The 230,686-nt window shown below is 66.9% G+C and carries 169 protein-coding genes, 1 other RNA gene and 1 pseudogene (1 of these 171 cut by a window edge); 88 read left to right on the top strand and 83 right to left on the bottom strand.

Going from position 1 to position 230,686, the window contains the following annotated elements; genetic code table 11:
• The 5 genes in view from BM436_RS03015 to BM436_RS02995 are tightly spaced (at most 1 nt apart) and all read right to left on the bottom strand, a layout consistent with a single transcriptional unit that may run on beyond the window.
• Positions 1-471, bottom strand: partial view of an IlvD/Edd family dehydratase gene (locus BM436_RS03015; protein ID WP_093553340.1) — the 5' portion only. It extends 1,299 nt beyond the left edge of the window; the window shows 471 of its 1,770 coding nt (coding positions 1-471); its start codon is at positions 469-471; its stop codon lies beyond the left edge, outside the window.
• On the bottom strand, positions 468-1,379 hold the full coding sequence (locus BM436_RS03010) for an SMP-30/gluconolactonase/LRE family protein (protein ID WP_371859618.1): 912 nt from the start codon (positions 1,377-1,379) through the stop codon (positions 468-470). The genes BM436_RS03015 and BM436_RS03010 overlap by 4 nt, the downstream gene beginning before the upstream one ends.
• Positions 1,376-2,179, bottom strand: coding sequence for a D-xylose 1-dehydrogenase (gene xylB, locus BM436_RS03005; protein ID WP_093553338.1), 804 nt, complete (start codon positions 2,177-2,179; stop codon positions 1,376-1,378). The genes BM436_RS03010 and xylB overlap by 4 nt, the downstream gene beginning before the upstream one ends.
• 1 nt (position 2,180) lies before the next feature.
• Positions 2,181-3,389: a fumarylacetoacetate hydrolase family protein gene (locus tag BM436_RS03000; protein WP_093553336.1), complete on the bottom strand. Its 1,209-nt coding sequence runs from the start codon at positions 3,387-3,389 to the stop codon at positions 2,181-2,183.
• Positions 3,386-4,792 carry an enolase C-terminal domain-like protein gene (locus BM436_RS02995; protein ID WP_093553334.1) on the bottom strand — a complete coding sequence of 469 codons (1,407 nt, stop codon included), beginning with the start codon at positions 4,790-4,792 and terminating at the stop codon, positions 3,386-3,388. The genes BM436_RS03000 and BM436_RS02995 overlap by 4 nt, the downstream gene beginning before the upstream one ends.
• A 51-nt stretch (positions 4,793-4,843) precedes the next feature.
• Here BM436_RS02995 and BM436_RS02990 point away from each other — a divergent pair, with 51 nt between their 5' ends.
• Positions 4,844-6,115, top strand: coding sequence for an SGNH/GDSL hydrolase family protein (locus BM436_RS02990; protein WP_093553332.1), 1,272 nt, complete (start codon positions 4,844-4,846; stop codon positions 6,113-6,115).
• Positions 6,116-6,211: 96 nt separating this feature from the next.
• Complete coding sequence (locus BM436_RS02985) at positions 6,212-9,454, top strand: glycosyl hydrolase 115 family protein (protein WP_229488830.1); 3,243 nt, start codon at positions 6,212-6,214, stop codon at positions 9,452-9,454.
• 141 nt (positions 9,455-9,595) lie between these two features.
• Here BM436_RS02985 and BM436_RS02980 read toward each other — a convergent pair whose 3' ends face one another.
• Positions 9,596-10,726 carry an endo-1,4-beta-xylanase gene (locus BM436_RS02980; RefSeq protein ID WP_229488828.1) on the bottom strand — a complete coding sequence of 377 codons (1,131 nt, stop codon included), beginning with the start codon at positions 10,724-10,726 and terminating at the stop codon, positions 9,596-9,598.
• 112 nt (positions 10,727-10,838) lie between these two features.
• Between BM436_RS02980 and BM436_RS02975 the strand changes: the two genes are divergently transcribed.
• Both BM436_RS02975 and BM436_RS02970 read left to right on the top strand, forming a co-directional pair.
• Positions 10,839-13,019: an alpha-glucuronidase family glycosyl hydrolase gene (locus tag BM436_RS02975; RefSeq protein WP_229488826.1), complete on the top strand. Its 2,181-nt coding sequence runs from the start codon at positions 10,839-10,841 to the stop codon at positions 13,017-13,019.
• A gap of 55 nt (positions 13,020-13,074) precedes the next feature.
• Positions 13,075-14,202, top strand: a complete 1,128-nt coding sequence (locus BM436_RS02970; RefSeq protein WP_093553326.1) for a LacI family DNA-binding transcriptional regulator — start codon at positions 13,075-13,077, stop codon at positions 14,200-14,202.
• A gap of 52 nt (positions 14,203-14,254) precedes the next feature.
• Here the strand turns inward: BM436_RS02970 and BM436_RS02965 are convergent, their stop codons facing one another.
• Together BM436_RS02965 and BM436_RS02960 are read right to left on the bottom strand one after the other, a co-directional pair.
• Positions 14,255-15,625 (bottom strand): dicarboxylate/amino acid:cation symporter, encoded by a 1,371-nt coding sequence (locus tag BM436_RS02965; protein WP_093553661.1) that lies wholly within the window; start codon positions 15,623-15,625, stop codon positions 14,255-14,257.
• An 86-nt stretch (positions 15,626-15,711) separates the two neighbouring features.
• Positions 15,712-16,779, bottom strand: coding sequence for a tartrate dehydrogenase (locus BM436_RS02960; protein ID WP_093553324.1), 1,068 nt, complete (start codon positions 16,777-16,779; stop codon positions 15,712-15,714).
• Between the two features lie 115 nt (positions 16,780-16,894).
• Here BM436_RS02960 and BM436_RS02955 point away from each other — a divergent pair, with 115 nt between their 5' ends.
• The 7 genes from BM436_RS02955 (at position 16,895) to BM436_RS02925 (ending at position 26,328) form a co-directional block, all read left to right on the top strand.
• A complete protein-coding gene (locus BM436_RS02955; protein WP_093553322.1) occupies positions 16,895-17,815 on the top strand; it encodes a LysR family transcriptional regulator in 921 nt (306 codons plus the stop codon).
• Positions 17,816-17,944: 129 nt separating this feature from the next.
• On the top strand, positions 17,945-18,364 hold the full coding sequence (locus BM436_RS02950) for a hypothetical protein (protein ID WP_093553320.1): 420 nt from the start codon (positions 17,945-17,947) through the stop codon (positions 18,362-18,364).
• 136 nt (positions 18,365-18,500) lie between these two features.
• Positions 18,501-19,475, top strand: a complete 975-nt coding sequence (locus BM436_RS02945) for a hypothetical protein (RefSeq protein WP_093553318.1) — start codon at positions 18,501-18,503, stop codon at positions 19,473-19,475.
• Positions 19,476-19,601: 126 nt separating this feature from the next.
• Positions 19,602-21,905 (top strand): catalase, encoded by a 2,304-nt coding sequence (locus BM436_RS02940; protein ID WP_093553316.1) that lies wholly within the window; start codon positions 19,602-19,604, stop codon positions 21,903-21,905.
• Positions 21,906-22,004: 99 nt separating this feature from the next.
• The gene (locus BM436_RS02935; protein ID WP_093553314.1) at positions 22,005-23,681 is read left to right on the top strand and encodes an MFS transporter; all 1,677 of its coding nucleotides are present in this window, start codon (positions 22,005-22,007) and stop codon (positions 23,679-23,681) included.
• Positions 23,678-24,850, top strand: a complete 1,173-nt coding sequence (locus BM436_RS02930) for an HlyD family secretion protein (protein ID WP_093553312.1) — start codon at positions 23,678-23,680, stop codon at positions 24,848-24,850. Before BM436_RS02935 ends, BM436_RS02930 begins: the two co-directional genes overlap by 4 nt.
• Positions 24,847-26,328 (top strand): efflux transporter outer membrane subunit, encoded by a 1,482-nt coding sequence (locus BM436_RS02925; protein WP_093553310.1) that lies wholly within the window; start codon positions 24,847-24,849, stop codon positions 26,326-26,328. Before BM436_RS02930 ends, BM436_RS02925 begins: the two co-directional genes overlap by 4 nt.
• Positions 26,329-26,363: 35 nt before the next feature.
• On the opposite strand, the gene BM436_RS02920 is transcribed toward BM436_RS02925, so the two are convergent.
• From BM436_RS02920 to BM436_RS02885, 8 genes are all read right to left on the bottom strand, one after another.
• Positions 26,364-29,507: an efflux RND transporter permease subunit gene (locus BM436_RS02920; protein ID WP_093553308.1), complete on the bottom strand. Its 3,144-nt coding sequence runs from the start codon at positions 29,505-29,507 to the stop codon at positions 26,364-26,366.
• A 9-nt stretch (positions 29,508-29,516) separates the two neighbouring features.
• On the bottom strand, positions 29,517-30,683 hold the full coding sequence (locus BM436_RS02915) for an efflux RND transporter periplasmic adaptor subunit (protein WP_093553659.1): 1,167 nt from the start codon (positions 30,681-30,683) through the stop codon (positions 29,517-29,519).
• An 11-nt stretch (positions 30,684-30,694) separates the two neighbouring features.
• Positions 30,695-32,128: an efflux transporter outer membrane subunit gene (locus tag BM436_RS02910; RefSeq protein ID WP_093553306.1), complete on the bottom strand. Its 1,434-nt coding sequence runs from the start codon at positions 32,126-32,128 to the stop codon at positions 30,695-30,697.
• Positions 32,121-32,792, bottom strand: coding sequence for a CerR family C-terminal domain-containing protein (locus tag BM436_RS02905; RefSeq protein WP_093553304.1), 672 nt, complete (start codon positions 32,790-32,792; stop codon positions 32,121-32,123). Before BM436_RS02905 ends, BM436_RS02910 begins: the two co-directional genes overlap by 8 nt.
• Before the next feature lie 204 nt (positions 32,793-32,996).
• The gene (locus BM436_RS02900) at positions 32,997-33,614 is read right to left on the bottom strand and encodes a PEP-CTERM sorting domain-containing protein (protein WP_143132934.1); all 618 of its coding nucleotides are present in this window, start codon (positions 33,612-33,614) and stop codon (positions 32,997-32,999) included.
• 297 nt (positions 33,615-33,911) lie between these two features.
• On the bottom strand, positions 33,912-34,727 hold the full coding sequence (locus tag BM436_RS02895) for a response regulator (RefSeq protein WP_093553300.1): 816 nt from the start codon (positions 34,725-34,727) through the stop codon (positions 33,912-33,914).
• Between the two features lie 28 nt (positions 34,728-34,755).
• Positions 34,756-36,108, bottom strand: a complete 1,353-nt coding sequence (locus BM436_RS02890) for a hybrid sensor histidine kinase/response regulator (RefSeq protein WP_093553298.1) — start codon at positions 36,106-36,108, stop codon at positions 34,756-34,758.
• A gap of 81 nt (positions 36,109-36,189) precedes the next feature.
• On the bottom strand, positions 36,190-36,921 hold the full coding sequence (locus BM436_RS02885; protein WP_093553296.1) for a 2OG-Fe dioxygenase family protein: 732 nt from the start codon (positions 36,919-36,921) through the stop codon (positions 36,190-36,192).
• 138 nt (positions 36,922-37,059) lie between these two features.
• On the opposite strand from BM436_RS02885, the gene BM436_RS02880 reads away from it, so the two are divergent.
• The gene (locus tag BM436_RS02880) at positions 37,060-38,607 is read left to right on the top strand and encodes a class I SAM-dependent methyltransferase (protein WP_177306910.1); all 1,548 of its coding nucleotides are present in this window, start codon (positions 37,060-37,062) and stop codon (positions 38,605-38,607) included.
• Here the strand turns inward: BM436_RS02880 and BM436_RS02875 are convergent.
• Together BM436_RS02875 and BM436_RS02870 are read right to left on the bottom strand one after the other, a co-directional pair.
• Positions 38,600-38,863: a hypothetical protein gene (locus tag BM436_RS02875; protein WP_093553292.1), complete on the bottom strand. Its 264-nt coding sequence runs from the start codon at positions 38,861-38,863 to the stop codon at positions 38,600-38,602. The two genes, BM436_RS02880 and BM436_RS02875, sit on opposite strands and share 8 nt — an antisense overlap.
• 65 nt (positions 38,864-38,928) lie before the next feature.
• A complete protein-coding gene (locus BM436_RS02870; RefSeq protein ID WP_093553290.1) occupies positions 38,929-39,399 on the bottom strand; it encodes a MarR family winged helix-turn-helix transcriptional regulator in 471 nt (156 codons plus the stop codon).
• A 127-nt stretch (positions 39,400-39,526) separates the two neighbouring features.
• Between BM436_RS02870 and BM436_RS02865 the strand changes: the two genes are divergently transcribed.
• The 3 genes from BM436_RS02865 to BM436_RS02855 all read left to right on the top strand — a co-directional run bounded on the left by BM436_RS02865 (position 39,527) and on the right by BM436_RS02855 (position 43,139).
• Positions 39,527-39,808 carry a hypothetical protein gene (locus tag BM436_RS02865; RefSeq protein ID WP_093553288.1) on the top strand — a complete coding sequence of 94 codons (282 nt, stop codon included), beginning with the start codon at positions 39,527-39,529 and terminating at the stop codon, positions 39,806-39,808.
• Between the two features lie 68 nt (positions 39,809-39,876).
• Positions 39,877-41,001, top strand: a complete 1,125-nt coding sequence (locus BM436_RS02860) for an HD domain-containing phosphohydrolase (RefSeq protein ID WP_093553657.1) — start codon at positions 39,877-39,879, stop codon at positions 40,999-41,001.
• A gap of 122 nt (positions 41,002-41,123) precedes the next feature.
• Entirely contained in the window at positions 41,124-43,139 is a 2,016-nt protein-coding gene (locus BM436_RS02855) for a CHASE domain-containing protein (protein WP_093553286.1), read from the top strand.
• 105 nt (positions 43,140-43,244) lie between these two features.
• On the opposite strand, the gene BM436_RS02850 is transcribed toward BM436_RS02855, so the two are convergent.
• Together BM436_RS02850 and BM436_RS02845 are read right to left on the bottom strand one after the other, a co-directional pair.
• On the bottom strand, positions 43,245-44,063 hold the full coding sequence (locus tag BM436_RS02850; RefSeq protein ID WP_093553284.1) for a sugar phosphate isomerase/epimerase family protein: 819 nt from the start codon (positions 44,061-44,063) through the stop codon (positions 43,245-43,247).
• The gene (locus BM436_RS02845) at positions 44,063-44,902 is read right to left on the bottom strand and encodes a phytanoyl-CoA dioxygenase family protein (RefSeq protein WP_093553282.1); all 840 of its coding nucleotides are present in this window, start codon (positions 44,900-44,902) and stop codon (positions 44,063-44,065) included. The genes BM436_RS02850 and BM436_RS02845 overlap by 1 nt, the downstream gene beginning before the upstream one ends.
• A 104-nt stretch (positions 44,903-45,006) precedes the next feature.
• Here BM436_RS02845 and BM436_RS02840 point away from each other — a divergent pair, with 104 nt between their 5' ends.
• Positions 45,007-45,942: a LysR family transcriptional regulator gene (locus BM436_RS02840; protein ID WP_229488824.1), complete on the top strand. Its 936-nt coding sequence runs from the start codon at positions 45,007-45,009 to the stop codon at positions 45,940-45,942.
• A 16-nt stretch (positions 45,943-45,958) separates the two neighbouring features.
• Here BM436_RS02840 and BM436_RS02835 read toward each other — a convergent pair whose 3' ends face one another.
• Both BM436_RS02835 and BM436_RS02830 read right to left on the bottom strand, forming a co-directional pair.
• On the bottom strand, positions 45,959-49,000 hold the full coding sequence (locus tag BM436_RS02835) for a response regulator (protein WP_093553278.1): 3,042 nt from the start codon (positions 48,998-49,000) through the stop codon (positions 45,959-45,961).
• A gap of 43 nt (positions 49,001-49,043) precedes the next feature.
• The gene (locus BM436_RS02830) at positions 49,044-50,108 is read right to left on the bottom strand and encodes a M29 family metallopeptidase (protein ID WP_093553276.1); all 1,065 of its coding nucleotides are present in this window, start codon (positions 50,106-50,108) and stop codon (positions 49,044-49,046) included.
• Positions 50,109-50,262: 154 nt separating this feature from the next.
• On the opposite strand from BM436_RS02830, the gene BM436_RS02825 reads away from it, so the two are divergent.
• Positions 50,263-50,721: a hypothetical protein gene (locus BM436_RS02825; protein ID WP_093553274.1), complete on the top strand. Its 459-nt coding sequence runs from the start codon at positions 50,263-50,265 to the stop codon at positions 50,719-50,721.
• Between the two features lie 131 nt (positions 50,722-50,852).
• On the opposite strand, the gene BM436_RS02820 is transcribed toward BM436_RS02825, so the two are convergent.
• On the bottom strand, positions 50,853-52,355 hold the full coding sequence (locus tag BM436_RS02820) for a choice-of-anchor X domain-containing protein (protein ID WP_143132932.1): 1,503 nt from the start codon (positions 52,353-52,355) through the stop codon (positions 50,853-50,855).
• Positions 52,352-53,599 (bottom strand): hypothetical protein, encoded by a 1,248-nt coding sequence (locus tag BM436_RS02815; protein WP_093553270.1) that lies wholly within the window; start codon positions 53,597-53,599, stop codon positions 52,352-52,354. The genes BM436_RS02820 and BM436_RS02815 overlap by 4 nt, the downstream gene beginning before the upstream one ends.
• Before the next feature lie 249 nt (positions 53,600-53,848).
• Here BM436_RS02815 and BM436_RS02810 point away from each other — a divergent pair, with 249 nt between their 5' ends.
• The 6 genes from BM436_RS02810 (at position 53,849) to BM436_RS02785 (ending at position 63,394) form a co-directional block, all read left to right on the top strand.
• Positions 53,849-55,402, top strand: coding sequence for a hypothetical protein (locus BM436_RS02810; RefSeq protein ID WP_093553655.1), 1,554 nt, complete (start codon positions 53,849-53,851; stop codon positions 55,400-55,402).
• 98 nt (positions 55,403-55,500) lie between these two features.
• Entirely contained in the window at positions 55,501-57,036 is a 1,536-nt protein-coding gene (locus tag BM436_RS02805; protein ID WP_229488822.1) for a hypothetical protein, read from the top strand.
• Positions 57,037-57,055: 19 nt separating this feature from the next.
• Entirely contained in the window at positions 57,056-57,526 is a 471-nt protein-coding gene (locus BM436_RS02800; protein ID WP_093553268.1) for a hypothetical protein, read from the top strand.
• A 20-nt stretch (positions 57,527-57,546) separates the two neighbouring features.
• Positions 57,547-61,215: a tubulin-like doman-containing protein gene (locus tag BM436_RS02795; protein WP_093553266.1), complete on the top strand. Its 3,669-nt coding sequence runs from the start codon at positions 57,547-57,549 to the stop codon at positions 61,213-61,215.
• A gap of 12 nt (positions 61,216-61,227) precedes the next feature.
• Positions 61,228-62,697: a hypothetical protein gene (locus tag BM436_RS02790; RefSeq protein WP_143132930.1), complete on the top strand. Its 1,470-nt coding sequence runs from the start codon at positions 61,228-61,230 to the stop codon at positions 62,695-62,697.
• Between the two features lie 10 nt (positions 62,698-62,707).
• Complete coding sequence (locus BM436_RS02785) at positions 62,708-63,394, top strand: YMGG-like glycine zipper-containing protein (protein WP_093553262.1); 687 nt, start codon at positions 62,708-62,710, stop codon at positions 63,392-63,394.
• Between the two features lie 12 nt (positions 63,395-63,406).
• Here BM436_RS02785 and BM436_RS02780 read toward each other — a convergent pair whose 3' ends face one another.
• The 9 genes from BM436_RS02780 to BM436_RS02740 form a co-directional block, all read right to left on the bottom strand.
• Positions 63,407-64,756: a hypothetical protein gene (locus tag BM436_RS02780; protein ID WP_143132928.1), complete on the bottom strand. Its 1,350-nt coding sequence runs from the start codon at positions 64,754-64,756 to the stop codon at positions 63,407-63,409.
• The gene (locus BM436_RS02775; protein WP_093553258.1) at positions 64,753-65,568 is read right to left on the bottom strand and encodes an ABC transporter ATP-binding protein; all 816 of its coding nucleotides are present in this window, start codon (positions 65,566-65,568) and stop codon (positions 64,753-64,755) included. Before BM436_RS02775 ends, BM436_RS02780 begins: the two co-directional genes overlap by 4 nt.
• Positions 65,565-66,986: a hypothetical protein gene (locus BM436_RS36910; protein WP_093553256.1), complete on the bottom strand. Its 1,422-nt coding sequence runs from the start codon at positions 66,984-66,986 to the stop codon at positions 65,565-65,567. The genes BM436_RS02775 and BM436_RS36910 overlap by 4 nt, the downstream gene beginning before the upstream one ends.
• On the bottom strand, positions 66,983-67,804 hold the full coding sequence (locus BM436_RS02765) for an ABC transporter ATP-binding protein (protein ID WP_093553254.1): 822 nt from the start codon (positions 67,802-67,804) through the stop codon (positions 66,983-66,985). The genes BM436_RS36910 and BM436_RS02765 overlap by 4 nt, the downstream gene beginning before the upstream one ends.
• Entirely contained in the window at positions 67,797-68,192 is a 396-nt protein-coding gene (locus tag BM436_RS02760) for a GntR family transcriptional regulator (RefSeq protein ID WP_093553252.1), read from the bottom strand. The genes BM436_RS02765 and BM436_RS02760 overlap by 8 nt, the downstream gene beginning before the upstream one ends.
• A gap of 84 nt (positions 68,193-68,276) precedes the next feature.
• On the bottom strand, positions 68,277-69,560 hold the full coding sequence (locus tag BM436_RS02755) for a DUF4214 domain-containing protein (RefSeq protein ID WP_093553250.1): 1,284 nt from the start codon (positions 69,558-69,560) through the stop codon (positions 68,277-68,279).
• A gap of 136 nt (positions 69,561-69,696) precedes the next feature.
• Positions 69,697-71,541, bottom strand: a complete 1,845-nt coding sequence (locus BM436_RS02750; protein ID WP_143132926.1) for an ATP-binding response regulator — start codon at positions 71,539-71,541, stop codon at positions 69,697-69,699.
• A gap of 57 nt (positions 71,542-71,598) precedes the next feature.
• Positions 71,599-72,735, bottom strand: a complete 1,137-nt coding sequence (locus BM436_RS02745; RefSeq protein ID WP_177306908.1) for an amino acid ABC transporter substrate-binding protein — start codon at positions 72,733-72,735, stop codon at positions 71,599-71,601.
• A 14-nt stretch (positions 72,736-72,749) separates the two neighbouring features.
• Complete coding sequence (locus BM436_RS02740; RefSeq protein ID WP_093553244.1) at positions 72,750-73,409, bottom strand: response regulator; 660 nt, start codon at positions 73,407-73,409, stop codon at positions 72,750-72,752.
• Between the two features lie 845 nt (positions 73,410-74,254).
• Here BM436_RS02740 and BM436_RS02735 point away from each other — a divergent pair.
• From BM436_RS02735 to BM436_RS02670, 14 genes are all read left to right on the top strand, one after another.
• Positions 74,255-81,814: a type I polyketide synthase gene (locus tag BM436_RS02735; protein ID WP_143132924.1), complete on the top strand. Its 7,560-nt coding sequence runs from the start codon at positions 74,255-74,257 to the stop codon at positions 81,812-81,814.
• A gap of 57 nt (positions 81,815-81,871) precedes the next feature.
• Positions 81,872-89,236 (top strand): non-ribosomal peptide synthetase, encoded by a 7,365-nt coding sequence (locus tag BM436_RS02730; protein ID WP_093553240.1) that lies wholly within the window; start codon positions 81,872-81,874, stop codon positions 89,234-89,236.
• The gene (locus tag BM436_RS02725) at positions 89,233-90,540 is read left to right on the top strand and encodes an NAD(P)/FAD-dependent oxidoreductase (RefSeq protein WP_093553237.1); all 1,308 of its coding nucleotides are present in this window, start codon (positions 89,233-89,235) and stop codon (positions 90,538-90,540) included. The genes BM436_RS02730 and BM436_RS02725 overlap by 4 nt, the downstream gene beginning before the upstream one ends.
• Positions 90,541-90,551: 11 nt before the next feature.
• Positions 90,552-90,950, top strand: coding sequence for a hypothetical protein (locus BM436_RS02720; protein ID WP_093553235.1), 399 nt, complete (start codon positions 90,552-90,554; stop codon positions 90,948-90,950).
• A 60-nt stretch (positions 90,951-91,010) separates the two neighbouring features.
• A complete protein-coding gene (locus BM436_RS02715) occupies positions 91,011-91,469 on the top strand; it encodes a hypothetical protein (protein ID WP_093553233.1) in 459 nt (152 codons plus the stop codon).
• 109 nt (positions 91,470-91,578) lie between these two features.
• On the top strand, positions 91,579-92,346 hold the full coding sequence (locus BM436_RS02710; RefSeq protein ID WP_177306906.1) for an outer membrane lipoprotein-sorting protein: 768 nt from the start codon (positions 91,579-91,581) through the stop codon (positions 92,344-92,346).
• A 2-nt stretch (positions 92,347-92,348) separates the two neighbouring features.
• A complete protein-coding gene (locus BM436_RS02705; RefSeq protein WP_093553229.1) occupies positions 92,349-93,071 on the top strand; it encodes an ABC transporter ATP-binding protein in 723 nt (240 codons plus the stop codon).
• Complete coding sequence (locus tag BM436_RS02700; protein ID WP_177306904.1) at positions 93,043-95,535, top strand: ABC transporter permease; 2,493 nt, start codon at positions 93,043-93,045, stop codon at positions 95,533-95,535. The genes BM436_RS02705 and BM436_RS02700 overlap by 29 nt, the downstream gene beginning before the upstream one ends.
• A 5-nt stretch (positions 95,536-95,540) precedes the next feature.
• Positions 95,541-96,758: a hypothetical protein gene (locus BM436_RS02695; RefSeq protein ID WP_143132921.1), complete on the top strand. Its 1,218-nt coding sequence runs from the start codon at positions 95,541-95,543 to the stop codon at positions 96,756-96,758.
• A 126-nt stretch (positions 96,759-96,884) separates the two neighbouring features.
• The gene (locus BM436_RS02690) at positions 96,885-97,661 is read left to right on the top strand and encodes a thioesterase II family protein (protein ID WP_177306901.1); all 777 of its coding nucleotides are present in this window, start codon (positions 96,885-96,887) and stop codon (positions 97,659-97,661) included.
• Entirely contained in the window at positions 97,658-99,289 is a 1,632-nt protein-coding gene (locus BM436_RS02685; RefSeq protein WP_093553221.1) for a multicopper oxidase family protein, read from the top strand. Before BM436_RS02690 ends, BM436_RS02685 begins: the two co-directional genes overlap by 4 nt.
• Before the next feature lie 343 nt (positions 99,290-99,632).
• Positions 99,633-101,927 carry a TonB-dependent receptor gene (locus BM436_RS02680; RefSeq protein WP_093553219.1) on the top strand — a complete coding sequence of 765 codons (2,295 nt, stop codon included), beginning with the start codon at positions 99,633-99,635 and terminating at the stop codon, positions 101,925-101,927.
• Positions 101,914-103,158 (top strand): glycoside hydrolase, encoded by a 1,245-nt coding sequence (locus BM436_RS02675; protein ID WP_229488820.1) that lies wholly within the window; start codon positions 101,914-101,916, stop codon positions 103,156-103,158. The genes BM436_RS02680 and BM436_RS02675 overlap by 14 nt, the downstream gene beginning before the upstream one ends.
• A 2-nt stretch (positions 103,159-103,160) precedes the next feature.
• Positions 103,161-103,646 (top strand): TlpA family protein disulfide reductase, encoded by a 486-nt coding sequence (locus BM436_RS02670; RefSeq protein WP_093553217.1) that lies wholly within the window; start codon positions 103,161-103,163, stop codon positions 103,644-103,646.
• 51 nt (positions 103,647-103,697) lie between these two features.
• Here BM436_RS02670 and BM436_RS02665 read toward each other — a convergent pair whose 3' ends face one another.
• Both BM436_RS02665 and BM436_RS02660 read right to left on the bottom strand, forming a co-directional pair.
• Positions 103,698-104,441, bottom strand: a complete 744-nt coding sequence (locus tag BM436_RS02665; protein WP_093553215.1) for a 4'-phosphopantetheinyl transferase family protein — start codon at positions 104,439-104,441, stop codon at positions 103,698-103,700.
• A gap of 60 nt (positions 104,442-104,501) precedes the next feature.
• Positions 104,502-106,712, bottom strand: a complete 2,211-nt coding sequence (locus tag BM436_RS02660; protein ID WP_093553213.1) for a molybdopterin-dependent oxidoreductase — start codon at positions 106,710-106,712, stop codon at positions 104,502-104,504.
• 124 nt (positions 106,713-106,836) lie between these two features.
• Between BM436_RS02660 and BM436_RS02655 the strand changes: the two genes are divergently transcribed.
• Positions 106,837-107,142, top strand: coding sequence for a hypothetical protein (locus BM436_RS02655; RefSeq protein ID WP_093553211.1), 306 nt, complete (start codon positions 106,837-106,839; stop codon positions 107,140-107,142).
• A gap of 23 nt (positions 107,143-107,165) precedes the next feature.
• Here the strand turns inward: BM436_RS02655 and BM436_RS02650 are convergent, their stop codons facing one another.
• From BM436_RS02650 to BM436_RS02630, 5 genes are all read right to left on the bottom strand, one after another.
• Positions 107,166-109,271 carry a tetratricopeptide repeat-containing diguanylate cyclase gene (locus BM436_RS02650; RefSeq protein ID WP_307664028.1) on the bottom strand — a complete coding sequence of 702 codons (2,106 nt, stop codon included), beginning with the start codon at positions 109,269-109,271 and terminating at the stop codon, positions 107,166-107,168.
• Positions 109,272-109,428: 157 nt separating this feature from the next.
• A complete protein-coding gene (locus BM436_RS02645) occupies positions 109,429-111,243 on the bottom strand; it encodes a methyl-accepting chemotaxis protein (RefSeq protein WP_093553207.1) in 1,815 nt (604 codons plus the stop codon).
• Positions 111,244-111,373: 130 nt separating this feature from the next.
• Positions 111,374-113,170, bottom strand: coding sequence for an ABC transporter ATP-binding protein (locus tag BM436_RS02640; protein ID WP_229488818.1), 1,797 nt, complete (start codon positions 113,168-113,170; stop codon positions 111,374-111,376).
• Positions 113,157-114,920 carry an ABC transporter ATP-binding protein gene (locus BM436_RS02635; RefSeq protein WP_093553203.1) on the bottom strand — a complete coding sequence of 588 codons (1,764 nt, stop codon included), beginning with the start codon at positions 114,918-114,920 and terminating at the stop codon, positions 113,157-113,159. Before BM436_RS02635 ends, BM436_RS02640 begins: the two co-directional genes overlap by 14 nt.
• Before the next feature lie 125 nt (positions 114,921-115,045).
• Entirely contained in the window at positions 115,046-115,774 is a 729-nt protein-coding gene (locus tag BM436_RS02630; protein ID WP_093553201.1) for a phasin family protein, read from the bottom strand.
• A gap of 241 nt (positions 115,775-116,015) precedes the next feature.
• Here BM436_RS02630 and BM436_RS02625 point away from each other — a divergent pair, with 241 nt between their 5' ends.
• The 3 genes from BM436_RS02625 to BM436_RS02615 all read left to right on the top strand — a co-directional run bounded on the left by BM436_RS02625 (position 116,016) and on the right by BM436_RS02615 (position 119,569).
• Positions 116,016-117,284, top strand: coding sequence for an amidohydrolase family protein (locus BM436_RS02625; protein ID WP_093553199.1), 1,269 nt, complete (start codon positions 116,016-116,018; stop codon positions 117,282-117,284).
• Complete coding sequence (locus BM436_RS02620) at positions 117,281-117,817, top strand: GNAT family N-acetyltransferase (protein WP_093553197.1); 537 nt, start codon at positions 117,281-117,283, stop codon at positions 117,815-117,817. Before BM436_RS02625 ends, BM436_RS02620 begins: the two co-directional genes overlap by 4 nt.
• A 96-nt stretch (positions 117,818-117,913) precedes the next feature.
• Positions 117,914-119,569 carry a methyl-accepting chemotaxis protein gene (locus BM436_RS02615; RefSeq protein WP_093553195.1) on the top strand — a complete coding sequence of 552 codons (1,656 nt, stop codon included), beginning with the start codon at positions 117,914-117,916 and terminating at the stop codon, positions 119,567-119,569.
• Here the strand turns inward: BM436_RS02615 and BM436_RS02610 are convergent.
• Positions 119,566-122,172 (bottom strand): alpha-amylase family glycosyl hydrolase, encoded by a 2,607-nt coding sequence (locus tag BM436_RS02610; RefSeq protein ID WP_177306899.1) that lies wholly within the window; start codon positions 122,170-122,172, stop codon positions 119,566-119,568. The genes BM436_RS02615 and BM436_RS02610 overlap by 4 nt on opposite strands.
• A 207-nt stretch (positions 122,173-122,379) precedes the next feature.
• Between BM436_RS02610 and BM436_RS02605 the strand changes: the two genes are divergently transcribed.
• The 6 genes from BM436_RS02605 to BM436_RS02580 all read left to right on the top strand — a co-directional run bounded on the left by BM436_RS02605 (position 122,380) and on the right by BM436_RS02580 (position 131,714).
• On the top strand, positions 122,380-123,399 hold the full coding sequence (locus BM436_RS02605; RefSeq protein WP_093553193.1) for an alpha/beta hydrolase: 1,020 nt from the start codon (positions 122,380-122,382) through the stop codon (positions 123,397-123,399).
• Between the two features lie 270 nt (positions 123,400-123,669).
• The gene (locus tag BM436_RS02600; RefSeq protein ID WP_093553191.1) at positions 123,670-126,486 is read left to right on the top strand and encodes a TonB-dependent receptor; all 2,817 of its coding nucleotides are present in this window, start codon (positions 123,670-123,672) and stop codon (positions 126,484-126,486) included.
• A 173-nt stretch (positions 126,487-126,659) separates the two neighbouring features.
• Positions 126,660-128,171 carry a tryptophan halogenase family protein gene (locus BM436_RS02595; protein WP_093553189.1) on the top strand — a complete coding sequence of 504 codons (1,512 nt, stop codon included), beginning with the start codon at positions 126,660-126,662 and terminating at the stop codon, positions 128,169-128,171.
• Between the two features lie 22 nt (positions 128,172-128,193).
• Complete coding sequence (locus tag BM436_RS02590; RefSeq protein WP_093553187.1) at positions 128,194-129,546, top strand: alpha-amylase family glycosyl hydrolase; 1,353 nt, start codon at positions 128,194-128,196, stop codon at positions 129,544-129,546.
• Positions 129,547-129,656: 110 nt separating this feature from the next.
• A complete protein-coding gene (locus tag BM436_RS02585) occupies positions 129,657-130,127 on the top strand; it encodes a hypothetical protein (RefSeq protein ID WP_093553185.1) in 471 nt (156 codons plus the stop codon).
• Positions 130,128-130,289: 162 nt separating this feature from the next.
• Positions 130,290-131,714, top strand: coding sequence for a diguanylate cyclase domain-containing protein (locus BM436_RS02580; RefSeq protein ID WP_177306897.1), 1,425 nt, complete (start codon positions 130,290-130,292; stop codon positions 131,712-131,714).
• Here the strand turns inward: BM436_RS02580 and BM436_RS02575 are convergent.
• The 5 genes from BM436_RS02575 to BM436_RS02555 all read right to left on the bottom strand — a co-directional run bounded on the left by BM436_RS02575 (position 131,677) and on the right by BM436_RS02555 (position 139,902).
• Complete coding sequence (locus BM436_RS02575) at positions 131,677-132,930, bottom strand: BT3233 family polysaccharide utilization protein (protein WP_229488816.1); 1,254 nt, start codon at positions 132,928-132,930, stop codon at positions 131,677-131,679. The two genes, BM436_RS02580 and BM436_RS02575, sit on opposite strands and share 38 nt — an antisense overlap.
• Complete coding sequence (locus tag BM436_RS02570; RefSeq protein ID WP_093553181.1) at positions 132,927-134,348, bottom strand: glycoside hydrolase family 88/105 protein; 1,422 nt, start codon at positions 134,346-134,348, stop codon at positions 132,927-132,929. Before BM436_RS02570 ends, BM436_RS02575 begins: the two co-directional genes overlap by 4 nt.
• A gap of 201 nt (positions 134,349-134,549) precedes the next feature.
• Positions 134,550-135,248 (bottom strand): FadR/GntR family transcriptional regulator, encoded by a 699-nt coding sequence (locus BM436_RS02565; RefSeq protein ID WP_093553179.1) that lies wholly within the window; start codon positions 135,246-135,248, stop codon positions 134,550-134,552.
• 137 nt (positions 135,249-135,385) lie between these two features.
• Complete coding sequence (locus tag BM436_RS02560; RefSeq protein WP_093553177.1) at positions 135,386-137,446, bottom strand: glycoside hydrolase family 97 protein; 2,061 nt, start codon at positions 137,444-137,446, stop codon at positions 135,386-135,388.
• An 8-nt stretch (positions 137,447-137,454) separates the two neighbouring features.
• On the bottom strand, positions 137,455-139,902 hold the full coding sequence (locus BM436_RS02555; protein WP_093553175.1) for a glycoside hydrolase family 13 protein: 2,448 nt from the start codon (positions 139,900-139,902) through the stop codon (positions 137,455-137,457).
• A gap of 120 nt (positions 139,903-140,022) precedes the next feature.
• Here BM436_RS02555 and BM436_RS02550 point away from each other — a divergent pair, with 120 nt between their 5' ends.
• Positions 140,023-140,691 (top strand): response regulator transcription factor, encoded by a 669-nt coding sequence (locus BM436_RS02550; protein ID WP_093553173.1) that lies wholly within the window; start codon positions 140,023-140,025, stop codon positions 140,689-140,691.
• Complete coding sequence (locus BM436_RS02545; protein WP_093553171.1) at positions 140,681-142,060, top strand: ATP-binding protein; 1,380 nt, start codon at positions 140,681-140,683, stop codon at positions 142,058-142,060. The genes BM436_RS02550 and BM436_RS02545 overlap by 11 nt, the downstream gene beginning before the upstream one ends.
• 100 nt (positions 142,061-142,160) lie before the next feature.
• Here the strand turns inward: BM436_RS02545 and BM436_RS02540 are convergent, their stop codons facing one another.
• The 5 genes from BM436_RS02540 to BM436_RS02520 form a co-directional block, all read right to left on the bottom strand.
• A complete protein-coding gene (locus tag BM436_RS02540) occupies positions 142,161-144,017 on the bottom strand; it encodes a M2 family metallopeptidase (RefSeq protein ID WP_229488814.1) in 1,857 nt (618 codons plus the stop codon).
• Positions 144,018-144,090: 73 nt separating this feature from the next.
• Positions 144,091-144,495: a GFA family protein gene (locus BM436_RS02535; RefSeq protein ID WP_093553169.1), complete on the bottom strand. Its 405-nt coding sequence runs from the start codon at positions 144,493-144,495 to the stop codon at positions 144,091-144,093.
• A gap of 177 nt (positions 144,496-144,672) precedes the next feature.
• A complete protein-coding gene (locus tag BM436_RS02530) occupies positions 144,673-144,972 on the bottom strand; it encodes a helix-turn-helix domain-containing transcriptional regulator (protein WP_093553167.1) in 300 nt (99 codons plus the stop codon).
• On the bottom strand, positions 144,947-145,288 hold the full coding sequence (locus tag BM436_RS02525) for a type II toxin-antitoxin system RelE/ParE family toxin (protein ID WP_093553165.1): 342 nt from the start codon (positions 145,286-145,288) through the stop codon (positions 144,947-144,949). The genes BM436_RS02530 and BM436_RS02525 overlap by 26 nt, the downstream gene beginning before the upstream one ends.
• A 131-nt stretch (positions 145,289-145,419) precedes the next feature.
• A complete protein-coding gene (locus BM436_RS02520; RefSeq protein ID WP_093553163.1) occupies positions 145,420-147,816 on the bottom strand; it encodes a TIM-barrel domain-containing protein in 2,397 nt (798 codons plus the stop codon).
• A gap of 179 nt (positions 147,817-147,995) precedes the next feature.
• Between BM436_RS02520 and BM436_RS02515 the strand changes: the two genes are divergently transcribed.
• The 3 genes and pseudogenes from BM436_RS02515 to BM436_RS38785 all read left to right on the top strand — a co-directional run.
• Positions 147,996-149,339 (top strand): MFS transporter, encoded by a 1,344-nt coding sequence (locus BM436_RS02515; RefSeq protein ID WP_093553161.1) that lies wholly within the window; start codon positions 147,996-147,998, stop codon positions 149,337-149,339.
• Positions 149,340-149,444: 105 nt separating this feature from the next.
• The gene (locus tag BM436_RS02510; RefSeq protein WP_093553159.1) at positions 149,445-151,076 is read left to right on the top strand and encodes an alpha-D-glucose phosphate-specific phosphoglucomutase; all 1,632 of its coding nucleotides are present in this window, start codon (positions 149,445-149,447) and stop codon (positions 151,074-151,076) included.
• A gap of 22 nt (positions 151,077-151,098) precedes the next feature.
• A pseudogene (locus tag BM436_RS38785) lies at positions 151,099-151,596 on the top strand (alpha-amylase family glycosyl hydrolase); the annotation flags it as partial.
• 1,260 nt (positions 151,597-152,856) lie between these two features.
• Here the strand turns inward: BM436_RS38785 and BM436_RS02500 are convergent.
• The 4 genes from BM436_RS02500 to BM436_RS02485 all read right to left on the bottom strand — a co-directional run bounded on the left by BM436_RS02500 (position 152,857) and on the right by BM436_RS02485 (position 161,323).
• Positions 152,857-155,607, bottom strand: a complete 2,751-nt coding sequence (locus tag BM436_RS02500) for an alpha-1,6-glucosidase domain-containing protein (RefSeq protein ID WP_093553155.1) — start codon at positions 155,605-155,607, stop codon at positions 152,857-152,859.
• Positions 155,608-155,750: 143 nt separating this feature from the next.
• Positions 155,751-157,577 carry a family 49 glycosyl hydrolase gene (locus BM436_RS02495; RefSeq protein ID WP_218164804.1) on the bottom strand — a complete coding sequence of 609 codons (1,827 nt, stop codon included), beginning with the start codon at positions 157,575-157,577 and terminating at the stop codon, positions 155,751-155,753.
• Between the two features lie 83 nt (positions 157,578-157,660).
• Positions 157,661-159,475, bottom strand: coding sequence for a family 49 glycosyl hydrolase (locus BM436_RS02490; RefSeq protein WP_093553153.1), 1,815 nt, complete (start codon positions 159,473-159,475; stop codon positions 157,661-157,663).
• 252 nt (positions 159,476-159,727) lie between these two features.
• Positions 159,728-161,323, bottom strand: coding sequence for a POT-type proton-dependent oligopeptide transporter (locus tag BM436_RS02485; protein WP_229488812.1), 1,596 nt, complete (start codon positions 161,321-161,323; stop codon positions 159,728-159,730).
• Positions 161,324-161,606: 283 nt separating this feature from the next.
• On the opposite strand from BM436_RS02485, the gene BM436_RS02480 reads away from it, so the two are divergent.
• A complete protein-coding gene (locus BM436_RS02480; RefSeq protein ID WP_093553149.1) occupies positions 161,607-163,229 on the top strand; it encodes an alpha-glucosidase in 1,623 nt (540 codons plus the stop codon).
• Positions 163,230-163,347: 118 nt separating this feature from the next.
• Positions 163,348-165,225: a glucokinase gene (locus tag BM436_RS02475; RefSeq protein WP_093553147.1), complete on the top strand. Its 1,878-nt coding sequence runs from the start codon at positions 163,348-163,350 to the stop codon at positions 165,223-165,225.
• Positions 165,226-165,255: 30 nt separating this feature from the next.
• Here BM436_RS02475 and BM436_RS02470 read toward each other — a convergent pair whose 3' ends face one another.
• Positions 165,256-165,954: a hypothetical protein gene (locus BM436_RS02470; protein WP_143132917.1), complete on the bottom strand. Its 699-nt coding sequence runs from the start codon at positions 165,952-165,954 to the stop codon at positions 165,256-165,258.
• 125 nt (positions 165,955-166,079) lie between these two features.
• Here BM436_RS02470 and BM436_RS02465 point away from each other — a divergent pair, with 125 nt between their 5' ends.
• Both BM436_RS02465 and BM436_RS02460 read left to right on the top strand, forming a co-directional pair.
• On the top strand, positions 166,080-166,607 hold the full coding sequence (locus BM436_RS02465; protein ID WP_229488810.1) for a PadR family transcriptional regulator: 528 nt from the start codon (positions 166,080-166,082) through the stop codon (positions 166,605-166,607).
• Between the two features lie 11 nt (positions 166,608-166,618).
• A complete protein-coding gene (locus BM436_RS02460) occupies positions 166,619-167,869 on the top strand; it encodes an MFS transporter (protein WP_371859619.1) in 1,251 nt (416 codons plus the stop codon).
• On the opposite strand, the gene BM436_RS02455 is transcribed toward BM436_RS02460, so the two are convergent.
• Entirely contained in the window at positions 167,829-168,335 is a 507-nt protein-coding gene (locus BM436_RS02455) for a hypothetical protein (RefSeq protein ID WP_093553141.1), read from the bottom strand. The two genes, BM436_RS02460 and BM436_RS02455, sit on opposite strands and share 41 nt — an antisense overlap.
• Positions 168,336-168,427: 92 nt before the next feature.
• Between BM436_RS02455 and BM436_RS02450 the strand changes: the two genes are divergently transcribed.
• Positions 168,428-169,513, top strand: a complete 1,086-nt coding sequence (locus BM436_RS02450) for an Rpn family recombination-promoting nuclease/putative transposase (RefSeq protein WP_093553139.1) — start codon at positions 168,428-168,430, stop codon at positions 169,511-169,513.
• A gap of 23 nt (positions 169,514-169,536) precedes the next feature.
• Complete coding sequence (locus BM436_RS02445) at positions 169,537-169,929, top strand: nuclear transport factor 2 family protein (protein WP_093553137.1); 393 nt, start codon at positions 169,537-169,539, stop codon at positions 169,927-169,929.
• Here the strand turns inward: BM436_RS02445 and BM436_RS02440 are convergent.
• The 3 genes from BM436_RS02440 to groES form a co-directional block, all read right to left on the bottom strand.
• On the bottom strand, positions 169,923-171,854 hold the full coding sequence (locus BM436_RS02440; RefSeq protein ID WP_093553135.1) for a TOL_0244 family TonB-dependent receptor: 1,932 nt from the start codon (positions 171,852-171,854) through the stop codon (positions 169,923-169,925). The two genes, BM436_RS02445 and BM436_RS02440, sit on opposite strands and share 7 nt — an antisense overlap.
• A gap of 198 nt (positions 171,855-172,052) precedes the next feature.
• Positions 172,053-173,699 carry a chaperonin GroEL gene (gene groL, locus BM436_RS02435; RefSeq protein ID WP_093553133.1) on the bottom strand — a complete coding sequence of 549 codons (1,647 nt, stop codon included), beginning with the start codon at positions 173,697-173,699 and terminating at the stop codon, positions 172,053-172,055.
• A gap of 54 nt (positions 173,700-173,753) precedes the next feature.
• Positions 173,754-174,044 carry a co-chaperone GroES gene (gene groES / locus BM436_RS02430; RefSeq protein WP_093553132.1) on the bottom strand — a complete coding sequence of 97 codons (291 nt, stop codon included), beginning with the start codon at positions 174,042-174,044 and terminating at the stop codon, positions 173,754-173,756.
• Between the two features lie 348 nt (positions 174,045-174,392).
• Here groES and BM436_RS02425 point away from each other — a divergent pair, with 348 nt between their 5' ends.
• The 6 genes from BM436_RS02425 to BM436_RS02405 all read left to right on the top strand — a co-directional run bounded on the left by BM436_RS02425 (position 174,393) and on the right by BM436_RS02405 (position 176,498).
• Entirely contained in the window at positions 174,393-174,902 is a 510-nt protein-coding gene (locus BM436_RS02425; RefSeq protein WP_093553130.1) for a hypothetical protein, read from the top strand.
• A complete protein-coding gene (locus BM436_RS35935) occupies positions 174,899-175,180 on the top strand; it encodes a hypothetical protein (protein ID WP_143132915.1) in 282 nt (93 codons plus the stop codon). The genes BM436_RS02425 and BM436_RS35935 overlap by 4 nt, the downstream gene beginning before the upstream one ends.
• A gap of 32 nt (positions 175,181-175,212) precedes the next feature.
• Positions 175,213-175,434, top strand: coding sequence for a hypothetical protein (locus BM436_RS02420; protein WP_093553128.1), 222 nt, complete (start codon positions 175,213-175,215; stop codon positions 175,432-175,434).
• A complete protein-coding gene (locus tag BM436_RS02415; protein ID WP_093553126.1) occupies positions 175,431-175,742 on the top strand; it encodes a cell division protein ZapA in 312 nt (103 codons plus the stop codon). Before BM436_RS02420 ends, BM436_RS02415 begins: the two co-directional genes overlap by 4 nt.
• 46 nt (positions 175,743-175,788) lie before the next feature.
• Positions 175,789-175,968, top strand: a non-coding RNA gene (ssrS, locus tag BM436_RS02410) — 6S RNA.
• Between the two features lie 71 nt (positions 175,969-176,039).
• Positions 176,040-176,498 carry an EVE domain-containing protein gene (locus tag BM436_RS02405; RefSeq protein WP_093553124.1) on the top strand — a complete coding sequence of 153 codons (459 nt, stop codon included), beginning with the start codon at positions 176,040-176,042 and terminating at the stop codon, positions 176,496-176,498.
• Here the strand turns inward: BM436_RS02405 and lgt are convergent.
• Entirely contained in the window at positions 176,455-177,318 is an 864-nt protein-coding gene (gene lgt / locus BM436_RS02400) for a prolipoprotein diacylglyceryl transferase (RefSeq protein ID WP_093553122.1), read from the bottom strand. The genes BM436_RS02405 and lgt overlap by 44 nt on opposite strands.
• A 13-nt stretch (positions 177,319-177,331) precedes the next feature.
• Entirely contained in the window at positions 177,332-178,225 is an 894-nt protein-coding gene (locus BM436_RS02395; protein WP_093553641.1) for a LysR family transcriptional regulator, read from the bottom strand.
• 120 nt (positions 178,226-178,345) lie between these two features.
• Between BM436_RS02395 and ilvD the strand changes: the two genes are divergently transcribed.
• Positions 178,346-180,208: a dihydroxy-acid dehydratase gene (gene ilvD, locus BM436_RS02390; protein WP_093553120.1), complete on the top strand. Its 1,863-nt coding sequence runs from the start codon at positions 178,346-178,348 to the stop codon at positions 180,206-180,208.
• A gap of 142 nt (positions 180,209-180,350) precedes the next feature.
• Here ilvD and BM436_RS02385 read toward each other — a convergent pair whose 3' ends face one another.
• Positions 180,351-180,575, bottom strand: a complete 225-nt coding sequence (locus BM436_RS02385; protein WP_093553118.1) for a TIGR04438 family Trp-rich protein — start codon at positions 180,573-180,575, stop codon at positions 180,351-180,353.
• A 141-nt stretch (positions 180,576-180,716) separates the two neighbouring features.
• On the opposite strand from BM436_RS02385, the gene BM436_RS02380 reads away from it, so the two are divergent.
• Positions 180,717-181,028: a c-type cytochrome gene (locus tag BM436_RS02380; RefSeq protein WP_093553116.1), complete on the top strand. Its 312-nt coding sequence runs from the start codon at positions 180,717-180,719 to the stop codon at positions 181,026-181,028.
• 48 nt (positions 181,029-181,076) lie between these two features.
• Here the strand turns inward: BM436_RS02380 and BM436_RS02375 are convergent, their stop codons facing one another.
• The 7 genes from BM436_RS02375 to folD all read right to left on the bottom strand — a co-directional run bounded on the left by BM436_RS02375 (position 181,077) and on the right by folD (position 187,973).
• A complete protein-coding gene (locus BM436_RS02375) occupies positions 181,077-182,213 on the bottom strand; it encodes a branched-chain amino acid ABC transporter substrate-binding protein (protein WP_093553114.1) in 1,137 nt (378 codons plus the stop codon).
• Between the two features lie 64 nt (positions 182,214-182,277).
• Positions 182,278-183,414: a branched-chain amino acid ABC transporter substrate-binding protein gene (locus tag BM436_RS02370; protein ID WP_093553112.1), complete on the bottom strand. Its 1,137-nt coding sequence runs from the start codon at positions 183,412-183,414 to the stop codon at positions 182,278-182,280.
• A 117-nt stretch (positions 183,415-183,531) separates the two neighbouring features.
• Positions 183,532-183,894, bottom strand: a complete 363-nt coding sequence (locus tag BM436_RS02365; RefSeq protein ID WP_093553110.1) for a DUF2486 family protein — start codon at positions 183,892-183,894, stop codon at positions 183,532-183,534.
• On the bottom strand, positions 183,891-184,316 hold the full coding sequence (locus BM436_RS02360) for a DNA polymerase III subunit chi (protein ID WP_093553108.1): 426 nt from the start codon (positions 184,314-184,316) through the stop codon (positions 183,891-183,893). The genes BM436_RS02365 and BM436_RS02360 overlap by 4 nt, the downstream gene beginning before the upstream one ends.
• 62 nt (positions 184,317-184,378) lie before the next feature.
• Positions 184,379-184,999, bottom strand: coding sequence for a glutaredoxin family protein (locus BM436_RS02355; protein ID WP_093553106.1), 621 nt, complete (start codon positions 184,997-184,999; stop codon positions 184,379-184,381).
• 2 nt (positions 185,000-185,001) lie between these two features.
• Entirely contained in the window at positions 185,002-187,089 is a 2,088-nt protein-coding gene (locus tag BM436_RS02350) for a M3 family metallopeptidase (RefSeq protein WP_093553104.1), read from the bottom strand.
• Between the two features lie 38 nt (positions 187,090-187,127).
• Entirely contained in the window at positions 187,128-187,973 is an 846-nt protein-coding gene (gene folD / locus BM436_RS02345) for a bifunctional methylenetetrahydrofolate dehydrogenase/methenyltetrahydrofolate cyclohydrolase FolD (RefSeq protein ID WP_093553102.1), read from the bottom strand.
• Between the two features lie 310 nt (positions 187,974-188,283).
• Here folD and aceE point away from each other — a divergent pair, with 310 nt between their 5' ends.
• The 3 genes from aceE to lpdA are packed head-to-tail and all read left to right on the top strand — an operon-like array spanning position 188,284 to position 194,454.
• Entirely contained in the window at positions 188,284-190,980 is a 2,697-nt protein-coding gene (gene aceE, locus BM436_RS02340; RefSeq protein ID WP_093553100.1) for a pyruvate dehydrogenase (acetyl-transferring), homodimeric type, read from the top strand.
• A gap of 20 nt (positions 190,981-191,000) precedes the next feature.
• Positions 191,001-192,662, top strand: coding sequence for a dihydrolipoyllysine-residue acetyltransferase (aceF, locus tag BM436_RS02335; protein ID WP_093553098.1), 1,662 nt, complete (start codon positions 191,001-191,003; stop codon positions 192,660-192,662).
• Positions 192,663-192,672: 10 nt separating this feature from the next.
• Positions 192,673-194,454 carry a dihydrolipoyl dehydrogenase gene (gene lpdA, locus BM436_RS02330; RefSeq protein WP_093553096.1) on the top strand — a complete coding sequence of 594 codons (1,782 nt, stop codon included), beginning with the start codon at positions 192,673-192,675 and terminating at the stop codon, positions 194,452-194,454.
• Between the two features lie 41 nt (positions 194,455-194,495).
• Here the strand turns inward: lpdA and BM436_RS02325 are convergent, their stop codons facing one another.
• From BM436_RS02325 to BM436_RS02305, 5 genes are all read right to left on the bottom strand, one after another.
• Positions 194,496-194,783: a DUF3144 domain-containing protein gene (locus BM436_RS02325; protein ID WP_093553094.1), complete on the bottom strand. Its 288-nt coding sequence runs from the start codon at positions 194,781-194,783 to the stop codon at positions 194,496-194,498.
• Between the two features lie 16 nt (positions 194,784-194,799).
• Positions 194,800-195,090 carry a DUF3144 domain-containing protein gene (locus tag BM436_RS02320; protein WP_093553092.1) on the bottom strand — a complete coding sequence of 97 codons (291 nt, stop codon included), beginning with the start codon at positions 195,088-195,090 and terminating at the stop codon, positions 194,800-194,802.
• Positions 195,091-195,170: 80 nt separating this feature from the next.
• Positions 195,171-196,412, bottom strand: a complete 1,242-nt coding sequence (locus tag BM436_RS02315; RefSeq protein WP_093553090.1) for an RNA polymerase sigma factor — start codon at positions 196,410-196,412, stop codon at positions 195,171-195,173.
• Positions 196,413-196,554: 142 nt separating this feature from the next.
• Positions 196,555-196,737, bottom strand: coding sequence for a hypothetical protein (locus BM436_RS02310; RefSeq protein ID WP_093553088.1), 183 nt, complete (start codon positions 196,735-196,737; stop codon positions 196,555-196,557).
• An 86-nt stretch (positions 196,738-196,823) separates the two neighbouring features.
• Positions 196,824-197,528, bottom strand: a complete 705-nt coding sequence (locus tag BM436_RS02305) for a TetR/AcrR family transcriptional regulator (protein ID WP_093553086.1) — start codon at positions 197,526-197,528, stop codon at positions 196,824-196,826.
• 141 nt (positions 197,529-197,669) lie between these two features.
• Between BM436_RS02305 and BM436_RS02300 the strand changes: the two genes are divergently transcribed.
• Genes BM436_RS02300 through BM436_RS02290 form a run of 3 tightly spaced genes read left to right on the top strand, consistent with a single transcriptional unit; the run spans position 197,670 to position 201,943 of the window.
• Positions 197,670-198,836, top strand: coding sequence for an HlyD family secretion protein (locus tag BM436_RS02300; protein WP_093553084.1), 1,167 nt, complete (start codon positions 197,670-197,672; stop codon positions 198,834-198,836).
• 9 nt (positions 198,837-198,845) lie between these two features.
• Entirely contained in the window at positions 198,846-200,468 is a 1,623-nt protein-coding gene (locus BM436_RS02295) for a DHA2 family efflux MFS transporter permease subunit (RefSeq protein WP_093553082.1), read from the top strand.
• 20 nt (positions 200,469-200,488) lie between these two features.
• On the top strand, positions 200,489-201,943 hold the full coding sequence (locus tag BM436_RS02290; protein WP_093553080.1) for an efflux transporter outer membrane subunit: 1,455 nt from the start codon (positions 200,489-200,491) through the stop codon (positions 201,941-201,943).
• An 8-nt stretch (positions 201,944-201,951) separates the two neighbouring features.
• Here BM436_RS02290 and BM436_RS02285 read toward each other — a convergent pair whose 3' ends face one another.
• The gene (locus BM436_RS02285; protein WP_093553639.1) at positions 201,952-202,920 is read right to left on the bottom strand and encodes a LysR family transcriptional regulator; all 969 of its coding nucleotides are present in this window, start codon (positions 202,918-202,920) and stop codon (positions 201,952-201,954) included.
• A gap of 106 nt (positions 202,921-203,026) precedes the next feature.
• On the opposite strand from BM436_RS02285, the gene BM436_RS02280 reads away from it, so the two are divergent.
• The 6 genes from BM436_RS02280 to BM436_RS02250 all read left to right on the top strand — a co-directional run bounded on the left by BM436_RS02280 (position 203,027) and on the right by BM436_RS02250 (position 210,416).
• Complete coding sequence (locus BM436_RS02280; protein WP_093553078.1) at positions 203,027-203,626, top strand: short chain dehydrogenase; 600 nt, start codon at positions 203,027-203,029, stop codon at positions 203,624-203,626.
• A 61-nt stretch (positions 203,627-203,687) separates the two neighbouring features.
• A complete protein-coding gene (locus tag BM436_RS02275) occupies positions 203,688-205,388 on the top strand; it encodes a DUF8614 domain-containing protein (protein WP_093553076.1) in 1,701 nt (566 codons plus the stop codon).
• 127 nt (positions 205,389-205,515) lie between these two features.
• Positions 205,516-207,228, top strand: coding sequence for a methyl-accepting chemotaxis protein (locus BM436_RS02270; RefSeq protein ID WP_093553074.1), 1,713 nt, complete (start codon positions 205,516-205,518; stop codon positions 207,226-207,228).
• Between the two features lie 191 nt (positions 207,229-207,419).
• The gene (locus tag BM436_RS02265; protein WP_093553072.1) at positions 207,420-208,109 is read left to right on the top strand and encodes a hypothetical protein; all 690 of its coding nucleotides are present in this window, start codon (positions 207,420-207,422) and stop codon (positions 208,107-208,109) included.
• 86 nt (positions 208,110-208,195) lie between these two features.
• The gene (locus tag BM436_RS37680; protein WP_229488808.1) at positions 208,196-208,984 is read left to right on the top strand and encodes a BON domain-containing protein; all 789 of its coding nucleotides are present in this window, start codon (positions 208,196-208,198) and stop codon (positions 208,982-208,984) included.
• A 124-nt stretch (positions 208,985-209,108) separates the two neighbouring features.
• Positions 209,109-210,416, top strand: a complete 1,308-nt coding sequence (locus tag BM436_RS02250; protein WP_093553070.1) for an MFS transporter — start codon at positions 209,109-209,111, stop codon at positions 210,414-210,416.
• Positions 210,417-210,595: 179 nt separating this feature from the next.
• Here BM436_RS02250 and BM436_RS02245 read toward each other — a convergent pair whose 3' ends face one another.
• Positions 210,596-211,042 carry a hypothetical protein gene (locus BM436_RS02245; protein ID WP_093553068.1) on the bottom strand — a complete coding sequence of 149 codons (447 nt, stop codon included), beginning with the start codon at positions 211,040-211,042 and terminating at the stop codon, positions 210,596-210,598.
• A gap of 124 nt (positions 211,043-211,166) precedes the next feature.
• On the opposite strand from BM436_RS02245, the gene BM436_RS02240 reads away from it, so the two are divergent.
• Positions 211,167-212,219, top strand: a complete 1,053-nt coding sequence (locus tag BM436_RS02240; RefSeq protein WP_143132913.1) for a lysozyme inhibitor LprI family protein — start codon at positions 211,167-211,169, stop codon at positions 212,217-212,219.
• A 58-nt stretch (positions 212,220-212,277) separates the two neighbouring features.
• Here BM436_RS02240 and BM436_RS02235 read toward each other — a convergent pair whose 3' ends face one another.
• A complete protein-coding gene (locus BM436_RS02235) occupies positions 212,278-214,404 on the bottom strand; it encodes a dipeptidyl-peptidase 5 (RefSeq protein WP_093553064.1) in 2,127 nt (708 codons plus the stop codon).
• 199 nt (positions 214,405-214,603) lie between these two features.
• Here BM436_RS02235 and BM436_RS02230 point away from each other — a divergent pair, with 199 nt between their 5' ends.
• The 6 genes from BM436_RS02230 to gluP all read left to right on the top strand — a co-directional run bounded on the left by BM436_RS02230 (position 214,604) and on the right by gluP (position 223,738).
• Positions 214,604-215,860, top strand: a complete 1,257-nt coding sequence (locus tag BM436_RS02230) for an ABC transporter substrate-binding protein (protein ID WP_229488805.1) — start codon at positions 214,604-214,606, stop codon at positions 215,858-215,860.
• Positions 215,861-215,880: 20 nt separating this feature from the next.
• Entirely contained in the window at positions 215,881-216,594 is a 714-nt protein-coding gene (locus tag BM436_RS02225; RefSeq protein WP_093553060.1) for a response regulator, read from the top strand.
• Positions 216,587-218,059 carry an ATP-binding protein gene (locus BM436_RS02220; RefSeq protein WP_093553058.1) on the top strand — a complete coding sequence of 491 codons (1,473 nt, stop codon included), beginning with the start codon at positions 216,587-216,589 and terminating at the stop codon, positions 218,057-218,059. The genes BM436_RS02225 and BM436_RS02220 overlap by 8 nt, the downstream gene beginning before the upstream one ends.
• A 250-nt stretch (positions 218,060-218,309) precedes the next feature.
• Complete coding sequence (locus tag BM436_RS02215; RefSeq protein ID WP_093553056.1) at positions 218,310-219,563, top strand: ABC transporter substrate-binding protein; 1,254 nt, start codon at positions 218,310-218,312, stop codon at positions 219,561-219,563.
• A 118-nt stretch (positions 219,564-219,681) separates the two neighbouring features.
• Entirely contained in the window at positions 219,682-222,306 is a 2,625-nt protein-coding gene (locus BM436_RS02210) for a TonB-dependent receptor (protein ID WP_093553635.1), read from the top strand.
• A gap of 139 nt (positions 222,307-222,445) precedes the next feature.
• Positions 222,446-223,738, top strand: a complete 1,293-nt coding sequence (gene gluP / locus BM436_RS02205) for a glucose/galactose MFS transporter (RefSeq protein ID WP_229488922.1) — start codon at positions 222,446-222,448, stop codon at positions 223,736-223,738.
• Positions 223,739-223,747: 9 nt separating this feature from the next.
• On the opposite strand, the gene BM436_RS02200 is transcribed toward gluP, so the two are convergent.
• Together BM436_RS02200 and BM436_RS02195 are read right to left on the bottom strand one after the other, a co-directional pair.
• A complete protein-coding gene (locus BM436_RS02200; RefSeq protein ID WP_143132911.1) occupies positions 223,748-224,506 on the bottom strand; it encodes a hypothetical protein in 759 nt (252 codons plus the stop codon).
• Between the two features lie 106 nt (positions 224,507-224,612).
• The gene (locus BM436_RS02195) at positions 224,613-224,966 is read right to left on the bottom strand and encodes an energy transducer TonB (RefSeq protein ID WP_093553050.1); all 354 of its coding nucleotides are present in this window, start codon (positions 224,964-224,966) and stop codon (positions 224,613-224,615) included.
• A gap of 281 nt (positions 224,967-225,247) precedes the next feature.
• Here BM436_RS02195 and BM436_RS02190 point away from each other — a divergent pair, with 281 nt between their 5' ends.
• Positions 225,248-226,378: an FIST signal transduction protein gene (locus BM436_RS02190; protein ID WP_093553048.1), complete on the top strand. Its 1,131-nt coding sequence runs from the start codon at positions 225,248-225,250 to the stop codon at positions 226,376-226,378.
• 2 nt (positions 226,379-226,380) lie between these two features.
• Positions 226,381-227,472, top strand: coding sequence for an ATP-binding protein (locus tag BM436_RS02185; RefSeq protein WP_093553046.1), 1,092 nt, complete (start codon positions 226,381-226,383; stop codon positions 227,470-227,472).
• Positions 227,473-227,530: 58 nt separating this feature from the next.
• Here the strand turns inward: BM436_RS02185 and BM436_RS02180 are convergent, their stop codons facing one another.
• Genes BM436_RS02180 through BM436_RS36905 form a run of 3 tightly spaced genes read right to left on the bottom strand, consistent with a single transcriptional unit; the run spans position 227,531 to position 230,123 of the window.
• A complete protein-coding gene (locus tag BM436_RS02180; RefSeq protein ID WP_229488919.1) occupies positions 227,531-228,757 on the bottom strand; it encodes an ATP-binding protein in 1,227 nt (408 codons plus the stop codon).
• 5 nt (positions 228,758-228,762) lie between these two features.
• A complete protein-coding gene (locus tag BM436_RS02175; protein ID WP_093553042.1) occupies positions 228,763-229,656 on the bottom strand; it encodes a tetratricopeptide repeat protein in 894 nt (297 codons plus the stop codon).
• Positions 229,653-230,123: a hypothetical protein gene (locus BM436_RS36905; protein WP_093553040.1), complete on the bottom strand. Its 471-nt coding sequence runs from the start codon at positions 230,121-230,123 to the stop codon at positions 229,653-229,655. The genes BM436_RS02175 and BM436_RS36905 overlap by 4 nt, the downstream gene beginning before the upstream one ends.
• Positions 230,124-230,414: 291 nt before the next feature.
• On the opposite strand from BM436_RS36905, the gene BM436_RS35930 reads away from it, so the two are divergent.
• On the top strand, positions 230,415-230,686 hold a 272-nt coding region (locus BM436_RS35930), incomplete at its 3' end, for a transposase (protein ID WP_143132906.1).

The raw sequence follows: 230,686 nt of genomic DNA, 5'->3' as shown, positions 1-230,686 counted from the left end.
GTCCAGCCAGCCGTCCAGCATCGGGCCGCCGGACAGCACGATGGCGGGGATGTCGACGGTGGCGGCGGCCATCAGCTGCGAGGGCGTGGTCTTGTCGCAACCGGTGGTCAGCACCACCGCGTCGATCGGGTAGCCGTGCAGGATCTCGACCAGGCCCATATAGGCCAGGTTGCGGTCGATGGCGGCGGTGGGGCGGCGGCAGTTCTCGAAGATGGGGTGCAGCGGGAATTCCATGGCGATGCCGCCCGCGTCGCGGATGCCGTCGCGCACGCGCTTGGCCAGCTCCAGGTGGATGCGGTTGCAGGGGCTGATGTCGCTGCCCGACTGCGCGATGCCGATGATGGGACGGCCGCTGCGCAGCTCCTCGGGGGTGATGCCATAGTTCATGAAGCGCTCGAGATAGAGCGCGGTCATGTCGATGTGGTCCGGATTGTCGAACCAGTCCTGCGAACGGAAACGGCGGGTGCTCATGATGGCTTCCTGTTGTAATGGTGTTGTGCCAGGCCGGGTACTTCGCTGCGGAACGAGAATACACCGCCGGCGAGCGGTTGCGCGCTCCGTTGTTCGAGGCTCAGGCCTTTCCACGCGCTGGAGACGAAGACGGTGCGCAGGTCGGCGCCGCCGAAGGCGATTTTGGTGATGTTGGAGCAGGGGAAGCGCACGGTTTGCACCAGTTCGCCCCGGGGCGAGTAGCGCTCCACGCGGGCGCCGCCGAACAGGGCGACCCACACATGGCCCTCGGCGTCCACGGTGGAGCCGTCCGGATGGCCGGCGCCCGTGAATTCGGTGAACACGCGCTTGTTCGACAGCGCGCCGTCCGGCGCCAGGTCGTAGGCGTGGATCACCTTGCCCAGCGTGTCGGTGTGGTAGAAGGTGCGGCCGTCCGGGCTGGCGCAGGGGCCGTTGGTGATGACGATGCCGCCGTCCATGCGCAGCGGCGCGCCGGCGGCGTCCACGCGGTACAGCGAGCCGGTGGGCGCGCTCTCGGCGTTGTCCATGGAGCCGAACCACAGCCTGCCCTGGCTGTCCACGTAGCCGTCGTTCAGGCGGTTGCCCGGCTGGTCGGCCTCCAGTTCCAGCAGCGTCGAGAGCTTGCTGCTGTCCAGCGACAGGCGCATCAGCTTGCCGGGCAGGCCGCAGACGAAATCGCCGTCCGCCATCGGCAGGGCGAAGCCGGTCTCGCCGGGCAGGTCCCAGCTGCGGCGGCCGGAGCCGTCCTCCTTGCAGCGGTGCAGCTTGGCGCCCTTGATGTCCACCAGGTACAGCGCGCCCTCGCCGGCGTGCCACACCGGGCCCTCGCCCAGCTTGGCGCCCAGCGACCAGATGCAGGCGGGCTCGATGGCGGCGGCCATGGCGGCGGGATTGTTCCGCGTGCTCATGCGCCGTACCAGCCCGCGTCCACGAAGTAGTCGCGGCCGGTGCAGCGGCCCGCGTTGTCGGACGCCAGGAACAGCGTCAGCGCGGCCACGTCCTCCGGCTCGATGCGCTCGTGCAGGCATTGCGCCGCCAGGATGGCCGCCTCCTCTTCCGGCGAATGCCACAGCGCCATCTGGCGCGGCGTTTTCACGGAGCCGGGGATCACGCAGTTGACGCGGATGCCGTCCTTGCCCAGGTCGCGCGCCAGGCCGCGCGTCAGGCCCTCGATGGCGGCCTTGGCCGTCATGTACAGCGCCAGCTGCGGCAGCGCCAGGTACCAGGAGATGGAGCCGAAGTTCAGGATCACGCCGCCGCCCTTGGCCTTCATGCCGGGCGCCACGGCCTGCGCGCAGAAGAACTGGTGCCGCAGGTTGACGGCCAGGCTGTCGTCCCAGTATTTGCCGGTGACTTCGCCGACGTTGTGGCGGTGGTCGTTGGCGGCGTTGTTGAGCAGCACGTCGACCGGCCCGTCCTTCAGGATCTCGTCGAAGGCCTTGCCCAGCGCGTCCAGGTTGGTCAGGTCGCAGGCGATGAATTTGGGCGCGTGCCGGATGCCGGCCTGGCCGACCTGGCCGGCCAGGCTGGCGGCCAGGGCGCGCGAGGCCTCCTCGGCGATGTCCAGGAACACGACTTGCGCGCCCTGTTTCGCGAACGCGTCCACCAGCCCGGCGCCGATGCCGGTGCCGCCGCCGGTGATGACCACGCGCTTGCCCGCGAGGTCGTGGTAGGTGGCGTACACCAGGGGTTTGCGTGCTTCCGCCATGTCAGTTTGCTCCATTCGTGTTGGTGCCCAGCAGCCCGCGGCCGGCCAGGTTGTTGTAAAGGGCGCGTACGCCGAAGGTCCACGGCGCGATCTGGTCGCTCAGGTGGACGTGGTTGACCAGCGCGCCCAGCGCCGGGCTGGCGATGGTGACGCGGTCGCCCATGTGGTGGGTGAAGCCGGCGCCGGCCGCGCCGCGGTCCTTGATCGGCGAGAACATGGTGCCGAGGAAGAGCATGAAGCCGTCCGGGTACTGGTGGTGGGCGCCGCTGGTTTGCGACACCAGGTCCAGCGGGTCGCGGCTGATCTGGCGCATCATGCTCACGCCGTCCAGGCGGAAGTCGTCGTCCGCGCCCTCGATGGCCAGGCGCACCTCGGCGTTGCGCACGGTGTCCAGCGTGAATTGGCCGTCGAACAGGCGGATGAAGGGGCCGATCGAGCAGGAGCCGTTGTTGTCCTTGGCCTTGCCCAGCAACAGGGCGCTGCGGCCCTCGATGTCGCGCAGGTTCACGTCGTTGCCCAGCGTGGCGCCGACCACTTCGCGCCGGCTGTTCACGGCCAGCACGATCTCCGGTTCCGGGTTGTTCCACTTGGAGGCCGGGTGCAGGCCGACGTCCGCGCCGAAGCCGACGGCGGACATGGGTTGCGATTTCGAGAACACCTCGGCGTAGGGGCCGATGCCCACCTCCATGTACTGCGACCAGGCGCCGCGGCTCTGGAATTCCTGTTTCAGCTTCTCCGCCTCCGGCGAGCCGGGCTTGATGCTGGACAGGTCGGAACCGATCGATTCCAGCAGCGAGGCGCGCAGCGCGTCGGCGCGCGACTTGTCGCCGCCGGCCTGTTCCTCGATCACGCGTTCCAGCAGGCTGACCGCGAAGGTCACGCCGCAGGCCTTGATGGCCTGCAGGTCGCAGGGCGCCAGTAGTTTGGCCGCCCGGGGTCCGGCCGCCAGCGCGCCGTCGATCAGGCCCTGCGCGGGGCCCAGCGATTCGCCTTGCGCGCCGCGGACGAAGTCCAGCAGGTCGGCGCGCTCGAACAGGTCCGACACGGTGGGCGCCTGGGCGGTGATGTCGAACACTTCGCCATTGCGCACGACGACGACGCAGGGGCCTTCATGGCCGCCGTTGCCGTCGGCGTCGCGCCAGACGCGGCCGACCATCAGCGCGTCGGCCAGGTCCGCCGGCAATGCGGTGGGGAGGGGGGCAAAATTCATGGTGTTTTTCCTTGTTGGTTCCTGCCCATGCTGGGCATCTTGGGAGAATAGGTCCAGCCGGGGATGAGTTGGCGCATCGCCATGGCGTCGTCGCGCGCGCTGGTCGATATTTTTTTATACAGCTCGTGGGCGGCCTCGATGCGGTCCATGTCCGGCTCTATGCCCAGGCCCGGCGCTTGTGGCACCGCGACCTCTCCGCCCACGATGCGCAGCGGCTCGCGGGTCAGGCGTTCCTGGCCTTCCTGCCAGATCCAGTGTGTGTCGATGGCGGTGATGCGGCCCGGCGCGGCGGCGGCGGCGTGGGTGAACATCGCCAGCGACACGTCGAAGTGGTTGTTGGAGTGCGAGCCCCAGGTCAGGCCCCATTCGTGGCACAGCTGGGCCAGCCGCACGGAACCCTGCATGGTCCAGAAGTGCGGGTCGGCCAGCGGAATGTCCACCGCGCCCAGCAGGTGCGAGTGGGCCATCTGGCGCCAGTCGGTGGCCACCATGTTGGTGGCGGTGGGGATGCCGGTGGCGCGCTTGAATTCGGCCATGATCTCGCGGCCGGAATAGCCGTTCTCCGGGCCGCAGGGATCCTCCGCGTAGGCCAACAGGTGGCCCTTGCCCTTGCACACGGCGATGGATTCGGCCAGCGACCAGGCGCCGTTCGGGTCCAGCGTCACGCGCGAGTCCGGGAAGCGCGCCTTGATCGCGGCCACGGCCTCCATCTCCTCGGCGCCGCGCATCACGCCGCCCTTCAGCTTGAAGTCGCGGAAACCGTAGCGCTCCACTGTGGCGGCGGCCAGGTCGGCGATGGCCTCCGGCGTCAGCGCCTCCTGGTGGCGCAGGTGGTGCCAGCCTTCGCCGGTGCTGGCCAGGTAGGGCAGGTCGGTGCGCCGGCGGTCGCCGATGTAGAACAGATAGGCCAGCATGGGAACGCTGTCGCGCTGCTGGCCGGCGCCCAGCAGTTCGCAGACGGGCACGCCCAGGTGCTGGCCCAGCAGGTCGAGCAGGGCCGCCTCCACGGCGGTCACCACGTTTTCCAGGCGCAGGTTGATCTCGTGCGGCTGCTTCAGCACCTCGGCCTCGGCGGCCGACGTCACCTGGTGCTGGTGGGTGCCGTCCGGCGCGGCGATGGCCAGGCGCAGCGCGTTCAGCGTGCGGTTGTAGCGGCCGATCTCGGTGCCCACCACGCGCGGCACGGCGTTTTCCAGCGCCTTCAGGATGCCGGCGCCGCCCGGCACCTCGCCCATGCCGGTGCGCCCGGCGCTATCCTTCAGCAACACCAGGTTGCGCGTGAAGTGGGGGGCGTGGGCGCCGCACAGGTTGAGCAGCATGCTGTCATGGCCGGCAACCGGCACGACCCGCATTTCCGTGACCACCGGACTGCCTGCATGACTATGATTTGTTGCCTGTACCATTTAATTGTCCTAAAATGAATAGCGCTAACATAACTCAAGTGTGAGGGATTTATGAGATCAAGTCAACACCAGTTGATTGCAGGGCTGTTGTTCGCGGCGGTGGCCTCCGTTTCGGCCGCCGGCGCCGCCGCGAAGGATGCGGGAACCCGGCGGCACTGGGTTGCGTCGTGGGGCACCGCGAACATGATCCCGGAGGGGCAGAACGAACTGCCGGCGGAGCAGTGGCGCGACGCCACGCTGCGCCAGGTGGTCCGCGTGTCGCTGGGCGGCAGCCAGGTGCGGGTGCGCGTCAGCAACGCCTTCGGCACCGCGCCGCTGGCGCTGGAGGGCGCCAGCCTGGCGCGGGCGGCCGGCCCGGGCAAGGCCGATATCGACCCGGCCAGCGTCAAGCCGCTGACCTTCTCGGGCCGCGCCGCGGTCATGATCCCGGCGGGCGCCGAGTATTACAGCGATCCCGTGGCACTGGAGCACAAGGCGGGCGCGGACCTGGCCGTGTCCATGTATTTCAAGGGCGAACCCGGCCGCCAGACCGGCCATCCCGGCTCGCGCGCCACCAGCTTCGTCGTCAAGGGCAACCGCCTTATGGACGCGGGGTGGACCGATCCGGCGAAGGTGCAGCGCTGGTACGCGCTGGCCGACATCGAAGTGCAGGCGCCGCGCGGCGTGGGCGCGGTGGTGGCGATAGGCGACTCGATCACCGACGGCTACGGCGCCACCACGGACGGCAACGACCGCTGGACCGACATGCTGGCGGCCCGGCTGGCGAAGGAAGGAAAACTGGAGATGGGTGTGGTGAACGCGGGCATAGGCGGCGGCCGCATGCTGCGCGACGGACTGGGCCCCAACATGGTGGCGCGCTTCGAGCGCGACGTGCTGTCGCGCGGCGGCGTCACCCACGCCATCGTGCTGATCGGCGTGAACGACGTGGGCGGCCAGCACCGCAACGGCGCCGACACGCCGGAGACGCGCAAGAAAATGATCGACGACCTGCTGACCGCCCACCGCCAACTGGTGGAGCGCGCGCACGCCAAGGGCGTCTGCGTCATCGGCGGCACCATGACGCCGTACATGGGCTCCGGCTACTACAAGCCGGACGCCGACAACGAGGCGGACCGCCAGGCCATCAACCACTGGATACGCAACGCCGGCGTGTTCGACGCCGTGGCGGACTTCGACGCCGCGGTGCGCGACCCCGCGCGGCCGGAGCGCATGCTGCCAGAGCGGGACACGGGCGATGGCCTGCATCCCTCGCTGGCGGGCTTCCGCGCCATGGCCGAGGCGGTGCCGCTGGCGGCGTTGCGGCAGTGCGCCGTGGCGAAATGAAGCGCCTTTATTTCCGACCGTAGGTCAACGGCCATCCCCGGCGCCGCGTTGGGCTTAGTCATGGTTCCATTCGGAACCGCTTGGAGACAAAACCAGATGAATTCGATATCCGGACTTGCGCGCGCCGCGCGCAAGCTGCTTTGCCTGTTGACGCTGACATCGGCGTCCCTCTGCGCCTTGCCGGCGCACGCGCTGGGCCAGAAGCGCATCGTGGTGTTCGAGCCGCAGGCGGGCGCCATGGCGCTGGTGCAGGGCGGCCGCGCCGCGACGCTGTATGTGGACGCCTCCGACCACGCCGGCGTGGTGCGCGCGGCGGCCGACCTGCGCGAGGATATCGACCGAGTGACCGGTTCCCGCCCCGCCCAGGGCAAGGGCGCGCCGGCCGGGGAGGACGTGGTCATCGTCGGCACCATCGGCAAGAGCGCGATGATAGACCGGCTGGTGAAGTCCGGCGCGCTGGACGTCTCCGGCATCAAGGGCAAGTGGGAGGGCTTCCACATCCAGACGCTGACCCGCCCCATGCCGGGCGTGGAGCGCGCGCTGGTGATCGCCGGCGCGGACAAGCGCGGCACCATATACGGCATCTACGAGATCTCCGAGCAGATCGGCGTCTCGCCCTGGTACTGGTGGGCGGACGTGCCGCCGCAGCGGCACAAGAACCTGTTCGTCAACGCGGACACTCGGGTCAGCGACGCGCCGGTGGTGCAGTACCGCGGCATTTTCCTGAACGACGAGGCGCCCGCGCTGACCAACTGGGTCAAGCAGACCTACGGCGGCTACAACCACAAGTTCTACGAAAAGGTGTTTGAACTCATCCTGCGCATGCGCGGCAACTACCTGTGGCCCGCGATGTGGGACGCGGCCTTCTTCGACGACGACAAGCTGAATGGACAACGCGCCGAGGAATACGGCGTCGTCATGGGCACCTCCCACCACGAGCCGATGATGCGGGCGCAGAAGGAATGGCACCGCCAGGGCAAGGGGCCCTGGGACTACACCAAGAACGCCAGCGTGCTGAAGGACTTCTGGCGCGGCGGCCTGCGCAACTCGCGCAACACGGACAAGGTCATCACGCTGGGCATGCGGGGCGACGGCGACGAGCCGATGTCCGAGGACTCCAACGTGGCGCTGCTGGAACGCATTGTCAAGGACCAGCGCGACATGATCGCCAAGGAGCTCAATCCGGACATGGCGAAGACGCCCCAGGTGTGGGCGCTGTACAAGGAAGTGCAGGAATACTACGAGAAGGGCATGCGGGTGCCGGACGACGTGCTGCTGCTGTGGTGCGACGACAACTGGGGCAACATCCGCCGCCTGCCGACGCCCGAGGAGCGCAAGCGCAGCGGCGGCGCCGGCGTCTACTACCACTTCGACTACGTGGGCGGTCCGCGCTCGTACAAATGGCTGAACGTCACGCCCATCCCCAAGATATGGGAACAGATGCACCTGGCCTGGCAGCACGAGGCGGACCGCATGTGGATCGTGAACGTGGGCGACCTGAAGCCGATGGAGGTGCCCACCGAATTCTTCCTCACCTATGCCTGGAACCCGGCGGCCTGGCCCGCCGAGCGCCTGCCCGAGTACCTGAAGCTGTGGGCCACGCGCGAATTCGGCGCGCAATACGCGGACGACATCGCCGACATCGTGGCCAAGTACACCAAGTACAACGGGCGCCGCAAGCCGGAGATGCTGGAGCCGGGCACCTACAGCCTGGCCAACTACAACGAGTCCGCGCGCATCGTGGACGAGTACAAGGCGCTGGCGGGGCGCGCGGAGAAGATCGACGGATCGCTGCCGTCGGCGCTGCGCGACGCCTTCTTCCAGCTGGTGCTGTATCCGGTGCAGGCCGGCGCGGTGGTCAACGAGATGTACGCGGCGGCGGCGCTGAACCGCCTGCACGCGCAGCAGGGCCGCACGTCCGCCAACGACCTGGCGGGGCGGGTGCGGGCGCTGTTCCAGCAGGACGCCGAACTGGCGCGCCAGTACCACGAGGACGTCAGCAACGGCAAGTGGAACCACATGATGTCGCAAACGCACCTGGGCTACACCTACTGGAACCAGCCGCCGCGCAACGTGATGCCGCCGGTGAGCGAGATCCAGGTGTCCAGGGCCGGCGACATGGGCGTGACGGTGGAAGGCAGCGAGCAGGCCTGGCCTGGGCCGGGCGGCGACAAGCTGGCGATGCCGCTGATGGACGCCAACAGCAGGAAGCCGCGCTATGTGGAGATATTCAACCGCGGCCAGGCCTCGTTCAGGTTCAAGATCGCTGCCAGCGCGCCGTGGATCACGCTGAGCGCCAGCGGCGGATCGGTGGGGCGCTCGCAAAGGGTGATGGTGGACGTGCGCTGGGACGAGGTGCCGGCCAACGCGGACCACGCGGTGGTGGTGGTGCTGGGGCCGGACGGCGGCAAGGTCGCGATCCGCGTGCCGGTGCGCGCGCCGGGCGCCGGGCCGAAGGTGGAGGCCGGCAGTTATGTCGAATCCGGCGGCGTGGTGGCCATCGAGGCGGAACACTACACCAAGGCGGTGGCGCCGCAAGGGCGGCAGTGGCTGAGGATACCCGATCACGGCCGCACGCTGTCGGGCATGACGGCGACGCCGGTGACGGAGCCCGTCGCGGCGGTCGCGCAGCACAAGGCCGCGATGCAGGCAGCGGCGCAGGCCGCGGCGGAGGCCGCGCGGCAGGCGGCGGAACAGGCCGCGGAACAGGCGGCCCGCGAGGCGGCCGAGGAAGCCGCGCAGAGGTTGGCGCGGGAGGTGCGGGAATTGCAGGTGGAGGCCGAGCCGGCGCACCCGGATCCGCTGGCGTCCGTGCCGCCGGCTTCGCCGGTGGCGGGCCAGCCCGCGCCGCCGCCCGCCGTCCAGGCAGATGTCCGGATAGAGGACCAGGCCGGAGCGGCGCCCGTGCCGGCGGCCGCCGTGGTGCAGGTGCCCGCGCCGGCGCCCAGCCTGGCGGCCACGCTGGCGTCCAGCGCGCAAGCCATGCGGCTGGAATACCAGGTGCACCTGTATGCCGCCGGCAAGGTCGCGGTGCACGCCACGCTGGCGCCGACGCTGAAATTCCATCCCGGCCCCGGCTTCCGGTACGCGATATCGATCGACGACGAAGTCCCGCGGATCGTCGACGTGCACGCCGACGCATCGATGGCCGCGTGGGAGAAGGCCGTGTCGGACGGCGCGGTGGTGCACAAAACCGAGCACCTGATCGCGCGGCCCGGCACCCACACGGTGAAATACTGGGCGATCGACCCCGGCCTGGTGCTGCAAAAGATCGTCGTCGACGCCGGCGGCCTGCGCCCCAGCTACCTCGGCCCCACCGAAAGCCCCAAAGCCCCATAAGTTGCCCCCGCTACATCGGTGTCAGGCGCGACATTCGGACACGGCCTCATCCGTCCCGGCGTCCCGGCATCCGGCCGCCGGCCTACGGCCGAGCTCGTGTCCGAATGTCGCGCCTGACACCGATGTTAAGCGGGAAACTTTTTAGGCGCGCGGGGGCATGGCGCGCAGGGCGTCGGCGATGGCGGCGCGCAGGGGCTTGGCTTGCAGCTGGGCGCTGTAGGGCGTGGGACGCATCGGCAGGCCGTCCAGCCGCGGCGCCTCGTCCCAGCTCTGTAGCCAGCTGGCGTGGTCGGCCATCCCCCATAGCACGAGGTCGCGCGTGCGCGGGTAGCTGAGCGTGACATCGAGGTAGTCGCGCGCCAGCGCGGCCACGCCGGCGTCTCGCAAGGCGGCGTCGGCGGGGAGCTTGCGGTCGTTGACGTCGAATTCGGTGATCAGCAGGTCCAGGCCCATGCCCGTGGCCTCGTCGAGGAAGCGGCGCCATTCGGTCATCGCGTCGGCGCCCGCCGGCGCGGATTCGTCCCATGAGCCGATGTGGCTCTGCAGCCCCAGCGCGTGCACCGGCGTGCCGCGCGCCTTCAACGCGCGCAGCAGTTCGAGCACGCCCGCGCGGTGCTTGGCGCTGCCGGCGTCCCAACGCATGTAGTCGTTGTAGACCAGTTGCGCGTGCGGCGCGTGCTCGCGCGCGATGCGGAACGCGAGGTCGATCTGTTCCACCGCGCCCAGCCGCTCGGTGAAGACGTTGCGCCGCAGTCCCCCCGTCGCCGGTTCGATCGCCTCGTTCACCACGTCGTAGCTGTAGATGTCCTTGCCGAAGTGGCGGCACACCGTGGCGATGTGCTCGCGCAGCAGGCGCTCGGCCTCGCGCACCGGCTGGGCGCCGAAATCGTGTTCGTTGACCCAGCGCGGCAGCCATTTGGCCGGCTGCCACACCAGCGTGTGGCCGCGCACCGCCATGCCTTGCGACCTGGCCCAGGAGAACATGCGGTCGGCGGGCGCGAACGTGAATTTGCCGGGCCGCGCTTGCACCGCCTGCCATTTGGTTTCGTTCTCTGCCACCATCACATTGCATTCGCGCGCCATCAGGGCGCGGTAGGCGGGGTCCTGGAAGCGCGTGGCGCCGATGGCGTTGCCGAAGCGCAGCCCCTTGCGCTGGGCGATGGCGCGCAGCGCCTCGGGCGCGGGTTCGCTGTAGGCCGTGTGCAGCGGCAGCAGCCCGGCGCCGGCCGCTCCGGCCAGCATCGCGAGGGCGCGGCGGCGTGTCATCGTCATTTTTGGTCTCCGGTGTTTTTATGGGTGGCGCTGCATGCAATAAAAGGTTACGCTAACATTTATTGGGATGCAAATTGTTACGTTACCAAAAAAGAGACAAACCGGAGACGATATGAAGTGGTTGCCGAGGGCCCTGGCCCCGATGTTGCCGTTGTTGCTATTGATGTTGCTGCGCCCGGCCTGGGCGGTGGAGGAGGACGGTTACGACTTGTGGCTGCGCTACCGGCCGCTGGAGAAGACGGCGCAGGCGCAGTTGCGCGCCCGCGCCACGGCGCTGGTGTACGCGGGCGGGCGCGGCGCCATCGGCGCCACCGGCGAGGCGGCGGTGGCGGAACTGCGGCGCGGCCTGGAGGGCATGCTGGGGGCCGCGCCGGCCTTGGGCGCGAGCGTGAAGGACGGCGCCATCGTGCTGGGGACCCCCGCCACGCTGCCGGAGGCGGCGGCGCTGGACCTGGCGCCGCTGGGCAAGGAGGGTTATCTGGTGCGCTCCATGCGCCTGCGCGGCCACCGCGTGACGCTGATCGCGGCGAACAGCGACATCGGCCTGCTGTACGGCGCCTTCGCCTGGCTGCGCGCCGCGTCCACCGGCGCCGGCGTGGACTTCGCGCGGGAACTGCGCTCGGCGCCCAGGCTGCAACTGCGCGTGCTGAATCATTGGGACAATCTGAACCGCACCGTGGAGCGCGGCTACGCGGGCGAGTCGATCTGGAACTGGTGGGCGCTGCCGGAGATCCGCGACCGCCGCCACGTGGACTACGGCCGCGCCAACGCCTCGCTGGGCATCAACGGCACGGTGCTCAACAACGTGAATTCCAAGCCGGACATCCTGACCGCGCCGTGGATCGCGAAGGCGGCGGCGGTGGCGGACACGCTGCGCCCCTACGGCATCAAGGTCTACCTGTCGGCGCGCTTCTCCACGCCGCTGGAGCTGGGCGCGACCAAGACCGCCGATCCGCTCGATCCGGCCGTCGCCGCGTGGTGGCGCGCCAAGGCGGACGAGATCTACAAGTCCATCCCCGACTTCGGCGGCTTCCTGGTGAAGGCGAACTCCGAGGGCCAGCCGGGACCGCAGGATTACAAGCGCAGCCACGCCGACGGCGCCAACATGCTGGCGGCGGCGCTGGCCCCGCACCAGGGCGTGGTGATGTGGCGCGCCTTTGTCTACGCGCACGAGAAGCCGGACGACCGCGCCAAGCAGGCCTATGACGAGTTCAAGCCGCTGGACGGGACCTTCGCGCCCAATGTGCTGGTGCAGGTGAAGAACGGCGCCATCGATTTCCAGCCGCGCGAACCGGCGCATCCGCTGTTCGGCGCCATGCCCAACACGCCGCTGATGATGGAGTTCCAGATCACCAAGGAGTACCTGGGCTTCGCCACGCACACGGCCTATCTGGGCACGATGTACGAGGAGACGCTGGCCACCGACATGGGCAATGGCAACGGCACCGTGGCGCGCATCCTGGAGCGGGGCGCCGGGCCCAAGGACCAGCCGCGGAGCCTGACCGGCATGGCCGGCGTGGCCAACATCGGCAGCGACCGCACCTGGAGCGGTTCGCACTTCGACCAGGCCAACTGGTACGCCTACGGCCGCCTGGCCTGGGATCCGCGAGCCGGCGCCCGCGAGATCGCGCGCGAGTGGGTGGCGCAGACCTTCTCGCCGGACCCGCGCGTGACCGCGCCCGTGGTGGACTTGCTGATGATGTCGCGCGAGGCGGTGGTGAATTACATGACGCCGCTCGGCCTGCACCACCTGATGGGCACCGGCCACCACCACGGCCCCGCGCCGTGGGTGGACGACCTGGGACGGCCGGACTGGAACCCCGTCTACTACCACCGCGCGGGCAGGGACGGCGTCGGCTTCGACCGCACCGCCACCGGCAGCGACGCGGTGGCGCAGTACGCGCCCGAGCTGGCGCGCCGCTACGCCGATCCGCGCGCCACGCCCGAGCCGCTGCTGCTGTGGTTCCACCACCTGCCGTGGGATTACAGGATGGCTTCCGGCCGCACGCTGTGGACCGAGCTGGTGGCCCGCTACGACCTGGGCGTGGCGCAGGCCGAAGACATGCGCGGCCGCTGGCTGCGTTTGAAGCCGGCGATCGACGCGCGCCGCCACGCGGAGGTGCTGATGGCGCTGGACAAGCAGCTGCTGGAGGCGCGCTGGTGGCGCGACGCCTGCGTCGCCTATTTCCAGTCCGTGTCCGGACTGCCGCTGCCGGCGGGCGCGCCCGCGCCGGAGCGCTCGCTGGACCATTACAAATCCTTGCGCTTCCCCTACGCCCCGGGCAACGGCTGAGCCGCCTGTGGTAAAGTTGAAGGCTTGATTACATATACGAAGGTAAGCAGAACAGATGGCAAGAATCAAGGTGAAATCGGATGCGGAGGGCGAGCGCAAGCCGCCGCGCAGCGCGGAGCGGACCCCGGACAGCAAGCCGGGCGTGCCCACGATGTCCGACGTCGCGAAACTCGCCGGCGTCTCGCCCATGACCGTGTCGCGCGTGATGAACGGCGACACCAAGGTGCGCCAGAGCACGCGCCGCAAGGTGGACGAGGCGGTCGCCGCGCTCAATTACGTTCCCAACCAGGCTGCGCGCCGCCTGGCCGGCTCGCGTCCGATCCGTGTCGGCTTCCTGTACAGTAATCCCAGCGCCGGCTACCTGAGCGAGTTCCTGGTCGGCCTGCTGAACCAGGCCAGCTTGAACAACGTGCAGCTGGTGGTGGAGAAGTGCGAGGCGGGCGAGCACTGGAAGGAACAGACGCAGCGCCTGATCGAGAACGGCGTGGACGGCATCATCCTGCCGCCGCCGCTGTGCGACACGCCGGCCCTGATCGACCTGATCGCGGCGGCCGCCATGCCCGCCGTGACGGTGGCCTGCGGCGCGCCCGACCCGCGCGTGTGCGCCGTCAGCATCGACGACTTCCAGGCCGCCTACGACATGACCAGCCACCTGATCGCGCTGGGACACCAGCGCATCGGCTTCATCATCGGGCACCCGAACCAGAGCGCCAGCGCGCGCCGCCTGGCCGGCTTCAAGGCCGCCATCAAGGCCAAGGGCGTGCAGGCCGCGCCCGAGCTGATCGTGCAGGGCATGTTCACCTACCGCTCCGGCCTGGACGCGGCGGAGATGCTGCTGTCGCTGGAACAGCGCCCGTCCGCCGTCTTCGCCAGCAACGACGACATGGCGGCGGCCACGGTCGCCATCGCCCATCGCATGGGCCTGGACGTGCCGGGCGACCTGACGGTGGCCGGCTTCGACGATACCGCGCTGGCGACCACCATCTGGCCCGAGCTGACCACGGTGCGCCAGCCCATCACCGTGATGGCGGAGGCGGCGGTGCAGTACCTGGTGCGGCAGATCCGCGCGCTGCGCGAGGGCGCGCCCGAGGATCCGGAGCACGTGGCGATGGACTTCGAGCTGATACGCCGCCAGTCGGACGCGGCGCCGCGCCACCGTCCGTCCTCGCTTCACAAGAAGTAAGCCGCTTTCACGCGCCGCCGCGTCCCGCGGCGGCGCGCTTCCCTCTTGCCGCTTAGCCGTGGCGCACCGCTCCCTCGGCCATCACCAGCGTCGCCGGGCGTTCATCCTTGACGCCGTGCGGCTCCGCGCCGGCGCCGTACAGCTCCATGGCGTCGTTGGCGTCGATGGTGCCGTTCAGGATGCCGGTGGCGCGCGGCATGTCCAGCGCGCCGACCCAGCGCGCGATGGCCATGGTGCCGACCGCGTTGCCGATGGTGTTGGTGATGGCGCGCGCCTCGGACATGAAGCGGTCCACGCCCAGCAGCAGCACCATGCCCTCGACCGGGATCTTGCCCATCGAGGCCAGCGTGGCCGCCAGCGTGATGAAGCCGGAGCCGGTCACGCCCGCCGAGCCTTTCGAGGTGAGCATCAGCACGCCCAGCACCACCAGCTGGTCCATCAGCGTCAACTGGGTGTTGGTGGCCTGGGCGATGAAGATGGCCGCCATGGTGTAGTAGATGCACTGGCCGTCCGGATTGAAGGTGAGGCCGGACGGCACCACCAGGCCGACCACCGGCTTGGAGCAGCCGATGTTCTCCAGCTTGCGGATCAATTGCGGCACCACCGATTCCGAGGAACTGGTGCCCAGCACCGTGAAGATCTCCTCCTTGATGTACTTGAGGAACTTCCACAGGCTGAAGCCGGACATGCGCGCCACCAATCCCAGCACCACGAAGACGAACAGCGCGCAGGTGATGTACATGGTGCCCATCAGCTTGGCCAGCGAGGCGATGGAGGCGAAGCCGTATTTGCCGACAGTGAAGGCGATGGCGCCGAAGGCGGCGATGGGCGCGACGCGCATCACCAGGCCGACGATGTAGAACATGGCTTGCGAGAAGGAGTCGAGGAAGCCGACCACCGGCTTGGCGCGGTTGCCCATGTGCGCCAGCGCCACGCCGAACATGATGGAGAACAGGATGATCTGCAGGATCTCGTTCCTGGCGAAGGCGTCGACCACGCTGCCGGGAATGATGTTGAGCACGAAGTCCATGAAGGTGCTCGGTTTCACCGCCGCCGTGTAGGTGGAGATGCTCTTGGTGTCCAGTGTGTGCGGGTCGATGTTCATGCCGACGCCCGGTCCCACCATGTTCACCACGATCAGACCCAGGCCCAGCGCGAAGGTGGACATGACTTCGAAATAGATCAGGGCGCGTCCGCCCACGCGCCCCAGGTCCTTCATGCTTTCCATCTTGGCGATGCCCAGCACCACGGTGGCGAAGATGACGGGGGCGAACACCATCTTGATCAACTTGATGAAGGCGTCGCCCAGGGGTTTGAGCCTGGTGCCCAGTTCGGGGTCCAGCACGCCGAGCAGGACGCCGGCCAGGACCGCGATGATGACCTGTATGTACAGGGTGCCGAAAAACTTTCTACTTTTAGACATGATGTGGTCTCCGATGGCGTGATGGCGCGTGGCGCTAAGGATGATCCGCAACTCTTGACGGTTGCTTCGGGCCCAACGGTGCCGCTTTACTTGGTGGAGGCGCGGATGAAATCGCAGACCGCCCTGGTCACGTCGGCCGTGGTGGCCTTGCCGCCCAGGTCCGGCGTGTGGATCTTGTCGGCGGTGACCGCCTCCACGGCCTGCATCAGGCGCCTGGCGGCGGCGTCCTCGCCCAGGTGTTCCAGCATCATGGCGGCGGTCCAGAAGGTGGCGACCGGGTTGGCCACGCCCTTGCCGGTGATGTCGAAGGCGGAGCCGTGGATGGGCTCGAACATCGACGGGAAGCGGCGGTCCGGGTTCAGGTTGGCGGTGGGGCCGATACCCAGGCTGCCGGACAGCGCGGCTGCCAGGTCGGACAGGATGTCGGCGTGCAGGTTGGTGGCCACCACCACGTCCAGCGTTTTCGGCTTGAGCACCATGCGGGTGGTGACGGCGTCCACCAGTTCGCGGTCCACCTTCACGTCGGGATAGTCGGCGGCCACCTCGTAGAAGATCTCGTCCCACATCACCATGCCGAAGCGCTGGGCGTTGGACTTGGTCACCAGCGTGAGGTGCTTGGCGGGACGCTTTTGCGCCAGCTCGAAGGCGAAACGGTGGATGCGTTCGACGCCGGCGCGGGTGAACACGGCGGTCTCGGTGCCGACCTCGATCGGCAGGCCCTTGTGCGCGCGGCCGCCATGGCCGGCGTATTCGCCTTCCGAGTTCTCGCGCACGATGACCCAGTCGATGTCCTCGCCGCCTTTCAGCGGGCTGTTCACGCCGGGCAGCACGCGCGCCGGACGGATGTTGGCGTACTGGTCGAAGCCCTGGGCGATCGGCAGGCGCAGGCCCCACAGCGACACGTGGTCCGGCACCTGCTGGCTGCCGACGGCGCCGAAGAAGATGGCGTCGAAGGTCTTGAGCTTTTCCAGGCCCCCCTCGGGGATGTAGTGGCCGTGCTCCAGGTAGTACTCGGAACTCCACGGGAAGTTCTCCACTTCCAGCTTGAAGCCGCCGTCATGGGAGGCCAGCGCCTCCAGCACTTCGAGGCCTGCGGCGATGACTTCGGGGCCGATACCATCGGCGGGAATAGCTGCAATTTTATGAACGCGCATGACATCTCCTTTGGGTGTGGGGGTACTGGTTGGTGTACCTGGGAGCCCAGTGTAGGTGCGCGCGGTCGGCGTGGAATGCGTGTAAAGTCACTCTACTTGTTCCCTGGAGTTACAAATGATACAGCCGTCTGAATTGTCGTTTTTCGTGCGGATCGTCAAGGAGGGCAGCCTGTCGGCCGCCGCGCGGGAGCTGGGTGTCACCCCGGCCTCGGTCAGCAAGCGCTTGACCCGGCTGGAGGAGGACCTCGGCGTGCCGCTGCTGAGCCGCACCACGCGCCGCCTCAGCGTCACCGACGAGGGCGAGCTGTATTACGCCCACGCCCTGAAGATACTGGGCGAGCTGGAGGAACTGGAGCGGCTGCTGTCGCAGGACCGCGCGGCGCCGAAGGGGTTGTTGCGGCTGAACGCGCCGCTGGGTTTCGGGCGCACCTACATCACGCCCGTGGTGTCCAACTTCATCAAGCGCTACCCGGACGTGGAGGTGCAGCTGCAGCTCACCGACCATCCCCTCAGCCTGGCGGACGACGCGTTCGACATCGGCATCCGCTTCGGCGACGTGCCCGACGCGCGCGTGGTCGCCACCATGATCGCGGCCAACCGGCGCCTGGTGTGCGCGGCGCCGTCGTACCTGAGGAAGTTCGGCGTGCCCAAGGTGCCGAACGACCTGGCCCGCTTCAACTGCATCGTGCTGCGCCAGAACGACGCCGCCTACGGCACCTGGCGCTTCACCAAGGGGCGCGGTTCGCAGACCGTGAAGGTGCGCGGTACGCTCAGCAGCAACGACGGCGAGGTGGCGCTGAACTGGGCGCTGGACGGCCACGGCCTGATGCTGCGCGCGGAATGGGACATCGCCAAGTACCTGCGCTCGGGACGGCTGCAAATCGTGCTGGAGGATTACGCGTCGCCGCCGGCGGACATCTACGCGGTCTATCACGAGAAGCACCGCATGTCGCCGAGGGTGAAGGTGTTCACCGAGTTCCTGGCCGCGAGTTTCCAGGGACCAACGCGCGGCGCCCGGTCCGGGCCCGCCTGGTGATTCAGGCATAAGGTGTATATCGCATCCACGATTCCCCGTGTTTGTTAGGTGCCGCACGGTACATGCCGGGTGATCGGCCTATCTTTACTCAGGCAATGCAGCCCGATTAATTCACTGAGGAATCCGATCATGGAAAACACCACCAACACCACCGGCACCGCCGGCAAGCCCGACACCATCACCTCGATCGGCCGCGAGACCCGCGCCGATTTGCACGGCGCCATCGAGAGCACCAAGGACAAGGTGCAGCCGACCGCCGACCGCCTGGCCACTTCGGCCCACGCCGCGGTGGACAAGGTGGCCGAGAAAGTGCAGCCGACCGCCGACCGCCTGGCGTCCGCCGCCCACAGCGCCACCGACAAGGTGGCCGAGACCGCCGGCAAGCTGGGCGCGGAGTTCGACGTGCGCAGCAAGCAGATGACCGAGGCCGCCAAGCGCCTCACCGAGAGTGGCCGCGGCTATGTGCGCGGCAGCCCGATGACGTCGGTGCTGGTCGCCGTCGCCGCCGGCTATGGCCTGTCCAAGCTGCTGGGCTCCCGCAAGTCATAAGCAGATAAGCCCGGGCGGGCGCGGGAAGTCGTTGCCGCGCCGCCCGCGCCATTCGCGCCACCCGTGCCGCCCGCGCCGCCCCTTGGAGATCGCGGCGGCGCCGTTACGCCCATACCTATAACAGGGGAGATATCTCATGAATACACCAGGTCCGCACGCCGCCGTGTATGGTCAGCCGTCCGCCGCCGCCATCCCGGCCGCCGACGCCAGCCACTCGGGCGTGTCGTGGAGTGCTGTCATTGCTGGCGCCGCCGCCGCGGCCGCGCTGTCGTTCATCTTGCTGGTGCTGGGCGTGGGCCTGGGCCTGTCGGCCGTGTCGCCTTGGTCCTACAGCGACGCGCCGATCGGCAAGTCCACCATTCTGTGGATCTCCTTCATGGAGCTGGCGTCGGCCGGCGTGGGCGGCTACATGGCCGGCCGGCTGCGCACGCGCTGGTCCGGCGTGCACGCCGACGAGGTCTATTTCCGCGACACCGCGCACGGCCTGCTGGCCTGGGCGGTCGCGACCCTGTTGACGGCCGCGCTGATGGCGGGCGCCGTGCGGGCCGTGCTGAGCGGCGCCATCGACGCCGGCGCCGGCGCGGCCACCGCCACGGCGGCGGCGAACGGCGACGGCAAGAGCCAGGCCGGCACCGCGCCGCAGGAGGCGGCCGCCGCGCTGGCGCCCAAGGCCCCGGCGGCCGGCGTGCTGAAGGGCGCCCCCGGCAGCGACTATTACGCCGACATGCTGCTGCGCTCGGACGCGATGCCCGTGCCCGACGCCGCCAGCGCCTCGCTGCGCTCGGAACTGGTGCGCATACTGGACAACGCCGCCACCGGCACGGCCCTGCCGGCCGACGAGCGCCAGTACCTGGCGCGCCTGGTCTCCAAGCGCGCCGGCCTGGAACCGTCGGACGCCGAACGCCGCGTCGACGACGTGTACGCCAGCCTGGTGAAGGCCCGCAACGACGCCGAGGTGGCGGCCAAGGCCGCCGCCGACAAGGCGCGCAAGGCCGGCGCGCTGTCCGCGCTGTGGATGTTCTTCGCGCTGCTGCTGGGCGCCTTCATCGCCGCGCTGGCGGCCACCTTCGGCGGCAAGCAGCGCGACTACGGCGTGCCGCCGCGCCGTTGATTCCATCAACCGTCAAGGAGACCCGCCATGCGCTCTATCCTCTTATGGATGCTCGGTGTGCCGCTGCCCATCATCATTCTGATTGCCCTGATTCGCTAATTCAAGCAACACTCCGGAGCTGAACACATGACCAAGACCAAGCAAGACGCGCCAGCCAGCGCCATCGACCTGGCTGCGCAATTCCCCTACAACGCCAACAAGGAGGGCGAACACGGCGAGGCCGCCCGCACGCCTCGGGAGGGCCAGCACGCCGGCAACGTGGCGCCCGAGGCCACCGCCAGCAGCGCCGCCGAGACCAACGCCTCGCCCAAGGTGGGCGCGGGCGCGCCGCCGCTGGGCGTCAACGCCAACGACGGTTCGCTGGACCGCGTGCGCGCCGACGCCGGCGGCCAGCGCCTGACCACCAACCAGGGCGTCCCGGTGGGGGACAACCAGAACTCGCTGAAGTCCAGCCTGCGCGGCCCGACGCTGATGGAAGACTTCATCCTGCGCGAGAAAATCACGCACTTCGACCATGAGCGCATCCCCGAGCGCATCGTGCACGCGCGCGGCTCGGCCGCGCACGGCTACTTCGAGTCCTACCAGGACCTGAGCGACGTCACGCGCGCCGCGCCGTTCGCGCAGGCGGGCAAGCGCACGCCGGTGTTCGTGCGCTTCTCCACCGTGGCCGGCGAGCGCGGCTCGGCCGACACCGTGCGCGACGTGCGCGGCTTCGCCGTGAAGTTCTACACGGACGAGGGCAACTGGGACCTGGTGGGCAACAACATCCCGGTGTTCTTCATCCAGGACGCGATGAAGTTCCCGGACCTGGTGCACGCCGTGAAGCCCGAGCCCCACAACGCCATGCCGCAGGCGGCCAGCGCGCACGACACCTTCTGGGACTTCGCCTCGCTGATGCCGGAAACCATGCACATGCTGATGTGGGCCATGTCCGACCGCGCCATCCCGCGCAGCTACCGCACCATGCAGGGCTTCGGCGTGCACACCTTCCGCCTGGTGAACGCGGAGGGCGTGTCGGTGTTCTGCAAGTTCCACTGGCTGCCGCTGCTGGGCACCCATTCGCTGGTGTGGGACGAGGCGCAGAAGATCATCGGCGCGGACCCGGACTTCCACCGCCGCGACCTGTGGGAGGCCATCGAGTCCGGCAACTACCCCGAGTACGAGCTGGCGCTGCAGATCTTCACCGAGGACCAGGCCAACCAGTTCCCCTTCGACGTGCTGGACGCGACCAAGATCGTGCCGGAGGAACTGGTGCCCCTGCGCAAGGTGGGCCGCATGGTCCTGAACCGCAACCCGGACAACTTCTTCGCCGAGACCGAGCAGGTGGCGTTCTGCACCGCGCACATCGTGCCGGGCATCGACTTCACCAACGACCCGCTGCTGCAGGGGCGCATCCACTCCTATGTGGACACGCAGATCAGCCGCCTGGGCGGCCCGAACTTCCACGAGATCCCGATCAATTCGCCGGTCTGCCCGGTGCACAACAACCAGCGCGACGGCATGCACCGCCAGGCCGTGAACCGCGGCCGGGTGTCGTACGAGCCTAATTCGCTGGGCGGGGGCTGCCCGTTCCAGGCCGGCATGGCCGGCTTCACCAGCGTGCGCCAGCAGCAGGTCACCGAGGACAAGGTGCGCGGCAAGCCGGAACTGTTCGCCGACCACTACTCGCAGGCGCGCCTGTTCTGGCAAAGCCAGACGCCGACCGAGCAGGCCCACATCGTGGGCGGCTTCCGCTTCGAGTTGAGCAAGGTGATGGTGCCGCCGATCCGCGAGCGCATGCTGTCCATGCTGGCGAACGTGGACGCGACGCTGGTCAACGCGGTGGCCTCGGGCCTGGGCCTGCCGGTGCCGGCGCCGCAGCCGCTGGCCACCTCGCTGCCGTTGCCGGCGTATCCGCCCTCGCCGCCGCTGTCGCTGATGGCGCGGCCGGGCGAGCAGGGCATCAAGACGCGCCAGGTCGCCATCCTGGTGGCCAACGGCGTGGACGGCGACAGCGTGCGCGCCATCCAGGCCTCGCTGCTGGCCGACGGCGCCGTGCCGCACATCATCGGCGGCACGCTGGGCGCGGTGCAGGGCGCGGCGGGCGAGGCGATCCCGGTGGAGCGCACGCTGGAGAACGCGCCGCCGGTGCTGTTCGACGCCGTGGCCGTGCCGGACGGCGAACAGGCCGCCCGCGCGCTTGGCGGGGACGCGCACGCGCTGGACTTCGTGCGGCTGCAGTACCGCCACTGCAAGGCCATCCTCGTGGTCGGCCAGGGCACGGCGCTGCTGGCCAAGGCCGGTGTGCCCGCCACGCTGCCCGACGGCTCGCCCGACCCGGCGCTGGTGGGCACCGAGCCCGCCGACCTGGCGGACGCGCTGGTGGCTTTCAAACAGGCCATCGCCAACCACCGCGAATGGCGCCGCGAGACGGACCCGCCTGCGGTGTAAGCCGGACGGCATCGACGGCCGCCGTTCCCCCTGGGAAGGGGGACGGCGGCGTCCTTCAGTGCTATGCTGGCGCCATGACCCTCACGGCGATCGGAAGGCATGGACAAATACGCACCGCAAGCATGGCTGCCGCATGAACGCCCGCTGCTGCCGGGCTCCCCGTCCACGCCGCTGCACTCGGACTGGCGCCGTCTCGCCTACCTGATCGTCGGCTTCATCGTCGCCATCACCGGCGCGCTGGGCAACGCGCTGGTCACGGTCAACCTCCCTTACCTGCAAGGCTCGCTGGGCGTGTACGCGTCCGAGATCGCGTGGCTGCCCGCCGCCTACGTGATGGCCAACGTCTCCATGAACCTGCTGCTGGTGAAGTTCCGCCAGCAGTTCGGCCTGCGCCTGTTCACCGAGCTGTTCCTGCTGCTGTACGCGGTGGCCACGCTGGCCCACCTGTTCGTGCACGGCCTGGCGTCGGCCATCGCGGTGCGGGCGGCGCACGGCATGAGCGGCGCCGCGCTGACGGTGCTGGGCCTGTACTACGTGCTGCAGGCCTTCCCGGCGCGGCACCGCCTGAAGGGCGTGGTGGTGGGCGTGGGCTTCGCGCAGCTGGCGTTGCCGCTGGCGCGCCTGTTCTCGTCGGACCTGCTGGAGATAGGCGAGTGGCGCGGCCTGTATTTCTTCGAGCTGGGCATGGCGCTGGTGGCGCTGGGCTGCGTGCTGATGCTCAAGCTGCCGCCGGGCGACCGCGTGAAGGCCTTCGAGAAGCTGGACTTCCTCACCTTCGCGCTGTTCGCGCCGGGCGTGGCGCTGCTGTGCGCCGTGCTGGCGCTGGGCCGCGTGGTGTGGTGGCTGGAGGCGCCGTGGCTGGGCTACAGCCTGGCCGGCGCCATCGTGCTGATCGCCGCGGCGCTGCTGGTGGAGCACAACCGCGCTTCGCCGCTGCTCAACACGCGCTGGCTCAGCACGGGCAACATGCTGCGGCTGGCGGCGTCCGTGCTGCTGATACGGATCGTGCAGTCCGAGGCCGGCGGCACGGTGGGCTTCCTGCAGGCGCTGGGGCTGAACAACGACCAGATGCAGACGCTGTGGCTGGTCACGCTGGCCGGCAGCGTCGCGGGCGTGGTGGTCAGCGCGCTGACGATCACGCCCGCGCGCATCCAGCCCTCGCTGATGATCGCGCTGGCGATGATGGCGGCGGGCGCCTTCATGGACAGCCGCGCCACCAGCCTCACGCGCCCGGCGCAGATGTATTTCAGCCAGTTCCTGCTGGCCTTCGGCGGCACCTTCTTCCTCGGGCCCACCTTCGTTTCCGGCTTTGGCGCGGTGATCGCCGCGCCGCGCAACCTGATCAGCTTCTCGCTGATGTTCACCATTTCGCAGAACCTGGGCGGGCTGCTCGGTTCCGCGCTGGTGGGCACCTTCCAGGTCTTGCGCGAGAAGTATCATTCGAGCGTGCTGGTCGAGCACCTGACGTTGCTCGATCCGCAGGTGGCGGCGCGCGTGCAGGCCGCCGGCGCGGCGCTGGCCGGCACGCTGGGCGATCCGGCGGCACGCAACGCGCAGGGCGTGGCGGCGCTGGGCGCGGCGGCCACGCGGGAGGCCAACATCCTGGCGTACAACGACGTGTTCCTGGTGATAGGCGTGGTGGCGGTGGCCACCATCGCCTGGATGCTGGTGCATCATCTGTGGAACATCTGCACCGCCTACAAGCCCGCCGTCACGGCGCAAAACGCGCAGACCGGCATGGCCGGCGTTTCCCTCGACAATTCGGGATCGACATGAGTAAAACCACTCCACCCGACGCGGCGCCTTCCGCACCGCCGCCGCAACAGGGGGCAACGGCCCCGGCCCCGGCTGCCGCGCAGCAGCCCGAAAGCCGGCAGCAGTGGCTGGCGGGGGCCGGCTTCCTGCTGGTGGCGCTGATCGGCGTGCTGGTGGTGCTGTACGCCTGGCGCCTGCCGCCGTTCAGCACCCCCATCGTCACCACCGAGAACGCGCTGGTGCGCGGGCAGGTGACGGTGATCGGCACGCAGCTGTCGGGCTACGTGGTGGAGGTGAAGGTGCAGGACTTCCAGCCCGTGCGCGAGGGTGACCTGCTGGTGCGGATCGACGACCGCGTCTACCAGCAGCGCTACGAGCAGGCGCAGGCCCAGCTGGCCGCGCAGAAGGCGGCGCTGGCGAACTGGGAGCAGTCCCGGCACAGCGCGGAGGCGACCATCGCGCTGAACCGGGCCACGCTGGCCAACGCGGAGGCGCAGTCGCTGCGCTCGGTGGCGGACCTGGCGCGGGTGGACGCGCTGGTGGCGGACGGCTCCCTGTCCGTGCGCGAGCAGGACGCGCAAAAGGCCGGCAAGGCGCAGACGGCGGCCGCCGTGGCGCAGGCCCGCGCCAGCCTGGAGATCGCGAAGCAGGCGGCGCAGACGGTGACGGTCAACAAGCTGTCGCTGGAGGCGGCCGTGGCGAACGCGGAGGCGGCGCTGAAGGCCGCCAGGGTGGACTTGGACAACACGCGCATCACCGCGCCGGCCGATGGCCAGTTGGGCCAGGTGGCGGTGCGGCAGGGCGCCTATGTGAACAGCGGCGCGCAGCTGATGGGACTCGTGCCGCGGCACATGTGGGTGATCGCCAACCTGAAGGAGACGCAGATGAACAGCGTGCTGGTGGGACAGAGCGCGACCTTCAAGGTGGACGCGCTGGACGGCACCACCATGACCGGGCAGGTGGAGCGCATTTCGCCGGCAACGGGATCGGAGTTCAGCGTGCTCCCGGCGGACAACGCGACCGGCAACTACGTGAAGATCGCGCAGCGCATTCCGGTGCGGATAAAGATAGACCCCGGCCAGCCGGACGTGCACCGGTTGCGGCCCGGCATGTCGGTGGTGGTCAGCATAGACACCTCGTCGGTGCGCGAGCAAAGCGCGCCGGCGGGCGGCAAAGGCGGCAAGCCATGACATCCGCCGGCCGCAAGCCAGGGGACGGACACGCCGCGCCACACGCGGTCGCGGAGGCATGGGGCAATGAACGCGAGTCTGTCCCCGGTTCGGGCCGGCCGGTGCGCATTTTTGCACTGGCGCTGATCATGCTGGTGGCCGGCTGCGCGGCCAAGGTCGGCCCCGCGCCGCAAGCGTCGTTGACGATGCCCGCCGAATGGCGCGCCGCCATCGGCCCCGGGGACGCCGCGCGGCCGATGGAGCGGCTGTGGTGGCGGGCCTTCGGCGATCCCGCGCTGACGGCGCTGGTGGAAAGCGCGCTGGAACGCAACGGCGACCTGCTTGTCGCCCGCGCCCGCGTGGCCGACTACCGCGCCCGCACCGACCTCGCGCGCGCCGGTCAACAGCCCGCCGTGAACGTGGACGCGGCACCCGTCCGCACCCGCGCGCTGGCCTACAACGGCGCGCCCCACGTGACGAACCTGTTCCAGGCCGAATTCCAGGCCAGCTATGAGATCGACGTGTGGGGCCGGCTGGCCAGTCTCACCGGCGCCGCGCGGGCGGCCTACGCCGCCGAACAGGCCAGCGCGGACGCGGCGGCGCTGTCGGTGGCGGCCAGCGTGGCCTCGGGCTACCTGAACCTGCGCGGCCTGGACGCGCAACTGGAGCTGACGCAGGCCACGCTCAAGCTGCGCGGGCAATCGCGCGAGCTGGCGCGCAGGCAGTTCGAGGTGGGCTACAGCTCGCGGCTGGAATGGCTGCAGGCGCAGGCCGAGTACGAGGCCGCCGCCGAACAGGTCCCGCAGTTGCAAAGGCAGATCTTCGAACAGGAGAACGCGTTGTCCATCCTGTGCGGCGGCAATCCCGGCGCGATCGCGCGGGGCAGGGCGCTGTCGGAGCTGTCGCCGCCCCCGGTGCCGGCCGGGCTGCCCTCCGACCTGCTGTTGCGCAGGCCGGACATCGCCCGCGCCGGGCGCGCCCTGGCCGCCGCCGGCGCCACGCTGGCGGCCACGCACGACCAGCTGTTGCCCTCGTTCCGCTTGACGGCGCAGGGCGGTGTGCAGTCCACCGTGTTCCACGAGCTGCTGAGCGACCCCGCGCGCTTGTGGCGGTTGGCCGGCGTGGTGGCCGCGCCGCTGTTCGACGGCGGCCGGACGCAGGCGCAGACCGATTCGGCGGCGGCGCTGCGCGACCAGGCCTTCCACGCCTACGAGAACAGCGTGCGCGCCGCGCTGGCGGAAACCGACAACGGCCTGGGGGCGATCCTGCGCCTGCGCGAGCAGGCGGAGCGCAACGACGCGCGCCGCGAGACGGCGGCCGAGACGCTGCGCATCGCGCGCAACCGCTACCGCAACGGCTACGCGTCCTACCTGGAGGAGCTGGACGCGCAGCGCACGCTGTACAACGCGGACGTGCAGCGCCTGCAATTGAAAACGCGCGTACTGGTCGCATCGGTCGACCTGTATCGCGCGTTGGGGGGAGGCTGGGGCGGCCAGTAGCGAGCTGAGCCAAATGGGGCTCGGCTCGCTCGGGCTTACTTGGCGGGGGCGGTCTCCTCCACCGGCCCGGTCCTGGCGGCGGCCGGCGGATGCTTGTGGCGGCGCAGCTTGCCCATCAGGCGCTTCATCAGGTGCTCGGCGTCGTCGACGTAGGTGAACACGGCGGGCACCACCAGCAGGCTCAGCAGGGTGGAGGTGATCAGGCCGCCGATCACGGCGCGCGCCATCGGCGCGCGGAAGCTCGGGTCGGCGCCCCAGCCCAGGGCCAGCGGCATCATGCCCGCGCCCATCGCGATGGTGGTCATCAGGATCGGCCGGCTGCGCTTGTGGCAGGCGTCCACCAGCGCGTCGAAGCGGTTCATGCCCTCGCGCCGCGCGATGATGGCGTAGTCCACCAGCAGGATGGAGTTCTTGGTCACGATCCCCATCAGCATGATCAGGCCTATCATCGACGGCATCGACAGCGCGCTGTTGGTCACCAAGAGCGCCACGAAGGCGCCGCCGATCGACAGCGGCAGCGCGGCCAGGATGGTCACCGGCTGCAGGAAGTCCTGGAACAGCAGCACCAGCACGCAGTAGATGCAGATCACGCCGATCAGCATGGCCAGGCCGAAACTGGCGAACAGCGCCACCATCTCCTGCGCGTCGCCCAGCTCGGCGATGCGCACCGACGGCGGCAGCGCCTTCATCGACGGCAGCGCGCGGGCCTCCTCGTTCAGCTCGCCCAGCGAGCGGCCGCCCAGTTCCACCTCCAGCGTCACGTTGCGGCTGCGGTTCAGGCGGTTGATCTGCGCCGGGCCGCTTTCCATGGTGATGTCGGCCACCGTGGACAGCATCACCGGGCCGTTCTTGCCCGGCACCGTGAGGCGGCCGATGGCGGCCAGGTCGGCGCGCACGGCGTCGGGCAGCTTGACGCGGATCGGCACCTGGCGTTCCGGCAGGTTCATCTTGGTGAGGTCGAAGTCGTAGTCGCCGGCGGTGGCCACGCGCACCGTTTCGCCGATGGCGCCGGCGGTCACGCCCAGGTCGGCGGCGCGCGCGAAGTCGGGCCGCACGATGATCTCGGGCCGCACCAGCGAGGCGCTGGAGTTGACGTTGCCGATGCCCTTGAGCGTGCGCAGTTCGCGTTCCACCTTCTGGGCCGAGGCGATCAGCGCCACCGGGTCCTCGCTTTGCAGCACCAGCTGCATCTTCACGCCGGTGTCCTGCGGGCCGACGGTGAAGCGGGCGCCGGGGATGTTGTCCAGGCGTGCGCGGATGCCGTCCTCCAGCGCCTGCATCGATTCCTTGCGGTCGTCGCGGTGCACGGTGGTCAGGGTCAGCACGGCGCGGCGCGCCTCGGCCGCGGCGCCCGGGGCGAAGGCATCGCCGCTGGAGCCGCCGCCGATGGAGCTGAACACGCCTTTCACGCCCTTCACCTCCATCGCGGCCAGGCGCGCCTGTTCGGCCACCGCGCGCGTCTCCGACAGCGTGGAGCCGGGCGGCAGTTCCACCGTGACCTGGGTCTGGCCGCGGTCGGACGGCGGCACGAAGCCGGTCGGCAGCAGCGGCACCAGCATGATGGAGCCGATGAAGAAGGCGCCCGAGGCCAGCGCCGTGACCAGGCGGTGCGTCAGGCACCAGCGCATCAGGCGGATGTAGCGCCGCATGATCCAGCCGTCCTTTTCCTCGGCGTGGACCTTGGGCTTGAGCAGGTAGGCCGCCATCATCGGCGTCAGCAGGCGGGCCACCACCAGCGAGGCCAGCACGGCCAGCACGGCGGTCCAGCCGAACTGCTTGAAGAACAGGCCGGGTATGCCGCCCATGAAGGCGGTGGGCAGGAACACGGCCACCAGCGCGAAGGTGGTGGCGATCACCGCCATGCCGATCTCGTCGGCCGCCTCCATGGCCGCCTCGAACGGCGTCTTGCCCATGCGCAGATGGCGCTCGATGTTCTCGATCTCGACGATGGCGTCGTCCACCAGCACGCCCACCACCAGCGCCATCGACAGCAAGGTCACGGTGTTGAGCGTGTAGCCGAACCAGTAGATGCCGAGGAAAGCCGGCAGTACCGACAGCGGCAGCGCGGCGGCGGCCACCAGGGTGGCGCGCCAGTCGCGCAGGAACCACCACACCACCAGCACGGCCAGCAGCGCGCCCTCGTACAGCAGTTCCATCGAGCCGTCGAAGTTCTCCTCGATGGGGAAGGCGTTGTCGATCGACAGCGCCAGGCCGTAGCCCGGGTATTTCAGGCGCAATTCCTCGATCGCGGCCTTGACGTCCTCCGAGACCTGGGTTTCGCTGGCGCCCTTGGTGCGGAACACCTCGAAGCCGACCACGCGCTTGCCATCCTGCTCGGCCACGGCGCGCGTTTCGGAGACGGTGTCGGAGATGGTGGCCACCTGGTCCAGCCGCACGTGGCGGCCGTCCGGCAGCGGGATGTCCATGGCGCCCAGCTCGGCCGCGCTTTGCACGGTGCCGATGGTGCGCACCGACTGCTCGGCGCCGCCCACGTCGCCGCGCCCGCCGGGCGCCTCGCGCTGCACCTGGCGCAGCTGGCGCGACACATCCAGCGCGGACACCCGCAGGCCGGCCATGCGCGCGTCGTCCAGCTCCACGCGGATCTCGCGCTGCGCGCCGCCGACGCGCTTGACGGCGCCCACGCCCTTGACCGCCAGCAGGCGCTTGGTGACGTCGTTGTCGACGAACCAGCTGACGTCCTGGATGTCGGCCGCCTTGCTGGCGCCCGCCGCGGCGTCGGCCTTGGCCGCCGCCGTGTAGGTCAGCACCGGACGGCCGGCGGTCGACACCTTGTTGACGACCGGGTCGCGCAGCTCGCCCGGCATGTCGGCCCGCACCTGGGCCACGGCGTCGCGCACCTCGTTGACGGCGTCGGAGATGTTCTTCTCGAGGTTGAACTCCACCGTCAGCGTGGCGGCGCCGTCCAGCACCGTGGTGTGGATGTTCTTGATGCCCTGCAGCGGCGCGATGGCGTCCTCGATCTTGCGCGCCACCTCGGTTTCCAGCTGGGCCGGGGCGGCGCCCGGCAGGTTGGCGTTGACGATGACGACGGGCAGCTGGATGTCGGGGAAGTCCTGCACCGGATTGAGCTTGTACGCCAGCACGCCCGCCAGGGACAGCAGCGCGAACAGCATGATCGCCGGGATCGGGTGCTTGATCGATAGGGAGGAGAAATTCACGTCCGCTCCTTAGCGCAACTTGGCGGTTTTGGCGGCGCCGCCGGCACCGCCGGTTGCGCCGGGCGCCGCCGCGGGCTTGATGGGCGCGGCGGTGACGTTGTTCACCAGGTCGCCGTCGTTCAGGAAGCCGGCGCCGCTGACCACCACCTGCGTGGCGGCGTCGATGCCGCCGGTGATCTCCACGCTGTCGGCCAGCCGGCGGCCGGTCTGCACCTTGACGCGGCTGACGCGCTTGTCCGGGTTCAGGCGGAACACGTAGTTGAAGCCGTCGCGCACCACCACCGCCTGCTGCGGCAGCGTCATGGCCTCGGAGGCGCCCAGGTTGAACCGGCCGCTGGCGAACATGCCGGCCTTGAAGGCGGCCGCGTCGCGGCCCTTGGGGGCCGGCAGGTCCACGTACACCAGCGCGTAGCGGTTCTGCGGGTCGACCGTCGGCGCCACCACGCGCACCTTGCCGCTCAGTTCCTCGCCGCTGGCGGCCTTGACGACGGCGCCGGCGCCGGGACGGATCCTGGACAGGTCGGCGGCCGTCACCTCGGCGCGCCACTCCAGGCGGCCCTGGCGGATCATGCGGAACAGCTCCGTGCCGGCGCCCACCACGGCGCCGACGGTGGCGCCGCGGGCCGAGATCACGCCGCTGTCCGGCGCCACCACCCGGGTGTACTTCAGGCGCAGCTGTTGGGTCGCCAGCGCGGCCTTGGCCGACGCGATGCGGGCCTTGGCGGTCTGCTCGGCGGTCAGGTATTGGCTGATCTGCTGCGCGCTCAGGGCGCCGCTGGCGTCCAGCGAGCGGGCGCGCGCGGCGTTGGCGCTGGCCTCGGCGGCGTTGGCCTCGGCCTCCATCAGTGCGGCGCGGGCCTGGGCCAGGTCGGCGTTGACGGTGTCGGCCGAGAAGGAGGCCAGCAGCTCGCCCTTCTCGACCACGTCGCCGACGTTGACGCGCACCTCGGTCAGGCGCAGGCCGTTCGATTCGCTGCCGATGCTGGCCTCCTGCCAAGCGCTGATGTTGCCGTTGGCGGTGAGCGTGATGGGCAGGCGCGAGGTCGAGGGCTTGGCGGTGGTGACGGTCAGCGCGGCCTTGGGCGCGTCCTTCTTCTCGTCGGCCGCGAAGGCGTGGCCCGCTTGCAGGCAAAAGGCGGCGGCCAGCGCCAGCACCAGTGGTTTGATGGTTTTCATGGTCGTGTCGTTCATTGAGTGTTCGTGGGGGCGGGCGCGGACGAAGGGGGGGCTGCTGCGGCGGCGTTCCAGCCGCCGCCGGCGGCGCGGTACAGCGCGATCCAGGCGGCGCTGCGCTCCTGCTGCAGGCTCACCACGGTGTTCTCGGCGGCCAGGCGCAGGCGGCGCGCATCCTCCAGGTCCAGCAGGCTGGCCAGGCCGTTCTTCTGGCGGTCCTCGGCGGCCGCGAAAGCGGCGCGGTAGCCCTGCAGCGCCGCCTGCGCGTCGTTGGCGCGCTCGCTGGTGCTGTTGAGCGTGACGATGGCCTGCTCCACCTCGCGCACCGCGTTGCGCACGCTGCCCTGGTACTGCAGCACGGCCGCGTCGTAGCGGGCGCGCGCGGCGTCCACGTTGGCGCGGCGGCGGCCGGCGTCGAAGACGGGGATCTGCACCGCCAGCGGGCCGACGGTCCAGGTGTCGAGCTGGGTGTTCTCGCCGCCGGTGCGGAAGTTGGCCGCGCCGATCGAGCCGGCCAGGCTGACGCGCGGCCAGCGCTGCGCCTGGGCGCCGCCCACGTCGAAGCTGGCGGCCGCCACGTCCCGTTCGGCGCTGTACACGTCCGGCCGTTGCGCCAGCACCTGGGCCGGCAGCGCGGCGATGGCCACGGCGGGCGCAGGCACCGCCGGGCTGGCGGCCAGTTTTTGGCGCAGCTCCGGTTCCGCGATGGCGGTCAGCGCCACCAGCGCCTTGACGGCGTTGTCGCAGGCGGCGCGTTGCGCGTTGGCGCGGTTGCGGCCGTCGGCCGCGCTGGCGCGCGCCAGCGCGGCGTCGGCCGGCGCCGTGAAGCCGGCCTTGCTGCTCAATTCGACCAGGCGCGCGGTGTGGGCGCGCGAGCCGGCGTCCTGCGCGGCCACCAGCTGCAGCTGCTCGCAGGCGCGCAGGGCGTAGTACTGGTTGGCCGTCTCCGCCGCCACCGACACGCGCGCCTCGTGCCAGCCGGCGTTGGCGCCGTCCAGCCGCGCCTGGGCCGCGTCGCGCGCGGCGCGGCCGCCGCCGAACACGTCGATCTCCCACGAGGCCTGCAGCGCGCCCTGGATGGTGGTGCCGGTGGGAATGGCGGACTGCTGGCTCATGCGCTGCACGCTGGCGCCGAAGTCCACGCCGGGGACCAGCGCCGCGCCGGCGGCCACGCGCTCGGCGCGAGACTGGGCGACGCGGGCGCGCGCCTGGCCCAGCGTGGGGCTGGCCGCCTGCGCCGCGTCGACCAGCTGCGCCAGCAGCGCGTCGCCCTGGCCGCGCCACCAGCCCGACAGGTCGGTCAGGCTGCCGTTGTGCGGCAGCGGCGCCTGCCATTGCGCGGGCGCGGCCGCCTCCACCTTGGCCGGCGGCGCGGTCAGCGCGCAGCCGGACAGCGCCAGGGCCATGGCCAGCGCCAGGGGCGCGCCGCCGTGGGTAAGTTTATTCATGTGCGCATCCTTCTATTCTTGTTTTTTCCGATGCCACCATGGCCTCGGCGTAGTCACTCAAGCGGCGTATCCATTGCGGGATCGCGTCCGCCCCCTCCAGCAGTTGCGGCTGGAGCTTGGCCACCACGTCGCTGGACATCATCAGCAGCAGGGCCAACGAGCCGACGCTCAAGGCCAGGCGGTGGGTCTCGTCGTCCGGCCGCGCCAGCCCCAGGTGGCGCGCCAGCACCCGCGACAGCGCCTGGTGCTCGGGCCGGATGCCGTTTTCGATCTCGCTCTCCCACACGCCGGTGGGCTCGAGCATCTCGCGGAACCACAGGCGGCTGCACAGCTCGGCCTTCTCCCCCTGCAGGAAGGGCTCCAGCATCTGGCCGAAGAAGCCCTCGAGCGACTGGCGCAGCGTGAAGTGCGGCTGTTCGTAGCGGGCGATGTTCTCCTCGGGCGAGGGCGTGAAGTCGCGGAAGGTGGCGCGGTACAGGCCGGCCTTGTCGCCGAAGTAATAGCTGATGGCGGCCACGTTGGCGCCCGCCGCCAGCGCGATCTCGCGCGTGGAGGCGCGCGCGTAGCCCTGTTCGGCGAACAGGCGCATGGCGGCCGCCAGCAGCCGTTCGCGCGATTGCTCGCCGTCGGAGCGCTGTTTTTTGGGCTTCTGTTTTTCGTTCATCTTGCTATTTAACCACAAATTCAAGCGATTGATATAACTTAATCGATCGTTTGATTAAGTTTTTTCAGCAAGCGGGAGTAGGCGAAAGAGCAATGGTATTACGACATCGCTGGGGACAAACATGAGAGCATCGCGCGGGATGGCTCTCATATCCGGGTTTGGCGGGGGGACGGCGAGGGGAGGGGAGGGGGCGGGCGCCTGTGGTCAGCCGCGGCGCCGGCGCGACGCGCAGGCCATCGCCAGCAGCGCCAGCGCCATCAGGGCGGGCGTGCCCGGCTCGGGCAGTTCCGCCACCAGGAAGTCCAGTTCGAAACTATCGGCGTTGATGCCGCCCATGTTGCCGACGCCGAACACCACGCCGGCGGCGGCGAACTCGCCGCTCCAGGCGTAGGGGAAGTAGGCCCGGTAGTCGTCGGCCAGGTTGCCGGTCTCGAACACCTCCACGCCGTCGCTGTAGTAGCGGATGCGCGCGTCCCGCAGGTAGACGGCCATCGAGAAGTCCAGGCCGTTGCCGTCTATGCCCACGCCGATCAGGGCGGTCTCCCCCGGGGACGGGAACATGTCGCCGGTGGCGGAGCCCTGCAGGAGGATGCGGTGCTGGCCGAGGCCCAGCGCCGTCTCGCCGTCGTTGACGCCGACATCGTGGCCGGCGCGCGCGAACACCTCCGTCAAGCCGTCGAAGGTGTTGGTCATGAAGGTCGCGTCGCCGCTGGCGGAACCGGCCAGAAACACCGAGTAGCTCGATCCGCCAGTCACGATGGGCGCCGCGCCGGCCGCGCAGGCGGCCAGGGACAACAGCAGGGTTGCCAATAGTTTGAGCATATATCCTCCGAAGGTGGTCTACACGGGATCAAGCAAGCTCCGTTCCCATGCTTGAGAAGGGTTAAGAATCAACCGAGTAGCTTTATGATAATGTTTTTACTTCGGAAACATGTAAGCTTTTCTGACGACGGGCGAAAAAAAGCCCGCATCGGGTGCGGGCTGAATCCAATTGTTCGAGGAACGGTTGGAGGAGACAGTTCCAATATAGGCCGATCCATGCTGCGCCGCAATACCGTAAAACTACTAGGTGCCGCCTATTCCTTAGGGGAGGGGCGCGCGGCGCGGATGCGTGGTGGGTCAGGTCCGCGCCAGGCAGCGCGCCAGCGCGTCCGCCAGCTCGCGCGGCTCCAGCGGATGGGCCAGCGGCAGCGGCGGACGGCCGCCCGGGCTGTCCGGCAGCGCGAGCGCCACCTGGTCGTCGGCGGCCGAGCGTATCAGCACCACCGGCAGCGCGGGCCGGCGCCGCAGCACGTCGGCCAGCAGGGCGGCGAACGCGGGGTCGGCGGCGCCGCGCGTGGTGTCCAGGTCGCACAGCAGCAGGTCGAAGGGCTGGCCGGCGCAGGCGTCGGCCTGGGCGGCGTCCGCCACCACCGTCGGCGCGTAGCCCAGGTGGGCGGCGATGCTGGCCACCAGGCCGCAGTTGGCCGGCGCCCCGTCCAGCAGCAGCACGCGGGCCCGGGCCGGTGCCGACGCGGGCGCGGCGCCCGCCTCGTTGTGGGCGCTGGGCTGATGCGTGGCGCGCAGCGCGGCGGGCAGGAAGGCTTCCACGGACGGCATCAGCGTGTCCGGTTCCAGGGATTTGGGCAGGTGGCCGTCGAAGCCGGCCGCGCGCAGCGCGGCGCCGCCGTCGTCGACCGGCAGCGCGCTGGCGGCCAGCACCGGGATGGCCCGCGTGGCCGGATCGGCCTTCAGCGCGCGCACCACGCCGTAGCCGTCCAGGCGGGGCAGGTGGATGTCGCAGATGACCAGGTCCGGCAGTTCGCCGCGCGCCATCTCCAGCCCGTGCACGCCGTCGTAGGCGCACAGGGGCTGGTGCCCGAACGCGTCCAGCAGATAGGACATCAGGTCCATATTGGCCTGGTTGTCCTCGATTATCAGCACGCGTGCCGCCATACCGCTCCTTCGCCGTGGGTGCGCCGGTTTACCTGCGGGTTTTCATGGCCAGCGTGAAGGTGCTGCCGTGGCCGAAGTCGCTGCTGAAGAACAGCGAGCCGCCGATCAGGTTGGCCAGGTTCTGGCACAGGTACAGGCCCAGGCCCGCGCCCTCCACGTGCCGGGTGGAGGTCGAGTCCAGCTGCGAGAAGGCCTGGAACAGCTTGGCCTGGTCCTCCTGGCGGATGCCGGCGCCGCTGTCGGCCACGGCGAACTCGGTCAGCAGCGCGTCGCCGTCGGCGCGCTGGCTCAGGCTGACGCGCACCGTGCCCTTCTCGGTGAACTTGATGGCGTTGTTGGCCAGGTTGATCAGGATCTGCGCCAGCGCGCGGCGGTCGGTGTTGAGCGTGATGGGCTGCGGCGCCAGGTCCACCTCCAGCGCCAGGCCCTTTTGCGCGGCCAGCGGGCGCAAGGTGTCGGCCACCTCGGCGATCAGGTCCTGGCACTGCACGGCCTCGGTGGTCAGGGTGACCTTGCCGGCCTCGATCTTGGCCACGTCGAGGATGTCGTTGATCAGCGAGAGCAGATGGCGCGCGCTGTTGCGGATGGTGTTGAGCTGCTTGTCCTGCTCCCCCGTCAGCGGGCCGGGCAGCTTCATCAGCAGCGCGCCGGTGAAGCCGATGATGGCGTTGAGCGGCGTGCGCAGCTCGTGCGACATGTTGGCGATGAAGGCCGACTTCATGCGGCTGGCCTCGGCCAGCTCCAGGTTCTTCAGCGCGATCTCGCGGTTGATGGTTTCCAGCTCGCCGGCGTGGTGCGCCAGCCGCATGTTCAGTTCGATCACCTGCCGCTCGCGCGCCTGCAGCTCGCTGTTGACCTGCACCGCCTGCTCGTAGGTGGAGATCAGCAGGTCCAGGATCTGCTGCCGCTCGGCGTTGATGAAGTGCTTCTGGTCGCCCAGGTAGAGGGCGATGCCGACCTCCATGTTCTGGTTCTTGCGCAGCTTCTGGTTCACCAGCATGTGGCCGATGCGGTTCAGCAGGTAGTCCTCCGCGTATGGCTTGCGGATGAAGTTGTCGGCGCCGCACTCGATGCCGCGGATGATGTCCTTGGGGTCGGTCAGCGAGGTGACCAGGATGACGGGGATGTCGCGCAGCGCGCCGTCGGACTTGATGGCGCGGCACAGCTCGTAGCCGTCCATCTCGGGCATCACGATGTCGGACAGCACCAGGTGCGGCTTGCGCTCGCGGATCGCGTCCAGCGCCAGGCGGCCGTTGCCGGCCACGCGCGCCTTGTAGCGCACCGACTGGATCAGGCGGCGCAGCCGTTCGGCCTGGGTGGGACTGTCCTCGACGATGAGGATCTCGATTTCGTCCGGTTCTATCTCATAAGTGGAGTCCACAGACCGCCTCCGAGTATTTTTCTCGCTATGACTATATAGGAATTTACATGCAATAGTGAACTTTCGGGCATGCGTGCGCGGCTAGCCGCCCTGGAAATCGCCGGCGCGGTAGGTGAGCACCAGCGTGTCGCGGTGGCCGTGTTCCCCCAGCGGCTGGATGGGGGTCGATTCGTGGATCACGGTGGCGTCGTCGAGCAGCAGCATGGTCCACGGCTCGGTCATCGTGAAGCGTTTGCCGTTCGGCCCGTCGGCCTCGAACACGCGCGTCTCGCCGCCCTTGATGCCGTGCCGGCTGATCAGCAGCACGGCCACGAAATCGACGCCGTCGCGGTGCGCGCCCTCCGGCGTGGGACGGCCGATGCCGTCGGTGGTGTCGATGCGGAACTGGTGCGCCTCCACGTACCAGGGGCGGGCGCCGCGCGCGGCGGAGCAGGCGTCGCCGACGGCGGCCAGCAGCTTGCGCCAGGCCGGGTTGGCGGCCGTCTCCGGCAGCACCGGCTCGAACAGGCGGCGCATGCCGCCGTGCAGCGCGTTGTATTCCAGCGGCTGCCAGTGCGCGCGGTGCGGGGTCTGGACCAGCTCGCCGTCCCGCTGCACGAAGCACGAGTGGCGGCGGCGGCGGTAGCGGCCGCCGTCCTTCAGGTAGCCGTCCAGGGCCAGCGTGTCCCAGCTGGGCAGCAGCGCGTCCAGCTCGTCGAGCCGGCAGCCGGCCAGCGCGGCGACGTCGGCCGGCCGCAGCAGCGCGTAGCCGTCGCCGCGCAGGGCCTCGGCGAGACGGTCGGGGGAGGTGTGGATGGGGGCGTGGGAAGTCATGGGGCGGGCGGTGGTGGCAATGGCGGATCGTCACGTATTTTACGACGGGAAGCGCCCTCTTGCTTGGTGGCCATGTATACATTTGCCATATGCCCATATAGAGTAGCGCCACTTGTCAACGTCATAATGGAGTCGTCTATGGATTGGACCGAGGGCTACAATTCCGAAGTGGAATACACCTGCGGCTACTACCCCGAGCAAAGTCCCGCGCAGCTGAACCTGGTGTGCGCCGCGCACGGCGTGGAGCCGGTGCCGCTCGGGGACGGCTTCACCTATTGCGAACTGGGCTTCGGGCGCGGCCTGACGGTCACCGCGCTGGCCGCCGCCCATCCGCGCGGCCGCTTCTACGCCGCCGATTTCAATCCGGCCCACGTGTCCGGCGCGCGCGAACTGGCGCGCGCCGCGGGGCTGGACAATCTGACCTTGCTGGAGGCCAGCTTCGAGACGCTGGCCGACGGCGGCCACGAGCTGCCCGGCTTCGACTTCATCACCCTGCACGGCATCTACACCTGGGTCACGCCGGCCAACCAGGCCCACATCGTGCGCTTCATCGACCGTTACCTGAAGCCGGGCGGCGTGGTCTACGTCAGCTACAACGCCATGCCGGGCTGGACCGCCGCGCTGCCGCTGCAGCGCCTGCTGGTGGAGTTCGCCGACACCCATCCGGACCGCGGCGACGCGCAGTTCCAGGCCGGCACCCGGCTGCTGCAGCGCATGGACGCGCTGCAGGCCGGCTATTTCACCGGCAATCCCGGCGCGAAGCAGCGCCTGGCCGCGATCGAGCAGGGCGACCGCCACTACCTGGTGCACGAGTATATGCACCGCCAGTGGCAGCCGCTGTACCACGCCGACGTGGTGCGCGACCTGGCGGCGGCCAAGCTCGACTTCGCCGGCTCCAGCGACCTGTCGCTGCGCTACCCGGACCTGGTGTTCGACGCCGAGCGGCTGGGCCTGATCGGCGGCATGAAGACGCCGGTGATGCGCGAGACCATGAAGGACTACCTGCTCAACACCGGCTTCCGCAAGGACGTGTTCGTGCGTGGCGCGCGCCGCATGACGTCGCTGCGCCAGGCCGAGTGCCTGGGCGCGGCGACGCTCCACCTGACGCGTCCGCGCGGCGAGACGACGCTCAAGCTGAAGCTGACGTTCGGCGAGCTCGAGGGCGTGCCCGGCCTGTACGAGCCGGTGCTGGACGCGCTGGCCCAGCGGCCGCACAGCATCGCCGAACTGCGCGCGCTGCCGGCGCTGGCCGGCCAGTCGCACGCCAACGTGACGCAGATCGCCGTGTTGCTGACAGCCTCGGGCCAGACCGCCATCGGCTGGGGCGCCGCCGGGGACGCCGCGGGGGACACACAAGCAGCCCTCGCGCTGAACCGCGCGCTGGCCAGGCTGGCGCGCTACGGCGACGACCACAAGATACTGTGCTCGCCGGCGCTGGGCGGCGGACTGCAGGCCAGCCACATCGAGCGGCTGGTCTACCTGGCCTTGAGCGAGGGGCTGGACCCGGACGACAGCGACGGCGTGGGCCGGCGCGTGTGGCAGGCGATGCGCGAGCAGGGGCGCTATCTGCAGAAGGACGGGGTGGTGCTGCAGTCGGACGCCGACAACCTGGCGGCGCTGGCGCCCACCGTGCGCCGCGCGCTGACGCGGCAATTGCCGCTGTGGCGCCAGCTGGGGATTATTTAGCCTCGGCGAACACGATGCCGCAGCCGGGGTCCACCGCCTCCAGGGCGAGGTTGAGCTCGAAGATGGTGCGCGCGTCGGCCTCCACCCGCATCTCCAGGTGCGGGCCGGCGGGCACGATCTGGCGCGCCTGGCGCAGCGCGCGCGGATGCTCGCGCAGCACCTGCCACACCGATTCGGCGTGCAGCGCGACGAAAGAAGGCGCGAAGGAAGGCGCCGTGGCGTCGTCCGCTGGTTCGGGTGGGGCGGGGGTGTTCATGGCGTGCTCCAAACGTGTGGATGGAGCAATAATACGCTTAAAAAGCGGGCAACCGGCGCTTGCGCTCAAACGCTTTTCATCAGGCTGGCGCGCAGGGTGTTGAGCTGTTCCTTCATGCCTACCACCTGCTCCAGCGTGCACTGCGTGGCGCCGATGATCTCGGCCGGCAGCAGGGCCGCCTCCTCGCGCAGGCGGTCGCCGCGCGCGGTGAGGGCGATGATGACCTGGCGCTCGTCGTTCGGGCAGCGGGTGCGGGTCAGCAGCTCGGCCTGCTCCATGCGCTTGAGCAGCGGGGTCAGCGTGGCCGAATCGAGGAACAGGCGCTCGCCCACCTCGGACACGGTCAGCTCGTCGCGCTCCCACAGCACCATCATCACCAGGTATTGCGAGTACGTCAGCCCCAGCTTGCGCAGCAGTTTGCGGTACAGCTTGTTCATCGCCAGCGAGGTGGAATACAGCGCGAAGCACAGCTGCGCGTCCAGGCGGGGCACCTGGTTCAGGGCGGGGGTGGCGGGGGTGTCGTGAGGGGCGTCCATCCGCCGCAGTATAGATAGTGCACTATTAAATTGCAAGCTCGGCGTGCAAAGTTTCGCTTGTCAGCGCGGGACACATGTCTTATCGTTATTGATGCCGCTGACCCACAAAGCGGCGGGGGATATCGCGATGAAATGGACACCCGAGCACCGGAGCGAAGCGCCGACGCTGATGCTGGTTGAACTCGATCCGCTGGCGGTGGTCGACGGCGAACGCCTCGACGACACCTACCTGGCGGACAATGTCGAAGCCTGCGGCAGCATGCGCGAATTCTGCCCGGCCTGCCGCCAGGGCCAGCTGCAGCTGGTGCTGCGCCAGGACAATGTGCGCGTGGCCCACCTGTTCTGCTACCACTGCACGCGCTGCTTCGGCGCCCTGCTCGAAGACGGCACGCCGGCGCTGTGCGAATGAGGGCCGGCCCCTGCTATCATGCTGTCTGGTAAGTGACAGCGACAGCGACAGTGACGGGGACCGCGCAGATGAATGAGCACAAGGATGGGCACAGGGTGGACCACACGAAGGCGATCATCCTGATCGCCGACGCCGCGCCGGACAAGCTGCTCTGGCTGAACGGCTTGCTGCAGGATCAATACGAGGTCAAGCTGGCCGGCGACGGCCGCGCCGTGCTGCGCATCGCCCAGCAGGTGCCGCGCCCGGACCTGCTGTTGCTGGACGCCGCGCTGCCCGAGCTGGACGGCGTGTCGGTCTGCCAGCAGTTGCGGCGCAATCCCGACACGGCCGCCATGCCCGTGATCCTGATGGTGGGCGAGGGCCAGGCCGAGCAGGAGCAGCGCTGCTTCCGCGAGGGCGCCTCCGAGGTCATCAACACGCCGCTGGTGCCGGAGGCGGTGCTGGCGCGGGTGGCCACCCATCTGGGGCTGACCCGCGCCCACGAACTGCTGCGCCACCAGCGCCTGCACCTGGAGGAGCTGGTCAGCGAAACCACGCACGAGCTGACGCAGATGGTGGACGCGGTGATCTGGGCCATGGCCTCGCTGGCCGAGACGCGCGACTACGAGACCGCCAACCACATCCGCCGCGTGCAGCACTACGTGTCCACCCTGGCGCGCCAGCTGCAGGGCCACCCCCGCTTCAAGCACGAGCTCAGCAACCGCAACATCGGCTTCCTGTACCAGGCCGCGCCGCTGCACGACATCGGCAAGGTCGGCATCCCGGACGCCATCCTGCTGAAGCCGGGACGCCTGACGGCGGAGGAGTTCGAGCAGATGAAGCTGCACACGGTGTACGGCCGCGACGCCATCGCCGACGTCGAGCAGCACCTGGGCTTTTCCAACAACTTCCTGCGCTTCGCGCGCGAGATCGCCTATTCGCACCAGGAGAAGTTCGACGGCTCCGGCTACCCGCAGGGGCTGGAGGGCGAGGCGATCCCGGTCTCGGCGCGGCTGATGGCGGTGGCCGACGTGTACGACGCGCTCATCTCCAGGCGGGTCTACAAGCCCGCCTTCACCCACGAGACCGCCATCGAGCTGATACGCCAAGGCAGCGGCGAGCACTTCGACCCGGACGTTGTGGACGCCATGCTGATGGTGGAGGAGGAGTTCATGGCCATCGCGGCCGAGTTCCAGGACGCCGCGCAGGAATAACCGGAGCAGCCGGGGCCGCGTGGCATTTACGCCCGGGTAGTTGCTTTCATACATCAATCTGCACTATAGTCGATGCATACAGGCGGCCGGCGCGGCCGCCGCCCCGGTCCGGAGCGCGGCTTATGCGGATACACGGTTTCCTGGCGTTCGCGGTGGGCATATGCATCACCGTGTGGGTCTGCCTGTTCGTGTCCGAGGCGCAGGAGCACAACCTGCGCAGCAACTTCCAGCGCGACACCGACAAGATCGCCCGCGACACGGCGGTGCGGCTGCAGACCTATTTCGACATGCTGCTCAGCATCAAGGGCCTGTACTCGGTGGACGAGCAGGTCAGCCGCGCCAAGTTCAGCCGCTACGTGCAGGAACTCAAGCTGAGCGAGCGCTATCCCGGCTTCCAGGCCATCCAGTTCGTGCGCCAGGTGCCGGCCTCCGGGCTGGACGACTTCGCCGCCGGCGTGCGCGCCGACGCCAGCCTGGTGCCGGGCGGTTATCCCAAGTTCTCGATCCACCCGGCCGCCGCGCGCGAGCTGCATTACATCATCGAATACAACGAGCCCATGGCCGGCAACGAGAACGCGTTCGGGCTCGACCTGGGCGCGCTGCCGCCGCACCGGCGCGCGCTGGAACTGGGACGCGACAGCGGGCAGATCGTCGCCACCGAGCGCATCACCCTGGTGCAGGACAGCAGCGGCCAGCCCGGCTTCGTCGCGCGCGCGCCGGTGTACCGGCCGCGCATGCCGCTGGACACGGTGGAGCAGCGGCGCGCGGCGCTGGCGGGCTTCGTGGCCATCGTGTTCCGCGTGAACAACCTGATGCGCGAGGTGGTCGACACCCCGCTGCTGGCGCACATGAACATCCGCATCAACGACGCCGGCTACCAGCAGGAGGGCGGCGCCACGCCGCCGTCGCTGGACAACCTGATGTACGACAGCGCCGGCAAGATCGGCGGCGGCGAACGCCAGCCGGCGCTGCACGGCCTGACGGCGCAGGCCGCACTGGCGGTGGGCGAGCGGCGCTGGGTGATGGCGTTCGAGGGCCTGGCCGGGGCGCGCTATGGCAGCGGCCGCGCGCGCATCGCGCTGATCGCCGCCGCCGGCACCGTGATCAGCGCGCTGATCGGCCTGCTGCTGGTGACGGCGCAGCGGCGCCGCGAACTGGCCGAGCAGCTGCGCAAGGACATCAAGGTGCGCGAGCAGGCCGAGGCGGCGCTGGTGGAGACCCAGCACGGGCTGGAGCGCAGCCTGGACGAGCTGGCGGCGCAAAAGGCCAACGCCGAGCTGGCGCACCGCGACCTGACCCTGGTGCTGGCCACCTTGAAGCAGGCGCAGGCCAACCTGATCACGTCGGAGAAGATGGCGTCGCTGGGGGCGCTGGTGGCCGGCATCGCGCACGAGCTGAACACGCCGATCGGCAACAGCCTGCTGACGGCGACCGCGCTGTCGGACATGGTGGGGCAGTTCACGAAGAAGCTGGAGGACGGCGGCATCAAGCGCTCCACGCTGGACACCCACCTGCACGACACGCGCACCGCCTGCGGCATCATCGCCGGCTCGCTGGGGCGGGCGGCCGAGCTGATCAACTCGTTCAAGCAGGTGGCGGTGGACCAGACCAGCGGCCTGCGGCGCCGCTTCGACCTGGCCGGGGTGGTGCGCGACACGCTGGCCACCTACACCGCGCAGCTGCGCCGCGCCAACTGCGAGGTGCGCGTCGAGGTGCCGGACGACCTGGAGTTCGACTCCTTCCCCGGCAGCGTGAGCCAGGTGCTGAGCAACCTGACCAGCAACGCAATGCTGCACGCCTTCGACGGCCGGCGCCACGGCATCATCCGCGTGCGCGCGGAGGCGGTGGACGACAGCCACGTGCTGCTGGAGTTCCGCGACGACGGCCTCGGCATGTCGCCGCGCACGCTGCACCAGATCTTCGACCCCTTCTTCACCACCAAGATGGGGCAGGGCGGCTCGGGGCTGGGGATGAACATCGTCTACAACATCGTCACCGGCGTGCTGCGCGGGACGATCGCGATCCAGTCCGAGCCCGGCGAGGGCACCAGCGTCACGCTGGTGCTGCCGCGGGTGGTGCCGATCAAGGACGTGGAGCGGGAGGAGGAAGCGGCCGCGCTGCCCGGCGCGGCGCGCTGACAAAAAACGGCGGCGCGAGCCAGGGGACAGACCCTCGCGCCACACGGCGTCGCCCAAGGCACGGGACTGTGAACGCGGGTCTGTCCCCGGTCCCCGCCGCCGGTGCTAACGGTTGTAGCGCTCGCGCAGCAGCGCCGCCATCGCCACGTTCTGTTCCCACGCGTCCGTGACCGGCTGGCCCGTGTAGGGCAGCGTCTGCGTATACGGCGCGGGCCCGAACTCCGGCGTCATGGTCAGCGTCGCCGCGCCGGCCGCGCGGCGCAGTTCCACCACCCGGTCCCACCAAGCCAGGTGCGCCGCCAGCGCGCCGGCCGCCTCGGGCGCGCGGAAGTCCGCCACCTGCGGTCCCTGCGCGTGCCCCACCCGCGCGTGCAAGTGGCGCACGCGCGGCAGCGTCGCCGCCAGCGTCTCCGGCTGGTCCTCCAGCAGCGACTCGCAGGCGCAGCACCAGTGCGACAGGTCCGCCGTCAGCGCCAGGTCGGGCAGTCGCGCCAAGTAGGGCAGCAACAGCATCGGATGGCCGCTGAAGCGGCTGCGGTGGATCTCGTGCACGATGGGCACGCCGTGCTCGCGCGCGATGGCGTCCGCCAGCGCGATCAGCTCAAGGTTTTGCCGGGGGCTGTAGAAGTCCTTGCCGGTGTGCGAGTTGACCAGCAGCGGACGGGCGGCGCAGGCGTTGTTCAGCAATTCGGCCAGGGCCGCCTTGTGCGCGTCGAAGCCGGGATGGAACACGGTCTCCCACTGCTGCGCGATCAGCCCCAGGCCGGCGCCGGCGACGCGCCGGGTCCAGTCGTCGCGCTCGGCCGCGTTCAGCGGCAGCGACAGCTCGACGCCGTCGAAGCCGGCCGCCGCCGCCTTGTCGATGAAGGCCTGAGGCGCCAGGTGGTTGCTGCCCCAGTGCGGGGCGAAGATCAGCACCCGCATCAGATGAAGCCCCGCACCGGGAAGGCGGCGTCGCGCTGTATCCAGTTGCGCGGCGAGTACTCGGTGCGCGCGTCGGTCGCGTGCAGCGTGTAGGCGTGGCGCGAGACGGCCGAGCGGTTGGGCGCGCTGTAGTGCGGCAGCAGGCCGTGGAAGCACACCAGGCTGCCCGCCTTGCATTCCAGCGGCACGGCGGTGGAGTCGTCCGGCCAGGGCGTGTCGTCCAGCTTCTCGACGCGGATGTCGTCGCCGCAGCGCACGAAGCGCTCGCGCAGCGGCGTGCGGTGGCCGCCCGGCTCGGCCCACATGCAGCCGTTCTCCAGGGTCGCGTCCTCCAGCGCGAACCAGAAGGTGGTCACGCTGATCGGGTGGGTCTCGAAATAGGTGGCGTCCTGGTGCCAGCGCACCTCGCCGCCGATGCCGGGCTGCTTGAAGATGTACATCGATTGCCACACCTGCGGCCGCTCCAGGCCCAGGTCCAGCGCCACGGCGGCCAGGCGCGCGTCGGTGGAGAAGGCGCGGAACACCGGGTCCAGGTCGTGCATGGCGTGGCCGATCTTGTTGATCGACAACGCCTTGTCCTGCCGCAGTTGGCCGTCGGGACCGAAGGCCTCCTCCTCGAAGAAGCAGCGCACCGTGTTGTCCGAGCGCAGGAAGTACGCGTCCGCCTTCTTTTCCTGGTCCTTGGTGGTGAAGACGCCTTGCGCCACGCTTGGATCGAAATCGTTGACAATCTGCGCGGCGCGGGCCCGCAGGGCGGCGATTTCGGCCGGCGACTTGAAATTCGGGAGGACGATGTAGCCGTCGCGTTCATATTGTTGCTTCTGTGCGTCTGTCAGCATGGCGGGGACTCCTGTTGGGGCGTGCGACCATTGTAAGACGGCGCCGGGCGCCGGACAACGCGCAAACGGTTGACACATTGTCTCCAAAGTGGCGACAATCGCGCATGGATCAGCTCAGGGCGATGGAAATCTTTGTCGAGGTGGCGCGGCTGCGCAGCTTCAGCGCGGCCGGACGGCGGCTGGGGTTGACGCGCGCCATGGTCAGCAAGCACATCATGCAACTGGAGGACAGACTGCAGGCCCGTTTGCTGCACCGCTCCACGCGCGAGGTGAGCCTGACGGACGTGGGCCAGGCCTACCTGGAGCCGTGCATGGCGACGGTGGCGCAGGCGAGGGAGGCGGCGCGCGTGGTCACGCACGCGGGCGTGGAGCTGGCCGGGCCGCTGCGCATCCAGGCGCCGTCCAGCTTCGGCGGCCTGTGGCTGGCCGACGCGCTGGCCCGCTTCAGCCTGCCCCATCCCCGACTCACGCCGCTGCTGTACGTGGACGACGCGCTGCTGGACCCGATCGAGCACGGCTTCGACCTGACGATACGGGTGGGCGGCATTCCCGACAGCCACGCGCTGTCCATGCGGCCGCTGGCGCCGTGCAAGGGCGTGCTGTGCGCCAGCCCGGCCTACCTGGCGAAGGCGGGCCGGCCGCAAGCGCCGGAAGACCTGCACCGCCACCAGTGCCTGCACTTCAGCCACCTGACGGACGGCGCCACCTGGCGTTTCGCGCGCGGCGAGGAACGCACGGCGGTGCGCGTCAACGTCGGCTTCACGGCCAACAACGGCCTGGTGCTGCATCAGGCGGCGCTGCGTGGGCTGGGCATCGTCTACAGCACCACCTTCCTGGCCTGGCAGGCCTTGCTGGACGGCAGCCTGGTGCCGGTGCTGGACGACTGGGAATTGCCGCTCAACCACCTGAGCGCGCTGTATCCCGCCAGCCGCCAGCCCTCGCCCAAGGTGCGCGCGCTGATCGATTTCCTGGTCGCCGAGTACCAGCCGGTGCCGCCGTGGGACGCGGCCCTGGCCGCCGCGGGAACGTTGTCCGGATAAGCCGGCGCCTGGCGACTCAGGCGGGCGCGGCCAGCAAGGCCCACAGCTGCCGGTATTCGGCCCGCTCCAGCATGTGCCGCATGCGCGCGGCCAGGGCCGGCTGTTCGGCGTCGATCAGCCGCATCAGGCTTTCGATGCGCGCCAGGTCCAGGTTGGCCACGGCCTGCGTCAGCGGTTCGCGCACCGACCCGTTCAGCGGCGCCAGTTCCTCGCCCGACAGCGGCGTGTACGCCGGCGCCGCCGGCGCACCGGGCTCGCGCAGGAAGTGCAGCCCCAGTTGCAGTTCCAGCATCGCGAACAGGTGGTCCCGCTCCAGCGGCTTGCGCATGAAATCGTCCGCGCCGGACAGCAGCGCCTCGCGCCTTTCCTCCTCGAACGCGCTGGCGGTGAGGATGACGATGCGCGGCTGCCGGATGCCGGGCCGTTCGCGGATGTGGCGCGTCAGTTCCAGGCCGTCCATGCGCGGCATGCGCCAGTCCATGAACACCAGGTCCGGCTGCAGCGCCAGGATGCGCTCCTGGCCCTCCACGCCGTCGCGCGCCTCGTGCACGTCGAAGCCCAGCGGCGCCAGCAGGGAGCGCAGCAGTTGGCGGCCGTCCTCGTTGTCGTCCACCACCAGGATGGTCTTGCCGCGTTCCTGTTGCGGCAGTCCGGCCACGCGGTCGCGCGCCTGGGCCGGCGCCAGCACGGCTTCGCGCTGGGTCAGGTCCAGCGCGAAGCCGAAGGTGGCGCCGGCGCCGGGCGCGGACACCAGCGTCAGCTCGCCGCCCATCAACTGCACGAATTCGCGGCTGATGGCCAGGCCCAGCCCGGTGCCGGCCTGGGACGGCGGCGACTCGGCCTGGACGAAGGGCTGGAACACGCGCAACCGGTCCGCCTCCGCGATGCCGGGGCCGGTGTCGACGACGGCGAAGCGCAGGCGCACGCCGTCGCCGTCGAGCGCGTTGCCGCGCACCACCAGCGTCACGCTGCCGCGCTCGGTGAACTTGACGGCGTTCGACAGCAGGTTGAGCAGCACCTGGCGCAGCTTGGCGCCGTCGGCCATGACCACCTGCGGCACGCCGGCGCAGTCCAGGCGCAGCGCGATGCCGTGCTGGCTGGCGCGCAGCTGCAGCATCTCCAGCACCGAGTCGAACAGCGCGTACAGGTCCACCGGCGACAACTGCACCTCGCCGCGGCCCGACTCGATCTTGGACAGTTCGAGGATGTCGTTGATCAGCGTGAGCAGGTGGTGGCCGGCGCGGTTGATCATGGCCAGCTTGTCCTTGCGGTCGTCGCCGATGGCGGCGTCGCCGGCCAGTAGTTGCGAGAAGCCGATCACCGCGTTGAGCGGCGTGCGCAGCTCGTGGCTCATATGGGACAGGAACACGCTCTTGGCGCGGTTGGCCGTCTCGGCGCGGCCGAGGGCCACCGACAGCTCGGCCGTGCGCTCGCGCACCAGCTCCTCCAGGTGGGCGCGGTGGCGCCGCAGCTCGTCCTCGCTCTGTTCCAGCATGCGTTCGCGCGCGGCCAGGCGGTCGGCCATGGCCTGCAGTTCGTCGAAGGATTGCTGCAGGCGGCCGGCCATGTGGTTGAACGACAGCGCCAGGTCGCCCAGCTCGGACAGCGGGCTGCCGGGCACGCGCTGCCCCAGGTCGCCGGCGGCCATGGCCTGCGCCGCGCGGCCGATGCGACGGATCGGCGCGGTGACCGCGCCGGACAGCCAGTAGGCGGCCACCAGCGACAGCAGCAGGGCCAGCGCGATCATCATGGCGGACTGGCTGTTGCCGCTGCGGACGCCGGCCAGGTACCAGGCTTGCGGCATGGCCGTCAGCAGGATCCAGTCGCTGCCGCCGGCGCCGTCCTGGTAGGGCGTGGCCTGCATCAGCCAGCGCTCGCGCGCCAGCGGCTTGCTGGTGATGACGTCGAAGGTCAGCCGCAGCGGCGCGCGCAGCCGGTCGTAGCCGCCGGCGGCGGTGCGCAGCCGCAGCAGCGCGGCGTCGGTCACCGGGTCGGCGCCGGCCATGGAGCTGGCCAGCATGCGGCCCCGCCGGTCCAGCACCAGCGCGCGGCCGTGCGTGGCCACGGGCAGTGCGCGCAGCATGGCCGAGATGTCCTTGCCCTCCGGCGCGGCGCCGGCCTGCTGGCGCCCGGCCACGTAGTCGTCCAGCCGCAGGTTGATGTTCTCGGCGATTTCCTGGTGCAGGCGCATGGTCAGCTGTTCGGCCGTGTCCTCGGCGCCGCGCAGCGTGAGGAAGGCTGTGGCGCCCACCACCACCAGCACCAGCGCGATGAAGGGGGCGGCCAGGAAGGCGGGAATCGGCACGCCGGCGGCGCCGCCGCCCGCGTCCGCGTCCTTGTTCTCCTCCTGCGCCCAGAACATGCCGGTGGCGCGCGCCAGCGGCAGCGCGGCCAGCATGGCGAACGGCGCCAGCACCCAGGTCAGCGCGGTGGTGAAGAACAGCGCGGGCGTGACGCTGCGGTAGGCCAGCTCCGGCGTGAACTGCGGCGAGGTGATGTAGCCCCACAGCTGCGGCTCGATGGCCATGAAGACCAGCACGAACAGCGCGTACCGGCCCCAGGTCGGCGCGCGGCGGAAGTCGGGGTCGCGGCCGATCAGCTGGTGCGCCAGCCAGAAGCAGGCGGGGTTGATGAAGTAGCCGGGCAGCCAGTCGGCCAGGAAGGCGGGCGGCACGCCCTCGACCAGGTCCGACAGGCCGTAGGCGAAGGGCACCACGATCAGGGCCGGGTAGCCGAACAGCACGGCGCACAGGAAGACCGACAGGTCCTTCAGCGACTCGAAGGTCTGCGCGCCGGGCACCAGCACGATGGCCGAGCCCACGTAGCCGGTGATGAAGATGGTGGCGAAGGTGAAGATGGCCGCGATCAGGGCGCGGCTGTCCCAGCGCTGGCGGATGCGGCCCAGGCCCCAATGGCCGTCGCGCCGCAGCGCGAAGCCGCCGAAGGCGAGCAGCATCAGGCAAAAGCCGACCAGGTAGCCCAGCCTGCCCCACACCTCCAGCAGCCCGAGGGGGATGTGCTGGAACGCCGATTCCAGCATGGCGATGACCGCGTTCATATGATTCCTCCCTCTCTCTGGCGGCCGGCCCGGCGCGGCGGTGCTACACCCGCCAGGCGCCGTCCCTGTACACGGCCTCGTCGTCGAGGTACACCGCCTCCGTCACGGCGAACACGTCCACGTGGTAGCGCGCGTCCTTGCGCTTGAATTGCGGTTTCTGGTACTGCCCGTGCTTGGCGCCCAGCGACAGGTGGATGCCGCACATGCGCTCGAAGGTGCCGATGTCGTTCACCATGTTGTGGCGCGAGAAGGCGCGGTTCATGCCGAAGCCCAGTTCGCGCAGCCACACCTCGCCCTCGTGCGCGCGGATGATCTCGAGCATGTTGTCGAAGGCGGGTGTGGAATCGATGGCGCCGGTGACGCGGCCCTGTTCGACGATCATCGTGATCGGTTTTTCCGGGTGGTTGACCAGGAACTGGGTGTCGCCGAACACGAAGATGCGCACGCGGCCGCCCACCGCCTCCAGGTCGCGCGCCTCGGTGAACACCTCGCCGATGGGGAACTGGCCGCCGACGTTGTTCATGCCGCTGTAGTCGCCGATATTGAGCTTGGCCGGCTCCAGCGGCGAGCCGAAGGTCAGCAGCGCGCCCTCGCCGCTGTCCACGGTGGCGCCGCGCGCGCGGTCGATGCGCTCCTTGAGCTTGCGGCCCACGCCGCGGTAATAGGCGGGGTCGTAGGCCAGCGCGTTGAGGTAGTGCAGGCCCTGGGCGCCGGGCATGCGCGACAGGTGCACGTGCTCGATCACCTTCAGGCCGCGCTTGAACAGTTCGATGCGCAGGCGGAAGGCCTCCAGCCGGAAGCTGGTGGACTGGATCAGCACCACCAGGTCGCGCGCGGCCAGGGTGGCGAAGGCGGCCAGCACCTGTTCCGGCGTCACGCTGTCGAAGTCGATGAAGACGGCGCCGGGCAGGGCGCGGCGGTAGGCCTCGGTGAGCGCCAGGTTCAGGTCGCAGCGGCGGTCGTACACCACCAGCGCCTGTTGCGCCGGCGTGTGTTCGATGGCCATGGCCAGCAGGTCGCCCACGTCGCGCGCGGCGGTGTCCACGGCGTGGCCGGGAATGGCGCCGTAGGGGCCGGCGCCTGGGCTGGAGTGGGGGGCGATTGTCATGGGAAAGAGATGCTTGTTGGAACCATTGTGCATTATACGGGCCGCGCGCATGCATATTTCTTGTCTCGGGGGAGGGGCCGCTGTAGAATCGACTCAATATAGCCGAACGGCAACTTTACAGATTTGGCGCAACATTACTGGTCGGGAGGCGGGAATGAGTGTAATGAAGGGGCAGGATCTGCCACTGGAGCGTCCTGACGATGCCGACGGACGGGCCGCGCTGTTCGTGCCGACGGCCGCCATCAAGGACGATGTGTTGCAAACCGTCCGCAAGGGCGCGGCCATCGTCGGCTTCGGCAACCACGACCGCACGTTGACGATCTACTACGAAAGCAACCGCTTCGCCGAGCCCACGCTGGCCAAGTGGGAGCACAAGGCGCGCAAGGCCTTCGAGCGCCTGCTGGACAACCTGCCGACCACCTCCAAGATGATCAGCAAGCCGGAGAACTTCGAGCAGGTGGGCTACATCAACAGCAAGGGCATCACCATCCGCCGCATGGAGACCCTGCAGCGCTGGCTGGAACAGTCGGACGCGCTGGACACGGCGCCGACCGAGGAGGTCATCCGCTGGGCCCCGGCGCCTCCCCCCAAGAAAATCGTCAGCGACGATTAGGGGCCTCGCAAACCTACTGCGCGGCGCGACTTTCGCCCTGCGATGCTCACCGTACCTTCGTACGGTTGCGCTTCTCGGACGAAACTTGCGCCGCTCGCTACGGTTTTCGAGGCCCCTCTTATTATAATGGGCTACACCACCATGATCGCCGCCTGCGCCTTGAGCGGGCAGGGCAGGCTGTCGTCGAAGGTGATCTCCACCGCGCTGGCCACGAAGAAGCCGCCTATGGTTTGCGCGGCGATCTCCGGCGGCGTGCCCGGCGCCGTCAGGTTCACGTCCTGCGCGAACAGGAACACGCGCCACATCCCGTAAATGGTTTGCTTGAACTTGAGCAGGATGCGGTAGGCCCGCTCCAGCGGCAGGCTGCCCGCGTACACGCCGTCGTTGGCGCCGGGATCGAAACCCAAGCCGTCGTCCGTCAGCGGCACCACGAAATTCAAGCCCTGCGGCGCCTGGAAGATGGCGAAGCTGTACAGGTCCGTGCCGTGGAACAGGGTGTCGTCGTCGCGGTGGAACTTGGCGCGCACCCTCAGCGGGCTGAACGCCTGCACCACCTGCGGCGCCTCCACCTCGACCGGCCCGGCCGTGTGCACATTGGTCTGGATCTCGGACACGCTGTAGCCGAGGGTGCCGCCGCCGGTGGTGGTGCGCTGGTAGGTCCACTTGACGTCGGTGGCGTAGGGCTCGCCCGCGTTGGGCGGGTCCAGCATCACCCACTCGGCCACCACGCGCTCGGCCACCGTCAGCACGCCGGGCGGCGGCGGCGTGGCCTCCTGGCCGCGCCAGAACGGGTCGGCCGCGTCCGAGCAGGCCACGGCGATGGCGCCGGAGGCGATGGCCGATGCCACCCCGGCCACCGTGAACTCCGGCTCGCCGGCCGCCGCGCCCTCCAGCGAGCAACAGGTGACGCTGGGCTCGTTCTCGTCGAAACCGCCGCCCACGCTGAAGTTGGCCGCCCCCGCGCCCAGCGCCGCCGCGATGATGGCCACCAGCGCCGCGATGATGGCGACGATGATGGCCAGGATCTTCCACCACGGGTCGGCGAACGGCAGCTCGCCGTGCAGGCCGACGAAGGCGGGATTGGGCGCCCACGCCATCGTCAGGCCGGTGGGCACGATGGGGCCGCCGCCCGGCGGGCAGCGGCACTCCTTGTCCGGCCCCGGCTGGCCCCAGCGCTTGCCGGGCAGGTGGCCGCGCAGGCCGGACACCGTCAGCGTGCCCTCGGGCACGGTGCAGGTGTAGGTGTTGCTGGGCGCGTCGAAGCGGGTCTCGGACACGAAGATCCGCTGGATCGAGCGGCGCGACTCGTAGCCGTCCGCGCGCGCCAGGATGCTGACCAGCGGCTTGCCCGGGCTGGCGTGCTGGAAATTGGCGTCCCAGCTGACCAGCATGGCCGCGCCGGCCGGGATGGTGGCGAAGTGGAAGGTGCGCGCCACCGGCGCGATGCCGGGGTCGCCCACGCTTTCCAGCCACACCGTCACGTTGGTCAGCGCGCTGGCGGACATGTTGGTGATGTGGGCGCTGATGCGCAGGTTGTGGATGGCGTTGTCGAAAACGCCGTCCGGCAGCATGATGCTGGTGACCGGCTCGACCGCGAACGGGCGCGTCAGCACCTGGAGTGGAGTGGCGCTCATTTGGTTTCCCCTTCACAGGCGCGGATCACGACGTAGCTGACGCCGCCCAGGACCTTGCCCTTGCCGCGCTCGATCACGCGCAGCAGTTGGTATTCGCCTTCCCTCAGGCCGTCCGCGTCCAGCGCCAGGTAGGCGGCGGCCGAGGTGCCGCGCGGCACCCGCACCGTCAGATGCCCGCCGGCGCCCGTGCCCGCGCTGGAGCCGGCGCCGGTGCCAGCGCCAGTACCCGTGCTCGCACCCGTTCCTTCCGCCTGCAGCGACATCAGGTCGCCGCCGGCCTCGTCCCCCGCCGCCGCGCCACCCGTGGGGCCGGTCGGCTTCGCGGCGCCGGCGTCGTCTTCGCTGATGCCCGGCTCGCCCGTCGCGACGGACCGTCGCGCGGCGGCGCCGGCATCGGCGGCGGCCTCCCGCTTCTCGTCCGCCCGCTTCTTGCCGGCCTTGGTCTTGGCGTTGCCGGCCGCGCCCTGCGCCCCTTCGGCCGGGTAGCTCTTGGCGACGCTGACGGCCAGCACCTTCTCGTCCGCGTCCGCCGGCGAGGTCTGCGGCGGGTGGCCGCCGGGCGGGGCGTCCTGCTGGCCCGGATGCGTGTAGCCGCCGCACAGCGGCTCCAGGCTCAGGCGCGCCCGCACGGGCCGGCCCTGCGCCGGCCGCAGCCCGCACAATCCCAGCAAGGCCATCTGGCGGTCGTCCAGTTCGCCGCCGTATTCCAGCGCCAGTTCGGCCACCTTGTCCTCGCGGGGCAAGGCGTGCACCGAGATCACGAAGGCCTGCGCCAGCCTGCGCGCGTCGGCCACCTCGATGTTGCGCTGCGCGATCTGGTCGTGCGAGGGCGGGTCGAACTGGTAGGCGCCGGGCAGCGGATCGGGGATCGGATTGGTGTCGCCGGGGCCGTGCGCCACGGCCAGCAGGCACTCGTGGCCGCCGTTGACGATCACCGGCACCCACGGCACCAGGCACAGCACGTCCTGCCCGGCGGGGTTGGTGTCCAGGTCGACGAAGGCCGAACCGATCGCGTGCGCGGTGCTGGTGGTGATCTGGCCGGACGGGTCGGCCCAGTAGAAATCGATGCGCGTGCCGGAGGCGTTGATGGTGCCGGTGTTGGCCACGTGCGCCCACAGGTAGGCGGGCCCGCCGGCCACGGGCGTTCCGGGTGGGCCGTTGGGATCGGTGCCCGGCACCACCCAGATGTCCGTGCTGTCCCACCAGTAGGGGTTGCCGTCGCGAATGATGATGTGTGCAGGCATGGCCGTCCTTTCGAAGAGTGGGAACGCATGGGCTTCACGCCGGGGCCCGAGCAGCTTTGGCCAGTTCAGCTTAGGCTTCGCCCCCTGGGCGCGTTTGACGCATATCAGAGGTGCGCCATGGCCCGCTCGACGGGTATTTTTTTCTGTGCGCGGCCCTAATCCCGGGGGGCTGCGTTATGATGCAAAGAACAACTTGAGCTCGCCATGGTGGAGCTCGGGTACCGCAAGCGTATCGATTCGAGTGCATACATGGCATACAGGTGGGAGACTCCCGACAGCGTCTGGCTGGAGGATGAAGCGAGTGGACAATTCGAGCTGGCGTCCGGCCAGGGTCTGAGCCGCATCGACTGGCAGGCCCAGGCGCGCAGCCGCCTGCCGGACGTGGCGCGGGTGCTGGGCGCGTCGCTGCCGCCCCCGCCAACCACCTCGTGCGCGCACGCCGCCATCTATCCCCAGGGTTTCGCGTTCTGCCCCGAGTGCGGCGCGGCCCTGCACGTGTGCGCGCCGCCCGCGCGCCGCCTGCCCTCGTGGTGGGGACCGAGCAGCGCGCCGCTGCCGGTGGACGAGTCGCCGCTGCCGCGCCATGTGCCACTGGGATTGCCGGTCACCGCGTTGCCGCTGGCCGCCACGCTGGAAACGCGCGCGCCCGAACCGGCGGTGGGGGTGCCGGACTTGAAGATTCCCGCGCCGCCGAACGCCGTGTGCGTGTTCGCCGCCTCCTATTTCGGCTTCGCCGCGCAGCGCCTGCTGGCGCTGGCCTACACCCGCAACGTGCTGCAGTACTGGGACCCCGTGGCCGCGCGCTGGCACGTGATGGCGGCCGAGGACGGCGCGGCGGATTTGTCCTTCCACGCGTCGGCCTACGCCTGGTTGCCGGGCCGTGCGGACGCGCGGCGCGGCGAGGTGGGCATGGTGCCGACCGCGCAGGGACTGGTGCGGCTGGTGATGAATCCCGTCAGCGAAAGCTACCGGACGGAGATGGTGCTGCCCGCGCGCCTGGCCAGCGCGCCCGGCATGGTGGGACGGCGCGTCGCCTGCCTGATCGCCGCCGCCACCGGCGTGCGGCTGTGGACCGCCGACGCCGACGGGGCCGATAGCGAAACCCTGGAGATCGTGGCGGACGACGGCATCCCGGACCCCGACGGGACCGGCTGGGGCATCCCCGCCGCCGGCTGGTCCCGTCCATTCAGTTACGACGGCAAATTGATCTGGCTGCACGAGCTGGGCGAACTGTATTGGCGTCCCGGCGCGGCGCCGCGCTGGCTGCCTTGGCCGGCGGGATGGACGCCCCGGCTGGGCTTCGGCGGCCCGGTGCGCAGCCGCGACGGGCGCCTGTGGCAGATCGGCCATGACGGCCAGGCCTATTCCTTCCGCGAACTGGGCACGGAACGCGCGCAGTTGCAGCCGCTGAACGGCGCGCGTCTGGGCCTGGGCACGCTGCTGTTCCGGCGCGGCCACCAGGTCAAGAACGAGCCGTGGGACGTGGAAAACGTGGAGGACCAGGCGCGCGGCGACGACATGGTGCTGCCGCTGCTGGAAAACGTGAGCGGCACGCGCGAGCAGCCCACCGGGCTGGTGCTGCGCATGCAGGCCTATTCCGGCAAGGCCGAGGCGGCGCTGGAGGAGGCCACCCTGCCGCGCACGCTGATCGAGTGGGTGGGACAGCGCAACGTGATCCTGGACGAGGCGGTGCGGCTGAAGCGGCCCGGCGACTGCCAGCCCTTCGTGTACGACAACTGCCTGTGGCTGCACCATCCCAGCTGGAACGAGATGCGCGGCTGGCGGCTGGAGGCGCAATCGTGACGCGGGCGTCGTTAAGACCACAGGCGGAACCCGGGGTCAGACCCATCGGGTCTGACCCCTGCCTTCGCTTGGGTTCGGAGCTGCTCGCTGGCGTCATCTTGACATGCGCACCGATTGCCGCTTCCGCCGCCTCCCACGTCTTCCTGGTCCAGAACTCCGGCTGGATGGAGCCCTTCTACACCGACCCCGCGTCGCAGTACAAGGCGCTGGTGGCGGAGGTGGTGCTGGCCGCCGTGCGGCCGGGCGACGCGTTGGTGCTGGCGTCCTTCAACCAGAGCCAGCCCGGCGCGCCGTCGCCGAAGGCGCTGCTGGCGGCCCAGGTGGACGACAAGTCGCCCCGCGCCGCCGTCGCCTCCGCGCTGGCCGCGCTGGCCACGGCGAAAAAGCCCGGCGGCGCCCTGGCCGACACCGACCTGGGCGAGGCAGTCGGCGTCGCCATGGGCACCGCCCTGGGCGGCAAGCCGGGCTTGATCTGGCTATTCACCAACAACAAGAACAGTCCGAACAACGACCAGGCCACCGCCCAGCGCAACCGCGAATTCTACGAACTGATACACCACGGCGGCGACATCAAGAAGGCGTTGGCCTTCCCGCTGCACATGCCGGTGCGCGGCCGCTACAGCGCCAACGGCCTGATGATCTACGTGTTCGCCATCAAGGACGAGGGCGCGCGCGAGCTGGACGCGCTGATGCGCTCCGGGCGCCTGCAAAAGGTGATCACCGAACCGCCCGCGCGCCTCAAGCCGCTGGACCAGGACACCGTGCGCCTGCTGCCAGTGAAGGTGGAGAACGTGCCCGGCGTCGCCTTCAGCACCCAGCCCAACGGCACGCTACGCGCCGACATCGACGCCGGCGCGACCGCCGCCGCCGCGGCGCCAGCCAGCGGCGCCGGCGCCGATGGCGGCGCGAATACCGGCGCGAATATCGGCACTAGCTCCGGCCAGCCGGCCACGCACGCGGCGCGCATCGGCTGGCGCCTCGAAAACACGATCTATCCCTACACCATCACCAGCGCGCGCATCGAGGCGCGCTCGGTGCTGGCGGGCGCGCGCACGCCCATCCGGCTCGGCGCGGACACGGTGGACGGACTGGCCCCCGGCAAGTCGCAGCCGCTGTCCTCGTCCATGCAGCTGCCGGTGGCGCACCTGCCGGGCAAATGGTCGCTGGAAGCCGTGAAGGCCGCCGGTTCGGCCGCCGTGCTGCCCGGCGCCATCGAGCTGCAGCTGAGCGAACAGAAACTCGAACTGTCGCAGGCCTTCCGCCAGCGCATGGCCGCGCTGTTCCCCGGCGATCCGCTGCCCGACATCTTCACCCCGCCCAGCCAGGTCCAGGGCTCGCGCGCCGTGCTGCCGCTGGAGGTGCGCATGCGCTACGGCCTGGCGCCGCTGATGGCCCTGCTGGGCGGCATCGCGGCCCTGCTGGCGCTGGCGGGCGGCCTGGCGCTGGCCGCCGGGCGCACGCGCAAGGTGCAGGTCACGGTGGAGGGCGAGACGCGCACGCTGCACACCAAGGCCGGCACCAGCCAGCCCCTGCACGACAGGGCCGGCAACAAGGTCGCCGAGTTGAAAACCACCATGTTCGGACACACATTGACGGATCTGCGCGAAGGCGCGCAAGTCCGCCTTGGCCGCTAAAGCCCACAGAGGAACCAGAATGCAAAAAGACATACAGCTCGCCCAGGCCAACACCGATCCCGGCTTCAAGATCCCCGGCGCCCCCGCCGATCCCAACGCGAAACCGTCGTCGGCGCCCACGCTGTCGGAAACGCCGCCCGGCGCCGCCGCGCCCGGCCAGGCCATGGAGGTCGCTCCCGTCGCGGGCGCACCGGCCACCGACACCTCCACGCGCGACGTCGCCGTGGGCGGCGCCATCTTCCTGGTGCTGATGATCGTGTTCTTCTTCGTCCGCAACGCCTACGCCAACCACCTGGTGCGCCGCCGCGTGGCGCCGTCGTCGGCCGACACGGCGGGCTGGCTGATGTTCTGCGGCCTGGGCTTCTTCAGCGCCGCCGCCGTGCTGGCCATCATGAACGCCGGTAAATTCCTCACGCTGGCCGTCACCGGCACGCTGCTGCTGCTGGCCGTCGCCGCCTTCGTGGGCGCCTTCCTCACCGGCCGCCGCTGACCACCTAAGGAAACACCATCATGGCAGAATTCCCGAGCACCGGCGGCGACAAAAAGGCCGAACTGAAGGTCGACCTGCGGCCCACGCTGTTCATCGGCGCGGGCGGCACCGGCATGGAGGTGATGATGCGGATCCGCCGCCGCATCCTGTCCGCCGTGTGGAACCGCCACAACCCGGCGCGCGTGGAATCGATCGCGCAATTCCCGGTCGCCCGCTTCCTGCACGTGGACCTGGACAGCGGCGCCATCATCGACGAGGGCAAGTCGCAGCGCACCGATCCCTGGTTCGAGCTGGTCAAACTGAGCGACGAGGAGCGCTTGGTCGAATCGATCGACCTGCCGCAGTACCACGAGTCCGACGACAGCCTGGCGCGCTTCCCGCTGATCGAAAGCTGGATGCCGCTGCGGCCCAAGAAACTGCGCTCGCTGGGCATCGACCCGTCGAAGGGCGCGGGCCAGATCCGCGCCGTGGCGCGGCTCTACCTGTACGACAAATACCCCAAGCTGCGCGGCCGCATCAAGGGCGCGCTGAATTTCCTGTCCAGTAACGCGGGCAACGAGCGCAAGGAAAACTACCAGCGCCTCGGCCTGCAGGTGGACACCTCCAAATTCCGCATCGTCGTCATCGGCTCCAACGCCGGCGGCACCGGCGCGGGTACGGCGCTGGACCTGGGCTGGATCGCCAAGGCCATCGCGCGCCAGGAGGTGGCCGACAGCCAGGTGGACCTGGTGATGTTCCTGCCCTCCGGCTACGCCAAGGCCAACAAGGAACGCACCGAGGCCAACGCCTACGCCACCCTGATGGAGCTGGAGACGGCGATGCGCGACATGAACGCGCAGGTGCGCTGGGCCGACCCGGACAGCCTCACCGGCAAGGGCGCGCCATTCGACGACGTGTACTTCGTCGACACCGCCAACCTGGCCAACAAGGCCACGCAGGACGTCAAGGACGTGTACCAGATGGTGGCCGATTCGCTGTTCGAGGACTTCGCCTCGGCCGATTTCGCCAACCGCAAGCGCTCGGTCGCGGTCAACCAGCAGCAGCACAAGCTGGGGCCCTTCAATCCGCGCGTGCCCGAGATGCGCTTCGGCGACATGCGCCTGTCCTACTCCAAGGTGTATTCCGCCTTCGGCCAGGCGGTGCTGGACACGCAGCAAAGCCTGCGCGAGGACATCCGCGCCTACGAGCTGGCGGCGCTGATGGTGAAGGCCTTCTTCGGCATCCTGGGCGGCGGCGGCGAACCCGCGCGCCGCGCCGGGGACCAGGAGCGCGACACCTTCATGCGCGAGCACATGGCGCTGGCCGAGCGGCCGTTCGACGAGTTCCCCGATTTCAGGAAGGGCACGGCGGACGTGACGCCGTTCCAGGAATACGCGCTGACCGACCGGCTGTTGCTGGACAAGGACGAGCGCTCGCTGCTGGAGCGGGTGGAGAGCAAGGTGCAGCTGGAGATCGACCGCATCATGGGCGACTACGATCTGAAGCAGTGGCGCGAGAAGGTGGCCGAGCTGCTGCCGCTGCTGGAGCGCGACGCCATCCGCGAGGCCGGCGCCACCGCCGAGACCAGCGAGGACCGCCTCAAGCGCCACACGGCCGAGCTGCTGGTGCGCCTGAAGGGCAGGGCGCGCGAGCAGCTGTACGCGTTGCTGGACGACCGCCGCCAGGGCGGGCTGGAATTCGTGCTGTCGCTGCTGGAGCAGATCAAGTCGCGCATTTCGCAGCGCGACCTGGCGCACATGGAGCGCAACGGCAGGCGTTATCGCGACATCCGCGACGCGTTGCGCACGCGCCAGGTGGAGGAGTCGCTGAACAACCTGTCGCAGGCGGCGGGCAAGCTGTTCGGCCGCGACGCGCAGGCGCGCGAGGTGATGTCGCACCTGAAGCGCGACATCGCCGACTACCTGCGCTTCCACCTGCTGGCGGTGGCGGCGGGGCAGGCGGTCGAGGTGCTGCGCAACATGTCGGCCTGGCTGGGCGACACGCAATCGGTGGACGAGAAGGGGCAGCCCGTGTGGAGCGGCATCGCCGGCGAATTCCAGGAGGGGCGCCGCTGCGTGGAGGCCATGCTGGGCGCGGTCGACCAGCGCATCGCGCAGCTGCGGGCGGACGCGCAGCACGAGCACGCCACCTACATGAAGCTGGCCAGCGACACGGTGCCGGAAGCGGTCAAACTGACCGGCGACATCAGCGTGTGGAGCGAGGAGGTGCTGCTGGAGTTCGGCGGGTCCGCCCGGCTGTTCCCGCAACTGGGCGACGACAAGCTGCGCGCCTCGCTGCTGCTCAAGCTGTTCCGCCGCGCGCAGACGCAACTGAGCCGCGAACACCTGGTCGACGACGCCAACGCGCCGCCGCCGGACCCGCTGCTGGAACGGCTGATGGCGATGTCGCCGCAGGAGCGGCAGCACATCTTCAACGAATGGCTGCGCAGCGCCATGCCGTGGATTAACGCGCGCTTCTCGGCCGAGTTCACGCCCAGCGCGGACCAGTTCAAATGCTTCATCGGCGTGGGTGACGTCAACGCCTGGCGCAAGCTGGAGCCGGAGATCAAGGCGGCCGTGCCGACGGGCTTCTTCCACGGGGAGCTGGTCAGCATCGTCAACACCGGCATCAGTGGCAAGGCCGTGTGCTACATCGAGCTGTCCGGCGTGCCGATGACGGTGCTGCGCGGCCTGCCCACGTGGCGCACCTCGTACCAGATCGAGAACCCCAAGATCCCCACCCACCTGCATTTCGATTCCACGCGCTTCCGCCATCCGATCGCGCCGTCCATGGACGAGCTGAATCGCCTGGCCGACGACTACGAATGGTTCCTGCAGGCGATCGCGCTGGGCGTGGTCAAGCGCAAGGCCGACCTGTCGGACCGCGAGGCGCTGTTCCAGCCGCGCGGACAGTATCTGTTCGAGGTGGAGCAGGGCTCGGGCGAATGGCTGCAGATCGGGAACGAGTTCGCCATCCGCTCCAACGGGCTGCCGCCGTACTACCGCGACCAGGTCATCAACGCGGTGCGGCACCGCCTGGGCCACATGGGACCCAGCCAGTTCCTGTTGCTGGCGGCTCTGATGCGGCACTACCAGCTGAAGGTCTATCAGCCCAAGCTGGAGATGGACGAGACGGGGGCCGAGCTGCCGTCGCCGTCGCTGCCCAACATCACCGCCAAGCGCCTGCACGACGCGTGGCTGAAGCGCGCGCAGGCTTCCCACGCGGCCTTGCCGGAGGCGCCGGTTGAGCGGGCGCTGGAGCGGCTGGCGCAATGGAGCGAGGCGGTGGCCGGTTCCGCCACCGACGCCTACAGCTGGGAGGTGCAGCACATGGTGGAGAAGCGCGTGTTGAGGCAGGAGTATCTGGCCAGCGAGGCCGCCGCCGCGGGCGTCTTCGCGGCCTCGATTGCGGCTCCGGCGGCGCCCACGGTGGTGGTGGCGCCGGTCATCGTTCCGGCCGCGGGCGGCGTGACGGCGCTGCCCGCGCTGTACAAGGTGTTCCTCAACAAGGCGCAGCACGGGCCTTACTCGCTGAATGAACTGGCGCAGCGCATCGCGCTCGGCGAGGTGGTCGGCGACACCAAGGTCTGGAACATGCAGTGGATACCGCGCGTGGACCAGTGGAAGCTGGCCAGCGACATTCCCGAGATCGCGCAGCTGCTGCACGCGGCGATACCGGACCCGCACGACGACATACCGGACCCGGAATAAGAAAGGCGCGTAGTGGACGCAGCGAAGTACCGATGCATCAGCGACGAGTGCGGGAAATCCTTTCCGCGCGAGGTGAACTTTTGCCCGTTTTGCGGCATGCGGCAAAAGGCGGCGGCGTCGGCCGCGCGGGCGAGCGCGCCGCCGGTGCAGGCCGCCAGTCCCGCCGCTAACGCGCCGTCCGGCTCCGCCGCAAGCGCGGCCGCCGGCACCCTGAAACCCGACGAGTGGGGCTATGCGCAATCCGGCCGGGCCACGACACCCCACGCCGCCGCTGGCGCCGATGGCGACGACGCGGCAGCCGCGCGGGAGCGCGCGCTCGAGGAGGCGCGCGCGGGATATGCGGGCGTCACCAGCGCCACCGCGGCCGGAGAATCCGGCCAGATCAGCGCCGCGCAGCAGGCCGCGCTGGACCGTCTGAACAAGGTGCGCGGCGTCCCGCCCGCCGCCCCCGCCGCGCAGGGGCCGGTGAGGGAGCCCGGCATCCCGATGCCGCCCAAGCCCGGCGCCGAATCCAGGCCGCCGCTGCGCAAGCCGGTGGGCATGAGCACCTGGGCGCTGGCGGCCATCCTGCTGGGCGTGATCTGGTTCCTGGCCAAGCCGTCCGATCCCCACAAAAAGCTCGAATCCCGCGTCGAAAAGGTCATCGGCTACACCGGTGAATGCAAGATCGACCAGGCCAGGGCCGAACAGGCGTCGCTGAAGGCCGACAAGGCCAGCGCCGCCCAGTTGAAGCGCGTGCAGGAAGCCATCAACGGCGCCGCCCCCGGCTGCGAGAAAAAGCGCCAGCGCGGCAAGGCCTGGACCGAACTGCGCCCCGCGCTGGAGGACGCGCTGCACACCGGCGCCTACGAGCGCGCCGCCAGCCGCCTGGCGGCCTTCGTCAAGCGCTGGGGCCAGGACGACGACACGAGCGACTGGGACAAACGGATCGACATCAAGCTGGGCGAGCGCCTGCTCGACGAGGCCGACGCCTGCCTGAAAAAGTCGGACCGGAATTGCGTGGAGGCGAAGCTGCAGGCGATCATGAAGTTGAACCGCACGGAGCTCGGCCCTCGCACGCAGGCGCTGCACGAATCGCTTTCCCGCTTGCTGGAAGCGACCATCCTCGAGCAAAAGGCGCCGGCCGCCGCCGGCGCCACTGCCGCCCCGGCAACCGCGGCCGCCCGCGCCGCGCCGGCGGCCGCCCAGGCACAGGCGCCGGCCCGGACCTCTCCGGCCGCGCCGCCCGCCAACGTCATCAGCACCGCGCCGCAAACAGCGCAGGCCGCCCAGCAGGCGCGCAAGATCCTGGCCGACGCCGAGCGTGAGCTCAGCCAGGGCAATTACAAGGGCGCCATGGACAAGGCGGAGATCTGTGCAACCATGATCGATGTCGGCAACCGCGAATGCCTGGGACTGAAGCAGCGGGCCGAACGCCTCAACCGCGAGATGCTGCGCTGCGTGGCCAGCGGCGCGGACTGGATCAACGATCGCTGCCAATAAAGGACGCATCATGAAACGCACCATTTCCACCGCAGTCGCCGCCGCGTTGCTGGCGAGCGGCTGCGCCGCTCCCGATGGCGACGGGCGGCAGAACACCAGCGACAGCGGCGGCAGCCAGGGTCAGAACGCCGCGGCGGGCGCCGCGCTGGGCGCGGTCGCGGGCTGCGCGCTGGCCAAGATCGCCGGCAAGAAGTGCGCGGAGGGCGCCGTTATAGGCGCCGCGCTGGGCGCGGCCATCGGCTGGAGCACCTATTCCGAGAAGGTGGCCAGCGCGCAGACCGTGAACGCCGAGGCGCAGCGGGAAGGGCTGAAGGTGCCCCAGAACGAGATTCGGTTGAAGGACTACCAGGTCTATTCCACCGCCAGCGTGGCGCGCGCGGGCGGCGAGCCGGTGCAGGTGGTGGGCAACATCAAGTTGTACGGCCAGGGCGGCCGCGTGCCGGAGGTGGTGCAGAGCATGACGCTGCTGAAGGCCAACGGCGAGAAGGCGTCAGACAAGCCGCAGATCGCCCGCGTGGAACGGGTCGACGGCGCCGGCCAGTTCCGCGCCGTGGGCGTGTACAAGATCCCGCGCGGCATGGAGCAGGGGCAGTACACGGTGCAAAGCGTGCTGCTGCTGGACGGACGCGAAGTGGCGCGCCGCACCACGCTGTTCCAGGTGGCCGGCGTGCCCGGCCCCGCGCTGGCGGCGCGCTGACACGGCGTTGCGTCAGCGCAGCTTCAGGTATTCCAGCATCTTGCGCGGGGTCCACAAGCGCTGCGCGAGCGCCAGCAGCAGCATCGTGGCGGCCAGCACGCCGAGCAAATAGGCCGGTCCGGTGGTGATGCTTCCGATCTTCAGGCCCAGGCTACCGGTCCACGCGGCCAACGCCCAGGCGGCGACCCAGGCGCCGGTGGCGTACCAGCCGGCCCGCTGCCGGGGCAAGGCCTTGATGACGATGGCCGCGGCGACTATCAGCGGCACTTCGGGAAGTATCAACGCGTAGCGCCAGACTTTGCGCACGATGTCCATGCCGGACAGGGAACCGACGAGATAGTCGATGGTCGGGAACAGCGCGAAGAACAGCAGCACAACGGGAAACACCCAGCGCAAGGTGCTGAAGAAGATGTTGCGCGCGATGTCCCGCCGCCGCATGCCGCCCGGCGCCACAAACGTCCGCCAATGCAGATCGCGCACCCTGAGCGAGTGGTAGGCGACATACACGAAACCGAAGACGCCGAGCAGGTGGCCAAGGGTCAGCGCCTCGCCAGTGCTGGTCTCGGCCAGCAGCGTGACCAGCAGCGAGCCCGCGCCATACGCGGCGGCCCCGTGCCAGTCGATCTTGCCTTCCATGGTGGTTCGCGCGCCGTTCCCCAGCATTTGGTAGCGTGTTATCAGGCTCAGCCAACGCGCCAGGAAGGGCAGATCGGCGGGTTTTTCGGACCAGCGGTAGGCGGGCTGTTTTTGCCACCGCCAGAGGAGTCCCAGCGCGAGGGCGGGCCAGCAGAGGACGGCCGCGGCCAGCGGCGTGCCGGCTTGCGCCGCGAAGGCGCTATTCAACTGGAACAGCCCGATGATCAGCAGCGACACCATGACGACGAAGGCCATGCCGGAATGGATGGCCGCGCGCAGGCGCGGCAGCAGATCCGACAACGTCAGCGAGAACAGCACGCCCAGGCAAGCGCTCAGTGACACCAGCGCGCCCGCGCTCAACCAATGCGGCTTGGGCGCCGGGCGCAGTTCGAATTGCAGCATCAGCATCACGCTCAGCACCAGCCACGTGATGGAGGTGGTGCCCAGGAAGTCGCGCAGAAAGCGGGTCCAGGCGGCGGCGGGGGCGCGCAATTGCCCCAGCGTTTTGCTGGCGTCGGCCAACCGCCTGGCGCTGCCGGCGGCGTACGCGAACATGCCGAAGGTCGCCATGCTGGCCAGCACCACGCTGCAGACGCTTTGCGCTCCCTGCCCCGCGGCGCTGGAGATGACGATGCAAAGAACGGCGACGCAGGCGAAGCTCGTCAGCCCGACCACGTGGGTGGTCCGCGCGAACGGTTTGTCGTAGATCATCGGGGTGCTTGTCATTTGTTTAGCTCCGAGAAGAGTTCGTCCAGTGTCGGCGCGCGGCCGATGCCGCTGTGGCCGGGCGCGAGGCGGGTGTCGTAGACGCAGCCTGTCTCGTGCGCGCCGATGATGGCGCCGGCCGGTACGCCGGCGGCGTCCGGCGCGAGGCGGACGTGTTCCAGTATCGCGTCCCAGGTGTCGAACAGCTGCAGCCGGCCGGCGCGGACGAAGGCGACGTGCGAGACCACCCGTTCCAGGTCGCCCAGGATGTGGCTGGAGATGACCACCGTGCGTCCGCGCGGCGCGTCGAACAGCGCCCGCATGAATTCGCGCCGCGCGACCGGGTCCAGGCTGGACACGGGTTCGTCCAGCAGCAGCACCTCGGGATCGTGCGCCATGGCCAGCACCAGTGCCAGCGACTGCCGCTGGCCGCCGGACAGCTTGCCGACGGACGCGCCCAGGTTCAGGTTGAATTGCGCCGCCAGCTCCACGCAGCGGCGCTGCGTCCATTGCGGATAGGCCTCGCCCACAACGGCGAGGTGCTCGGCCACGCCCATCCAGTGGCACAGGTCCGGGGCCTGCTCGACGCAGCCCACGCGCGCCCGCGCCGCGTCGCTCAGGCGCAGCGAGGGCTCGTCCAGCAGGCGGGCTTCGCCCCGGTCCGGCGCCACCGTGCCGGCGAGGCAGCGCAGCAGCGTGGACTTGCCGGCGCCGTTGCGTCCCACCAGGCCAACCACAGCGCCGGCCGGAATATCCAGCGACATGTTGTCGACGATGGTGGCGGCTCCCCTGCGGACGGTCAGATCGCGCGCGCTGATGGCGATGTTGCTCATGCACTTCCTTTCTTGGGCATTTGGCGCAGCAGTTTTTCGGGCGTCCACAGGCGGTTGGCGATGTGGGTGAACAGGACGGTGGCGGCGGCCAGCAACAGCAGGTATGCCGGGCCGATACGCCAGCTGAGCGCGTCAAACAGCGGAATGGATCGCAGGCCGATCTGCGCTGCGAAGGCCGCCGGACCGCCGAAGAATATGAAGTAAAGCGCGCCCAGCCCCGCGGCGACGGCCACGGCGATCAGCGCCATCAGCGCGCGCGAGGACAGAACCCGCAGCACCGCCGCCGCGCTGGTAATCAACGCCAGTTCGAAGGGCAGGCAGGCCATGCTCAGCACACGTGACAAGGCCACCGTCGCCGGGGTGCCGGTCGGAATCACCACAGACAGGTAGATCACGGCGACGGCCAGCATCAGCATTATTTGGAACGTCAGCGTCGACAGCACGATGTGTGTACCGATGCGTTCGCGCCGCAAACCGCCTGGCAGCAGCAATGTGCGCCAGTGCAGGTCGCGCACCACCAGCTTGCTGGCTGTCGCCATGGCCAGCATGAACATGCCGATGGCCCGCAGCGGCACCACCGTGTCGTTCCATTGCGCGGTCTGCATTTGGAGCATGATGACCCAGAACATGATTTCCCCGTTAAACCATAGGAGCATCTTGCCGGGGAAAGTGCGCTGATGCGGGTAGGAGGCCGGCGAGACGCCTCCCCAGTGCAGCACGGTGTGGCGCTTGAAGAATGTGGTGACGCGGCTGCCGTGTTGTATGGCGGACCTGCGGGCAACCACCCCTCTGACCGGCAGCCGTGTCTCCCAGCGCCGCGACACAGTCCAGGCCATGGCGGGCCATGTCGCGGCGAATGCCAGCAGCAGCGGGACGGGCAGCCCGGCGAACCACGCCAGCGCGGCGCCGAATCCGCTGACCATCCCCGCATACAGCACGATGCAGAGCGCGGCCATTTCGGCGGCGTGGCCCCAGCCGCGCGGCGCCATGCCCAGCCGCCCCAGGGTGCGCAGCGCCGTCAGGCACAACGCCAGCGACAGCAGCGCGGGGCCGGCCAGCCAGAACGTCGTCGACGCGGGCATGGTCAGCTGCAGCGACACGCCCGCGCAGATCACGGCCCAGTAGCGCGTGGCCGTGAGCAGCCAGGCGCGCAGCCAGGTGCGCCACAGCGCGACGGGCGCGCGCTGCGCGTTCAGGATGCGGACGGCATGGCCGAGCGCCTGCGCGTGGAGGGAGACGGTCAGCGCCAGCAGGCAGCAGGCCACGCCCAGCAGCACCTTGATGGCGACGTCGGCGTTGCGCGTCTCGCCGAACGAGAACGTCAGCATGCAGGCCCAGTACACGCCCAGGCACGCCAGCATCACCTTGGCGGCCGAGGTGGTCGATGCCGGGAAGATCGGCGGCGCGGCGGTTTTCACGCGTTCAGCTCCACGAACAGTTCATCCAGCGTCAGCGCGCGGCTGGCGTCCGCCAGCGCCGGCGCGCGGCGCGTGTCGATCAGCGCGCTGGCGCGGCCGCGCCACACCACCGCCCCGGCCGGCGCCTCGCACGCCGGCGGCGCCAGGCGGTAGTGCTCCAGCATCGCGTCCCAGCTGTCCAGCAGCTGCAGGCGGCCCTCGCGGATGAAGGCCACGTGCGACACCACGCGTTCCAGGTCGCTCAGGATGTGGCTGGAGATGATGACGGTGCGCTCGCGCTCCTGCTCGCCGGTGAAGATGGCGCGCATGAATTCGCGGCGCGTCAGCGGGTCCAGGCTTGCGACGGGTTCGTCGAACAGCATCACGTCGGGATCGTGCGCCAGGGCCAGCACCACGGACAGCTTCTGCTGGTCGCCGCCGGACAGGTCGCGCACGCGGGTGGACAGCGGCAGGTCCAGCCGCAGCGCCAGGGTCAGGCAGCGGTCCTCGTTCCAGCGCGGGTAGGCGCGGCCTATGGTTTGCAGGTGTTCGAGCACGGTCATCCACTCGAACAGGTCGGGCGTCTGCGCCACGTAGCCCAGGCGTTCGCGCACGCTGTCGCTCAGGTCCAGCGACGGGCAGCCCAGCAGCGCGCTGGCGCCGCCGTCGGGCGCGACCAGGCCCGCCAGGCATTGCAGCAGCGTGGACTTGCCGGCGCCGTTGCGGCCCACCAGGCCGACCACGGCGCCTGCGGGGATGTCGAAGGAGATGTTGTGCAGCACGTCGGTGTGGTCGCGGCGCAGCGTCAGCTGGTCGGCGTGGATAACGGTCTCAGTCATGGTCTTCCTTCGTTGGGGTGTCGTTCAGGCATTGTTCGAACAGGCGCAGCGCGTCGGCGGGGCTGTAGCCCAGCTGGCGGGCGGTCTGCGCGGCCGCTTGCAGGGCGGGGCGCAGCATCGCGGCCTTGTCCCGCGCCGACATGGCCGGCTGGGCGTCCGCCACCGCCATGCCGACGCCGCGGCGGCGGGTCAGCAGGCCCTCGGTTTCCAGCATGCTGTAGGCCTTGCTGACCGTCATGGGGTTGATCGCGTGGTGCAGCGCCACGGCCCGCACCGACGGCAGGTCGTCGCCCGGCTTCAGCTGCCCGCTGGCCACCATGCGGCGCACCTGTTCCACGATCTGCTTGTAGATCGGGATGGGGGAAGTGGGGGCGATGTCGAAGTTCATGCGAATTAGTGTATCACTACAATGATACACATGCAATACACCCCGGCCCGAAAATGAATTCGGGTTGGGACCCGCGGTTTGAATCTACGGATAGGGGGTGTAGTGGAAGCCGTCGCCGATGACGCCGACCAGGGCGGCCTTGTTTTCGCCGCCTTCGCTGAACGAGGACAGCACGTCCGCGCGCGGCTGGCCGCTTTGCAGCGTGCCGATCCAGTAGTCGACGCCGGCCTGCTCGCCGGGCCGGTGCAGCACGTTCTGGTACAACTGATTGACGAAGGCCGCGTCGCTGAGATTGGTTCCGTACATGGTCTGGAACTCGGCGCTGTCCATGAAACTGCGCGAGACGTCGTGCAGGCTGACGCCCTTGTCCATCTGGCTCAGCCAGTAGCCCACGCCGCCCTTGTCCGGCGAGCGGTTGAAGGCGGCCTGGTATAGGCGGTAGGCTTGGCCGGCCACACCGTCGATGTCGAATGCTATGCTGGTGTCGCTGAACTTGAGGCGCTCGACGCCGGTCAGGATGTCGCCTGCCGTGGCGCCCGAAGCCTGCACGGTGATCTGGCCATCCTTGCGCGCCACCTGATATTGGGCGGCGGCGAGTGAATATTCGACGGTGTCGGTGCCTGCGCCGGCGTCGATCGCAGTGCCCTTGCCGTCGCTCTTCAAGTAGTCATTTCCTGCGCCTGGTTTATCGTCTCTCAGGGTTCTTGGTAGCAGTTCATACGCCAGGCCTGCCTCGGCTCCGGAGACTGCGATAAAGTAGTCGCCCGATGTTTTCGCTTCAAAAGGGTAGCTGACTTCCACGGCGCTTCCATTGGCATCGAAGAAGCCCAAATCGACCGGGGAGCCGGGTTCGATTCTGGTCGCAAACGCGTACAGTTTGCCTGCCTCCATATGGAATCTGAACCAGTCCACGTCTCCAGCGCTTTCAATGACGCCTTTGACCGAACCGTCGGCAATGGCCGTTGCCGACGTGGAGCTATCGGCAGGCAGGTCATCCTTCACATCGGGCCTGAGCGCGGCGGCCAGGCGGAAGGTGGCGGGCGTGTAGCCGTTGTTCACATCGGCGTAATAGTCGCCGCTGGAGCCCGGCGTAAATTGCAGCACAGGGCCGTACGAGCCCGAACCCTGCTTCTGGATCAGCTGTTTGCCTGCCGCGTCCCGAATGGCAAGCGACGCTTCGTACATTTGCGCGAACGGCATGCCGTCCTCTTGCACGAGGTCGGACATGGACAGTATGTAAGTAACGCCTGCCTGCAGCGTCATCTTGAACCAGTCCGCGTCGCCAGCCAACTCAAACGCACCCTTTAACGCGGAGCCGACAGCGAGTACTCCCTTGGTCGATTGATTGTTGTTGTAGTCGTCTGCCATGGTGCGCGAATGAGGGAAAAGAGGCGTAGTTTAGCAGCTTATGCCGGCTCCGAACCTCCTCAATTCTCACCCGGCCAGCGGCGCCATCTCGATCGCTGGAGCCCCGGGGACTGATGCAGCCGGGCCCGCGTTGCCTTTAACTCTCGCGGCAAACCGCACCGACACGGCCTGCAACTGAACCGGCGTGAGCAGACCCAACCATTGGGGCTTGAATATGTTCGATGCTCTCACGCAGTCTGTCCGTGTTAACTGGTTTGTGGAGCACCAGTGCCTTGGGCAGCGTCGAGATATCCGACTCTTTGGTGATGGAGATATCGCCGGTTACGAAGATGGCCGGGATTTCCTCGTCCATCAGATTCCGGATTTCGCGCACGGCGGAGAGACCGTTTTGATGGTTACTCAAGTGGTAATCACAGATGATGAGATCGGGCACGCGAAGATGATGACGTAATTCTTCGATGGCTTTCTGGAGGGATTCCGCCGCAAGCGTTCGCCCTCCCCATTTTCTGCACAGGCTCTCCGTCGCGGCAAGGTTGTGCGGATCGTCATCGATGATGACCACGAATGCCCCAGCCAATTCCGTGGCTGGAGTGGGTGGGACTTCCATGGATAATGCTGGCGAAAGTATCATCTCGACTCTAGGGACGTCCACAAAAAACATGGAACCGCTACCGACGACGGATCGCAAGCACATGGGATGATCGAGCAGATCTGTGTATCGTCTGGCAATGGAAAGGCCCAGTCCCAGGCCATTATTTCGTCCTCGTCTTGATTCAGGCAATTGTACAAACTCGTCGAATATCTCATCGAGGTGCTCTTTCGGAATGCCGATGCCGGTATCGATTACCTTGATGCTTAACTTTTCACCGCGTCGGCTGCAACCGACGAGTATTTTCCCTCTGTCCGTGTAACGAATCGCATTGGATACCAGGTTGCTCAGAATACTCATCAACAACACCGGGTCACTTCTTATGACCGCCGAACAAGGAGAGACGCGCAGCCGCAAACCTTTTGATGCCGCGTGCGGTTCATAGTTGGCCTTGATCATTTTCAACAAATGCGCAATGGGAAATTCGGAAATATTCGGCGTTATCGCGCCCCCATCAAGCCTGGATATTTCCAGCAGGTTCTCGAACAATTCCTCCATGACGTTTACCGCTCGCTTGAGCTTGTCAATCAAGTCCCTGTCTTCGTGAACCTCGCTGCGCTCTCGCAGTAAACCGGCCAGCAAACTGACCGTGTGCATCGGCTGGCGCAAGTCATGACTAGCTGATGCCAGAAACCGGGATTTCGCCAGACTCGCCTGCTCGGCCGCTTCCTTCGCCGCCTGCAGATCCATTTCGGTTTTAGTGATCCTTTTCAGATAATACATCAGCAACAGGCCTGCGATGATCAGAATGGAAGTGGTCCCCAAGTAGGTGTTGTTTACCCTTGCGAGGAGATCCGCATAGACCTCGCCGTCCTTGATCAAAACGATATGCCAATTCCAAAGCTCGAACTGAAAACGACGCACATAGTAAATCTTGCTGTCGAATGAAATCGATGCGACCACGGTTTCATTGATTTCATTTGATAAGACATGACGAATGACAAGTTCTGATCCGTTACTGAACAGAACGTTCTTTCCGCCATTGGTATAGACGATGGCAGTCAAATTGTTTTGCTGCACATACGCCTCTATTTCACCGAGAACCTTGCCTCGTTTTATTCTTCCCGCCACCTCGTTATTGCTTAGTCCGGTAACCAGCAAAGCCTGCAAGGCGGAGTCGCAGATGCTGAAAACCTCCCTGGAAGTACGTTCGAGATCTTCTCGAATGCGTTCGTTTGCAAAGTCCGATACCGACCGAAGCGCAAAACTGTACAGGCCTACGCCCATGAAAATCATCACGGCAACCACAGGGAAAATAACCTTGAACTCCCTGCCTCGGAGCAGTTTTCGCCATGTGGTGCGAATGCCATGATCAGCCTCTGTTGGTTTCACGCCCTTTCTCTCCTTGCCACTGTTATGCTGTCGACCGCGCGCAATCCATCGCCGACGCTATTTCCATATCGGCTTCGCCGTCATCAACTCCTTTGGTGCGACGATTTCTTTTTTTCCGTTTTGCAACTGCACTGTAAGCGCGAAGTGGCGGACCTGCTTGCCGGCTCCATCCACTCCGTACCGGCCAATAATTGTCATCGCGTCCAGGGAGGACAATACGTTTCTGATTTTTTCCCTATCGAGGCTGGCGGCTTTATTGACCGCCGCTTCCAGGATTTGCCCCACCGCATATGCGTTCGCCGCATGATAACTGGGCATCACGTTAAATGACTGTTGATATTTCGCCGCGAAATCTTTCGCACCGGGGAAGGGAACGGATGGTTCCCATTGTGAAGGCGCAAATACATATTCTGAATCGGCCTTCAGTACATCGCGATACTTCTGCAGCACTGGACCCACCGTCGAGTAAACGGCCCGAGGATGCCAACCGATGCGCTTGAGTGCCAACTGTGCGTTGATTGACTCGTCGAAATGTCCGCATACCATCAACGCTTGAGCGCCGGATTTTTTTGCCCGCAGGAGCGCCTCGTCAAGGTTGGAATCGCCCGTCTTGAAGACCTCCGAGTGAACCACATTCAAACCGAAACGGCCAGCCCACACCTTGGTGCCGTCGGCGACGTCTTTCGAAAATATTTCGTCCGCTGAAACAAGCGCGACAGTGTTGATGTCGCTGCTGGCCAAGAGTTCCAAAAAACTGACCGCGTATCGTTTGGCGCCGACATACACGCCGAATATGTACCTGGAATTTTGCTGCCACAGCTTGTCGGCGGCGGCGCCCGCCACCAGCATCGGGGAGCGGTGCTTGTCCGTGATCGGGAGAACCGCCTGGGTTATCTCGCTGGAATAGGGGCCGAAGATCAAATCGACCTTGTCTTCCTCGATCAGGCGCCGATAAATCTCCTTGGCGATCTGTGCATCGCTCTTGTCGTCGACGACCATGACACGGACCGGCCGCCCCAACAGCCCGTTTTGCCTGTTGATATCGGTTTCCCACAGCTTGTACGCGTTCTGGCTCATGCGGCCCAGTTCAGCGTACTTTCCAGTCAAGGAAAGCGATACGCCAATTTTGACTGGCTCTACCGCCTGCGCGGCCGCGGCCATCAATGACAGCATCATCAAAAAAACATAATGCAAGATGCGTCTCCTGGTCATGCGAATTTCAGCCCAAGTCGGCTGGCAACGATGATCGCCTGGGTGCGCGTGGTCACATTCAACGTGCGCAGTACGACCGACGTGTGCGCCTTGACGGTATTGACGGAGATATTCAATTCGCGAGAAATGTTTTTAAGGGATATGCCCTGCAAAATCCAGTAAAGCACATCGATCTGCCGCGGCGTCAAGCCGAGCTCCTTTGGATCCGTATTGGCCCCCAATACTTTGTGTGATGTATGCGCTATCTGTGGGTACTGCTCATCCAGAAATACGGAGGGCGGTAAATAAATTCCCTTTGCCAATATCAGACGGAGCGCGGCGATCATCGTGTCCACTGCCGAATTCTTCGGGATAAAACCCATCGCGCCGCGACCAAGCGCCAATAACGCAGTTTCCCGATCACAATTCGAGGATAAGGCGACGAATGGGATATTCGGGTATTTCTCGCGCAACACCGACATGCCGTCCAGGCCGGACATTCCGGGAAGACATAAATCGATCAGCATGAGATTGATCCCGGCGTCATTTTTCAGCAGGTCGAGAGCTTCTTCGCATGACCCTGCCATTATGGTACAAACCTCCGAATGAAGACGTTTCAGGAGGAGGGCAATACCTTCACGGAACAGCGTGTGATCGTCTAAAAGAAGGATTTTCATGGTGCATCGACGGTTAGCCAAGCGATAAAAGTACGGGAGCCAAGACGATGGACTGTCCTCTTCATCGAAGTCGGTCGTGCCGCCGACTCATGTCGATATACTCTAGCAATCATGATGAATCAACGCCATTGGGGTTTTCCACAGAGTCTGTTGAAAACAATTTATCCGCGCAAGTGGGCATTAAATATGCGCGCAGTCCGGGCACGTTTTCATCATGTCGGAAGAATCCCGTGCCCCGATTAACAAAACCTCACAGCAAAATGATTTGTGCGACAGGTATTTAAAAGAAATTCGTGTAACAACTAATTTCTTGGGGAAAATATACTGGAGAAGTGGGAGATGGATAGTGTATCAAGGATATAGCTGGAATTCGATTTTTGTACTTGTAAGAGGGGCGCTAGTGTGCTATGGGGCGGGCTTCATGGGTTGTGGGGGGCAATGAATATGATTCTGAATTGATGGCAACGAAGGCATTACTTGTATAACTTCGCTTGATTTTGCCGTGTCAACCGGCGTGCGAGGACGATCGGCGCACAAGCTGGTTTCATCATGGCAGAGTCGTCAAGTTTGATGCGCCGGCATCATGCCATGCCCGGGGCGGTTTTCCGAGCCCCCTTTCGGTTAACCCGTTCGGCCAATATCGGATATTGCATTCGCATGATTAAATTTGCTTCTTGCAAACACCGGTCGATATCGAAACGAGCCACCGGGCAACAATGGAAGTCAAGTTGCGTCCCCGGCAACATGCAAGCGATGCCCGGTCGCGGGGCCGACCAACCGGCACGCTAACGAATCACAAATAAAAATTAGTATCGTGACCGCCGCGGTACGACAAGGAGACGATTGTGCTACCAGATAAAACGGTTGCGGGTACTCTCACGCAGAGGCAGGGCAATCACTTTTCTTCGATGGTGCAAATGGTGCGGCACCAGGCCGCGGCGAGGCCGGAGCAGGCCGCACTCATTTTTTTGCGGGACGGTGAGGTGGAAGCCGGGCGGCTGACATATGGCGAGCTGGACCGGCGTGCGCGCGCCTTTGCCGCGCGTCTGCAAGCGGAAAATCTGGCCGGGCAGCCCGTCCTGCTGATGCTGCCGTCGGGTATCCATTACGTGCTTGCCTTCCTCGGTTGTCTGTACGCAAAAGCGATCCCGGTCCCGGCCTATCCAGCGACCGGCAGCATGCATGCGGAGCGGCTGGCGCAAGTGGTCAACGATTGCCATGCCAAGGGCATCGTCCTCGCAACCGCCAGTCTTCAGGCGAGTATCCAGTCCCGGCTCGGGCAGTTTCTCTCAAAGGAACTGACGTGTTCCTACCTGGCGATCGACGAGTCGCATGACGGCGACGAACGCAACTGGATCGAGCCGGATATAGAGGCGGGTGATCTGGCCTATCTGCAGTACACCTCCGGCTCAACCAGCCAGCCGCGCGGCGTGATGGTCACCCATGGCAATCTGTTGGCGTATTGCCGGAGCTGGCAAGCCGCGGCGCAGCAAGACCATGCCGACGTGTTCGTGACCTGGCTGCCGCTGTTCCACGATATGGGCCTGATTCTGGGTGTGATCCAGCCACTGTTCACCGGTGCGACCATCGTCATGATGCCACCGCCGGCCTTCCTGCAAAGGCCGCTGCGCTGGCTGGAGGCCATCAGCAAGTATCGCGGCACCATCAGCTACGCGCCGAACTTCGCGTACGAACTATGCGCCGCCGCGCTAGACCAGGCTGGCATCGACGCGCTGGACTTGTCGGCATGGAGCGTCGCCGGCAATGCCGCCGAGCCGGTGCATGCCGATACGCTGGACAAGTTCGCCGCTCGCTTCGGCCCGCGCGGTTATCGTGCGCAAGCGATGAACCCGTCGTACGGCCTGGCCGAAGCGACGCTGACCGTCACCTCGCAGCCGCGCTTGCACCCGCCACGCGTGATCGAAGTGGATCCCGTTGCCCTCGCCGAAGGCCGCATCGCGGTCCCGCGGGAGGGCGGCACGCCGTCCACCCTGGTCGGTTGCGGCCGCACCTGGCTGGGCAATGAAGTGATCGCGGTCGATCCGGCCAGCCATCGCCAGTGCGCCGACGGCGAAGTCGGCGAAATCTGGGTGCGCGGCCCGCTGGTCGCCAAGGGCTACTGGAATCGTCCCGGGCAGAACAAGGAAATCTTCCAGGCCATGCGCGACACCGGCGAAGGGCCGTACCTGCGCACCGGCGACCTTGGCGTCTGGTCGGACGGCGAACTCTACATCACCGGCCGCATCAAGGATGTGATCATCATTCGCGGCCAGAACCACTACCCGCAGGATATCGAGCACACGATCCACCGCGCGCACTCCGCGCTGGCGCTCGGGCACGGCGCCGCGTTCTCGGTCGAGGTTGGCGGCGTGGAGCGCCTGGTCGTGGTGCAGGAAGTGCGGCGTTCGCAGCGCAACAAGATCGATGGCAAGGAAGTGGCGCAAGCGATCCGCGCCGCGATAGCCGAAGTGCACGGCTTGCCGGTATACGCGGTGCTGTTGCTGAAGCCGGCATCGGTGCACATCACTTCCAGCGGCAAGATCCAGCGCCAGGCGTGCAAAAAATCCTTCCTCGACGATGAATTCGAGACCCTGCATGCATGGTGCGAAGACGCCGGCGCCATCGCACCCGACGCCGCACCAAGTCATCCGGGCCCGTCCCGCCAGGCCATCGCCGGTTGGATGACCGAACGTATCGCGCAGGCGCAAAAAATCTCCGCCGGGCATGTATTGAGCGACATGCCGTTCACCAGCCTCGGGCTGGACTCGCTCCAGCTGGTCGCGCTGACCGGCGACCTGGCGGCGTGGTTGAAGATTCCAATCGAGCCGACGCTGTTGTACAGCTATCCGAACATTGATAGTCTGGCGCGCCACCTGTCCGGACAGGTGGCGGACCAGCCGCGGCACAACCACGTCGGCATCAAGCCGTCGGAACCGATCGCGGTGGTCGGTATCGCCTGCCGCTTCCCGAAGGCCAATTCGCTTGGCGAATACTGGCAACTGCTCGATAGCGGCGCCGATGCGATCACCGAAGTGCCGCCCTCGCGCTGGGATGCGGAGGCGTATTACCAGCCCGGCCCGCCGGCGCCCGGCAAGGCGAGCACCAAGTGGGGCGGATTCATCGACGGCGTGGATGAATTCGATGCGCAGTTCTTCGGTATTTCGCCGCGCGAAGCCAACGGCATGGATCCGCAGCAGCGGCTGTTGTTGCAGACCACATGGCATGCGCTGGAGGATGCCGGCATGCCACCCGACGCGCTGGCCGGCAGCGACACCGGCGTGTTTGTCGGCGTCATGACGCATGACTATGAATTGCTGGAAGTAACGCAAAACGCCACGCTGGACGCCTACTTCGGCACCGGCACCCATGCCAGCATTGTCGCCAACCGGATTTCCTATCTGTTCGATCTGCACGGGCCGAGCTGGACAATGGAAACCGCCTGCTCCTCCTCGCTGGTCGCCCTGCACAGCGCCCGCGCCAGTCTGCTGGCGGGCGAATGCGGCCTGGCCATCGTCGGCGGCGTCAATACGCTGCTGTCGCCGGAACTGTTCGTGGCCTTGTCGCAAGCCCAGATGCTGTCGCCTTCAGGCCGCTGCATGAGTTTCGATGCCCGCGCCAACGGTTATGTGCGCAGCGAGGGCAGCGCGGTACTGATCCTGAAGCGTTACAGCGACGCGCTGCGCGACAACAACCGCATTCACGGCGTGATCGCCGCATCCGCCGTCAACCAGGACGGCAAGAGCAACGGCATCACCGCGCCCAACGGCGAAGCGCAAAAGGCCCTGATCCGCCGCGCGCTCGCGGTCGCCGGCGTGACGCCGGACAGCGTCAGTTATGTCGAAGCGCACGGCACCGGTACCGGTCTGGGCGATCCGATCGAAATGGACGCGATCAAGCATACTTACGGCACGGCGTCGACAACGCATCCGACCTTGTGGGTCGGTTCGGCCAAGAGCAACATCGGCCACACCGAACCGGTGTCCGGCCTGGCGGGCATGATCAAGGTGATGCTGGCGATGCGGCATGAGCGCATTCCTCAAAACGTCCACTTCCAGCAACTGAATCCGCATATCTCGCTGGAAGGCGGCCGCTGCGCGGTGGCCGCCGTCCCCCAGCCGTGGCCGCGCGGCGACCATCCGCGCCTAGCCGCCGTGAGCTCCTTCGGTTTCGGCGGCGCGAACGCGCATCTGATCCTGCAAGAGCCGCCGGCGGTGGCGCAGGCGGCTCCCGAGAGTGGAACAACCGAGCTGCTGACGCTGTCGGCCAGGAGCGGCATTTCGCTGCGCCAGTCGGCGCGCGACTTCGCCCGCTTCCTGAGCGGGCAGCCATCGGAACAATGCGCACTGCGCACGATCTGCCATACCGCCAATGCGCATCGCGCACACCTTGCCCACCGCGTGGCCGCCGTCGGCCGCACACCGCGGGAACTGGCTGACGCGCTGGAGAAATTCGCGCGCAACGAGGAAACCGGCGATGTTCAAAGCGGCAGCCTTGATCGGGTGGGCGGCTGCAAAACCGCCTGGTTGTTCACCGGCCAAGGGGCGCAGTACCGCGGCATGGGCCAAGGCCTGTACCGCAGCCATGCGCTGTTCCGCCAGACGCTGGCGCAATGCGACCGGATCTTGCAGCCGCTGCTGAACGCGTCGCTGATCGATGCGCTGTACGGCGGCGACGAGACCGCGGTCGACCTGACGCAGACGATGTACGCGCAGCCCGCGCTGTTCGCTGTCGAATACGCGCTGGCGTGCGTATGGCAATCCAGCGGCATGCGCCCGGATTACCTGATCGGCCACAGCCTGGGCGAGTACGTGGCCGCCTGCATCGCCGGCGTGTTCAGCCTGGAAGACGGGCTCAAGCTGGTCGCCCATCGCGGCCGCCTGATGCAGACCCACACCGAACCCGGCGCAATGATCGCCATCCGTGCGCCGGCGGAAACGATGGCGCGCCTGCTGGCGGAATTCGCCGCCGCTCCCCATCCCGAGCTGGCGCTGGCCGCGCAAAACACTGCCGGCGACATCGTGATCTCCGGCGCGCCCGGCGCCGCCGAAGCGCTGGCCGCGCAATGGGTGCACCAGAGTGGACAAAGCGTGACGGCGACGCCGCTGCAGGTCACGCGCGCGTTCCATTCGCCGCTGATGCGCAGCATGCTGGCCGAGTTTGAACGCATCGCGCGCGAAGTCCGCTACAGCCCGCCGGCGATCCCGGTCATCTCGAATGTCACCGGACGCGTGGCCGGGGCGGAATTGGCCGATCCGCTGTACTGGGTGGAGCACATCTGCAAGCCGGTCGGCTTCATGCAGGGCATGCAATGCCTGCAAGATCTCGGCTGCGGCGCCTTTGTCGAAATCGGTCCGCATCCGGTGCTGACGTCCTTCGGCAAACAGACCGCCGCAGAAGGGCTGTGGCTGCCCAGCCTGCGGCGCGGATTCGACGACGAGCCGCAGCTGTTGTCGAGCCTGGCCGGATGGCACGTCAATGGCGGCGCCGTGGACTGGACCGGATGGGCGCGCGGACGCCTGGGCGAAGGGGCCGCATTGCCGCAGCCGGCCTCGCTGCCGCATTATCCGTTCCAAAAAGACCGCTACTGGTTCACGCCGGGCATCGCATCCGCATCGGCGCATGGGCAGGGCGCGCTGCCGCATCCGCTGCTCGGCCGCACGATCGACTTGCCGCGCGCCGGCGCGCATCGCTTCGGCAACCAACTGTCGGCCGGCTATCCCTGGTTCATCGAGCAGCATAAGGGGTTCGGCGTGCCTTTGCTGCCGATGGCCGGCATGATTGAAACGGCGCTCGCGGCTGTGCGTGCGGCAGCGCCCGCGCCGATGCCGGAGTGGACGGTGACGGGACTTGAGATCAAGGCCGCGATGGCGTTCGACGCGGCGCAGCGCATGGAATTGCAAACCGTGGTTGAACGGGACGCGCACCATTACCGCGTCGACCTGCTCGGCCGCTATCTGGACGATGCAGCCGGCGGGTGGCGCGAATATGCCTCCGCTTGCATCCATGCTTCCTATTCCGGCGCGCCGCCGCACAAGCTCGATGTCGCCGCCGCGCAAAGCCGGCTGGCGCCCCAATCGGTCGATGGCTTTTATGAGCGCTGCCGCAAAATCGGTCTGGACTACGGTCCCGGCCTGCAAGGACTGCAACAGTTGTGGCTGACGGGGAACGAGTCGCTGGCGCGTATCGAGATGCAGCAGCCCGCGTCGGCGGAAGCAGACAAGTATCACCTGCATCCCGCGATGCTCGATGCCTGTTTCCACGTCGCCATCCCTTTCATGGAGCGGATTGTCGGCGGCAGCGAACTTGCGCTGCTGCCGATGGCGTTCGAACGCCTGACCGTCTATCGCAAGCTGCCGCGCCAAGCGTGGGCATACTGCGTCTGGCACGGCGAAGTCGCGCCGGGCCGCTATGCGGCCGATCTGAAGGTTTGCAATGCATCGGGCGAGCGGGTCTTGTCGGTCCGGGGCATGCAACTGGCGCTCGGCAGCCGCAATGCCGTCACCGCAGCGCACAGTTCGGTCGACGATGAGCCGCGGTACTACCGGACGACCTGGCTACCGTTCGAATTGCCGGCGACACCAGCCGCTGTCTCCGGGGAGCGCTGGCTGGTGCTGTGCCGCGATGCGGACCATGCGCGGGACATCACGATGCAATGCGAACGCGACGGCATTGCCGCCATCGTGGTCACCGCGGCCGATGCATTCGGCTGGCATGACGAACACCAGGCGGCGCTGAACTGGCATGCGGAGCCGGACTGGAAAGAACTGTTCGCCGCGCTGCGCCAACGCGGCGCCGGCCTGGACGGTTTGCTGCTGTATGCCGGCGACGAAGCGGCGGACCCGGACACCGGGCTGGCGGATCGGACCTACGGTTTGAGCCAGTCCGTGTTCCTGGCGCTCAAGCATTTTTTGTCGGCCTATGGCGACGCCAATCCCGCTGTCGTGATCTGTACCCGCGGCGCGGTCACGCCGGACCAGGTGGTCAATGATGGCGAACGCCTGCAGGCGGCCGGCTTGATGCAAGGCGTGCTGAACGGCATGGCGAAATCCATCGTCATGGAATTTCCGTTTGCCAAGTGCGTGCAGGTCGACCTTGATCCCGCGAGTGGCGCTCTGCCGCTGCCGATGGTCATGGCGTGCGTGCGCGCGACGCCGGGCTCGGTGCAGCTTGCCCTGCGCGGCGAGCGCGTGTTGCAGGCGCGGCTGGCGGAACAGCCGCGCGCCGCGTTGCCGATGCAGCCGCTGCCGGTGCGGCCGGACGCCACCTATCTCGTCACCGGCGGTTTGCGCGGGGTCGGACTGGCGAGCGCGCAATGGCTGGCATCGCAGGGCGCGCGCTTTCTCGCGCTGTCAGGCAGAACCATCCCGCCCGAAAGCGGCGAGGCAATCCGGGCGCTGGAGGCGTCCGGCGTCAAGGTTGCCGTGATGCTGGCCGACGTGGCGGATGCGGCGGCGCTGGAGCAGGCGATGCACAGCATGGCGGCGGACATGCCGCCGCTGCGCGGCGTGCTCCATTCCGCGGGGCTGACGGAGGACGCGGCGCTGATCCAGACCGACTGGGGGAGTTTTGCGCGGGTGATGGATCCCAAGGTCAAGGGCGCCTGGCATCTGCACCGGTTGACGGCGGGCATGCCGATCGACTTCTTTGTGCTGTTCTCTTCGATGACATCTCAGGTCGGCAACGCCGGGCAGGTCGGATACATCGCGGCTTGCGCTTTCCTCGACAGCCTGGCGCACTACCGCCGCCAACACGGCTTGCCGGCCACGTCGATCAACTGGGGCTATTGGTCCGAAACCGGGGTCGCCATGCGGCGCGACTTGGCGGCGCACATGGCGCACATGGGCGTGGGCGGCATCGCCAATGCCCAAGGCATGCAGGGGTTGGCGCGCCTTGCCGGCGTTCAGCCGGTGCAGTGCGGCGCATTGCTGATCGATTGGGCGCGGTTCAAGCGCGTCATGTGTCCCGGCCTGCCTTACGCGCTGTTGGCCGACCTGGGAGGCGAGGATGAATCAGCGGAGCAGGCGGCTGACGCGGCCGACGCCGTGAGCATATCGCCGGAGTTGATCGCGGGGCTGAAGGGCGAAGAAGCTCGGGCGCTCATCCTCTGCTACTTGCTGGAGAGGGCAACGCGCGTTCTGCGTCTGGACGCCGAAAAGAAAGCGGCAATAGCGCCGGATTTTGCCCGGCTGCCGTTCAATCGTCTGGGATTCGATTCGCTGATGTCGATCGAGATGCGCACCCGCATTCGCAAGGACTTGTCCGTGGACGTGCCGCTGCAGCATTTTCTGGCCGGCTCATCCGCTGGCGATGTGGCCGACCTGATTCATCAACAGATCGCCGTCAGCTTGCTGGCCTCCACCGCGGTGTCCATCGACGCCAGCGAGATGGAGGAGGCCCTTCTGTAATGCGGCAGGCCTTGTGTGAATCGTAGGAATAAAAAATACAGAAGCCAGGAGACAGACATGATTGAATTGCTTGAAAAACTCAGGAATAGCGGTATCCAGCTTCGACTCGAAGGCGCGCAACTGCGCGTGGTTGCGCCCAAGGGGGCATTGACCGCCGATCTGCGCGAGGTGCTAACGGCGCGCAAGGAAGAACTGCTGGATCTGCTACGCGGCAACGGCCAGGAACACGAGCATGATTTGCCGCCGTTGACGCAGCGCCCTGACTTGCGCCACGAGTCCTTCGCGTTGACCGATGTGCAGCAAGCCTACTGGATGGGTCGCAACGATTACGTGGAACTGGGCGGCTTCTCCACGCACTTCTACATCGAACTGGAGCGCTTCGGGCTGGATGTCGATCTGTTGGAGCGCAGCCTGCACAAGGTCATCGCCCGGCACGACATGCTGCGTGCGGTGATTGAACCGGATGGCCGCCAAAAAATTCTCCCCGAGGTGCCGCCTTACCGGATTGCTGTGCGCGACCTTCGTGGCCGGCCTGCCGCCGAACAGGACGCCGAACTGGATATGCTGCGGCGATGCATGTCCCACAAGCGCCAGCCCGCGGATCGCTGGCCCTTGTTCGAGGTGCGGGCAGCGCGGTGGGAAGAGGGGCGCCTGCGTTTGTTCGTGAGTCTCGATATGCTCATCATCGATGCATCGAGCATGTTCAGGTTCTTCGAAGACTGGCAGCGTTTCTACGAGGAACCGGCGTGGTCTCCCGCACCCTTTGGTCTGTCGTATCGGGATTACGCCGCATTCGAGCTGACCTTGCAGGACCAGCCGGCGTTCCAGCGGGCGAAAGACTACTGGGCCGGGCGCCTCGACGGGTTGCCCGCCGCCCCGGCGCTTCCGCTGGCCGTGCAGCCGCGCGCCATCAAGCGTGCCGAGTTCCATCGACGCCTGGCGACCTTGCCCGCCGAACAATGGCAAAGCCTGAAGTCCCGCGCGCGGCAGCATGGCGGCACCGCTACGGTGCTGTTGATGACGGCGTTTTCCGATGTGCTGCGCACCTGGTCGAAGGAACCGGATTTCACGCTCAACGTCACGATGTTCAACCGTGCCCAGATCCATCCCGACGTGAACCGGCTGATCGGTGACTTCACGACCACCAATTTGCTGGCCGTCCATGCGAAGATCGGCGAATCCTTCGTCGATCGCATGCAGCGTTTGCAGAAACAACTGGCGCAAGATTTGAACTATCGGCAGTACAGCGGCATGCGGGTATTGCGGGATCGCGCGCGCAAAATGGGAAATGCACCCGGCGCGGCGATGCCGATCGTGTTTACCAGCACGCTGGCACTTGATTCGCAGCAGAGCACCACGAGCGGAATTTCCTTCTTCGGCGATTACGTCTACGGCGTCAGCCAGACACCGCAGGTCTGGCTCGATCACCAGATGGTTGAATCGGACGGCGAACTGATGCTGTTCTGGGATGCGATCGAGGCGCTATTCCCGGAGGGGATGCTCGATGACATGTTCAGCAGCTATGTCGACTTGTTGAAAACGCTTGCAGAAGACGCGCACGCGTGGACTCGGAATGCGTCGCCCTTGTCGCTGCCGCGCTGGCAGGAAGAAGAACGGCGCGCGGCCAACGCCACGAGCACTGACATCCCACAGAAGACCCTGCACGGTCTGGTCGCCGAGCAGGCCGCGCGTACTCCGGATGCGCCGGCTGTGATTGCGGAATCTGTGCAACTAAGCTATGCCGAACTGCACCGGCATGCCTACCGCCTGGCACGCCACCTGCGCGAATTGGGGGCGCGGCCGAACGGAATTGTCGCAGTCGCGATGGAAAAAGGTTGGGAACAGATCGCCGCGATCTTCGGCATCCTGCATTCCGGCGCCGCCTACCTGCCGATCGACCCGTCCTTGCCGCAGGAGCGTCGGCATCACTTGGTCGAGCGATCCCAAGCCACGGTCGTGGTCACGCAACGCTGCTTGACGCACCGTCTCATTTGGCCCGAGGGAGTGCAAGTGGTGACGCTGGACGATGAGGCTGTAGGCATGCAGGACGATTCTGCTCTCCAGATTCCGCAGTCGCCGCAGGATCTGGCCTACGTGCTGTTCACCTCTGGGTCGACCGGACAACCCAAAGGCGTGATGATCGAGCATCGCAACGCTGGCAACACCGTGCAAGACATCAACCGGCGCTTCAATACCGGCCCGCACGACCGCATGCTCGCGCTGTCCGCCGCCCATTTCGATCTGTCCGTGTACGACCTGTTCGGCGTGCTCGGCGGGGGCGGCGCGCTCGTCATCCCTTCCGCAGAGCGTCTGACCGATCCCGCGCACTGGACTGAACTGGTACGAGACCACGGGGTTACGCTCTGGAACTCGGTACCTCAACTGCTCCAACTCTGGGCCGAGCATCTGCACGAACGCGGCTTGTCCCACCCAGCGCTGCGCTGGACCATCCTCTCGGGCGACTGGATTCCGGTCGAGCTGCCGGATCAGGTGCGCGCCGTTTGCCCCAACGTGCAAATTCTCGCCTCCGGCGGCCCGACTGAAACTTCGATCTGGTGTACGCAGTATCCGATTGGTGAGGTGCGGCCGGAGTGGAAGAGCATTCCCTACGGCAAACCGTTGTCGAACCAAACCATGTACGTCTACGACGAACTGCTGGAGCCGCGTCCTGTATGGACGACGGGTGAAATCCACGTGGGTGGGATAGCGGTCGGACGCGGCTACTTGAATGACCCGGAGCGGACGACTGAAAAGTTCATCGTGCATCCGCAGACCGGGGAGCGCCTGTACAAGTCAGGTGACCTTGGACGTTATCTGCCTGGCGGCGATATTGAATTTCTCGGCCGCGAGGACTTCCAGGTCAAGGTCAATGGCTATCGCATCGAATTGGGCGAGATTGAATCCGTATTGCGGCGGCAGCCAAGCGTGCGCGAAGCCGTCGTCACCGTCTCGGCGCAAACCGAAAACGGACAGCGCCAGTTGGTTGCGTATGTTGTTCCCAATGCGGCGGAAGGATGGGAGTCGCTACGATTGGCCGACGCGCTCACCGATGTCCTGCCCTCGTATATGGTTCCGCACCACTATGTGCGGTTGGACGCGCTGCCACTATCCGCAAACGGCAAGCTGGATTACAAGGCGTTGCCGCCTCCGTTGGGGAGGGAGACGGAAAAGGCCAAACCGATGCCATGCAACGCCGATGAGCAGCGTTTGTTCGATATATGGAAAGTCTTACTCGGTCATGAAGGCTTTGGCGTGGAAGACAATTTCTTTTCCCTCGGCGCCGATTCGATCAACATGGTTCAGATGATGGCGAAGGCCGCTGCAGCCTTCGAACTTCCGGGTATCCCGCAACAGCGGCTGTTGCAGCGGTTCTTCGCCGGCCCGACCATCGCTGCGTTTGCTGCGACGTTGCGCGAATTTTTCGCCGAGAGTGGTGGAGTGCCGAAGGCCGGCCCGGCCGACGAACCTTTGCCGGATATATCGCCCGATAGGGAAAACTGGTACGAACCGTTTCCGCTATCCGATTTGCAAGGCGCCTATCTGACCGGCCAGATGGAGGAAATGGAATATCACGTCAATCCAAACTATTATCTGGAATTAGATCTCGATGAGAGCCTTGAAGGGGAACGCTACGAGCGGGCGCTCAACGCGATGCTGGCGCGGCAGAAGGCTAACTTGCCTATCCTGACTGAAGACTTGCGATTGCGTGTTCCCCGCACATTCGTTCCGGTAAGGCTCCAGGTAAACGATCTGCGCGGCTTGGACAGTAATGAAGTGGAACAGGCGTTGTTGCGAATCCGCGATGATCTGGAACGGACTGTCATGCCGCTCGACTGCTGGCCGTGGGTTGCATTCCAGATCAGCCTGCACGGCGGCAAAACTCGGCTGCATATCAATACCAGCAACTTTTTTCTCGACGCGTTCGGCGCGCTGCGTTTAACCGATTCACTGCATTACTACCACCATCCAGACAAGCCGCTGCCGGAACTCACGATCAGTTACCGCGACGGCGTGTTGGCCTACAAACAAATCGAATCTTCATCGCACGGAAAAAAATCGGAACGCTACTGGCGCGAACGTATTCAGACTTTGCCGGGGCCGCCCTCGATACCGCTGCTGGCACACGAAAACCCGCGCAGCCGTTCGGTGTTGCGACGTCGCGAGTTGGTCCTGCCCGAGAAAATCTGGGGTGCGTTCAAGCAGCGTGCCAGCCGGCATGGGATCACTGCCACCAATGCGGTGTATGCCGTGTATGCGGAAATCCTCGCGCATTGGAGCGGTTCCCGCCATTTTTTGTTGAGCAGCATGTTGACCCAGCGCCTGCCGCTGCACCCGCGGATGCGCGACATCATCGGCAACTTCGCAGCCGTGTATCCGCTGGAAGTCGACTGGCGCGGGAGCGCACCTTTCTACCTCCGCGCCCGCAACGTCCAGATGCAATTGATTCAGGATGCCCAGCATATCTATTGGGGCAGCGCGCGCGTGTGGCAGGCGCTGAATCATCGCGCCAAAACCCCGGGTCGCGCCGTGTCGCCGTTCGTAGTGGTCAGCGGCCTGGATATGGCGCCGCGCGACCGGCGCAGTTACGGCTGTCTCGAAACCCCGCAGGTGCTGATCGACCAGCAATTGTGGAATCTCGCCGACGGCAGCTTTTGGGCGATATGGGACGTGAACGAACGCTTCTTCCCGCCCGGCGTTGTCGATGCGATGTGGCAAGCATATGGGGAATTGCTGACGCGACTGGCCGAAGACGACAGTCTCTGGCAGCAGGAATCCTTCGACCTGCTGCCAGCTACCCAGCGCGGACAGCGCGAACAGCGCGATCGGATCAGTCAAACCGCCGAACCTCTGCCTGAAGGCCTATTGCATGACGGACTGGCGTGTGCAGCCGTGAGCCACCCGAATAAGTCGGCCGTGATTTCGGCCGGCCGTACCCTGAGTTACGCGGAGCTGAACCGGTTTGCGAATCAGCTTGGTCACTGCTTGCTGGATGCGGGTGCAAAGCCGAATGAACTGGTGGCGATATTGCTTGGGAAAGGCTGGGAACAGGTAGTCGCAGCCTTCGGCATTCTTGCCTCCGGCGCCGCTTACGTGCCGATCGATCCGGACTGGCCCGAGGAGCGGGTGCATGAATTGCTGCGCGATGCCGAAACGCGGCTCGTCGTGACCTCCAGCAAGGTGGCGGCGGCCATGAATTGGCCGGCGGGCATTCACCCCGTCTGCATCGACGACGGCTCGCTCGACGCGCAGCCGGACACCGTGCTGGCCTCCGTCCAGCAACCCACGGACCTGGCCTATGTGATCTACACCTCCGGCTCCACCGGCAAACCCAAGGGCGTGATGATCGACCATCAGGGCGCGCTCAATACGGTGCTGGACGTGAACCGGCGTTTCGGGGTCGGCGCATCGGATGTCGTCCTCGGCGTGTCGGCGCTTCAGTTCGATCTGTCGGTCTATGACCTGTTCGGCACGGTCGCTGCGGCCGCGACGCTGGTGCTGCCGAAGCCATCGCGCGAACCGGCTCCCACCGAATGGGTGAAGGCCGTGCGCGAACACCGCGTCACCGTCTGGAATTCGGTGCCGGCGTTGATGCAATTGCTGGTGGAGGCGGCGTCGGATGCGCAAGACCTGGCAAGCCTACGCAAAATCATGTTGAGCGGCGACTGGATTCCGCTACCGCTGCCTGCGCTGATTCGGCAGATCGCCCCGCGGGCGGACCTGATCAGCATGGGCGGTGCGACCGAAGCGTCAATCTGGTCGATCTACCATCCGATCGGCGAGATCGATCCGCTCTGGACCAGCGTGCCGTATGGCCGCCCGTTGGCGAACCAGACCTGGCACGTGCTGAATGACGAAGGAGCCGATGCGCCCGATTGGGTACAGGGCAACCTCTACATTGGCGGCATCGGTCTCGCGCAAGGCTACTGGCGCGACATCGAGAAGACGGAACGGGCCTTCGTGCGGCACCCGCGTACCGGAGAGCGGCTTTACCGCACCGGCGATCTGGGCCGCTATCTGCCGGACGGCACCATCGAGTTCCTGGGCCGCGCCGATTTCCAGGTGAAAGTCCGGGGTTATCGCATCGAGCTGGGCGAGATCGAGCAAGCCATGTTGACGCATCCCGGGGTGCAGACGGCAATCGTCAGTGCGCAAGGCGAGCGGGCAGGGCGGCAACTGGTGGCCTTTGTCGTCCAGCGCCCCGGCGAGGGGTGCGACGCCGCCGCGTTGCAGGCCCATCTGCGTGCCAAGCTGCCCGGTTACATGGTGCCGGAACGGATCGACTGGCTGACGGCATTGCCTTTGACGGCGAACGGCAAGGTCGATCGTGCCGCACTGGATCGCATGGCGCCCATGGTGTCCGAGGAAAAGCGCGCCCCGCTGGCGCCGCGCACACCGGTCGAAACAGAACTGGTCCGGATCTGGGAAGACATCCTCGCGGTTTCCCCGATAGGCGTGCAAGACGACTTCTTCGAATTGGGAGGGCAGTCCTTCGCCGCCATCCAGGTGATGACGCGCATCGAGCGGCAGCTCGGGCGCCGTTTGTCGCTGGGCACCTTGCTCGAAGGGCGGACTGTGGAACACTTGGCCCGTCGCCTGGAACTGGCGCAGCAATGGACGCCGCTGGCGCCGATCAAGCCGGATGGGCAAGGCCATCCACTGTTCCTGGTGCATCCGGCCGGCGGCAACGTGCTGTGCTATCGCGAACTGGCCCAACAGTTGAGCATGCCGGTCCATGGCTTGCAGGCTGCCGGGCTGTCCGGCGAGCAGCCGGCAATGGACGATCTGGAGAAGATGGCGGCGCTCTACCTTGATGCGGTCCGCCAGGCGCAGCCGCAGGGACCGTACCGTCTGGGCGGCTGGTCTTCCGGCGGGACCGTGGCCTTCGAGATGGCGCGCCAGCTTGAGGATCAAGGCGAAACGGTGCAGCAGGTGATCGCCATCGACACGCCTGCGCCGCTGCCGCAAGACGAGAGCCCGGACCGCGCCGCCATCCTGTCGTGGTTCCTTCGGGATCTGAACATCGGTCTCGATCCAAGCGTGCTGGAGCAAGATGCCCTTCGCGGCGCCACGCTCGCCGACGCGCTGGGCATGCTCCGGCAAAAGCAGGGCGCGGGCGCCGATCTCACGCCGGAACTGCTGCAGCCCGTGTTCGAGGTCTTCGCGGGCGTACTGGCGGCGGTACGCCGGTACCGGCCCCGAGCGATCCGTGCGGACATGCTGGTGTTGAAGGCCGGCGCAGGACAGGTCGATGAATTCCGGGGCCATCCGGCTGCCGGCGAACCGGATTGGGGATGGCGGCAATTCACCCGGGGCGCGGTGCAGGCGCAGACGCTGGCCGGCACCCATTACAGCCTGCTGCTGCCGCCCCGGCTCAAACCGGTGGCGGACGTCATACAACAAACCTTGGAGGGTAAGGCATGACACGAGTCGCAATCATTGGTACCGGCGTGGCCGGGCTGTCCGCCGCGTACGGTTTATGCGGCAAGGCGGACATTGTGCTGTTCGAGTCCGGCGATTGCGTGGGCGGCCACGCCCACACGGAGGAGCTTGAAGATGAGCCCGGCAAGACGATCGGCCTGGACACGGCATTCGTGGTGTTCAACGCCCTGTCGTATCCGAACTTCTGCGCATTTCTGGAAGAAACGGCCGTTCCATACGTCCCCCATCTCGGCGGTTTCAGTTTCTGGGATCGCGTGGCGGGCGTCGAGTATGGCTCTGCGGAACTTGAGCAGGGCGGCGCTCAACTGGCGAGCCGGTATCCGGCCTGGCTGTGTTCCGTCATCGACGAGGCCAAGCGCTTTCATCGCGAAAGCGGCCAGGACATGGCGCGCGGGGAAGCCGATGCGCCGTTGGGCGCCTATCTGGACGCCAGGGGCTACAGCCAGGCGTTCCGCGACGCTTATATCGGCCTGCTTTCAACGGCGGTCTGGTCGGTGCCGCCGGCACTGATCTGGGATATGCCGGCCAGCACCGTCATCGCGTTTTTCTACTATCACGGCGAAGGGGGGCTGGGTGGCAAGCGGGTGGACTGGCGCTCCGTCCAGGGCGGTTCGATCAGCTATGTGCGCCGCTTACTGGACATCGTCAAACCGGATATCCGGCTGAACACGCCGGTGGCATCGATCCGCGAAATCGGCGAACACGTCGAAGTGCGTTCAGCGGCGGGCAGCGAGCAGTTCGACTACGTCGTTCTTGCCACGCACGCCGATCAGGCGCTCGCCATCCTGGGAGACAACGCCACCGAATGGCAACGGCACTTGCTATCGCAGGTGCGCTATCACAGCACCCGGGTCGTGCTGCATACCGACGCCAGCGTGATGCCGGCGGACAGGGGGCGATGGATGACCTGGAACTACGGGCAAGTTGCAACCGAGCGAGGCGTCGAAGGCTACGTCGCCTACTACCTCAACCGGGTTCAAGGATTGGATTCTCGCAATGATTACTTCTTGACGCTGGACTATCCACTGCCGCTGGAGTCCGCCAAGGTCATTCGGGAGTTTGACTATTCGCATCCGGTCATCGACATGGCTGTGCGGAAGATGCAGGGCGAGATCTATTCGTTGAACCATCAAGGCCGCGTCAAGTTGTGCGGCTCTTACTTCCACTCGCGCGAGCTCGGCGCTGATTTGATCGGCTCGCACGAAGCGGCCTTCAGTTCGGGCGCAGAGGCGGCCAAATCGGTGTTGGGCATGATGCAGTCGCCAGTCGAAAACTGGCTTATTTAAATGGAGAGGAAATGAGTGCTGTCTTTGTGAAAACCGGGGTTGTGTACCTGGTGCTTGGGTTGATGGCGGGTGGCGTCATGCATCACCAACATCATGCAGGGCTGCTGCCTTTGCATGCATATTTGAGCGCGATTGGCGGCTTGAGCATCGTCTTTGGTCTCATTTATCGAACATTCCCGCGTGCGGGTCGAGATCGGCTGGCGTTCTGGCATTTTTGGCTGTTCAACATTCCGATGGGTCTCATTTTTCTGTACATGAGCTGGGCGGTCGGCGCCGGTCGAACTTTCGACGATACGCAGCCCCATACCAATGACATGAAGTTGGGCGTTCTTGCGTTGGTGCTGGTTGTTTCCGTGTGTGTTTTTGTGGTCAACGTCTTTAAGAACGTGACGGATGCGATCAATGAGTAGCGGCGGCGCGGAACATGAAAAATCCAAATCAGAGAATCCATCAAAACCAGGGAGTTCACGATGAATGCAGAAACACCGCACAGCCAGTCTGCCTTTCAGGCGAGCGACGTCATCATGCGGGTAAGGCAGCAAGCTGCCGTCGCCCAATGCTGGACAACCCAGTTGCTGTTGTTGCTTGGGGTGCTGGTGCTGGGTTTTTTGCAAGCCGCTATCAAGGATGATTTCTCGATTTTTCTGCACGACCCGGGTGACGCCGGCTGGAACGCGATCATCATTTTGATTTCCTTCTACGCAGTCATGTCGGTGCTGGTGCGCGTCTATGACGGTACTTGGTTCCGCTGGCTCAATGTGCCCTTGCTGTTGACCACACTGTTGTTTCCCGTCCGTCATCAGACCAAACACATCATGGAAGGCCAGATGCCGAACCAGGCGGTTGCGCTGGAAGTGCTGATCGTATTGATTGCCATCCTGGGGACCGTGCTTGCGGTGCGCTGGGCGCGCTGGTCCCCGCAAAAATAGGACTTGCAGGATGACCTGGATGTCAGGCTGCCCGCACCGCGGCTTGCCGCTGGTTTCAAAGCGGGGTCGGCGTGCAAGCCCGGTTTAACTTATCTAAATGGAGAGACACATGTTAGGGCGCTCAGTGAGGTACTTCCGGTTCGTTCTGGCGGCACTTCTGGCATTGCCGGCGATCGGCGCGCTGGCCGCGCCTTCTGCCTCCGAGATCGTGGAACACTATGAAACCACCATCTGGGGAAAGACGCTGCGCGCGGTGTTCGAGATGACGCTCGTTACGCCGTCGTGGTCGCGCACGCTGACGATGAATGTGACGATGGATCGGCCCACCAAATCCTTCGTGCGGATCACCGCGCCGGCGAAGGATACCGGCATCCTGTCGCTGCGGGTCGGCTCCGACATGTGGAACTACATGCCGGCCATCGAGCGGGTGGTGAAAATTCCGCCGTCGATGATGTCGCAGCCCTGGCTCGGCTCGGATTTCAGCAATGACGACATGGTGAAGGAAGGCAGTCTGGTCACCGACTATACCCACCGCATGGTCGGCGAGCGCATGGAAGGCGCCGCCGCGGTGTACGAGGTGGAACTGTTGCCGAAGCCGGGGGCCGCGGTCGTGTGGGGCAAGATCAACATGATCGCCAGCAAGGACAATCTGCTGCCGTTGAAAGTGCGCTTCTTCAACGAACGCAACGAGGCGGTGCGCACGTTGACATATACCGAATTGCGCAAGATGGGCGGACGCGTCATCCCCACCCGTTGGGAAATGCAGCCCGCCGACCAGCCTGGAAAGAGCACGACCCTTGTGGTCAAAAGCGCCGAATACGACCGGCCGGTCCCGGCGGACACGTTTTCGATGCAAAACCTTGGCCGGCGGAGGTAGGCATGGAACAGATGAAGAAAGACTTGCTGACCGTCAGGACCGTGGTCCGTTCGTACGGCGATGGCGCCAATACGGTTGCCGCTTTGGATGGTGTGGACCTGTCCGTCCGGGCAGGCGAATTCGCCGCACTGGTGGGTCCCTCGGGTTCGGGCAAGACGACGCTGCTCAATCTCATCGGCGCGCTGGACCAGCCCGACAGCGGTGAGGTGAGCGTGGACGGCGAGAATCTGAAGACATTGACACCGGCGCGGCGGTCCGCGTTGCGGCTGCACAAGCTGGGATTCGTGTTCCAGAGCTTCAACTTGATCCCGGTGCTTTCGGCGCTGGAGAACGTGGAATACGTGCTGCAATTGCAGAAACGGCCGGCGGCCGAGCGGCAGGAGCGCGCGAAGGCGATGCTCGATGCGGTGGGGTTGGCGCAACACATGCACCGCCGCCCGGACGAATTGTCCGGCGGACAGCAGCAACGCGTGGCGGTGGCGCGCGCGCTCGTCGGCCAGCCCTTGCTCGTGCTGGCCGACGAACCCACCGCCAACCTCGACTCCGATACCGGCGAGGTGCTGTTGCAGACCATGCAGCGCTTGAACCGCGAACTGGGGACCACGTTCCTCTTTTCGACGCATGACCCGATGGTGATGCGTCATGCGCGCCGCATCGTCCGCATGCAGGACGGCAAAATCACGGAGGACTCGGCACATGATGTGGCTCAAGCTCTCCGCACGTAGCGTCCTGCGCCAGAGGCGGCGTTCTCTGCTTGCCTGCTCGGGCATCGCGCTCGGCCTCGTTGCGCTGCTGGGTGCCTGGTCGATGTTCGACGGGGTCAACGCCCAGTTGATCCGTAACATGACCGCCAATTACAGCGGCCATCTGCAGATCCAGCGCCAAGGCTTCCTCGACAAGCATTCGATCGACTTTGCGTTTCGCGCCGAGGATGTCGAACCGGCGCTGCGCCAGCCCGAAATCGTTGCGAGGTCCTCCCGCTTGTCCGGCACGGGCTTGCTTGCCTCCGGCAACAACGCGCGCGGCGTCCTGGTGGCTGGCGTGGAACCGGAACGCGAAGCGGAAGTAACCCTGCTGAGCCGCAAACTGGTGGAAGGGGGCTATCTGAAGACGGGGGGCGACAGCGGCATGGTGGTAGGCGCGTCGCTGGCGCGCGCGTTGTCGGTTGCGGTGGGAGCCGAAGTGGCGATCGTCTCCCAGGGGATGCATGGCGCCATCGGCGCGCAGCGCTTCCGGATCGTGGGCATCTATGACAGCGGCAATGCGATGGTGGACAGCTCCCAGGTGTTTGTGACTTTGCCGGCGGCGCAGGAATTATTCAGCGCGCCGGGCCGCGTTACCGCGGTCGCGATGAAGCTGGCGTCGCTGCAGGACACCGAGCGCGTGCGGGCCAAAGCCGGCGCGGCACTTTCCGGGTCGGATTACCGGGCATGGGGGTGGCGGCAGTTGCTGCCTTCCGTCGCGCAGTCGGTCGATTTGCATGAATCGGTGGTTCGTGTCGTCATGCTGGTGCTGTTCGGTATCGTCGCCGTGGGCATGACCAGCACCTTGCAGATGGCGGTGGCCGAGCGGGTGCGCGAGTTCGGCGTCATGCGCGCTATCGGCACCGAGCCGGGCCAACTGTTTCGCGCCATTGTGTACGAGGGCTTGTTGATGGCATCGGCCGCGTTCGCGGTCGGCAGTACGGCCATGCTTGCTTTGGTCGCGTGGCTGTCGCGCACGGGTGTCGATTTCAGCGCGCACAGCCAGGGCATGCAAATGATGCAGGGCGCAAGCACCATCATCGTGCCCGAATTGCATGGGGCGCGTGTGCTGGAAGCGGGCATGGGGCTGTTGGCCGTCACGCTGCTGGCGACGGTAATGCCGGCAATGCGGGCGGCGCGCATCGCACCGATTTCCGCATTGCGCGGGCAATGGCGGGACGCCGGCGCGTCGCGCTCCCAGCCCACGGCGCGGCGAATTTCCAGGTTGCCCATGAACCTGCGGTTGGCCTTGCGCAATCTGAACCGCTCGCGTGTGCGCACGGCGCTCGGCCTGGCGGCGCTCTCGTTCGGTCTGGGCGCATTCATCTTCGTCGGCGCGTTCGCGGAAGGTTTCCTGTCCCAGATGGTGCGCAACGCCACCGGTCTGTTGACGGGGGAAGCGCAGATTCAGCACAAGTCGTTTCGCTTCGACGCGCGGCCTGAGCTTGCTTTCCAGGCCGCGCCGCAATGGTTGGAGCGGCTGCGGGAATTGCCGCAGGTGCGCGCGCTCAGTCCGCGCGTGCAAACCCAGGCCACGCTGGGCAGTGCGCGCAAGGCCGAGCCGATCACGCTGGCCGGCGTCGATCCGGCGCAGGAGCGCGGCGTGACTTTCCTGGACCAGGCGATCCGCCAGGGCAGCGCTCTTCGCTCCGGCCAGGACGTGCTCATCGGGCGCAAGCTCGCCGAACGGCTGGACGTGCGCGTGGGGGAGAAAGTGGTCGTCACCGCGCAGGATGCCAAGGGGCAACTGGCGTCCGAGGCGTTCGTGGTGGCCGGCATCTTCGATACCGGATCGCGCGGACCGGATGCAAGCATGGCTTTCGTGGGCTTGTCGAGTGCGCAAAAGATGCTGGCGCTGGATGAGCGGATCACCAATCTCCTGCTGCGTCTGCATCCATCCGCCGACGTGCCCGCCTTTGTGCGCAGCCTCGACGGCATGCTGCCAGCGGACGGTGCGCTACAGGCGCTGACCTGGCAGCAATTGCTGCCCGAAGTGGCGCAGTTCTCGAACCTGGTGCGGCACGGTTTGCTATTGGTGCTGGCCATCGTGTTTGGCATGGTGTCGGTGATTGTGATGAACACGCTGTTGATGTCGGTATTCGAGCGGCGCACCGAGTTTGGCACCCTGCTGGCAATCGGCGCGGACGCAAAATCCGTGCTGCGCCTGGTGATCACCGAGGCCTCGCTGCTGGCGGCAATCGGCGCGGCGACCGGCATCGTGCTCGGCGGCGCGATCGCGTGGCGCCTATCCGTCACCGGGGTGACGCTGGCAGCGCGCGGATCGGACTCTCTTCCGGGTGTCACCGACATCGTGCATCCGGTGCTTTCCGCCGGCTTGTTGTTCGGGCCCGCCGGGTTGTTGTGCTTGCTGGTTCTTGCGGCGTCGGTGTATCCGGCCATGAGGACGGTAAAGCTCAATCCCGTTGATGCCCTGCGGCGAGGATGAGCGCGATGAAAGAGAACATGACGGCCATGTGTCCGGACCGGCGGCGCGCCGCCTCGGACTACGCAGGTGCGCTGTTACTGTCGGCTCTGGCGATGAGCGCGCCGGCCGCGGCCGAGGCCGAGGCACGCGAGCCGCCCGCCGCCCAGGAGGACGCGCTTCACCTGGCTGGCTCGTACCGGAGCCTTGCGCTCGCCGGGCGCGCGTCCGATGCGGCCAGGCAGGACTACACCCGGATCGTCAACCGCCTGCGGTTGAAAGTGACTGACCGGCTTTCTCCGCAATGGCTGGTCCAGGTGGATCACGATACCGAATTCACCGCGGGCAGTTATTTGAAGACAGGGCGGTTCCGCGCCATCGCGAACGGCTCGCCGCGCCCATACCTTGGCGGCGCAAGCACCTGGCTGAACCGCGAAGACCTGCGGGGCACCCAGCATTTTTTCCGGGCTTATGCCCAATACACGGACGACGCCACGACGCTGGTTCTGGGACGCCAGCGCGTGCCCTTGGGCACGGGGCGCTTTTGGAGCACGCTCGACATGCTCAACCCGGTCAACCCGCTGCAGGTCGAGCGCGACGAATTCGTCGGGGTCGACGCGGTGTTCGTCGAACGCAGCCTGGGCGCGTTGTCGGCGCTGACCGCGATCTATGCTCCCGATCCGGCCCGGCAGAACAATCGATGGGTAGCGCGCTATCGAACCCACCTCGACGGTACCGACCTGACGCTGACCTATGGCAGGTACTGGCGCGACGATGTGGTGGGCATCGACTTCGCGACGCAGTACGGCGGCGTGGCTGTTCGCGGGGAAGCCGCCTATACCCGCAACGGGGGGGCGGGCGGCAACTATCGCAAGCTGCTGCTGGGCGCCGACTACGTTTTCCCCACCACATTCAGCCTGTCGTCCGAACTGTACTTCAGCGGCCAGCCCTTGGCGGAGCGTTTGCGGCAATGGCAGGAGAATCCGCAGCTTGCCTCGGCGCAGCCCTACGGCAGCGCCTACCTCGGACTGGCGGCGGGCTACGACTTCACGCCATTGCTCAAAGGGGCGCTCTACCTGTTGGGGAACCTGAAAGACGGTAGCCGCATGTTGTATCCCTCGTTGACGTGCGAGGTTACCGACAACAGCGTGTTGATGGGCGGCGCTCAACTGTTTCATGGCAAGGCGGAGAGCGAGTACGGCCGGGGTGGCAACTTGTTCTTTATGCGTTTCCAGCAATTTTTTTGAGTTGTTTTCAATAGGAGAGCTCCATGCTTCGCAGCATCACCCTCGTATCGCCGGCGTCCATGCATTGGGCGGCTTTTGCCGCCTTAGGCCTGTCGAACTGAATAAGGTTTCAAGATGACCTGGACTATGTCGAAGAACGCCTACCCGATCAAGCTGTACTGTTTTCCCTATGCCGGGGGCAACGCGTCCGTGTTTCGTGCCTGGCAGCGGTTGTTGCCATCTCACATACAGGTGGCGGGCGTTGAACTGCCCGGCCATGGGGTCCGCATGAGCGAGCCATTGGTCGATGACTTTCATCAGCTTGTCAGATCACTGGCATTGCGGCTTGCCGCTGATTTCAAAGCGGAGTCGGCGCGCAAGCCCGGCCTGCGCTTCGCGATGTTCGGCCATAGCGCGGGGGCGGCATTGGCGCTCGCGGTCGCGGCGGCGCTGGAGCAGATGCTGGAGACCGCGCCGATGCGTTGCTTTCTGTGCGCATGCGGCCATTTCGGCGCGCCGAAACAGTCCCGTTCGCATTTGTCCGACGCGGCATTGACCGACGAGTTGCGCCGGCTGGGCGGCACGCCTGCGCAGGTGCTGGACCATCCTGATTTGCTGGCGATGGTGCTGCCGATTCTGCGTGCCGATTTCCGTGTGCATGAACAAAGCATCCATCAGCGCGGTTTGCTGGTTGACTATCCGTTCACGCTGTTGGCGGCGCGTGACGATGCGGTACGGCCGGACGACGTGTGGGGATGGCAGAACTACACGACGGCTTCCTGCCGGCAGGTGCTGCTGCGCGGCGGCCATTTCTTTCCGATGCAGGAGCCGGCCGAATTGATTTCTCATCTCCGCGCCGATCTGGACCAATCAGCCGGTTGCCGGCCCTTGCCAAATCAACCCTTCCCGTGTGAATTGCCATGAAGCCGACGCGCCGTCATTTTCTAATGGGCAGCGGGGCTTTGCTGGTTCCGCCGGCACTGTATTTCTGGGGCGGGCGCCTGCAGGATGCAGGCGCCGCCGCACGCGACCTGGATGCGTCGCTACGACGCCGCTATGCCAATCCCTTGCGCCCGCCCGGCGAGCAGGGATGGTTTGCACCGGTCCGTGTGGGCGCGGTGTCGCGCTTGAGCGCCGTGCCGCTGTCGCGGAACTTGCGCGGCAATCGCGGCACGCCGATGTGGGTGTACCAGGCCGAGGTGCAGGGCAGGACGCTGATCAATCCGACCCTGATCGGGCGTGCGGGCGACGAGGTCGCGCTGCGCTTCGACAACCGTATTGAGCAACCATCGATCATACACTGGCATGGTTTTACCAACGATGGGAAAAACGACGGCGGCGGCATGCGCATCGCCGAGCCGGGCGCCAGCCATGACTATGCTTGGCGGATCCGCAATGGCGCCGGCCTGAACTGGTACCACCCGCATCCGCATGAAAACGCGGGCGAACAGGTATGGCGCGGCATGAGCGGCTTGTTTCTAGTCGAGGATGAGGCTTCCGACCGGCTGGCGCGCGAACTGAATGTGGCGTTCGGCAAAACCGATATTCCGCTGGTGATCCAGGACCGCGAACTGGAGCGCTCCGGCGCGATGCACTATACCGCCAGCGAAAAGCGCAAGTTCCACGGAATGGGCGGCAACGAGATCCTGGTCAACCTGACGCGCTTTCCGTTCATCGAACTGCCGCGGCGTTGGGTGCGCTTCCGCATGCTCAACGGCTCCAACGCACGTCTGTACAAACTGGCGTTTCGCCAAGGGCAGGCGAGCTTGCCATTTGCCTTGCTTGGCGCCGATGGCGCATTGCTTGAAGCGCCGCTGGAAATCAAGGAGCTGTTTCTCGCGCCGGCGCAGCGCATCGATGTCGCAATCGACTTGCGCCAAGCGGCGGTCGGCGACGTCTGGCTGCAGACCCTGCGTTTCGATCCCATGCATAACGAAATGGGGATGATGGCCGGCATGGGGGAAATGGAAGGCATGGCGGCAGGGGCAGGGGCAGGGGCAAGACACGTGCATGGCGCGCGCGGTGAAGGGGCCGACGAGCCGGTTCTGCGCATTCAGGTGAAAGAGGACCACAGCGCAAACGGCCGCCTTCCACACCGGATCGGCGCGGCGGCGGCGCCGCCGCGGGTTGGCGCCGCGGAGCGCGATTTTTTACTGGATCATGACGGAGAAGGCCATTGGCGCATCAACGGCAAGACTTTTCACCAGGCGCACGACGCGTTCCGGCTTCGAAACGGCGCGCGGGAAATCTGGCGCATCCGGAATGCCGATGCCAGCATGCCGCATCCGATGCACCTGCACGGCTTTTCATTCTCCGTGCTGTCGCGCGAAAACAGCCCCGCCCAGATCAAGCCGCTGGTGCTCGACCGGCAGGGCCGTACTGCCCAGGATACCGGTCAGGTGGATACGGTTCTGGTCTGGCCGGGAGAGACGGTGCGCGTCGCGGTGGATTTCTCGATGCCGTTCCGGGGCGAGCAGCGCTATATGTTCCATTGTCACAACCTGGAACATGAGGATCTCGGCATGATGCTCGGCTTTTCCGTCGCAGGCTGATCGAAATGATGGGCCAGACGCCGCCACGCTGTGACTCATCGCTTGTATTCGCCGCCGCGTTTCGTAGGGCCGGGTGGCGCCATGGCTTGGTCCGGTGGCTGGCCGCGCTGATGTTGTTCGCTGCTTTGGCGCCAGCTGACGGCGTGGCAGGGGAACCGCATTCGGATCACGCGAATGGCATCCATTGCCCGTTCCGCCTGCTGGCACGGCATGTGCCCGTCCTGCCGCCGCGCACGCTGAACAGCCGCGCGTCCAAATATCGGCGCGTCCTGCGAACTCTTGTCTTCCGTAGCGGAAGACGGGCAAGACGCGCCTTGTCATCCATGAAAAATGTTGAGGCGTCATGAAGATCGAAACAATCAAGCACCACCGACGCGGACCACAGCCCGTCTTGCTGGCGTTGGCAGTCTCCCAACTGTTCGCCTGCGGCGCTTGCGCGCAAGGCGTCGCGATGGACCAATCGCTCGCAGCCATCGTTGTTACCGGCAGCCGCTCGCCGCTCGACCCCAATCTGCCGACCACGACTGAAAGCAAAACCGCCGCGCAGTTGCGCGAACAGAACTTCGTCAACGTCGAGGATGCGCTGAAGTACATGCCGAACCTCACGATACGCAAGCGCTACATCGGCGACCGCAATGCGCTGATCGGCGGCCGTTCGTCAAGCAATCTGCAGGCGCCGCGCGGCTTGGTCTATGCGGACGGCTATCTGTTGTCGCAGTTCCTCGGTCAGTTCAATGCGCCGCGCTGGAACGTCGTGGCCCCTGAGGAACTGGCGCGCGTCGATGTGCTGTATGGGCCTTATTCGGCGATCTACCCCGGCAACTCGATCGGCAGCACGGTCATCATGACGACGCGGCAAGCAAAAAAATTCGAAGCGTCGGCCAAACTGCAATATTTCACCCAGCATTACGAGGATGCGGGTTATTCGGGTAGCTACGGCGGCCATCAGGCCAGCGCGTGGCTGGGAGACAAGGCCGGCGATTGGACGTATTCCATCGGCGCCAACCGCCTGAAAAACAAGAGCCAGCCGATGCAGTATGTCACGCTGCAATCGGCCGCCTCGGGCGTCGGCGTCCCGGTGACGGGCGCGATCCGGGGCCTCGACCCGTCCGGCCGGCCGTGGTACCTGGCGGGGCCGAACGGCGCCGGGCTGGAGGATAGCTCGCAGGAACAATTCAAATTGAAAGCGGGTTACGACTTTTCTCCCGTGCTGTACGGCGAAATACTGTACAGCTACTGGCACAACGACAGCCGGCGTCACGGCGCGAGCATCTTGCGCGACGCCGCCGGCAATACGGTTGACAGCGGACTGGTCAACATCGGCGGCGCCGTGTACCGAATCCCCGCAGCCGCGTTCTCGCCGCAGAATGTGGAAGAGGCGCACGGTTTGCTCGGTTTAAAGCTGACCACAAAAAACAAGACCGGCTGGAACGCATCCGCGGTGGCGACGCTGTACGACATCGCGACGGACGTGACGCGCTCGTCGGCGAGCGCGCCCAGTTCCGGCGGCCTCGCCGGCAGCTATGCGGACGGCGGCGGCACAGGCTGGAAGACGCTGGACTTGCAGGGAACCCATACCCCTGCCAGGAACGAGGCGCATGCGCTGTCCATGGGCTACCACTCGAACCGCTACCGGCTCGAGAACCTGGTGTTCGACACCGCCAACTGGTTGAACGGAAGCGCCAATCCCGCGAACCTGAATTCCGGCTTTTTCGGCAAGACCGGTTTGCAGGCATTCTTCGTTCAGGACGCATGGCGGATTTCGCCACGCTGGCAGGCGACGCTTGGGCTGCGCCACGAACAGTGGAAGGCCTACGACGGCAAGCGCGTCGGCGCCAACAATCCTTATCCCGAGCGGAGCGTCTCCGCATGGTCGCCGAAAGCATCCGTGACCTATACGCCCGACGCCGACTGGATATGGAAGGCGTCGGCCGGGAAGGGCGTACGTTTTCCCACCGTGTCGGAACTGTTTCAGGGGACGGTGGTGGCGGGCAACATCGTCAACAACGATCCGAATTTGAAACCGGAGCGTTCGCTGGCGAAGGAATTCACGGTGGAGCGCGCGATCGCATTCGAGCGGACGAACGGGACGGTGCGCGCGTCGATCTTCGAGGACGACATCCGCGACACCATCTTCAACCAGAAGAATATATTGGTGACGCCTAACGTCACCAATATTCAGAACATCGACCGGGTTCGCACACGCGGCGTCGAGTTTTCCGCGAGTGCCTGCGACGTTGTGGTGCGGAGCCTGGAACTGACCGGCAATATCGCATTTGTCCGTTCCATCATCCTGGAAAACGCCAACAATCCCGCCATTGTCGGCAACAACTGGGTCAGGCTGCCGCGCGTGCGCGGCAGCCTGACCGGCGCCTACCGCCCCAACGATCAATGGACCACCAGCCTGGCGCTGCGCCATTCCGGCCGCCAGTACGGCACGCTGGAAAACACCGACGTCAATGCCAACACCTTTGGCGGCGTTTCCAGCTATACGGTATGGGACGCGAAAGTCGCTTACAGAATCTCGAAAAACCTGGAGGCATCGTTCGGGATCGACAACCTGACCAATCGAAAATACTGGGTATTCCACCCGTATCCGGGCCGTTCCATCTTGGGAGAAATTCGTGGAAACATCTAATTTGATGACTGGCGCTGCGCGCATCGTCATGCCTGGATTGATCGCACTGGGTTGCATTTCATTTAGCGTGTCCGCGCAACACGCACCCCAACATCACGGCAAAGCCGGAGCGCCAGCCGCCAAGCCGGCCGAACTGGGCACAACAGCCGCGGTCGACAGGCAAGGCAGGCTATGGCTGGCAAGCAAGGAATCGACGCCGGACGGCGACTACGTGGTCTTGCGGGATTCGCCAGACATGGGGCAGACGTGGTCCGTGCCGAAGCGGTTGCAGCGCGAGCCGGAAAGCGCGATCTCGGCCGATGGCGAAAATCGGCCGAAGCTGGCTTTTGGATCGAAAGATGAGATCTATGTCAGCTACACCAAACCGCTGGCCAAGCCGCACACCGCTGAAATCCGTTTCATCCGTTCGACCGACGGCGGCCAAAGCTTTTCGGCGCCGATCGTGGTGCATGCCAATCGCGATGTGATCACGCACCGTTTCGAGTCGATGACAGTGGACCGGGAAGGCCGCATCTATGTCGCATGGATCGACAAGCGCGACCTGGAAGCCGCCAGGACGCGCAATCGGAAGTACGCCGGCGCGGCGCTCTACTACGCGGTGTCGGGCGACGGCGGCGCGACCTTCCGCGGCGACTACAAGATCGCCGACCACTCCTGCGAGTGCTGCCGGATCGCATTGGCGCTGCGTCCCGACGGCAAGCCAGTGGCGATGTGGCGGCATGTGTTCGAACCGAATGCGCGCGACCATGCGTTGATCGAACTGACGCCCGACGGCAAGCTCCCCGCGTTGAACCGGGCCACCTTCGAAGACTGGCGGGTCGACGCCTGTCCGCATCACGGTCCCGCGTTGGCGTATGCGGCCGACGGAACCCGGCATCAGACCTGGTTCAACGTCAAGGGCGAGGAGGGCGGCGTGTTTTACGCCAGTGCGGATCCGTCCGGGGTTTTGCAAACGCCGGTACGGCTTGGCTCCGCGCAAGCCCAGCATGCCGACGTCGCGGTGCATGGGAAATCGATCGCGCTTGCCTGGAAGCAGTTCGATGGCAAATCCACTGCGATTCTTGCCAAGGTGTCCGACGACGGCGGCAAGACCTGGAGAAATGTTGAACTTGCGCGCACCGAGGGCGGCTCCGACCATCCGCGCCTGGTGGCGGCCGATGCGGGAATCTATCTGATATGGCGTACGCGGAACGAAGGCGTGCGCAGCATAGCGGCAATGAAGGGATCTTGAACATGAAAAAGACGATACGTCTGCTTGCCGGCTGCCTGTTGACGCTTTTGACGGCGTCCGCACACGCGGCCCAACCGATTCAGCCCTTCGAAGCCGACGGCATGGCGCGCATCCTCGCGGGCCAAAAGGGAAAACCGTTCGTGCTGGTGGTGTGGTCGCTTGATTGCGGGTATTGCCTTGCCAGTCTGACCCACCTTGCGCGGGAAAAGCGCAAGCACAAAAGCTTGAAAGTGGTGACGTTGGCGACGGACACGCTGAGCGATGAACGGAATGCCGCAATGATGCAAAAAAAGTTGAAGGCGGCAGGCATCGCGTCGGAGGCATGGGCATTTGGCGCGGCGCCGCCGGAGCAGTTGCGATATGCGATCGATGGCAAATGGCATGGCGAGCTGCCTCGCAGCTACTGGTTTGACGGGCGCGGCGGGAAGGTGGCTCACTCAGGGGTGATTGCTCCGGAAGTGATTGCCAGGCTGATGCCGCGATCATGATGCGGGCGTAGGCCCGCCCGCCCTGGTTCGACAGCGCCAGTCCGGCCAATTCTACGAAAGCGAAGGCCGTTGTGCCAGCACTGTAAATACAGATTTTTCGTCGTATTGGAATGACCCGGTCAATATGCGGCCGCGCGGCAACTCGGGCGCCAATGGTTCTGCGACTCGCAAACTGAATCGCTTGGCCGCGTAATCGATATCGACCATGCGCACCCCGTCGAAATCGAAATATCGTTTCACCAGCGGGAACGCCGCCTTGAAAAAGCTTTCCTTTGCGGAGAATACCAGGCTTAAACCTTGGGAAAAGCGCCAGGGGCCGGCCAGCAATTGGCGCTCATGCTGGTCGATGATGGTGTCGGCGATATTGCTTGCCAGACTATCGTCCATCCAGGCCTCGAGGTCTATGCCAAGCAGCGCAATGTCACTATCGCGGCAAAGGCAGCTGATCGCCATATCGCGGGTATGGGTGATGGAACCCAGCCATCCAGCGGGCCAAATCGGTTCACGGCTTGCGCCACTGGGGACGATGGACGGCAGTCCGTGGACATCCAGCATCTTTTTACAGAGGTAGCGTCCTGCGAGGTATTCCGCCCTTCTCTTGACAACCGATTGCGCCAGGGTGGCCGGTAAAGGCAAGCCATGACGCAAGAACAGGCTGTCATGATAATGAGCGGGTGCGAAGCGGCAACTCAGCAATGAAGAGTCGGGCAGGTCCGGCATCGACACCGCTTGTACGTCGTAAATAAAAGTACTCTCGTTAATTTTCCACTCCGTCCGATCCGAGTAATTCATCATATTAATCGCAGATACGACGCGAATTATACGCAGCGGCCGTCCGGTGGAGTGGGAATCGGGTCAGGCCAGCGGCGCCATCTCGATCGGTATCCCCGACAGCACCGCGTTGCCGGACAGCGGGTCGCGCAGGTTCTCGTCCAGCAGCGCGTTCAGGTTGACGCCGGGGCGCTCGGCGGCCACGCCCATCCGCGTGCCGGGCAGGTTGTGGCCCCAGCCGTGCGGCAGGCTGACCACGCCCGGCATCATCTGCTCGCTCACCTCCACCAGCACCTCGATCCGCTTGGCGCCGTTGCGCACCTCGGCCTGGCCGCCGTCGGCCAGCCCGAGGCGGGCGGCGTCGGCCGGGTGGACCAGCGCGGTGCAGCGGTAGGCGCCTTTCGCCAGCACCGGCAGGTTGTGCATCCAGCTGTTGTTGGAGCGCAGCTGGCGGCGGCCGATGATGACCAGCCCTGGCGCCGGCGCGGCCAGGTCGGCGGCGGCGCGCGCCAGGTCGTCCAGCAGCATTTGCGGCGCCAGCTCGATCTTGCCGGACGGCGTGCGCAGCAGCTCGGGGATGCGCGGCGTCATCGGGCCCAGGTCGATGCCGGACGGCGCCGCCCGCACCTTGTCCAGCGTGAGGCCGCCGGGCGCGCGGCCGAACTGGTCGCCGTAGGCGCCGCCGCGCAGGCCCAGGTCCAGCATGCGCTCCACGCCGCGCCGCGGCGCCAGCATGCCCATCACGCTGTCGGCCAGCGGGCCGACGGTCTTCTCCAGCTCCTCGCGCAGCAGCTCGTCGTCCAGCGCGCCGATGTCGGCGCCGGCGCCGCGGCCCTTGACGATGGCGGTCAGGCGCAGCAGGGTTTCCCACTCGTCCGGGGCGCCGCCCTCGCGCGCCAGCACCGGCGGGCTGTAGCGCGCGTGGTTGCGGTGCGAGAACTGGGTGAAGGTGACGTCGTAGTGCGCGTCCTCCAGCGGCGAGACGCCGGGCAGGATCACGTCCGCGTGGCGCGAGGTCTCGTTGAGGTAGATGTCCATGCTGACCATGAATTCCAGCTGGTCCAGCGCGGCGGCCAGCCGGTCGCCGTTGGGCGCGGACAGCACAGGGTTGCCGGCGATGGCGATCAGCGCCTTGACCTGGCCCGGGCCCGGCGTGTCGATCTCCTCGGCCAGGCAGGTGACCGGCAGTTCGCCCGCAACCTCCGCCGCGCCGGACACGCGGCTCTTGTAGCGCCCGCTCGCGATGCCGCGTCCGGCGCCGGGCTTGCCGCGCGTGTTGGCGGCGAAGGCGGCCGCTTTCGGGAACATCATGCCGCCTTCCTCGTCGAGGTGGCCGGTCAGCACGTTGACGACGTCGATCAGCCACGAGGCCAGCGTGCCGTACTGCTGCGTGCAAGTGCCGATGCGGCCGTACACGGCCGCGTGTTCGGTGCCGGCCAGCGTGCGCGCCAGTTCGCGCGTCACGGACGCCGCGATGCCGCAGCGCGCCGCCACGGCTTCCGGCGCGTAGCCGCGCACGGCCTCGCGCAGCTGGTCCACGCCGTTCACGTGGCCTTCCAGGCGGCCCAGGCGCACCAGGCGCTCGTCGAACAGCGCGTTGACCAGGCCCAGCAGGAAGAACACGTCGGCGCCGGGACGGATGAAGTGGTGCGCGTCGGCGATGTCCGCCGTCTCGGTGCGGCGCGGGTCGACCACCACGATCTTGCCGCCGCGCGCGCGCAGCGCCTTGGCTTTGCTGCGGAAGTCGGGCACGGTCCACAGGCTGCCGTTCGACACCATGGGGTTGGCGCCGATGATCAGCATGAAGCGCGAGCGCTCGATGTCCGGCACCGGCACCGACAGCCAGCCGCCGTACATCAGGCCCACCGACAGCATCTTCGGTATCTGGTCCACGCTGGAGGCGGAGTACATATTGCGCGTGCCCAGCGCCTTGGCCAGGCGCGGGAAGTAGAGCATCAGGCTCATCTTGTGGGACACGGGATTGCCCAGCACGGTGGCGACCGCGTTGCCGCCGTCGCGCTCGATGATGGGCAACAGGCGCCGTTCGATCTCGGCGTAGGCCTCGTCCCAGGTGGCCTCGGTGAACACGCCGTCGCGCTTGACGAGGGGCGTGCGCAGGCGGTCGCGGTCCTCGTGCAGGTCTTTCAGGCCGATGGCCTTGGGACACAGGAAACCGGCGCTGAACACGTCCGCCTCGTCGCCCTTGATTCTGCCGATCCGGCCGTCCTGCAGTTCGATTTCAAGGCCGCAGCTGGCTTCGCAGAAGGGGCAGATGCGGCGGGCGGTGGTGGACATGACGGTTTCCTTATAAAAGTGAACGCTCGTGCTATTGTCATTTTTTGTTACACGCGTGTCAATCGTGTTTTTTAGTGCCCGGGTGTATGCTTGAGTGATACAAGAAAAGATGAGGAAACGAATCATGAAACCAGCGAACCTATTCTACGCGGCCCTGGCGGTCGCGATCATGACGGCGGTGTTGGCGGGCTGCCAGAAGCAGCCGGAGGCCGGGCCGGCCGAGCAGGCGGGCCGGAAAATCGACGAGGTGACGCAGAAGGCCGGCGCCGAGCTGACCCAGGCCGCGCGCGAAACCAACCAGAAGCTGGCCGAGGCCGCCCGCGAAACCAGCGAGAAGATCAACGCCGCCACGGAAAAGGCCGGCGAGAAGATCGAGGAGGCCGGCGAGAAGATCCAGGAATCGGCCCGCGAGGCCCGCGACAAGAAGTAGGCGTGCCCGGTTGGCGGGCGCGCTCAGTTGCCGGCCTTGAAGGCCTGCTTCAGCGGCACCACGTTGCTGTGCTCGTTCGGCGGCGGCGGCGCGTCCGGCGAACCGCCCAGCACCACGCTCAGATCGACGAAGCCGGCGCGCCACGCGCGCTCCAGGTCCTGCTCGATGGCCTCCATCGAGGTCTGGCTGAAGCGGTCGAAGCCGCGCACGCCGTAGGCGCGGTTGCGGCCGTGGGCCTTGGCCAGGTACAGCGCCATGTCCACCAGGTTGACCGCGCGCTCCCACGGCAGCGGCGTGTCGGCCGGGATCAGCGGGAAGGGCGCGAAGCCCACCGAGACGTTCACGCCGAAGCTGTGCCCCTGGTACTCGATGCGCTGGGCGGAGATGGTGGTGAGGATGCGGCGCGCGATCTCGTCCACGCCGCTGCGCGGGATGGCCGGCAGGAAGGCCAGGAATTCCTCGCCGCCCCAGCGCACGATCATGTCCGTTTCCCGCAACGCCACCCGCAGGTTTTCCGCGATCAGCTTCAGCACCACGTCGCCGGCGGCGTGGCCGTAGGTGTCGTTGACGTGCTTGAAGTGGTCCACGTCCAGCAGGAACAGGGCGCCGACGATGTCCTCGCCGGCCGCGCCGCGGCGCTCCACGTGGTTGTGGGTGCGCATGAATTCCTGGAAGTGGCGGCGGTTGTACAGCGAGGTCAACGGGTCTAGCGAGCTCTGCGCCTTGAGTTCCATGTTCTTCACTTCCAGCTGCGCGTTGGCCTGGCGCACCTTGCGGTACAGCAGCCCCACGATCACCGACGCCAGCGCGAACACCACGGCCAGCAGCCACCACACGCGCTGCTGCAGGCGGCGGTTGTCGATCTCGGCGCTCTTGACCTGGTTCTCGCGGCTGAGCAGTTCGATCTGGCGCCGCTTCTTTTCGGTCTCGTACTTTTCCTGCAAGTCCCACATGGCCTTCTGGCGCTGTTGCTCGAACAGGTCGCTGGAGATGGCGCGCTCGCGGTGGTAGGCGTTGATGGCGCCGGCGTAGTCGCCCACCCGTTCCAGCGCCTGGCCGTACTCCATCAGCACCGCCTGCAGCTCGGGCTTGTCGCCGATTTTCTGGAAGTGGGCCAGGCCGGCCTCGAAGCTCTTCTTGCCCTCGGCCAGGCGGCCCATGCCCAGCTCGGCCTGTCCCTTGTTGACGTAGGCGGTGGCGTTCAGGCCGAGGTCGTTCAACTCGGCGCCCGCCTGCAGGGCCTCGACACTGTAGCGCAGGGCCTTCGGGTAGTCGTGTTGCTTCAGGTAGCTGTCGGATAGGTTGACCAGGGTGTCGGCCACCAGCGAGCGCGCGCCCATCTGCCGTCCCAGTTCCAGCCCCGCCTGCAGCGCGGCCAGCGCGCGCTTGGGCTGCTTGGAATCGATGGCCAGGCCGTATTCGGTCTTTCTGGCCAGCACGCGGCGGCCGGGCGAATCGAGCTTGTCGGCGATCCGCACCGACTCGTCCAGCACCTCCCAGCCCTTGTCGTATTCCTTCATCTGGCCGTACAGCAGGGCCATCGCGTTGAGCGCGGTGGCCAGAGGCAGCAGGTCGTCGATCTGGCGGCCCAGGTCGACCGCCGTCTGCAGCTTGGCCAGCGCGACCGGGAAATTGCCCTGTTCGGCGTAGGACTGGCCGGAGGTGATGGTGGCCTGCACCCGCAGCGCCAGGTCGGCCGTGCCGTTGGCGATCTTCTCCGCCTCGAAGGCCAACTCGTGCGCGGCCTTGCGCTCGGACATGGACGACAGTACGTAGGCCTTGCTCAGCAATCCCTTGGCCAGGATGACGGCGTCGCCCTGGGCGCGGCCGAACACGACCAGTTCGTCGGCCAGCAGCAGGGCGGTTTCGTGTTTGCCCAGCTGGCGCCAGGCGAAGCTGAGCTGGGCCAGGAATTCGGCCTTGGTGGCGGGCGGCGCGGCGCGCGCGGCGGGCTCCATCTTTTGCAGCTGGACCAGGGCCTTGTCCGGCACGAAGCGCGCCTGGTCGCGGATTTCGGCGATGGCCGCGTCCAGCGGCGGCTGGCCCCAGGCCAGCGCGGGCGCCAGGACGCATGCGGCCGCCAGCAGCCGCATGCCGCGAGTAAACGACTGATCCCGGAAGCCTGCCAACTTGGATATCCCTTTCCAGATCTTTGCATTGATTTTGCGCAAAGTGTCTAGACAATTATATTCTTGTTGCAGGTCGGAAAGCCAAGCCCAGCCTCAGATTTTCCCGAAAAATGCACAGCCCGTCGGCGGAAAAGTTGTTTCAATTGTAATTTCGGCCTTAAAACTCTTCCCAGTCGTCGCCGCCGGGAGCGGTGGGCCGCGCCGGCGCGCGCGGCAGCGCCGGCGCGTTTTTCGCCCGCGCCGGCGGGGCGGCCGGGGAGGGCGCCGGGGCCCGGGCGGGGGCGGCCGAGCCGCGGCGCCCCGCCTGCGCGTCGGCCAGGTGGAACATGCTGACCGCGCGGTTCAGCGCCTGGGCCTGCTCCTGCAGGCTTTCGGCCGCCGCCGCCGCCTGCTCCACCAGCGCGGCGTTCTGCTGGGTGATACCGTCCATCTGCCCGACCGCGAGGTTCACCTCGCCGATGCCCGTGCTTTGCTCCTGGCTGGCGCTGGTGATCTCGGCCATGATGGCCGCCACCTGCCGCACCGACGAGACGATCTGCGCCATGGTCCGGCCCGCCTCGTCGACCAGGCGGCCGCCGGTGTCCACCCGGTCCACCGAATCGCTGATCAAGGCCTTGATTTCCTTGGCGGCGCCGGCGCTGCGTTGGGCCAGGTTGCGCACCTCGCTGGCCACCACGGCGAAGCCGCGGCCCTGTTCGCCCGCGCGGGCCGCCTCCACCGCCGCGTTCAGGGCCAGGATGTTGGTCTGGAAGGCGATGCCGTCGATCACGCCGATGATGTCGCTGATCTTGCCGGAGCTCTCCTTGATCGCGCCCATGGTGGTGACCACCTGGGCCACCACGTCGCCGCCCTTGGCCGCGACCTCGGAGGCGGTGGCGGCCAGCTGGTTGGCCTGGCTGGCGTTGCCGGCGTTGCGCTGCACGGTTCCGGTCAGCGTCTCCATCGAGCTGGCGGTTTGCTGCAGCGAACTGGCTTGCGCCTCGGTGCGCGCCGACAGGTCGGCGTTGCCCAGCGCGATCTCGTTGGTGGCCACCGTCATTTCCTCGGTGCTGCCGCGGATGTTGCCGATCATGTCGGCCAGGTTGCTGTTGATGGTGGCGATCGACTGCATCAGCGTGCCCACCTCGTCCCGGTGCTCCACCGACACCGCCGTGCTGAGGTCGCCCGCCGCGATGCGGCCGGCGGCGTCGATCGCCGTGTCCAGGTTGCGCTTGATGTAGCGGTACACCAGCAGCAGGCTGACGACGGACGCCGCCACCGACAGCGCCAGCAGCGCCACGGCGATGGCGAAGGCGGTGCGGGTGTCCTGTTCCGCGCGGCCCACGGCGGCGGCCGTGCGCGCGTCCAGCAGCGACAGGAATTCGTTCAGCGGCTGCATGATGCGGGCCTTGTTCTGGTGGTACACCGGGTCGTGCATGATACGGCGCGCCAGCTCCAGGTCGGGCTCGCCCTGGCGCGTGAAGCCGCCCTTGCCGTCGTCGAACAGGCCCTTGACGGCGTTCATCGCGATCACCTCGGTTTTCACCAGGCCGTCCGAATTGCCCTGGGCCTCCCGCAGCTTGGCGAATTCCCGCTCGGTGAAGCCGGCCTGCTTCATCAGCTCCTGCAGCGCCACGGTCTGGCCGCTGGAGGGGGGCACCGGCAGGCCGCCGGCCACCAGATCCCAATAGATGCGTTCATAGTTCGCGGGGCGCGGCTTCTTGCCGTTGCGGATGTCGAGGATGTCCATGTATTGCCGCTCGTAGGCCGCCTCGCCGGTCACCACGTAGGTGCGCGCCAGGCGGGTCAGGTCGTCCGAGCTTTGGCGCAGTTCGTCGGCCAGCAGATAGGACTGGTAGCGCGCCTGGCTGGCGGCCGTGGCCGCCGCCTGCTTGTCGGCCACCCGCAGCAGCGCCCACATGGTGAGCGCGGCCAGCAGCAAGGTCAGCAGGAACATCGCCGTGAAACTTTGCTTGATCGATAAGTGGCGCATGGCTTACCTCCGAGGCGAATGGGCGCTTCGGTATCGGTATAGCATGAAAATAAGTAACTTGTACTTTGGTACGTGCTACCGTGCGCCTGACGCACAATTGATCAGCGGGCGTCGAGGAACCAGGCGACCGTCAGGCCGCCAACTGCTGCAGCAGGTAAAGCCGCTGGTACAGGCCGCCCTCGATGCGCATCAGGTCCTCGTGCGGGCCGGCCTCGCTGATGCGGCCGTGGTTCAGCACGATGATGCGGTCGGCCTCGCGGATGGTCGACAGCCGGTGCGCGATGGCGATGATGGTGACGCGTCCGCGCAACTCGTGCAGCGCGGTCTGCACGATCTGCTCGGTCTGGCTGTCGATGCGCGAGGTGGCCTCGTCCAGCAGCAGGATGCGCGGCTTGCCGGCCAGCGCGCGGGCGATGGCGATCAGCTGCTTCTGGCCGCTGGACAGGCGCGAGCCGCCTTCGCCCAGCGGCGTGGCGTAGCCGTGCTCGAGCGCGGCGATGAAGTCGTGCGCGTGGGCGGCGCGCGCGGCCGCCTCGATGTCGGCGTCGGACAGGCCGCGGCCCATGTCGATGTTCTCGCGCGCCGAGGCCGCCAGCAGGAAGGGGTCTTGCGGCACCAGGCCCACGTCGTTGCGGAAGCGCTCGTTCGGGATGCCCTCCAGGCGCGCGCCGTGGATGGCGATGCCGCCCACGGCCACCGGGTAGTAGCGCAGCAGCAGCGACAGCAGGGTGGACTTGCCGCTGCCGGTGTGGCCGACGATGCCGAAGAAGGCGCCCCGCGGGATGTCCAGCGACAGGTCGTGCAGCACGGTCTGGCCGCCGGCGTAGGCGAAGTTCACGCCGCGGATGGAGACGGCCGGCACGCCGGGCGCCTCGGGCGCCTCGCCGGCGGACGCCAGCGCCTGGTCGGCCGCGTGCTCCACCGCCACCGGCTCGTCCAGCAGCGCGGCCACGCGGGCGGTGGCCACCACCGATTGCTGCAGCTGGCTGAACTGCATGGTGATCTGGATCAGCGGCTCGATCACGCGCGCGATGTAGCTGATGAAGGCGTACAGCACGCCGACCTCGGCCGCGCTCATCGTCCGCTGCCCGAACATGTAGATGACGGAGGCCAGCAGCACCACGTTCAAGAGGTCCAGCGCCGGGCGCAGCAGCCAGGCGTTGGCGCGCATCTCGGCCACGCGCATGGTGTAGTGCTCGGTGTTGGTCTTGCCGAAGCGGTCGGCGAAGCGCTGTTCCGCGTTGTTCGCCTGCAGCACCTGCATGCCGCTGATGGACTCGGCCATCTGGCCGTTGATCTCGCTGCGCAGCTGGCGCGCGCGCGTCACGGCCGGCGCGCTCAGGCGCTGGTACAGCCACACGATGCCCAGCACCGCCGGCAGCAGCGCCAGCACGATCAGCATCATGCGCCAGTCCAGCCAAGCCATGGCGATCACGGTGCCGACCAGCACGATGGTGCTGTCGAGCATCACGAACAGCACTTGCACGTACAGCGATTTCACGGCCTCGGTGTCGTTGGTCACGCGCGACACCAGCTGGCCGGTGATGGCGCGGTCAAAGAAGGCCATGGGCAGGCGCAGCACGTGGCCGTAGACCTGCTCGCGCAGGCGCTGCACCGAGCGCATCGCCAGGCCGGACAGGCGCACCAGCTGCCAGTAGCGCAGCGCGCTGGCGATCCAGCCGGTCAGCAGCACGCCGCCCAGCAGCATCCACATGCGCGGCCAGTCCAGGTGGCGCGGCAGCAGGTGCTCGTCGATCAGCGCCTTGCCGGCGATCGGCCCCAGCACCTCCAGGCCGGCCGCCAGGACCAGCCACAGCAGCGCCCAGTACAGGTGGCGCAGGTCCGGCTCTGCGGCCCGGCGCAGCAGGCCGAACGCCTGCGCGGTCTGCTTGCCCACCGTGTCTGCGGGCGGTTTAGAGAGCGTCAAGGCTGGCCTCCAGTTGTTGATAGCGCCACTGGCTGGCGTACCAGCCGTCCCGCGCGAGCAGGCTCTCGTGGGTGCCGGTCTCGCTGACGCGGCCGTCGCGCAGCACCACGATCAGGTCGGCGTTGACCACCGCGCTCAGGCGGTGGCTGGCGATGATGGCGCTGCGCTCGGCGCCGGTCCGTTTGCCTTCCTGGCGCAGCTCCTCCAGGTGTTCCAGGATGCGCGTCTCGGTGCCGGTGTCGACCGCCGACAGGGCGTCGTCCAGCAACAGCAGCGCGTTGTTGGCCAGCAGCGCGCGGGCGATGGCCACGCGCTGGCGCTGGCCGCCGGACAGCGTGATGCCCTTTTCGCCCACCTCGGTCTCGTAGCCGTGGGGGAACAGCAGGATGTCGTCGTGGATGGCGGCCAGGTCGGCCGCGCGCTCGATCTCCGCGCGGGTGGCGCCCGGCTTGGCCAGGGCGATGTTGTCCGCGATCGAGGCCGAGAACAGGAACGACTCCTGCGGCACCCAGCTGATGGCCGCGCGCAGCGTGCCCAGCGTGTATTCGTCGATGGCGTGGCCGCTCCAGCTCACCTTGCCATGCTGCGGCGTGAGCTGGCGCAGCAGCACGCGCAGCAGGGTGGACTTGCCGGAGCCGGTGGGGCCGACCAGGCCCAGCGTCTGGCCCGGCAGCAGGCGCACGCTGATGTCGCGCAGCGCCGGCTCGGTCTGGCCGGGGTAGGCGTAGCCGATGTTGTCGAACGCCAGTTCGCCGGGAGGCAGCCCGGTCCGCTTGCCGTGGTCGTCGATGGCCAGCGGCGCGTCCAGCATCGGTTGCAGGCGGGCGTAGGCGGCGCGGCCGCGTTCGATCAGCGACAGCACCCAGCCGGCCGCGAACATGGGCCAGATCAACTGGCCGAGGTACATGCTGAAGCTGGTGAGCGCGCCGATGGTGAGTTCGCCCTGCCACACCAGGTAGCCGCCCAGGCCGAGGGTCAGGCCGGTGGCGGCGGTCAGGGTCAGGCCGACGGCGGGCTCGTAGGCCGCCTCCCACACCTGCGCCGTGAGACTGGCCTTGGCCGCGTGGCCGGCCAGGTCGCTGAACTGGGCGCCGCTGCGCCGCTCCAGCCCCAGCGCGCGCAGCGTGCGCACGCCGGACAGGGTTTCCTGCACGTGCCCGTTCAGCGCGCTGAAGCGCTGCAGCGAATCGGCCGAGGCGGTGTGGATGTGGCTGGAGATGCGCCAGAACGCCAGCGCCATCAAGGGGAAGGGCAGCAGGGCGATGCTGGCCAGGCGCCAGTCCACGCCCAGCATCATGATGCCGAGCACGGTCACCAGGGTCAGCGCGCCGTCGAAGCCGGCCAGCATGGCCTCGCCGGCCGTCATTTCGATGGCGTCGATATCGTTGGTGGCCAGCGCCATCAGGTCGCCGGTGCTGCGGTTCTGGTAGAAGGCGGGGCCCTGGCGCGACAGGCGCGCGTAGAAGCGCGTGCGCAGGTCCATGCCGAGCCGGTAGGCGACCGAATACAGGGCCATGCGCCAGCGGGCGCGCAGCAGGTAGTTGACCACGCCGACCGCCAGCAGCAGGCCGATCTGGGTCATCAGTCCGGCGGCGTCGAGCGTGTGGGCGGCCAGTCCGTCGATCATGGCGCCGATCTGGCGCGGTATCCAGATGCTGATCAGGGCCACACCGGTAAGCATGGCCGCGGCGGCGGAATACGCGGGCCAGTGCTGGCGCACGAAGCCCGCGAGTAGCCTCGATAAACTCATGAAATATCCTCGCAGCGTCAAGCCCGCTAGGATACCTCAGGCACGCGGCGCGTGCAGGGGGAGGGAAGGGGAACCAACGGCGGATTCGCCGTTGGTCTTGGAGTTACCGCGAGATGACTTTGGGATTATTTCTTAGGCGAAACCGACTTCAGCACCACAGGCTTGGCTTCCGGGATTTCGGCGGCGACCGGCTTATTGGCGGCTGGTTTGCCGCCCAGTTCGGCGACGGCTTCCACCACCGGCTTGGCTGGCGTCGCAGGCTTGGCCTTGGCTTCGGCTTTGGCTGCGGCTTTCGGCGATGCCGCCGGGGCTTCAACCACTTCCTCTTCCTGCGCTTCCGGGGCGGCTTCCACCACCAGCGGCGCGGCGGCGGCGGCCGGAGCGGGCGCCGGCTCGGGCGCGGCGGGTGCCGGGACCGGGGCGGCGGCCGGCTTGACGGCGGCGGCGACCGGCGCGGCCACCTGGTTGACCAGGGCCAGCGGCTTGGCGGCCACGGCGGCGGTCGCGGCGGTGGCGTCCTTGATCTGTTCCTTCACCAGCTCCAGCAGTTCGGCCTGGGTGCGGGTGGTGATGCTGTACAGCTCGCGGCTGTAGGCCAGCAGATTGTCGAAGTTGGGCGTCTGCGCGGTGTTCAGCGTGAAGAATTCGCGCGGATCCTTGGCTTCCAGCAAGTGCTTGGTGGCGGCCGAGGTTTTTTCGACCGATGCCTTGGTGGCGCTGAAGTTCAGTGCGATCACTTGCTGCACGCCTTGAAACGCGGTGCTCGCGTAGTGGTTGGCGATGTCAAGCTGAGTTTCCAGCTGCGATTTGGCGTTGGCAGTGGCTGCGGAAAACTGTTCGGTGAACGAAAACATGACTTCTCCTGAAAACGGTTTATATTGCGCTGCAATAAAATTCATTCTAGCTTTGTTTTCAAGCCCTGAAAAGTTATTTTTTCCGCTATCCGCCTCGCTTGCATAACACAAGGCGCCGCGGCGGGACTGGCCCGGCGGCGCGCGCCGCGTCAAAAATTAATGCACTGCAACATCGCGATATCGTTTGCGCGCCGCGCCGCCCTCTGCCTACAATCGCTGATCGCATACTCTGGGAGCCGAGATGGATGTCGTGATACGCAACGCCAGCCTGCCCGATGGCCGGCGCGGCATGGACTTGGCCATAGCGGGCGGCCGCATCGCCGAGGTAGGCCCGTCGCTGGCCGTGCAGGGCGCGCGGGAGATCGACGCGGGCGGCGACCTGGTCTCGCCGCCCTTCGTGGACGCCCATTTCCACATGGACGCCACCCTCAGCTACGGCCTGCCGCGCGTGAACCAGTCCGGCACCTTGCTTGAAGGCATCGCGCTGTGGGGCGAGCTGAAGCCGGACCTGACCCAGGAGGCGCTGGTTGAGCGGGCGTTGCAATACTGCGACTGGGCCGTCGCGCGTGGCCTGTTGGCGATCCGCACCCACGTGGACGTGTGCGACGACCGCCTGCTGGCGGTGGAGGCGCTGCTGGACGTCAAGCGCCGCGTCGCCCCCTACCTGGACATGCAGCTGGTGGCCTTCCCCCAGGACGGCGTGCTGCGCAGCCCGACCGCGCTGGCCAACCTGAAGCGGGCCGTCGCCATGGGCGTGGACGTGGTGGGCGGCATCCCCCATTTCGAGCGCACCATGGCCGACGGCGCCGAGTCCGTGCGCATCCTGTGCGAATTCGCCGCCGAGCGGGGCCTGCGCGTGGACATGCACTGCGACGAGTCGGACGACCCCATGTCGCGCCACGTGGAAACGCTGGCCTACCACAGCAACCGCCTGGGCCTGCATGGCCGCGTGGCCGGCTCGCACCTGACCTCCATGCATTCCATGGACAACTATTACGTGAGCAAGCTGCTGCCGCTGATGCGCGAGGCGGGCGTGGCGGCCATCGCCAATCCGCTGATCAACATCACCTTGCAGGGCCGCCACGACACCTATCCGAAGCGGCGCGGCATGACGCGCGTGCCGGAACTGCTGGCCGCCGGCATCGACGTCGCCTTCGGCCACGACTGCGTGATGGACCCGTGGTACAGCCTGGGCTCGGGCGACATGCTGGAGGTGGCGCACATGGGCCTGCACGTGGCGCAGATGACGGGACAGGACGCGATGCGCGCCTGCTTCGCCGCCGTCACCGAGACGCCGGCCCGCATCCTGGGGCTGGAGGGCTACGGCCTGCACCCGGGCTGCCACGCCGACCTGGTGCTGCTGGACGCGTCCAGCCCGGTGGAGGCGATACGGCTGCGCGCCGCGCGCCGGCTGGTGATGCGGCGCGGCGAGGTGGTGGCCGAATCGCCGCGCGCCACGGCCCGGCTGGCGCTGCCCGGCCGTCCCTCCCACATCGACTTCCGCCTATGATCATCCTGACCACCGAGCGCATCGTCCTGCGCACCCTGCACGCGGGCGACGCGGCCTTTTATCTCGAGCTGGTCAACGAACCGGCCTTCGTCCGCAACATCGGCGACAAGGGCGTGCGCACGCTGGAGCAGGCCCGCGCCGCCATCCTCGACGGCCCGGTGGAGATGCAGATGCGGCTGGGTCATTCCTTGTACCTGATGGAGCGCCGCGGCGACGGCGTCCCGCTGGGCTTCTGCGGCCTGATCAAGCGCGACGCCCTGCCGGACGTGGACATCGGCTACGCCCTGGCGCCCGCGCACTGGGGCCGGGGCTACGCCTACGAGGCCGGCGCCGCCGTGGTGGAGTACGCGCGCGGCCATCTAAAACTGCCGCGCCTGCTGGCCATCACCTCGCCGCACAACACGGCCTCCAATCAACTGCTGGAAAAACTGGGCCTGCGCTTCGTCCAGCTGACCCGGCTGGGGGGCGGCGACGAGGACGTCCGGCTCTACCGGCTGGAATTCGCGCCACCCGTGGCGCCCGCCGACTCGTAATCCGGCTCCCGTCTTGGCTTTTGCCGGGTGGAAGCGCATGATGTAAGACGAAGTTGCAATCAGCAAGTCGATGTCTCGCCGGCAAAGGGGAACATTATGAAACTGGCAAACCTCAAGATAGGCGTGCGGTTGGCGCTGCTCAGCGGCTTCTTTTTCTTCGCGCTGCTGGTGGTCGGCGTCGAGGGCTGGCGCGCGCTCAACTTCATCAAGGACCGCAACGCCGAGGGCATGCAGCGCTCCGTCACGCTGACGCAGGCGGTGGACACGGCCCGCGGCGCGCAGGTGGAGTTCAAGATCCAGGTGCAGGAGTGGAAGAACATCCTGCTGCGCGGGAGCGATCCCGCCAGTTTCGACAAGTACTCGCAAGCCTTCGTCAAGACGGGCAAACAGGTCAACGGGGAACTGCTGAAGCTGCAGGCCCTGCTGGACAGGCTGAACCTGAAGACGCCGCTGGTGGCCGAGGCGATCCGCATGCACGAGGAACTGGGCGCGAACTACCTGCGGGCGCTCAAGCAGTACGACCCCGCCCATCCCGACGGCCACAAGGTGGTGGACGGCCTGGTCAAGGGCATGGACCGCGCGCCGACCAAGAAGATCGATGACATCGTGCTGTTCATCGGCGAGCAGTCGCGCCGGCTGGCGGCGGAAATGGCGGCCGACAACGAGGCCGCGCACCGTAACGCCACCATTTCCCTGCTGGTGATGATGGCGGCCACGCTGCTGCTGGGCTCGGTCCTGGTGGTGTGGATGATCCGCGGCATCACGCGGCCGCTGAACCAGGCGATCGGCATCGCGCAGACGGTCGCGGCCGGCGACCTGCGCTGCGACGTGGAAACCTCGCGCCAGGACGAGGTGGGCGAACTGCTGCGCGCGCTCAAGCGCATGAGCGACAACCTGGCCGATATCGTCGGCCGGGTGCGGGCGGGCACGGACACCATCGCCACCGCCAGCCGCGAGATCGCCACCGGCAACCAGGACCTGTCCAACCGCACCGAGGAGCAGGCCAGTTCGCTGGAGGAGACGGCGTCTTCGATGGTTGAGCTGACCAGCACGGTTCGCCAGAACAACGACAACGCCAGCCAGGCGCGGGAGCTGGCCCACAGCGCGTCGGCGGTGGCGGTGAAGGGCGGCGCCACCGTGGCGGACGTGGTGCGGACCATGGAGCAGATCAACGAGTCCTCGCGCAGGATCGTCGACATCATCGGCGTCATCGACGGCATCGCCTTCCAGACCAACATCCTGGCGCTGAACGCGGCGGTGGAGGCGGCCCGGGCGGGCGAGCAGGGGCGGGGCTTCGCGGTGGTGGCGTCCGAGGTGCGCAACCTGGCGCAGCGCTCGGCGGCGGCCGCGAAGGAGATCAAGGAGCTGATCGGCACGTCGGTCGAGCGGGTGGCGGCGGGCAGCAGCCTGGTCGGGAAGGCGGGGGTGACGATGTCCGAGGTGGTGGCCAGCGTGGAGCGGGTCAACGCCATCATCGGCGAGATCGCGCTGGCCAGCACCGAGCAGCAGGACGGCATCGAGCAGATCGGCACGGCCATCAGCCACATGGACGGCGTGACGCAGCAGAACGCCGCGCTGGTGGAGCAGGCCGCCGCCGCGGCCGAGTCGCTGCAGCGGCAGGCGCAAAACCTGACGGAGGCGGTCAGCTTCTTCAAGCTGCACGACCGGGACGGCGCGGCCGGCGTTCCCCAAGCGCCATCCGCCTCCCGCGCCTTGCGGGCGCCGCCGCGCAACCAGACCGTCCAGACCTAGGGCGAGGGCGGGAAGAACCAGGTCAGCGGCAGGTGGGCGCGGGCGGCCCAGGACTTTTCGTTGTGGATGCCGCCCACGTCCTCGTGGTAGTACAGATTGTCCGCCGCGCCGGTGCCGACCCTGTAGCCGGCCTTGACCATCGCGTCGCGCATCAGCCGGGTTTGCTCGACGCCGTCGTTGGCGGTGCCGGCGTCGATGTAGAACTTCACCGGCGCCATCGGCGGCTTGCCGGTCATGGCGCCCTCGTTCCACCAGAACGAGCTGGACACGCCGCCGGCCTTGGAAAACACGTCTGGCCGGTGCTGGGCGATATGCACCGAGGCGATGCCGCCCAGCGACGATCCCATGATGGCGGTGTGCTCCTTGCCCGGCAGCGTGCGCAGCGCGCCGTCCACATAGGGCTTCACGGTGTCCACGATGAAGCTCTCGTATTGCTCGATCTTGCCGCCGCCGTGCTTCGGATCGCAGCAGGGCGTGTATTCGTCCAGGCGGTCCTTGGTGTTGTCGATGCCGACCACGATGGCCTCGGCCATCCCGCCCTCGGCGATCAGCCGGTCCATGGTTTCGTCGATTTCCCATTCCGCGCTGTAGGCGGTCTTGGGATCGAACAGGTTCTGGCCGTCGTGCATGTACAGCACGGGATAGCGGCGCTCGGGCCGCGTGGCGTAGCTGGGCGGCAGGTAGATGCGCAGCGAGCGGCTGTTGCCCAGTTGCGGCGAGATGACGTTGTCGACGATTTTCACCTCGCCGCGCGTGCGGTCCAGCTCCAGGATCACGGCCGAGCGGGCCGGCAGCGTGAGCTCGTCCCTCAGCGCGTGGCGCTGGCCGGTGACGACGTCCGTGCCGCCGGCCACGCCGGCCAGCATCTCGTGGAAGCGCGCGGTCTTCAGCGTGGCCGGCTTGTCGTTCTTGTTGAAGGCCACCATCACCTTCTTGTCGCCGTCGTGGCGGAAATAGACGTAGGTGTTGTCCCGCGGCCCGTAGTGCGTCAACTTGCCGTGGTGGATGACGGGCTGTGATTTGCGCCAGTTCAGCAGCTTCTTCAGGTAGGCCCGCGCCGCCTTCTGCTGTTCGGTCAGCCCGGCGCCGGTGAAGGCGTTGACTTGGTCGCCGTCCCAGCCGCCGGGGAAGTCCTGGCGGTAGGACGGATCGTCGCGGCCCTTGGTGGTGCTGGTCATCTGGATTTCTGTGCCGTAGTACAGCTGCGGGATGCGCGGCACCGTCAGCACATAGGCCATGGCCATGCGGAACAGCGCGTCGTCGCCGTCGAGCACGCTGAAGGTGCGCGGCAGGTCGTGGTTGCCTTCGAACAGCACCAGGTTGGCCGCGTCCGGATACAGGTGGTCCTGCGACAGCGTCTCGTACAGGTTGCCCAGGTTGAGGTCCGGGCCGGGCAGGGCCTTGCGCAGCGTGTCGTTGAGCGGGAAGTCCATCATGCTGGGCATGTGCGAGACGTAGCCGTCGGGATTGCGCTTGCCCTCGAGCCAGCGCGCGACCACGGGAATCTGGTTGCTCCATTCCTCGCCCACCAGGTTGAGGCGCGGGTATTCCTCCATCACGCGGCGCGACCATTCGCTCAGGAAGGCGTTGTCCGAGTAGCCGTAGGTGTCCACGCGCAGCCCCGCCAGCCCGGCGTACTCTATCCACCAGATGGTGTTCTGGATCAGGTAGGTGGCCACGCGGGGATTGGCCTGGTTCATGTCCGGCATATTGGGCGAGAACCAGCCCTGGGTGAAGTTGTCCTTGTCGTCCCGCGCCGCGTAGGGATCTTGCACCGCCACGCGGTGGTGCTCGGTGGGCACGTATTTGCCGCCGTTGGTCACCCAGTCCGGCATCGGCAAGTCCCTCATCCACCAGTGGTTCAGGCCGATATGGTTGAGCACCACGTCCTGGATCACGCCGATGCCCCTGGCCTTGGCCTTGGCGGCGAAGTCGCGGTAGTCCTCGTTGCTGCCGTAGCGCTCGTCGATCTTGTAGTAGTCGGTGGCGGAATAGCCGTGGTAGGAGTAGGCCGGCATGTCGTTCTCGACCAGCGGCGTCGGCCAGATCATGGTGTAGCCGAGGTCGGCGATGTAATCCAGGGCCCTGGTCATGCCTTGCAGGTCGCCGCCGTGGCGGCCACTGCCGTTTTTGCGGTCCAGCTTGTCCGCCATGCGGGCGACGTTGTCGTTGGCGGTGGAGCCGTTGACGAAACGGTCGGGCATCACCTGGTAGATCGCGTCGGCGCTGGAGAAGCCCTTGCGCTGCGCCGAGCCCGGCGCGCGCGCCTGTAGCTCGTAGCGGTGGCTCACGCTCTTCTTGCCCGGCGCGGAGAAGACGATGTCGAATTTGCCGGGCGCGGCGTTCTCGATGACGAGGTCGATGAACAGGTAGTTGCGGTTGGGCACGCGCGAGACCGATGCCACGCGCACGCCGGGATGGTTCAGGCTGGGTTCCAGGTCGGCGATGCGCTTGCCGTGCACCATCAGTTGCAGCGACTTGTTTTGCATGCCCGTCCACCAGAACGCCGGTTCCATGTGCTCGATGCGGTAGTCCTGGGCCGGCGCCGCGCCCGCGTACAGGCAGGCCGCGGCGACCAAGGCCGGAAGGGCGGTTCGTTTCATCGCTGTCTCCGTTTTTATATGGTAGTTGTACTACATGATACTTCGTAAGCCTTTATTATGAAAAGAAAATAGCATCCACGCAACGGTTTTAGAAAGCTAGTTTGGGTACATGACGCGCCGCGCGCTATGCTGCTAACTTCGCCGGTTCGCGCCGGCCGGTCGGGAGTGGGGATGGGGCGGACGGGGCGCAGGGCGGCATTGCGTTGGATGGCGGACAGGGCGGCGGTCGCGGCCCTGGTGGCGGGCGGTGGCTGGGTCCATGGCGCTGGCGCGGAGGAGGGTGGGCGTGGCGCCGCGGAGGCGGCGGGCGGGCGTTACGTGGTGTTGCCGGCCTTCCCCTCCAAATTGGCCGCGCCGCGCAAGGTCGTGGTCTGGCTGCCCGCCGGCTATGACACGACGGCCGAGCGCCACGCCGTGCTCTATATGCACGACGGGCAAAACCTGTTCGATTCCGCCACCGCGATGGGCGGCAAGCCCTGGGCGGTGGATGCGCGGCTGGCGCCGCTGATCGCGGACGGCCTGGTGCGGCCCACCATCATCGTCGGCATCTGGAGCGGCCGCGAGCGCGCCCGCGAGTTCGCGCCGGCGGCGGCGCTGGAGGCATTGACTCCCGAATCGCGCCTGGCCTTGCTCGGGGAGCCGCCCGGGCGCGGCGTGTCCGCCTCGCGGGCGGCCGTCGGCGACGTGGCGGAGGCGGAGCGGGAGGCCGAGGCCGCCCCCGCGCTGACGGACGCCTACCTGCGCTTCATCGTGGAAGAGCTCAAGCCCGCCATCGACAGTCAGTTCCGCACCCATCGCGACCGCCGCAACACCTTCATCATGGGTTCCTCGCTGGGCGGCGTGGTGTCGCTGTACGCGGTGGCGCGCCACCCCGAGGTGTTCGCCGGGGCGGGCTGCCTGTCCACCCACTGGCCCATCACGGTCAACTTCAACATGTTGTATGACAAGGACGATATGCGCCCCGTGCGTATCGCCTCCGCCTATTTCGACTGGCTGAGCCGCAAGCTGCCGCGCGCCGGCGGCCACAAGCTGTACTTCGACCATGGCGACAGCGGCCTGGACGCCCTCTATCCCCCGTACCAGGCCCAGGTCAACGCGCTGCTGCGCGCCAAGGGCTACCGCGACGGCATCGACTGCATCGTCAAGGCCTACCCGGGCGATGGCCACACGGAGGCCGCGTGGGGCGGCCGGGTGGACATCCCGCTGCGCTTCCTGCTTGCAAAATAAAGTAACAATGTAGTCCTACTACAGCATGGTCCCATGCGGCCTGTAGCTCAAATACAACGTGAGCGCCATGCGTGTGGGGCGTACGAGCTACGAAACACCCTTTAATACGTAGGTTTCCTGAACATTCATTGACACTCGATCTAGTTTTAGTACAAAATTCTTGCATGACGTCTAAAGAACGTTGGCTTTCCTGGATCCCGTGTAGTCGAAGTACGCAGTCGCCAGGCTGTAGTTTGCGGGAATTTTTGTATGATCATGAGGGGACTATTAATGAATAACGTCGCAAGCAAGCGGGGCACGAGCGCTGCTTTCCAACTGAAACCGGTCGCCGCAGGCTGCGCGGTATTCCTGGCCTTGGCTTCCAACGCCTACGCGCAGACCGCCAGCGCCCCCGCCGCCGCACCCGCTGCCGACGCGCCCATTCAGGCGGTGGTCGTCTCCGGTATCCGTAGCGGTATCGAGGCCGCCATCTCGATCAAGAAAAATTCCACCTCCATCGTCGAAGCCATTTCGGCCGAAGACCTGGGCAAACTGCCGGATTCCAGCGTGGCGGAGTCCATCGCCCGCCTGCCCGGCGTGACCGCGCAGCGCAGCGCCAAGAGCGGCAAGGCCGCCGACATCAGCGTGCGCGGTCTGTCGCCCAGCTTCAACGGCACCCTGCTGAACGGCCGCGAGCAAGCGTCCACCGGCAACGCCCGCAGCCCCGAGTTCGACCTGTTCCCGGCCGAACTGATGGGTTCCGTGGTCATCTACAAAACCCCCGACGCGCAGCTGGTCGGTTCCGGCCTGGCGGCGACCATCGACCTGCGCACCGTGCAGCCGCTGGACTTCGGCAAGCGCGTCATGGCCGCCAACTACCGCAAGGCCCGCATCGGCGTGCGCTCCGGCGGCGAAGAGGGCGATGGCGATCGCTACTCCTTCTCGTACATCGACCAGTTCGCCGACCGCACCATCGGTCTGGCGCTGGGCTTCACCAAGCTGAAGGAAACCGGCGTCAACCAGCAGAAATTCAACTCCTGGGGCGGCTGGGCGCCGACGCTGCCGTTCAACGGCCAGCAGGTCGCGCTGCCGGGCGGCTTCACCGCCGACACCGAGTCGAGCACCTACGACCGCGACGGCGCCATGGCCTCGTTGCAGTTCCGTCCCAACAAGAACTTCAAGTCCACCCTGGACTTCTTCTACTCGAGCGGCTCCACCGCGCAGAAGAAGACCGGCCTGGAAGGCGCGATCGGCGGCAACGCCAACGGCGCCTACGATCCGGCCGGCGTGCTGCAGAACGTGACCGTGGTGAACGGCGTGGCCCAGAGCGGCACCTTGACCAACTTCAAGGGCGTGGTGCGCAACCACGTCGAGAGCGCGGACGACGACCTGAAAACCATCGGCTGGAACAACCAGCTGCGCCTGAACGACTGGACCCTGGTCGCCGACCTGACCCACTCGAAGGCCACCAAGCAGGCAACCCGCTACGAAACCACCGCCGGCCAGCCGGGCAACGCCACCAATCTGGACACCATTTCCTGGACCGGCTTCAATGGCAGCAACTTCACCGACGTGGCCTACAAGACCGGCCTGAACTACGGCGACCGCGCCGTGGCCAAGCTGACCGACGTGAACGGCTGGTCGGGCGGCTTCAACTCGCCGCAGGCCGGCTACGTGGCGCTGCCGCACATCGACGACAAGGTGGACAGCATCCGCCTGTCGGCCAAGCGCGACCTGGAGTGGGGCCCGATCGTCGGCACCACCTTCGGCTTCAACCACACCAAGCGTGAAAAATCGCGCACCGGCGCCGAGGGCCGCCTGGTGGTCAAGGGCGGCAACCCGTACGGCGTGGCGGACGTGCCTGGCACCGAGACCTCGGTCGCCGGCACCACCGGCTTGCCGATCGTGTCGTTCAACCCGATCGGCAGCCTGGGCACCATCTACGAGCTGTCGCAGAAGGTCGACGCGGACATCCTGAACAAGGACTGGGCCGTGCGCGAGAAGGTCTCGACCGCCTACATCATGGGCGACCTGGACGGTACGCTGTTCGGCATCCCTTACCGCGGCAACATCGGCACGCAGATCGTGCACACCGACCAGAGCTCCAGCGGCCAGCAGGTCGACCAGGCCAAGTGCACCGGCAACACCGCCGCCACCTGCCCGTCGCGCATCGTCACCGACGGCAAGACCTACACCGACTTCCTGCCGAGCGCCAACGTGTCCTTCGACGTCGGCAACGAGCAGCAGGTCCGCATGGGCCTGGCCAAGGTGCTGTCCCGCGCCAACCTGGACGACCTGCGCGCCAGCCAGAACTTCTCGGTCAGCACCACCGCCGTCAACCCCATCCTGACCGGCAGCGGCGGCAACGCCAAGCTGGACCCGTTCAGCGCCAAGTCCTTCGACATCTCGTACGAGAAGTACTTCGCGAAGAAGGCCTACTTCAGCGTGGCCGGCTTCTACAAGAAACTGGACACCTACATCTTCCGGGCGCCGCGCGTGTTCGACTTCGCGCCGTTCCTGAGCCCCGGTTCGCCGCTGCCGACCTCCGGTCCGCACACCGGCTCGACGGTCGGCCTGTACACCGCGCCGGTCAACGGCGACGGCGGCACCATCAAGGGCTTCGAGCTGTCGGCCAACTTGCCGCTGTCGATGGTATCGAAATACCTGGACGGTTTCGGCGTGATGGCCAACCACTCGAACACCAGCAGCGCGATCACGCTGCCGACCGTCGGCTTCAGCGCCAACGCGGGCAGCGCCATCACCATCCCGCTGCCGGGCCTGTCGCGCCAGGTCAGCAACCTGCGCCTGTACTACGAGAACCATGGCATCCAGGTTGCCGCCGCTGCGCGCAAGCGTTCGAACTTCCTGGGCCAGGTGAGCGACTTCCAGGACAACTCGCAGCTGACCTTCATCAAGGGCGAGACCATCGTCGACCTGCAGGCCTCGTATGAGTTCCAGTCCGGCTTCGCCAAGGGCTTCACCGTGTATGTCCAGGCCAACAACTGGAACAACGCGAAATGGCAGCAGTACGTGACCGATCCTAGCGCCGTCACCGAGACGGTGAAATACGGCCGCACCTACTACTTCGGCGCGAACTACAAGTTCTAAACGCCGTGGCAAAATGCCCCTGCCAGCTTACGCTCGCGGGGGCATTTTTTTTAGCCAAAACCAGAAGCAAGGGCTGGGGTCAGACCCCGAATGGGGGGAGCAGCCCCAGTGGGGCTGCGCCCGATCGCGAAGCGACTGACCTTCCGTTGTTGTTGGTTCTAATGGGACATAGCATGCAAAACCAATTGATCAAGAACGTCGTCATCGTCGGCGGCGGCACCTCGGGCTGGATGACGGCGGCGGCCCTGTCCACCGTGCTGCGCGGCCGCTACGACATCCGTGTCGTGGAATCGGACGAAATCGGCATCGTCGGCGTCGGCGAGGCCACCATCCCCATGATCCAGCGCTTCAACAAGGTGGTCGGCATCGACGAGAACGAGTTCGTCCGCGCCACGCAGGGCACCTTCAAGCTGGGCATCGAATTCGTCAACTGGGGCAAGCTGGGCGAACGCTACATGCACGGCTTCGGCAGGCTGGGACAGGACCTGTGGACCGTCGGCTTCGACCAGTACTGGCACAAGATGAACGCGCTGGGCAAGGCCGCCGGGCTGGAAAACTACTCGATCACCCGCATGGCCTCCAAGGCCAACAAATTCATGCCGCCCAACGCGGAGATGCAGAATTCGCCCCTGGGCGACATCGCCTACGCCTACCACTTCGACGCCAGCCTCTATGCGCGCTATCTGCGCAAACTGTCCGAGGAGCGCGGCGTGACGCGCATCGAAGGCAAGATCACCCACGCCACCCAACGCGAGGGCGACGGCCACGTCGACGCCATCGTGCTGGAAAGCGGCGTACGCATCGAGGGCGACCTGTTCATCGACTGCTCCGGCTTCCGCGGCCTGCTGATCGAACAGACGCTGCAAACCGGCTTCGAGGACTGGAGCCACTGGCTGCCGTGCGACCGCGCCTTCGCCGTGCCGTGCGAATCGGCGCCGGTGCTGACGCCCTACACCCGCGCCACCGCGCACCGCGCCGGCTGGCAGTGGCGCATCCCGCTGCAGCACCGCACCGGCAACGGCCATGTGTTCAGCAGCGCCCACGTGAGCGAGGACGAGGCGGCGGCCACCCTGCTGGCCAACCTGGACGGCAAGCCGTTGGCCGATCCCCGGCTGCTGAAGTTCAAGGCCGGCATGCGCAAGCTGAGCTGGAACCGCAACGTGGTGGCCATCGGCCTGGCGAGCGGCTTCATGGAGCCGCTGGAGTCGACCAGCATCCACCTGGTGCAGGACGCGATCCAGCGCCTGATCGACTTCTTCCCAGACCGGGGATTCAGCCAGACCGACATCGACGAGTACAACCGCCAGAACCGCTTCCACTACGAGCGCATCCGCGACTTCATCATCCTGCACTACAAGCTGAACCAGCGCGACGACTCGCAGTTCTGGAAGGATTGCGCGGCGATGCCGATTCCGGACACGCTGCGCGCCAAAATGGACCTGTACCGCACCCACGGCCGCATCGTCCGCGTCGACAACGAACTGTTCACCGAAGTGGGCTGGCTGCAAGTGCTGGAGGGCCAGAACATGCCCACCGACGGCTACCATCCGCTGGTCGACATCCAGACCGAGGCCGACATCGCCGAGTACATGGACAGCGTGCGCGAGGTGATCGGCAAATGCGTGAACGTGATGCCGGACCACGCCGCCTATATCGCGCGCTTCTGCGCCGCGCCGAAGATGTAACCCGCTTGATCCAGGAGACACGATGAAGACCGCAGTCCGTTTCGCCCCGCTGTTTTTCGCCCCGTTGTTGGCCTCATTCCTTGCGCTGAACTGCGCCGCCGCCGAGCCGGGATTCAAACCCGCCGCGGCGCCCGCGCCCGGCGCGGTCTCGCTGGAGCACGTGGAATGGTCGCGCAACGCCACCATCTACGAAGTGAACCTGCGCCAGTACTCGAAAGAAGGCACCTTCAACGCCTTCGCCAGGGATTTGCCGCGCCTGAAGAAGATGGGCGTGGACATCCTGTGGCTGATGCCGATCCACCCGATCGGCAAGGAAAAGCGCAAGGGCACGCTGGGCAGCTACTACGCCGTGGCCGACTACAAGGGCGTGAACCCGGAGTTCGGCACGCTGGACGACTTCAAGAAGCTGGTCAAGCAGGCGCACGGCCTGGGCATGCGCGTGATCCTGGATTGGGTGCCGAACCACACGGCATGGGACAACCCGTGGGTGACGCGGCACCCCGACTTCTACAAGAAGAACGCCAAGGGCGAGATCTATCCCGTTACCTACAGCGAAGGCGCGACCCAGGAGATATGGGAAGACGTGACGGGACTGGACTACGGCAACAAGGCGCTGTGGGCCGCCATGACCGACGCGCTGTCCTACTGGATCAAGGAAACCGACATCGACGGCTACCGGATGGACGTGGCCAGCGGCCTGCCGATGGCATACTGGCAGCAGGCCATCGCGGAACTGCGCGCCATCAAGCCGGTGTTCATGCTGGCCGAGGGCGACTGGGTGGAGATGCACGACCGCGCCTTCGACATGACCTACAGCTGGGACCTGCCGGACGTGATGCGCAAGATCGCCAAGGGCGAGGGCGACGCGCGCGCGATGCGGGATTGGCTGGCCAAGCCGCCGCGCAGCTATCCGGCCGAGGCCTACCGCATGCGCTTCACCAACAACCACGATTTCAATTCCTGGGTCGGCACGGACAAGGAACTGTATGGCCCCGCTTACAAGGCGATGGCGGTGCTGACCTACACGCTGCCCGGCATGCCGCTGGTGTACAACGGGCAGGAGTCCGGCCTGGACAAACGGCTGGAATTCTTCGAGAAGGACGCCATCCAGTGGAAGAACTACGGGCTGGCGCCGTTCTACACCGGCCTGGCGAAACTGAAGCACGAGAACCCCGCGCTGTGGAACGGCCAGTACGGTGGTTCCATCGACGTGCGGGAAACCGGCAACGACAAGGTGTTCGCCTTCCGCCGCCAGCGCGACAAGAATGTGGTGGATGTGGCGGTGAACCTGTCCGGCGAGACGCAAAAGTACACGCTGGACGGCAAGAGTGCTACATTGCCGGGATGGGGCTGGAGCACGAAGGCCCGGCGCTGAGACCTGAGAAGCTCCACGGGCATGCTCGACCTCGGCGCGTTTGCTGGGCTTTGTCTACCCGCCTTATACTTCATGGGTGGATTCAGCCTTTACACCGGGGAACTAGAACAGTGAATGGCAAGAAAATCTTCACGGTACTGGTGACTTTTGCTAGCGTCGTGCTCCTGGGTGTGGCGGGGACATCGTTGATCGGAGACGAGCAACAGGGTCCACGCAGGCCGGGCAGCAAATTTTCGATTCCGAAAGAGGAGTTGGACGCGGTTTTGGCTTCAGCAGACAACGGCAATTTGCCAGCCATTCGACGGCTCATCTATTACTTTGAACAGTACGAGGGCGATTTCGAAAAAGCCAAATATTGGTCAAAGCGAGCCCGGGCGCACGGCGACGAAAACGAACTCAAGTTATATGCGTTTGAACTCCTAACCCACGCCCAAAATTACGCGAAGGACGCCGAACAAAAGAGCAAGATTCTGGCTGAAGCACTCGTAATCGCCGAGCGTGTAGTTGCCTCCAATAGGACCGCTGAGAACGAACGGTTTGTTCAACAGATAAAAGCTGAGCAGAGCCGAGGAAAGAACTGATGTAGTTCGCAAAAGTACACCCTTGGACGCCAAGAGTGCTACATTGCCGGGTGAGACAGGAGCACCAAGCTCGGCGCTGATCCGGCGCGCAGGATGTGCGCAACGCGGGTGCGTACCGCCGCCGCTGGTCTTCGGCCATGCTTCAGCATAGGGGAGGAGACGGTGGACATCAAGAATATGAGCATGGAGGAGCTTCGGCGCGAGAACGAGGCCTTGCGCGAGGAGCTCAAGGCGCGCCAGGCGATGGCCGAACACTTGGCCAGCGAGCGCGGGCTGCTGCGCACGCTGATCGACAACATGCCGGACCACATCTACGTGAAAGACCGCAGCGGGCGCTTCGTCATCGCCAACCACGCGGCCGCCGAGGGCATCGGCGTCGCCTCGCCGGCGGAGTTGGTCGGCAAGTCCGACCTGGAGTTCTATCCGCTGGGCTGCGGCCAGCGCTTCTTCACGGACGAACAGCAGATCATGAAGTCCGGCCAGCCGCTGATCGACCATATCGAGGAAAACGTCAACCACGCCGGCGTGCGGCGCTGGTTTTCCACCACGAAATACCCCTTCTACGGCGCCGACGGCCAGCCGGCCGGCATCGTCGGCATATCGCGCGACGTGACGCTGCGGGTCAACGCCGAGGAGGCGGTGCGGCTGCGCAACCGCGCCATCGAGTTGAGCGGGGACGCCACCGTCATCGTCGGCCGCGGCTCGCCGGAGCTGCCGGTGCTGTATGTGAATCCCGCGTTCGAACGCATCACCGGCTTCACGCTGGAGGAGGCGCAGCAAAGCGGCATCGCCGGCCTGCTGGAGGACGGCGAAGACCCGGCCGCCACGCAGGCGCTGGCGCTGGCCATGGCGCGGGAAGAGGAGGGCGGTGCGGTGCTGCGCAGCTGGCGCAAGGACGGCACCGCGTTCTGGAACAAGGTGCGGCTGGCGATCGTGCGCGACCGCGACGGCAAGGCCACCCATTTCGTCTACACCATGAGCGACGTCTCCAAGGCGTTGGACGCGGAGCAGAAGCTGGAGCAACTGGCCAGCCACGACGAGCTCACCGGCCTGCCCAACCGGCGCCTGTTGATGGACCGGCTGGGCCAGGCCATCGCGATCGCGCAGCGCAGCAATTGCCTGCTGGCGGTGTCGTTCATCGACCTGGACCGCCTGAAGTTCGTCAACGACACCCACGGCCACGAGGCGGGCGACCGCATGCTGCGCGCCGTCGCCGAGCGCATGGCGGGCTGCGTGCGCCAGTCCGACACGGTGGCCCGGCTGGGCGGCGACGAATTCGTGCTGGTGTCGCTGCACCAGGTGCCGCCGGCGGTGCCGGGCGAGCGCACCCACGTGGCCGAGCTGCTGGCCAAGGTGCAGGAGGTGCTGGCGCAGCCGCTGATGCTGGGCGACGCGCCGTTCAGCGTCACCTGCAGCATCGGCGTCAGCATGTATCCGGACGACGGCCAGGACGCCGAAACCATGCTCAAGCATGCCGACGAGGCGATGTACACGGCCAAGAAATCCGGCCGCAACCAGGTCGCCTTTTACACGCCGCCTCCCGAGGGGGCTACTGCGAGCGCAGACCCACCCGCACCGGGCTGTTGAGGCGCGCCGCCGCGTTGGCGACGTAGGCTTGCCACTGCTCGCGCGTGGTGATTTCGCCGGCGCGGCTCCAGGCGCCGCCGGCCAGGTAGGTCAGCGGCGTGCCGGGCGTGGACGGGGCGACGATCAGGTGGTTGAGATTATCCTCGGCGTAGCCGGTGGCCGCCGGCAGCACGATGGCGGTGCCGAAGTCGCCGTTGCCGGGCTGCTCCACCCATTGCACCAGGGCCTTGGACTTGGTGTCGCGGTCCACGTGGTGCTTGGGCTGCTGGCCCTTGTCGGCCGGCGTCTTGTTCAGGCCCGCGGCGATGTTCAGCGATCCCGGTCCGGTGTAGGTGAAGGTGCTGTCGATGCGGTCGAGCTGCTGGCCGGCGTCCACCGTGAAGCGCTTCACTTCGGACACCTGCGTGCCGCCCGCGTCCCAGGCGTTGTAGCGCAGCTCGAAGATGGCGCGCACCGGCCCGTTGGCCAGCACCTTCCATTCGGCGTAGTTGGCGCCGGTGTGCAGGACTTTGCCGTCCCACACGCCCACGCCGCCGGCGCCGCGCGACTTGCCCACGTTGTACAGGTCCATGCCCTCGCCCTGGTCCTTGTGGTAGTGGTCGTGCCCCTTGTTGTACCAGCGGTCCACGATGGGGTAGGCCACGCGCTTGAACCAGATATCCAGGCCGCTGGTGACCAGCACCTCCTTGCCGCCGCTGGCCGGCGCGGGCGCCGCCAGCGCTGGGCCGTAGGTGCGGTGGCCGATCTTGTCGTTCTCCCACGCGAAGTCGTCCAGGCGCTCGGGCACGTAGCGCGCGTAGACCTTTGTGGGGAAGGGCGGCGCCAGCGTTTCGATCTTCTCGACCGTGAAGCTGGCGCTCTTTTCGCCGGCGGCGAAGCTGTGCTGGAAAATCAGCTCGCCGTAGGCCGCGCCCACGCCCTGCGGGTCCTTGGCCTGCGGCGCGATGTTCGTCACCTGGTGCGGCAGCACGCGGCCGGCCGCGTCCTTGACGGCGATTTTCTGCACCAGCGCGCCGGGCAGGGCGCGGTTCACCTCCGTCCACGGGATGGTGACCGTCTCGGAGGGACGGGCGATCTCCAGGTCGTTGGCCAGCGTGACCAGCAGGCTGGCGCCGTGCGCCAACTGCGCGGACAGCAGGCCGGCGGCGGCCAATGCCATGGCGCGGATGCGCGGGCGTTGCGCCGGGCGGCTGGCGTTTGCCTTGGAGCGCTTCATGGGTGGTCCTTCGGATGTTCGCGGTAGTCGGTCGCGCCCGAGCCCTTGGGCTGGTAGTGGTAGGTGCGCACCTTGTACTCGATGTTGACGTTGGGGTTCTTCAGCAGCTTGAGCATCTCGGCGCCGGCCATCAGGGTCGGGCCGTAGCCGTGCAGCGCGTGCACGCTGGTGGGACGGTTGTAGTAATAGGTCTGGTCGCCTGCCAGCGTGGTGCCGACGCAGATGCCCTCGATCTCGCCCTTGGCGGTGATCTTGGTCGACAGGCCCGCCCAGCCGGCCTGCGCGATCGAGCCGTAGGTGGTGGGGCTGATCCAGCCCTGGTTGATCGCGTGGGCGATGCCGTACACGAACATGGCGCTGGCCGAAGTCTCCAGATAGGAGTCGTTGCGGTCTATCATCTGGTGCCACAGGCCGGCGCCGGACTGGCGCTGGGCCACGCCCTTCAGCGTGGCGCGCAGCTGCGCCAGCACTTTCGGATAGCCCGGATGGTCCTTGGGCAGCACGTCCAGCAGGTCGGACATGGCCAGCACCGCCCAGCCGTTGGCGCGCGCCCAGTAGAACTTGGGCGCGTCGTCCTGCAGGTTCTCGTGCCAGCCGTGGGTGTAGATGCCCTCCTTGGCGTCGAACATGTAGCGCGACATGTTCAGCACATTGTTGACGGCGTCGTCGAAGTATTTGCGCTCGCCCGTCATGCGGCCCATCTCGGCCAGCGCGGGAATGCCCATGTACATGTCGTCGGCCCACAGCGAGACGGCTTGCGGACGCTTGCGCGCCAGCGTGCCGTCGGTGAGGCGGAACTGCTTGTTGGCGACCCAGTCGCCGCACGAGGCGATCATGGCCGACAGGTCCGGGCCGATCTTGTTGTGGCGGGCGCGCATCAGCGCCGCGCACATGGAGCCGGCGTCGTCCAGCGAGCGCGGATCGAGGAAGCGCGCGAAGCTGTTGTTGCGTTCCAGCTTGAACTGCTTTTCCTGGGCGCGGAAGTAGGGCAGCGTCTCGCCGAAGAACTTGTAGTGGCGCTCCGTCATGGCGGTGAAGCTCTTGTCGCCGGTGGCGGCGGCCACCTGCATCAGGCCGGAGCTGACCAGGCCCATTTCGTACACCATGATGCCGTAGTCGCCCGCGCTGGGTTCGAAGACGGCGTCGGCAACCGGCTTGCCGAAGTCCGTGATGGGGGCGCCGGTCTTCTTGTTGATCACGCGGGTGGGCGTGGCGGCGTCCATGTGGGCGCGGATGCGGTGCAGGGCGTCGGTGATCTCGGCCGCCACCGGCATCTTGTACGGGATCGGGTAAGTGCCCTCGGAGACGTCCTTCGGGTTCTTGTTGTCCGGATTGCGGTAGGGGCCTTCCGCCTGGGCGGCGCCCAGCAGAAGGGAGGCGGCCGCCAGGCCGGCCAGCAGTTGCGGGAAGGGTTTCATGTGTCTCCGTCGGGGCCGTAGTTGGTAAGCAGATATTTTTGGTCAGACCATTCTAATTTGGTCCGGCCAATAATGCAATCTGGACTAGCCAATTATCGAGAGGATGTTGTTCGACGGGCGTGCGCCGCCGCCGGGCCGGCGCGGCCCGTCCGGCAAGGAGGGGGACGGAGGATCGGGACGGACGGCCGGGCGGGCCGCCGCCTAGCCGCGCGAGAAGGTGCGGGTGACGCGTTCCAGGTGGGCGCGCATCGCCTGGCGGGCCGCGGTCGCGTCGTGCGCCGCGATGGCGCCCAGGATGGCGCGGTGGTCGGTGAGGGTGTTCTTGCGCAGGTCCTCGGTGGCGTAATGCGCCTTCAGCTTGTGCCACAGGCTGCCGCGCTGGTTCCACAGGTAGTCGATCACGCCCACCAGCGCCGTGTTGCCGGTGGCGCGGGCGATGGCCAGGTGGAAGTTGCGGTCTGCCTGCTCGTTGCTGGAGCGGTCGTCGTGGCAGCGCTCCATTTCCAGCACGGCGTTCAGGATGGCGTCCACCGCCGAATCGGTGGCGTTCTTGGCGGCCATGGCGGCGATCTCGGTTTCGATCATGCGCCGGGCGGACAGCACCTCGAACGGGCCGGGACCCACCTCGGGCACGTCGGCCGGCGTGGCCGCCCGTTCCGACACGTACACGCCGGAGCCGCCGCGCACCTCCACCACCCCGCCCAGTTCCAGCGCGATCAGCGCCTCCCGCAGCGAGGCGCGGCTCACACTAAGCTTGGCCGCCAGTTCGCGCTCGGCGGGGAGGCGGGAACCGGGCGGAATGCCGTCATCCCGGATCAGTTGCTGGATACGGTCGGCGACCACCCTGTAGAGGCGCGGCTCGGGAGAGGACGCTTCTTGCGGCTCCGGGGTTTTCTTCATGGATTGGATGTTCGTGGATGATGGCTGGACGGGTACTCTCCAGATTGTAGAGGCGCGTGGCCGTTCTGGCAAGGCGGGCGCGCGCGGCCGCGCCGATCGCGCAGCCGCGTGAGCGGAGGAGTACGGCCGTCCGCGGCCTAGCCGCCGGCCGGTGTCAGGCGGATGGCCTGGCCGCCTCCGGGCGCCAGTTTCAGTTTCAGCGTGTCGGCCGAGGTCACGGCGCGCTTCTCGATCACCAGGTCGTGGCGGCGCTCCGTGCGGTAGTCCGCCTGGTCGCCGTCGCGGTAGATCTCGGCGGTGTAGCGCTTGCCCGCCTCCAGGAAGGACAGCGGCAGGTCCAGCGCGCGCGCCGAGCCGTCCGTCACCGCGCCCACGTACCAGTCGGCCGAGTTCCTGCCCTTGCGCGCGATGGTCGCGTATTCGCCGATCTCGCCGTTGATCACGCGCGTGTCGTCCCAGTCGGTCGGCACGTCCTTGATGAACTGGAACGGGCCGGCGTGCTTTTCATAGGTCTCGATCAGGTCCGCCGCCATCGCCACCGGCGAGTAGATGACGACGAAATTGGCCAGCTGCTTGGCCTGGGTCGAGTGTATGGGCTTGCCGTCCACGCCCTGCAGGCTGAGGATGCCCGGTGTGTAGTCCATCGGCCCGCTCAGCATGCGGGTGAACACCAGCTTGGCCTCGTGGTCGACGCCGTTGATCGGATTGCCCCAGGCGTTGAACTCCATGCCGCGCGCGCCCTCGCGCGACAGCCAGTTCGGCCAGGTACGGCGCAGGCCCGTGTCCTTCACCGGTTCGTGCGTGTCGATGGCCAGCTTGTGGCGCGCCGCCTCGGTCACGGCCTTCTGGAAGTGGCGCACGCCCTCTTGCGAGTCGGTGTAGCCGAAATGGGTCCGCTTGCCGGGACCGGCGAACACCGCGCCGCCGCCGTCCGTCACGTAGCCGGACTTGATGCTGTCCACGCCCAGGCGGGCGTACAGCTGGTAGGCCGCGTCCATCTGCCGCTCGTAGCGCGCGATATTGCCGCCCGTCTCATGGTGGCCGATCAGGCGCACGCCCTTGCCCCGCGCATAGGCCGCGAGGCCGGGCAGGTCGAAGTCGGGATAGGACCGGGTGAAGCTGAAGTCCGCGCCGCCGCCGGCCCAGTTGCCGTCCCAGCCCAGGTTCCAGCCCTCCACCAGCACGCCCCGGAAGCCGTGCTTGGCGGCGAAGTCGATATGGCGTTTGGTGTTTTGCGTGGTGGCGCCATGCTTGGCGCCCGAGCCCCAGGTGCTGCGGCCCAGGTGCATTTCCCACCACACGCCGATGAACTTGGACGGCTTCACCCACGACACGTCGCCCAGCTTGTTCGGTTCGTTCAGGTTCAGCACCAGGTCGGACATGTACAGGCCGGCCGCGCTGTCGGCGATCTGCATGGTGCGCCACGGGGTGGTGAACGCGCCCTTGCGCTCGACCGGCGCGCCGGTGGCGGAGGGCGCCAGCTGCGCGCGCAGCCGCTGGCCCTGCGCCTTGCGCAGCCACATGGACGCGTAGTCCACCAGCGCGGCCTCGTGGAAGGCGATGTGGGTGCCATCCTCGGTGCGCACCGTCAGCGGCGTGTTGGCGGTGCCCACTTCGCTCAGCGGGGTTTTCTCGATCGGGTATTCCAGGGCCATCAGCTCGCCCGCCGGTATCCACCAGGCGGTGGCGGGCTGCGCCACGGTGAACTCGGTCAGCTCGTCGCTGATCTTCGCTTCCCCGAGCTGCGCCTGCTCCGGGAACTCGTAGCGGAAGCCGACGCCGTCGTCGAACACGCGGAACACGATCGCCAGGCGGCGGTCGCCGCGCTCCTTCTGCACCAGCTCCAGGCGCAATTCGCGGTGATGGTCGCGCACGTGGCGGCGTTCGCCCCAGGGCTGCTCCCAGGTGCTGTCATGGTCGGCGACCGACTGCCGCGCCAGGCTGAAGCCCGCGTCCAGCTGCGGCGCGTTGGTCAGCAGGAAACCGAGGCGCGAGGGCGCGATGACCGGCTTGCCCTTGCGCCGCACCTGGTACGACAGGCGGCCGTCGTCCGCCAGTCGCACGTCGACGCTCAGCACCTGGCCGGGCGAGGAAACGGTGGCCAGGGTCTGTTCGGCCAGCGCGCCGGCCGGGCACAGGGCGAGGGCGAGGCCGCAGGCTGCGAGCCAGCGGGAGGAAAGGGGAAGTGCGTGCGGCATGTTGTCTCCTATTGTTTGTTGGCGGGGCTGACGGCGACGACGCCGAACATCGCGGGGACCGTCAGGCTGACGCGGCCATCCTTCGCTTCCAGCGTCGCGCCGGTCAGCGCGTCCGTATAGCGGCCGGCGGCGCCGGCCGGCAGCGCGACGCTGACGGTCTTCGCCTCGGCCGCGTTGTTGGTGGCGCACAGCGCCCACACTCCGCCGTCGCGCCGCGCCAGCACCACCACGTTGTCGTCCAGGTGGATGGGCGCGTCGATGGAGCCGTGGCGCAGCACCGGATGCCGGGCGCGCATGGCGATCAGTTGCTTGAAGTCCGCCAGCAGGGCCAGGTCCGGCTTGCCACCCTGGTCGGCCCAGGGATAGGCCGCGCGGTTGCCGGGATCGTCGCCGCCGCTCAGGCCCACCTCGTCGCCGTAGTACACGGCCGGCGCGCCGGGGAACATCATCTGGAAGAACACGGCCAGGCGGAAGCGCTTGCGCGCCAGCGCGGCGTCGCCTTCCGGGCCGGAGTCGCCCAGCACGTGCAGCGAACGCGCCTGGTCGTGCGTGGACAGCAGGTTCATGAGCGCGTAGAAGGACTGGGCCGGGTAGGCCTCGCGCATCAGTTCGATGTTGGCGTAGGCCGCCCCGGCCTTGCCGCCGGCGGCGTAATCCAGCACGGCGTTGCGGAAGATGTAGTTCATGGTGCTGTCGAAGGTGTCGCCCAGCAGGTACTTGGACGAGTCGAACCAGGTCTCGGAGATGGTCAGCGCGTCCTTGCGGTGCGCCTTCACGGCCTTGCGCCACTCGCGCCAGAAGTCGTCCGGCACCCATGGCGCGACGTCCATGCGCCAGCCGGACGAGCCGCGGTCCAGCCAGAGCTGGGTGATGCCCTTCGGCTTGGCCTGCGCGCCGAAGGCGAAGCGGCGGAAACCGGGATCGGCCTTGTTCAGCTCAGGCAGGTCCATCGCGCCGGCCCAGCCCTTGTAGCGCTTGTCCGGGTCGGCCTGCCTGGCGTCGAAGGTGTACCAGCTGGCGTAGGGCGAGGACGGCGTGATGGCGGACTTCTCGTAGGCGCCCGTGGCGGCGTAATTGCCGTAGCGGTCGAAATACAGCGAGTCGCTGCCGGTGTGGTTGAAGGAGGCGTCGGTGATCACGCGGATGCCGCGCTTGCCGGCCTCGCGCGTCAGCCGCACATAGTCGGCGTTGCGGCCGAAGTGGGGATCGATGGCGGTGTAGTCGGCCGTGTCGTATTTGTGGTTGCTGGCGGCGCGGAACACGGGCGTCATGTAGATGGTGTTGGCGCCCAGGTCGCGGATGTAATCGAGCTTGTCGATCACGCCCTGCAGGTCGCCGCCGTAGAAATCGTTGCCGCCGGTGGCGTCCGAACCGTCGCCGGAGCCGGGGCGGTAGGGCCGGTCCAGCCAATCGCGGTGGAATTCGACGCGCTTGTCCTGGTAGCGGGTCTTGCCGGGCACCGGGTCGTTGCGCTTGTCGCCGTTGCGGAAGCGCTCGGGGAAAATGTAGTAGTAGACCGCGTCCCTGGCCCAGCCGGGAACCGTGAAGTCGGCCGCGTGGACCGTTTGCCTGAAGCGCCGCACCGCCTTCGCCCCGGCCGGCGCGTGGGCCACCGCGCCCGCGCCGTTGCTGCCGCGCTCGCGGGTCCAGTAAACGCGGTCGCGGTTGTTTTGATAGACGTAGGTCTTGCCGTCGACGACCACCTCGAAGTAATAGCCATAGACGGCGGGATCGGCGTAGCTGTGGCGCGCGGTCCAGCGGTCGCGGCCCGCGCCGGGCTGGCGCGCCATGGGGATGCGCGCCAGTTCGGTGTACTCCAGCACTTCCTGGTTGCCCTCCAGCCGGCGCTTCTCCACCACCAGCGTGGCGGACGCCACGCCCGGCAGCGCGTTCAGTGCGAATTCGACGGCGCTGCCGGCGGTCACGCTGCCGAACGGCGCCTTGTCGGCCGCCGCGCGGCTGTCGTGCGACAGGCCGAGGGCGACCGGATGGTCGACCGGCCCGGCGCCGGCGGGGCCGAAGCTCTTCGGGCCGATGGACAGCACCGGGCGTCCGCCCTCGAAGGCCAGGCGCATGGTCTGCTCGCCGGCGAAGCGCAGCTTGATGTTGTAGGGGTTTTTCGCGTCGCTGCCGCGGGCCAGGGGCGAGCGCTGGCCGGCGGGCAGCGCCGTCTCGACGGTGGCGCCGAACATGGTGTCCGGGGTCCATTCCGCGTCGGCGATCTTGAACTCCTGCAGGCCGTCCTCCTCCACGTTCAGGTAGTAGGCGTCGCAGGCGTAGGTGAAGGCGTATTCGTCGGCCGCGATCCAGCCGTTCATGCCGCCGCGCAGGTAGATGCGCTGTTCGCCCAGCGGCGCCGCGGCGCAGGCGGGTTCGTTCGCGGCGGCGGCGGCGTGGCCGGCGGCGCCATGGGCCAGCGCGCAGGCGGCGGCCATGGCCAGGATTTTCGGTGTCATGCTGGTCTCCCTTTTGGAAGACGCAAGCCTACAAGAATTCGAGTGCCTTGCGGACGCTCCGGCGGCGGGCCTGAAGAAAACGTGAAGGTGGCGCGCGGCCCTGCTGATAAACTAGGCCGCATGAAGATACTGATGATCGAGGACGACCTGGCCATCGGCAAGGCGCTGCTGTCCGTGTTCCAGGACGAGGGGCATGTCGCCGTGTGGGTGCGCATGGCGGGGCAGGCGTCGGAGCGCGTGCTGGACGAGGACTTCGACGCGGTGCTGCTGGACCTGGGCCTGCCGGACGGCGACGGCATCGCGCTGCTGGCCGCCATGCGCGCGCGGGGCGTGACGGCGCCGGTGCTGATCATCACCGCGCGCGACAGCCTGGAGGCCAGGCTGGCCGGCTTCAACACCGGCGCCGACGACTACCTGATCAAGCCCTTCGAGATTCCCGAGCTGCTGGTGCGGCTGCGCGCCATCGTGCGGCGCGCGGGCGGTTCGGCGGACGCCGCCGAGGCGCTGTGGACCTTCGGCGAGCTGGTGCTGGACGAGGGCCGCATGCTGGTGGCGCGCGCCGGCGTGCCGGTGGCGCTGTCCAAGACCGAGTTCGCGCTGCTGCTGACGTTGATGAAGCAGTCCGACCGCGTGCTCACGCGCGCCGAGCTGGAACGGCGCGTGCTGCCGCACAGCGAGGGCCAGACGCTGGACGTGCACATCTCCAACCTGCGCAAGAAGATAGGCGACGGCGTGATCCGCACCGTGCGCGGCGTCGGCTACATGGTGCAGCGCGCGCATGGGGATTAAGCGGCCGTCGCTGTTCCGGCGCCTGATGCTGGGCTTCGGCGGCGTGATCGTCGCAGTGTCCCTGCTGGGCATGGCCTACGTGGTATACGAGGCCAAGGCCACGCAGCGCTCGCGCACGGCCAGCGAGAACCGGGCGCACACGCGGGTGATTCTGTCGCAGCTGGCGCTGCTGGCGGACCGGCCGGACGAGCTGCTGCGCGCCGCCCGTTTCATCGAGGACGTGCGCGGCGAGATGTTCCGCGAGCTGGACTACCATTCGCGCGTGCGGCTGCGCGTGTGGAAGGGGGCGCGGCTGGTGTACAACTCGATGCCGGCCTTGCCGGACCGGCTGCCGGAGGCCGGCGGCGGGGAACTGCGCGGCGCCTACGGGTGGGTGCGCTCGGTGGAGCGCGACGCGGCGTCCGGCGTGGTGGTCGAGCGCAGCCACGAGGTGGACGACGAATGGATGCTGAGCCTGACCGGCATCAATTTCCTGATGTCATCCACGGTCTTCAGCCTGCCCTTGCTGCTGCTGCCCGCGTGGCTGATCGTCGGCATCGGCCTGCGGCCCTTGCGCTCCATCGCCGACGCGATCGAGCAGCGTTCGGTGTCCGACCTGACGGCGCTGCCGGAATCGAAGTACCGGGAGCTGGCGCCGCTGGTGGACGCGATCAACCGGCTGATGACGCGCCTGAGCCAGCGCCTGGAGCGCGAGCATGAATTCCTCACCGACGCGGCGCACGAGCTGAAAACGCCGCTGGCCGCGATCCAGATCAACGCCCACCTGTTGCTGAGTCCCGCCGTGGCCGACAATCCCCGGCGCGGCGCCGAGGCGGGCGTGGGGCTGCGCGAGGGCGTGGCGCGCGCCACGCACATGGTGCACCAGTTGCTGGCGCTGGAGCGCGCGCTCGCCGAGCGCGACGACCGGGCCATGCCCGAGGCCGAGCTGGGCGCCTTCGTGCGCGACCGGCTGGCCGCCGCCGCGCCGCTGGCGGTGCAGCGGGGGATAGAGATCGAATTCCAGTCCGAGTCGGAGTGCGTGCTGCCGATGCACCGCGAGAGCATGGCCGCGCTGCTGGACAACCTGATCAGCAACGCGGTCAAGTATTCGCCGGAGGAGGGCACGGTCTCGGTGCGGCTGGCGCCGTCGGCCGGCGGTTGCCGGCTGACCATCGCCGACCAGGGACCGGGCATTGATCCGCTATTGCATGGGAAGGTGTTCGAGCGCTTCTACCGGATACCGGGCCAGGAGCAGTCGGGCAGCGGCCTGGGCCTCGCCATCGCCGAACGCGCCGCCGCCCGCAACGACGCGGCCATCACGCTGGCCGCGGGCGAGGACGGCAGGGGGCTGCGGGCGATGGTGGATTTTTCGATGCCGGTGAGGTCGTAGTCGTAGGGCGGACTCCCAGTCCGCCGGACGCGTGCCGGCCCGCATACATCCGGCGGACTGGGAGTCCGCCCTACGTTCTACTTGAGCCGTACCCGGGCCCTTACTTCTTCGCGGCTTCCGCCGCGGCCAGCTGGCGGTTCTGGGCGTCCAGCCAGGTCTTCAGCGGGGCGAAGTAGTCGACCAGCGCGGAGCCGTCGATGCGCTCCTCGCCGGAGACCGCTTTCAGCGCCTCGGGCCACGGCTTGCTGGCGCCCATTTCCAGCATCTTCCACAGCTTGGCGCCGGCTTTCTCGTTGCCGTAGATCGAGCAGTTGTGCAGCGGGCCGGTGTAGCCGGCCTCGCGGCACAGCGCGCGGTGGAACTGGAACTGCAGCATGTGCGCCAGGAAGTAGCGCGCGTACGGCACGTCCGCCGCCACGTGGTACTTGGCGCCGGCGTCGAACCCGTTCGCCGCGATCGGCGCAGGGCGGCTCACGCCCATGTACTGCTCGCGCAACTGCCACCAGGTCTTGTCGTAGTCGGCCGGCTGCGTCTTGCCCGAGTAAACGTCCCAGCGCCATTTGTCGACCGAGTAGGCGAACGGCAGGAAGGCCACCTTGGCCAGCGCCCGCTGCAGCAGTTCGCCGATCTCGGCGTTCTCGGCCTTCCCGGCGGACGCCGCCTCCATCAGGCCGATCTTCTTCAGGTAGTCCGGTGTCATCGACAGCGCGACCGTGTCGCCGATGGCCTCGTGGAAGCCGTCGTTGGCGCCGTTCTGGAACAGGAAGGACTGCTTGTTGTAGGCCAGGTCGTAATAGATGTGGCCCAGCTCGTGGTGGATGACCTTGAACTCCTCCTCGGTCGGGCGGATGCACATCTTGATGCGCACGTCCTCCTTGCCGTCCATGGTCCAGGCGGAGGCGTGGCACACCACCTCGCGGTCGCGCGGCTTGGTCAGCAGCGAACGTTCCCAGAACGTGTCCGGCAGCTTGCGCATGCCCAGCGAGGTGTAGAAGCGCTCGGCGTATTGCGTCATCTGCTTGGCGTCGGTGTTGCGGTCGACCAGCACCTTGGTCAGGTCGTAGCTGCCGGCGTTGGTGGCGGGCTTGAGCAGCGGGTAGATGTTCTCCCAGCTCTGGCTCCACATATTACCGAACAGGTGGGCCGGGATCGGGCCGGTGGCCGGCACCACGTCCGGGCCGTAGGCCTGGCGCAGCTTGTGGCGCGCGTAGGTGTGCAATGCATCGTACAGCGGCTTGACCTGTTGCCACATGCGCTCCATCTCGGCGGAGAAGGCTTCCGGCGGCATGTCGTACTGCGAGCGCCACAGGGCGCCGGTGTCGGCGAAGCCCATTTCGCGCGCGCCCTTGTTGGACAGCGCCACGTAGTCGGTGTACATCTGCTTGTACGACGGCGACTGCGCGTGCCAGCCCAGCCAGGTTTCCTTCAGCTTGGCCGGATCGCGGCTGGTGGCCAGCGTCTTCTCCAGTTCGCCCAGCGGCAGGCAGCCTTCTTTATTGTCGGTGGGGCAGTACTTGGCCTTGCCGTAGGCGCCCTGCAGCGCGGCCTGCTTGGCGGCGTAGGCCTCGCGCTCCTTCGGGTCGGACAGCATCAGCGTCAGTTGCAGGAACTTGAGCTTGCGGGCGTAGTCGTCCTTCAGTTTCAGGCCGTTGTAGCGGCGCGCGGCCAGCGCGGCCTCGCCGGACGCGGCCAGCTGGCGCTCGCCGAAGTAGGTGGCCAGCGCCTCGGTGTCGTCGGTGATGAAGTTGGCCGCCACCCATTGGGCGCGGGCGCCGTCCAGGTTCAGTTTTTCCAGCTTGCTTTCGGTGTCGTTCAGGAAGCGTTCCGCTTCCGCGACGGTGGGCTTGGCCTTGCTTTTGGCAGGCGCGGTCGCCGTTTGCGCATGGGCGGCCTGGAAGGCGCCCATGGCGAACATCACGGCGATGGAGGCGGCTTTCAGGTACAGGGGTTTGGACACTGCGTTCTCCTTGGTTTTGTGAGCGGCTAATATACACCGGCCGCCGCGCCGCCCCAAGCCCCACGCCGCGCCGTTACAAATGCCGCGTTTCCGCGGGCCGGTTCTGCCAATTGTCGTGGCGGCCGTCGGCGTAGTAGACGGGGGCGGCGATCAGTTCCTCGGGCGTGGCGTCGTCCAGGCAGGCCACCTGCACGCTGACGTAGGCGCCGCCGATCTCCTCCACATAGCCGTGGCCATACGGGTGCACGCCGCAGGTCTTGCAGAACTTGTGGTGGCCGGTCATGGTGTTGAATTGATAGTCGCCCATCGCGTCCTCGCCGGCCAGCAGGCGGAATTCGTCGGGCTTGACGATGGCGCCCCAGTTGCGCACCTTGGTGCAGATGGTGCAGTTGCACTTGCCGGTGCCGGCGCCCAGGTCGATGTCGGCTTCGAAACGCACGGCGCCGCAGTGGCAGCTGCCATGGTAGGTCTTTTTCATGTCGTGGTCTCCGCTCAGGTGGGCGGCCGGGAGGGCCGCGCCTGCCGGCAGTTTAGCGCGCCCGCGTGCGCGCGGCGCGCGCCTGCTGCTGGTGTCCGGCGGCGGGTGGGGCCAGCCGCCTGTCGCGGACCGCTACCGCGACGGCCGCTTGTTTCCTCTCGGGCGCTGGACTGCTTGCTAGCGCATGGGTTGCACCGCCAGGCGCATGCCCATCGCGCCCAGGATCGCGCGCAAGGTCTTCAGGGACGGATTCCCTTGCCTGGACAGCGTTCTGTACATCGAGTTGGGATTGGCATCGGCGCGCCGGGCAATTTCCTGCACCCCGCCGAACGCGACACTGAGCGAGCGCAACGCCAGCATGACGTCGACCTCATCTCCATTCTCAAGCACTTCGTTAAGGTAGTCGGCTGCTAGAGCGGGATCGCGGCGGAACATTTCAGCCGTTGCCTCGTCATGGGTGCGATGTGTTTGGACCATTTCGTTTCTTCCAGTCGTTTAACAGGTTGATGGCACGTTCAATGTCCGGGGTCTGGGTACGCTTGCTGCCGCCTGATGTCAGCAATATGAGCATGGCCCCGACGACCGCGTAGTACACGCGATAGCCAGGTCCTATATCGATACGCAACTCGTGAATTCCGTCCCGGACGTGCTTGTGATCTCCGAACAAACCAAGGTGTAGCCGCGCGGTTCGTTGAATGATCGCGATTTTCGCCCGCCTGTCGCGCAAGGAATCCAACCATGCCTGATAGTGGTCCTTACCTGTAGCATCGAGATAGTGAACTACAGTGAACATTTTAGCTTATAAGCGAATGGTGGCAAGCTGTGGAGCGACGGGAAAATCAGGGTGGCACTCGGAAGGAGCAGAGTGTTGAGCTAGCGCAAAAAAGAGCGAGGCGGCGGGCCGGATGGCCCGCGTGGAGGGAGTTACTGCAGAGTAATGACGACGGTGCTGACAGCGCGTTTGGTGGCCGCGACCGGCACGGACAGCAATCGCGTCTTGGCGTCCCAGCCGAACTTCACGGCCCGGCCCTCCACTTGCACGCGCGCCGGCTTGGCGGCCACGTTGTGCACGATCAGCGCCACGCCGCGCTCGGGGCGCTGGTACTGCTTGCCCACTTCCGAATTGATCGTGATGGACAGCTCCTTGCCTTGCAGCGCGCTGGCGAAGCGCACCAGTTCATATTGCCCCTTCTCGAACGCCTCCGGCGTGGCGCCGTCGTCATCATAAAGCTTGCCGCCGCCGGCCGTCACCGACGCGTCGTGGTAGTAGTGCAGGTCCAGGCTGCGGGTGTTGTACTGGCTGGTGCTTTGCACCGGTTTCACCATCGGGATGAAGGCGCCCGCGCGGACGAACACCGGGATGTGATCCAGCGTCACCGGAACCACGGTGGTGATGCCGCCCTCGTAGCGGCGGCCGGTGTGGAAGTCGAACCACGCGCTGGTGGCCGGCAGGTAGACTTCCTTGCGGCGCGCCCCCGGCTCGGTGATCGGCGCCACCAGGAACTCGCGGCCCCACAGGTAGGAGCTCACGTGGCCGCGCACCTTCTCGTTCTTCGGCTCCTCGTACAGCACGGGTCGCATCAGCGGCAGGCCTTGCTGGTTGTTGTCGAAGCCCAGCGTGTAGTTGTAGGGCAGCAGGCTGTAACGCAGGCGGATGGACTCGCGCGCCAGCGCCTTGGTGGCCTCCTCGCGGAACACCGGCTCCGACGCCACGGCTTCCTGCGCGTGCGGACGGAACACCGGCTGGAACACGCCGTACTGCAGCCAGCGCGTGTAGAGTTCATCGTCCAGCATCTCGCCGGCGAAGCCGCCCAGGTCCGAGTGCATATAGCCTATGCCCTGCATGCCCATCTGCACCGCGATTTCCGGCTGCGACTGCAGGCCGCCCCAGCTGCGGTTCACGTCGCCGGACCACGGGATCAGGCCGAAACGCTGCGAGCCCGAATAGCCGGCGCGCATCAGGATGAAGGGACGCTCGTTGGGGAAGTCCTTGCGGTAGCCCTCGTGGATCAGGCGCGCCCAGTCGTGGCCGTAGGTGTTGTGCACCTGGTCCGCCGTGCCGGTGGCGTGGCGCACGGAGGAGGGATGGACCTCGGGCTCGCCCAGGTCGCCCCACCAGCCGGCCACGCCGTAGTCCTTGCGCAGGTTCTTGTAGATGTCCCAGAACCAGTCCTTGCCGGTCTGGCTGTAGACGTCGACCAGGCCGGTGTTCCCGAAGAAGAAGTCGTACGTGGCCGGCTTGCCCGCCGCGTCGGTGGCCAGGGCCCGCTTGTCGACCGCCTCTTGCCATTTGCCCGAAGTGGTGAGCACGAAGGGCTCGGTGATCAGCACCGTCTTCACGCCCTGGGCGTTGAAGTCGGCGATCATTTTTTTCGGATCGGGGAAGTTGTCCTTGTCGAAGGCCAGGTTGCCCATCGTGCCTTTCACCTCCTTGCCGAACCAGTACAGGTCGAACACGATGGCGTCCAGCGGCATCTTCTCGGCGATGAACTTGTTCACCACGTCGCGCGCCTCGCGCTCGGTGTGGTAGCCGAAGCGGCTGGCGAAATTGCCGAAGGCCCAGCGCGGCGGCAGCGGCTGGCGGCCGGTCAGGCTGGTGTAGCCGCCCACCACGTCCTCCCAGCTGTCGCCGGCGATCACTTGGTAGGTCTTGCGGCCGCTGATGGTTTCATAGGCCAGCGTGTTGTTCTTGCCGCTGTCGAAATCGAGATGGCCGATGGCGGCGTTGTCGAAGTGGAGCGCGTACATCTTCGACGACATGGCGACCGGCAGCGTGAAGTTCAGCAGCTCGGAGCGTTCCTCGTAGCCGTAGTGCGCCTTGTTGTACAGAGTGAAGCGCTTGCCGCGGCGGTTGAAGCCCACCGCGCGCGCGCCGGCGCCATACAGGGCCTCGTCCTTGTCCAGTTCGAAGTCGATGACTTCCGCGCCGTCCTTTTTGTGGTGACCCAGCTTTTCCGCCACCAGCGGCGCGCCCTTGTAGGCGTAGGCGATGCGGAACGGCGACTTGGTGACCGTGACGGTGATGCCGGCCGTGCCGTATTGGAGGGCGCCGCCCTCGTCCCTCAGCGTGGCGGGTTCCTGGTCCGGCGCCAGCACCACGGCGTGCGACGCGGCGTCGTGGCGCTCTCCCCGGGGGATAAACGTGGTTTCCATGATACGGCTGGAGTACGGCTTGATCACGTATTTTCCATCGCTGGTAGTAATCTCTAGCTGCTTACCGTTCAGGGCGGCGGACTGTAGTTTGCGGTCGGCGTTCTGCGCCAGCGCGAGCGGGCTGGCCAACAGCAGGAGGGCGATCTTGGCTAAGGTAGGTGGTGTCATATAGTTTTATGTTGTTTGACTACAAAACGGTGCATCAAAGCGTGAAAGTACGGGGTATTTCGCGCATTTTACTATGAAGTGGCGGATTGACATGGCATATTCACCGTGTTACTTTACTACAAATGACGTTTTACAGAGTCCCGGCAACCGGCCTGGACCATAAATTGGGGACAGGCAGTATGCAATCGACTTCCATCAAGCCACGGCTGGGTTTCTGGCAGCTCTGGAACATGAGCTTCGGCTTCTTCGGCATCCAGTTCGGCTTCGCGCTGCAAAGCGCCAACACCAGCCGCATCTTCTCCACGCTGGGCGCCGGCCTGGAAGACCTGCCGCTGTTCTGGCTGGCCGCGCCCACCACCGGCCTGCTGGTGCAGCCCATCATCGGCTACCTGAGCGACAACACCTGGCACCCCAAGTGGGGCCGCCGCCGCCCGTTCTTCTTCCTGGGCGCCGTGTTCGCGGCGCTGGCGCTGTTCCTGATGCCCAACTCCACCGCGCTGTGGATGGCCTTCGCCGTGCTGTGGATGATGGACGCGTCGATCAACGTGTCGATGGAGCCGTTCCGCGCCTTCGTCGCCGACAAGTTGGACGAGTCGCAGCAGACCACCGGCTTCGCGATGCAGACCTTCTTCATCGGCTGCGGCGCGGTGATCGCCTCGCTGCTGCCCACCTTCTTCGCCGACGTCATGGGCGTCAGCAACGTACCGGTGGACGGCTTGATTCCGGACACGGTGCGCTACTCCTTCTACGCGGGCGGCGCTGCCTACCTGATCGCCGTGATGTGGACCACCTTCACCAGCACCGAGATCCCGCCGGAAAACCTGGAGCGGTTCCGCGCCGAACGCAAGACCGGCATGGGCCACGCCGTCAAGGAGATCCTGGGTGGCTTCCTGACCATGCCCAAGACCATGGTGCAGCTGGCGGTGGTGCAGTTCTTCAGCTGGATCGGCCTGTTCGCGATGTGGATCTACACCACGTCCGGCGTGGCCGAGAACGTGTTCGGCACCACGGACGCGCAATCGGCGGCCTTCCAGGAGGCGGGCAACTGGGTCGGCATCATGTTCGCGGTGTACAACGGCGTGTCCGCGCTGGCCGCGTTCATCCTGCCCATCCTCGCACGCGCCACCAGCCGCCGCTTCGTGCACATGGTGTCGCTGGTGATCGGCGGCGCGAGCCTGATGAGCATCATGATGATCCACAATCTGAACCTGCTGATCCTGCCGATGATCGGCGTGGGCATCGCCTGGGCCAGCATCCTGACCATGCCCTACGCGATCCTGGCCGGCACGCTGCCAGCCCATCGCATGGGCTATTACATGGGCCTCTTCAACTTCTTCATCGTGCTGCCGCAAATCCTGTCCGGCCTGCTGCTGGGCTTCGTGACCAAGCACTTCTTCGCCGGCCATTCGGTCTACACGGTGGCGCTGGGCGGCGCCTGCATGTTGCTGGCCGGCCTGCTGTCCATGCTGGTGTACGAGGCGGGCGCCAAGCCCGCGGCCCTGCCGGAAGGGGCCGCGGCCTGAGCCCAGCCGCGCGCCGTTTCGTCCATAATCGCGGTAAAAAGGCGGTCAAGCCGCCGTTCCTGGATCCCCCGGGCCGGCGGCATCTGTCACTAACGCGGAGCAGACATGGCTATCCAGACGGTTGCAACCCATCCCATTCCCGGCCAACGGCCCGGCACCTCCGGCCTGCGGAAGAAAGTTGAAGTATTCCGCCAGCCGCATTACCTCGAAAACTTCGTCCAGAGCGTGTTCGACACGCTGGGCGACTGCGCCGGCAAGACGCTGGTGGTCGGCGGCGATGGCCGCTACCACAACCGCGCCGCCATCCAGACCATCCTGCGCATGGCGGCCGCCCACGGCTACGCCCAGGTGCTGGTGGGACAGGGCGGCATCCTGTCCACGCCGGCCGTCAGCTGCGTGATACGCAAGCGCCAGGCGTCGGGCGGCATCATCCTGTCGGCCAGCCACAATCCCGGCGGGCCGGACGGCGACTTCGGCATCAAGTACAACATCGCCGCCGGCGGGCCCGCGCCGGAGGGCGTGACCGAGGCCATTTACCGGCGCAGCGAATCCATCGCCCAGTACCGCCTCAGCGACGCGCCCGAGGTCGACATCGACCGGTTGGGCGTCACGCAGGTCGAGCAAACGCGCGTCGAGGTGATCGACTCCGTGGCCGACTACGCGGAGCTGATGCGCGGCCTGTTCGACTTCGACGCCATCCGCAAACTGTTCGCCGGCGGCTTCACGATGCGCTTCGATGGCATGCACGCCGTCTCCGGCCCCTACGCCAAGACCATCATCGAAGGCATGCTGGGCGCGCCCGAGGGCACGGTCATCAACTGCGTGCCGCTGGAGGACTTCGGCGGCCTGCATCCGGACCCCAACCCCGTCAACGCCGCGCAGCTGATCGAACTGATGGGCGGCGCCGACGCGCCCGACTTCGGCGCCGCCTCCGACGGCGACGGCGACCGCAACATGATCGTCGGCCGCGATTTCGACGTGACGCCGTCCGACAGCCTGGCCATCCTGGCCGCCAACGCCACGCTGGCGCCGGGCTACCGCCAGGGCCTGAAAGGCATCGCGCGCTCCATGCCCACCTCGCGCGCCGCGGACCGCGTGGCCGAGGCGCTGGGCATACCGTGCCACGAGACGCCCACCGGCTGGAAGTTCTTCGGCACCCTGCTGGACGCGGGCATGGCCACGCTGTGCGGCGAGGAGAGCTATGGCACGGGATCGGACCATATCCGCGAGAAGGACGGCGTGTGGGCCGTGCTGTTCTGGCTCAACCTGCTGGCCGCCACCGGCAAGCCGGTCGAACGCATCGTCGGCGAGCACTGGGAGCGCTTCGGCCGCAACTACTATTCGCGCCACGACTACGAGGCCATCGACACCGCCGCCGCCAACCTGCTGATGGCCGACCTGCGCGTGAAGCTGCCCGCGCTGGCCGGACAGGTGCTGAACGGCCACACGGTCGATTTCGCGGACGACTTTTCCTACACCGATCCGGTCGACGGCTCCACCGTGACGGGGCAGGGCATACGCATCGTCATGACAGACGGCTCGCGCATCGTCTACCGGCTGTCGGGCACCGGCACCGAGGGCGCCACGCTGCGCGTCTACATCGAGCTGTATGAACCGGATCCATCGCAGCACCACCGACCCACGCAGCAGGCGCTGGCCTCGCTGATCGCGGCGGCGGACAGCGTGGCGAACATCGCCATGCAAACCGGGCGGGCCAGCCCGTCCGTCATCACCTAGACCATCAACTGAAAGGACTTGCATGAAACGATCTCCCATCGCATTGACTTTGGCGCTGCTGTTCGGCGCCGGCATGGCCGCCGCGGCGCACGCGGCGCCCGTAGCACCGGTCGCGCCCAAAGCGGCCAAGCCATTCCTGTGGGAGAACGCCACCGTGTATTTCCTGTTGACGGACCGCTTCAGCAATGGCGATCGCGGCAACGACCTGCCGTACGGCCGCAAGGCGGACGCCGCGCCGCTGCGCGGCTACATGGGCGGCGACCTGAAAGGGCTGACCGCCAAGATCAAGTCCGGCTACTTCGACAGCCTGGGCGTGGACGTGCTGTGGATCACGCCGCCGGTGGAGCAGCTGCACGGCAGCACCGACGAGGGCACCGGCAAGTCCTACGGCTTCCACGGCTACTGGGCGCGCGACTGGACCGCCGTCGACGCCAGCCTGGGCACGGAAAAGGACTTCAAGGACTTCGTGGACGCGGCCCACGCGCGCGGCATCCGCGTGCTGCTGGACGTGGTGATGAACCAGATCGGCCCCGTCACGGAAGCCGAGCCGGCGTGGCCCGCGGACTGGGTGCGCCTGGACCCGGTATGCCAGTACAAGGACGTGCCCACCAACGTGGACTGCGTGCTGGTGAAGGGCTTGCCGGACCTGCTGACCGGCAGCGACGCCGCCGTGGCGCTGCCCGAGGCGCTGGCGCAAAAATGGAAGAAGGAAGGGCGCTACGAGCGCGAGGTGAAGGAGCTGGACGAGTTCTTCGCCCGCACCGGCTATCCGCGCGCGCCGCGCTACCACCTGATGAAATGGCATGCGGACTGGGTGCGCAAATACGGCATCGACGGCTTCCGCGCCGACACCGTCAAGCACGTGCAGCCGGCCGTGTGGAAGGAGTTGCGCAAGGTGGCGGACGACGCGCGCGCCGAGTGGGCCGGCAAGCATCCGGGCCAGGGCGACGGCAAGTTCTTCATGGTGGCGGAGGTGTACGGCTACAACATCGCCAGCGGCCAGCATTTCGACATGGGCGACGGCACCAAGGTGAACTTCTACCAGAACGGCTTCGACGGCATGATCAACTTCGGCCTGGTGCATGACGCGAAGCAGGATTACGAAAGCCTGTTCGGCAAATACGGGGCGGCGCTGCAAGGGCCGCTGGCCGGCTACTCGGTGCTGAACTACACGGCCTCGCACGACGATGGCGGTCCATTCGACGGCGCGCGCGCCAAGCCCTTCGAGACGGCCAACAAGCTGCTGCTGGCGCCGGGCGCGGCGCAAATCTATTACGGCGACGAGACGGCGCGCCTGCTCAACATCGCCGACGCGCAGGGCGACGCCAAGCTGCGCTCCTTCATGAACTGGGACGAGCTGGCGAAGAACGTGGCCCGCAAGGATGGGGGCGCGGGCTACAGGATCGCCGACGTGCGCGCGCACTGGGGCAAGCTGGGCCGGTTCCGCCGCGCGCATCCTGCCGTCGGCGCGGGCGTGCACGAGAAGGTGGCGGAGCGGCCGTACACCTTCAAGCGCGTCTACGAGAAGAACGGCGTGAGCGACAAGGTGGTGGTGGCGCTGGACGTGCCGGCGGCCGCGCGCAGCACCATCAAGGTGGGGGGCGCGTTCGCCGACGGGCAGAAGGTGAAGGACTACTACTCGGGCGCCAGCGCGGTGGTGAGGAACGGGGAAGTGACGCTGCCGGTCAAGGGTGGCGTGGCGCTGATCGCGCCTTAAAACCAGTTGCGGAATCCAGGGTCAGACCCAAGGGGTCTGACCCTCGCTTTGCCGTTGGTTTGATTATTCCACGAACACCACGGCGGTGCGCGCCGGCACGGTGAACCGTCCCGTCGCGCCGTCGTAACGCGCCTCCTTCGCGCGCTGGTCCGCCGCGCCGGCCGCCGTGTGCACCGGATGCAGGCGGTAGCGCTTGCCCTTCTCCCCCTCGGCCACGATGCTCTGCTCAACCTTGTCCACGTTGATCAGGTAGGTCACCGTCTTGAATCCCGCGCCGGCGTAGCCCGCGCCATCCAGGCGCGCCGCCACCACGGTCGGCACCTGCGCCGAGCCGGTGTTGAGGAAATGCAGGCGCCGCTTGATGTCGGCCGCCGTGCGCATGCGGAACAGCGTGCTGCCGCCGCGTATCCTCAGCAGGTCCCTGAACGCGTCGCGCGCGAAGGCGATGTCGGCCGGCGCGGGCTTGATCGCCGCGTTCGCCAGCAAGGGCTTGAGCAGCGCGTAGTCCTTGCCGTTGTCCGCCGCCGGCGGCAGGCCCACGCCGTAGTAGTTGTCCTGGTAGGTCCAGTCCAGGCGGTTGAACCAGTCGCCCGACTCGAAGCTGTTGCGGTCCAGGGACTTGGACCGCAGGATGTCCATGCCCGCGTGGTAATAGGCCACGCCCTGGCTGAAGGTGTTGATGGCCGCGCCCAGGATCTGCACCCGCGCGCGGTCGGCGCCGCTGGTGGACACCGGCAGCTTGAACACGTTCACGTCGTACAGCGTCTGGTTGTCGTGGTTCTCCACGTAGTTCACCACTTCGGAGGGCTCGCTGGCGTAGCCGGCCGGCTGGCCCGCGTAGTCGATGGCTTGCAGCTCCTGCACGGCGTCCTTGTAGGTCTTCAGCTGGTAGGTGCGCAAGGTGCCGGCCAGGCCCACTTTCACCAGGTCGGACGCGCGCAGCAAGTCCTCCTGCGGGCGCTGGCCGGCGTGGGTGTTGGCGTCGTAGACCAGGCCGTTGATATAGCCCTGGCGCGCGAACATGTCGTTGCCGCCGTCGCCCGCCCCGCCGCCGCGCACCGCGTCGCGGCCACGGTCGCTGAAGGTGCCGATGCCGCTGCCGTTCAGCGACAGCTGCGAGGCCTGCACGAAGCGCGCGCCGTTCTCCACTTCGCCGAAGTTCCAGCCCTCGCCGATCAGGTTGACCGGCCGGCCGGCGGCCTTGTCCACGCGCGTCTGCAGCGCTTCCATCGCCGCGCGCGGCTGGTGGCCCATCAGGTCGAAGCGGAAGGAATCGATCTTGTAGTGGCGCGTCCACAGCTCGGCCGAATCGATCATCAGCTTGGCCATCATCATGTTCTCGGTGGCCGTGTTGTCGCAGCAGGTGGAGCGCTCGATGCCGCCCTTGGCGTCGAGGCGGTGGTAATAGCCCGGCACCACGCGGTCCAGCACGGACTTCTCGTTCTGGCCGGCGATGTAGGTGTGGTTGTACACCACGTCCATGCCCACCCGCAGGCCGGCCTTGTGCAGCGCCATCACCATCTGGCGGAACTCGATGACGCGGCGCGCGCCGTCGGCGGGATCGGTGGCGTAGCTGCCCTCGGGCGCGCTGTAGTGGTAGGGATCGTAGCCCCAGTTGTAGCAGTCCTTGCCCTGCGTGGCGGCGACCAGCGCCTGCTGGCTATCGCCGTCCGGCGCGCCGGCGGGCCTGGGCTCGGCGCAGTTCTTCTCCGGCACCGAGCCGATGTCGTAGACGGGCAGCAGGTGGATATCGGTGAGGCCGGCCTTGCTCAGCGCGGCCAGGTGCTTCATGCCGTTCGAGCCGGCCTCCGTGAAGGCCGTGTACTTGCCGCGGTTGGCCGCGCTCACGGTGGCGTCGTTGATGGAGAAGTCGCGCACGTGCAGTTCGTAGACCGACATGTCGGTTTGCGCGGCAACCTTCGTCGGCGGCCTGGCCTTGTCCCAGCCCGCCGGCTTCAGTTTGGGCGCGTCCAGGTCCGCGATGTAGCTGCGCCGGGAATCGGTGGTCAGGCTGACGGAATAGGGATCGGTCACCGCGTTGCGCACCAGTCCCATGCCCGGCGCGACCACGTCCACCAGGTATTTGTAATATTTGCCCGACAGGTCGGCGCGCTTGTTGGCGGACCAGACGCCGGTGGCCGTGTCGAAGCGCAGCGCTTCGATGGACGAGGCCTTGGCGTCGCCGGTGTCGTAGACGCAGAGCGCCGCTTGGCGCGCGGTGGGCGCCCACAGCTTGAAGCCGGTGCGGGCCTTGCCCACGGTGACGCCCAGGCCGTCCACCTGGTTCGCGGCGGCGTAGATGTCGTCCAGCGCGCCGGCGGTCTGCAAGGTGGTGGCGTCGCGCACGGTGCCGTCGGCGGCTTCCCGCACCAGCACCAACTGCCCCTTGAGCAGCGAGGGCAGTCGCGCCTGGTCGGCGGCGGACACCGCCAGCACGGGGCCGGCGGCGAGGTACTTGAAGCGCGCCGCCAGGTGCGCGGGAATCCCGCCCGTGTGCGGCGTCATCGCGAGCGAGCCGTCCGCGCCACCGACCCTCGCGCCCGGCGACGCGTCGATGCGGCCGGTGGCGGAGTGATACAGCTTGAACGACGAGGCGGCGTCGGCGCCCGGCCATTTCGCCAGTTGCCGGTCCAGCCACACGGCGCGCGCGTCGAAGGCGGCCGATTGCTGCAACACGGTCTGGAACGGCGCGTCGCAGCTGGCCAGGTCCGGCGCGCCGGTTTGCGCCTGGGCGCCGAAAGCCGTCAGCACCAGCGCCGCGCCCAGCGACAATTTACCCCCGTGACCACGCACGCCCTGTGACTTCCCGGCCATAGACTTTTCTCCGCTAGATTTGTATTTTAGGTAGTAGGGCTACAAAATTGGGTATTGCAGCTTAAATTACCCCGATATGGTAATCCAAATACTGTAGCTTTACTACGGAATCTACGCCTTTGGCCCTTGTTGCCGCCAGCGGATCACGGCGCGCCGTCGCCCACCCAGGCGTTCCAGCTGTCCCACAGTTCGCCGTCGAAGTTCAGGCGTCCCAGCGCGCTGTCCCGCCAGTTGTCGCCGTGCTTGGTGACGTACTCGCCGCCCACGCGGTAGTTCTCCAGCTTGAGGCCCGCGCCGTTGGCGGCCTCGTTGCCGATGGCGAGCGCGCCGGACAGCTTGCGGAAGCGGCTGGCCTGCGCGGTGTGGGGCAGCTCGTTCCAGCCGTCGATCAGCAGATTCTTGACGTGCACCTTCTCCGTGTTCTGCAAGGCGTACAGGCGGATCGCGCAGTTGGTCTTTCCCTCGACCGTGATGTTCTCGAAGAACAGGTTGCGCACCCACTTCGAGGCGTCCGGCCGCCCGTTCGCGTCCCAGTGCGGCGAGGCGTTCAGCACGCAGGTGTTGATCTTCTCGTCCTTCCAGTACATGCGGTTGTGGATGACGTGGGTGTCCTTCACGTGCACATTGTCGATATCGCGCGGCGACCAGCCCCACTGGATCACCGGGCCGTTCTCGTTCTTCCAGATCACCGTGTTCGAGATGTCCAGGTTGCTGTGATAGATCTTCAGCACGTCGTCGTTGGCGTGGAAGAAGGTGTTCCGCATGGCGCCGCCGGTGTACAGCTCGATGCCGTCGGTCTGCCAGTACCAGCCGCCCACCTGCTTGTAGCTGTCGACGCGCATCTTGAAGGTGTCCTCGTTGCCGTAGACGACGAAGGAGTGGTAGGGCGGCTCGGCGATGGTCACGCCCTGCAGGTCCAGCTCCTGTTGCGCGTCGGTGGAGCTGAAGCGCAGCATCTTGACGCAGCTGCCGTGGCAGTTCGACTGCGCGCGGTGCTGGTAGTGGTTGTCTGTATCCGGTTCGTACACGTACTTCTCGCCGGACAGCACGCCGTAGCCCGTCACCTTGAAGCGCTTCTGCGTTTCGGACATGAACTGGAACGCGCCCTTCACGTAGGCGCCCGGCGCCAGGTACACCCACTTCACGCTGGCGGGCAGTTTGGCGTGGTAGTTCCACGGCATGTAATAGGTGCCGGGCTTGAAGTAGACGGTGTCCTGCGTGATGGCGTCCAGGTTGTCGATCCGGCCCTGGGGCGGATAGTAGATGGCCCCGCTGGACGGATTCGGTATCAGCTCCCTGGCTTTCTGGCCCGTCAGGCGCGGCTCGGCGAAGACCAGCATGGCGTTGCGCGGCTCGGTGTGCACGGCGGCGCCGTTGCCCGCGCTGTTCAATTCGCCGGAGACGCCGGCGAGGTCGTTGTAGGCGGTGTAGAGCTGGTTGTCGAACTCCACGGAGAAGCGGTAGCCGTCCGGCGAATAAGGCACGCGGATCTTCACCGTGCGCTCGTCCACCATGGCCTTCTCGAAGTTCAGCGCGCCGGGGCGGATCTTGACCTCGTCCGCCGAGTGGATGGTGGAGCCGTCCTTCAGCGTCACGTGCACCCACACGTCGTCGCTGTAGACGAAGCTGGACCAGCTCATCGTGAGATTGGCCTCGTCGGCGAATTCGGCGCCGTCCCTGCCTTCGTAGCCCCATTTGCCGCGCCCGCCGCGCGGGATCGACATATAGGTGTAGGAGTCGTAGCGGTGTTGCGGCGTGACGGCGGTGGCGACCTTCACGTCGTAGACGGTGGAGCGCCGCACCGCGTCGTCGGCCACGGGGGCGCTGTCGTTCAGTTCATGCGCGGCGTGCCACCAGGTGGTGAGCTTGCCGGTATCGGTGGTTTGGACGGCCGGCTGTCCGGCGGCGGCCTGGCCGCAGACGGCCAGCGACACGCACAGGGCGAACTTGCCCACGGTTGTATGCATCATGTTTCTTCTCTATGTCGATGATGTTGAGGATGTTGAAGGGAGGGCCCCGCGGCCCTCCCGCTTGCGTGTGGATGGGACGGCGCCTACGGCGCGCCGGAGCCCACCCACGCGTTCCAGTTGTCCCACAGCGCGCCGTCGAAGTTCAGGCGCCCGAGGGCGGAGCCTTGCCAGTTGCCGCCGGCCTTGGTCACGTATTGGCCGCCGACGCGGTAGTTCTCCAGTTTCAGCCCGGCGCTGGAGGTGGTTTCATTGCCGATCGCGAGGCCGGCCGCCATCTTCGTGAAACGGCTCTGCTGCGACGACACGCCCACGTCGTTCCAGCCGTCGACCAGCAGGTTCTTGATGTGGACTTTTTCCGTGTTCTGCAGCGCGTAGAGGCGCAGCGCGCAGTTGGTCATGCCCTCGACGGTGATGTTTTCCAGGTAGATGTTGCGCACCCATTTGTTCGCGTCCGGCTGGCCGTTCGGGTCCCAGTGGGTGGAGGCGTTGACGACGCAGGTGTTGGTCTTCTCGTCCTTCCAGTACATCTTGTTGTGGATGACGTAGGTGTCCTTCACGTGCACGCCGTCCATGTTGCGCGGCGTCCAGCCCCACTGGATCACGGGGCCGTTCTCGTTCTTCCAGATCACCGTGTTGTCGATGTCCAGATTGTTGTGATAGATCTTCAGCACATCGTCGTTGGAATGGAAGAAGGTGTTCTTCATGCTGCCGTTGGTGTACAGCTCCAGGCCGTCGGTCTGCCAGTACCAACTGCCCACCTGCTTGTAGTTCTCCACCCGCATCTGGAAGGTCTCCTCGTTGCCGTAGACGACGAAGGAGTGGTAGGGCGGCTCGGAGATCGTCACGCCCTGCAGGTCCAGGTACTGCTGCGAATTGGTGGAGGTGAAGCGCAGCATCTTGACGCAGCTGGCGTGGCAGTTCGATTGCGCGCGGTGCTCGTAGTAGTTGTCGGTGTCCGGCTCGTACACGTACTTCTCGCCGGACAGCACGCCGTAGCCGGTCACCTTGAACACGCCCTGCGTCTCGGACATGAACTGCAGCGCGCCCTTCACGTAGGCGCCCGGCGCCAGGTACACCCACTTCACGCTGGCGGGCAGCTTGGCGTGGTAGTTCCACGGCATGTAGTAGGTGCCGGGACCGAAGTAGACGATCTCCTGGGTGATGGTGTCCAGGTTGTTGACCATGCCCTGGGCGGGGTAGTGGATGCTGCCGCTGGCGGAGGTGGGAACCAGGCGCGTGGCCTCGTCGCCGGCCGGCCGGGGTTCGGCGAACACCAGCATGGCGTTGCGCGGCTCGGTGTGGACCGCGTTGCCGGTGCCCGCGCTGTTCAAGGCGCCGCTGGCGCCGCTCATGTCGTTGTAGGCGGTGTAGAGCTGGTTGTCGAACTCCACCGAGAAGCGGTAGCCCTTGCTGGAGTAGGGCACCTTCACCTTGATGGTGTGGCTGTCCACCATCACCTTCTGGAAGTTCAGCGCCGACGGGCGGATCTTCACGTCGTTGGCGGACGAGATCGACGAGCCGTCCTTGAGCGTGATGTGGACCCACACGTCGGTGCCGTAGACGAAGCTGGACCAGCTCATGGTGAGGTTGGCCGAGTCGGCGAATTCGGCGCCGTCGTTGTCCGAATAGCCCCACTTGTTGCGGCCTCCGCGGGGGATGGACATGTAGGCGTAGGAATCGTACTGCGCGCCCTGGGCGGCGTCGGTCGCCACCCGCACGTCGTAGACGGTGGAGCGGCGCACGGCGTTGTCGGCGACCGGGGCGCTGTTGTTCAGTTCGTGGGTGTCGTGCCACCAGGTGTGGAGCTGGCTGTTGTTGACGGTGGTGGCGGCCGAGGCGTGGCCGCACAGGGCCAGCGACGCGCACATGGCGAGCCGGACTGCGAGTTGTTGGATCATGTTTGTCTCCGCTATCGATGACTTCTACATTGGAAGTGATGCTTTATGGCGCGGGAAGGGGGTCGAGGGTGCGTGCCTCCGGATCGGTGAATGGGAAGGCAAGTCTATCGTTTACGAAATCGATTGCGTAAACAAATTTGAAGGTTGTTGCGTATTTGTTGACAAATCTTCGTAATCGATTGATTCGGAGGGCGAAAAAAAGCCCAGGGCGCGGAATAAATAGCCCTGGGCGCTTTTTCGGGGCGGGGCGGCTTAGCGGATGACTTCCTTGCGGTAGTTGTCGACCATCTTGTAGCGCACCGCGTACATGCCGAAGACGACGGCGGTGAGCAGGGCGAAGCCGGCGAAGAAGAACATCTGGAAGGCGATCGAACTCATGCCGCTGGTGGCGATGTGCGCCAGCACGGCTTCGTTCTTGACGCTGGAGTTCACGATCAGCACCCACAGGTTGCCCACCGTCGTCGTCAGGATCCAGAAGCTCATGATCGAGCCCTTCATCGATGGCGGCGCCTGGCTGTAGGCGAATTCGAGGCCGGTGGCGGACACCAGCACCTCGGCCATGGTCAGCACGGCGTACGGCAGCAGCTGCCACAGGATGGACATCGGCGTGCCCGCGTCCATCGACAGCTGGATCCAGCCGATGATGATCCAGGACAGCCCGGACAGCGCGATGCCGGTCGTCATGCGGCGCAGCGGGGTCGGTTCGATGCCGATCCCGCGCAGCAGGGGGAAGATCACCAGGTTGTTCAGCGGGATGAGCAGCATCACCAGCAGCGGGTTCACGGCCTGCATCTGCGCCGGCAGCACTTTGAACTCGAAGCCAAACAGCGAAAGCTGCGGGCTGACCATGTTGTTGGCCTGCAGGATCCAGGTGGAGGCCTTCTGGTCGAACAGGGACCAGAACGGGGTGACCAGCGCGAACACGATGAGGATGCGCAGCACGGCGCGCACGCCTTCGACCGCGGCGTCGGGATGCAGGCCGCGCGCGCGTTCGAGCTGCATGCCGGTGCCGATGCCGCCGAAGGCCAGCAGCAGCACCAGCGCCAGGCAGGCGGCGATGACGAAGCCCCACCACGGCGACATGCACAGCGAGGCGAGCGCGCCGAGCGCGCCGACCACCGCGACCGTCAGGCCGGGGCGCGACTGGCCGGGCTGGCGCGCCAGCAGCGCGGTGCGCGCGACGTTGGTGAAGGAGTCCGGATTGGGCGGCGCCGGCGGGATGTGCACGTAGCGTTTTTTGCCGGACCAGAAAATCACCGTGGCGATGGCCATCAGCACGCCGGGAATGCCGAAGGCCACGGCCGGGCCGTAGTTCTTCAGGAACAGGGGCATCAGCAGCGAGGCGAAGAAGGAGCCGAAGTTGATCGTCCAGTAGAAGATGTCGTACACCACCTTGGCCTTCTTCTTGTTGGTGGCGTCGAACTGGTCGCCGACGAAGGCCGACACCAGCGGCTTGATGCCGCCCGCGCCCAGCGCGATCAGCAGCAGGCCGAGATAGAAGCCCTGCAGATTGTCCTCGAACACGGCAAGGCAGGCGTGGCCCGCCACATAGATAAGGCTCATCCAGAAGATGGTGTTGTACTTGCCGTAGAAGCGGTCGGACAGCCAGCCGCCCAGCAGCGGGAAGAAGTACACGCCGATGACGAAGGTGTGGAACACGTGCTTGGCCTCGCTGGCGCGGTCGGGCTGCGGCACGAACAGCAGAAGGGTGCTGATCAGGAAGGGCGTGAGGATGTTGCGCATCCCGTAAAAGCTGAACCGTTCGCACGCCTCGTTGGCGATTATGAACGGCACTTGCCGGGGCATTGGGCCGTTGCCCGCCTCGGTTTCAGTGTGTGGATTGGCCATATTGTCCTCGTGGGTTTTAGCTGATCGGGATGCTATGCCGAAGGTGCCGCGCTTGGCAACTGGTATATGCAAGTTGTGTTTCTGCCACTGAAACCGTTTTCTATGTAGTTTGACTACGTTTTCATGAAGAATATTTTTAGGTGAAATTAAATAAGTATTTGATTTAAAAAGAAAATATCGTGATTTGACGGGGTCGGCGTTGGATTGAAAAAATAAAAGTGTTGCTGTATATTGTCTACAAACACTCTCCCGGGCGCGTCGCCCACCCACATTGGAAACCATCATGAGCAAAGAACCGGCCCCGAACTGGTGGCGTGAAAAGATCATCTACCAGGTTTATCCGCGCAGCTTCAAGGACACCAACGGCGACGGCGTGGGCGACTTGCCGGGCATCACCGCCAAGCTCGATTACATCGCGCGGCTGGGCGTGGACTTCGTCTGGATCTCGCCCTTCTTCAAGTCGCCGATGAAGGACTTCGGCTACGACATTTCCGACTACTGCGACGTCGACCCGCTGTTCGGCACCCTGGACGACTTCGACAAGCTGATCGCCAAGGCGCACAGCCTGGGCCTGAAGATCATGATCGACCAGGTGATGTCGCACACGGCGGAAAACCACGCCTGGTTCGAGGAGAGCCGCAAGAGCCGCGACAATCCCAAGGCCGACTGGTACGTGTGGGCCGACCCGGCCCCGGACGGCAATCCGCCCAACAACTGGATGTCGGTGTTCGGCGGCTCGTCGTGGCAGTGGGATTCGCGCCGCCGCCAGTACTACCTGCACAACTTCCTGGTCAGCCAGCCGGACCTGAACTTCCACAATCCCGCCGTGCAGCAGGCGCACCTGGACGCGCTGCGCTTCTGGCTGGAGCGCGGCGTGGACGGCGTGCGCATGGACGCCTGCAATTTCCACTTCCACGACGTCGAATTGCGCAGCAACCCGCCGGCGCTGGTGCGCGACACCTCCACCGTGTCCGACGTGAACCCCTACGGCATGCAGGCCCACGTCTACGACAAGAGCCGTCCCGAGAACGTGGCCTTCCTGCGCAAGATCCGCACGCTGCTGAACGAATACGGCGCGGTCGCCATCGGCGAGGTGGGCGCGGACGATTCGCTGGCCCTGATGGCCGAGTACACCGAGGGCACCGACAAGCTGCACATGGCCTACAGCTTCAACCTGTTGACGCCGGTGTGTTCGGCCCGGCACATCCGCACGCAGGTCGAGCAGTTCGGCGCGCGGGTGAAGGATGGCTGGGCCTCCTGGTCGGTCGGCAACCACGACTCGGCGCGCGTGATGTCGCGCTGGGGCGGCGAGAATCCGAGCCCGGAATTCGCCAAGCTGGTGCTGGCGATGCAGCTGTCGCTGAAGGGCACGCCGTGCCTGTACCAGGGCGACGAGCTGGCCTTCACCGAGGCCGAGGTGCCGTTCGAACTGTTGCAGGACCCGTACGGCATCACCTTCTGGCCGGAGTTCAAGGGCCGCGACGGCTGCCGCACGCCGATCGCCTGGGACCAGTCGCCCAACGGCGGCTTCACCAGCGGCAAGCCTTGGCTGCCGGTGGACGCGAAGCACATCGCCTGCGCCGCGTCGGCGCAGGAGAACAACCCGGCCTCGCCGCTGTCCTTCGCCCGCAAGATCATCGCCTGGCGCCGCGCCATGCCGCAACTGACGCGCGGCGACATCGTGTTCTTCGACACCGAGGAGCCGGTGCTGGCGCTGCGCCGCGACCTGGACGGGGAGCGCGGCGTGATCGCCGTGTTCAACCTGGGAGCGGCGCCGGCCAGCTTCGCGCTGCCGCAGGCGGCCGGCGCGGAGAAGATCCCGGAGCCCGGCCTGCCGGGCGAGGTGGACGCCGCCGGCCAGGTCACCCTGCCGCCTTACGGCGCCTGGTTCGGTTACGCGCGATAGGATGCGTCCCGGAGCGCCCCGCGGGCGGCTCCGGGTAGCTGTTTTGTCCACGGTTGCGTGTATTTCAGGTATCCTTGCCGCCTTCAAGGGCTTTATTCCGGCATGAGAACGATCGACGATGAGACAAGCTGAAGTTGACCAAAAATCGGGCCGCACCGCATTCGCGGACGGTCCACGCCTGCTGGCCGATATCGGCGCAACCCACGCGCGCTTCGCGCTGCAAACCGGTCCCTCCGAGTTCCGCGCCGTGCGCGTGCTCAAATGCGACGATTTCACCGGCATCGTGCCGCTGCTGCGCACCTACCTGGCGGACCATCGCGACATCACCCTGAACCACGCGGCGCTGGCGGTGGCCAACCCGGTCAGCGGCGACTACGTGCGCATGACCAACCGCGATTGGGAATTCTCCACCGACGAGGTGCGCCGCGCGCTGGGCCTGCACACGCTGCTGGTGGTGAACGACTTCACGGCGCTGGCGATGTCCTTGCCCGGCCTGAAGCCGGCCGACCTGATGCAGGTCGGCGGCGGCGCCGCCGCCAGCAATTCCGTGATCGGCGTGCTGGGGCCGGGCACGGGTCTCGGCGTGTCCGGCGTGATCCCGACGGTGGACGGCTTCGTGACCCTGGGTTCCGAGGGCGGCCACACCAACTTCGCGCCGGCCGACGAGCGCGAATACGCCATCCTGCAGTACGCGTGGCAGACCTGGCCGCACGTGTCGACCGAGCGCCTGATCTCCGGCCCCGGCATGGAGATCATCTACCGCGCCATCGCCAAGCGCAACGGCCGCAACGTGAAGGACTTGAACGCGCAGGAGATCATGGCCGGCGCGCTGACCGACAAGGACCCGCTGTGCCTGGAGGTGCTGGAGTGCTTCTGCGCCATGCTGGGCGGCGCCAGCGCCAACCTGGCGGTGACGCTGGGCGCCTTCGGCGGCGTCTTCATCGGCGGCGGCATCGTGCCGCGCATGGGCGAGTGGTTCGCCACGTCGCCGTTCCGCGCGCGCTTCGAGGCCAAGGGGCGCTTCACCAGCTACCTGTCCGAGATCCCCACCTATGTGATCACCACGCCGAATCCGGCCTTCTACGGCGTGGCGACCATCCTGTCCGAGCACCTGCGCGGGCGCAGCGGCGCCAACACGCTGATGGAGCGCGTGCAGCACCTGCACCACGAGCTGACGCCGGCCGAGCAGCGCGTGGCGCAGCTGGTGCTGGAGCAGCCGCGCCTGGTGCTGAACGAGCCGATCGCCGACATCGCGCGCCTGGCCGAGGTGAGCCAGCCGACCGTGATCCGCTTCTGCCGTTCGATGGGCTTCTCCGGCCTGGCCGACTTCAAGCTGAAGTTCGCCAGCAGCCTGACCGGGGCCATCCCGGTGCGCCACAGCCAGGTGCGCGTGTCCGACAGCACCCACGACCTGAGCGCGAAGGTGATCGACAACACCGTCTCCGCCATCCTGAAATTCCGCGACCAGCTGGACGTGCGTTCGCTGGACAAGGCCATCGCGCTGGTGGCCAAGGCCAAGCGCATCGAGTTCTACGCGATGGGCAATTCGCGCGTGGTGGCGCTGGACGGCCAGCACAAGTTCTTCCGCTTCCGCATTCCGACCGCCGCCTACGGCGATTCGCACCTGTTCACGCTGGCGGCCGAGCTTCTCAAGCCGGGCGACGTGGTGATCGCCATTTCCAACTCGGGCAAGCTGCCGGAGTTGCTGGAGGCGGTGGACGCGGCGCGCGCCGCCGGCGCGGACGTGATCGCGATCACCAGCAGCCAGTCGCCGCTGGGCAAGCGCGCCTCGGTGTGCCTGGCGGTCGACCACACGGAGGACAGCACCACCTTCCTGTCGATGATCTCGCGCATCCTGCAACTGCTGCTGATCGACATCCTGTCGGTCGGCATCTCGGTGGACGCGCAGAACGCGGAGCTGGTCCTGGAGCGCAAGACCGGCGACGGCGTGGAGGCGGAGAGCCGCCGCCTGCTGATCTCCCACCTGGACAGCTAAGGACGGCCAAGGGACGGCCGGCCCGCGCCCTTACGGCCGCCCGTCGCCCCGGCCCTGGGCGACGATCAGGTCCAGCAGCTTTTGCGCGGCCTGCATCACCGGCACGGTGTGCGGGGCGGACGCCATGGCGGCGAACGGCCCCTGGTTGACGTACAGGCCGTCCGACGCCAGCGCCGTGGCGCGCACCTGGCCGCCGGCCGGCGGCAGGTGGCGCTGGCGGATGCCGGCCACCGGCGTCTTCACCATCCCCTTGGCCGCCTTCACCAGTTCCCTGGCCTGCGCCGCGATCTCGGGCGGGTGGCTTTCATACACGCTCACCTTGCCGGTGTGGTTGATGTAACGCGCCGTGCCGTCGGCGTAGGCCGCCAGCACGTCCAGCCCCTCCTCCAGCGCCACCTCCACCACCACACCCAGCGTTTCCTTGGGCGGCACCGGCTGCAGCTTGTCGTGCAGCCAGTTGTAGGCCAGCACGCGCACGCGGCTTTCCTCGTCCGCGTCGTCGGCGATCGCGCGCACGATCTTGGGCTCCGCCTCCTCGCTGAACAGCGCGCGGGTGACGTCGTCGCCGGACTTGAACAGCGAAGCGTCGTCGCAGAACAGCAGGTTGTAGACCAGGTTCAGGTCCTCCCGCGCGTAGGGCGCGATCGGTCCGGACGGCGGTTCGCCCTGCGGCGCGGCGGCGGGCGGCGGGGCTTTTTTGCCCAGCAGGGCCAGTAGTTTCTTGAACATCGGTGTCGGCTTCGTGGTGAAGCCGACATGATACGGCATGCCGCCGCGCTTGAAAAAAAGTCCTTGAACTCCGCCATGAATAGTTTAAGATATATCTTATTTCGATATATCTTATGGAGAAACACATGTTCCACTTTTTCAAGGGTCACCACCGCCACCACCCCCACATGCACGGCCACGGCCACCACCGAGGGGGCGGGGGGCGCGGCCCCAAGATGTTTGATTCGGGCGCGATGCGCTATGTCGTGCTGCAACTGATCGCCGAGAAGCCGCGCCACGGCTACGACGTCATCAAGGAGCTGGAGCAGCGCGCCGGCGGCGGCTACACGCCCAGCCCGGGCGCCATCTACCCGCTGCTGTCCATGCTGTACGACATGGGCCACGTGTCCATCAGCCAAGAGGGCAACAAGAAGCTGCACACCGTCACTCCCGAGGGCCAGGCCTTCCTGGACGAGAACCGGCAAATGGTGGACGCGATGATGGCGCGCGTGGGCGAGCCGGCCGAGGGCGCCGGCGACCTGCGCGCGCTGATGCACGCGCTGAAGGAGGCGGTGATCGGCAGGGCGCGCGACGCCACGGCAAGCGAGGAGCGGCTGCGGCGGATCCGCGCTATCCTGAGCAAGGCCGCCGCCGATATCAATCAACTTCAATAAGGGTGCCTATGGTGTTTGCCTTGTCTCCGGCGCGCGAGCGCATCGTCTTGTGGCTGCTGGCGCTGACCCAGTTCACCGTCATCATGGACTTCATGATCATGATGCCGCTGGCGCCGCAGTTGATGCAGGCGTTCGCCATCAGCCCGGCCACCGCGTCCGGGGCGGTGTCGGTGTACTCCTGGTGCGCCGGCGCCTCCGGGCTGCTGGCCATGACGTATATCGACCGCTTCGACCGCAAACGCCTGCTGCTGGCGATGTTCCTGCTGTTCACGCTGTCCAACCTGGCCTGCGCGATGGCGCCCAACTTCCACGTGCTGGTGCTGTCGCGCGCCTTCGCGGGCCTGAGCGGCGGCGTGCTGGGGGCGATCGGCATGGCCATCATCAGCGACCTGGTGCCGGCCGATCGGCGCGGCGCGGCCACCGGCATCGTCATGACCTCGTTCAGCCTGGCGGCGGTGGCGGGCGTGCCGGCCGGCGTCCTGATGGGGGCGCATTTCGGCTGGGCCTCGGCGTTCTACCTGCTGGTGGGGCTGTCGGTGCTGATCTGGTGCGCAGTGGCGGCGGTGATGCCGTCCATGACGGCGCACATGGCGGCGCGTCCGGCGCCGGCGTCGGCGGTGTTGCCGGAGCTGGCGGCCATGTTCCGCGTGCCGGAGCACCTGAGGGCCTTCCTGCTGTCCGGCGTGAACATGGCGACCGGCATGCTGATCATCCCCTTCATTTCGCCGGTGCTGGTGGCCAATTACGGCGTGAAGCCGGCCGAGGTCGCGTGGATATACCTGGCCGGCGGCTTCGCCACGCTGTTCACCGCGCGCCGCGTGGGGGCCTGGTCGGACCGGGCGGGCAAGCACCGCGTCTACCGCATCGTCGCCGCCTTCTCCATGCTGCCCATGCTGCTGCTCACGCATCTGCCGCACTGGCCGCTGTGGGCGCTGGTGGCGCTGTTCCCGTTCTTCATGGTGGCCATGTCCGGCCGCGGCGTGCCGCTGCAGGCGTTGATGACGACGGTGCCGCAACCGGCGCGGCGCGGCGCCTTCCTCAGCGCCAATTCGGCCGTGCAACAGTTGGGCACCGGGGTGGGCGCCCTGCTGGGCGGACTGACCTTGAGCACGGACGCGGCCGGGCGTATCTCGGGCTACGGCATCAACGGCTGGCTGGCCATGGCGCTGAGCGCCTTTTCGATCTGGTGGATAAGCCGCGTGCGCAGCGTGCCCGCCGCCGTTACTGGCGCGGGCCGGCCCGAAGCAGGGGCTGCCGGGTAGCGCGCCAGGCGTCCAGCGTCAGCGCCTCGCCGCCGTCGTCGTCGTCGACCAGGATTTCGCCGTCGGGCAGGGCGACCAGGAAGCTTTCCCAGCGGGTGGCCGCGTCGGCGCTGTTTTCAATGAAGCTGAGCTGATAGTAGCGCTTGCCCTTGACCTCGCGCGGTTCGGGGTCGTATTCCATGACGGCGCCGCGGGCCTTGCCGCCCGAGTTCTTTTCGATGCGTTCCGACCAGGCCCGCAGCTCCGGCAGCGCCATCAGCGCCGCCACCGCCTGCTCCCGGCTCAGCGCGCCGGCGCGCGCCGCGGGAGCTGGCGCGCCGCCCGCGCTGGCCACCACCGCCACCGGCTTGCCTGCCGGCTGAGCTGCGCGTTGCCCGTGGAGGTAGTACGCGGCCAGGCCCGCCGCCAGCAGCCCCGCCAGCGTTCCGGCGATCGCCGCGGTTTTTGATGAAGAGCGCTGAACCATGTGGGACGAGCCTTGTCTGAATCGGTGATGCGGAGCGAAATACGCAAAGTTGCGGCCATACTAAACCATGAAGGGTGGGGCGGCAACCTGTGTTGAGGAGCGTCACCCGGGCGCGCGGCGCCGCGCCCAAACGGTTCGCGCCCGTGGCTTACACTTTTCGTATGCGCGCCGATCACGACACCAGTTCCAGACAGCTGTTTGCCTATCCCGAACTGGTGTGCGAGCTGTTGGCCGGCTTCGTGCCCTACCCATGGGCCAGCCGGTGCAATGCCGCCACGTGTGAACGCGTCAACGCCAGCTACGCCAGCGATGCTGGCCACCAGCGCCATGACGACATGGTCTGGCGCGTGCGCTGCGGCGCGCGAGAACTCTATCTTGTGCTCGAGTTCCAGTCGCGGCAGGAACGTTGGATGGCCCTGCGCATGCAGGTCTACATTGGCCTGCTTTACCAGGACTTGCTCAAGCAAGGCGCGCTGGGGAATGGCGATCCCCTGCCGCCGGTCCTGCCGCTCGTTCTATATAACGGCGCGGAGCGTTGGCATGCGAGTCTGCGCCTGGAGGATCTGGCCCGGCCAGCGCCGGCCGGGTTGCGAGGCCTTCAGCCGCGGCAGCGCTATCTGCTGGTGGACCTGGCCGGCTACGCCAAGGCGGCTAGCGGTCCTCCGGACAATATCCTGAAGGCGCTGTTTCGCGCGGCGCATATGCCCAGCAGCGAGGGACTGGAGCTTCTTCCATTCATTTCGCGCTGGCTGGGTTCGCAGCAAAACGATGCATTGCGGCGGACGGTGGCATCCTGGGTGCGGACTCATTTGCAGCATCAATTCGAGGGTATTAAGATACCTAGTACGCTAGAGGAGGTGCATGCCATGTACGGCCGCAAATTTGCGACATTCGAGGAACTGTTCGAATACGAGGCGATACAAAAAGGCTTGCGGAAAGGTCTTGAGCAAGGTCTTGAGCAAGGTCTTGAGCAAGGTTTGCGACAAGGTCTGGAACAAGGCGCCCGCCAGGCCCGTCAAGACCTCGTCCGCGAGTTGGTGCAACGGTCGCTGGGTGAACTGCCCGCGGCGATGGCCGGCCTGATCGAGGCGGCGGATACGGAGCAGCTCAAGAGCTGGACCGGCAAACTGCTCGATGGCGTGCATCCCGTTGAGCTCTTCAATGGCCAGGCGCGGTAGCCCGGGCCTGAAGGAGTCGCAAAATGGCAAGCCCAACCGAAGTCGTACAGCAAATCTACGCCGCCTTTGGCCGGGGCGAGATCGCGGCCGTCATGGAGCTGGTCGCCAACGAGGTGGACTGGGAATTCGTCGGCCTGCCGTCGCTGGCCTACGCGGGCCGGCGGCGCAACTGGGAGGAGGTCGCGGAGTTCTTCGCCGAGATCCCCAAGGCCGACCTGATCCGCGTGTTCGAACCGCGCGAGTTCTTCGCGTCCGGCAGCCACGTGGCCGTGCTGGGCTGGGAGGAGTCCACCGCGATCGAGACCGGCAGGGATTTCGCCACCGAGTGGATGCACCTGTTCACCGTCGAGGACGGCAAGGTCACGCGCTGGCGCGGCTTTCTCGACACGGCCGCGCGCTACGGCGTGGCTCAGTAACGCACCACCAGCCTGGCGTATACGCCGCGGGTGAACGCGGTGCTGGTGGTCGCGCCGCCCAGTTCGGTGTGCGCCTTGCCGATGTTGTGCGCGCCGGCCGAGACCTCCCATCCCGGCCGGGGCCGCCAGCCCAGCCGCACGTCGGCCACCGTGTAGGAGGGCACCACGGGGGAGCGCACGGCGCCGACCCGGCGCACCGTGACGTCCAGCTCGGTGCTGGCCGTCAAGTCCCACGAGGAGCGCAGCAGTCCCTGGTGGGACGGATCCTGTCCCAGCGCCGCCGCCGACGAGGTGTCGGTGCTGCCCGGCTTGGGCGTCAGCCGCTTGTGCTGCGCGGTCCAGCCGGCGCTCAGGCGCCAGCGCGGGCTGGCCTGGAAGCCGCCCCAGGTCTCGATGCCGCGCATGCGCCCCTCCAGCAGGCTGTCGAAGACGACGAAGCGGCGCGTGGGCCCCAGTTCCTGCGAGCGCAGGTGGTCGTAATCGGCGTGGAACAGCGTGGCCGACAGCGACAGCCGCGGCAGCGGCTGGCCGCGGTAGCCCAGTTCGGCGACGGTGGCGATTTCCGAGCGCACCCGGGGGCCGCCGGCCAGCACATAGGGCGGCGCGCCGGGAATGTAGGTGTCGACGTCCAGCCGCGACGGCGCCCGCACCGCCCGCGACAGCGCGGTCCACAGCGTGTGCCGGGGCGTCACCGTCCAGGCCAGCCTGGCGTTGGGCAGGAATTCGCGGCCGGTGTAGTCGTTGTGCTCGACCCGCGCGCCCGCCGTCAGGCGCAGCTCCGGCAGCAGGGCGATCTCGTCCTGGATGAACAGGCTGCTCCAGTGCTGCTTGAGCCTGGCCGGCAGGAAGGCGATGTAGACGCTGTTGGCGACGACCTCGTTGCCGATGCGGTAGTTCGCCCCCCACACCACGTTGTGCGCGCCGTAACGCGGCAAGGCGTGCTGCACCTCCACGTCCAGTATGGTCAGGCGGTCGCTGAAGGTGGGCGGCACCACGCGCTTGGTGTGGTCCAGGTACACCTTCGCGCTCAGGGACGAGCCGTCGGCGTTCTCCCGGCTCCAGCGCGTCAGCAGGTTCGCGCCCGACAGCGAGATGACGCCCAGCGGGAAGCTCCTGCCCGCGACGGCGATGGTGCCCGGCAGGGGCTGGCCCTCGTGTCCGTGGTAGACATTGCCTTGCGCGCTCCACAGGCCGGCGGGCTGTCCCCAGTCGGCGCGGAAGCCGGCGCGGGCGCCGCGGCCGGCGTCGTCGGCCGGCGCGCCGCTTTGCAACTCGGTGTGGTTGTCGTTGGTGTATTTGGCGTACAGCCGGTAGGCGCCGTCGGCGCCGAAAGCGGCGCCGTGGCGCGCGCCGGCGTCGACGCCGCGCTGGCCGGCGCCGGCGCTCAGCAGCGTGCCTCGCGTGTCGCGCGCGGAACGGGTGATGATGTTGATGACGCCGTTGACGGCGTTGGTGCCCCACAGCGTGCCGCCCGGGCCGCTGATGACCTCGATGCGCTCCACGTCCTCCAGCATCAGGTCCTGCACGTCCCAGAACACGCCGGCGAAAAACGGCGTGTAGACCGAGCGTCCGTCGATCAGCACCAGCAGCTTGTTGGCCAGGCTGCTGTTGAAGCCGCGGGCGGTGATGGTGTGGCCGTGCGCGCTGCGGGCGGCGACATACAGGTTCGGCGCCAGGCGCAGCGCCTCGGGCAGGCTGGTCGCGCCGCCGCGGCGGATGTCCTCCCGCGTCAGCACGAACACCGAGGCGGCCGCGCCGGCCAGGCGCTCGGGCTTCTTGGACACCGAGGTGATCCGCAGGCTGCCCAGTTCTTCCAGCGTGAGCGAGGCGAAGTCATACGACTCCTCCGCGGCGGCTCCCATGGCGGCCATGCCCAGGACCAGGGCCGTGGCCAAGGCCGTGGCCGGATACGAGGTCGATTTCATGATAAAAGTTGCTCTCACGATACGTATAAGGGCCACTATACGTCGGACCCGCGGCGCCCTCCACGCCTTTTTCCGGCATCGTCCACCCGGGGCCACAGTGTGTCCTGGACGGTCGCGCGGCGGACGTGAAAAAGCCCGCAAGGCGCAAACCTTGCGGGCTTTTCAGCGTTGAACCGGTGACGGTTCGGCGCGGCCGACTTACATCATGCCGTCCATGCCGCCCATGCCACCCATACCGCCCATGCCACCCATGCCGCCGGCTGGCTTGTCTTCGCTGATCTCGGCGACCATGCAGTCGGTGGTCAGCATCAGGCCGGCGATCGACGCCGCGTTTTGCAGGGCCGAACGGGTCACTTTGGCTGGATCCAGGACACCCATTTCGACCATGTCGCCGTAGGTGCCGTTCGATGCGTTGTAGCCGTAGTTGCCGGAACCGGCCAGCACGGCGGCAACCACCACCGACGCTTCTTCGCCGGCGTTTTGCACGATCATGCGCAGTGGCTCTTCCATCGCGCGCAGCACGATCTTGATGCCGGCTTCCTGGTCTGGATTGTCGCCTTTGACGGTCAGCGAGGCGCGGGCGCGCAGCAGGGCCACGCCGCCGCCTGGCACGATGCCTTCTTCGACGGCCGCGCGGGTGGCGTGCAGCGCGTCTTCAACGCGGGCTTTCTTTTCCTTCATTTCGACTTCGGTGGCGGCACCGACTTTGATCACGGCAACGCCGCCGGCCAGCTTGGCCACGCGCTCTTGCAGTTTTTCACGGTCGTAGTCCGAGGTCGCTTCCTCGATCTGCACGCGGATCTGCTTGACGCGCGATTCGATGTTGGAACCGTCGCCGGCGCCATCGATGACGATGGTGTTTTCCTTGCCGACTTCGATACGCTTGGCTTGGCCCAGTTCGGCCAGCGTGATTTTTTCCAGGGTCAGGCCGATTTCCTCAGCGACAACCTGGCCGCCGGTCAGCACGGCGATGTCTTCCAGCATGGCTTTGCGGCGGTCGCCGAAGCCTGGCGCTTTGACGGCGCAGGTTTTCAGGATGCCGCGGATGTTGTTGACCACCAGGGTCGCCAGCGCTTCGCCTTCGATGTCTTCGGCGATGATCAGCAGTGGACGGCCGGCCTTGGCGACTTGTTCCAGTACGGGCAGCAGGTCGCGGATGTTGGAGATTTTCTTGTCGCACAGCAGGACGAATGGATTGTCCAGGATCGCGACTTGCTTCTCTTGGTTGTTGATGAAGTATGGCGACAGGTAGCCGCGGTCGAACTGCATACCCTCGACGATGTCCAGCTCGTCGTTCAGCGACTTGCCGTCTTCCACGGTGATGACGCCTTCCTTGCCCACTTTTTCCATCGCCTCGGCGATGCGCTCGCCGATCGAGTAGTCGGAGTTGGCGGAGATCGCGCCAACCTGGGCGATTTCCTTGGTGGTGGTGCATGGACGGGCCAGGGCGGCGATCTGCTCGACGGTGGCGGCGACGGCCTTGTCGATGCCGCGCTTCAGGTCCATCGGGTTCATGCCGGCGGCAACGAACTTCATGCCTTCGCGCACGATGGCCTGGGCCAGCACGGTCGCGGTGGTGGTGCCGTCGCCGGCGTTGTCGCTGGTTTTGGAAGCGACTTCCTTGACCATTTGCGCGCCCATGTTCATCAGCTTGTCTTTCAGCTCGATCTCTTTGGCGACCGACACGCCGTCCTTGGTGACGGTCGGGGAGCCGAAGGAACGCTCCAGCACCACGTTGCGGCCTTTCGGGCCCAGGGTGACTTTAACCGCGTTGGCGAGGATGTTCACGCCTTCAACCATCTTGGCGCGCGCTGCGTCGCCGAATACTACGTCTTTAGCTGCCATGTTTGTTTCTCCTGTGTTCAGTATGTTGCGGTGGGTGTTGTCGTAATCGTTGGATTACTTGTTGACAACAGCCATGATGTCTTCTTCACGCATGACCAGCAGCTCGTCGCCGTCAACCTTGACGGCCTGGCCCGAGTATTTACCGAACAGGACGCGGTCGCCGACTTTCACTTCCAGCGGACGGACCTTGCCATCTTCCAGCACTTTGCCATTGCCCACGGCCAGGACTTCGCCCTGGTCTGGTTTTTCAGCGGCCGCATCAGGGATGATCAGGCCGGACGCGGTTTTGGTTTCCTGGTCGAGACGTTTGACGATGACGCGATCGTGCAAAGGGCGAAGGTTCATACAAAACTCCTTTTAAGCAAATGGTTGTCGTGCTGAAGAGGCGCCGGCCGGCGGTGCCGTGCCGGTGCCTCAGAATTCTTGTTAGCACTCTCGGCTAACGAGTGCCAATTATAGGGACGGTTATTTGGTATTTCAAGACAAGCATCAACTTATTTGTTTTTTGCGCCACGGCAATGGCGCCCGCCGCCACACTCTTGCGGCCGCTCAAACTCCATCCAGTTGTATGAAAAGACAAGGTTTCTACAGCCAGGGCGCGGACGACCCCACCGGCGACTTCAACCGCTGGGACCCGCTGTCGGTGGCGGCGGGCCACGCGCCAGGTGGGCGCTGAACGTCACCAACAGCTTCGTGCGGCGCCAGAGCTCGGACTATCCCGACGTGGCGAACTGGTGGTTGGCGGCGGCGCGCGACGCCAACAGCCTGTACGGCCTGTTCGACTCCGTGGCCGGCGTGGCCGGCGAGCACCGCACCTATTACGGCATGGTGCGCACGGCGGTGCCGGGCGGCATAGGCGGCATCGCGCGCGGCATTCCGTCGCACGCGGCGCTGGGCCGCACCAGCGTCAGCCGGCTGGGCGTGGAAACGGCGCGGGAGGTGGTCGCGCACGAGGTGGGGCACACGCGCCACCTCGCCGCCGCTCGGCGTGCCGAAGAAGGCGCCGCGGGATGCGCGCATCGTGTCGCCGGCGGACGGCGCGGCCTTCGCGCCCGAGGCGCTGGCGCAGCTCGAGGGCGGCGCCCACGACGTCGACGACGGCATGCTGACGGCGACGCCATCGGCTGGACCTCCATCCTGGACGGCCCGCTCGGCAACGGCGCCGTGCTGGACGTGACGACCCGCGGCGCGGCACGCACATGATCACCATGCGCGCCGCCGACAGGGACGGCAACACGGCCAGCGCCATGGCCACGATACGCATGGCGGGAGCTGCGCCCGGACTGCGATTGCAGGTGACGCCGCTGGACACGCTGCCCACCACCAGCGCGGGCGCACGCGCCGCGCGCCGCGCGCTTTCCACGCCGCGCGGCGCCAAAACGTGGCCTGCGATGCAATTATTGGCGACGATTTGCCTGTCACACTTTGCATTCCGCCGAGGACTTCCTCAAATATGCACGTCATTGTCGTGCGGCGGTTGACGCGGGTTTGCAAGGCGTCCTATAGTTGCGGGATGATCTCAGAATTCCAAGAACTTTCCGACAAAATCGACCAGTTGGCCGACATGACGATGGCGCTGCGCCGTGAAAACGCGCAGCTGCGCCAGGCCAATTCGGCGCTGGCGGCCGAGGCCATGGCGTACCAGCTGCGCCTGGCCGAGGCGTCGCGGCGCGTGTCGGCACTGCTTGAACAAATCCCCGCCGAGGAAAGCAACGCGGCCGAGGGCGCGCAATGATCCACCTGGACGTGACCATCATGGGTCAGCCCTACCGCCTCGCCTGCAAAGAGGAGGAGGAGCGCGCGCTGCGCGAGGCCGCCGCCTTCCTCGACAAGAAGATGACGGCCATCCGCGACGCCGGCAAGATCAAGGGCAACGACCGCATCGCCGTGATGGCGGCGCTGGGCATGGCGGCCGAATTCCTGTCGGCCAAGGCGCCGCAAGGTCCGCTGTCCGACATGTCCATGCTGGACGTGCAGCAGAAGATCGCCGCCATGCACAAAGTGCTCGACAGCGCGTTGACCCCCCAAGAAATTCTGTTTTAATCGGCGAAAGCCCTTTCCCTGGCGCGGATAGAGGAGTAAACTCCGTGTCACCCTGCGGTGTTCGCGGTTGCCATATATTCCTTGAACCATTTATATGCACCGGTCGCGGAATTTTGTTTGATGGGAGTGAGCGTCGCTAGCCCGATGAACCCGAAATTGAACTAACTGTGACCACCTTGAGCCTTTTGGTTCGGGATGCCGGCATAGCGGCACAGGCGGGGCTAAACTCCTAAAGAGCGGTTGTCAGCGTAAGCGGCAGCCGCTTTTTTTCGTCCGTCTTTTTGAGAGAGGAACGGTATGGCTTATTGGTTGATGAAGTCCGAACCCGATGAGATGAGCATCGACGACGCGCTGGCCGCGCCGAAACACACCGTGCCCTGGTTCGGCGTGCGCAACTACCAGGCCCGCAACTTCATGCGCGACGGCATGCGGGTCGGCGACGGCGTGCTGTTCTATCATTCAAGCTGCCCGCAGCCTGGCATCGCCGGCATCGCCGAGGTGGCCAGCGCGGCCTATCCGGACGACACGCAGTTCGATCCGGCCAGCCACTACTACGACGCGAAGGCCACGCGCGAGCAGCCGCGCTGGATGATGGTCGACGTGAAGGCGCTGCGCAAGACGCGCCTGCTGCCGCTGGCCGAGTTGCGCGCCGTGCCCGAACTGGAGGACATGGCGCTGCTGCAAAAGGGCAGCCGCCTGTCGATCACGCCGGTCACGCCCGCGCAGTGGAAGAAGATACAGGCCCTGTTGCAATGACGTTGCGCTTGTAGGACCACACCAGCAGCAGCAGCGCGCCGACGATCATCGGCAGCGACAGCGTCTGGCCGGAGGTGACGGTGAAGCCGGCGAAGCTGGTTTCCCAGTCCGGCGTGCGGAAGTACTCGGTGAAGAAGCGCGCGCAGCCATACAGCAGCGTGTACATCGCGCCCACCGCCAGGCGCGGCCGCGCGCGGCGCGCGTAGGGCCACAGGATGACGAACACCACCAGCCCGTCGACCAGCAACTGGTACAGCGGCGACGGGTGGCGCAGGCCCTCCAGGAACACCGGATTGGGCGCCAGCGGATAGGCGGTGTTCGGCCACAGCATGGCCCACGGCAGCGTCTGGTCCGCGGCCACGCGGCCCGGCAGCTCCGCGTTGATGAAGTTGCCGAGCCGGCCGCAGGCGTAGCCCAGCGGCACCAGCGGCGCGATGAAGTCGTACACGTCCAGCACGTTGCGGCCGGACTTGCGCGCCCACAGCCACATGGCCAGCATCACGCCCAGGAAGCCGCCGTGGAAGGACATGCCGCCGTTCCACACCTTGAAGATCTCCAGCGGCGTCAGGAAGTACTCGGGACGGTAGAACAGCACCTCGCCCAGCCGGCCGCCGATCACCACGCCCAGCATGCCGTAGAACAGCATGTCGTCCAGGTCCTCGTTGCGCCAGCCCTGCGCGGCGATGTGCGGCTGCTTGATGCGCACCCGGCCCAGCAGCACGAACAGGGCGAAGGCCAGCACATACATCAAGCCGTACCAATGGATCTTGACGGGACCGAGGGCGAAGGCGATGGGGTCGGGCAGCGGGTGTATCAGCATGAAACGTGGTTCCTTAGTAATTCCTCAGTAAGCCCAAAAAGCCCAGCAGCACCGGCGACTGGTTGTCGCGGCGCCAGGCCAGGCCGGTCTCGACCAGCGGTGTCGGGTCGCGCAGCGAGCGGTATTCTACTCCGGGGCGCATCAAATTCGAGACCGATTGTGGCACAAGTGCCAGGCCCATGCCAGCCGACACCAGGCTGACGATGGTCTGCATCTGGATCGCCTCTTGGCCGATCTCCGGCGTCACGCCGGCCGCGCGGAACACGCCCAGGATGGCGTCGTACAACGCCGGCGAGATCGCGCGCGGGAAGATGATCAGCGGCAGCGGCGGCAAGTCCTTCAGCGCCACCTTCTTCTTGCCGCGCAGCGCCGGCAGGCCGGTGGGCGCGGCCAGCACCAGCGGCTCCCTCAGCACCGGCAGATAGTCCAGTTCGGCCTTCGCCTTGTCCGGCAGCGGCGGGATCAACAGGCCGGCGTCGATGCGGTTGTGCAGCAGCTGCTCGAGCTGCAGGTCGGAGGTGGCCTCTTGCAGCGTGATCTGCACCTGCGGATAGGCGGCGCGGTAGGCGCGCAGGAAGGGCGGCAGCACGCTGTAGTCGGCCGACGAGACGAAGGCCAGCGCGATGCGTCCCACCTCGCCGGCGGCCGCGCGCTGCACCAGCCCCGGCAGTTCCAGCGACTGCGCCAGCAGGCGGCGCGCCTCCGGCAGCAGCGCCGCGCCGGCCGGCGTCAGCGCCACGCCGCGCCGGTTGCGCTCGAACAGCGCCGCGCCCAGCAACTCCTCCAGGCCCTGGATGGCCTGCGACAGCGGCGGCTGCGTCATGTGCAGGCGCAGCGCGGCCTTGCCGAAATGGAGTTCCTCGGCCACGGTGACGAAGTAGCGCAGCTGCCTGAGTTCGAGGTTCATATGGAAGACCATGATAATTCGTTGCTGTGATATATGAAGAATATCACAGGGCCGCGAATCTTATATTTGACACGGGGATGCGGGCAGGGCACTCTTGTGCATTAACCTGGGAGTTCCATCATGCCGCAATACCGCTCACGCACCACCACCCACGGCCGCAACATGGCCGGCGCCCGCGCCCTCTGGCGCGCCACCGGCATGAAGGACGGCGATTTCGACAAGCCGATCATCGCCGTCGTCAATTCGTTCACGCAGTTCGTGCCCGGCCACGTGCACCTGAAGGACCTGGGCCAGCTGGTGGCGCGCGAGATCGAGGCGGCCGGCGGCGTCGCCAAGGAATTCAACACCATCGCCGTCGACGACGGCATCGCCATGGGCCACGGCGGCATGCTGTACTCGCTGCCCTCGCGCGACCTGATCGCCGACTCGGTCGAATACATGGTCAACGCGCACTGCGCCGACGCCATGGTCTGCATCTCCAACTGCGACAAGATCACCCCCGGCATGCTGATGGCCGCGATGCGCCTGAACATCCCGGTGGTGTTCGTGTCCGGCGGCCCGATGGAAGCGGGCAAGGTCTTGAAGGTCGTCGACGGCAACAAGAAGATCATCAAGCTGGACCTGGTGGACGCCATGATCAAGGCCGGCGACAGCACCGTCTCCGACGCCGACGTGGCCGAGATCGAGCGCTCCGCCTGTCCGACCTGCGGCTCCTGCTCCGGCATGTTCACCGCCAACTCGATGAACTGCCTGACCGAGGCGCTGGGCCTGTCCCTGCCCGGCAACGGCACCATCCTGGCCACCCACTCCGACCGCAAGGAACTGTTCCTGCGCGCCGGCCGCCTGATCGTGGAACTGGCCAAGCGCTACTACGAGCAGGACGACGCCACCATCCTGCCGCGCAACATCGCCACCAAGGCCGCGTTCGAGAACGCGATGGCGCTGGACGTGTCCATGGGCGGCTCCACCAACACCGTGCTGCACCTGCTGGCCGCCGCGCACGAGGCCGAGGTCGAATTCAAGATGGCCGACATCGACCGCATCTCGCGCAACGTGCCCTGCCTGTGCAAGGTCGCGCCGATGACCGACAAGTTCCACATCGAGGACGTGCACCGCGCCGGCGGCATCGTCTCCATCCTGGGCGAGCTGGCCCGCGCCGGCCTGCTCGACACCTCGGTCTACAGCGTGCACGCCAAGACGCTGGGCGAGGCGATCGAGAAGAACGACATCAAGCGCAGCGACGATCCCGCCGTGCACCAGATGTTCCGCGCCGCCCCCGGCGGCGTGCCGACCCAGACCGCGTTCTCCCAGTCCGAGCGCTTCGACGCGCTGGACCTGGACCGCGAAAAGGGCTGCATCCGCGACAAGGAGCACGCCTACTCGCAGGACGGCGGCCTGGCCGTCCTGTACGGCAACCTGGCTGAAAACGGCTGCATCGTGAAAACGGCGGGCGTGGACGAAAGCATCCTGAAGTTCAGCGGCAAGGCGCGCGTGTTCGAAAGCCAGGACGCGGCGGTCGAAGCCATCCTGGGCGACACCGTGCACGAGGGCGACGTCGTCATCATCCGCTACGAGGGCCCGAAAGGCGGCCCCGGCATGCAAGAGATGCTGTACCCGACCTCCTACATCAAGTCCAAGGGCCTGGGCAAGGCCTGCGCGCTGTTCACCGACGGCCGCTTCTCGGGCGGCTCGTCGGGCCTGGTGATCGGCCACGCCTCGCCGGAAGCGGCCGAGGGCGGCGCCATCGGCCTGGTGGAAGAGGGCGACATGATCGACATCGACATCCCCAACCGCGCCATCAACCTGCGCGTCGACGCCGCCGAACTGGCGGCCCGCCGCGCCGCGATGGAAGCCAAGGGCGCCGACGCGTGGCAACCGGTCGACCGCGAGCGCTACGTCTCGCAGGCGCTGCAAGCCTACGCCGCGCTGACCACCTCCGCCGACCGCGGCGCCGTGCGCGACCTGTCCCAGCTCAAGCGTTAACACTTTCACATCGGTGTCAGGCGCGACATTCGGACAAGTTGCCGCCGCCCAAAACAAAGCCGGCCCTCGGACCGGCTTTTTCGTGCCAGGAAAGGGGAAAAGGGGTCAGGTTCAATTTTTAATTGAACCTGACCCCTTTTTTTTATTTCTTCTTGTCGAAATTCTGCTTCACGCGGTCCTTGCGGCGCTGCTCGTCCACGTTGTGGGCCTTGCGCTTGTCCAGGCCCAGCATGGGTTCCAGGAACTCGAACCAGACGAACGCGAACACCATCAGCCCGACGATCCACCACCACGACAACTCGGCAAACTTCCACACTTCGAAATAACGCAGGCCGCACAGCGCGACGATCAGCAGGATGATGGGCATGGGAAACTCCTTGTTCACTTACATCATCTTACAAAAGAATGCGCTATACGGGGGATGATATTGTTGCGGACGTCAACGACCGGTATGATCCCTGCGTTGTAAGAAGGCGGTAGAATAGCGTTAGTTACTATGGAGAAAACGATGAAACGTGTTCTGATGGTTGGTATGGTGGCCGTTTCGGCTTTCGCGGCGCAAAGCGCCATGGCGAACGCGGACCTGGCCAAGGCGAAAAACTGCATGGCTTGCCACGCGGTCGCAAACAAGGTGGTGGGTCCCGCGTTCAAGGATGTGGCGGCGAAGTATGCCGGCCAGAAGGACGCCGAAGCCAAGCTGATGGGCAAAGTCATCAAGGGTGGCTCCGGCACCTGGGGCGCGATCCCGATGCCGGCCAATCCCCAAGTGTCCGAGGCGGAAGCCAAGACGCTGGTGAAATGGGTTCTGGCGCAGAAGTGATCCCGCGCCGGGCTTTGGAAGTTTGAAAAGGGGCCGCGGCCCCTTTTTTTATTTCACCACTTCCAGCACCGTGCGCTTGTTGTCCTTGTAGGTGTACAAGGTCAGCGCGCCGTTGTTGATGTCGCCGTACTTGTCGAAGCTGATCGGTCCGGTCACGCCCTGGTATTGCACCTTGTGCAGGAAGGGCAGGTACTTGGCCGGGTCGGCCGACTTGGCGTTGGCCATGGCGGTCGCCATCGTCATCACCGCGTCGTAGGCGTAGGGCGCGTAGATCTGCACCTCCATGTTGTACTTCTTGCGGAAGCGCGCGGCGAAGTCCTCCAGGTCCTTCTTCTTGTCGGCCGTGACGCCGCCCGCCTCGGCGCAGGTCACCGACTCGTCGGCGCCGCCGGCCAGCTTGGGCAGCGATTCCGAGCAGATGCCGTCGCCGCCCATGTACTTGGCCTTGATGCCCAGCGCCTTCATCTGGCGCAGCAGCGGGCCGCCCACGCCGTCCATGCCGCCGAAGAACACCAGGTCCGGGTTCTTGGACTTGATCTTGGTGAGGATGGCGTTGAAGTCGGTGGCCTTGTCGGTGGTGAACTCCTTGGCGACGATGCTCACGCCCGGCCCCTTGGCGGCCTTGGCGAACTCGCTCGCCACGCCCTGGCCGTAGGCGGTGCGGTCGTCGATCACGGCGATGCGCTTGGCGCCCAGCTTGGTCACGGCGTACTTGCCCAGCGTGCCGCCCAGCTTGTTGTCGTTGGCCACCACGCGGAAGGCGGTGTTGTAGCCCTGGCGCGTGTAGACGGGGCTGGTGGCCGAGGCGGAGATCTGCGGAATGCCGGCGTCGAAATAGATCTTCGAGGCGGGAATCGTGGTGCCGGAGTTCTGGTGCCCGATGATGCCGTTGATCTTGGCGTCCACCAGTTTCTGCGCCGCCGCCGCGCCCTGTTTCGGGTCGGCCGCGTCGTCCTCCGGCAGCAGCACGAACTTGACCGCCTTGCCGTTGATCTTGAAGCCCTGGGCGTTCAAGTCCTCGACCGCCATCTTGGCGCCCAACTCGTCTTCCTTGCCCAGGTGGGCGGACGGGCCGGAGGTCGCGGCCACGTGGCCGATCTTGACCACTTCCTGCGCCCGCGCGCCGGCGGCGCAGGCCAGGGTCAGCGCCAACGGCAGCGCCAGCGGAATGAACTTAATTTGCATGCTGCTTTCTCCAAAAGAAAAGCCGTCCGGATCGCGGACGGCTAGTCGATGCTCTCACATTAACTTATTGCACCACTTCCATCTTGGTCTTCTTGCCGCCGGTGTAGGTGAACAGGGTCAGCGCGCCGTTGTTGATGTCGCCATACGGATCGAAGGTGATCATGCCGGTCACGCCCTGGTACTTGATCTTGTGCAGGAAGGGCAGGTATTTGGCCGGCTCGCTCGATTTGGCTTCCGCCATCGCGGTGGCCATCGTCATCACGGCGTCGTACACGTAGGGCGCGTACAGCTGCACTTCCTGGCCGTACAGTTTCTTGTAGCGGGCGCGGAAGTCGTCCATGTTCTTTTGCAGCTCGGGCGGCACGCCGCCCGCCTCGGCGCAGGTCACCACGCCGTCGGCAGCGGCGTCGCCCGCCAGCCGCGGCAGCGCGTCGGTGCAGAGGCCGTCGCCGCCCATGAACTTGGCCTTGATGCCCAGCGCCTTCATCTGGCGCAGCAGCGGGCCGCCCACCGAGTCCATGCCGCCGAAGAACACCAGGTCCGGGTTCTTGGCCTTGATGGTGGTGAGGATGGCGTTGAAGTCGGTGGCCTTGTCGTTGGTGAACTGCTTGTCCACGATGGTCACGCCGGGGCCCTTGGCGCCCTTGGTGAACTCGGTGGCCACGCCCTGGCCGTAGGCGGTGCGGTCGTCGATCACGGCGATGCGCTTGGCGCCCAGTTTTTCCACGGCGTATTTGCCCAAGGTGCCGCCCAGCTTGCTGTCATTGGCCACCACGCGGAAGGCGGTGTTGAACTTCTGCTTGGTGTAGATGGGGTTGGTGGCGGCGGGCGAGATCTGCGGAATGCCGGCGTCGAAATAGATCTTGGAGGCGGGCACGGTGGTGCCGGAGTTCAGGTGGCCGATCACGCCCTGCACTTTGGCGTCCACCAGCTTTTGCGCGACGGTGGTGCCCTGCTTGGGATCGCCGCCGTCGTCTTCCATCTGCAGCACGAATTTCACCGGCTTGCCGTTGATCTTGAAGCCCTTGGCGTTCAGGTCGTCCACCGCCATCTTGGCGCCGTATTCATTGTCCTTGCCCAGGTGGGAAGAGGGGCCGGAGACTGGAGCGACGTGGCCGATCTTGACGATTTCCTGCGCGGACGCGCTGCCGGCGAAAGCCAGGGCGATGGCAAATGGAATCAGCTTGCTGTTGAACTGCATATACATTCTCCGATAGATTGAGGACGGCAACGCCGATGCTTGTTGGCTATACAAGCCGTGAAGGTACAACAAATTAACCGCCCCGCAAAGGGAGTTGTTATTTTCGCTGTCACTTTTTTACTTTTTTTGCGCGTGCAGATGCGTCAGTTCCTGCGTGACGGCGCGGCTGACGATCTGGGCCAGCGTGTCGTGCAGGCCGTGGCGGATTTCCGCGGTGAGGCCGCGCAGCGCGTGGCCGAGCACTTCCTCCATGCTGTCCTTGATGCGCTGTTCCAGCACGAAGTCCACCCTGGCCTGGAGTTGCTGCAGGATGCGCTCCGATAGCCGGCGTTCCAGCGCTTCCATGTCGCCGCCACTCAATTCGTCGCCGTCGCCGCGCGCCGCCGCGCCGGTGGCCAGTGCGGGCTGTGTGGCCGGCAAATCGTGCAAGACCTCCGTCAGCACGGGGATGGACGCGTCGAATGGATGGGCGGGGCTCATGATTTGTTGGCGACGAAGTGGGTGGGTTGATAGTCCTGTTGCTTATATGACACGTAGCGCCTCCTGCCCGCCGCCGCGTCCTGTTCCTCGGACGATACCACTTCAATTACCCGTTGGAAACGGGCAAAGTGGGCCGGCGTGCGGCGCGACAGGTTGACCAGTAGATCCGTGTGGGGCAGCGCGTCGTCGTCGCTGGCGGTCAACACGATGGGCGTTTCCGCCGCCAGCGCGTCGCCGGCCGCCACGTGCGGCAGGAAATCGACGCCCGAGAAGGACCACAGCGCGCCGTCCAGCTCCGCCCGCTGCTGCTCGTCGTCCGCCAGCAGCACGATGCGGTTGCGCGCCGCGTAGGCCTTGCGCACCAGGCGGCAGGCGTAGGCGATCTTGTCGGGCACGTTGGTGTGGAAGTCGATGCGGGTCATGGTCAATCTTGCAAGCGGTGGCGATCCGCTATTTTAACCGGGGCAACACCGACGGCAGGGTTTCAGAATTGAAAATCCGGCGATGCATTGACCGGCGGCAAACGCTGCGTGCGCGGCGCTTGATTTTCCGGCTTGCCGGACTGGGTGGTCTCGGCGGTACGGGCGGGTGGCGGCGCGGCCGGGGCGGGCGGCGTCTGACGGTAGTTGGCGGGGAGCAGGCTTTGCGCGGGATAGCCGGCGGCGGTCAGCGCCTCGTCCCAGGTGACCTGCTCGAAGCCGGTCTGGCGCTCGCGGCCGATGAGCAGGTAGGGCAGGCGGCCGGCGCTGCCGGCGCGCCGCAGCGCGGCCATGTCGTCGCTGTTCTGCACGGTTTTCTCGGTGTACGGGACGCCGCGCTTTTGCAGCATGGCGCGCGCCGCGTTGCAGATGTCGCATTCCTGGGTGGTGTACAGCGTGACCGGGCTGGCCTTGGCCACGGTGGCCAGCTCGGCGGGTAGGGCGGGCGTGGCCGGGCCGGTGTCGTAGTGCTTGACCTCGACCGGCTTGCCGGCGGGGGCGGCCTTGGCGGGCGGGGGCGTGTCGCTGAAATGCGTCACGCCCTTTTGGTCCGTCCACTTGTATATCTGCGCGGAGGCCATGCCGCCGCATAGCAGCAACAGCAGGGCCATCCGCGAGGCTCGCATGGTCAGGCCGCCATGCCGCTGTGGCGCAGCAGCGCGTCGATGCTGGGCTCGCGGCCGCGGAAGGCCGTGAACGACTCCAGCGCGGGACGCGAACCGCCAACGGCCAGGATCTCCCGCTGGAAGCGCTTGCCGGTCTCGGCCGAAATGGCGCCGCCGCCCAGCGCCGCGGCCTCCTCGAAGGCCGCGTAGGCGTCGGCGGACAGCACCTCGGCCCACTTGTAGCTGTAGTAGCCGGCCGCGTAGCCGCCGGAGAAGATGTGGCCGAAGGAGTTCTGGAAGCGGTTGAACGCGGGCGGCACCACGATGGAGAACTTGCGGCGCACGTCGTCGATCAGCGACTGCACGGCCTGGCCGCCGGCCGGGTCGTAATCGAAGTGCAAGTGCATGTCCAGCAGCGAGAACTCGACCTGGCGCAGGGTCTGCATGCCGGACTGGAAGTTCTTGGCCGCCAGCATCTTGTCGTACAGCGCGCGCGGCAGCGGTTCGCCGGTCTGCGCATGGGAGGTCATGTGGCTCAGCACGTCCCATTCCCAGCAGAAGTTCTCCATGAACTGGGACGGCAGCTCCACCGCGTCCCATTCCACGCCGGAGATGCCGGACACGCCGATCTCGTCCACCAGCGTCAGCATGTGGTGCAGGCCGTGGCCGAACTCGTGGAACAGCGTGATGACCTCGTCGTGCGTGAACAGCGAGGGCTGGACCTTGCCGTCGACGACGGCCGGTTCGGTGAAGTTGCAGGTCAGGTAGGCGACCGGCGTCTGCACCTCGCCGTTCACGCCGACGCGGCGGCCGCGCGCGTCGTCCATCCAGGCGCCGCCGCTCTTGCCGGCGCGGGCATACAAGTCCAGGTAGAACTGGCCGATCAGTTTGCCGTCGCGCTCGATGCGGAAGAAGCGCACGTCCTTGTGCCAGGTCGGCGCCTGGTCCGGCAGGATGGCGACCGAGAACAGCGACGGGATCAGGCGGAACAGGCCGTCGACCACCTTGTGCTCGGGGAAGTACTGCTTCACCTCCTGGGCCGAGAAGGCGTAGCGGCGCTCCTGCAGTTTTTCGGAGGCGTAGGGCAGGTCCCAGGCTTGCAGCTCGTCCAGGCCCAGCTCGTCCCTGGCGAAGGCGCGCAGCTCGGCGTAATCCTGCTCGGCGTAGGGGCGGGCGCGTTTGGCCAGGTCCTCGAGGAAGGCGATCACCTGCTCGGGCGATTGCGCCATCTTGGGCACCAGCGACACCTCGGCGAAGTTCTTGTAGCCCAGCAGCTTGGCTTCCTCGTCGCGCAGCTTCAGCAGGGTGACGATGTTTTGCGTGTTGTCCCAGTCCTCGCGCTTGCTGAAGGCCTCGCCCAACTCCGAGGCCTTGGTGGCGTTGGCGCGGTAGACGGTCTCGCGCAGCGCGCGCTTGTCGGCGAACTGCAGGATGGGGTAGTAGGACGGGAAGTGCAGCGAGAACATCCAGCCGCCCTTGCCCTCCTTCTCGGCCAGCGCCTTGGCGGCCTGCTTGACGTCGTCCGGCAGGCCGGCCAGGTCGGCCTCGTCCTCGACGGTCAGCTTGTAGTCGTTGGTCGCGTCCAGTACGTTTTCCGAGAAGCGGGTGGAGGTCAGCGCGTGCTCCTCCTGGATCGCGGCGAAGCGTTCCTTCTGCTCGGCGGGCAGCTCGGCGCCGCCCATGCGGAAGTCGCGCACGGCGTTGTCGATGATGCGCTTGCGGGCCGGCGCCAGGGCGTCGAAGCCGGCGCTGGCGCGCAGCGCCTTGTATTTGGCGAACAGCGCCTCGTTCTGGGCCAGCGCGGTCCAGAACTCGGTCACCTTCGGCTGGTTCTCGTTGTAGGTCGCGCGCAGTTCGGGCGTGTCGACCACATTGTTCAGATGGCTGACGATGCCCCAGGCGCGGCCCAGCAGCTCGGTGGCGTTTTCCAGCGGCGCCACGAAGTTGTCCCACGTGACTTCGCCGGTGGCCGCCTGCAACTGGTCGACCACGGCCTGGCTTTGCGCCAGCAACTGGTCGATGGCGGGCGTCACGTGTTCCGGCTGGATGGCGTCGAAGCGCGGCAGGCCGGAAAAGTCCAGCAGGGGATTGTTCAGGGCTTCAGTAGTCATATGGCTTTCCAATGTGGTCGAAACGGCTTATTGGCAGCTTACTTGCGTTCGGCCGATTCGATGGTGTTCATCAAGAGCATGGTGATGGTCATGGGACCGACGCCGCCCGGCACCGGCGTGATGTGCGAGGCGACCTCCTTGATGCCCGCGAAGTCCACGTCGCCGCACAGCTTGCCATTATCGTCCCGGTTCATGCCGACATCGATCACGATTGCGCCCGGCTTCACCATGTCCGCGGTGAGCGTGTCGCGGCGGCCGACGGCGGCCACCACCACGTCGGCCTGGCGGGTGTACAGGCCCAGGTCCGGGGTCGCGCTATGGCAGATGGTGACGGTGGCGTTGGCCTGCAAGAGCAGCAGGCCCATGGGCTTGCCGACGGTGTTGCTGCGGCCGATGACGACCGCGTGCTTGCCGCGCAGGTCGACGCCGGTGGACTCGATCAGCTTCATGCAGCCGTACGGCGTGCAGGGGCGGAAGCCCTCCAGGCCGGTCATCAGTTCGCCGGCCGACAGCACCGAGTAGCCGTCCACGTCCTTGGAGGTGGCGATGGCCTCGATCACCTTGTGCGGGTTGATGTGCTTGGGCAGGGGCATCTGCACCAGGATGCCGTGGATGGCCGGATCGTTGTTCAGGGCCTCGATGCGCGCCAGCAGGTCCGCCTCGCCCAGGTCCGCCTCGTACTTCTCCAGCACGGAATGGAAGCCGACGTCGCCGCAAGCCTTGACCTTGTTGCGCACGTACACCTGCGAGGCCGGGTCCTCGCCGACCAGGATCACGGCCAGGCCGGGTTGCTTGCCTTGGGCGGTCAGGGCGGCGGCGCGGGAGGCGATTTCAGCGCGCAGTTTTTGGGAGAGGGCGATACCGTCGATCAGTTGAGCAGACATGATTTTGGAGGGGTGGGAGGGGAAAACCAGAATTATAAGGCCGGAGCGACCCTCCCGGCGCGGACAACAACGGCCGACGCCGCTTTGGGGTCAGACCCCATGGCCGGCTGACGCCGCTTGGAGGCGGGCCACGCATCGGCGTCGGCAATAAGTATTTTCCACTATATGAAATGCGTTATCGTAATTTGAAAAATACGAAAAGTGCTGTTAGAATCTTCACACTAATCCGAAGTCTTAGTAAATAATCACGCAGCACCGTCCGCGCGATCTGGTGATCGGGGCAGGGCGTTCACACTAGGAGACTCACTACATGGCAGCTCAACTCGACCAGGTCACGGCCCTTACCGCCCTCGATCCGGATGCGCAGGAAACCAAAGAATGGCTGGACGCGCTGGAAGCCGTTCTGGAACAAGAAGGCCCGGAACGCGCGCATTACCTGATGGAACGCCTGGTTGACCTGGCCCGCCGCCGTGGCGCCGACATCCCCTTCTCCGCGAACACCGCGTACGTCAACACCATCCCCGTCGCCAACGAGGCCCACTGCCCGGGCAACCTGGAATACGAGGAGCGCCTGCGCTCGTGGATGCGCTGGAACGCGATGGCGATGGTGGTCAAGGCCAACCGCGCCGACGGCGACCTGGGCGGCCACCTGTCCTCCTTCGCCTCGCTGGCCAACATGCTGGGCATCGGCTTCAACCACTTCTGGAAAGCCGCCTCCGACACCCACGGCGGCGACCTGCTGTACATCCAGGGCCACTCCTCCCCCGGCGTCTACGCGCGCGCCTTCCTGGAAGGCCGCCTGAGCGAGGAACAGCTGCTGAACTTCCGCAAGGAAGTCGACGGCAAGGGCCTGTCCTCCTACCCGCACCCGAAACTGATGCCGGACTTCTGGCAGTTCCCGACCGTCTCCATGGGCCTGGGCCCGCTGATGGCGATCTACCAAGCGCGCTTCCTGAAGTACCTGCACGCGCGCGGCATCGCCGACACCAACCAGCGCAAGGTCTGGGCCTTCTGCGGCGACGGCGAGATGGACGAGCCGGAATCGATGGGCGCGATCGGCATGGCCGCCCGTGAACAGCTGGACAATCTGGTCATCGTCGTCAACTGCAACCTGCAGCGCCTGGACGGCCCGGTGCGCGGCAACGGCAAGATCATCCAGGAACTGGAAGCGGACTTCCGCGGCGCCGGCTGGAACGTGGTCAAGGTCATCTGGGGCCCGGGCTGGGACGCCCTGCTGGCCAAGGACAAGGACGGCATCCTGCAAAAAGTGATGATGGAAACCGTCGACGGCGAATACCAGAACTACAAGGCCAAGGACGGCGCCTTCGTGCGCAAGCACTTCTTCGGCAAGCATCCGAAGCTGCTGGAAATGGTCGCCAACATGAGCGACGACGACATCTGGCGCCTGACCCGCGGCGGCCACGACCCGCACAAGATCTACGCCGCGTTCAAGAACGCGCAGGAAAGCGTGGGCAAGCCCACCGTGCTGCTGGTGAAGACCGTGAAGGGCTTCGGCATGGGCAAATCCGGCGAGGCGCGCAACACCGCGCACCAGACCAAGAAGCTGGACGACGAGGCCATCCGCGAAATGCGCGACCGCTTCAACATCCCGATCCCGGACGACAAGCTGGCCGAGATCCCGTTCTTCAAGCCGTCCGACGACGCGCCTGAAATGAAATACCTGCACGAGCGCCGCAAAGCGCTGGGCGGCTACCTGCCGGCCCGCCGCATGAAGGCCGACGAGCAACTGGTGGTGCCGCCGCTGGAGGCGTTCAAGGCGTCGCTGGAGCCGACCCCGGAAGGCCGCGAAATCTCGACCACCCAGGCCTACGTGCGCATCATCACCGCCCTGCTGCGCGACCAGTCCCTGGGTCCGCGCCTGGTGCCCATCCTGGTCGACGAGTCCCGCACCTTCGGTATGGAAGGCCTGTTCCGCCAGATCGGCATCTTCAACCAGCAAGGCCAGTTGTACGAGCCGGTCGACAAGGACCAGGTGATGTACTACCGCGAAGACAAGGCGGGCCAGATCCTGCAAGAGGGTATCAACGAAGCCGGCGGCATGAGCTCGTGGATCGCCGCGGCGACCTCGTACTCGACCAACAACCGCGTGATGATCCCGTTCTTCACCTACTACTCGATGTTCGGCATGCAGCGTATCGGCGACCTGGCCTGGGCCGCCGGCGACATGCGCGCACGCGGCTTCATGATGGGCGGCACCGCCGGCCGCACCACGCTGAACGGCGAAGGCCTGCAGCACGAGGACGGCCACAGCCACCTGTTCGCGGCGGCCATCCCGAACTGCGTGCCATACGACCCGACCTTCGGCCATGAAGTGGCTGTGATCATCCACGACGGCCTGCGCCGCATGGTGACCAACCAGGAAGATGTGTTCTACTACATCACCATCATGAACGAGAACTACGCCCACCCAGGCCTGAAAGCCGGCCAGGAAGAGGGCATCCTGAAAGGCATGTACCTGCTGCAGGAAGGCGACAAGAAAGCCAAGCAGCGCGTGCAGCTGATCGGCTCGGGCACCATCCTGCGCGAATCCATCTTCGCCGCCGAACTGCTGAAGAACGACTGGAACATCGCCGCCGACGTGTGGTCCGCTCCTTCGCTGACCCTGGTGGCGCGCGAAGGCCAGGACGCCGAACGCTGGAACCTGGTCAACCCGACCAAGGAACAGCGCGTGCCTTACGTCACCGGCCTGTTGAAAGACACCTCCGGCCCGATCGTGGCGACCACCGACTACATGCGCGCCTTCGCAGAACAGATCCGCGCCTTCATTCCGAAGGACCGCACCTACCGCGTGCTGGGCACCGACGGTTTCGGCCGCTCGGACAGCCGCGCCAAGCTGCGCGAATTCTTCGAGGTGAACCGCTACTACATCGTGGTCGCTTCGCTGAAATCGCTGGCTGAAGAGGGCAAGATCGACGCTTCCGTGGTGGAGCAAGCCGTCGCCAAGTACGGCCTCAATCCGAACAAACCAAATCCGGTGACCCAATGAGAGAAGACGGAGCAAACGCTATGAGCATCGTGGAAGTTAAAGTCCCGGACATCGGCGACTTCAAGGAAGTCGAGGTTATCGAGCTGATGGTCAAGGTGGGCGACACCATCAAGGTGGACCAGTCGCTGATCACCGTTGAATCAGACAAGGCGTCGATGGAGATTCCATCCAGCCACGCGGGCGTGGTCAAGGAGATCAAGGTCAAGGTAGGCGACAAGGTCGCCGAAGGCACGCTGCTGCTGATGGTGGAAGACGCCGCCGCCGGCGCCGCCGCTCCGGTCGCGGCGCCAGCCGCCGCCGCGGCTCCCGCGCCAGCCGCCGCCGCCGCGCCGGCCGCCGCGGCCCCGGCGCCCGCCGCCGCTCCAGCGGCAGCCGCCGGCCCGGTCGAAGTCAAAGTGCCGGACATCGGCGACTTCAAGGAAGTCGAAGTGATCGAACTGCTGGTGAAGGTGGGCGACACCATCGCCAAGGACCAGTCGCTGATCACCGTTGAATCCGACAAGGCCTCGATGGAAATCCCCGCCAGCCACGCCGGCGTGGTCAAGGAAATCAAGGTCAAGGTGGGCGACAAGGTCGCCGAAGGCTCGCTGGTGCTGATCGTTGAAGGCGCCGCCGGCGCCGCTCCGGCAGCGGCGGCCCCCGCGGCTCCCACAGCGGCGGCGGCACCCGCCGCGGCCGCACCGGCTCCCGCGGCGGCCGCGGCTCCGGCCGCCGCCGCGCCAGTGTCGCAAGGCTCCGTGGCCACCGGCAAGCTGGCGCACGCGTCGCCATCGATCCGCAAGTTCGCCCGCGAACTGGGCGTGGACCTGGGCCGCGTGCCCGGCACCGGCGCCAAGGGCCGCATCACCCAGCTGGACGTGCAGAACTTCGTCAAGGGCGTGATGGCGGCTCCGGCCGCCGCGCCGGTGGCAGCCGCTTCGTCCGGCGGTGGTTCCAACTTCAACGTGCTGGCCTGGCCTTCGCTGGACTTCAGCAAGTTCGGCGAAACCGAACTGCAGCCACTGCCGCGCATCAAGAAGATCTCGGGCCCGAACCTGCACCGCAACTGGGTGCAGATCCCGCACGTGACCACCTTCGACGAGGCCGACGTGACCGACCTGGAACAGTTCCGCGTCGACTCCAACGCCGCCAACGCCAAGAACAAGGACGCCGCCAAGCTGACCATGCTGGCGTTCGTGATCAAGGCGTCGGTCGCCGCGCTGAAGAAGTTCCCGGCCGTGAACTCGTCGCTGGACGAGAAGGGCGAGAACCTGATCCTCAAGAAGTACTACAACGTCGGCTTCGCGGCCGACACGCCGAACGGCCTGGTGGTGCCCGTCGTGAAGAACGCCGACCAGAAATCGGTGTCGCAGATCGCGCGCGAAATGACGGAACTGTCGCTGCAAGCCCGCGAAGGCAAGCTGAAACCGGCCGACATGCAAGGCGCGACGTTCACCATCTCGTCCCTGGGCGGCATCGGCGGCACGGCGTTCACGCCTATCGTCAACGCGCCCGAAGTGGCGATCCTGGGCTTGTCGAAATCCGCGATCAAGCCGGTGTGGGATGGCAAGCAATTCCAGCCCCGCCTGATGATGCCGCTGTCGCTGTCGTTCGACCACCGCGTGATCGACGGCGCGCTGGGCGCGCGCTTCAACGCGTACCTGGCCGACGTGCTGGCCGATCTGCGCAAGACGCTGCTGTGAAGGGAACACGATGATCGAAGTTAAAGTACCGAATATCGGCGACTTCAAGGAAGTCGAAATCATCGAAGTGATGGTCAAGGTGGGTGACACCATCAAGGTCGACCAGTCCCTGCTCACCGTGGAGTCCGACAAGGCCTCGATGGAAATCCCCGCCAGCCACGCCGGCGTGGTGAAGGAACTGAAGGTCAAGGTCGGCGACAAGGTCGGCGAAGGCAGCCTGTTGTTGATGCTGGAGGAGGGCGCTGGCGCCTCCGCCGCGCCAGCGGCGGCGGCTCCGGCACCCGCTGCGCCCGCACCCGCACCCGCACCTGTCGCGGCTCCGGCCGCGCCGGTGGCGGCGCCGGTCGCCGGCGGTTACACCGGCCAGGTCGACATCAGCTGCGACATGATGGTGCTGGGCGGCGGCCCCGGCGGCTACTCGGCCGCCTTCCGTTCCGCCGACCTGGGCATGAACACCGTCATCGTCGAGCGTTACGACACCCTGGGCGGCGTGTGCCTGAACGTGGGCTGCATCCCGTCCAAGGCGCTGCTGCACGTGGCGTCGGTGATCGACGAGACCGCGCACATGTCCAAGACCGGCGTCACCTTCGCCAAGCCCACCATCGACATCGACGAGGTGCGCAAGTACAAGGAAGGCGTCATCAAGAACATGACCGGCGGCCTGGCCGGCATGGCCAAGGCCCGCAAGACGCAGATCGTCACCGGGGTCGGCCAGTTCGTCAGCCCGTACCACATCGAAGTCACCGCCGGCGACGGCACGAAGAAGGTGGTGCAGTTCAAGCACGCCATCATCGCCGCCGGTTCGGCCGTGGTGAAGCTGCCCTTCGTGCCCGAGGACCCGCGCATCGTCGATTCGACCGGCGCGCTGGAACTGCGCCAGATCCCGAAACGCATGCTGGTCATCGGCGGCGGCATCATCGGCCTGGAAATGGCGACCGTCTACTCGACCTTCGGCTCCCGCATCGACGTGGTCGAAATGATGGATGGCCTGATGCAGGGCGCGGACCGCGACGCGGTCAAGGTCTGGCAGAAGTACAACGAGAAGCGCTTCGACAACGTCATGACCAAGACCAAGACGGTCGCGGTCGAGGCCCTGCCGGAAGGCATCAAGGTCACCTTCGAGGCGGCGGAGGCCGGCGCCACCGCGCCCGCGCCGCAGATCTACGACATGGTGCTGGTGGCCGTGGGCCGTAGCCCGAACGGCAAGAAGCTGGCGGCCGACAAGGCGGGCGTGATCGTCACCGATCGCGGCTTCATCAACGTCGACAGCCAGATGCGCACCAACGTGCCGCACATCTTCGCCATCGGCGACCTGGTGGGCCAGCCCATGCTGGCGCACAAGGCGGTGCACGAGGCGCACGTGGCGGCGGAAGCGGCCCACGGCGAGAAGGCGCACTTCGACGTGAAGGTGATTCCATCGGTGGCCTACACCGATCCGGAAGTGGCATGGGCCGGCATCACCGAGGACGAGGCGAAAGCCAAGGGCATCAAGGTCGAGAAGGGCCACTTCCCCTGGGCCGCCAGCGGCCGCGCCGTGGCCAACGGCCGCGCCGAAGGCTTCACCAAGCTGCTGTTCGACGCCGAGACGCACCGCATCATCGGCGGCACCATCGTCGGCACGCACGCCGGCGACATGATCGGCGAGATCGCCCTGGCGATCGAGATGGGCTGCGACGGCACCGACATCGGCAAGACGATCCACCCGCACCCGACGCTGGGCGAGTCGATCGGCATGGCCGCCGAGGTGTACGAGGGCACTTGCACCGACCTGCCGCCGCCGCGCAAGCGTTAAGCAGGTACAGATAAAAACGCCCGGTTACCCGGGCGTTTTTTTTAAGACGAGCGGTGCGCGTCGTAATTGACGGCGTGGTCTTCCACGTTGTCGCGCAACATCTTCTCGTACTGCTGCAGGAAGTACTGGATCACCTCCTCCTTGCGGGCGTTGTAGTCGTCCAGCGACTTGCTGCCGCGCGCCAGCAGGTAGGCGTTGTAGCGGGAGGAGGCGAACAGCATGCTGGCGCTCACCAGGTCGCGCTTGGCGGTCTGGGACTTCTCGTTGGCCAGCAGGATGAATTCGTCGGCGATCTTCCAGAACTGCTCGTCGGGGTTGTCGGTGCTCATGTTGTTTTTTTCCGAATCAGCTGGCACGGTATTTCTCGAAATTGCTCTCGAAGTCGGTGAAGTTATCCCGCAACATCTTCTCGTGCTGCTCCAGGTAGTACTTCATCGCCGCTTCCTTCTGCTTGCCGAAGTCCTCGACGTTGCCGGTCGCCATGGCCAGCATGTAGGCGTTGAAACGGGTCGCTGCGAACAGCAGGGCGGGGCCGATGACGTTGCGGTCCATGGTCTGGGCCTTCTCGTTGGCGGTGTTGATGAAGGTATCGATCAACTGCCAGAATTGCTCGTCGGTGGTGGGAGGGGTGCTCATAATGGTCCGCCTTGGGTTGGTCAAGCAGGCATCCTGCCACGAAACGCCCACCAACTCAACCTCCCGCGCGGACCGGATTCTCAGATCAGATTCAGCGTCATGTCGATCTGGTCGGCCACCGGCGCGGTGCGCACCAGCGTGCGGGCCCGCTGCAGCGCGGCGCGGGCCTCGGTGGCGCGGCCCAGGCGCTTGTACAGCATGCCGCGCACGCTGAAATAGTAGGCGTAGCCGGCCAGTTCGCCGGCCAGCGCGTCCAGCATCTGCAGCGCCGCCGTCGGCCCCTGCAGGTGGTCGACCGCCACCGCGCGGTTCAGGGTGACGATGGGCGAGTTGTGCACCGATTCCAGCACCCGATACAGGCGGTCGATCTCGGCCCAATCGGTGTCCTGCGCGGTGGCCGCCTGCGCGTGCACGGACGCCACCGCCGCCTGGATCTGGTACGGACCCAGCGGCTTGCAGTCGGCGGCCTTGGCCGCCATCGGCAGCGCCCGCGCGATCAGCGCGTGGTCCCAGCGGCCGCGGTCCTGCTCGTCCAGCGGCACGGGCGCGCCGTGGATGTCGATGCGGGCCGGGGCGCGCGCGTGCTGCAGCATCAGCAGCGCGGCCAGGCCCACGGCGCCGCTGTCGCGCGGATAGATGCGGGCCAGCAGCTGCGCCAGGCGGATCGCCTCCTCGCACAGGTCGGCGCGGATGTGGGAGCGGCCGTTGCTGGCGCCGTAGCCCTCGTTGAACAGCTGGTAGATCATCACCGAGACGGCCGCCAGGCGCGCCGCGCGCACGCTCTCCGGCGGCGTCTCGAACGGCGTCATCTCCTCGGCGATGCGGCGCTTGGCGCGCAGGATGCGCTGCACCATGGCCGCCTCGCGCACCTGGAAGGCCTGCGCGATCTGCGCCACCGGCACGCCCAGCACCAGGCGCAGCGCCAGCGCCATCTGGTGCGACGGCGGCAGTTCCGGGTGGCAGCAGATGTAGAGCATGCGCAGCGTGTCGTCGCGGTAGGGGATGTGGCTGTCGGGATCGAGCATGGTGGCGCCGGCGCCGAACAGCGGGTCCGGGTCCGGCGGGCGGACGCCGGCGTGGCCGCCCATGGCGTCCAGGCCCGTGTTGCGGCCGCGCGTCACCAGCCAGGCCAGCGGGTCGCGCGGCATGCCCGAGCGCGGCCAGCCGTGCAGCGCGGCCAGGCTGGCGTCGCGGTAGGCGTTCAGCGCCAGGTCCAGGTCGCGGAAATGGCGCAACAGCGCCGCCAGCGCCTGCGGCCGCGCGGCCGCCAGCGACTGGTGGATCGCGGCGGCGGTGAGATTGGTGGCATCGTCGGCGGGCATGTCCCAGCTTACTCTAAAAATGCTCCAAAGCAAAAATAGCCCTGGGCGCTTTTTCCTCGGCGGCAAAAATAGCCCTGGGCGCTTTTTGCTTTGATGAAAAAAAACCGGGAGGCATCCCGGTTCGTTGGCGGCGCCGCGGCGCTCAGTTCGCGGTGAAGCGGGTCGGGATCTCGATGCCGCCCGCTCGCGCGGCCTCCGCGTAGGCGCGCAATTCGTCGATGGCGGCTTCCAGCCGCTCTTTGCTGGGATCGGCCTGGAATCCCCTGATACGCTCGTTCAGCGTGGCCACTTGCCTGCTCCATTCGAGCCGATTGACCTTGCTCATACAACCTCCTGTCTGAAAGACACAGGATGCGCCGGCGGCCAGCTTCGCTCAGTGCGCTCGCGCACATACCGCCGCGCCACTGCGCCTCACGGGCGCAGGGCGCCGCCCAGGAACAGGTCCACCCCTTCGCGCACCTGTTGCCGGGCCTCCGTCTCGCTCATGGGCGGCAGCACGAACAGGTAGCGCTTGAGCTGGTCGCCCATGATGCAGTTCAGCAGGTGCACGGCCAGCGCCTCCGCCCCCATGTCCTCGCGCAGGCGCTGGCGCACGTCGGGCCGCGAGAAGAAACGCATCAGGATGTCGCGGGTCTGCTTGGGGCCGACCTCGTAGAACGCGGCGGCCAGTTCCGGATTGCTGTGCGTCTCGGCGATCACCATGCGGTGCAGCGCGATCACGGTCGGGGAATTGACCAGGGCCATGAAGCGCCCGCCGAATTCGAGCAGCAGCTCGCGCAGCGGGCGCCGGGTCGTGTCCAGGTCGTCCATGTTGGCGAAGAAGCTCTGCCGCCCGGCGCCGATGACGGCCGTGAACAGCCCGGCCTTGCCGCCGAATTTCACATAGATGGTGCGCACCGCCACCCTGGCCTCCTTGGCGATCATTTCCAGGCTGACCTTGCTGTAGCCCTTGCTCAGGAACAGCCGGCGCGCCGTTTCGACCAAGTCCTGGACGCGCGCCTCGGCGTCGGCGGCGCGCGGCCGCCCCGGCGCCTTCGGGCACGGGGGGGCGAAGGCGCAGTCCGGCGGCGCGGCCTGCTCGGACGGGGAGGGGGTGTTTTGGCGGAGTCGTGACATGGCGATGAGGGTGGGTTCCAGCCGCCATCTTAGCAGAACCGGCGCCGGGGCTAGAAATGAAATGAACTCGTTTCATTTCTTGACTTGCCGAAGTCTTTGTCGAATAATGCTCCTATCCCATTTCATTAATTGGAGCGCCGCATGCCCACCCAGCACAACCAAGCAGAGCAAAAAGTGCTTAGCGCAGTCCCTCCGGCCGTCCCGCCAGCCGCCGCGCAGCCACAAGCCGCCGCACCGGCCGCGCCGGCGGCCGCCCCGCCCGGCAACCGCCGCGTGCTCGTCGTCGCCGGCCTGATCGCGCTGGCCGCGCTGACCGCCGGCGGCCGCATGTGGTACCGCGGCCATTATTTCGTCGAGACCGAGAACGCCTTCGTGGCCGGCCATGTGCATCCGGTGTCGGCCCGCATCGCCGGCGTGGTGGGCAAGGTGCTGATCGAGGACAACCAGCTGGTCAAACAGGGCGACGTGATCGCCGAACTGGACCCGTTCGACCAGCAGGTGAAGGTCGAGCAGATCGAGGCGCAGATCGCCACCGCCGAGCAGCAAGTGCTGCAGGCCGACGCGCAGATCGCGCAGGTGCGGGCCCAGGCCGGCGCCGCCGCCGCGCAGGTGGCCCAGTCGGACGCGTTGCTGCTGCGCGCCAGGCAGGACGCCGAGCGCTATGGCCAGTTGTACAACAGCCAGATGAAGGCCGTGTCGAAGGCGGAGCTGGACGCGGCCAACGCGGCCCGCGCCGGCGCCACCGCCGACCTGGCCGCGCGCAAGGACGGCGCCACCGCCGCCCGGGCGCAGATCGGCGCGGCCACCGCCGCGCGCGAGGTGCTGAAGGCGCAGGCCAACGTGCTGCGCGTGCAGCTCAAGGACGCGCGCCAGCAGCTGGCCTACAACCGCATCGTGGCGCCGGTGTCCGGCCGCATCGGCAAGCGCGCGCTGGAAGTGGGCCAGCGCGTGCAGCCCGGCCAGCAGCTGACCGCCATCGTGCAGGACAACGTCTGGGTCACCGCCAACTTCAAGGAAACCCAGTTGGCCGAACTGAAGGTGGGCCAGCCGGTGCACCTGAGCGTGGACGCCGTTCCCGGCCGGGAGCTGATCGGCCGCGTGGACAGCTTCTCGCCCGCCTCCGGCGCCCAGTTCGCGCTGCTGCCGGCCGACAACGCCACCGGCAACTTCACCAAGATCGTCCAGCGCGTGCCCGTCAAGATCACGCTCAAGCCGGAGGACCTGAAGGCGCTCGACGGCCGCCTGGTGCCCGGCATGTCCGTGATCGCCGAGGTCTCGCTGAAGAACGACGGCGCCGCCGCGCACTAAGGGGCGGCCATGAGCGGCACCACTCTCAATCCGCCGGGCGGCGCCATCACCTCGCCCGCCGCGCCCGCGCTGCCGCAAGACGGCGACAAGGTCAGCGGCCGCACCAAGGTCGCGGTGGCCGCCGGCATGCTGGGCGCCTTCATGGCGGTGCTGGACATCCAGATCACCAACGCCTCGCTGAAGGACATCCTGGGCAGCCTGTCGGCCACGCAGGAGGAGGGCTCGTGGATCTCCACCGCCTACCTGGTGGCGGAGATCGTCGTGATCCCGCTGACCGCGCTGTTCATGCGCGTGTTCGGCGCGCGCACCTACATGATGGGCACCACCGCGCTGTTCCTGCTGTTCTCCACCCTGTGCGGCGCGGCCTGGAACCTGGAAAGCATGATCGTGTTCCGCATGATGCAGGGCTTCACCGGCGGCGCGCTGATCCCGATGGCGATGACGCTGGTGATGGCCAAGCTGCCGCCGTCCAAGCGCGCGATCGGCATGGCGCTGTTCGGGCTGACCGCCACGCTGGCGCCGTCCATGGGGCCGACCCTGGGCGGCTACCTGAGCGAGCTGTATGGCTGGCCGTCCATCTTCTACATCAACTGGGTGCCCGGCCTGCTGCTGATCGGCGGCATCGCCTACGGCCTGGACGCCGAGAAGACCCAGCTCAAGCTGCTGCGCAACGCGGACTGGACAGGCATCGCCTTCATGGCGCTGGGCCTGGGCTGCCTGACCATCTTCCTGGAGGAGGGCAACAGCAAGGACTGGTTCGAGTCCGGCTTCATCATCGCCTTCGCAGCGCTGTCGCTGGTGGGCGTGCTGGGCTGGGTCGTCACCAGCGCCACGCGCGCCGAGCCCTTCGTCAACCTGCGCCTGTACGGGCAGCGCAACTTCCTGGTGTCGACCGCGCTGTCGGCGGTGTTCGGCATGGCGCTGTACGGCTCGTCCTTCCTGCTGCCGCTGTTCCTGGGCCAGATCGCTGGCTACTCGCCGATGCAGATCGGCGAGGTGATCATGTGGGCCGGCCTGCCGCAGCTGATGATCATGCCCTTCGTGGCCAAGCTGTCGTCCAAGGTGGACAACCGCATCCTGTGCTCGTTCGGGCTGCTGCTGTTCGGCGTGTCCTGCCTGATGAACGCCTACATGGACGCCACCACCGGCTACGACCAACTGCTCTGGTCGCAGGTGGTGCGCGCGCTGGGCCAGCCCTTCATCATGCTCACCTTGTCGAACTTCGCCATGCAGGGCATCGCGCCCAAGGACATGCCGTCGGCGTCCAGCCTGTTCAACATGACGCGCAACCTGGGCGGCTCGATCGGCATCGCGCTGCTGGCCACCACGCTGTCGCAGCGCGAGCACTTCCACTCGGCGCGGCTGGGCGAGGCGATCAACTCCTTCGCCCCGGCCACGCAGGAGCGCATCGCCGCGCTGACGCAGGCCTTTGTCGGCAAGGGCTACGAGGCCGGCATGGCCGCCGACCAGGCGCTCAAGGCGATCGACGGCATCGTGCGCCGCGAATCGTATGTGATGGCCTACAACGACGGCTTCTTCATCGTCAGCGCGGTGCTGCTGGCCTGCATCGCGGTGCTGTGGCTGTCCGACAAGGTCAAATCCCCGGCCAGCGGCGGCGCCGGCGCGCACTAACCAGAAAAGGTATAAACCATATGTTTACCACGTTCAAACGCATGACACTGGCCGCGGCCGTCGGCCTGGCCATGGCGGGCTGCGCCACGGTGGGCTCGGATTTCACGGCCCCGAAAAACGTCGCCGACGCGGGCTTCCGGCACGCGTCCGGCCCGGCCGGCGAGGCGCGCCTGCCCGCGCAATGGTGGACCATCTACGGCGACGACACGCTGAACCGCCTGGAACAGAGCGCGCTGCGCGACAACCCGAACGTGAGGGTGGCCGCGCAGCGGCTGGTGCAGGCGCAGGCGCAACTGGGCCTGGCGCAGGCCAGCCGCACGCCGTCGCTGAACGTCGGCGCGTCGATCGGCAATTCGCGCACCTCGGCCAACACCTCGCAGGGCATCGCGCTGGGCCACCGCTCCATCCACGGCGACAACTACACGCTGGGCGCGTCGATGTCCTACGAGATCGACCTGCTGGGGCGCGTGCGGCGCGCCGTGGAGGCGGCCGACGCGCAGGCGCTGGCCGCCGAGGCGGACCGCGACGGCGTGCTGCTGGTGTTGTCGGCGCAGGTGGCCACCACCTATTGGCAGCTGCGCGGGCTGGACACCGAGATCGCCATCCTGAACGGCGCGCTCGACACGCGCCGCGAGACGGAGGAACTGGTCAACGCCCGCTTCAACGCCGGCCTGTCGAACGAGCTGGACACCTCGCGCGCCCGCATCGAGCGCGCCAACGCCGAGGCGGACCTGGAGGAGGTGCAACGCCAGCGCAACGCGCTGGAGCACGGCCTGGCCACGCTGACGGGCGCCTCGCCGTCGGCGCTGCGGCTGCCGGCGGCCGGCGCCGCCGCGTTGCCGCCGCCGCCGGCGATCCCGGTCGGCCTGCCGGCCAGCCTGCTGTCGCAGCGGCCCGACCTGGCCGCCAGCGTCGCCACGCTGCGCGCCGCCAACGCGCAGATCGGCGTGGCCGAGGGCGCGTTCTATCCCTCGCTCAGCCTGACGGGCAATTTCGGCTTCGCCTCCGAGAGCCTGAGCGAGATCGTCAAGGGCGGCTCGCGCCAGTTCAGCGTGGGGCCGCTGGCCCTGTCGCTGCCCATCTTCGACGGCGGCCGCAACCGCGCCAACCTGGCGCTGGCCAAGTCGCGCTACGAGGAGGCGGTGGCGGCGCACGAGGGCAGGCTGCTGACCGCGCTGCGGGAGGTGGAGGACGCGCTGTCGGACGTGCAGCAAAAGCGCAGGCAGGAACAGGTGCAATCGCAATCGCGCGAGGCGGCGGCGCGCGCCTACCTGGTGGCGCGGGCGCGCTACGAGCGCGGCATCTCGACCTACCTGGACGTGACGGACGCCCAGCGCAGCGCGCTGGCGGCGGACCGCGCGGCGGCGCAGATCAACACCCAGCGCCTGCTGGCGACGGTGGCCGTGGCCCGCGCCCTCGGCGCCGGCTGGCAGCCGCAAGGCGCGCTGGCGACCGTCGCGCAGGCCGGCCACTAGGCCAGCCATCAAGCGAGCTGAGCCCCATTTGGGGGCTCGGCGCCCCCGCCATGGCCCCAAATGGGGCTCGGCTCGCCAGCCCACGGCAGCCGGGCGGCGGGGCCGAAGCGCTCCAGCATGAAGTCGACGAAGGTGGTCAGCTTGGGCGTGGCCTGCCGGTCGCGCGGGTAGACCAGGTGCATGGGCCGCGCCGCCGGCAGGTGCTCGGCCAGTATCGGCGCCAGGCGTCCGGCCGCGATGTCCTGCGCCAGCAACACCTCGGCCTGCATCACGATGCCGAATCCCCGCAGCGCCGCCATGCGCAGCGCCTGCCCGTTGTTGGCGCGGAAGCGGCTGGGCGGAACGCCGTTGACGCCCTGCGCGCCCCTCAGCCGCCAGCGCACGCTGTGCGGCCAGTGCATGAAGTCCAGGCACTCGTGTCCCGCCAGGTCGGCCGGCGTGCGCGGCGTGCCGCGCCGCGCCAGGTAGTCCGGCGAGGCGCAAATCACCATCGCGTACGGGAACAGGGCGCGCGCCACCATGCTGGAGTCCTCCAGGTCGCCGATGCGGATGGCCGCGTCGTAGCCCTCGTCCACCAGGTCCACCATGCGGTCGTTCAGGTTCAGGTCCAGGCTCACTTCCGGATGCAGCGTCAGGTAGTCGGTCATGGCCGGCCCCACCCATTCGGAGCCGAAGGACACCGGCGCGGTGATCTTCAGGCGGCCGCGCGGGCCGGCGCGCATGGCTTCGGCGCCCGTCTCCGCAGCCACGATCTGGGCCAGGATGGCGCGGCATTGCTCCACGTATTGCTGGCCGATCTCGGTCAGGCCCTGGCGCCGCGTGGTGCGCGCCAGCAGGCGCGCGCCCAGCGTGCTTTCCAGCTGGGCGATGTGCTTGCCCACCATGACGGGCGACATCCGGAACCGCGCCGCCGCCGCCGTGAAACTGCCGGCGTCCACCGCCGCGACGAACACCTCCATGCTGCGCAATTTATCCATGTCGATTGCAAACCAGTGGTTGGTAATGTTGTTCATGTTAGCTCATTTATTCCTGTGGCGATGGAAGCCATACTGTCTCCACTCACCCAACACATAGGAGAACGGCATGAAAGTCATCGTCATCGGCGGCAGCGGCACCATCGGCAAGGCAGTGGTGGAGCAACTCGGCCTGCGCCACGAAGTGGTCACCGTGGGCAGCAACAGCGGCCAATACCAGGCCGACATCACGGACGTCGCGCAGGTGCGAGCCCTGTTCGGCAAGATCGGCAAGGCGGACGCCGTGGTCGTGACGGCAGGCGCGCTGGCCTTCGCGCCGCTGGCCGAGTTCACGCCCGAGCAGTTCCGCGTGGGCCTGGACAGCAAGTTGATGGGACAGGTGAACGTGGCCCTGGTCGCCCAGCACCTGCTGAACGACGGCGGTTCCATCACCCTCACCAGCGGCATCGTGGCCGAGCAGCCGATCCGCAACGGCGCCGGCGCCAGCCTGACCAACTCCGCCGTCGAGGGCTTCGCGCGCGGCGCGGCCATCGAACTGCCGCGCGGCATCCGCATCAACGTCGTCAGCCCCACGCTGCTGGACGAGTCGGTCGACGCGTACGGCCCGTATTTCCGCGGCTTCGAAACCGTGCCAGCCAGCCGCGTGGCCCTGGCCTACAGCCGCAGCGTGGAGGGCGCGCAGACGGGGCAGGTGTACAAAGTCTGGTGAGAAGTCCGGCCGGCGCGGCGGGAGTCATTACAATGGGACACCGAAGCTTGAAAATGGTCCCATGAAAAACATCCTGATTCCCCTGGCGCTGGCCGTCGCCGGCGGCGCCGCCACCGCGGCCCCCGCCGGCGTCGACGAATTGAACAAGATGGCCGCGCGCTACGCGCCGGTCGCGCTGAAGGCCGACGTGTCCGGCCTGAGCGCCGGCGACAGGCGCGCCATCGCCAAGCTGATCGAGGCGGCCAAGGTGATCGACGTGCTGCAACTGCGCCAGCGCTGGCAGGGCAACGAGGCGCTGTGGGCGGCGCTGAGGAAGGACGCCACGCCGCTGGGCAAGGCGCGGCTGGACTACTTCTGGCTGAACAAGGGGCCGTGGTCCATTTTGGACGGCAACACCTCCTTCCTGCCGGCCGGCCACGCGGGCCTGGACATCCCCGCCAGGAAGCCAGAGGGCGCCAACTTCTATCCCGCCGGCGCCACCAAGGCGGAACTGGAGGCGTGGATGAACGGCCTGCCCAAGGCGGACCGGGAACAGGCGCAATGGTTCTTCACCACCATCCGCGCCGACGGTCCCGGCAAGTTCAAGACCGTGAAGTACGCGGACGAATACAAGCCCGAGCTGCGAAAGCTGTCCGCGCTGCTGAAGCAGGCCGCCGCCGCCACCGACAACGCGTCGCTGCGCAAATTCCTGACGCTGCGCGCGGAAGCCTTCCTGTCCAACGACTACCTCGCCTCCGACTTCGCGTGGATGGACCTGGACTCGCCGGTCGACGTCACCATCGGCCCCTACGAGACCTACAACGACGAGCTGTTCGGCTACAAGGCCGCCTTCGAGGCCTACGTCAGCATCCGCGACCGGAAGGAGACCGAGAAGCTGGACTTCTTCGCGCGCCACATGCAGGAGCTGGAGGACAACCTGCCGCTGGACCCGCAATACCGCAACCCCAAGGTCGGCGCGCTCGCGCCCATGGTGGTGGTGAACCAGGTGTACGGCGCGGGCGACGGCAACATGGGCGTGCAGACCGCCGCCTACAACCTGCCGAACGACGAGCGCATCATCGGCCAGCGCGGCTCCAAGCGCGTGATGCTGAAGAATATCCAGGAGGAGAAGTTCAAGGCCACGCTGACGCCGATCTCGAAACTGGTGCTGCGCCCGGCCGACCAGAAGGACGTGGATTTCGATTCCTTCTTCACCCACATCCTCGCGCATGAAATCATGCACGGGCTGGGCCCGCACCGGACCACCGTGAACGGCCAGCCGTCCACGCCGCGCCAGGACCTGAAGGAGGCCTATTCCACCATCGAGGAGGCCAAGGCCGACGTCACCGGCCTGTACGCGCTGATGCACATGATGGACAAGGGCCAGCTGGACACCACGCTGGGGCGGGGCGAGGCGGCCGAGCGCAAGCTGCACACCACCTTCCTGGCGTCGGCCTTCCGCACGCTGCATTTCGGCCTCGCCGACTCGCACGCGCGCGGCATGGCGATCCAGGTCAACTACCTGCTGGACAAGGGCGGCTTCGTGTCGCACGGCGACGGCGTCTTCTCGGTCGACTTCAAGAAGATCAAGCAGGCGGTGCTGGACCTGGACCGCGAATTCCTCACCATCGAGGCGACCGGCGACTACGCGCGCGCCAAGGAGATGATGGCGAAATACGTGGTCATCCGTCCCGACGTGCAAAAGGCGCTGGACAGGATGAAGACGGTGCCGAACGATATCCGGCCGTCGTTCCCGACGGCGAACGCCCTGCTGAAAAAGTGAGCCGAGCGGGCCGGCCGGGCCACCGCTTTGGCCCGCCGCAAACTCCCTCTTATGCGGCAAGCGCGGTGGGCGCGGGCGTGCTAAATTTTCCCTTTCCAGAATTCAATTGTTCCGAAAGGGAAACAGCATGGACATCTCAGGCACAAGAATCGGCACCCGTCTGGCCATCGGTTTCGGCCTGGTGTTCCTCCTGCTTCTCGTCGTCGCCGCGCTCGGCATCAACCGCGTGCAGCGCATCGACAGCATCCTCACCAACATCAGCGACGTCAACAACGTGAAACAGCGCTACGCGATCGATTTCCGCGGCAGCGTGCACGACCGCTCCATCGCCCTGCGCGACGTGGTGCTGGCGGCCGACGCCAACGCCGCCCGGCCGCACGTCGAGATGATCAAGACGCTGGCCGACAACTACGCCAAGTCGGCCGCGCCGCTGGACCGCGTCATCGCCGAGGGCGAGGGCGTGACGGCGGAGGAGAGGAGCGCGCTGGAGGGCATCAAGGCCAGCGAGGCCAGGGCGCAGCCGCTGATCGCCAAGATCATCGAGCTGCGGCTGGCGGACCAGGCGCCCGAGGCCACCGCGCTGCTGCGGAAGCAGGCCGCGCCCGCGTTCGTGGACTGGCTGGCGGCGGTCAACAAGCTGATCGACCTGGAAGAGAAAACCAGCCACGAACAGGCCGGCAGCGCCACCAGCGTGGCGCGCAGCTTCTCCGTGTTCATGGTGGTGCTGTGCGCGATCGCGATCGCCCTCGGCACGGCGGCCGCGTGGTTCATCAGCCGGGGGCTGCTGCGCCAGCTGGGCGGCGAACCCGAATACGCGGCCTCCATCGTGGCCGACATCGCCTCCGGCAACCTGGCGGTGGACATCAGGACGCGGCCGGACGACAAGGGCAGCCTGCTGCTGGCCATGCGCGGCATGCGCGACAGCCTGGTCGACATCGTCGGCCAGGTGCGGACCGGCACGCAGACCATCGCCGCCAACTCGCGCGAGATCGCCTCCGGCAATCTGGACCTGTCCAGCCGCACGGAGACGCAGGCCAGCAACATCGAGGAAACCGCCTCCTCGATGGAACAGCTGACGGGCGCCGTCAAGCAGAACTCCGAGCACGCGATGCAGGCCAACCAGCTGGCCATGTCGGCCTCCGAGGTGGCGGTGAAGGGCGGCGCGGTGGTGGAGGAGGTGGTGCGGACCATGGCCTCGATCAACGAATCGTCGCGCAAGATCGTCGACATCATCGGCGTGATCGACGGCATCGCCTTCCAGACCAACATCCTGGCCCTGAACGCGGCCGTGGAGGCGGCGCGCGCGGGCGAGCAGGGCAGGGGCTTCGCGGTGGTGGCCACCGAGGTGCGCAGCCTGGCGCAGCGATCGGCCGGCGCGGCCAAGGAGATCAAGGCGCTGATCGACGACTCGGTGGAAAAGGTGGACGCCGGCGCGCGCCTGGTCGACCAGGCCGGCGCGACGATGCAAGAGATCGTCGGCAGCGTCAAGCGCGTGACCGACATCATGGGCGAGATCTCCACCGCCAGCATGGAGCAGACCTCGGGCATCGAGCAGGTCAACGAGGCGATCGGCAAGATGGACCAGGTGGTGCAGCAGAACGCGGCGCTGGTCGAGCAGGCGGCAGCCGCGGCCGCGTCGCTGGAGGGCCAGGCCGGCAACCTGTCGCGCGTGGTCAGCGTGTTCAAGCTGGACGCCGCCGCGCAGCGCGAGGTGGTCGCGCCGTTCGCCGCGCCGCCGGCGCGTCCGAAGGCCGCGTCCGTCCCCACGCGCCTGGCCCCCGTCCGGCCCGCGCCGCGCAAGGTCGCCAACGCCCCCGCCGACTCCTGGGAAGAGTTTTGAGTTGACAAAAACACATCGGTGTCAGGCGCGACATTCGGACATTCCGCCGAGGAAATGTCCGAATGTCGCGCCTGACACCGATGCGTTGGGGGAAATTGTTATTTCTCCAAGAAAATAAATTGTAACAGCGGCGGGCAAAGTGTTACATCTTGCTGTTGGGCATGTATAGTTCCTGTTCAGGGAGCGGAACCATGTCCAAATTTTTCTTGCCTATCTTGGTCGCGGCGCTGCCGGTATTCGCCGGCGCGGCGCAGTTGACGGAAATCGAAGCGCGCTGGCTGCAGGCCGGCGGACCGGTGCTGGCGTACGCCAAGCAGCTGCGGCTCCCCATCGACATCGTCGTCCAGCCCCAGGCCGCGCCCGGCGCCGTGCCGCTGGCCATGGGCTTCGACGGCGGCCGCTGCAAACTGGTCTTTTCCATGCGCGGCAACCCGGCCGCCGAGGAGGTGCTGGACCAGGTCCCCCAGTCGCGCCGCGCCTTGATGATCGAGGCCATGACGGCCCACGAGATCGGCCACTGCTGGCGTTACGCGCAGGGCATCTGGCACGCGGTGCCCAAGGGCTTCCAGGAGCCGCCGGTGGACGCGGCCGTGCCGGCCGAGATCGTCAAGCTGACGCTGGAGCTGCGCGACACCCGCCGCGAGGAGGGCTATGCCGACCTGGCCGCGCTGGCGTGGATGCAGCGCAACCATCCGGGCGAGTACGGCCACGTCTATCAATGGCTGAGCGCGGTGCGCGCGGCCCAGCCCACGACCCATGTGTCGCACGACACCGCCAACTGGCTGGGACTGGTTGCCGACGGCAAATCCTTCGCCGGCAACGGCACGCCGTTCGAGCAGGCGCGCGCGCTGTGGGACAAGGGAATGCTGAGCGCGGACTGATGGCGCCATGTGTTGGATAGCGTACAGAGTGTGCCCCGCTGCTGGGGTTTAATGACTCTGCTAACCATCACTTAGGGGGTACCATCATGAATAAATTCATCATCCTTGCACTGGCCGGCGCCATCGGCACCGCTTACGCCGCGGACAATGACAAGGCCGCGTACGATGCCATGAGGGACAAGGCGACCAGTGAGTACAAGGTTGCCAAAGAAAAGTGTGACAGCCTGAAGAAGAATGCCAAGGACGTCTGCCAAGAGGAGGCCAAAGTGGCCCGCGCCAAGGCCGAGGCTGACGCGGTCGCCATGCACAAGGCGACGCCGAACGCCATCCGCAAGGCGCGCGAGGACGTGGCCGACGCGGAATACGAACTGGCCAAGGAAAAATGCGATGACCTGAGCGGCAGCGCGAAGAGCACTTGCAAGAGCGAGGCGAAAGCCGCCAAGTCCACCGCCATCGCCGAGCTGCGCGGCACCACCGGCACCACCCCGGCCATCGCCGTCGTGGACAACGCCACCGGCAAGACCGTGGCCTCGGCCGGCGTCGCCGGTCCGAATGACCGCACCGTGGGCGACCGCACCGCCGCCGCCACCGACACCGTGCGCGACAAGACCGTGGCCGCCGCCGACACCGCCCGCGACAAGACCCGCGACGCCGGCGACGCCATGAGCGACACCGTCATCACCACCAAGGTCAAGGCCGACCTGGCCGCCGATCCCGGCGTGAAGGCGCTGGACGTGCACGTGGAAACCGTGAAGGGCGTGGTCATGCTGAGTGGCTTCGTGCCCTCCAAGGCTGAGGCCGACAAGGCCGTGCAGCTGGCGCGCAACGTGAAGGGCGTGGCCGAGGTGAAAAGCTCGATCCAGGTCAAGAAATAAGCCGTGTGCGGCGGCGTCCGGCCGCCGCCAGCACCGGGGGCCCGCCGCGCGCGGGCCTTTTTTTCGCTTGCTTAAATTATGGTCGTAATGTAATCTGGGCTGGAACTGTCACCGCGAGGAAACCATGCACCCACCGTCCCTATCCGCCTGGCTGGAACGCCGCGGCATCCATTACGCGTGGGTCGTCGTGGCCCTGACCTTCCTGACGGCGCTGACCTCGTCCGCCGCGCTGGGCTTGCCGGGCGTGCTGCTGCAACCGCTGGCCAGGGAGTTCGGCTGGAACGTGGACCAGATCTCGTCCGCGCTGGCCGTGCGTTTCGCCCTGTTCGGGCTGATGGGGCCGTTCGCGGCCATCCTGATGGAGCGCTTCGGACTGCGCAACGTCGTCGTCGCCGCGCTCACGCTGATCAGCACCGGGTTGCTGCTGGCGCTGGGCATGAGCCAATTCTGGCATCTGGTGGCGCTGTGGGGCGTGGTGCTGGGCCTCGGGTCCGGCATGACGGCGCTGGTGCTGAGCGCGGTGGTCGCCAACCGCTGGTTCGACACGCGGCGCGGCCTGATCATCGGCGTGCTGACGGCCAGTTCGGCCACCGGCCAGCTGCTGTTCCTGCCGCTGGGCGCGTGGCTGGTGGAAAACCTGGGCTGGCGCATGGCCGTGCTGCCGGTGCTGGCCTGCTGCGCGCTGGTGGCGCTGGCCGCGTTCTTCCTGATGCGCGACCGCCCGTCCGACGTCGGCCAGCGTCCCTACGGCGCCGACCCGGCCGCGCCGGCGGCCGCGCCCGCCGCGGCGATGCGGCTGTCGCTGGCCACCCCGTTCGCCGTGCTGAAAACGGCCAGCGCCAGCCGCACCTTCTGGATCCTGTTCGGCACCTTCTTCATCTGCGGCCTCAGCACCAACGGGCTGATCCAGACCCACTTCATTTCCCTGTGCGGCGACGCCGGCCTGGCCGCCGTGCCGGCCGCGTCGGTGCTGGCGATGATGGGGGCGTTCGACCTGATCGGCACGATCCTGTCCGGCTGGCTGTCGGACCGCTACGACAACCGCAAGCTGCTGTTCTGGTACTACGGCCTGCGCGGCCTGTCGCTGCTGTGGCTGCCGTATTCCGAATTCACGCTGTACGGGCTGTCGCTGTTCGCCATGTTCTACGGGCTGGACTGGATCGCCACGGTGCCGCCGACGGTCAAGCTGGCCGGCGCCGCGTTCGGCAAGGAGAAAGCCGGCATGGTGTTCGGCTGGATCTTCGCCGGCCACCAGCTGGGCGCGGCCACGGCCACCTACGGCGCCGGGCGCGTGCGCACGCTGTGGTTCAGCTACGACCCCGCCCTGTTCGCCGCCGGCGCCGCCTGCCTGGTCGCCGCGCTGCTGATCCTCACGGTGCGCCGCCAAAGCGCCGCGGTGGCCGCCGCGTCCCCCGCCCAAGCCGCCGCGTAGCGCCCCGCCCCCAAAAAGCGCCCAGGGCCATTTTCGAAATTAGCCCTGGGCGCTTTTTGCCGCCGCGACACGGATGCGCGCCGCCGCCCTCTGGCGCCGTCCCGCGAACCGCTGCCGAAAAGAAAAAAGCGCCCAGGGCTATTTAATTAAATAGCCCTGGGCGCTTTTGGTGGCGGCGTTCAGTTGGCGCCGGCGACTTGCTGGATGATGGCTTCGTCGCTTCGGCGGACGTGGCTCTTGCGATTGCCGTCGCCGCGCTGGAGCATCAGGTTTTCCCAAAAGTCGCGCTCGACCCGCGCGGCGGCCAGCTGGCCGTAGGCCTGGCCGTTGCTGTGCTGGATGGTGGCCAGTATCCACGCCTCGTGCTTGGCCTTGACTTGCTGGTATTCCCGCGCCGAGGCCATCATTTCGTCCACGCTCTGCTTGCGCTGCGTGGCGGCGCGGAAGCAGGCGCGCCAGGTCTTCAGCGCCTGTTCCACCCGCCGCACGCCGTCGTTCGAACTGGAGCGGGTCGGGAAGTCCGGCTGCGCGCAGGGCGCCGTCTGGTGCGGATCGGTTTCGGCGCCGCGCGCCGCCGTCACGCCGCACGCGGCGGCCGTGTATAACACGGCGATGACCTTCTTCATCAGTACCCTCGCTGAATAGACGAGTTGGCATTCTAGCTTGTCCGTACGGAAACAAAGTATTTATTTTGTAACAAACGCGATCCTCTCTATACTGTAGGGAAATCAATACAGACGGGGAGATTTCATGAGCCTACCGACGGCGCGCGCTTTGGCGCTGGGCGCCCTGGCGCTGCTGGCGTGGCCCGCATCCGCGCAGCCGCCCGAGTATCCGAACACGTCGGCCATGGGCAGCATGGGCGACACCGGCGCGGCCTGGTACCGCCAGTGCCTGGCGGTGCGCAACGCGCAGCCGCCGGCGCGCGAGGTGCCGCCGGCGCGGCTGCTGCACGGGCTGCGCAATTGCGGCGCGCAGGACCGCTATTACGACACGCGCCAGCTGTCCTCGCCCAGCCCGGCCGCGTGGGAGCAGGTGCGCCATTGCGCCTACGCCGAGGACGACGCGGCGGTGCTGATGATGTTGTACGCCAACGGCTACGGCGTCTCGCCCAGCCCCGAGCTGGCGCTGCGCTACGCCTGTTCGATGGCGGCCGCGCCGGCCGAGATGGATGGCCGCGTGGCCCACCTGGGCGACCGCGCCACGCGCCGCGACGACGCGCCGTTCGACCAGTGCGACGACGCCACCAGCGGCCACATGGGCGGCGTCTGCGCGCAGATCCGGGAGCGCCTGGACCGCAAGGCGCGCAGCGCCAGGCTGATGGCGATATTGAAGTCGTGGCCGGCGCCGCAGCAGGCGGCGGCCGCGCAGTTGCAGCAGGCGCTGGACGCGTTCGCCGACCAGCGCGCCGAGCAGGAAACCGACCAGAGCGGCACCTTGCGCGCGGCCATCAGCAGCGAGGCGCGCAGCGCGGAGCTGGACCTGTTCGCGCGCGACCTGCAGGACGCGGAAAAGGGCAGGGTGCCGCGCTACACGGCGCGCCAGTTCGCGCAGCTCGACAAGAAAATGAATGCGATGTACGTGCGCCTGATGCAGCGCTCGACGGCGCACGACGCGCCGCAAGAGCTGGGCTTCGGCACGGTGACCAAGGACGGCGTGCGCGCCACGCAGCTGGCGTGGCTGGCCTACCGCGACGCCTGGGTGGCGCTGGGGGCGGCGCGCTATCCGGGCGTCGCGGCCCACGCGTGGAAGGCGCTGTTGACGCAGCGCCGCATCGAGCAGCTGGCCGAGTTCGAGTCCTAGGCCGCGGGGGACGCGCGCGTCCGGCGGAATGCGCCGGGCGCGCTCCGCCCCGCCGGTTTCACTTCAGGTACTTCGCCAGCCAGCCGTGCACTTCGTTGTAGAAGTAGCGGCTGTTCTCGCCCTTGAGGATCCAGTGGTTCTCGTCCGGGAACACGATCAGCTTGCTCGGCACGCTCAGGCGCTGCTGGGTGGCGAAGTTCATCAGCGCGTTGTTGGCGGGCACGCGGTAGTCCAGCTCGCCCACGGTGATCAGGATCGGCGTCTTGAAGCCGGTGCCCTTTTCGTGATTACCCGCCTGCATCACCGGGCTTTGCTCGCGCCACACCGGCAGCTTGGACCACACCGGGCCGCCGGCGTTGACCTCGCGGCCCCAGATGCTGTCGCTGGTGCCCCACTGCATCACCAGGTCCATCTCGCCCGCGTGCGAGACGATGGCCTTGTAGCGCGTGGTGGTGGCCTGCAGCCAGTTGGCCAGGTGGCCGCCGTAGCTGGCGCCGCCGGCGGCCAGCTTGTCGCCGTCGATGTAGCCGTACTTCTTGATCGCCTCGTCGACCGCCTGGTTGACCTCCTCGCCCGGGCCTTTCAGCGGGTCGAACTGGATCGAGCGGGCGAACTCCTCGCCGTAGCCGGTGGAGCCCTTGTAGTCGGTCAGCAGCACGATGTAGCCGGGCTTGGCCAGCAGGTGGTAGTTCCAGCGCAGCACGAACTGGTCGCGCCACATGTTGGCGGCGCCGCCGTGGATCACGGTGAACAGCGGATACTTCCTGGCCGGGTCGAACCCGGCCGGCTTGACGATCATGTTGTGGATCTGGCGGCCGTCCGGCGTCTTGAACCAGAAGTGCTCGGGCGCCTGCCAGTCGATGGCGGCGGCCTTGTCCACGTTGAACGCGGTCAGCCGCTTGGGCTGGCCGCCGTTGAAGGCGTACACCTCCGGCGGATTGATGGCCGATTCCCATACGCCCACCAGCGCCTTGCCGCCCGCGCTCAGCGCGTTGATGCTGCCGGTCGGCGACGATGGTTCGTGCCTGAGGTCGGCGCCCGCGTAGTTCATCGAGTGCAGCTGCTCCAGGCCGGCGTGCTCGTAGCTGAAGACGACGCGCTTGCCATCGGCCGGCAGCACGTAGCGCGAGATCGAACGGTCCAGCGTGGCGCTCAGCAGCTTGGGCTGGGCGCCGGCGGCCATCGGCCAGGCGAAGCTGGCCAGGCGGTCCAGGTCGTAGACCTTGGTCGGGTTTTCCTCCTGCGTCAGGCTGAACAGGGTCTTGCCGTCCGGCGCGAACTTCAGCGAGCCGTAGCTGCGCTTGTCGGCGGTCAGTTTCAGCGCCTCGCCGCCGGCCAGCGGCAGCGCGAAGATCTGCGTGTAGGCGCTGGCATGGGCCAGCTGGTCGCGGTTGGTGGACGCGGAGAACACGATGGACTTGCCGTCCGGCGCCCAGATCGCGTCCAGCGACTGGCCCTCGTCGCCCTGGCCGCCGCCGAAGCCCGGCATGGCCGCCAGCGTGGTGGCGGACAGGATGTCGCGCGGCGCCGCGCCGTTTTGGGCGTCCATCACGAACAGGCGCACCTGCTTGTCGTCCAGCCATTTGTCGAAGAAGCGCGGCGGGAAGGATTCGTAGGCGCGCGCGTTGTATTTGCGGTCCTTGCGCTCCTTGGCGGCCTTCTTGATCGATTCCTCGTCGGTGGTGCCGGGGAAGATGTCGCTGACGAACAGGATTTGCCTGCCGTCCGGGCTGAACTTGGGCGAACGGGCGCCCAGCGTCAGGGTGGTCAGGCGCTGGGCCTCGCCGCCGCCGGCCACGTCGATGCGGTAGATCTGGCCCGCCTCGTCGCCGTCGCGCTTGGCGATGAAGATCAGCGCCCTGCTGTCCGGCGACCAGTTGACGGCGCCCTCGCCGCTCTTGGAGTGGGTCAGGCGGCGCGGCGCGCTGTCGTCGGTGAGCGACTTGATCCACAGGTCGGCCCACTGCTCCTTGCTGTCGTAGGCGGTGTCGGTCACCGAGAACACCACCCAGCGTCCGTCGGGGCTGGCGACGGGCGAGCCGACGCGTTTCATCAGCCACACGTCCTCGTGGGTGATCGCGTGTTTGGCCGTGGCCTGGGACGGGGTGGCGTCGGCGGCGTGGGCGGCGCCGAGGCTGGCGGTGGCCAGCAACAGGGCGGCGAGGGGGGAGAGCGGATTGGTCATGTGCTTGTGTCCGGCTTGTGGGTCGAAGCGGGACATAGTGGAGAAAAGCGCGATACGTGTCAATCGGCCATATGTTCCGGAATGTATCAAGATGCTTTGTTCTATTCCAACGCGGCTTCGCTATAATCCGTACGCCATGCCGATCGCGCCCATCCCACACAACGTCCCGCCACCACGCCCAGGCCCGCGTCGCCCGCGCGTGCTGCTCGGCCTGGCGCTGTGCGGGCTGGCCGCCATCCTCCCGCGCGCCGAGGCGCAGCCGTCCTCCTCGCTGCAGGTGCACCACTGGTGGACCTCGGCCAGCGAGCGCCGCGCGGCCAACGTGCTGGCGCTCCGGCTGGGCGAGGAGGGCGTGGAATGGAAGGACGGCGCGATTCCCGGCGGCGCCGGCCTGGGGGCGGGCAAGGTGCTCAAGAGCCGCGTGCTGGCCGGCGACGCGCCGGACGCCACCCAGATCATCGGCGCCTCGATCGGCGAATGGGCCGAGCTGGGCCTGCTGCTGGAATTCGACGGCGTGGCCGTGGCCGGCGGCTGGAACAACGCCCTGTTCCCCACCGTGCTGGCGCTGGTGCAGCACCGCAAGCACGTGGTCGCCGCGCCGCTCGGCATCCACCGCATCAATACCCTGCTGTACAACCGCAAGCTGTTCGCGCGCGCGAAGCTGGCGCCGCCGTCCACCTGGCACGAGCTGGCGCTGGCCGCCGCCGCGCTGCGCGCCGTCGGCGTCGCGCCGCTGCTGCAAAGCAGCGAGCCGTGGCAGGTCGCCACCTTGTTCGAAAACCTGGTGCTGGCCGAGGGCGGGCCGGATTACTACCGCGAGTTGTTCGTGCGCCAGACCCCGCAGGCGGCGGCCGATGCGCGCCTGGCCGTCGCGCTGGAGCGCCTGCGCCTGATGAAGGGCTGGATGGCCAGCCCGCTCGACGAGCAGCCCTGGACCGGCGTGGTGCGCCGCTTCGCCAGGCGCGAGGCGGCCATGCTGGTGACGGGCGACTGGGCCAAGGCCGAGCTCAAGGAGCTGGGCGTGCCGCTCGACGACGAGTTCTCCTGCGCGCCCATGCCGGGCACCGGCAAGCTGCACCTGTACAGCGTCGACACGCTGTCCATGTTCACGCAGGACTACGCCCACGTCGCCGCCCAGGAGAAGCTGGCCCGGCTGGCCGTGACCCCGGCCGTGCAGCAGCAATACAACCTGGCCAAGGGCTCGGTGCCGGTGCGGCGCGACGCCGATCCGGCCCAGATGGACAGCTGCGCCAGGGCGTCCTGGACCGCCTTCGCCAAGGGCGCGCAATCGCAGGTGCCCAGCCTGGTGCACCGCATGGCGGCGGACGAGGAAAGCCGCGACGCCATCATCGCCGAGGTGCACCGCTTTTTCGTCAACGACGCCGTGACGCCCGGCGAGGTGCAGCGCCGCCTGGCGGCCGTGCTGCGCTCGCTCAAACTGCAACACCGCAAATAAACCGATAACCGGATACCCCCATGGCACGCAAGATACTGATCGTCGACGATGACCAAAAGACCCGCGTCCTGCTCAAGACCTATCTCGAGAAGAACCAGTACGAGGTGCTGCCCGCGCACAACGGCGAGAGCTTCCTGGCCGAGCTGCGCCACCACGGCGACCAGCTGTCGCTGGTGATCCTGGACGTGATGCTGCCCGACACCGACGGCTTCGCCCTGTGCAAGATCGTGCGCAAGCAGTCGAACGTGCCCATCATCATGCTCACCGCCAGCTCGGACGAGACCGACCGCATCGTCGGCCTGGAGCTGGGCGCGGACGACTACATCGCCAAGCCCTACAGCCCGCGCGAGCTGCTGGCCCGCATCAAGGCCATCCTGCGCCGCGTGGGCAACGAGCCGGCCGCCGCCACGCGCTACCTGCGCTTCAACGGCTTCACGCTCGACCTGGCCGAGCGCACGGTGGTCGACGCCGACGGCAAGCAGGTGGTGCTGACGGGGCTGGACTTCGTGCTGCTCAAGTATTTTGTCGAGCACCCGGGCGAGGTGCTGGACCGCGGCGTGCTGTGCGAGCAGACGCGGGGGCGCGAGTCCGGCCCGCTGGACCGCTCGCTGGACGTGCAGATCAGCCGCCTGCGCCTGCGCCTCAACGACGACGGCAAGCAGCCGGCGTTGATCAAGACGGTGCGCGGGGCCGGCTATGTGTTCTCGGCGGACGTGAGCGCTTCCCATGCCTGAGCGGGGCTGGCGGGCTTGGCGCGGCTGGCGACTCTGGCGGCTATGGCCGCAGTCGCTGCTGGGCCGCTTGTCGCTGGTGATGGTGGCCGGCCTGCTGGTCACGCAGCTGGCCGCCAGCCTGATCTGGTCCGCCCAGCTGCGCACCAAGGCCGAGGCCGACACCCGGGCCGCGTCGCAATACCTGGGGCAGGGCGCGGCCGGCGCCATCCGCTTCTTCCGCAGCCTGCCGCCCAGCTACCGCAGCCTGCTGATCCAGCAGTTCCGCGAGATGGGCGGCACGCGCTTCTTCGTCGGCCTCAACAAGGCCTACGTGCCGGTGCCCGGCATCGGCGGGCAGGCGCTGGCGCACACCGCGCTGTCCACGCTGGAAGCGACGCTGACGGCGGATCTGCGCCCGGCCGGACCGATCCGCCTCGGCTTCGCCTGGCCCGACCAGCTGGCCGTGTCGCCGGACGGCGTGAAGGTGGGCGAATTGCCGGAAAGCTGGGTGCGCCACATCCTGCTGCTCAAGCCCGATCCGGCGCCGGTGCTGGTGATCCAGACCGAACTGGAGCCCGGCAACTGGCTGTACCTGGCGACCCTGATGCCGAACCCGTATTTCCTCAACAGCCACGACCCGCTGTCGACGGACCGCCTGGTGCCGCAGGCCCTGTCGCTGGCGGCGGTGCTGCTGCTGTCCATCCTGGTGGTGCGCTCGATCACGCGGCCGCTGGCGGCGCTGTCGGACGCGGCCGAGGCCTTCGGCAAGGACGAGAACGCGCCGGCGCTGCCGGAATCGGGCAGCCGCGAATTCGTCAACACGGCGCGCGCCTTCGGCGCCATGCGCGAGCGCATCGCGCGCTACATCGCGGACCGCGAGCGCCTGTTCATATCGATCTCGCACGACCTGCGCACGCCGATCACGCGCTTGAAACTGCGCGCCGAGCTGCTCGATGACGACGCCTTGCGCCAGGAATTCGAGGAGGACCTGGACGAGCTGGACATGATGGTCAAGGGCGCGCTGCAATGCGTCAAGGACAGCGACATCCACGAGAATCCTGCCGAGGTCAACCTGGACGCGCTGATACGGCGCCTGGTGCGCAGCGCCGAGCTGGCGGGGCACGGCGTGGCCTTCGGCGGCACGCCGCTGACGGTGCGCGCCAAGCCGCTGGCCCTGAAGCGCGCCATCGGCAACCTGCTCGACAACGCGCTGTTCTACGGCGAGCGGGCCGAGGTGTCGGTGCGCGGCGTGGACGGCTGGATCGAAATCGCCGTGCGCGACCACGGACCGGGCGTGCCCGAGGACGCCTTCGCCAGCCTGCTGCAGCCCTATGTGCGGCTGTCGCACGGCCGCGAGCGCAACGACGGCGGCATGGGCCTGGGCCTGGGCATCGCGGCCGGCATCATCGACGGCCATGGCGGCGAACTGGTGCTGGCCAACCATCCCCAAGGCGGCCTGAACGCCGTGATCCGCCTGCCGGCCTGAGGGCTGTGGCGCTGCCGTATTATTTATTCATCCGTATTGTTAAGTTTTGTAAGCTTGTGTGAGCTTGCCCGCGGCCGCCGCCGCCGGCCCCGCTTCGCGCTCTGTAAGGAAACGTAAGCCCGGCCGTCGCCGATCCGCGATATTATTCAATTTAATCAAGCACTTGCGTATCCGGAGGACGCGGGGCGGGGTTGCTAGTGTTACATGTTTTCGGGTGATAGCATGAATTCATCGACCACCAAGGCACCCGATGAACATTGCCCGCCTCCTCGGAAACACGCTGCTGCTGACACTGCTGTCGGCCACCGCCGCGCGCGCCAGCACCCTGGTGCTCGAGAGCTGGCGGGTGGACGACCAGGCGGTGTGGGACACGGTGCTGATCCCCGCCTTTGAGAGGAAGCATCCCGGCATCACGGTGCGCTTCGCCGCCACCGCCCCGACCGAATACGACAGCGGCGTTGCCGGCCGGCTGGCCGCCGGCACCGCCGGCGACCTGATCTCCTGCCGGCCGTTCGACGCCGCGCTGCCCCTGTACCGCAAGGGCCACTTGGACAAGCTCAACGGCAAGAGCGGCATGCAGTACTTCGACGCCGCCGCCCTGATGGCCTGGCAGACCGACGACGGCAAGGACACCTTCTGCATGCCGGTGGCGTCGGTGATCCACGGCTTCTTCTACAACAAGAAGATCTTCGCCAGGCTCAAGCTGCAGCCGCCGGCCACCGAGGCCGAATTCTTCGCCGTGCTGGACGCGGTGCGCAAGCATGGCGGCTACGCGCCGCTGGCGCTGGGCACGGCCGAGCAATGGGAGGCCAGCCAGACGGTGTTCACCAATATCGGCCCGTCCTACTGGCGCGGCGAGGAGGGCCGGCGCGCGCTGGTGGCCGGCAAGGCCAAATTCACCGATCCGCCCTTCGTGGCCGCCTTCGAATTCGAGGAAAGGCTGGCCGGCTACCTGGGCGCCAACGCCGCCACCCAGACCTACGCCGACAGCCAGGCCCAGTTCGCCCAGGGCCGCGCGGCGGTCTACCCGGCGGGCTCGTGGGACATCGCCTGGTTCAACCGCGCGCCGGGGCTGGAGCTGGGCGTGTTCGCGCCGCCGGTGCGGCGCGCCGGCCAGGCTTGCCAGGTGTCCGAGCACATGGACATCGGCATCGGCGTCAACCGCAAATCGAAGAACAAGGAGGCCGCCTACCGGCTGCTGGCCTGGCTGGGCTCGCAGGAATTCGCCGACCTGTACACGAACCGCGTGATCGGCTTCTTCACATTGTCGAACCACCTGATCGCCGTGCGCGACCCCGTGGCCAAGCAGATGGCGGCGTGGCGCAACAGCTGCGCGCTGACGTTCCGGCTCAACGCGCAGTTCCTCAATCGCGGCACGCCGAGCATGGAGAGCCTGCTGTGGGAGGTGAACGCGCAGGTCTTGAACGGCAAGCTGCCGGCGGCGGAGGCGGCGCGGCGGGTGCAGCAGGGTTTTGCGAAGGCGTACGCGCCGCCGCGGAAATGATCACACCTCCCCCCATAGATGTGTGATTCGCCCCGGCGCCAGTGGCGGCGCCGGGGATTTTTTGGGAGAGCCGGATCGGTCCGGTGCGAATAAAAACTAATCGATAGGGATGTACAACATGTCTCAGACTCAATTTCGGAAAAAATGCCTGCCACGCTTGATCGCGCTGGTGATGGCCTCCATGGCCGTCCCGGCCAGCCACGCCGCCGAGGCCGCGCCGGAAGCACAGGGCGGGTCCAAGGACAAGGACCCGTCCGTGGTGGAGGTGCGCGGCATCCGCGAAACCCTGAAACGCAACCTGGCCGAGAAGCGCGACGCGCAAAACATCGTCGACTCCGTGTCGGCCGAGGACGTGGGCAAGTTCCCGGACAAGAACCTGGCCGATTCGCTGCAGCGCATGCCGGGCGTGTCGGTCGACCGCACCTGGGGCGAGGGCCGCGACATCTTCGTGCGCGGCACCGACAAGAACCTCAACATGACGCAGCTGAACGGGCAATCGGTGGCCTCCGCCTACTGGTGGAAGAACGACTCGCAAAGCCGCGGCTTCAACTACGACATCCTGCCGTCCGAGCTGGTGGGCAGCATGGACGTCTACAAGAGCCCGTCGGCCGACCTGGACGAGGGCAGCATCGGCGGCCTGGTGATCGTCAAGACGCGTAAGCCGCTGCAGTTCAAGCAGCCGCTGACGGCCCAGTTCTCCTTCGAGGAGACCTATAGCAAGCTGCCGAAGAAGGCCGATCCGCAAGCCTCCGGCCTGGTGAGCTGGAAGAACGAGGACGGCACCCTCGGCGTGCTGCTGGCGCTGAGCAAGCAGCAGCGCACCATGCGCCGCGACGGCCTGGAGAACTTCACCGACGCCACCAAGTACACCATCGTCGACCAGAACGGCGTGGCCACGCCCAACGCCTACGCCTCCTGGGGCGGCGGCTCGGCCATCTTCCGCCAGGACCGCGAGCGCACCACCGGCAATGTGACCGTGCAATGGCGTCCGAACAGCGACACCGACCTGTCCCTGAACTATCTGAACTCGGACATGAGCATGGACAACAGCAACCAGAACTACCTGTGGCAGGTGGGCGGCCTGGCCGACGCCAGCAACACGATCAGGGTGACGAACCCGCGCTTCATCACCACCTCCGACGGCACCAAGGCCTTCGTCGGCGGCACGGTGGGCCCGGCCACGGGCGTGTCGTTCGAGCCCATCTACCGCGACGCCTACGTCAAGTCCAAGGTGCTGGACCTGGAGGGCACCTACGACGGCGGCAACGGCTGGAAGCTGCATGGCCAGATGGGCACGACGTCGGCCGCCGGCGGCAGCAACCACGACCGCAATTTCTGGTTCACCGGCAACACCCGCGCCACCATCAACCTGGCGCCGGACACCTACGAGGTCAAGTATCTCGACATGAGCCCGCTCGACCCGGGCAAGCTGACGCTGCAGGGCGCGCGCGACTGGATACGCCGCATGGAGGGCAAGGAGAACTACGCCCAGGCCGACCTGACCTGGGAAACGGGCGGCGCCTTCATCAAGGACGTGAAGTTCGGCCTCAAACTGCGCGACAACACCGTGCAAAACCGCCGCACCATCGGCACCGTGGGCCCCGGCAGCCCGGGTTGGCAGTCGTTCTCGCTGGCCGACCTGTCGACCGGCGCCTCGCCCCTGCTGAGCCAGGAGGCGGCCACCGCCGGTTCGCTGACGCAGTACGCGTGGGTGGACGACCAGCTCGCCGTGAGCAAGGGTTTCGCCATGTACGACAAGGGCATGGTGTACGCCGAGGCCAAGCGCGAGTACTACCGCATCAAGGAAAAGATCACGGCCGCCTATGTGCGCGCCGACTACGGCTACGAGAGGCTGCGCGGCGACGTGGGCGTGCGCCTGGTGCGGACCCGCCAGACCTCGGAGGCCTACCAGGACGTGCGGGGCAACGGCAACTACACCATCGGCAGCGTGCCGCGCACCTATTCGGACGTGCTGCCCAACCTGAACGCGGTGTACGACCTGAGCCGCAGCGTGGTGCTGCGCGGCGCCATCTCGCGCGTGATGGCCCGCAACACCTATAGCGACCTGAGCGCCAGCACCGAGGTCAGCGGCACCACCAACGCGGCCACGGCCGGCAATCCGCTGCTCAAGCCCTACCACGCCAACCAGTTCGAGTTCGGCGGCGAGTGGTACTTCGCCGACGCCTCGCTGCTGTCGGCGACGGCCTTCAGCAAGAAGCTGGACACCTTCATCTACACCTCGACGGCGCAGGAAAACGTGGGCGGCGTGATGCGTCCGGTGACCCGTCCGCACAACGCCGACAACGGCCAGACCGTGCACGGCATCGAACTGCAGTGGCAGCAGGCCTTCGGCAACGGCTTCGGCACGGTGGTCAACTACACGCTGACCGACGCCAAGACCGGCGCGCTGGCGGGCGGCCAAAAGCTCAACGTGGTGGGCAACTCCAGGAACCAGCTGAACGCCAGCGGCTACTTCGAGCGCAACAACTACAGCGTGCGCCTGTCGTACAACTACCGCTCCAAGTCGTACGGCGGCCTGAACGAGGGCGGCCAGGATGTGACCAGCGCCTACGGCCAGTGGGACGCGACCGCCAACTGGGACGTGACGCCGCGCCTGAGCGTGTTCGCGTCGGCCGTCAACCTGGGCAACGCCGTCATCCGCACCAACACCACCGACGGCTTGCCGGTGGGCGTGTACGAGAACGGCTCGCGCTACAGCGTCGGCCTGCGCGCCAAGTACTGAGCCTCCGAGGCGCCGCCGATCGGGCCTCCCCGTCCGGGGAGGCCTTCCCCTGACCCATCCCGGATGCAAAATGAATCAAAAACTACAACGCGTTGAACCGGCGCGAGAGGCCGCTTCGACCAGGAGCGTGGTCGTGGCCATGCTGTTCATCGGCCTGATGTTCTTCATACTGGGCTTTGTGACCTGGCTGAACGGCTCGCTGATCCCCTTCCTGAAAATCGTCTGCGACCTGAACAATTTCCAGGCGCTGTGGGTGACCTTCGCGTTCTACATCGCCTACACGGTGATGGCGCTGCCGGCGGCCGCCGTGTTGGGCCGGGTCGGCTACAAGAACGGCATGATGCTGGGCCTGGGCGTGATGGCGCTGGGCGCGCTGCTGTTCATTCCGGCCGCGCGCACCAGCTACTACGGCCTGTTCCTGCTGGCGCTGTTCACGCTGGCCAGCGGCATGACCTTGATGCAGACCGCGATCAATCCCTACATCGTCTGCATCGGGCCGCGCGACAGCGCCGCCATGCGCATCAGCATCATGGGCCTGTTCAACAAGGGCGCCGGCGTGGTGGTGCCGCTGGTGTTCTCGTCGCTGATCCTGTCCGGCATCGGCGGTCACTCGGACGCCGCCATCGCCGCGCTGGACCAGGCGGGCAGGGCGGCCCTGCGGGCGGAATTGTCGGCGCGGCTGGTGATGCCGTACGCGGTCATGGCGGGCGGCCTGCTGCTGGTGATGCTGCTGGTGCGCTGGTCGGGCCTGGGCGAGATCGCGCAGGAGCGCGACGGCGGCGACGGCGGGGGGGGGAACGCCACCCGGCGCTTCGGCGTGTTCCAGTTCCCGCAACTGGTGCTGGGGGCGCTGGCGCTGTTCGCCTATGTCGGGGTCGAGGTCATCGCCGGCGACACCATCGGGCTGTACGGCCGCCAGCTCGAGGTCGTCAATTTCGGCGTGCTGACCTCGTACACGATGGGCTTCATGGTGCTGGGCTACGCGATCGGGGCGCTGGCCATCCCCCGTTTCCTGTCGCAGAGGGACGCGCTGCTGGTCTCGGCGCTGGGCGGCATCGCCTGCACCCTGGGCGTGGTGACGGGCTCGCCCACCGGCACCGCCTTGTCGCAGGTGCTGCTGGGCTGGGCCGGCGTGCCCGCGCTGCCGGACACGGTCATGTGCCTGGCGCTGCTGGGGCTGGCGAACGCGCTGGTGTGGCCGGCGATCTGGCCGCTGGCCCTGCAGGGCCTGGGGCCATACACCGCCAGCGGTTCGGCCCTGCTCATCATGGGCATCGCGGGCGGGGCCCTGCTGCCCATCCTGTATGGCCGGATGTCGGACGCCTACACGCCCCAAGGGGCGTATTGGGTGATGCTGCCCTGCTACGCGCTGATCCTGTTCTACGCCCTGCGCGGCCACAGGATGACCAGCTGGCGGGGAGTGGGCGCCTGACGCGGCGCCTTATTTGATCAGGCGCGGCACGGCCTCGGCCACGGCTTCCTTCAAGCGGCTGTTCAGGTAGTCGATCTTCTGGGCCGAGGTCAGCACGTCCCAGGAGGCGCGGCTTTCTCCGGTGTGGTTGCCGACCGGGCTGGCCTTCTTCTGCACCACCTCGTCCACCACGTTCAGCGTGGCCGCGTCGATCAGGCGCACCTTCACATAGGCGAACGGCGCCAGGATGCCGGTGCCGTGGCCGCCGGTCTCGGTGTTCCTGATGCGGATGCTGTTGTTCATGTAATAGCCCAGGCCCTCGATGCGCCCGGTGCTGACGGGAATGTCGCTGATCCAGATGTCGGCCTCGGCGCGCGCCTTGGTCACCAGCACCAGGTGCGTGACGGCGCGGTTGGTCAGCAGGCTTTTGAGGAAGGTGCGGTCGTCGGCGGTCGACGACGGCGACTCGAACATGGCGTTTTGCGCCTTGTACAGGCCGGGGTCCGGCGTCAGCAGCAGCACCGTCTTCGCGTCCGGCTCCCGCTTTTTGATGGCGGCGTTGATGGCCTGGATCGCCGCCTCGTCGAACACCTTGTCGGCGATGGGCACCAGGGTCTTCTCGTTCTGGTCGATCTTGCTGCCGGTCTGCGGCCGTTCCAGCACCGTGGTGATGCTGTCGCCCGCCAGCGACAGGATGGCGTAGCTGCGCTCGGCCGCGCCGGCCGTTGGCATGAACAGGCAGGCCACGACGGCGGCCATGGCGGCGGTCGGGCGGAATTTCGATGTCACGTGGTGCTCCCAATATCGTATTGAAAGGCACCACTATAAAGATTTTTCCTATTGGAAAAGTCACGCTTTGTCACATTGTTTTGAACAAGAACAAGCCGGCGGGTATTTATTTAAGCACCCAGCTGTATTTAACCCGGACCCAGTTTGGCGCCAAATCGCCGGTTTTGGCGGCCGGCTTGAATGTGCATTTTTTGCTGGCCCGCAGCGATGCCTTGTCCAGCTCCTTATATCCGCTGGATTCGAGCAATTTGCTTTCCAGGACATTGCCATCGGCGCCGACCAGCACGCCGATCCTGGCGTTGCCCTCTATGTCCTCCTTCTGCCAGGCGCCCGGAAACACCGGCGTTGCGCAGGTGCCTTGCGCGGAACGCGTGTCCGCGTCGGCCGCCAGCGCGTGGCCGGCGGATAGGGAAATCAGCAAAGACGACATAGTGGCGATGGCGCGCGTATGGGCGGACATGGGAACCTCCAGTAAATAAAGTAATCGATGGGAATAAAGAAGCCTTGTTTCGATTTGAATATACCGTGGTCTTTTGATATTTGAAAATTGATTGTTCGGATGATCGATATTCTCAAATAAGATAACAATGAAACGCACCACCTTATGGCGGATTTGTTTGTTTTATTGCACGGATTATCACCATGCCGGTGCGCGCCGCACCTTAATCGAGAGGGATTGGTTTTCCGCGGGTGTGCCGGAGTGCTACTATCGCCTGACGATGTTGCCGACGGAGACTCAATATGCGGATCACCCAGTTTCACATCACTCGAGTCGCGGCCCTGGACGGCCTGCGATTGCCGGACGATGCCGACCTGCTGCTGGTGTTCGGCGCCCGCCGCTTGCTTCAGGACCCCGCGCTGTTCCCCATGCTGCGCCTGGCCTGCCCGGCGGCGCTGATCGCCGGCTGCAGCACCGCCGGTGAAATCCGCGGCACGGAAGTGCGCGACGACAGCATCGTCTTGACGGCGGTGCGTTTCGCCGGCACCCGCGTGAGGATCGTGGCGGCGCAGCTCGACTCGGCGGCTGACAGCCGCCACGCGGGCGAGGCCTTGATCCACCAGCTGCTCGGCGACCGGCTGCGCCACGTGCTGGTGTTTTCCGACGGCCTGGCCGTCAACGGCAGCGAGCTGGTGCAGGGCTTGCGCGCCACGCTGCCGGCCGGCGTCAACGTGACCGGCGGCCTGGCCGGCGACGGCGCGGATTTCGGCGCCACGGTGGTGCTGGCCAACGCGCCGGCGGCGCCGCGGCAGATCGCGGCGATCGGCTTCTACGGCGACCGGTTGCGGGTGGGCTGCGGCTCCGTGGGCGGTTGGGACACCTTCGGTCCCGAGCGGCGCATCAGCCGCGCCGAGGGCAATGTGCTGTTCGATCTCGACGGCGAATCGGCGCTGACCTTGTACAAGACCTACCTGGGCAGCCAGGCGGACCGCCTGCCGTCCTCGGCGCTGCTGTTCCCGCTGGCGCTGCACCTGCCGGATTCCGACACCTATGTGGTGCGGACCATCCTGGGCATAGACGAGGAGCGGCAGTGCATGACCTTCGCAGGCGACATGCCGGTCGGCGCCTTCGCGCAACTGATGAAGGCGAATTTCAACCGCCTGGTGGACGGCGCCATCGCCGCCGCCGAGGACAACCGCAGCCAGCTCGACGGGGCCGCGCCGGAACTGGCCATCCTGGTCAGCTGCATCGGCCGCAAGCTGGTCCTGCAGCAGCGCATCGAGGAGGAGGTGGAGGGCGTGGCCGAGGTGCTGGGGGCGGGCGCCATGCTGGCCGGATTCTATTCCTATGGCGAGATCGCGCCGCACAGCGCGCTGACGCGTTGCGAGCTGCACAACCAAACCATGACGGTCACCACCTTCAGCGAGGAGTGAGCATGCACCCACTGCTCGCGCGCCAATTGCGCAAGTTTTGCGGCGAGGGCAAGGCCGCCGATCTCGACGGGCTGACCCGGGCGATCGACGACGCCTACGCCGGCTTCGAGAGCGACCGTGTGCTGATCGAAAACTCGCTGGACATCATGTCGCGGGAGCTGGGCAAGCGCAACCGGCAACTGGAGGAGCAACTGGCCGACAAGCAGCGCCTGATGGATCAAATGACGACCAGCAACGCCGAACTGCGGGAGCTCAACCAGAAGCTGGAGGCGGCGCGCAACCAGCTGCTGCAGTCGGACAAGATGGCGTCCATCGGCCAGCTGGCGGCCGGCGTCGCCCATGAAATCAACAACCCGATCGGCTACATCTATTCCAACTTCGGCACCCTGCAGGACTACGTGGCGCGCCTGTTCGCCATGCTGCGCGCCTACGAGGACGCGGAAGGCGCGATAGGCGCGCCGGCGGTGGCGCAGGCGCTGCGCGCGTTGCGGAAGGACGTCGACCTGGTTTATCTGCGCGACGACATCCCCGAGCTCATGGAGCAATCCAAGGACGGGCTGGAACGGGTGCGCCGCATCGTCCAGGACCTCAGGGACTTTTCCCATGTCGACGTCACGCAGACCTGGCATCCCTTCAACCTGCACCAGGGCATAGACTCAACCCTCAACATCGTCGCCAACGAGATCAAGTACCACGCCGACGTGGTCAAGGAATACGGCGACATCCCCGACATCGACTGCCTGTCGTCGCAGATCAACCAGGTCGTCATGAACCTGGTCATCAACGCCGCGCACGCGATCGCGCCGGCGCGCGGCCAGATCACGCTGCGCACGGGGACCGGGGACGGGCAGGTCTGGTTTTCCGTGAGCGACACCGGCTGCGGCATCGCGCCGGAGCACATCGGCCGCATCTTCGACCCCTTCTTCACCACCAAGCCGGTGGGCAAGGGCACCGGACTCGGACTGTCGCTCACCTATGGCATCGTGCAAACCCACGGCGGCGGCATCGAGGTCGAGAGCGAGGTCGGACGCGGCACCACCTTCCGCGTGCGCTTGCCGATCCGGCACGGCGCCGGGGACGAGGCGGAAGCGTAAGCCGCTTTGTATGGGAACGAAAAAGGCTTGCGCGCCGGATGTCGTTGGGCGACAAGCGCTAGAGCAGCTTGGCCTGCTTCAGGTATTTCTCGACGTCGCGGTAGCTCGCGTCGCTGCCTGCGTAGCGCACCAGGTTGCGTGCCGTCTTGAGCCATTCGATCGTCGAGGGTTGGCATTCGTCGAGCGCGAAGGTGAAGTCGGCGGCGTTGATCGGCCGTTCCGGATGGCCTGCGATGATGTCGTGGATGGCGCTTTCCTTTGCCAGGTCGATCAGGCCATCAATGTCGGCGCCGGAGAACTGCTCGGTGGCCTTGGCCAGGGCCTCGGCGTCGATGCCTTCGGTCGGCACTTCGCGCAGCTTGATGTCGATGATATGGCGGCGCGCCTCGAGGTCGGGTGGTGGCACGAATATCTGGCGCGAGAAGCGGCCGGGCCGTTTCATCGCGGCGTCCACATCCCACGGCATATTCGTCGCGCCGAGGAAGAGCACGTCGCGGTTGTTGCGCTCGAAGCCGTCCAGCTGGGCCAGGAATTCATTGACGATGGTGCGGCTATGTTCGCTCTGCGCTTTTGAGCGTGAAAAGGCCAGAGCGTCGAGTTCATCGAAGAACAGCACGCAGGGCTTTTGCGCGCGCGCCTTCTCGAACAGCTGGGCCAGATTGCGCTCGCTTTCGCCCATCCACATATTGAGCACGTCGCTGATGCCGACCGACAGGAAGCTCGCATTGCATTCGCTGGCGATGGCGCGCGCAATCATAGTCTTGCCGCAGCCGGGCGGGCCATACAGCAGGATGCCGCCGCCGCCGTCCTTCTTGAAGCGGGCAAACAGGGACGGGCGCAGGAAGGGCTCGATGATGTGCAGGCGCAGCGATTTCTTCAGCGCCGCCATGCCGCCCACGTCCTCGAAACGCACGGTACGTTCGGCCTGCGGTTTGAGGGGAACCACTTTGTCTGTGCCGGCGATCAGCGACAGCGCCGGCGCGCCGCCATGGCGCGCGGTCTGGGACAGCTGATCGAGGGCGGGGTCGGCGACAAATCCGCTTTGCTGACGCGCGCGGGCATAGGCGCTCAACGCGTCGTTGCGGCGATCGAGCGCGAGCAGGGCGCGCGCCATGCCAACCAAGGCCGGGGCATCGGCCTGCTGGCGCGTGGACAGTTCGTATTGCTGCAGGGCCGCCGCCGCGTCGGACGCGGCCAGCAGCAAGGCCGCGTAGTCGAGGCGGATGGCGGTATTGAAAGGGTCGCCCAGCAGGGCTTGTTCGAGTTCTTCGCGTGACATGCACATGGCGATCAAAGACCGGCGCGGCGTTTAAGCCAGCGCCTGAGCAGGAAGGGATAAACCCAGGAATAGACGCAATAAGCGAGGATGAGGGTGGCGGCGATGTCGGATACCTGCGGCGCGTAGCTGCGCAGCAGCTTATACACCAGTATCCAGCCTATCCACAGCGTGATCGTGGCGGCGGTGCCCCAGCGGTTCAGCGGCCAGAGGGGAACGACGCTCCAGTGGCACAGCGCTTCGATCTCGACCACCAGTTCCAGCGCTTCGCGCGAATCGGGCCGGGCCTTCAGGAGCTCGATGGCGATGCGTTTTGCCGACCAGTAGCGGCCGCGGTTGATGAGGTGGACGATCAGCAGTCGTGCCGTGACCATGTCCTCCGGGTGCTTCATCATCAGCGCGGCGAGGCTGTTGCGTTCATCGCCTTTGCGGCCGTCGATCAGGTCGCCGATCATCGTCGCCGCCAGCGCGCCGTCGTCCTCGGGATCGAGGCGGAGCGCCTCGCGGGCCAGTTCCATGGCCTTGTCGATTTGTTGCGTGCGGTACATCAGCATCGCATAGCGCGCATACAGGGGCGACGATTCCGGGTAGTCGTGCAGCAAGTCGAGCAGGACGGCTTCGGCCTGCGGCCAGTCCTCGCGCGCCTCGTGCACACCCACCAGCAGGTAGCGGCCATTGAGATGCTTGGGCGCGCGGACCAGCAACTGCTGCAGCGTGTGCAAGGACGCCTCGTGGTTCTCGTTGTGATAGTCGATGGTGGCGGCCGAATGCAGCAGCTCGCTGTCGTCAGGGAAGTTGGCCAGCGCTTCGCCTAGCAGTGCGCTCGCCTGCGAAAAGCGGCGGCGCTCGATCAGGCCCTCGATACGTACCCGGTAGTCGTGCGCAGACAGTGCGATCGTGTCATTCATTTTTGGAGGAAGGTAATGAAAAGGAAGCTGATTCCGTACAGCAGGCCGCTGCCGGCGACGGCACAGCCGATGGCGGCGATCCATGGCGAAGGCCTCTCGCCGAACAGGTCGGCCGAACGGTGTTCCTTTCGATGCATCAGGTAAAAGCAGCCCCATAGCACGATAGCCAGGATGCGCGCCGCGCCGCGCATCGACGTGCCTTCGCCCAGCTGTGCGTTGATCCAGACTAGCGCAGCGGGGCGCTGGTCCATGAACGAGGTATAGACCAGTGCACTGAATACGGCCAGCGCGATGGCATAGGCGACCATGTCAACCGCGCGTTTGAGGCGGATCGAATTGAGGGCGCTGTAGAGTATCAGCGGCAGCGGCCCCATGAAAAAGCCGAGCAGGAAGCTCGAGCGCGGCGAGTACAGGGCGGCTGCGGTGCGGGTGTTTGCAAGGGAGGGGCGCAACAAGTGTTCGGTCATGATGGCTGGTGAGGGCGGGGCCAGGGCTGTCAGGCTTATTGTTGGGAATCCGCAATTGTATACTGTGCAAGAACGTGCGGTGCGGATGCCTCAAGGGCCTTGGTGGGGACGTTGCCGCGGGACGCAAAAAATCTTACGCGCCGTAGCGGGTAAGTTCATCACCAGTTGACTGATCGTCCTTGTAGCGGAGCCAGGAGGATTTCAATACCCTTCAGGTTCCCCCGGTGTCAGAATAGTTGTCGCGTCACCTGACGAAGTAGAAACGTATCGGGGGCGGGCAAGAGAGATCGTGTGAGGCAGTATTCAGCAGAACGGAAAGAATCGCTACTGCGGCAGATGATGCCGCCGCAAAACCGGCTGGTGTCGGAGCTGGCCCGCGAGAGCGGGATCACGGAGCAAACCCTTTATACTTGGCGCCGTCAACTTCGTAATCAAGGAATACCTGTGCCAGGTAGTGGGAAAAATGCCGAGGAATGGACCTCGGAAGACAAGTTTGCAGTGGTGCTGGAGACGGCAGCGCTGAACGCGACCGAGTTGGCGGAGTACTGCCGTAGCAAGGGCTT

The organism is Pseudoduganella namucuonensis, assembly GCF_900116645.1.
Lineage (GTDB): Bacteria > Pseudomonadota > Gammaproteobacteria > Burkholderiales > Burkholderiaceae_D > Rugamonas > Rugamonas namucuonensis.
Note: the sequence above shows the minus strand (reverse complement) of the source record. Positions and strands in the feature narration are given on the sequence as shown.

Bases quoted from the DNA above. Each gene is read 5' to 3' on its own strand.
- BM436_RS03010 (WP_371859618.1), bottom strand. From the start codon at position 1,379: ATGAGCACGCGGAACAATCCCGCCGCCATGGCCGCCGCCATCGAGCCC.
- xylB (WP_093553338.1), bottom strand. From the start codon at position 2,179: ATGGCGGAAGCACGCAAACCCCTGGTGTACGCCACCTACCACGACCTC.
- BM436_RS03000 (WP_093553336.1), bottom strand. From the start codon at position 3,389: ATGAATTTTGCCCCCCTCCCCACCGCATTGCCGGCGGACCTGGCCGAC.
- BM436_RS02995 (WP_093553334.1), bottom strand. From the start codon at position 4,792: ATGGTACAGGCAACAAATCATAGTCATGCAGGCAGTCCGGTGGTCACG.
- BM436_RS02990 (WP_093553332.1), top strand. From the start codon at position 4,844: ATGAGATCAAGTCAACACCAGTTGATTGCAGGGCTGTTGTTCGCGGCG.
- BM436_RS02985 (WP_229488830.1), top strand. From the start codon at position 6,212: ATGAATTCGATATCCGGACTTGCGCGCGCCGCGCGCAAGCTGCTTTGC.
- BM436_RS02980 (WP_229488828.1), bottom strand. From the start codon at position 10,726: ATGACGATGACACGCCGCCGCGCCCTCGCGATGCTGGCCGGAGCGGCC.
- BM436_RS02975 (WP_229488826.1), top strand. From the start codon at position 10,839: ATGAAGTGGTTGCCGAGGGCCCTGGCCCCGATGTTGCCGTTGTTGCTA.
- BM436_RS02970 (WP_093553326.1), top strand. From the start codon at position 13,075: ATGGCAAGAATCAAGGTGAAATCGGATGCGGAGGGCGAGCGCAAGCCG.
- BM436_RS02965 (WP_093553661.1), bottom strand. From the start codon at position 15,625: ATGTCTAAAAGTAGAAAGTTTTTCGGCACCCTGTACATACAGGTCATC.
- BM436_RS02960 (WP_093553324.1), bottom strand. From the start codon at position 16,779: ATGCGCGTTCATAAAATTGCAGCTATTCCCGCCGATGGTATCGGCCCC.
- BM436_RS02955 (WP_093553322.1), top strand. From the start codon at position 16,895: ATGATACAGCCGTCTGAATTGTCGTTTTTCGTGCGGATCGTCAAGGAG.
- BM436_RS02950 (WP_093553320.1), top strand. From the start codon at position 17,945: ATGGAAAACACCACCAACACCACCGGCACCGCCGGCAAGCCCGACACC.
- BM436_RS02945 (WP_093553318.1), top strand. From the start codon at position 18,501: ATGAATACACCAGGTCCGCACGCCGCCGTGTATGGTCAGCCGTCCGCC.
- BM436_RS02940 (WP_093553316.1), top strand. From the start codon at position 19,602: ATGACCAAGACCAAGCAAGACGCGCCAGCCAGCGCCATCGACCTGGCT.
- BM436_RS02935 (WP_093553314.1), top strand. From the start codon at position 22,005: ATGGACAAATACGCACCGCAAGCATGGCTGCCGCATGAACGCCCGCTG.
- BM436_RS02930 (WP_093553312.1), top strand. From the start codon at position 23,678: ATGAGTAAAACCACTCCACCCGACGCGGCGCCTTCCGCACCGCCGCCG.
- BM436_RS02925 (WP_093553310.1), top strand. From the start codon at position 24,847: ATGACATCCGCCGGCCGCAAGCCAGGGGACGGACACGCCGCGCCACAC.
- BM436_RS02915 (WP_093553659.1), bottom strand. From the start codon at position 30,683: ATGAAAACCATCAAACCACTGGTGCTGGCGCTGGCCGCCGCCTTTTGC.
- BM436_RS02910 (WP_093553306.1), bottom strand. From the start codon at position 32,128: ATGAATAAACTTACCCACGGCGGCGCGCCCCTGGCGCTGGCCATGGCC.
- BM436_RS02905 (WP_093553304.1), bottom strand. From the start codon at position 32,792: ATGAACGAAAAACAGAAGCCCAAAAAACAGCGCTCCGACGGCGAGCAA.
- BM436_RS02900 (WP_143132934.1), bottom strand. From the start codon at position 33,614: ATGCTCAAACTATTGGCAACCCTGCTGTTGTCCCTGGCCGCCTGCGCG.
- BM436_RS02895 (WP_093553300.1), bottom strand. From the start codon at position 34,727: ATGGCGGCACGCGTGCTGATAATCGAGGACAACCAGGCCAATATGGAC.
- BM436_RS02885 (WP_093553296.1), bottom strand. From the start codon at position 36,921: ATGACTTCCCACGCCCCCATCCACACCTCCCCCGACCGTCTCGCCGAG.
- BM436_RS02880 (WP_177306910.1), top strand. From the start codon at position 37,060: ATGGATTGGACCGAGGGCTACAATTCCGAAGTGGAATACACCTGCGGC.
- BM436_RS02875 (WP_093553292.1), bottom strand. From the start codon at position 38,863: ATGAACACCCCCGCCCCACCCGAACCAGCGGACGACGCCACGGCGCCT.
- BM436_RS02870 (WP_093553290.1), bottom strand. From the start codon at position 39,399: ATGGACGCCCCTCACGACACCCCCGCCACCCCCGCCCTGAACCAGGTG.
- BM436_RS02865 (WP_093553288.1), top strand. From the start codon at position 39,527: ATGAAATGGACACCCGAGCACCGGAGCGAAGCGCCGACGCTGATGCTG.
- BM436_RS02860 (WP_093553657.1), top strand. From the start codon at position 39,877: ATGAATGAGCACAAGGATGGGCACAGGGTGGACCACACGAAGGCGATC.
- BM436_RS02855 (WP_093553286.1), top strand. From the start codon at position 41,124: ATGCGGATACACGGTTTCCTGGCGTTCGCGGTGGGCATATGCATCACC.
- BM436_RS02850 (WP_093553284.1), bottom strand. From the start codon at position 44,063: ATGCGGGTGCTGATCTTCGCCCCGCACTGGGGCAGCAACCACCTGGCG.
- BM436_RS02845 (WP_093553282.1), bottom strand. From the start codon at position 44,902: ATGCTGACAGACGCACAGAAGCAACAATATGAACGCGACGGCTACATC.
- BM436_RS02840 (WP_229488824.1), top strand. From the start codon at position 45,007: ATGGATCAGCTCAGGGCGATGGAAATCTTTGTCGAGGTGGCGCGGCTG.
- BM436_RS02835 (WP_093553278.1), bottom strand. From the start codon at position 49,000: ATGAACGCGGTCATCGCCATGCTGGAATCGGCGTTCCAGCACATCCCC.
- BM436_RS02830 (WP_093553276.1), bottom strand. From the start codon at position 50,108: ATGACAATCGCCCCCCACTCCAGCCCAGGCGCCGGCCCCTACGGCGCC.
- BM436_RS02825 (WP_093553274.1), top strand. From the start codon at position 50,263: ATGAGTGTAATGAAGGGGCAGGATCTGCCACTGGAGCGTCCTGACGAT.
- BM436_RS02820 (WP_143132932.1), bottom strand. From the start codon at position 52,355: ATGAGCGCCACTCCACTCCAGGTGCTGACGCGCCCGTTCGCGGTCGAG.
- BM436_RS02815 (WP_093553270.1), bottom strand. From the start codon at position 53,599: ATGCCTGCACACATCATCATTCGCGACGGCAACCCCTACTGGTGGGAC.
- BM436_RS02810 (WP_093553655.1), top strand. From the start codon at position 53,849: ATGGCATACAGGTGGGAGACTCCCGACAGCGTCTGGCTGGAGGATGAA.
- BM436_RS02800 (WP_093553268.1), top strand. From the start codon at position 57,056: ATGCAAAAAGACATACAGCTCGCCCAGGCCAACACCGATCCCGGCTTC.
- BM436_RS02795 (WP_093553266.1), top strand. From the start codon at position 57,547: ATGGCAGAATTCCCGAGCACCGGCGGCGACAAAAAGGCCGAACTGAAG.
- BM436_RS02785 (WP_093553262.1), top strand. From the start codon at position 62,708: ATGAAACGCACCATTTCCACCGCAGTCGCCGCCGCGTTGCTGGCGAGC.
- BM436_RS02780 (WP_143132928.1), bottom strand. From the start codon at position 64,756: ATGACAAGCACCCCGATGATCTACGACAAACCGTTCGCGCGGACCACC.
- BM436_RS02775 (WP_093553258.1), bottom strand. From the start codon at position 65,568: ATGAGCAACATCGCCATCAGCGCGCGCGATCTGACCGTCCGCAGGGGA.
- BM436_RS02765 (WP_093553254.1), bottom strand. From the start codon at position 67,804: ATGACTGAGACCGTTATCCACGCCGACCAGCTGACGCTGCGCCGCGAC.
- BM436_RS02760 (WP_093553252.1), bottom strand. From the start codon at position 68,192: ATGAACTTCGACATCGCCCCCACTTCCCCCATCCCGATCTACAAGCAG.
- BM436_RS02755 (WP_093553250.1), bottom strand. From the start codon at position 69,560: ATGGCAGACGACTACAACAACAATCAATCGACCAAGGGAGTACTCGCT.
- BM436_RS02740 (WP_093553244.1), bottom strand. From the start codon at position 73,409: ATGAAAATCCTTCTTTTAGACGATCACACGCTGTTCCGTGAAGGTATT.
- BM436_RS02730 (WP_093553240.1), top strand. From the start codon at position 81,872: ATGATTGAATTGCTTGAAAAACTCAGGAATAGCGGTATCCAGCTTCGA.
- BM436_RS02725 (WP_093553237.1), top strand. From the start codon at position 89,233: ATGACACGAGTCGCAATCATTGGTACCGGCGTGGCCGGGCTGTCCGCC.
- BM436_RS02720 (WP_093553235.1), top strand. From the start codon at position 90,552: ATGAGTGCTGTCTTTGTGAAAACCGGGGTTGTGTACCTGGTGCTTGGG.
- BM436_RS02715 (WP_093553233.1), top strand. From the start codon at position 91,011: ATGAATGCAGAAACACCGCACAGCCAGTCTGCCTTTCAGGCGAGCGAC.
- BM436_RS02710 (WP_177306906.1), top strand. From the start codon at position 91,579: ATGTTAGGGCGCTCAGTGAGGTACTTCCGGTTCGTTCTGGCGGCACTT.
- BM436_RS02705 (WP_093553229.1), top strand. From the start codon at position 92,349: ATGGAACAGATGAAGAAAGACTTGCTGACCGTCAGGACCGTGGTCCGT.
- BM436_RS02700 (WP_177306904.1), top strand. From the start codon at position 93,043: ATGATGTGGCTCAAGCTCTCCGCACGTAGCGTCCTGCGCCAGAGGCGG.
- BM436_RS02695 (WP_143132921.1), top strand. From the start codon at position 95,541: ATGAAAGAGAACATGACGGCCATGTGTCCGGACCGGCGGCGCGCCGCC.
- BM436_RS02690 (WP_177306901.1), top strand. From the start codon at position 96,885: ATGTCGAAGAACGCCTACCCGATCAAGCTGTACTGTTTTCCCTATGCC.
- BM436_RS02685 (WP_093553221.1), top strand. From the start codon at position 97,658: ATGAAGCCGACGCGCCGTCATTTTCTAATGGGCAGCGGGGCTTTGCTG.
- BM436_RS02680 (WP_093553219.1), top strand. From the start codon at position 99,633: ATGAAGATCGAAACAATCAAGCACCACCGACGCGGACCACAGCCCGTC.
- BM436_RS02670 (WP_093553217.1), top strand. From the start codon at position 103,161: ATGAAAAAGACGATACGTCTGCTTGCCGGCTGCCTGTTGACGCTTTTG.
- BM436_RS02665 (WP_093553215.1), bottom strand. From the start codon at position 104,441: ATGATGAATTACTCGGATCGGACGGAGTGGAAAATTAACGAGAGTACT.
- BM436_RS02660 (WP_093553213.1), bottom strand. From the start codon at position 106,712: ATGTCCACCACCGCCCGCCGCATCTGCCCCTTCTGCGAAGCCAGCTGC.
- BM436_RS02655 (WP_093553211.1), top strand. From the start codon at position 106,837: ATGAAACCAGCGAACCTATTCTACGCGGCCCTGGCGGTCGCGATCATG.
- BM436_RS02645 (WP_093553207.1), bottom strand. From the start codon at position 111,243: ATGCGCCACTTATCGATCAAGCAAAGTTTCACGGCGATGTTCCTGCTG.
- BM436_RS02635 (WP_093553203.1), bottom strand. From the start codon at position 114,920: ATGAGTTTATCGAGGCTACTCGCGGGCTTCGTGCGCCAGCACTGGCCC.
- BM436_RS02630 (WP_093553201.1), bottom strand. From the start codon at position 115,774: ATGTTTTCGTTCACCGAACAGTTTTCCGCAGCCACTGCCAACGCCAAA.
- BM436_RS02625 (WP_093553199.1), top strand. From the start codon at position 116,016: ATGGATGTCGTGATACGCAACGCCAGCCTGCCCGATGGCCGGCGCGGC.
- BM436_RS02620 (WP_093553197.1), top strand. From the start codon at position 117,281: ATGATCATCCTGACCACCGAGCGCATCGTCCTGCGCACCCTGCACGCG.
- BM436_RS02615 (WP_093553195.1), top strand. From the start codon at position 117,914: ATGAAACTGGCAAACCTCAAGATAGGCGTGCGGTTGGCGCTGCTCAGC.
- BM436_RS02610 (WP_177306899.1), bottom strand. From the start codon at position 122,172: ATGAAACGAACCGCCCTTCCGGCCTTGGTCGCCGCGGCCTGCCTGTAC.
- BM436_RS02605 (WP_093553193.1), top strand. From the start codon at position 122,380: ATGGCGGACAGGGCGGCGGTCGCGGCCCTGGTGGCGGGCGGTGGCTGG.
- BM436_RS02600 (WP_093553191.1), top strand. From the start codon at position 123,670: ATGAATAACGTCGCAAGCAAGCGGGGCACGAGCGCTGCTTTCCAACTG.
- BM436_RS02595 (WP_093553189.1), top strand. From the start codon at position 126,660: ATGCAAAACCAATTGATCAAGAACGTCGTCATCGTCGGCGGCGGCACC.
- BM436_RS02590 (WP_093553187.1), top strand. From the start codon at position 128,194: ATGAAGACCGCAGTCCGTTTCGCCCCGCTGTTTTTCGCCCCGTTGTTG.
- BM436_RS02575 (WP_229488816.1), bottom strand. From the start codon at position 132,930: ATGAAGCGCTCCAAGGCAAACGCCAGCCGCCCGGCGCAACGCCCGCGC.
- BM436_RS02570 (WP_093553181.1), bottom strand. From the start codon at position 134,348: ATGAAACCCTTCCCGCAACTGCTGGCCGGCCTGGCGGCCGCCTCCCTT.
- BM436_RS02565 (WP_093553179.1), bottom strand. From the start codon at position 135,248: ATGAAGAAAACCCCGGAGCCGCAAGAAGCGTCCTCTCCCGAGCCGCGC.
- BM436_RS02560 (WP_093553177.1), bottom strand. From the start codon at position 137,446: ATGCCGCACGCACTTCCCCTTTCCTCCCGCTGGCTCGCAGCCTGCGGC.
- BM436_RS02555 (WP_093553175.1), bottom strand. From the start codon at position 139,902: ATGACACCGAAAATCCTGGCCATGGCCGCCGCCTGCGCGCTGGCCCAT.
- BM436_RS02550 (WP_093553173.1), top strand. From the start codon at position 140,023: ATGAAGATACTGATGATCGAGGACGACCTGGCCATCGGCAAGGCGCTG.
- BM436_RS02545 (WP_093553171.1), top strand. From the start codon at position 140,681: ATGGGGATTAAGCGGCCGTCGCTGTTCCGGCGCCTGATGCTGGGCTTC.
- BM436_RS02535 (WP_093553169.1), bottom strand. From the start codon at position 144,495: ATGAAAAAGACCTACCATGGCAGCTGCCACTGCGGCGCCGTGCGTTTC.
- BM436_RS02530 (WP_093553167.1), bottom strand. From the start codon at position 144,972: ATGGTCCAAACACATCGCACCCATGACGAGGCAACGGCTGAAATGTTC.
- BM436_RS02525 (WP_093553165.1), bottom strand. From the start codon at position 145,288: ATGTTCACTGTAGTTCACTATCTCGATGCTACAGGTAAGGACCACTAT.
- BM436_RS02520 (WP_093553163.1), bottom strand. From the start codon at position 147,816: ATGACACCACCTACCTTAGCCAAGATCGCCCTCCTGCTGTTGGCCAGC.
- BM436_RS02515 (WP_093553161.1), top strand. From the start codon at position 147,996: ATGCAATCGACTTCCATCAAGCCACGGCTGGGTTTCTGGCAGCTCTGG.
- BM436_RS02510 (WP_093553159.1), top strand. From the start codon at position 149,445: ATGGCTATCCAGACGGTTGCAACCCATCCCATTCCCGGCCAACGGCCC.
- BM436_RS02500 (WP_093553155.1), bottom strand. From the start codon at position 155,607: ATGGCCGGGAAGTCACAGGGCGTGCGTGGTCACGGGGGTAAATTGTCG.
- BM436_RS02495 (WP_218164804.1), bottom strand. From the start codon at position 157,577: ATGATGCATACAACCGTGGGCAAGTTCGCCCTGTGCGTGTCGCTGGCC.
- BM436_RS02490 (WP_093553153.1), bottom strand. From the start codon at position 159,475: ATGATCCAACAACTCGCAGTCCGGCTCGCCATGTGCGCGTCGCTGGCC.
- BM436_RS02485 (WP_229488812.1), bottom strand. From the start codon at position 161,323: ATGGCCAATCCACACACTGAAACCGAGGCGGGCAACGGCCCAATGCCC.
- BM436_RS02480 (WP_093553149.1), top strand. From the start codon at position 161,607: ATGAGCAAAGAACCGGCCCCGAACTGGTGGCGTGAAAAGATCATCTAC.
- BM436_RS02475 (WP_093553147.1), top strand. From the start codon at position 163,348: ATGAGACAAGCTGAAGTTGACCAAAAATCGGGCCGCACCGCATTCGCG.
- BM436_RS02470 (WP_143132917.1), bottom strand. From the start codon at position 165,954: ATGTTCAAGAAACTACTGGCCCTGCTGGGCAAAAAAGCCCCGCCGCCC.
- BM436_RS02465 (WP_229488810.1), top strand. From the start codon at position 166,080: ATGTTCCACTTTTTCAAGGGTCACCACCGCCACCACCCCCACATGCAC.
- BM436_RS02455 (WP_093553141.1), bottom strand. From the start codon at position 168,335: ATGGTTCAGCGCTCTTCATCAAAAACCGCGGCGATCGCCGGAACGCTG.
- BM436_RS02445 (WP_093553137.1), top strand. From the start codon at position 169,537: ATGGCAAGCCCAACCGAAGTCGTACAGCAAATCTACGCCGCCTTTGGC.
- BM436_RS02440 (WP_093553135.1), bottom strand. From the start codon at position 171,854: ATGAAATCGACCTCGTATCCGGCCACGGCCTTGGCCACGGCCCTGGTC.
- groL (WP_093553133.1), bottom strand. From the start codon at position 173,699: ATGGCAGCTAAAGACGTAGTATTCGGCGACGCAGCGCGCGCCAAGATG.
- groES (WP_093553132.1), bottom strand. From the start codon at position 174,044: ATGAACCTTCGCCCTTTGCACGATCGCGTCATCGTCAAACGTCTCGAC.
- BM436_RS35935 (WP_143132915.1), top strand. From the start codon at position 174,899: ATGATCACCATGCGCGCCGCCGACAGGGACGGCAACACGGCCAGCGCC.
- BM436_RS02420 (WP_093553128.1), top strand. From the start codon at position 175,213: ATGATCTCAGAATTCCAAGAACTTTCCGACAAAATCGACCAGTTGGCC.
- BM436_RS02415 (WP_093553126.1), top strand. From the start codon at position 175,431: ATGATCCACCTGGACGTGACCATCATGGGTCAGCCCTACCGCCTCGCC.
- BM436_RS02405 (WP_093553124.1), top strand. From the start codon at position 176,040: ATGGCTTATTGGTTGATGAAGTCCGAACCCGATGAGATGAGCATCGAC.
- lgt (WP_093553122.1), bottom strand. From the start codon at position 177,318: ATGCTGATACACCCGCTGCCCGACCCCATCGCCTTCGCCCTCGGTCCC.
- BM436_RS02395 (WP_093553641.1), bottom strand. From the start codon at position 178,225: ATGAACCTCGAACTCAGGCAGCTGCGCTACTTCGTCACCGTGGCCGAG.
- ilvD (WP_093553120.1), top strand. From the start codon at position 178,346: ATGCCGCAATACCGCTCACGCACCACCACCCACGGCCGCAACATGGCC.
- BM436_RS02385 (WP_093553118.1), bottom strand. From the start codon at position 180,575: ATGCCCATCATCCTGCTGATCGTCGCGCTGTGCGGCCTGCGTTATTTC.
- BM436_RS02380 (WP_093553116.1), top strand. From the start codon at position 180,717: ATGAAACGTGTTCTGATGGTTGGTATGGTGGCCGTTTCGGCTTTCGCG.
- BM436_RS02375 (WP_093553114.1), bottom strand. From the start codon at position 182,213: ATGCAAATTAAGTTCATTCCGCTGGCGCTGCCGTTGGCGCTGACCCTG.
- BM436_RS02370 (WP_093553112.1), bottom strand. From the start codon at position 183,414: ATGCAGTTCAACAGCAAGCTGATTCCATTTGCCATCGCCCTGGCTTTC.
- BM436_RS02365 (WP_093553110.1), bottom strand. From the start codon at position 183,894: ATGAGCCCCGCCCATCCATTCGACGCGTCCATCCCCGTGCTGACGGAG.
- BM436_RS02360 (WP_093553108.1), bottom strand. From the start codon at position 184,316: ATGACCCGCATCGACTTCCACACCAACGTGCCCGACAAGATCGCCTAC.
- BM436_RS02355 (WP_093553106.1), bottom strand. From the start codon at position 184,999: ATGCGAGCCTCGCGGATGGCCCTGCTGTTGCTGCTATGCGGCGGCATG.
- BM436_RS02350 (WP_093553104.1), bottom strand. From the start codon at position 187,089: ATGACTACTGAAGCCCTGAACAATCCCCTGCTGGACTTTTCCGGCCTG.
- folD (WP_093553102.1), bottom strand. From the start codon at position 187,973: ATGTCTGCTCAACTGATCGACGGTATCGCCCTCTCCCAAAAACTGCGC.
- aceE (WP_093553100.1), top strand. From the start codon at position 188,284: ATGGCAGCTCAACTCGACCAGGTCACGGCCCTTACCGCCCTCGATCCG.
- aceF (WP_093553098.1), top strand. From the start codon at position 191,001: ATGAGCATCGTGGAAGTTAAAGTCCCGGACATCGGCGACTTCAAGGAA.
- lpdA (WP_093553096.1), top strand. From the start codon at position 192,673: ATGATCGAAGTTAAAGTACCGAATATCGGCGACTTCAAGGAAGTCGAA.
- BM436_RS02325 (WP_093553094.1), bottom strand. From the start codon at position 194,783: ATGAGCACCGACAACCCCGACGAGCAGTTCTGGAAGATCGCCGACGAA.
- BM436_RS02320 (WP_093553092.1), bottom strand. From the start codon at position 195,090: ATGAGCACCCCTCCCACCACCGACGAGCAATTCTGGCAGTTGATCGAT.
- BM436_RS02315 (WP_093553090.1), bottom strand. From the start codon at position 196,412: ATGCCCGCCGACGATGCCACCAATCTCACCGCCGCCGCGATCCACCAG.
- BM436_RS02310 (WP_093553088.1), bottom strand. From the start codon at position 196,737: ATGAGCAAGGTCAATCGGCTCGAATGGAGCAGGCAAGTGGCCACGCTG.
- BM436_RS02305 (WP_093553086.1), bottom strand. From the start codon at position 197,528: ATGTCACGACTCCGCCAAAACACCCCCTCCCCGTCCGAGCAGGCCGCG.
- BM436_RS02300 (WP_093553084.1), top strand. From the start codon at position 197,670: ATGCCCACCCAGCACAACCAAGCAGAGCAAAAAGTGCTTAGCGCAGTC.
- BM436_RS02295 (WP_093553082.1), top strand. From the start codon at position 198,846: ATGAGCGGCACCACTCTCAATCCGCCGGGCGGCGCCATCACCTCGCCC.
- BM436_RS02290 (WP_093553080.1), top strand. From the start codon at position 200,489: ATGTTTACCACGTTCAAACGCATGACACTGGCCGCGGCCGTCGGCCTG.
- BM436_RS02285 (WP_093553639.1), bottom strand. From the start codon at position 202,920: ATGGATAAATTGCGCAGCATGGAGGTGTTCGTCGCGGCGGTGGACGCC.
- BM436_RS02280 (WP_093553078.1), top strand. From the start codon at position 203,027: ATGAAAGTCATCGTCATCGGCGGCAGCGGCACCATCGGCAAGGCAGTG.
- BM436_RS02275 (WP_093553076.1), top strand. From the start codon at position 203,688: ATGAAAAACATCCTGATTCCCCTGGCGCTGGCCGTCGCCGGCGGCGCC.
- BM436_RS02270 (WP_093553074.1), top strand. From the start codon at position 205,516: ATGGACATCTCAGGCACAAGAATCGGCACCCGTCTGGCCATCGGTTTC.
- BM436_RS02265 (WP_093553072.1), top strand. From the start codon at position 207,420: ATGTCCAAATTTTTCTTGCCTATCTTGGTCGCGGCGCTGCCGGTATTC.
- BM436_RS37680 (WP_229488808.1), top strand. From the start codon at position 208,196: ATGAATAAATTCATCATCCTTGCACTGGCCGGCGCCATCGGCACCGCT.
- BM436_RS02250 (WP_093553070.1), top strand. From the start codon at position 209,109: ATGCACCCACCGTCCCTATCCGCCTGGCTGGAACGCCGCGGCATCCAT.
- BM436_RS02245 (WP_093553068.1), bottom strand. From the start codon at position 211,042: ATGAAGAAGGTCATCGCCGTGTTATACACGGCCGCCGCGTGCGGCGTG.
- BM436_RS02240 (WP_143132913.1), top strand. From the start codon at position 211,167: ATGAGCCTACCGACGGCGCGCGCTTTGGCGCTGGGCGCCCTGGCGCTG.
- BM436_RS02235 (WP_093553064.1), bottom strand. From the start codon at position 214,404: ATGACCAATCCGCTCTCCCCCCTCGCCGCCCTGTTGCTGGCCACCGCC.
- BM436_RS02225 (WP_093553060.1), top strand. From the start codon at position 215,881: ATGGCACGCAAGATACTGATCGTCGACGATGACCAAAAGACCCGCGTC.
- BM436_RS02220 (WP_093553058.1), top strand. From the start codon at position 216,587: ATGCCTGAGCGGGGCTGGCGGGCTTGGCGCGGCTGGCGACTCTGGCGG.
- BM436_RS02215 (WP_093553056.1), top strand. From the start codon at position 218,310: ATGAACATTGCCCGCCTCCTCGGAAACACGCTGCTGCTGACACTGCTG.
- BM436_RS02210 (WP_093553635.1), top strand. From the start codon at position 219,682: ATGTCTCAGACTCAATTTCGGAAAAAATGCCTGCCACGCTTGATCGCG.
- gluP (WP_229488922.1), top strand. From the start codon at position 222,446: ATGCTGTTCATCGGCCTGATGTTCTTCATACTGGGCTTTGTGACCTGG.
- BM436_RS02195 (WP_093553050.1), bottom strand. From the start codon at position 224,966: ATGTCCGCCCATACGCGCGCCATCGCCACTATGTCGTCTTTGCTGATT.
- BM436_RS02190 (WP_093553048.1), top strand. From the start codon at position 225,248: ATGCGGATCACCCAGTTTCACATCACTCGAGTCGCGGCCCTGGACGGC.
- BM436_RS02185 (WP_093553046.1), top strand. From the start codon at position 226,381: ATGCACCCACTGCTCGCGCGCCAATTGCGCAAGTTTTGCGGCGAGGGC.
- BM436_RS02180 (WP_229488919.1), bottom strand. From the start codon at position 228,757: ATGTGCATGTCACGCGAAGAACTCGAACAAGCCCTGCTGGGCGACCCT.
- BM436_RS02175 (WP_093553042.1), bottom strand. From the start codon at position 229,656: ATGAATGACACGATCGCACTGTCTGCGCACGACTACCGGGTACGTATC.
- BM436_RS36905 (WP_093553040.1), bottom strand. From the start codon at position 230,123: ATGACCGAACACTTGTTGCGCCCCTCCCTTGCAAACACCCGCACCGCA.